At 62.2% G+C, this 224,580-nt stretch carries 204 protein-coding genes, 1 other RNA gene and 4 pseudogenes (2 of these 209 only partly in view); 103 read left to right on the top strand and 106 right to left on the bottom strand.

Annotated features, from left to right (window positions below):
- Positions 1-726: the 5' portion of an FAD-binding oxidoreductase gene (locus LOY34_RS26700; RefSeq protein WP_195885315.1), read on the bottom strand. It extends 579 nt beyond the left edge of the window; the window shows 726 of its 1,305 coding nt (coding positions 1-726); the start codon lies at positions 724-726; its stop codon lies off the left edge, out of view.
- Between the two features lie 114 nt (positions 727-840).
- Here LOY34_RS26700 and LOY34_RS26695 point away from each other — a divergent pair, with 114 nt between their 5' ends.
- Positions 841-1,194, top strand: coding sequence for a YkgJ family cysteine cluster protein (locus LOY34_RS26695; RefSeq protein WP_038998046.1), 354 nt, complete (start codon positions 841-843; stop codon positions 1,192-1,194).
- Positions 1,195-1,197: 3 nt separating this feature from the next.
- On the opposite strand, the gene dadR is transcribed toward LOY34_RS26695, so the two are convergent.
- A complete protein-coding gene (gene dadR / locus LOY34_RS26690) occupies positions 1,198-1,686 on the bottom strand; it encodes a transcriptional regulator DadR (protein WP_008366790.1) in 489 nt (162 codons plus the stop codon).
- A 156-nt stretch (positions 1,687-1,842) separates the two neighbouring features.
- On the opposite strand from dadR, the gene dadA reads away from it, so the two are divergent.
- The 6 genes from dadA (at position 1,843) to LOY34_RS26660 (ending at position 7,894) form a co-directional block, all read left to right on the top strand.
- A complete protein-coding gene (gene dadA, locus LOY34_RS26685) occupies positions 1,843-3,144 on the top strand; it encodes a D-amino acid dehydrogenase (protein ID WP_045199621.1) in 1,302 nt (433 codons plus the stop codon).
- Positions 3,116-3,469 (top strand): RidA family protein, encoded by a 354-nt coding sequence (locus LOY34_RS26680; protein WP_010225843.1) that lies wholly within the window; start codon positions 3,116-3,118, stop codon positions 3,467-3,469. The genes dadA and LOY34_RS26680 overlap by 29 nt, the downstream gene beginning before the upstream one ends.
- A gap of 96 nt (positions 3,470-3,565) precedes the next feature.
- Complete coding sequence (alr, locus tag LOY34_RS26675; RefSeq protein ID WP_195885314.1) at positions 3,566-4,639, top strand: alanine racemase; 1,074 nt, start codon at positions 3,566-3,568, stop codon at positions 4,637-4,639.
- Positions 4,640-4,747: 108 nt separating this feature from the next.
- Positions 4,748-5,296, top strand: coding sequence for a cupin domain-containing protein (locus tag LOY34_RS26670; RefSeq protein WP_010225839.1), 549 nt, complete (start codon positions 4,748-4,750; stop codon positions 5,294-5,296).
- A gap of 157 nt (positions 5,297-5,453) precedes the next feature.
- Complete coding sequence (locus tag LOY34_RS26665; RefSeq protein WP_045199625.1) at positions 5,454-5,858, top strand: cytochrome c5 family protein; 405 nt, start codon at positions 5,454-5,456, stop codon at positions 5,856-5,858.
- A 122-nt stretch (positions 5,859-5,980) separates the two neighbouring features.
- Positions 5,981-7,894: an acetyl-CoA hydrolase/transferase C-terminal domain-containing protein gene (locus LOY34_RS26660; RefSeq protein WP_258664117.1), complete on the top strand. Its 1,914-nt coding sequence runs from the start codon at positions 5,981-5,983 to the stop codon at positions 7,892-7,894.
- Positions 7,895-7,961: 67 nt separating this feature from the next.
- Here LOY34_RS26660 and LOY34_RS26655 read toward each other — a convergent pair whose 3' ends face one another.
- Together LOY34_RS26655 and rep are read right to left on the bottom strand one after the other, a co-directional pair.
- Positions 7,962-8,534 carry a xanthine phosphoribosyltransferase gene (locus LOY34_RS26655; RefSeq protein WP_045199628.1) on the bottom strand — a complete coding sequence of 191 codons (573 nt, stop codon included), beginning with the start codon at positions 8,532-8,534 and terminating at the stop codon, positions 7,962-7,964.
- Between the two features lie 63 nt (positions 8,535-8,597).
- Entirely contained in the window at positions 8,598-10,607 is a 2,010-nt protein-coding gene (gene rep, locus LOY34_RS26650; protein WP_038998055.1) for a DNA helicase Rep, read from the bottom strand.
- Positions 10,608-10,872: 265 nt separating this feature from the next.
- Between rep and LOY34_RS26645 the strand changes: the two genes are divergently transcribed.
- Positions 10,873-12,543 carry a bifunctional diguanylate cyclase/phosphodiesterase gene (locus LOY34_RS26645; RefSeq protein WP_195885312.1) on the top strand — a complete coding sequence of 557 codons (1,671 nt, stop codon included), beginning with the start codon at positions 10,873-10,875 and terminating at the stop codon, positions 12,541-12,543.
- Between the two features lie 28 nt (positions 12,544-12,571).
- Here the strand turns inward: LOY34_RS26645 and LOY34_RS26640 are convergent, their stop codons facing one another.
- Complete coding sequence (locus tag LOY34_RS26640; protein WP_093378066.1) at positions 12,572-13,963, bottom strand: NorM family multidrug efflux MATE transporter; 1,392 nt, start codon at positions 13,961-13,963, stop codon at positions 12,572-12,574.
- Positions 13,964-14,118: 155 nt separating this feature from the next.
- Between LOY34_RS26640 and LOY34_RS26635 the strand changes: the two genes are divergently transcribed.
- Positions 14,119-15,063: a LysR substrate-binding domain-containing protein gene (locus tag LOY34_RS26635; RefSeq protein ID WP_045199635.1), complete on the top strand. Its 945-nt coding sequence runs from the start codon at positions 14,119-14,121 to the stop codon at positions 15,061-15,063.
- A gap of 155 nt (positions 15,064-15,218) precedes the next feature.
- A complete protein-coding gene (locus tag LOY34_RS26630) occupies positions 15,219-17,198 on the top strand; it encodes a methyl-accepting chemotaxis protein (protein WP_093378075.1) in 1,980 nt (659 codons plus the stop codon).
- A gap of 96 nt (positions 17,199-17,294) precedes the next feature.
- On the opposite strand, the gene LOY34_RS26625 is transcribed toward LOY34_RS26630, so the two are convergent.
- Both LOY34_RS26625 and LOY34_RS26620 read right to left on the bottom strand, forming a co-directional pair.
- Entirely contained in the window at positions 17,295-18,692 is a 1,398-nt protein-coding gene (locus LOY34_RS26625) for a VOC family protein (RefSeq protein ID WP_195885311.1), read from the bottom strand.
- Between the two features lie 95 nt (positions 18,693-18,787).
- Complete coding sequence (locus LOY34_RS26620; protein WP_038998061.1) at positions 18,788-19,684, bottom strand: LysR family transcriptional regulator; 897 nt, start codon at positions 19,682-19,684, stop codon at positions 18,788-18,790.
- 135 nt (positions 19,685-19,819) lie between these two features.
- On the opposite strand from LOY34_RS26620, the gene LOY34_RS26615 reads away from it, so the two are divergent.
- Both LOY34_RS26615 and LOY34_RS26610 read left to right on the top strand, forming a co-directional pair.
- Entirely contained in the window at positions 19,820-21,310 is a 1,491-nt protein-coding gene (locus LOY34_RS26615) for an aldehyde dehydrogenase family protein (protein WP_195885310.1), read from the top strand.
- Between the two features lie 118 nt (positions 21,311-21,428).
- Positions 21,429-22,715 carry an FAD-binding oxidoreductase gene (locus LOY34_RS26610; protein ID WP_045200959.1) on the top strand — a complete coding sequence of 429 codons (1,287 nt, stop codon included), beginning with the start codon at positions 21,429-21,431 and terminating at the stop codon, positions 22,713-22,715.
- A gap of 3 nt (positions 22,716-22,718) precedes the next feature.
- On the opposite strand, the gene LOY34_RS26605 is transcribed toward LOY34_RS26610, so the two are convergent.
- On the bottom strand, positions 22,719-24,149 hold the full coding sequence (locus LOY34_RS26605; protein WP_195885309.1) for a mechanosensitive ion channel family protein: 1,431 nt from the start codon (positions 24,147-24,149) through the stop codon (positions 22,719-22,721).
- A 55-nt stretch (positions 24,150-24,204) separates the two neighbouring features.
- Positions 24,205-24,855, bottom strand: a pseudogene (locus tag LOY34_RS26600) (ATP-binding protein); the annotation flags it as partial.
- 255 nt (positions 24,856-25,110) lie between these two features.
- On the opposite strand from LOY34_RS26600, the gene LOY34_RS26595 reads away from it, so the two are divergent.
- From LOY34_RS26595 to LOY34_RS26580, 5 genes are all read left to right on the top strand, one after another.
- Complete coding sequence (locus LOY34_RS26595; RefSeq protein ID WP_309475832.1) at positions 25,111-25,665, top strand: TnsA endonuclease N-terminal domain-containing protein; 555 nt, start codon at positions 25,111-25,113, stop codon at positions 25,663-25,665.
- A complete protein-coding gene (locus LOY34_RS26590; RefSeq protein WP_258664110.1) occupies positions 25,652-27,580 on the top strand; it encodes a Mu transposase C-terminal domain-containing protein in 1,929 nt (642 codons plus the stop codon). Before LOY34_RS26595 ends, LOY34_RS26590 begins: the two co-directional genes overlap by 14 nt.
- Positions 27,577-28,467 carry a TniB family NTP-binding protein gene (locus LOY34_RS26585; RefSeq protein WP_258664109.1) on the top strand — a complete coding sequence of 297 codons (891 nt, stop codon included), beginning with the start codon at positions 27,577-27,579 and terminating at the stop codon, positions 28,465-28,467. Before LOY34_RS26590 ends, LOY34_RS26585 begins: the two co-directional genes overlap by 4 nt.
- Complete coding sequence (locus LOY34_RS27655; protein WP_408980897.1) at positions 28,425-29,546, top strand: TniQ family protein; 1,122 nt, start codon at positions 28,425-28,427, stop codon at positions 29,544-29,546. Before LOY34_RS26585 ends, LOY34_RS27655 begins: the two co-directional genes overlap by 43 nt.
- Before the next feature lie 640 nt (positions 29,547-30,186).
- Positions 30,187-30,978 (top strand): hypothetical protein, encoded by a 792-nt coding sequence (locus tag LOY34_RS26580; RefSeq protein ID WP_258664107.1) that lies wholly within the window; start codon positions 30,187-30,189, stop codon positions 30,976-30,978.
- 18 nt (positions 30,979-30,996) lie between these two features.
- On the opposite strand, the gene LOY34_RS26575 is transcribed toward LOY34_RS26580, so the two are convergent.
- Complete coding sequence (locus tag LOY34_RS26575; RefSeq protein ID WP_258664105.1) at positions 30,997-32,769, bottom strand: hypothetical protein; 1,773 nt, start codon at positions 32,767-32,769, stop codon at positions 30,997-30,999.
- Between the two features lie 168 nt (positions 32,770-32,937).
- On the bottom strand, positions 32,938-33,267 hold the full coding sequence (locus LOY34_RS27650) for a helix-turn-helix domain-containing protein (protein ID WP_408980896.1): 330 nt from the start codon (positions 33,265-33,267) through the stop codon (positions 32,938-32,940).
- Positions 33,268-33,336: 69 nt separating this feature from the next.
- Here LOY34_RS27650 and LOY34_RS26570 point away from each other — a divergent pair, with 69 nt between their 5' ends.
- From LOY34_RS26570 to LOY34_RS26560, 3 genes are read left to right on the top strand one after another with little or no spacing between them, the layout of a single operon-like run.
- The gene (locus LOY34_RS26570) at positions 33,337-33,606 is read left to right on the top strand and encodes a DUF4031 domain-containing protein (RefSeq protein ID WP_258664103.1); all 270 of its coding nucleotides are present in this window, start codon (positions 33,337-33,339) and stop codon (positions 33,604-33,606) included.
- Positions 33,564-34,862, top strand: a complete 1,299-nt coding sequence (locus tag LOY34_RS26565; protein ID WP_258664101.1) for a nucleoside triphosphate pyrophosphohydrolase family protein — start codon at positions 33,564-33,566, stop codon at positions 34,860-34,862. Before LOY34_RS26570 ends, LOY34_RS26565 begins: the two co-directional genes overlap by 43 nt.
- Positions 34,859-35,530, top strand: a complete 672-nt coding sequence (locus LOY34_RS26560; protein ID WP_258664100.1) for a uracil-DNA glycosylase — start codon at positions 34,859-34,861, stop codon at positions 35,528-35,530. The genes LOY34_RS26565 and LOY34_RS26560 overlap by 4 nt, the downstream gene beginning before the upstream one ends.
- A gap of 1 nt (position 35,531) precedes the next feature.
- Here LOY34_RS26560 and LOY34_RS26555 read toward each other — a convergent pair whose 3' ends face one another.
- From LOY34_RS26555 to LOY34_RS26525, 7 genes are all read right to left on the bottom strand, one after another.
- Positions 35,532-36,335, bottom strand: a complete 804-nt coding sequence (locus LOY34_RS26555) for a hypothetical protein (RefSeq protein WP_258664098.1) — start codon at positions 36,333-36,335, stop codon at positions 35,532-35,534.
- The gene (locus tag LOY34_RS26550) at positions 36,319-36,963 is read right to left on the bottom strand and encodes a C1 family peptidase (protein WP_258664096.1); all 645 of its coding nucleotides are present in this window, start codon (positions 36,961-36,963) and stop codon (positions 36,319-36,321) included. Before LOY34_RS26550 ends, LOY34_RS26555 begins: the two co-directional genes overlap by 17 nt.
- Positions 36,960-37,979: an ImmA/IrrE family metallo-endopeptidase gene (locus LOY34_RS26545; RefSeq protein WP_258664095.1), complete on the bottom strand. Its 1,020-nt coding sequence runs from the start codon at positions 37,977-37,979 to the stop codon at positions 36,960-36,962. The genes LOY34_RS26550 and LOY34_RS26545 overlap by 4 nt, the downstream gene beginning before the upstream one ends.
- A gap of 3 nt (positions 37,980-37,982) precedes the next feature.
- On the bottom strand, positions 37,983-38,306 hold the full coding sequence (locus LOY34_RS26540) for a helix-turn-helix domain-containing protein (protein WP_258665163.1): 324 nt from the start codon (positions 38,304-38,306) through the stop codon (positions 37,983-37,985).
- A gap of 29 nt (positions 38,307-38,335) precedes the next feature.
- Positions 38,336-38,602 (bottom strand): hypothetical protein, encoded by a 267-nt coding sequence (locus tag LOY34_RS26535; RefSeq protein ID WP_258664093.1) that lies wholly within the window; start codon positions 38,600-38,602, stop codon positions 38,336-38,338.
- A gap of 816 nt (positions 38,603-39,418) precedes the next feature.
- Entirely contained in the window at positions 39,419-41,110 is a 1,692-nt protein-coding gene (locus LOY34_RS26530) for a hypothetical protein (RefSeq protein ID WP_258664092.1), read from the bottom strand.
- Positions 41,111-41,262: 152 nt separating this feature from the next.
- A complete protein-coding gene (locus tag LOY34_RS26525; protein ID WP_258664090.1) occupies positions 41,263-42,045 on the bottom strand; it encodes a DUF4238 domain-containing protein in 783 nt (260 codons plus the stop codon).
- Positions 42,046-42,252: 207 nt separating this feature from the next.
- On the opposite strand from LOY34_RS26525, the gene LOY34_RS26520 reads away from it, so the two are divergent.
- Positions 42,253-42,942, top strand: coding sequence for an Abi family protein (locus tag LOY34_RS26520; RefSeq protein WP_258664089.1), 690 nt, complete (start codon positions 42,253-42,255; stop codon positions 42,940-42,942).
- 417 nt (positions 42,943-43,359) lie between these two features.
- On the opposite strand, the pseudogene LOY34_RS26515 reads toward LOY34_RS26520, so the two are convergent.
- From LOY34_RS26515 to LOY34_RS26505, 3 genes and pseudogenes are all read right to left on the bottom strand, one after another.
- A pseudogene (locus LOY34_RS26515) lies at positions 43,360-44,211 on the bottom strand (YifB family Mg chelatase-like AAA ATPase); the annotation flags it as partial.
- 260 nt (positions 44,212-44,471) lie between these two features.
- Positions 44,472-44,825 carry a gamma-glutamylcyclotransferase family protein gene (locus LOY34_RS26510; RefSeq protein ID WP_093378104.1) on the bottom strand — a complete coding sequence of 118 codons (354 nt, stop codon included), beginning with the start codon at positions 44,823-44,825 and terminating at the stop codon, positions 44,472-44,474.
- A gap of 7 nt (positions 44,826-44,832) precedes the next feature.
- Positions 44,833-45,096, bottom strand: a complete 264-nt coding sequence (locus LOY34_RS26505) for an accessory factor UbiK family protein (protein WP_195885308.1) — start codon at positions 45,094-45,096, stop codon at positions 44,833-44,835.
- A gap of 329 nt (positions 45,097-45,425) precedes the next feature.
- Between LOY34_RS26505 and glnK the strand changes: the two genes are divergently transcribed.
- The 3 genes from glnK to sutA all read left to right on the top strand — a co-directional run bounded on the left by glnK (position 45,426) and on the right by sutA (position 47,931).
- A complete protein-coding gene (gene glnK, locus LOY34_RS26500) occupies positions 45,426-45,764 on the top strand; it encodes a P-II family nitrogen regulator (RefSeq protein ID WP_002555808.1) in 339 nt (112 codons plus the stop codon).
- Between the two features lie 41 nt (positions 45,765-45,805).
- On the top strand, positions 45,806-47,140 hold the full coding sequence (locus LOY34_RS26495; RefSeq protein ID WP_045200968.1) for an ammonium transporter: 1,335 nt from the start codon (positions 45,806-45,808) through the stop codon (positions 47,138-47,140).
- 464 nt (positions 47,141-47,604) lie between these two features.
- Positions 47,605-47,931, top strand: coding sequence for a transcriptional regulator SutA (gene sutA, locus LOY34_RS26490; RefSeq protein WP_045200970.1), 327 nt, complete (start codon positions 47,605-47,607; stop codon positions 47,929-47,931).
- A 56-nt stretch (positions 47,932-47,987) separates the two neighbouring features.
- On the opposite strand, the gene LOY34_RS26485 is transcribed toward sutA, so the two are convergent.
- Genes LOY34_RS26485 through lptM form a run of 6 tightly spaced genes read right to left on the bottom strand, consistent with a single transcriptional unit; the run spans position 47,988 to position 52,559 of the window.
- Positions 47,988-48,683 carry an HAD family hydrolase gene (locus tag LOY34_RS26485; protein ID WP_045200972.1) on the bottom strand — a complete coding sequence of 232 codons (696 nt, stop codon included), beginning with the start codon at positions 48,681-48,683 and terminating at the stop codon, positions 47,988-47,990.
- On the bottom strand, positions 48,680-49,579 hold the full coding sequence (gene xerC / locus LOY34_RS26480) for a tyrosine recombinase XerC (protein WP_045200974.1): 900 nt from the start codon (positions 49,577-49,579) through the stop codon (positions 48,680-48,682). Before xerC ends, LOY34_RS26485 begins: the two co-directional genes overlap by 4 nt.
- Positions 49,579-50,316: a DUF484 family protein gene (locus LOY34_RS26475; RefSeq protein ID WP_195885306.1), complete on the bottom strand. Its 738-nt coding sequence runs from the start codon at positions 50,314-50,316 to the stop codon at positions 49,579-49,581. Before LOY34_RS26475 ends, xerC begins: the two co-directional genes overlap by 1 nt.
- A 13-nt stretch (positions 50,317-50,329) precedes the next feature.
- Positions 50,330-51,160: a diaminopimelate epimerase gene (gene dapF / locus LOY34_RS26470; protein ID WP_045200978.1), complete on the bottom strand. Its 831-nt coding sequence runs from the start codon at positions 51,158-51,160 to the stop codon at positions 50,330-50,332.
- A 4-nt stretch (positions 51,161-51,164) separates the two neighbouring features.
- Positions 51,165-52,412, bottom strand: a complete 1,248-nt coding sequence (gene lysA / locus LOY34_RS26465; protein ID WP_093378127.1) for a diaminopimelate decarboxylase — start codon at positions 52,410-52,412, stop codon at positions 51,165-51,167.
- Positions 52,413-52,421: 9 nt separating this feature from the next.
- Entirely contained in the window at positions 52,422-52,559 is a 138-nt protein-coding gene (gene lptM, locus LOY34_RS26460; RefSeq protein WP_045200983.1) for an LPS translocon maturation chaperone LptM, read from the bottom strand.
- Between the two features lie 195 nt (positions 52,560-52,754).
- On the opposite strand from lptM, the gene cyaY reads away from it, so the two are divergent.
- The 3 genes from cyaY to rnk all read left to right on the top strand — a co-directional run bounded on the left by cyaY (position 52,755) and on the right by rnk (position 53,861).
- Positions 52,755-53,087 (top strand): iron donor protein CyaY, encoded by a 333-nt coding sequence (cyaY, locus tag LOY34_RS26455; RefSeq protein ID WP_045200985.1) that lies wholly within the window; start codon positions 52,755-52,757, stop codon positions 53,085-53,087.
- Positions 53,087-53,308, top strand: a complete 222-nt coding sequence (locus tag LOY34_RS26450; protein ID WP_045200987.1) for a DUF1289 domain-containing protein — start codon at positions 53,087-53,089, stop codon at positions 53,306-53,308. The genes cyaY and LOY34_RS26450 overlap by 1 nt, the downstream gene beginning before the upstream one ends.
- 133 nt (positions 53,309-53,441) lie before the next feature.
- Complete coding sequence (rnk, locus tag LOY34_RS26445; RefSeq protein ID WP_093378130.1) at positions 53,442-53,861, top strand: nucleoside diphosphate kinase regulator; 420 nt, start codon at positions 53,442-53,444, stop codon at positions 53,859-53,861.
- A gap of 3 nt (positions 53,862-53,864) precedes the next feature.
- Here rnk and LOY34_RS26440 read toward each other — a convergent pair whose 3' ends face one another.
- The 3 genes from LOY34_RS26440 to LOY34_RS26430 all read right to left on the bottom strand — a co-directional run bounded on the left by LOY34_RS26440 (position 53,865) and on the right by LOY34_RS26430 (position 57,484).
- Complete coding sequence (locus tag LOY34_RS26440) at positions 53,865-56,711, bottom strand: class I adenylate cyclase (RefSeq protein ID WP_195885305.1); 2,847 nt, start codon at positions 56,709-56,711, stop codon at positions 53,865-53,867.
- Positions 56,712-56,869: 158 nt separating this feature from the next.
- Positions 56,870-57,115, bottom strand: a complete 246-nt coding sequence (locus tag LOY34_RS26435; protein WP_045200993.1) for a TIGR02647 family protein — start codon at positions 57,113-57,115, stop codon at positions 56,870-56,872.
- 84 nt (positions 57,116-57,199) lie between these two features.
- Positions 57,200-57,484, bottom strand: a complete 285-nt coding sequence (locus LOY34_RS26430) for a hypothetical protein (RefSeq protein ID WP_195885304.1) — start codon at positions 57,482-57,484, stop codon at positions 57,200-57,202.
- A 146-nt stretch (positions 57,485-57,630) separates the two neighbouring features.
- On the opposite strand from LOY34_RS26430, the gene LOY34_RS26425 reads away from it, so the two are divergent.
- Complete coding sequence (locus LOY34_RS26425) at positions 57,631-58,293, top strand: glutathione S-transferase (protein WP_195885303.1); 663 nt, start codon at positions 57,631-57,633, stop codon at positions 58,291-58,293.
- A 119-nt stretch (positions 58,294-58,412) separates the two neighbouring features.
- Positions 58,413-59,093, top strand: a complete 681-nt coding sequence (locus LOY34_RS26420) for a glutathione S-transferase family protein (RefSeq protein WP_195885302.1) — start codon at positions 58,413-58,415, stop codon at positions 59,091-59,093.
- Between the two features lie 17 nt (positions 59,094-59,110).
- On the opposite strand, the gene argH is transcribed toward LOY34_RS26420, so the two are convergent.
- Complete coding sequence (gene argH / locus LOY34_RS26415; protein WP_093378152.1) at positions 59,111-60,505, bottom strand: argininosuccinate lyase; 1,395 nt, start codon at positions 60,503-60,505, stop codon at positions 59,111-59,113.
- A 219-nt stretch (positions 60,506-60,724) separates the two neighbouring features.
- On the opposite strand from argH, the pseudogene LOY34_RS26410 reads away from it, so the two are divergent.
- The 8 genes and pseudogenes from LOY34_RS26410 to rsd form a co-directional block, all read left to right on the top strand.
- Positions 60,725-60,832, top strand: a pseudogene (locus LOY34_RS26410) (sensor histidine kinase); the annotation flags it as partial.
- A complete protein-coding gene (locus LOY34_RS26405; RefSeq protein ID WP_045201002.1) occupies positions 60,829-61,575 on the top strand; it encodes a LytTR family DNA-binding domain-containing protein in 747 nt (248 codons plus the stop codon). The pseudogene LOY34_RS26410 and the gene LOY34_RS26405, both read left to right, overlap by 4 nt.
- A 121-nt stretch (positions 61,576-61,696) precedes the next feature.
- Positions 61,697-62,638, top strand: coding sequence for a hydroxymethylbilane synthase (hemC, locus tag LOY34_RS26400; protein ID WP_195885301.1), 942 nt, complete (start codon positions 61,697-61,699; stop codon positions 62,636-62,638).
- Positions 62,635-63,402: a uroporphyrinogen-III synthase gene (locus tag LOY34_RS26395; RefSeq protein ID WP_195885300.1), complete on the top strand. Its 768-nt coding sequence runs from the start codon at positions 62,635-62,637 to the stop codon at positions 63,400-63,402. Before hemC ends, LOY34_RS26395 begins: the two co-directional genes overlap by 4 nt.
- A 46-nt stretch (positions 63,403-63,448) precedes the next feature.
- Positions 63,449-64,540 (top strand): uroporphyrinogen-III C-methyltransferase, encoded by a 1,092-nt coding sequence (locus LOY34_RS26390; RefSeq protein ID WP_195885299.1) that lies wholly within the window; start codon positions 63,449-63,451, stop codon positions 64,538-64,540.
- The gene (locus LOY34_RS26385) at positions 64,537-65,775 is read left to right on the top strand and encodes a heme biosynthesis protein HemY (protein ID WP_045201010.1); all 1,239 of its coding nucleotides are present in this window, start codon (positions 64,537-64,539) and stop codon (positions 65,773-65,775) included. The genes LOY34_RS26390 and LOY34_RS26385 overlap by 4 nt, the downstream gene beginning before the upstream one ends.
- Before the next feature lie 216 nt (positions 65,776-65,991).
- Positions 65,992-66,513 (top strand): disulfide bond formation protein B, encoded by a 522-nt coding sequence (locus tag LOY34_RS26380; protein WP_045201012.1) that lies wholly within the window; start codon positions 65,992-65,994, stop codon positions 66,511-66,513.
- A gap of 227 nt (positions 66,514-66,740) precedes the next feature.
- Positions 66,741-67,211, top strand: a complete 471-nt coding sequence (gene rsd, locus LOY34_RS26375; protein ID WP_195885298.1) for a sigma D regulator — start codon at positions 66,741-66,743, stop codon at positions 67,209-67,211.
- A gap of 15 nt (positions 67,212-67,226) precedes the next feature.
- On the opposite strand, the gene LOY34_RS26370 is transcribed toward rsd, so the two are convergent.
- A complete protein-coding gene (locus LOY34_RS26370; RefSeq protein WP_045201016.1) occupies positions 67,227-67,892 on the bottom strand; it encodes an FKBP-type peptidyl-prolyl cis-trans isomerase in 666 nt (221 codons plus the stop codon).
- Positions 67,893-68,118: 226 nt separating this feature from the next.
- On the opposite strand from LOY34_RS26370, the gene LOY34_RS26365 reads away from it, so the two are divergent.
- A complete protein-coding gene (locus LOY34_RS26365) occupies positions 68,119-69,195 on the top strand; it encodes an AlgP family protein (protein ID WP_195885296.1) in 1,077 nt (358 codons plus the stop codon).
- Here the strand turns inward: LOY34_RS26365 and LOY34_RS26360 are convergent.
- On the bottom strand, positions 69,171-69,653 hold the full coding sequence (locus tag LOY34_RS26360; protein WP_195885295.1) for a TIGR02444 family protein: 483 nt from the start codon (positions 69,651-69,653) through the stop codon (positions 69,171-69,173). The two genes, LOY34_RS26365 and LOY34_RS26360, sit on opposite strands and share 25 nt — an antisense overlap.
- A gap of 50 nt (positions 69,654-69,703) precedes the next feature.
- Between LOY34_RS26360 and LOY34_RS26355 the strand changes: the two genes are divergently transcribed.
- The 3 genes from LOY34_RS26355 to LOY34_RS26345 all read left to right on the top strand — a co-directional run bounded on the left by LOY34_RS26355 (position 69,704) and on the right by LOY34_RS26345 (position 72,917).
- Positions 69,704-71,614, top strand: a complete 1,911-nt coding sequence (locus LOY34_RS26355; RefSeq protein WP_195885294.1) for an ATP-binding cassette domain-containing protein — start codon at positions 69,704-69,706, stop codon at positions 71,612-71,614.
- A complete protein-coding gene (locus LOY34_RS26350; RefSeq protein ID WP_045201021.1) occupies positions 71,614-72,201 on the top strand; it encodes a mechanosensitive ion channel family protein in 588 nt (195 codons plus the stop codon). The genes LOY34_RS26355 and LOY34_RS26350 overlap by 1 nt, the downstream gene beginning before the upstream one ends.
- An 83-nt stretch (positions 72,202-72,284) precedes the next feature.
- Positions 72,285-72,917, top strand: a complete 633-nt coding sequence (locus tag LOY34_RS26345; protein ID WP_045201023.1) for a LysE family transporter — start codon at positions 72,285-72,287, stop codon at positions 72,915-72,917.
- A gap of 51 nt (positions 72,918-72,968) precedes the next feature.
- On the opposite strand, the gene LOY34_RS26340 is transcribed toward LOY34_RS26345, so the two are convergent.
- Genes LOY34_RS26340 through LOY34_RS26325 form a run of 4 tightly spaced genes read right to left on the bottom strand, consistent with a single transcriptional unit; the run spans position 72,969 to position 76,103 of the window.
- Entirely contained in the window at positions 72,969-73,709 is a 741-nt protein-coding gene (locus tag LOY34_RS26340; protein ID WP_045201024.1) for a hypothetical protein, read from the bottom strand.
- A 3-nt stretch (positions 73,710-73,712) separates the two neighbouring features.
- On the bottom strand, positions 73,713-74,300 hold the full coding sequence (gene lpoB / locus LOY34_RS26335) for a penicillin-binding protein activator LpoB (RefSeq protein ID WP_045201026.1): 588 nt from the start codon (positions 74,298-74,300) through the stop codon (positions 73,713-73,715).
- Positions 74,301-74,324: 24 nt separating this feature from the next.
- Complete coding sequence (locus tag LOY34_RS26330; RefSeq protein ID WP_045201027.1) at positions 74,325-74,696, bottom strand: YcfL family protein; 372 nt, start codon at positions 74,694-74,696, stop codon at positions 74,325-74,327.
- A 9-nt stretch (positions 74,697-74,705) separates the two neighbouring features.
- Positions 74,706-76,103 carry a COG3014 family protein gene (locus LOY34_RS26325; RefSeq protein WP_045201029.1) on the bottom strand — a complete coding sequence of 466 codons (1,398 nt, stop codon included), beginning with the start codon at positions 76,101-76,103 and terminating at the stop codon, positions 74,706-74,708.
- A gap of 344 nt (positions 76,104-76,447) precedes the next feature.
- Here LOY34_RS26325 and LOY34_RS26320 point away from each other — a divergent pair, with 344 nt between their 5' ends.
- Positions 76,448-78,346, top strand: a complete 1,899-nt coding sequence (locus LOY34_RS26320) for a cytochrome c/FTR1 family iron permease (protein WP_195885293.1) — start codon at positions 76,448-76,450, stop codon at positions 78,344-78,346.
- Positions 78,347-78,406: 60 nt separating this feature from the next.
- Entirely contained in the window at positions 78,407-78,874 is a 468-nt protein-coding gene (locus LOY34_RS26315) for a YaiI/YqxD family protein (RefSeq protein ID WP_093378193.1), read from the top strand.
- 87 nt (positions 78,875-78,961) lie between these two features.
- Here LOY34_RS26315 and elbB read toward each other — a convergent pair whose 3' ends face one another.
- The gene (gene elbB, locus LOY34_RS26310) at positions 78,962-79,630 is read right to left on the bottom strand and encodes an isoprenoid biosynthesis glyoxalase ElbB (protein ID WP_045201032.1); all 669 of its coding nucleotides are present in this window, start codon (positions 79,628-79,630) and stop codon (positions 78,962-78,964) included.
- Between the two features lie 102 nt (positions 79,631-79,732).
- Between elbB and LOY34_RS26305 the strand changes: the two are divergent.
- Positions 79,733-80,371: pseudogene (locus tag LOY34_RS26305) on the top strand (sterol desaturase family protein); the annotation flags it as partial.
- Between the two features lie 501 nt (positions 80,372-80,872).
- Here LOY34_RS26305 and LOY34_RS26300 read toward each other — a convergent pair.
- Positions 80,873-81,517, bottom strand: a complete 645-nt coding sequence (locus LOY34_RS26300) for a DedA family protein (protein WP_082075496.1) — start codon at positions 81,515-81,517, stop codon at positions 80,873-80,875.
- 207 nt (positions 81,518-81,724) lie between these two features.
- On the opposite strand from LOY34_RS26300, the gene hemB reads away from it, so the two are divergent.
- Entirely contained in the window at positions 81,725-82,735 is a 1,011-nt protein-coding gene (gene hemB / locus LOY34_RS26295) for a porphobilinogen synthase (RefSeq protein ID WP_045201037.1), read from the top strand.
- A gap of 19 nt (positions 82,736-82,754) precedes the next feature.
- Positions 82,755-84,986 (top strand): polyphosphate kinase 1, encoded by a 2,232-nt coding sequence (gene ppk1, locus LOY34_RS26290; protein ID WP_045201039.1) that lies wholly within the window; start codon positions 82,755-82,757, stop codon positions 84,984-84,986.
- Here the strand turns inward: ppk1 and ppx are convergent.
- On the bottom strand, positions 84,973-86,475 hold the full coding sequence (ppx, locus tag LOY34_RS26285) for an exopolyphosphatase (RefSeq protein WP_195885935.1): 1,503 nt from the start codon (positions 86,473-86,475) through the stop codon (positions 84,973-84,975). The two genes, ppk1 and ppx, sit on opposite strands and share 14 nt — an antisense overlap.
- Positions 86,476-86,716: 241 nt before the next feature.
- Between ppx and trxA the strand changes: the two genes are divergently transcribed.
- From trxA to LOY34_RS26260, 5 genes are all read left to right on the top strand, one after another.
- Positions 86,717-87,046, top strand: coding sequence for a thioredoxin TrxA (gene trxA / locus LOY34_RS26280; protein ID WP_195885292.1), 330 nt, complete (start codon positions 86,717-86,719; stop codon positions 87,044-87,046).
- A 229-nt stretch (positions 87,047-87,275) separates the two neighbouring features.
- Complete coding sequence (rho, locus tag LOY34_RS26275) at positions 87,276-88,535, top strand: transcription termination factor Rho (RefSeq protein WP_028942380.1); 1,260 nt, start codon at positions 87,276-87,278, stop codon at positions 88,533-88,535.
- 129 nt (positions 88,536-88,664) lie between these two features.
- Entirely contained in the window at positions 88,665-90,131 is a 1,467-nt protein-coding gene (ubiD, locus tag LOY34_RS26270; protein ID WP_195885291.1) for a 4-hydroxy-3-polyprenylbenzoate decarboxylase, read from the top strand.
- Positions 90,132-91,100, top strand: a complete 969-nt coding sequence (locus tag LOY34_RS26265) for a CDP-6-deoxy-delta-3,4-glucoseen reductase (protein WP_123566898.1) — start codon at positions 90,132-90,134, stop codon at positions 91,098-91,100.
- Positions 91,101-91,376: 276 nt separating this feature from the next.
- On the top strand, positions 91,377-92,018 hold the full coding sequence (locus tag LOY34_RS26260; protein ID WP_045201052.1) for a gamma-glutamylcyclotransferase: 642 nt from the start codon (positions 91,377-91,379) through the stop codon (positions 92,016-92,018).
- A 16-nt stretch (positions 92,019-92,034) separates the two neighbouring features.
- Here the strand turns inward: LOY34_RS26260 and LOY34_RS26255 are convergent, their stop codons facing one another.
- Positions 92,035-93,012 (bottom strand): NADPH:quinone oxidoreductase family protein, encoded by a 978-nt coding sequence (locus tag LOY34_RS26255; RefSeq protein ID WP_045201054.1) that lies wholly within the window; start codon positions 93,010-93,012, stop codon positions 92,035-92,037.
- 156 nt (positions 93,013-93,168) lie between these two features.
- Between LOY34_RS26255 and LOY34_RS26250 the strand changes: the two genes are divergently transcribed.
- Entirely contained in the window at positions 93,169-93,573 is a 405-nt protein-coding gene (locus LOY34_RS26250) for a flagellar basal body-associated protein FliL (RefSeq protein WP_045201057.1), read from the top strand.
- Here LOY34_RS26250 and LOY34_RS26245 read toward each other — a convergent pair whose 3' ends face one another.
- The 4 genes from LOY34_RS26245 to LOY34_RS26230 all read right to left on the bottom strand — a co-directional run bounded on the left by LOY34_RS26245 (position 93,574) and on the right by LOY34_RS26230 (position 98,922).
- Positions 93,574-94,692, bottom strand: a complete 1,119-nt coding sequence (locus LOY34_RS26245; protein WP_045201059.1) for an ABC transporter permease — start codon at positions 94,690-94,692, stop codon at positions 93,574-93,576.
- Positions 94,692-97,415: a ribosome-associated ATPase/putative transporter RbbA gene (rbbA, locus tag LOY34_RS26240; RefSeq protein WP_093378219.1), complete on the bottom strand. Its 2,724-nt coding sequence runs from the start codon at positions 97,413-97,415 to the stop codon at positions 94,692-94,694. Before rbbA ends, LOY34_RS26245 begins: the two co-directional genes overlap by 1 nt.
- Positions 97,412-98,371 carry an HlyD family secretion protein gene (locus LOY34_RS26235; RefSeq protein WP_195885934.1) on the bottom strand — a complete coding sequence of 320 codons (960 nt, stop codon included), beginning with the start codon at positions 98,369-98,371 and terminating at the stop codon, positions 97,412-97,414. Before LOY34_RS26235 ends, rbbA begins: the two co-directional genes overlap by 4 nt.
- A gap of 101 nt (positions 98,372-98,472) precedes the next feature.
- Entirely contained in the window at positions 98,473-98,922 is a 450-nt protein-coding gene (locus LOY34_RS26230; protein ID WP_195885289.1) for an EVE domain-containing protein, read from the bottom strand.
- A 178-nt stretch (positions 98,923-99,100) separates the two neighbouring features.
- Here LOY34_RS26230 and LOY34_RS26225 point away from each other — a divergent pair, with 178 nt between their 5' ends.
- Entirely contained in the window at positions 99,101-99,241 is a 141-nt protein-coding gene (locus tag LOY34_RS26225) for a hypothetical protein (protein ID WP_165392175.1), read from the top strand.
- On the opposite strand, the gene LOY34_RS26220 is transcribed toward LOY34_RS26225, so the two are convergent.
- From LOY34_RS26220 to LOY34_RS26205, 4 genes are all read right to left on the bottom strand, one after another.
- Positions 99,222-99,842 carry a 5-formyltetrahydrofolate cyclo-ligase gene (locus LOY34_RS26220; RefSeq protein WP_195885288.1) on the bottom strand — a complete coding sequence of 207 codons (621 nt, stop codon included), beginning with the start codon at positions 99,840-99,842 and terminating at the stop codon, positions 99,222-99,224. The two genes, LOY34_RS26225 and LOY34_RS26220, sit on opposite strands and share 20 nt — an antisense overlap.
- Before the next feature lie 80 nt (positions 99,843-99,922).
- A non-coding RNA gene (gene ssrS / locus LOY34_RS26215) (6S RNA) lies at positions 99,923-100,100 on the bottom strand.
- Positions 100,101-100,118: 18 nt separating this feature from the next.
- Entirely contained in the window at positions 100,119-100,436 is a 318-nt protein-coding gene (locus LOY34_RS26210; protein ID WP_195885287.1) for a cell division protein ZapA, read from the bottom strand.
- Positions 100,433-100,642: a TIGR02449 family protein gene (locus tag LOY34_RS26205; protein WP_010221172.1), complete on the bottom strand. Its 210-nt coding sequence runs from the start codon at positions 100,640-100,642 to the stop codon at positions 100,433-100,435. Before LOY34_RS26205 ends, LOY34_RS26210 begins: the two co-directional genes overlap by 4 nt.
- A gap of 152 nt (positions 100,643-100,794) precedes the next feature.
- Here LOY34_RS26205 and LOY34_RS26200 point away from each other — a divergent pair, with 152 nt between their 5' ends.
- From LOY34_RS26200 to gcvP, 10 genes are all read left to right on the top strand, one after another.
- Complete coding sequence (locus tag LOY34_RS26200) at positions 100,795-101,349, top strand: YecA family protein (protein WP_093378230.1); 555 nt, start codon at positions 100,795-100,797, stop codon at positions 101,347-101,349.
- Between the two features lie 23 nt (positions 101,350-101,372).
- Positions 101,373-102,707 (top strand): Xaa-Pro aminopeptidase, encoded by a 1,335-nt coding sequence (pepP, locus tag LOY34_RS26195; RefSeq protein ID WP_195885286.1) that lies wholly within the window; start codon positions 101,373-101,375, stop codon positions 102,705-102,707.
- Positions 102,704-103,897, top strand: coding sequence for a 2-octaprenyl-6-methoxyphenyl hydroxylase (gene ubiH / locus LOY34_RS26190; RefSeq protein ID WP_045201074.1), 1,194 nt, complete (start codon positions 102,704-102,706; stop codon positions 103,895-103,897). The genes pepP and ubiH overlap by 4 nt, the downstream gene beginning before the upstream one ends.
- A 2-nt stretch (positions 103,898-103,899) precedes the next feature.
- Positions 103,900-104,382: a DUF4442 domain-containing protein gene (locus tag LOY34_RS26185; RefSeq protein ID WP_045201076.1), complete on the top strand. Its 483-nt coding sequence runs from the start codon at positions 103,900-103,902 to the stop codon at positions 104,380-104,382.
- Positions 104,383-104,391: 9 nt separating this feature from the next.
- Positions 104,392-105,609: a 2-octaprenyl-3-methyl-6-methoxy-1,4-benzoquinol hydroxylase gene (locus tag LOY34_RS26180; protein ID WP_176794311.1), complete on the top strand. Its 1,218-nt coding sequence runs from the start codon at positions 104,392-104,394 to the stop codon at positions 105,607-105,609.
- Positions 105,610-105,711: 102 nt separating this feature from the next.
- Complete coding sequence (locus LOY34_RS26175; RefSeq protein WP_045201202.1) at positions 105,712-106,713, top strand: extracellular solute-binding protein; 1,002 nt, start codon at positions 105,712-105,714, stop codon at positions 106,711-106,713.
- Between the two features lie 144 nt (positions 106,714-106,857).
- On the top strand, positions 106,858-108,480 hold the full coding sequence (locus LOY34_RS26170; protein ID WP_045201080.1) for an iron ABC transporter permease: 1,623 nt from the start codon (positions 106,858-106,860) through the stop codon (positions 108,478-108,480).
- 121 nt (positions 108,481-108,601) lie between these two features.
- Positions 108,602-109,684 carry a glycine cleavage system aminomethyltransferase GcvT gene (gene gcvT, locus LOY34_RS26165; RefSeq protein ID WP_045201083.1) on the top strand — a complete coding sequence of 361 codons (1,083 nt, stop codon included), beginning with the start codon at positions 108,602-108,604 and terminating at the stop codon, positions 109,682-109,684.
- Positions 109,685-109,731: 47 nt separating this feature from the next.
- Positions 109,732-110,115 carry a glycine cleavage system protein GcvH gene (gcvH, locus tag LOY34_RS26160; protein WP_195885285.1) on the top strand — a complete coding sequence of 128 codons (384 nt, stop codon included), beginning with the start codon at positions 109,732-109,734 and terminating at the stop codon, positions 110,113-110,115.
- A 79-nt stretch (positions 110,116-110,194) separates the two neighbouring features.
- Entirely contained in the window at positions 110,195-113,068 is a 2,874-nt protein-coding gene (gene gcvP, locus LOY34_RS26155) for an aminomethyl-transferring glycine dehydrogenase (protein WP_195885284.1), read from the top strand.
- 51 nt (positions 113,069-113,119) lie between these two features.
- Here the strand turns inward: gcvP and LOY34_RS26150 are convergent, their stop codons facing one another.
- The 3 genes from LOY34_RS26150 to LOY34_RS26140 form a co-directional block, all read right to left on the bottom strand.
- Entirely contained in the window at positions 113,120-113,437 is a 318-nt protein-coding gene (locus tag LOY34_RS26150; protein WP_045201089.1) for a DUF2388 domain-containing protein, read from the bottom strand.
- 91 nt (positions 113,438-113,528) lie between these two features.
- Positions 113,529-115,199 carry a GspE/PulE family protein gene (locus tag LOY34_RS26145; protein ID WP_195885283.1) on the bottom strand — a complete coding sequence of 557 codons (1,671 nt, stop codon included), beginning with the start codon at positions 115,197-115,199 and terminating at the stop codon, positions 113,529-113,531.
- A gap of 85 nt (positions 115,200-115,284) precedes the next feature.
- Positions 115,285-115,605: a hypothetical protein gene (locus LOY34_RS26140; protein ID WP_195885282.1), complete on the bottom strand. Its 321-nt coding sequence runs from the start codon at positions 115,603-115,605 to the stop codon at positions 115,285-115,287.
- A gap of 125 nt (positions 115,606-115,730) precedes the next feature.
- On the opposite strand from LOY34_RS26140, the gene LOY34_RS26135 reads away from it, so the two are divergent.
- A complete protein-coding gene (locus tag LOY34_RS26135) occupies positions 115,731-116,201 on the top strand; it encodes an Lrp/AsnC family transcriptional regulator (RefSeq protein ID WP_123565204.1) in 471 nt (156 codons plus the stop codon).
- 3 nt (positions 116,202-116,204) lie between these two features.
- Here LOY34_RS26135 and LOY34_RS26130 read toward each other — a convergent pair whose 3' ends face one another.
- Complete coding sequence (locus LOY34_RS26130) at positions 116,205-117,572, bottom strand: inorganic triphosphatase (protein WP_195885281.1); 1,368 nt, start codon at positions 117,570-117,572, stop codon at positions 116,205-116,207.
- A gap of 126 nt (positions 117,573-117,698) precedes the next feature.
- Here LOY34_RS26130 and argE point away from each other — a divergent pair, with 126 nt between their 5' ends.
- Positions 117,699-118,856, top strand: coding sequence for an acetylornithine deacetylase (gene argE, locus LOY34_RS26125; protein WP_195885280.1), 1,158 nt, complete (start codon positions 117,699-117,701; stop codon positions 118,854-118,856).
- A gap of 115 nt (positions 118,857-118,971) precedes the next feature.
- Positions 118,972-120,270, top strand: coding sequence for an amino-acid N-acetyltransferase (argA, locus tag LOY34_RS26120; RefSeq protein WP_195885279.1), 1,299 nt, complete (start codon positions 118,972-118,974; stop codon positions 120,268-120,270).
- Positions 120,271-120,361: 91 nt separating this feature from the next.
- Here the strand turns inward: argA and LOY34_RS26115 are convergent, their stop codons facing one another.
- Entirely contained in the window at positions 120,362-121,738 is a 1,377-nt protein-coding gene (locus LOY34_RS26115; protein ID WP_045201104.1) for a glutamine synthetase family protein, read from the bottom strand.
- 605 nt (positions 121,739-122,343) lie between these two features.
- Here LOY34_RS26115 and LOY34_RS26110 point away from each other — a divergent pair.
- From LOY34_RS26110 to LOY34_RS26080, 7 genes are all read left to right on the top strand, one after another.
- On the top strand, positions 122,344-123,702 hold the full coding sequence (locus tag LOY34_RS26110; protein WP_045201108.1) for a glutamine synthetase family protein: 1,359 nt from the start codon (positions 122,344-122,346) through the stop codon (positions 123,700-123,702).
- A 47-nt stretch (positions 123,703-123,749) separates the two neighbouring features.
- Positions 123,750-125,108: an aspartate aminotransferase family protein gene (locus LOY34_RS26105; protein ID WP_195885278.1), complete on the top strand. Its 1,359-nt coding sequence runs from the start codon at positions 123,750-123,752 to the stop codon at positions 125,106-125,108.
- A gap of 169 nt (positions 125,109-125,277) precedes the next feature.
- A complete protein-coding gene (locus LOY34_RS26100) occupies positions 125,278-126,375 on the top strand; it encodes a polyamine ABC transporter substrate-binding protein (protein ID WP_195885277.1) in 1,098 nt (365 codons plus the stop codon).
- 163 nt (positions 126,376-126,538) lie between these two features.
- Positions 126,539-127,633: a polyamine ABC transporter substrate-binding protein gene (locus LOY34_RS26095; protein ID WP_093378296.1), complete on the top strand. Its 1,095-nt coding sequence runs from the start codon at positions 126,539-126,541 to the stop codon at positions 127,631-127,633.
- Positions 127,634-127,692: 59 nt separating this feature from the next.
- Positions 127,693-128,835, top strand: coding sequence for a polyamine ABC transporter ATP-binding protein (potA, locus tag LOY34_RS26090; protein ID WP_045201117.1), 1,143 nt, complete (start codon positions 127,693-127,695; stop codon positions 128,833-128,835).
- Positions 128,832-129,752: an ABC transporter permease subunit gene (locus tag LOY34_RS26085; RefSeq protein ID WP_093378301.1), complete on the top strand. Its 921-nt coding sequence runs from the start codon at positions 128,832-128,834 to the stop codon at positions 129,750-129,752. Before potA ends, LOY34_RS26085 begins: the two co-directional genes overlap by 4 nt.
- Entirely contained in the window at positions 129,749-130,639 is an 891-nt protein-coding gene (locus LOY34_RS26080) for an ABC transporter permease subunit (protein WP_130261928.1), read from the top strand. The genes LOY34_RS26085 and LOY34_RS26080 overlap by 4 nt, the downstream gene beginning before the upstream one ends.
- 70 nt (positions 130,640-130,709) lie before the next feature.
- On the opposite strand, the gene LOY34_RS26075 is transcribed toward LOY34_RS26080, so the two are convergent.
- Positions 130,710-131,870, bottom strand: a complete 1,161-nt coding sequence (locus tag LOY34_RS26075) for an AAA family ATPase (protein ID WP_195885276.1) — start codon at positions 131,868-131,870, stop codon at positions 130,710-130,712.
- A gap of 143 nt (positions 131,871-132,013) precedes the next feature.
- Here LOY34_RS26075 and LOY34_RS26070 point away from each other — a divergent pair, with 143 nt between their 5' ends.
- The 3 genes from LOY34_RS26070 to LOY34_RS26060 are packed head-to-tail and all read left to right on the top strand — an operon-like array spanning position 132,014 to position 137,216.
- Entirely contained in the window at positions 132,014-133,105 is a 1,092-nt protein-coding gene (locus LOY34_RS26070) for an efflux RND transporter periplasmic adaptor subunit (protein WP_123565210.1), read from the top strand.
- The gene (locus tag LOY34_RS26065; protein ID WP_045201126.1) at positions 133,102-134,172 is read left to right on the top strand and encodes an efflux RND transporter periplasmic adaptor subunit; all 1,071 of its coding nucleotides are present in this window, start codon (positions 133,102-133,104) and stop codon (positions 134,170-134,172) included. The genes LOY34_RS26070 and LOY34_RS26065 overlap by 4 nt, the downstream gene beginning before the upstream one ends.
- Positions 134,169-137,216 (top strand): efflux RND transporter permease subunit, encoded by a 3,048-nt coding sequence (locus tag LOY34_RS26060; RefSeq protein WP_195885275.1) that lies wholly within the window; start codon positions 134,169-134,171, stop codon positions 137,214-137,216. Before LOY34_RS26065 ends, LOY34_RS26060 begins: the two co-directional genes overlap by 4 nt.
- A 78-nt stretch (positions 137,217-137,294) precedes the next feature.
- On the opposite strand, the gene LOY34_RS26055 is transcribed toward LOY34_RS26060, so the two are convergent.
- The 11 genes from LOY34_RS26055 to LOY34_RS26005 all read right to left on the bottom strand — a co-directional run bounded on the left by LOY34_RS26055 (position 137,295) and on the right by LOY34_RS26005 (position 147,913).
- Positions 137,295-137,750 (bottom strand): REP-associated tyrosine transposase, encoded by a 456-nt coding sequence (locus LOY34_RS26055; protein ID WP_093378320.1) that lies wholly within the window; start codon positions 137,748-137,750, stop codon positions 137,295-137,297.
- Between the two features lie 128 nt (positions 137,751-137,878).
- A complete protein-coding gene (locus LOY34_RS26050) occupies positions 137,879-138,523 on the bottom strand; it encodes a methionine ABC transporter permease (RefSeq protein ID WP_258664086.1) in 645 nt (214 codons plus the stop codon).
- Complete coding sequence (locus tag LOY34_RS26045) at positions 138,513-139,643, bottom strand: methionine ABC transporter ATP-binding protein (protein WP_195885273.1); 1,131 nt, start codon at positions 139,641-139,643, stop codon at positions 138,513-138,515. The genes LOY34_RS26050 and LOY34_RS26045 overlap by 11 nt, the downstream gene beginning before the upstream one ends.
- Position 139,644: 1 nt before the next feature.
- Positions 139,645-140,448: a MetQ/NlpA family ABC transporter substrate-binding protein gene (locus tag LOY34_RS26040; RefSeq protein ID WP_195885272.1), complete on the bottom strand. Its 804-nt coding sequence runs from the start codon at positions 140,446-140,448 to the stop codon at positions 139,645-139,647.
- Positions 140,441-141,832, bottom strand: coding sequence for an LLM class flavin-dependent oxidoreductase (locus LOY34_RS26035; protein WP_195885271.1), 1,392 nt, complete (start codon positions 141,830-141,832; stop codon positions 140,441-140,443). Before LOY34_RS26035 ends, LOY34_RS26040 begins: the two co-directional genes overlap by 8 nt.
- Positions 141,832-143,037, bottom strand: coding sequence for an SfnB family sulfur acquisition oxidoreductase (locus tag LOY34_RS26030; RefSeq protein WP_195885270.1), 1,206 nt, complete (start codon positions 143,035-143,037; stop codon positions 141,832-141,834). Before LOY34_RS26030 ends, LOY34_RS26035 begins: the two co-directional genes overlap by 1 nt.
- 22 nt (positions 143,038-143,059) lie before the next feature.
- On the bottom strand, positions 143,060-144,301 hold the full coding sequence (locus LOY34_RS26025; protein WP_195885269.1) for an SfnB family sulfur acquisition oxidoreductase: 1,242 nt from the start codon (positions 144,299-144,301) through the stop codon (positions 143,060-143,062).
- A gap of 276 nt (positions 144,302-144,577) precedes the next feature.
- On the bottom strand, positions 144,578-145,339 hold the full coding sequence (gene tcyN, locus LOY34_RS26020) for an L-cystine ABC transporter ATP-binding protein TcyN (RefSeq protein ID WP_195885268.1): 762 nt from the start codon (positions 145,337-145,339) through the stop codon (positions 144,578-144,580).
- 3 nt (positions 145,340-145,342) lie between these two features.
- A complete protein-coding gene (tcyL, locus tag LOY34_RS26015) occupies positions 145,343-146,008 on the bottom strand; it encodes a cystine ABC transporter permease (protein ID WP_123565219.1) in 666 nt (221 codons plus the stop codon).
- Entirely contained in the window at positions 146,008-146,808 is an 801-nt protein-coding gene (gene tcyJ / locus LOY34_RS26010; RefSeq protein WP_123565220.1) for a cystine ABC transporter substrate-binding protein, read from the bottom strand. Before tcyJ ends, tcyL begins: the two co-directional genes overlap by 1 nt.
- 106 nt (positions 146,809-146,914) lie before the next feature.
- Complete coding sequence (locus LOY34_RS26005) at positions 146,915-147,913, bottom strand: D-cysteine desulfhydrase (protein ID WP_045201145.1); 999 nt, start codon at positions 147,911-147,913, stop codon at positions 146,915-146,917.
- Positions 147,914-148,105: 192 nt separating this feature from the next.
- On the opposite strand from LOY34_RS26005, the gene epsC reads away from it, so the two are divergent.
- Positions 148,106-149,038, top strand: a complete 933-nt coding sequence (gene epsC, locus LOY34_RS26000) for a serine O-acetyltransferase EpsC (protein WP_045201146.1) — start codon at positions 148,106-148,108, stop codon at positions 149,036-149,038.
- Positions 149,039-149,211: 173 nt separating this feature from the next.
- Positions 149,212-151,212, top strand: a complete 2,001-nt coding sequence (gene betT, locus LOY34_RS25995) for a choline transporter BetT (protein ID WP_045201147.1) — start codon at positions 149,212-149,214, stop codon at positions 151,210-151,212.
- 66 nt (positions 151,213-151,278) lie between these two features.
- On the opposite strand, the gene tauD is transcribed toward betT, so the two are convergent.
- Genes tauD through tauA form a run of 4 tightly spaced genes read right to left on the bottom strand, consistent with a single transcriptional unit; the run spans position 151,279 to position 154,755 of the window.
- Positions 151,279-152,112, bottom strand: a complete 834-nt coding sequence (gene tauD / locus LOY34_RS25990; protein ID WP_195885267.1) for a taurine dioxygenase — start codon at positions 152,110-152,112, stop codon at positions 151,279-151,281.
- A gap of 19 nt (positions 152,113-152,131) precedes the next feature.
- Positions 152,132-152,971: a taurine ABC transporter permease TauC gene (tauC, locus tag LOY34_RS25985; protein WP_093378363.1), complete on the bottom strand. Its 840-nt coding sequence runs from the start codon at positions 152,969-152,971 to the stop codon at positions 152,132-152,134.
- The gene (tauB, locus tag LOY34_RS25980; protein ID WP_195885266.1) at positions 152,968-153,762 is read right to left on the bottom strand and encodes a taurine ABC transporter ATP-binding subunit; all 795 of its coding nucleotides are present in this window, start codon (positions 153,760-153,762) and stop codon (positions 152,968-152,970) included. Before tauB ends, tauC begins: the two co-directional genes overlap by 4 nt.
- Positions 153,763-153,777: 15 nt before the next feature.
- A complete protein-coding gene (gene tauA / locus LOY34_RS25975; protein ID WP_045201151.1) occupies positions 153,778-154,755 on the bottom strand; it encodes a taurine ABC transporter substrate-binding protein in 978 nt (325 codons plus the stop codon).
- Positions 154,756-155,342: 587 nt separating this feature from the next.
- Here tauA and LOY34_RS25970 point away from each other — a divergent pair.
- From LOY34_RS25970 to LOY34_RS25935, 8 genes are all read left to right on the top strand, one after another.
- Positions 155,343-156,668 carry an OprD family porin gene (locus tag LOY34_RS25970; RefSeq protein ID WP_045201152.1) on the top strand — a complete coding sequence of 442 codons (1,326 nt, stop codon included), beginning with the start codon at positions 155,343-155,345 and terminating at the stop codon, positions 156,666-156,668.
- 162 nt (positions 156,669-156,830) lie between these two features.
- On the top strand, positions 156,831-157,469 hold the full coding sequence (locus LOY34_RS25965; protein ID WP_045201153.1) for a peroxiredoxin: 639 nt from the start codon (positions 156,831-156,833) through the stop codon (positions 157,467-157,469).
- Positions 157,470-157,692: 223 nt separating this feature from the next.
- Positions 157,693-158,286 carry an NADPH-dependent FMN reductase gene (ssuE, locus tag LOY34_RS25960; RefSeq protein WP_045201154.1) on the top strand — a complete coding sequence of 198 codons (594 nt, stop codon included), beginning with the start codon at positions 157,693-157,695 and terminating at the stop codon, positions 158,284-158,286.
- A 92-nt stretch (positions 158,287-158,378) separates the two neighbouring features.
- A complete protein-coding gene (locus tag LOY34_RS25955; protein WP_045201155.1) occupies positions 158,379-159,344 on the top strand; it encodes a sulfonate ABC transporter substrate-binding protein in 966 nt (321 codons plus the stop codon).
- Positions 159,345-159,402: 58 nt separating this feature from the next.
- On the top strand, positions 159,403-160,551 hold the full coding sequence (gene ssuD / locus LOY34_RS25950) for an FMNH2-dependent alkanesulfonate monooxygenase (RefSeq protein ID WP_045201156.1): 1,149 nt from the start codon (positions 159,403-159,405) through the stop codon (positions 160,549-160,551).
- 10 nt (positions 160,552-160,561) lie between these two features.
- Complete coding sequence (ssuC, locus tag LOY34_RS25945; protein ID WP_258664085.1) at positions 160,562-161,356, top strand: aliphatic sulfonate ABC transporter permease SsuC; 795 nt, start codon at positions 160,562-160,564, stop codon at positions 161,354-161,356.
- Positions 161,353-162,165: an aliphatic sulfonates ABC transporter ATP-binding protein gene (ssuB, locus tag LOY34_RS25940; protein ID WP_093378378.1), complete on the top strand. Its 813-nt coding sequence runs from the start codon at positions 161,353-161,355 to the stop codon at positions 162,163-162,165. The genes ssuC and ssuB overlap by 4 nt, the downstream gene beginning before the upstream one ends.
- Before the next feature lie 19 nt (positions 162,166-162,184).
- Positions 162,185-162,400, top strand: coding sequence for a molybdopterin-binding protein (locus LOY34_RS25935; protein WP_010221227.1), 216 nt, complete (start codon positions 162,185-162,187; stop codon positions 162,398-162,400).
- Positions 162,401-162,456: 56 nt separating this feature from the next.
- Here LOY34_RS25935 and LOY34_RS25930 read toward each other — a convergent pair whose 3' ends face one another.
- From LOY34_RS25930 to LOY34_RS25915, 4 genes are all read right to left on the bottom strand, one after another.
- On the bottom strand, positions 162,457-163,083 hold the full coding sequence (locus tag LOY34_RS25930; protein ID WP_045201159.1) for a TetR/AcrR family transcriptional regulator: 627 nt from the start codon (positions 163,081-163,083) through the stop codon (positions 162,457-162,459).
- A gap of 1 nt (position 163,084) precedes the next feature.
- Positions 163,085-164,671 carry a glutamate--cysteine ligase gene (gshA, locus tag LOY34_RS25925; RefSeq protein ID WP_045201160.1) on the bottom strand — a complete coding sequence of 529 codons (1,587 nt, stop codon included), beginning with the start codon at positions 164,669-164,671 and terminating at the stop codon, positions 163,085-163,087.
- A 153-nt stretch (positions 164,672-164,824) separates the two neighbouring features.
- On the bottom strand, positions 164,825-165,208 hold the full coding sequence (locus tag LOY34_RS25920; protein WP_045201161.1) for a PaaI family thioesterase: 384 nt from the start codon (positions 165,206-165,208) through the stop codon (positions 164,825-164,827).
- Positions 165,208-167,526, bottom strand: a complete 2,319-nt coding sequence (locus tag LOY34_RS25915) for a Tex family protein (protein ID WP_258664084.1) — start codon at positions 167,524-167,526, stop codon at positions 165,208-165,210. Before LOY34_RS25915 ends, LOY34_RS25920 begins: the two co-directional genes overlap by 1 nt.
- A gap of 241 nt (positions 167,527-167,767) precedes the next feature.
- Here LOY34_RS25915 and ompR point away from each other — a divergent pair, with 241 nt between their 5' ends.
- Entirely contained in the window at positions 167,768-168,508 is a 741-nt protein-coding gene (gene ompR, locus LOY34_RS25910) for a two-component system response regulator OmpR (protein WP_195885264.1), read from the top strand.
- A 128-nt stretch (positions 168,509-168,636) separates the two neighbouring features.
- Positions 168,637-169,950, top strand: coding sequence for an ATP-binding protein (locus LOY34_RS25905; protein ID WP_038998193.1), 1,314 nt, complete (start codon positions 168,637-168,639; stop codon positions 169,948-169,950).
- Here LOY34_RS25905 and rimK read toward each other — a convergent pair.
- On the bottom strand, positions 169,947-170,852 hold the full coding sequence (rimK, locus tag LOY34_RS25900) for a 30S ribosomal protein S6--L-glutamate ligase (protein WP_010221234.1): 906 nt from the start codon (positions 170,850-170,852) through the stop codon (positions 169,947-169,949). The two genes, LOY34_RS25905 and rimK, sit on opposite strands and share 4 nt — an antisense overlap.
- Positions 170,849-171,265, bottom strand: a complete 417-nt coding sequence (locus LOY34_RS25895; protein WP_371128664.1) for an ATP-dependent zinc protease — start codon at positions 171,263-171,265, stop codon at positions 170,849-170,851. Before LOY34_RS25895 ends, rimK begins: the two co-directional genes overlap by 4 nt.
- A 209-nt stretch (positions 171,266-171,474) precedes the next feature.
- Between LOY34_RS25895 and LOY34_RS25890 the strand changes: the two genes are divergently transcribed.
- Complete coding sequence (locus LOY34_RS25890; RefSeq protein WP_038998195.1) at positions 171,475-171,876, top strand: RNA-binding S4 domain-containing protein; 402 nt, start codon at positions 171,475-171,477, stop codon at positions 171,874-171,876.
- On the opposite strand, the gene LOY34_RS25885 is transcribed toward LOY34_RS25890, so the two are convergent.
- Positions 171,873-172,676: a phosphatase PAP2 family protein gene (locus LOY34_RS25885; protein WP_195885263.1), complete on the bottom strand. Its 804-nt coding sequence runs from the start codon at positions 172,674-172,676 to the stop codon at positions 171,873-171,875. The two genes, LOY34_RS25890 and LOY34_RS25885, sit on opposite strands and share 4 nt — an antisense overlap.
- A gap of 105 nt (positions 172,677-172,781) precedes the next feature.
- Here LOY34_RS25885 and hslO point away from each other — a divergent pair, with 105 nt between their 5' ends.
- Positions 172,782-173,684, top strand: a complete 903-nt coding sequence (hslO, locus tag LOY34_RS25880) for an Hsp33 family molecular chaperone HslO (protein ID WP_045201165.1) — start codon at positions 172,782-172,784, stop codon at positions 173,682-173,684.
- Positions 173,685-173,863: 179 nt separating this feature from the next.
- Positions 173,864-175,405 carry a phosphoenolpyruvate carboxykinase gene (locus LOY34_RS25875; protein ID WP_093378388.1) on the top strand — a complete coding sequence of 514 codons (1,542 nt, stop codon included), beginning with the start codon at positions 173,864-173,866 and terminating at the stop codon, positions 175,403-175,405.
- 144 nt (positions 175,406-175,549) lie between these two features.
- On the opposite strand, the gene LOY34_RS25870 is transcribed toward LOY34_RS25875, so the two are convergent.
- Positions 175,550-175,978: a hypothetical protein gene (locus tag LOY34_RS25870; RefSeq protein WP_258595315.1), complete on the bottom strand. Its 429-nt coding sequence runs from the start codon at positions 175,976-175,978 to the stop codon at positions 175,550-175,552.
- A 139-nt stretch (positions 175,979-176,117) separates the two neighbouring features.
- On the opposite strand from LOY34_RS25870, the gene LOY34_RS25865 reads away from it, so the two are divergent.
- On the top strand, positions 176,118-176,546 hold the full coding sequence (locus LOY34_RS25865; RefSeq protein WP_258664083.1) for a thioesterase family protein: 429 nt from the start codon (positions 176,118-176,120) through the stop codon (positions 176,544-176,546).
- A 6-nt stretch (positions 176,547-176,552) separates the two neighbouring features.
- On the opposite strand, the gene LOY34_RS25860 is transcribed toward LOY34_RS25865, so the two are convergent.
- The 6 genes from LOY34_RS25860 to LOY34_RS25835 form a co-directional block, all read right to left on the bottom strand.
- Complete coding sequence (locus LOY34_RS25860) at positions 176,553-177,209, bottom strand: response regulator transcription factor (RefSeq protein WP_026001197.1); 657 nt, start codon at positions 177,207-177,209, stop codon at positions 176,553-176,555.
- Positions 177,210-177,330: 121 nt separating this feature from the next.
- Complete coding sequence (locus LOY34_RS25855; RefSeq protein ID WP_195885261.1) at positions 177,331-178,143, bottom strand: protein-glutamate O-methyltransferase CheR; 813 nt, start codon at positions 178,141-178,143, stop codon at positions 177,331-177,333.
- A 287-nt stretch (positions 178,144-178,430) separates the two neighbouring features.
- Positions 178,431-178,910 (bottom strand): glycine zipper domain-containing protein, encoded by a 480-nt coding sequence (locus LOY34_RS25850; protein ID WP_176794206.1) that lies wholly within the window; start codon positions 178,908-178,910, stop codon positions 178,431-178,433.
- Positions 178,911-179,120: 210 nt separating this feature from the next.
- Positions 179,121-181,457 carry an FdhF/YdeP family oxidoreductase gene (locus LOY34_RS25845; protein ID WP_195885260.1) on the bottom strand — a complete coding sequence of 779 codons (2,337 nt, stop codon included), beginning with the start codon at positions 181,455-181,457 and terminating at the stop codon, positions 179,121-179,123.
- Positions 181,454-182,293 (bottom strand): formate dehydrogenase accessory sulfurtransferase FdhD, encoded by an 840-nt coding sequence (gene fdhD / locus LOY34_RS25840; protein ID WP_195885259.1) that lies wholly within the window; start codon positions 182,291-182,293, stop codon positions 181,454-181,456. Before fdhD ends, LOY34_RS25845 begins: the two co-directional genes overlap by 4 nt.
- 95 nt (positions 182,294-182,388) lie before the next feature.
- Positions 182,389-183,276 carry a LysR family transcriptional regulator gene (locus LOY34_RS25835; protein WP_045201172.1) on the bottom strand — a complete coding sequence of 296 codons (888 nt, stop codon included), beginning with the start codon at positions 183,274-183,276 and terminating at the stop codon, positions 182,389-182,391.
- A gap of 84 nt (positions 183,277-183,360) precedes the next feature.
- Between LOY34_RS25835 and lysM the strand changes: the two genes are divergently transcribed.
- Positions 183,361-183,801, top strand: a complete 441-nt coding sequence (lysM, locus tag LOY34_RS25830) for a peptidoglycan-binding protein LysM (RefSeq protein WP_093378408.1) — start codon at positions 183,361-183,363, stop codon at positions 183,799-183,801.
- On the opposite strand, the gene yrfG is transcribed toward lysM, so the two are convergent.
- Complete coding sequence (gene yrfG, locus LOY34_RS25825; RefSeq protein ID WP_195885258.1) at positions 183,802-184,464, bottom strand: GMP/IMP nucleotidase; 663 nt, start codon at positions 184,462-184,464, stop codon at positions 183,802-183,804. It abuts the gene before it with no gap.
- A gap of 79 nt (positions 184,465-184,543) precedes the next feature.
- Here yrfG and nudE point away from each other — a divergent pair, with 79 nt between their 5' ends.
- Entirely contained in the window at positions 184,544-185,110 is a 567-nt protein-coding gene (gene nudE / locus LOY34_RS25820; RefSeq protein ID WP_038998207.1) for an ADP compounds hydrolase NudE, read from the top strand.
- Complete coding sequence (gene cysQ, locus LOY34_RS25815) at positions 185,107-185,934, top strand: 3'(2'),5'-bisphosphate nucleotidase CysQ (RefSeq protein WP_093378418.1); 828 nt, start codon at positions 185,107-185,109, stop codon at positions 185,932-185,934. Before nudE ends, cysQ begins: the two co-directional genes overlap by 4 nt.
- Here cysQ and LOY34_RS25810 read toward each other — a convergent pair.
- Genes LOY34_RS25810 through rfbB form a run of 7 tightly spaced genes read right to left on the bottom strand, consistent with a single transcriptional unit; the run spans position 185,923 to position 192,999 of the window.
- The gene (locus LOY34_RS25810) at positions 185,923-186,378 is read right to left on the bottom strand and encodes a YiiD C-terminal domain-containing protein (RefSeq protein ID WP_195885257.1); all 456 of its coding nucleotides are present in this window, start codon (positions 186,376-186,378) and stop codon (positions 185,923-185,925) included. The two genes, cysQ and LOY34_RS25810, sit on opposite strands and share 12 nt — an antisense overlap.
- Positions 186,375-187,784: a sigma-54 dependent transcriptional regulator gene (locus tag LOY34_RS25805; protein WP_195885256.1), complete on the bottom strand. Its 1,410-nt coding sequence runs from the start codon at positions 187,782-187,784 to the stop codon at positions 186,375-186,377. The genes LOY34_RS25810 and LOY34_RS25805 overlap by 4 nt, the downstream gene beginning before the upstream one ends.
- Positions 187,781-189,595: an ATP-binding protein gene (locus tag LOY34_RS25800; RefSeq protein WP_045201178.1), complete on the bottom strand. Its 1,815-nt coding sequence runs from the start codon at positions 189,593-189,595 to the stop codon at positions 187,781-187,783. Before LOY34_RS25800 ends, LOY34_RS25805 begins: the two co-directional genes overlap by 4 nt.
- A 35-nt stretch (positions 189,596-189,630) precedes the next feature.
- Positions 189,631-190,506, bottom strand: coding sequence for a dTDP-4-dehydrorhamnose reductase (rfbD, locus tag LOY34_RS25795; RefSeq protein WP_195885255.1), 876 nt, complete (start codon positions 190,504-190,506; stop codon positions 189,631-189,633).
- On the bottom strand, positions 190,503-191,048 hold the full coding sequence (gene rfbC, locus LOY34_RS25790) for a dTDP-4-dehydrorhamnose 3,5-epimerase (protein ID WP_045201180.1): 546 nt from the start codon (positions 191,046-191,048) through the stop codon (positions 190,503-190,505). Before rfbC ends, rfbD begins: the two co-directional genes overlap by 4 nt.
- Positions 191,048-191,920, bottom strand: coding sequence for a glucose-1-phosphate thymidylyltransferase RfbA (gene rfbA / locus LOY34_RS25785; RefSeq protein WP_045201181.1), 873 nt, complete (start codon positions 191,918-191,920; stop codon positions 191,048-191,050). The genes rfbC and rfbA overlap by 1 nt, the downstream gene beginning before the upstream one ends.
- Positions 191,917-192,999 carry a dTDP-glucose 4,6-dehydratase gene (rfbB, locus tag LOY34_RS25780; protein ID WP_195885254.1) on the bottom strand — a complete coding sequence of 361 codons (1,083 nt, stop codon included), beginning with the start codon at positions 192,997-192,999 and terminating at the stop codon, positions 191,917-191,919. Before rfbB ends, rfbA begins: the two co-directional genes overlap by 4 nt.
- 214 nt (positions 193,000-193,213) lie before the next feature.
- On the opposite strand from rfbB, the gene LOY34_RS25775 reads away from it, so the two are divergent.
- From LOY34_RS25775 to LOY34_RS25760, 4 genes are all read left to right on the top strand, one after another.
- On the top strand, positions 193,214-196,123 hold the full coding sequence (locus tag LOY34_RS25775) for an aminotransferase (RefSeq protein ID WP_195885253.1): 2,910 nt from the start codon (positions 193,214-193,216) through the stop codon (positions 196,121-196,123).
- Positions 196,124-196,293: 170 nt separating this feature from the next.
- Positions 196,294-197,172 carry an N-carbamoylputrescine amidase gene (aguB, locus tag LOY34_RS25770; protein WP_093378447.1) on the top strand — a complete coding sequence of 293 codons (879 nt, stop codon included), beginning with the start codon at positions 196,294-196,296 and terminating at the stop codon, positions 197,170-197,172.
- A gap of 20 nt (positions 197,173-197,192) precedes the next feature.
- Entirely contained in the window at positions 197,193-198,299 is a 1,107-nt protein-coding gene (gene aguA, locus LOY34_RS25765; RefSeq protein WP_195885252.1) for an agmatine deiminase, read from the top strand.
- A 184-nt stretch (positions 198,300-198,483) separates the two neighbouring features.
- On the top strand, positions 198,484-198,684 hold the full coding sequence (locus tag LOY34_RS25760; protein WP_230090911.1) for a hypothetical protein: 201 nt from the start codon (positions 198,484-198,486) through the stop codon (positions 198,682-198,684).
- Between the two features lie 71 nt (positions 198,685-198,755).
- On the opposite strand, the gene LOY34_RS25755 is transcribed toward LOY34_RS25760, so the two are convergent.
- Entirely contained in the window at positions 198,756-200,858 is a 2,103-nt protein-coding gene (locus LOY34_RS25755; protein WP_045201187.1) for a TonB-dependent siderophore receptor, read from the bottom strand.
- A gap of 246 nt (positions 200,859-201,104) precedes the next feature.
- Here LOY34_RS25755 and LOY34_RS25750 point away from each other — a divergent pair, with 246 nt between their 5' ends.
- Positions 201,105-201,794, top strand: coding sequence for a DsbA family protein (locus tag LOY34_RS25750; RefSeq protein ID WP_195885251.1), 690 nt, complete (start codon positions 201,105-201,107; stop codon positions 201,792-201,794).
- 227 nt (positions 201,795-202,021) lie between these two features.
- Positions 202,022-203,323 carry an OprD family porin gene (locus tag LOY34_RS25745; RefSeq protein WP_045201189.1) on the top strand — a complete coding sequence of 434 codons (1,302 nt, stop codon included), beginning with the start codon at positions 202,022-202,024 and terminating at the stop codon, positions 203,321-203,323.
- 30 nt (positions 203,324-203,353) lie between these two features.
- On the opposite strand, the gene LOY34_RS25740 is transcribed toward LOY34_RS25745, so the two are convergent.
- Both LOY34_RS25740 and LOY34_RS25735 read right to left on the bottom strand, forming a co-directional pair.
- A complete protein-coding gene (locus tag LOY34_RS25740; RefSeq protein WP_093378458.1) occupies positions 203,354-205,018 on the bottom strand; it encodes an FMN-binding glutamate synthase family protein in 1,665 nt (554 codons plus the stop codon).
- A 114-nt stretch (positions 205,019-205,132) separates the two neighbouring features.
- Entirely contained in the window at positions 205,133-206,035 is a 903-nt protein-coding gene (locus tag LOY34_RS25735) for a LysR family transcriptional regulator (RefSeq protein WP_093378461.1), read from the bottom strand.
- A gap of 97 nt (positions 206,036-206,132) precedes the next feature.
- Between LOY34_RS25735 and LOY34_RS25730 the strand changes: the two genes are divergently transcribed.
- Complete coding sequence (locus LOY34_RS25730; protein ID WP_045201192.1) at positions 206,133-207,335, top strand: MFS transporter; 1,203 nt, start codon at positions 206,133-206,135, stop codon at positions 207,333-207,335.
- A gap of 8 nt (positions 207,336-207,343) precedes the next feature.
- Complete coding sequence (locus tag LOY34_RS25725) at positions 207,344-208,168, top strand: hypothetical protein (protein WP_045201193.1); 825 nt, start codon at positions 207,344-207,346, stop codon at positions 208,166-208,168.
- A gap of 81 nt (positions 208,169-208,249) precedes the next feature.
- Here the strand turns inward: LOY34_RS25725 and LOY34_RS25720 are convergent, their stop codons facing one another.
- The 11 genes from LOY34_RS25720 to tssC form a co-directional block, all read right to left on the bottom strand.
- Complete coding sequence (locus tag LOY34_RS25720; protein WP_045201195.1) at positions 208,250-209,404, bottom strand: lysozyme inhibitor LprI family protein; 1,155 nt, start codon at positions 209,402-209,404, stop codon at positions 208,250-208,252.
- 86 nt (positions 209,405-209,490) lie between these two features.
- Positions 209,491-209,826 carry a hypothetical protein gene (locus LOY34_RS25715; RefSeq protein ID WP_093378468.1) on the bottom strand — a complete coding sequence of 112 codons (336 nt, stop codon included), beginning with the start codon at positions 209,824-209,826 and terminating at the stop codon, positions 209,491-209,493.
- 2 nt (positions 209,827-209,828) lie between these two features.
- Entirely contained in the window at positions 209,829-214,124 is a 4,296-nt protein-coding gene (locus tag LOY34_RS25710) for an RHS repeat-associated core domain-containing protein (RefSeq protein WP_230090910.1), read from the bottom strand.
- 12 nt (positions 214,125-214,136) lie between these two features.
- Complete coding sequence (locus tag LOY34_RS25705; RefSeq protein WP_195885250.1) at positions 214,137-214,571, bottom strand: DcrB-related protein; 435 nt, start codon at positions 214,569-214,571, stop codon at positions 214,137-214,139.
- Between the two features lie 15 nt (positions 214,572-214,586).
- Positions 214,587-216,530: a type VI secretion system tip protein VgrG gene (locus LOY34_RS25700; protein ID WP_195885249.1), complete on the bottom strand. Its 1,944-nt coding sequence runs from the start codon at positions 216,528-216,530 to the stop codon at positions 214,587-214,589.
- A 23-nt stretch (positions 216,531-216,553) separates the two neighbouring features.
- On the bottom strand, positions 216,554-219,232 hold the full coding sequence (gene tssH, locus LOY34_RS25695; RefSeq protein ID WP_195885248.1) for a type VI secretion system ATPase TssH: 2,679 nt from the start codon (positions 219,230-219,232) through the stop codon (positions 216,554-216,556).
- Entirely contained in the window at positions 219,225-220,274 is a 1,050-nt protein-coding gene (tssG, locus tag LOY34_RS25690; protein ID WP_195885247.1) for a type VI secretion system baseplate subunit TssG, read from the bottom strand. Before tssG ends, tssH begins: the two co-directional genes overlap by 8 nt.
- Entirely contained in the window at positions 220,238-222,097 is a 1,860-nt protein-coding gene (gene tssF, locus LOY34_RS25685; protein ID WP_195885246.1) for a type VI secretion system baseplate subunit TssF, read from the bottom strand. Before tssF ends, tssG begins: the two co-directional genes overlap by 37 nt.
- The gene (gene tssE, locus LOY34_RS25680; RefSeq protein ID WP_093378493.1) at positions 222,094-222,609 is read right to left on the bottom strand and encodes a type VI secretion system baseplate subunit TssE; all 516 of its coding nucleotides are present in this window, start codon (positions 222,607-222,609) and stop codon (positions 222,094-222,096) included. The genes tssF and tssE overlap by 4 nt, the downstream gene beginning before the upstream one ends.
- Before the next feature lie 106 nt (positions 222,610-222,715).
- On the bottom strand, positions 222,716-223,204 hold the full coding sequence (locus LOY34_RS25675; protein ID WP_038998241.1) for a type VI secretion system tube protein Hcp: 489 nt from the start codon (positions 223,202-223,204) through the stop codon (positions 222,716-222,718).
- Positions 223,205-223,285: 81 nt separating this feature from the next.
- Positions 223,286-224,580: the 3' portion of a type VI secretion system contractile sheath large subunit gene (gene tssC / locus LOY34_RS25670; protein ID WP_010221276.1), read on the bottom strand. The gene runs 199 nt beyond the window's last position; 1,295 of the gene's 1,494 nt are visible here — the last part of the coding sequence; its start codon lies beyond the right edge, outside the window — the gene reads right to left on this strand; the stop codon is at positions 223,286-223,288.

The following is a 224,580-nucleotide window of genomic DNA, read 5'->3' as shown; positions in this document are numbered from 1 at the left end:
GCAACCGAGCACCAGGGTGCTGGCCAATACCGAACCTTGCGCGGTGTGCACGCGCACCTGCTGGCCATAGTCGATGCGCGTCACCGCAGACTGCTCGAACAGGCGCACGCCCAGCTTGCCAGCCACCACGGCCTCGCCCAGGGCCAGGTTGAGCGGGTGCAAATGCCCGGAGCCCATGTCGATCAAGCCGCCAACGTAGCGGTCCGAGCCGACCACGCTGTGCATCTGCTCCGGCGCTACCAGACGTAGCTCGTGGCGATAGCCAAGGTTGCGCAGTTCTTCGGCATCCTCGGCGAAACCTTGCAGGTCGCGCGGTTTGTTGGCCAGGTCGCAGTAACCCCAGGTCAGGTCGCACTCTATGCTGTGCCGCTCGATACGCTCGCGGACGATGTCTACCGCTTCCAGGCCCATTAGCTTGAGCTCGCGCACGCCGTCGCAACCAAGGATCGACGTGAACTGCTCAAGGCCGTGGCCGACGCCACGAATAAGCTGCCCGCCGTTACGCCCACTGGCGCCCCAGCCGATTTTGCGCGCTTCCAGCAGGATCACATTGAGGCCGCGCTCGGCCAGTTCGATCGCCGTGTTCAGCCCGGAAAAACCACCGCCGACAATACAGACGTCGCAACTCAGTTCGCCCTGCAGCTGTGGATAATCCGCTTGTGGGACGCTGCTGGCAGCGTAGTAGGAAGCGGTGTGCGAGGCGGGCTGCTGAACGCCGGCGTTCATGGCGATGTCCTGGTTCTGAGTGTTTGGAAAATTTTACGCAGGATAAGCTGCGCTTTCAGGGGTGGGCAACCGTAGGGCAAAATAGAGCGCCAGACTTCTTTGCCGCAGGCCGCCATGAGTTGCAACAGCCACAAGATCCGCTTCCTGCGCGAGCAGATCCCGTCGTTTGAATGTGTGCCGGGCTGTCACGACTGTTGCGGGCCGGTCACCACTTCGTCAGAAGAAATGGCCCGCCTGCCGCGCAAGAGCGCCGCCGAGCAGGAAGCCGCGCTGGCGGAACTGAACTGCGTGCACCTGGGCCCCAACGGTTGCACCGTGTACGAAGAGCGGCCGCTGATCTGCCGCCTGTTCGGTACCACGCCGAAGCTGCCATGCCCCAATGGCCGCGGCCCGGCCGAGATGATCGATCCGCAGGCCGAGAAGCTGGTCCACCAGTACATCGCCAGCACCCGCCAGGTGCTGGTCTGAACCTCAGTCCGGAATCGGCAGGTTGAGGCTTTCCTTCACCTCTTCCATGACGATGTAGCTCTTCGACTCGCGCACATGCGGCAGCTTGAGCAGGATGTCGCCAAGCAGCTTGCGGTACGAGGCCATCTCGGAAATCCGCGCCTTGACCAGGTAATCGAAGTCGCCCGAGACCAGGTGACACTCGAGCACGTGCGGCAACTTCAGCACGGCACGTCGGAACTCTTCGAAAGTGTCGCCCGACTTGTAGTCGAGGCTGATCTCGACGAACACCAGCAGGCTGCCCTTCAAATGCTGCGGATTGAGCCGGGCGTTGTAGCCCATGATGATCCCTTCGCGCTCCAGGCGCCGGACCCGCTCGGTGCAGGGGGTGGTCGACAGGCCGACCTTTTCGCCCAGTTCAGTAAACGAGATGCGTCCATCGGCCTGCAGGATGCGCAGGATATTGCGGTCGATCTTGTCCAGTTCACGCTTGCTTTGGTGCTGGGTTCTCATAGTGGATGCCCCTCCGTAAAAGCCAACCTTGCCGAGAATTCTCGCCAAATATAGGCTTTTATATAGTGAAAAGCACTGGTCATACCTTCCTATACTGCGCGCATCTACGCCATTAACAACAAATGTCAGCGGTACGCTGCGTCGAGGGTAATAAACATGCGAGTTCTGGTACTTGGTAGCGGTGTGATCGGAACCGCCAGTGCCTACTATCTGGCACGGCAAGGGTTCGAAGTCGTCGTGGTCGACCGTCAACCGGCAGTCGCCATGGAAACCAGCTTTGCCAACGCCGGCCAGGTCTCGCCTGGTTACGCTTCGCCCTGGGCTGCCCCGGGCGTGCCGCTCAAGGCCATCAAGTGGCTGCTGGAGCGCCACGCGCCCCTGGCCATCAAGGCCACCGCCGACATCGACCAGTACCTGTGGATGGCGCAAATGCTGCGCAACTGCACCGCCAACCGTTACGCGGTGAACAAGGAGCGCATGGTGCGCCTGTCCGAGTACAGCCGTGACTGCCTCGACGAGCTGCGCGCCGAAACCGGCATTGCCTACGAAGGCCGTACCCTGGGTACTACCCAGCTGTTCCGCACCCAGGCGCAACTGGACAACGCCGCCAAGGACATCGCCGTCCTCGAGCAGTCCGGCGTGCCGTACGAAGTCCTCGACCGCGAAGGCATTGCCCGCGTCGAGCCGGCCCTGGCCAACGTGACCGATATCCTTGCCGGCGCCCTGCGCCTGCCCAACGACCAGACTGGCGATTGCCAGCTGTTCACTACCCGCCTGGCGGAAATGGCGATCAAGCTGGGTGTCGAGTTCCGCTTTGGCCAGGACATTCAACGCCTGGACTACGCCGGTGATCGCATCAACGGTGTATGGATCGACGGCAAGCTGGAAACCGCCGACCGCTACGTGCTGGCCCTGGGCAGCTACTCGCCGCAGTTGCTCAAGCCGTTGGGCATCAAGGCCCCGGTCTACCCGCTCAAAGGCTACTCGCTGACCGTGCCGATCACCGATCCGGCCATGGCCCCGACCTCGACCATTCTCGACGAAACCTACAAGGTCGCGATCACCCGTTTCGACAACCGCATCCGCGTCGGCGGCATGGCTGAAATCGCCGGTTTCGACCTGTCGCTGAACCCGCGTCGGCGCGAAACCCTGGAGATGATCGTCAACGACCTTTATCCTCGTGGCGGCGACCTGAGCCAGGCCAGTTTCTGGACCGGCCTGCGCCCGACCACCCCGGACGGTACGCCGATCGTCGGTGCTACCCCGTTCCGTAACCTGTTCCTCAACACCGGTCACGGTACCCTGGGTTGGACCATGGCCTGCGGTTCCGGTCGCCTGCTGGCCGACCTGATTGCGCGCAAGAAGCCGCAAATCAGCGCTGAAGGCCTCGATATCTCTCGCTACGGAAAACACCAGGAGCCTGCCAAGCATGTCAGTCCAGCGCCAGCTCACCAATGAGCGCATGAGCCAGATCGTTACCCACAACGGCACCGTGTACCTCGCGGGCCAGGTCGGTGACGACATGAACGCCGGGATCGAGCAGCAAACCCGCGAGACCCTGGCCAACATCGAGCGCCTGCTGGACCTGGCCGGCACCGACAAGAGCCGCCTGCTTTCGGTGACCATCTATCTCAAGGACATCGACGCGCATTTTCAGGGCATGAACGCGGTGTGGGACAAGTGGCTGCCAAAAGGCGTCGCCCCGGCCCGTGCCACCGTTGAAGCCAAGCTATGCGAGCCGGAAATCCTTATCGAGCTGTCGGTGGTCGCCGCACTGCCGTAATACCCGATCCCTCACCCGGTGCCGCCGGCGGCCGACCAGCTGCCTTCGAGCACCGGGCTTTTTACTTCTAACCAGACTGCCCAGAAGGCTGCCGTCATGCGTCCCGCCCGTGCCCTGATCGATCTTCAAGCCCTGCGTCACAACTATCAACTTGCCCGCGAACTGACCGGAGCCAAAGCCCTGGCCGTGATCAAGGCCGATGCCTATGGTCACGGTGCCGTGCGTTGCGCCCTGGCCCTGGAGCAGCACGCCGATGGTTTTGCCGTGGCCTGCATCGAAGAGGCGCTGGAGCTGCGCGCAGCCGGGATCAAGCCGCCGGTGCTGTTGCTCGAAGGCTTCTTTGAAGCCAGCGAACTGCAACTGATCGCCGAGCATGACCTGTGGTGCGTGGTGCATTCGCTGTGGCAACTGGAGGCTATCGAACAGGCGCACCTGAGCAAGCCGATTACAGTCTGGCTCAAGCTCGACTCGGGCATGCACCGGGTTGGCCTGCATGCCAAGGACTACCAGGCCGCGTACCAGCGCCTGCTGGCCAGCGGCAAGGTTGCGCGTATCGTGCTGATGAGCCACTTCGCCCGTGCCGATGAGCTCGACAGCGAGGCCAGCAACGAACAACTGGCGGTATTCCAGGCCGCACGCCAGGGCTTGAGCGCCGAGGTCAGCCTGCGCAACTCGCCGGCCGTGCTCGGTTGGCCGAACATGCCCAGCGACTGGGTGCGCCCGGGCCTGATGCTGTACGGCGCCACGCCGTTCGAAGTGCCCCAGGCTCAAGCGGCGCGCCTGCAGCCGGTGATGACCGTGCAATCACGGGTGATCAGCGTGCGTGAGCTGCCAGCCGGCGAGCCGGTAGGCTACGGTGCCAAGTTTGTCAGCCCGCGGCCGACCCGGGTTGGTGTGGTGGCCATGGGTTACGCCGATGGCTACCCGCGCCAGGCGCCAAACGGTACGCCGGTGCTGGTGGCCGGCAAACGTACCCAGCTGATTGGCCGGGTATCGATGGACATGCTCTGCATTGACCTCACCGACGTGCCTGAAGCGGGCCTCGGCAGCCCGGTGGAGCTGTGGGGTAAAAACGTGCTGGCCAGCGAAGTGGCCATGCACGCTGGCAACATCCCTTACCAGATTTTCTGCAACCTCAAGCGCGTAACGCTGGACTACAGCGGCGATTAAGGCGCCAAAGCGGACAGGCTGCGGGTCGAAGTGTTGTAAATACTGAACGCTGTTGCGATGATAACGTTCAATTTCGACCCCACTCGTTCGTTTAGGAGGGCTCCAGCTTTGGACGTCGGTGAACGACTGCAAGCCATACGCAAGCTCAAGGGCCTGTCACAGCGTGAACTCGCCAAACGTGCGGGCGTCACCAACAGCACCATCTCGATGATCGAGAAGAACAGCGTCAGCCCTTCCATCAGCTCGTTGCGCAAGGTGTTGAGCGGTATTCCGATGTCCATGGTCGAGTTCTTTTCCGAAGAGCTGCAACCGGAAAACCCCACCCAGATCGTCTACAAAGCTCACGAGCTGATCGACATTTCGGACGGCGCGGTGACCATGAAGCTGGTCGGCAAGGCGCACCCGAGCCGGGCCATTGCCTTTCTCAACGAGGTTTACCCACCGGGTGCCGACACCGGCGAAGAAATGCTCACCCACGACGGCGAAGAGACCGGCATCCTTCTTGAAGGTCGTCTCGAACTGGTAGTAGGCCTGGAAACTTTCATCCTCGAAGCGGGCGACAGCTACTATTTTGAAAGTACCAAGCCGCACCGTTTCCGCAATCCTTACGATGAGCCGGCCCGGCTGATCAGCGCGGCGACTCCGGCCAACTTCTAGCGGGTATTGCGCGGCGGATTGTCGCGGCTAAGACCCTTTGGACACTAGGGTTGTTTCGGTGAGGCAGGGTTCCCGTTATACTTGCGCCGCCTGCGAAACCGTGGCCGCGGGCGTGACTAGCCACCATGAGGGTGTACGCGTGAATCTAATCAAGAAAATGCTGGCCGTACCAGCTGCCGTATTGGCCCTTTGGGCAGTCAGCGCTCAAGCTGCGACCAACGACGACATCGCCAAGCGACTGGAACCGGTCGGCCAGGTGTGTGTTCAGGGGCAGGAATGCAAGGGAATGGAAGTCGCAGCCTCCGCTGCTGGCGGCGGTGCCAAGACCCCGGATGAAATCATCGCCAAGCACTGCAATGCTTGCCATGGCAGCGGCCTGCTCGGCGCGCCGAAAATCGGCGATACCGCCGCCTGGAAAGAGCGCTCCGACCACCAGGGTGGTCTGGACGGCATCCTCGCCAAGGCCATTACCGGCATCAACGCCATGCCGCCGAAAGGCACCTGCGCCGACTGCTCGGATGACGACCTGATGGGCGCCATCAAGAAGATGTCCGGCCTGTAAGCCCAGCGCTTGCCCAACAAAGCCCGCCACGTGCGGGCTTTGTGCTTTTTAGCGCTGGCCAGCGCAGCAATCTGGCGGCATGCTCGGTCCAACCTGTTCAAGGAATGCCACAGGAGGCCGCGATGGCGTACAGCTGTTCGATCGACGATGCCGTAGACCAGGTGCTGGCGCGCCTGCCCGCGCATATCCACATGGGCCTGCCGCTGGGGCTGGGCAAGCCCAACCGCTTCGTCAACGCCCTGTATGCGCGAATCCGCCAATTGCCCGAGCGGCAGCTGACCATCTACACCGCTTTGAGCCTGGGCCGCCCGGACCTGGGCGACGGCTTGCAGCGGCGCTTTCTTGAGCCCTTCATCGAGCGGGTGTTCGCCGACTACCTTGAGCTGGACTACCTGCACGACCTGCGCCGCGACCAGTTGCCGGCCAACATCCGTGTCGAGCAGTTCTTCATGCAACCCGGCAGCCTGTTGCACAGCACCATGGCCCAGCAGGACTACGTCAGCAGCAACTACAGCCACGCCGCCCGCGATATCAACGCCAAGGGCTTGAACCTGGTGGCGCAGCTGGTAGCCGAAGATCCGGAACATCCCGGCCAGTTGAGCCTGAGCTGCAACCCGGACATCACCCTCGACCTGCTGCCAATGATTGCCCGCCGCCGGGCAGCCGGCGAAACCATCCTCATGCTCGGCCAGGTGCATGCCGAACTGCCGTACATGCCGGGCGCGTCCGAGCTGCCCCGCAATGACTTCGACCTGCTGATCGACCGCCCGGAAAACACCCGGTTGTTCTCCACGCCGAACATGCCGGTGACCACCCAGGACCATTTCATCGGCCTGCATGCCAGCACCCTGGTGCGCGATGGCGGCACCCTGCAGATCGGCATTGGTGCCATGGGCGATGCGCTGACCGCAGGGTTGCTGGCGCGACAGGCTGACAGCGAGGCGTACCAGGCATTGCTGGCAGATATCAACCTGACGCCCTGGCATAGCCTGATCGAACGCGAAGGCGGCCTCCAGCCCTTTTCCCGCGGCCTGTACGGCTGCAGCGAAATGTTCGTCAACGGCCTGCTGGCACTGGTCGAATCTGGAATCATCCGCCGCCCGGTGTACCCGGACGAGTCGCGCCAGCAGGCGGCCAACAACGGCGAGCTGGATGACCAGGGTGTGCTGGTGCATGGCGGCTTCTTTCTTGGCCCTCAGGCGTTTTACCAGCGCCTGCGGGAAATGCCGCCAAGCCAGCGCAAACGCTTCGCCATGAGCGCCATCAGCTACATCAACGAGCTGTATGGCCAGGAGTCGCTCAAGCGCCTGCAGCGCCGGGATGCGCGCTTTATCAATACAGTGTTCACCATGACCTTGATGGGCGCCGGGGTCGCCGACCAGCTGGAAGACGGCCGGGTGCTCAGCGGGGTCGGCGGGCAGTACAACTTCGTTGCCCAGGGCCATGCCCTGGAAGGCGCGCGTTCGATCCTGCTGCTGCGCAGCTGGCGTGAGTCAGGCGGGGAGGTCAGTTCCAACCTGGTCTGGGAATACGGTCATTGCACCATTCCCCGCCACCTGCGCGATATCGTCGTCACCGAATACGGAATCGCCGACCTGCGCGGGCAGACCGATGCTGAGGTGATTGCCCGTTTGCTGGCGATCACGGACTCGCGCTTTCAGCCCGAACTGATCGAGCGGGCGCAGAAAGCTGGCAAGTTGCCCAAGGACTTTTGCCTGGCCCCGCGCTTCAGCGACAACACCCCGCAGCGTTTGCAGGCGCTGCGTGACCGCCACGCACGGTTGTTCCCCGAGTATCCGCTGGGCAGTGATTTCACCGCCGAGGAGCGCGATTTGCTGCGGGCGCTGAACTGGCTCAAGAGCAAGTTCAAGTTGAGCGAGGTGCTGGAGCTGGGCAAGGCGGCGCTGGATGCACCGGCGCCCGAGGCGTTTCCTGCGCAGTTGGCGCGGATGAACCTGGCGCAGCCGCAGGGGCTGAAGGAAGATCTGTATCAGCGGCTGTTGCTGGCGGGGTTGCAGGCGACAGCTTTTAACTGATCGCGGGGCAAGCCCGCTCCTACAGGCTGGTAGGAGCGGGCTTGCCCCGCGAAAAAGTCGGCGTTGATTACTCGATGAAAGTAACCACGCCATCTTTCAGCGACTTGACCCGGGCCAGCGATTCAACGCGGTAGCCCTGGCTGTCCAGCTCGGCGCGACCGCCCTGGAACGATTTCTCGATGACGATACCCAGGCCGGCAACAGTGGCGCCGGCTTGCTTGATGATCGAGATCAGCGCCTGGGAGGCTTTGCCGTTGGCCAGGAAGTCGTCGATCACCAGCACGCGGTCGCTGCTGTTGAGGTGGCGCGGGGAGATCGCCACGGTGTTCTCAGTCTGCTTGGTGAAGGAATACACCGAAGCCACCAGCAGGTTTTCGGTCAGGGTCAGCGACTGGTGCTTGCGCGCGAAAATCACCGGGACGCCCAGTTTTAGGCCGGTCATCACCGCCGGGGCAATGCCCGAGGCTTCGATGGTGACGATCTTGGTGATGCCCGAATCGGCAAACCGGCGGGCGAACTCGTCGCCAATCAGTTGCATCAGCGCAGGGTCGATCTGATGGTTGAGAAACGCATCGACTTTGAGAACCTGATCGGAAAGCACGATGCCTTCTTCGCGAATCTTCTGGTGCAGTGCTTCCACTGTGGTATTTCCTCGATGTAGCAAGAGTGGCCACGGCAATACGCCGCAGCAAAGGTTGATTATCTAACGTTTGAGCATGGCACGGATATCGGCCAGTGCGTTGTTGCCGCGAGCGGCCTTCACTTCGGTTGGCGCGTCGTCCAGGCCCTCCCAGGCCAGGTCGTCGTCGGGCAACTCGTCCAGGAAGCGGCTCGGCGAGCAATCGATGATTTCGCCGTACTGCTTGCGCTTGGCAGCAAAGGTGAAGGCCAGGGTCTGACGTGCGCGGGTAATCCCGACGTAGGCCAGGCGCCGTTCTTCTTCGATAGTGTCGGCTTCGATGCTGGAACGGTGCGGGAGGATTTCCTCCTCCATGCCCATGATGAACACGTAGGGGAACTCCAGGCCCTTGGAGGCGTGCAGGGTCATCATCTGCACGCCTTCGGCGCCGTCTTCCTCTTCCTGCTGGCGCTCGAGCATGTCGCGCAAAACCAGCTTGCCGATGGCCTCTTCGATGGTCATGCCGCCGTCTTCGTCTTTCTCGAGGGTGTTCTTCAGCGCCTCGATCAGGAACCAGACGTTGCTCATGCGAAAATCCGCGGCCTTGTCGCTGGAGCTGTTGGTGCGAATCCAGTTTTCGTAGTCGATGTCCATGATCATGCTGCGCAGGGCTGCGATCGGGTCTTCCAGGGCAACCTGTTCGCGGACCTTGTCCATCCAGCGCTTGAAGCGCTGCAGGCGGTCGGTATAACGGCTGTCCAGGTGCTCGCCAAGGCCCAGCTCCTCGCTGGCGGCATACATCGAAACCTTGCGCTCGGTGGCGTAGTTGCCGAGTTTTTCCAGGGTGGTCGAGCCGATTTCCCGGCGCGGTACGTTGATCACCCGCAGGTAGGCGTTGTCATCGTCCGGATTTACCAGCAGGCGGAAGTAGGCCATCAGGTCTTTAACTTCCTGGCGTCCGAAGAAGCTGTTGCCGCCGGACAGGCGATACGGCACCTGGTGGTGCTGCAGCTTCAGCTCGATCAGCTTGGCCTGGTAGTTGCCCCGGTAAAGAATGGCGAAGTCACTGTAGGGCCGGTCGGTGCGCAGGTGCAGGCTGAGGATTTCCATGGCTACCCGTTCGGCCTCGGCTTCCTCGTTCTTGCAGCGGATCACGCGGATCTCGTCGCCGTGGCCCATCTCGCTCCACAGCTGCTTTTCGAAGGCATGCGGGTTGTTCGAGATGAGCACGTTGGCGCAGCGCAAAATGCGGCTGGTGGAGCGGTAGTTCTGCTCGAGCATCACCACTTTCAGCGACGGGTAGTCGTCCTTGAGCAGCATCAGGTTCTCGGGCCGCGCGCCGCGCCAGGCGTAGATCGACTGGTCGTCGTCGCCAACCACGGTGAACTGGTTGCGCGTGCCGATCAGCATCTTCACCAGCAGGTACTGGCTGGCGTTGGTGTCCTGGTATTCGTCGACCAGCAGGTAACGGACCTTGTTCTGCCACTTTTCGAGGACATCGGGGTTGTCCTGGAACAGCTTGACCGGCAGCAGGATCAGGTCGTCGAAGTCCACCGCGTTGAACGCCCGCAGGGTGCGCTGGTAGTGCGCATAGACCACCGCGGCGGTCTGCTCCTTGGGGTTGCGGGCGTTTTCCAGGGCTTCGGGTGGCAGGATCAGGTCGTTCTTCCAGGCGCCGATCATGTTCTTGATCTCGTCGACACCGTCGTCGCCCGAGTATTCCTTCTGCATGATGTCGGTCATCAGGGCTTTGACATCGGTCTCGTCGAAAATCGAGAAGCCCGGTTTGAAGCCCAGCCGTTCATGCTCCTTGCGGATGATGTTCAGGCCCAGGTTGTGGAAGGTCGACACGGTCAGGCCGCGGCCTTCGCCCTTGCGCAGCAGGGTGCCGACCCGCTCTTTCATCTCCCGCGCGGCCTTGTTGGTGAAGGTCATGGCCACGATGTACTGGGCACGGATGCCGCAGTTCTGGATCAAGTGCGCGATCTTGCGGGTGATCACGCTGGTTTTGCCGGAGCCTGCACCGGCGAGCACCAAAAGAGGGCCGCCGACGTAGTTCACGGCTTCTTGTTGCCGGGGGTTGAGTCGGGACATGACGAAAACCGGGGACGCTAGAAAAATAGCCGGGCATTTTAGCAGGGGTAGAAAGTTTCTGCCGCGACCGTCTGACAGTGTGACGTACCACGCGATCTAAATTTGCCGCATTTGATACTTTCCCGCAGGATGCGTGGCGAAACCTGCGGGATGTCGGCAATGGAATGGCATGACTTTAAGTGAAAATCATTTTCATTAATGGTTTAGGATACGCATTCTCGCTGCCCATCGTCATTTGACTGTGTCTACGTCCTAAGGAGCCAGCTTGTCTACGCCCGTCGAACCCTTGCGTTTGCTCCTGCTGGCCGATGAGCCGGAATGGGCCATTGTGTTGCGCGAGTGTCTGCTGCCGATGGCGGGCCAGGCGGTATTGCTGACCGCTCCGAACTGGGAGGCGGTCGACAGCCTGTTTGCCAATGACCGCAATGCGCTGGTGCTGGCGACCCCGCAACTGCAGCCGGCGCCCGGGCGCTGCGTGCTGCCGATGGTGCTGCTGCTCGAGCATGAACCGCAGGTGCCGCCGCCGGGTGTCAGCGACTGGCTGATTCGCGACCAGCTGACCAGCAATATCCTGCGCCGCAGCCTGCGCCATGTCCGCGAGCGCGGCGTCCTCGAAGCGACCCTGCAACGCCTGGCCGAACAGGACCCGCTGACCGGCATCGCCAACCGCCAGGGTTTCCAGACCCTGCTGGCTGCGCGCCTGGCCGACAACGAAGGGCGCGGCGTCGCCCTCGGGCACCTGGACCTGGACAACTTTCGCCATGCCAACGACGCCCTCGGCCACCAGGCCGGCGACCGGTTGATCCTGCAGGTGGTGGGCCGGCTGAAGAGCCAGCTTGAAGCCGGCGACCAGGTTGCACGTCTGGGCAGCGACGAATTCGCCCTGTTGATCGATACCCGCCGCGAGCCGCAGCGCGCCGAATGGATGGCCGAACGCATCACCGAAGCCCTGGCCGAACCTTACTGGATCGACGGCGAAAGCCTGTTGCTCGGCTGCAGCCTGGGGGTTGCCCACGCCCGCGCCCAGGGTGGCGCCGACCCGCTGATGTGGCATGCGCACATCGCCATGCAGCAGGCCAAGAGCACCCAGGGCTGTACCTTTCACGTCTTCAACGAACGCATCAACCGCAACGCCCGCAGCCTTGCCGACCTGGAAAGCGAGCTGCGCCGGGCGCTGCGCCGCGACGAGCTGGAGCTGCATTACCAGCCGCGACTGAACCTGGCCGACGGGCGCATTGTCGGCCTCGAAGCCCTGGTGCGCTGGCGCCATGCCGAACGTGGGCTGCTGCCGCCCAGCGAGTTCGTACCGCTGGCCGAGCAGAGTGGGCTGATCGTGCCTTTGGGCTACTGGGTCATCTCCCGGGCCCTGCGCGACATGCAGGCGCTGCGTGAGCAGGGTCTGGCGCCGTTGCACATGGCGGTGAACCTGTCGTTTCGCCAGTTCCAGGACAGCCAGCTGTTGGCGACCCTGAGCCGGCTGATCATCGAACACGGCGTCGATGCCCGCTGGCTGGAATTCGAACTGACCGAAACCGCCGTGATGCGCCGCAACGACCTGGTCAAACAGACCATGGACGCCCTTGGGCGCCTGGGCGTGCGCTTCTCGCTGGACGATTTCGGCACCGGCTTTTCGTCGTTCGTGCACCTCAACAGCCTGCCGATCACCTTGCTCAAGGTCGATCGCAGCTTTGTCGGCGGCATGGAGCAGCGTGAAGAAAACCGCAAGCTGGTGCACGCGATGATCAACCTGGCGCACAACCTCAACCTCGAGGTGGTGGCCGAGGGCGTGGAAACCCCGGAGCAAATGGACCTGCTGCGCAGTTTCGATTGCGATCAGGTGCAGGGGTTTCTGATCAGCCGGCCGTTGCCGATTGATGCGTTGATGGAGTATTTGCTGCGCGGGCCGGCGCAGCAAGCAGCATCGCGGGTCATGTAGGAGCGGGCTTGACCCGCGATGGGGCCCTTCAAACCACTGAAGCAGTCACCTTGTTCACCCCAGCGGCACTGCCCAGCAAGCGCTTCATCCGCCATTCGAATGCCAGGGTCAGGCTCACCGCCGCACACGCCAGGCCCAGCGCCAGCCCCCACCACACGCCTACCGCGCCCAGGCCGAGGTTGAAGGCCAGCAGCCAGGCCGCCGGCGCACCGATCACCCAGTAACAGAACAGCCCGACCAGGAAGGTGGTCTTGGCATCCTTGAGGCCTCGGATCGAGCCCATGGCAATGGTCTGCACGCCGTCGAACAGCTCGAACCAGGCGGCGACCATCAACAGGCTTACCGCCAGCTGGATGATGTCGGCAAAGGCCGGGTCACCGTGGTCGAGGAACAGCCCCACCAGCGGGTCTGGCAGCAGCCAGAAGAGGATGGCGAACATCAGCATCATCGCCGCGCCAAAACCGATACCCACGCGGCCGGCATGCCGTGCCCCCAACAGGTTGTCGGCGCCGTAATAGAGCCCTACACGCATGGTCACGGCGTACGACAGGCCGGCCGGAATCATGAATGCGGTAGAGACGATCTGCAGGGCGATCTGGTGCGCGGCAAGCTCGGTGCTGCCGAGCACGCCCATGCACAGCGCGGCGAAGGCGAACAGGCCGACCTCGACGGTGTAGGTGCCGCCAATCGGCAGGCCCAGGCGCCACAGCTCACGCAAGGCTGGCCACGACGGGCGGCTCAGGCCCTGGCGAATCGGGTAGGGTGCATAGGCCGGGTGCCAGCGGATATACAGCGCCATGGCCACGGCCATGCAGTTGGCAACGATTGCGGTCACCAGGCCGATGCCCACCAGGCCCAGCTTCGGCAGGCCGAACATGCCTTCGATCAGCGCATAGTTGAGCAGGAAGTTGGCCACCGTGCCGATCAGGCTGATGACCATCACCGGCGTCGAGCGGCCAATGGCGCTGGTAAAGCCGCGCAGGGCCATGAAACTCAGGTAGCCGGGCAGGGCGAAGGGCAGCAGCAGCAGGAACTGCGCGGCCGCCTCGACGTTGTTCGGGCTCTGGCCGAGCAATAGCAGTACCGGCTCCAGGTTCCACAGCGCCAAAGCCGCCACCAGGGCCATGACCCAGGCCAGCCACAACCCGGCCTGGGTCAGGCGGGTGGCGCCGGCGATGTCGCCAGCACCCTTGCGAATCGCCACCAGGGTGCCGACGGCGGCGATCACGCCCAGGCAAAAGATCGACACGAACGAATAGCTCGCCGCGCCCAGGCCGCCACCGGCCAGGGCCTGCGGGCTGATGCGGGCCATCATCAGTGTGTCGGTGAGCACCATCAGCATGTGCGCCAACTGCGAGGCAATCAGCGGCCCGGCCAGGCGCAGCAAAGCCTTGAGTTCTTGGGTAGGCGCAGCCTGCATGGAGTCGTCCTTTTCTTACGCGATAGATTCAAAGCGTGAAAGTCTGAGGCTTGGTGCGGTTATCCACAAAAGGATAATAGCGATGGTTGGCATGATTAAAACTCATGGGAGTATGATCCAGTCGATTGCCTGTGGATAACCCGGAGCCCGCCGCCATGTCTCGCCGTTTACCGCCTCTGTATGCACTGCGGGCCTTCGAAGCGGCGGCCCGGCATAGCTCGTTCACCCGCGCCGCAGATGAGTTATCGATAACCCAGAGTGCCGTCAGCCGGCACATCCGCACCCTTGAAGAGCACTTTGCCTGCCGTTTGTTCGTGCGTAATGGCCGCAGCTTGCAACTCAGCGAAGCGGCGCGTTTGCTGTTGCCAGGGGTGCGCGAAGGCTTTGCCGCGCTGGAGCGGGCCTGCAACACCCTGCGCAGTGAAGACGACATCCTGCGCATGAAAGCCCCTTCGACCCTGACCATGCGCTGGCTGCTGGCGCGCCTCAGTCGCTTTCGCCACCTGCAGCCGGGCAACGAAGTGCAACTGACCAGCGCCTGGATGGATGTCGATCATGTCGATTTCAACCATGAGCCTTTCGACTGCGCGGTATTGCTCAGCGACGGTCACTTTCCGCCGGACTGGGAGGTCAAGCGGCTGTTTTCCGAGCTGCTCATCCCGGTAGGCGCGCCCGAGCTGCTCAAGGAAGGGCCGTGGGACGAGCGGCGCCTGGCCGGTGTCGAGCTGCTGCATCCAACCCCCGACAAGCGCGACTGGCGCAGCTGGCTGGCGCGCATGGACCTCACCGACAAGGTGTCGCTCAAGGGCGGCCAGGTATTCGATACCCTGGAGCTGGGCATGATCGCCGCCGCTCGCGGTTATGGAGTGTCCATGGGCGACCTGCTGATGGTTGCCGAAGACGTCGCCCAGGGCCGCCTGAGCCTGCCGTGGCCGACAGCGGTTGCCAGCGGCCTGGATTACTACCTGGTCTGGCCGCGAACCCGCCCCGGTGGCGAGCGGCTGCGGCGTCTGAGCGACTTCCTGCAGGGCGAGGCGGATTCGATGGACCTGCCCAAGGTTCAAATTCTGGGGACATCAGCGGCAATCGGAGCGAGTTGACCGTTTGCGCAGGATAACCCTGTTGCACGCTCAAGTATTGCGTCAGGCCGCCGAAGCAGAGGCATCAGAGCCACGCCTAGATGGTTCGATTCCCGTATCGATGCGGACGGTCAGCGTGATCAGGACGATCCCGGCCCCTCTTGCCAGGAGCTTCCATGTCTCAACCCCGTGCCCGGATTGCCTCGCAACTCGGTATCGCCCTTGCCATCGTGCTGGCTGTGGTGATTACCGGTAGCACCCTGTTTGCCCTGCGTTCGCTGGACAACGCCAACCTGAATACCCGCCAGGAACACCTGGCCAGTGAAGCGCGCCTGCTCGCCGATCAGCTCGACACTTTCCACAGTACCCTGCGCGAAAGCACCCAGCGCCTCAGCGGGCTGTTCGAGAAGCGCTTTGCTGCCGGTTTGCAGTTGCATCCAGGGGAGTCGGTGACGGTTGCCGGGGTTTCCACGCCCGCGCTGTACCTGGGCGAGCAACTGCTCAACAACGACTTTCGCCAGGTGGATGATTTTCGCCAGATGACCGCAGGCGTTGCCACCTTGTTCGTGCGCAGCGGCGACGACTTCATTCGCATCAGCACCTCGCTGACCAAGCAGGACGGCAGCCGCGCCATTGGCACCCTGCTGGATCGCCAGCATCCGGCCTACGCGCGCTTGCTAGCCGGTCAAGCCTACGTTGGCCGGGCCAACCTGTTCGAGCGCGACTACATGACCCAGTACACCCCGGTGCGTGACGGCAGCGGGCGGGTGATTGCGGTGCTGTTTGTCGGTTTCGACTACACCGACGCGCAGAAGGCTCAGTTTGCCAACCTCGGACGTTTTCGTATCGGCCAGACCGGTTCACTGGCCTTGCTCGACGACAAGCAGCACTGGTTGGTGCCGCCAGCAGGTGTGCGTGCGGACAGTCAGGCGGCGCAGGCGCTTGCCGGGTTCACTGCGGGCGAAGGGCGTTTCTGGCATGACGGCGTCGAAGAGCTGTTCAGCGTGACCGTGGCGTTTGCCGGCGGGCCGTGGACGGTGGTGGCAAGCATGCCGAAGGCGGAAATCCGCGCAGTGACCTGGAGCGTCGGCACGCGCCTGGCCATCGGCAGTTTGCTGGCGATGTTGCTGGCGGTCGCCGCCACCCTGTGGCTGTTGCGCCGCCGTCTGCGCCCCTTGGCTGACCTCTTGCAGCAGGCGCAGGCCCTTGGCGCCGGTGACCTGCAGGCGCGCTTGCGGGTATCGAGCGATGACGAAATCGGCCAGTTGGCGCACAGTTTCAACCAGATGGGCGAAGCCCTGGCGAGCATGGTCGAGCACATTCGCGCAGCAGCGGAGCAAGTCAGCAGCCGCGCCCAGGCCTTGTCGGGCATGTCCTCCGGGGCCTGTGAGGGCATGGAGCAGCAGTCTGGCGAAATCACCAGCATGGCCGGCGCTGTCGAGCAGTTCAGCGCCACCTCGATGAACATCGCCGAGAACATGGGCAGCACCGAACGCATGGCCCAGGACAACGTCCAGCAAACCCGCATTGGCCGTGCCTCGATGGACCAGGCGTCATCGTCCCTGGAGCAGATCGCCAGCGCCCTGGCCGGCACCGCCACGGTGATCGACACCCTGGGCCTGCGCTCCGAAGAAATTGGCGGCATCGTCGGCGTGATCACCTCGATTGCCGAGCAGACCAACCTGCTGGCCTTGAACGCTGCCATCGAAGCGGCGCGGGCCGGTGAGCAGGGCCGGGGCTTTGCCGTGGTTGCCGACGAGGTACGCAACCTGGCCTCGCGCACCCGTCAGGCCACCGATGAAATCTCGGCGATGATCGGCAGCATCCAGCAGGAAACCGGCAATGCCATCAGCACCATGGAGCAGGGCAACCGCCTGATGCAGGAAGGCCTGGAGCGCAATGCCAAGGTTGCCGCAGCGCTGGCGCAGATCGATGAGCGCAGCCGCTCGGCGGGGGAGCAGTTTGCCGCCATTACCACCGCTACCCAGGAGCAGAGCAGCACGGCGAACGTGCTCAGCCGCAACCTGCAGAGCATTGCCCTGGCCAACAGCGAGCAGCATGAGGTGGCGACTAACCTGGCGGCTACCGCGCGTGAGCTTGAGGGGTTGGCGGGGCAGTTGCGGCAGGAAGTGGACAGGTTTCGGGTTGGGCGGTGACGCCATCGCGGGTCAAGTCGAGGCGTCGCACCGCCGCTCCTACAAAGTCTGTGGGAGCGGCGGTGCGACGCCTCGACTTGACCCGCGATGAGGCCCTCAAAGCCCAGGCATATCCAGCGCCTGCGCACAGGCCATCAGCGAGCGCCGCTCACTTTCGGCATACAACGCCAACTCATCCTGCACCGGCTTGCCCAGCGCCTGTTCGAAGGCGTCGCGGTTGGCGTTGCTGCCGTACTCGCTCTGCGCATCATCACCCAGATTCGACTGGAAGATTCCCGCCGCACTGACCGGCAGAAAGTCCTCGTACACCAGGGCCTCAAAGTGGATATGCCCGGCATCGATCAACGCCTGCAGTGACGTCGGCCGCTGAGCATCGCCACGGGTTGCCAGGCCACGCTCGGTGGCAAAGTAGCGGAAGTACGCCAGCCCCTGCTCGCGCATCTGCGCCAGGTCATCGGGGAAGGCCTTGAAACTGTCGCTGAGCAGGCTCATATAGTGCTCGGCATTGGCCTCGGCCGGCACACCACCTAGCGCCGCCCGGGCGCCATCGAGCAGTTGGTCGTAAAGCTCGCGGCCCTTCGGCGTCAGCGCCGCACCCCGTTGTTCGATCTCGCCAAAGCGCGCGGTATGGCTGCCGCTGCCTTCCCCGTGCTGGTCAGTGAACGCGACCTTTTCCTGCAGCGCCTTGAAGCTGGTCTGACGCAGCAGTATCGGGCAGCGGCGCGGTGGCGGCCCTTCGATCACGGCTTTGGGCGGAATGCCCTTGGCCGGCATGCCCAGCTGAATGGCATCGATGTCCAGGGTGCGTGGGGTCAGGTGATTGATGTGCGGGCCCTTGAAGGCCACCACATCGGCAATCAGGCGGTGCTGGTCGTGCAGTTGCTGGTACTGCTCGGCGGTCACCGTGGCGTCCCGGTGCCAGCGGAAGGTATGCAGGGCTTCGTCGACAAACGCCTGGGCATCGTCGGCATTCAGGCCGCCAGCACGCTCGAACTGTTCGATCAGTTGCAGCGCGCGCGGAGTGAAGATCTGCCGGCGGGCAAGAATCTCACGCGCCAGTTCACGCAGCGCCGGGTTGTCGATCAGTTCCAGGCGCAGCAAGGAGGTGAAGACCCGGAACGGGCTGATGTGCAGCGCTTGCTCGTGCACGGCGCGAAAGGCGGTGGAATGCACCGGCACGCCGGCTGAGCTCAAGTCGTAATAGCCTACCGGCAGCATGCCCATCACCGCGAACAGGCGGCCGATGGTCGCCAGCTCTTCGGCGCTGCCGACGCGAATGGCGCCGTGGCGTTCCTGGTCGAGGCGCTCGATTTCGCCGGTCCAGCGCAGGGCCTGGGCAACTTCGGGTTGCTCAGCCATCACCTGCTGATTGATTTCGCTCACCAGCGACAGCAGCGTGCCGTACAGCGGCACTTCTTGCTTGTACATGAGCGACATGGCGGCCGAGAACTGCGCGCGAATGCTGTCCGGGCTGACGAAATCTTGAGCGGGCATCGAAAGCTTCCTGGTAAGTGGGCACCCTTACATGAAAGCGAGGAATGCAGTACCTGCACAAGCGAAAAAAAGTCGATGCGTCATTCCAAAAATTATCAATCTTGCCCGGCCAGCTCAGCGCGAATCCAGTCGACCAAGGCGCGCACTTTCGGCACCTCGGCGGCATGCTCGGAAAACGCCAGGAAATGCGCGCCATTGCTGCGCATGCTGTGCTGCCAGGGCACGACCAGTTTGCCTTCGGCCAGCTCCTGGGCCACCAGGTAGCGCGGTACCAGGGCCACGCCGCAGCCGGACTGGGCAGCACTGAGGCTCATATAGAAGGTGTCGAAGCGCGGCCCGTGATAGCTATGGGCCGAGTGCAGGCCTTGCTCCAGGAACCACTCATGCCAGGCCTCCGGGCGCGAGGTGCTTTGCAGCAGCACCAGTTCGGCCAGTTCGCTGGCGTCCTTGAGCGTGCGCCCCTGCAACAGCTCTGGCGCACACACCGGCAGCACTTCTTCACCGAACAGCTCGATGCAGGTCGCGCCAGGCCAGGTGCCCTGGCCAAAGAAGAACACCACGTCGGCGGTCGCCTGCAACAGGGCGAAGGGTTCCATTTCGTTGCGGATGTCGAGGTGGATGTTCGGGTGCTGCTTGCCGAAGCCCTTGAGGTGCGGAATCAGCCAGCGCACGCCAAAGCTCGGTTGAGTGGCTACCTTGAGGACTTCGGTCTGTTCGCCGTAGGACATGATGTAACGGCTGGACATATCGACCTGGGTGAGAATCTTGTTGACCTCGGCCAGGTACAGCGCGCCTGCTGGTGTCAGCTGCAGGCGCCGACGGATGCGCAGAAACAAATGATGGCGGAGCATCTCTTCAAGCTGGGCCACCTGCTTGCTCACTGCGCTCTGGGTCAGGTGCAGCTCCTCGGCGGCGCGGGTGAAGCTCAGGTGCCGGGCGGCAGCCTCGAAACACTGCAGGGCGGCCATCGATGGCACCAGACGTTTGGACATAGCGGTCTCTAAGCCAGTAGATCATTACCTGGCGGAATGATATGCAGAATAAAGGTCGTTTGTTGCGCCAGAGTGATCGGATTAATACTGATCCCTATCACTATTTCAACCACTCATCGCATGCAGGAGAAGAAAATGGTTGATGGACTGCTTGACCGCCTCGGTGTCCCGGCCACTGCCTACACCCACGGTAACCATCCCGTTCACACCCCTATCGATGGCAGCGCGATTGCCGCGGTGCACCTGGAAAGCAAAGCCCAGGTAACCGCCAAGATCGATCAGGCCGAAAAAGCCTTCCAGGCCTGGCGCAACGTCCCGGCCCCACGCCGCGGTGAGTTGATCCGCCTGTTCGGCGAAGTATTGCGCAAGCACAAGGCCGAGCTCGGCGAGCTGGTGTCGATCGAAGCCGGCAAGATCACCCAGGAAGGCCTGGGCGAAGTGCAGGAAATGATCGACATCTGCGACTTCGCCGTCGGCCTGTCGCGTCAGCTCTATGGCCTGACTATCGCCTCCGAGCGCCCGGGCCACCATATGCGTGAAACCTGGCACCCGTTGGGCGTGGTTGGAGTGATCAGCGCCTTTAACTTCCCCGTCGCGGTCTGGGCCTGGAACACCACCCTGGCATTGGTGTGCGGCAACGCCGTGGTCTGGAAGCCGTCGGAGAAAACCCCGCTGACCGCGCTGGCCTGCCAGGCGCTGTTCGAAAAAGCCCTGAAAGCCTTTGGTGATGCGCCAGAAGGCCTGAGCCAGTTGATCATCGGTGATCGTGAGGCCGGCGAAGCGCTGGTCGACGATCCGCGCGTGCCGCTGGTCAGCGCCACCGGCAGCACCCGCATGGGCCGTGAAGTCGGCCCGCGGGTGGCTGCACGTTTCGGCCGCAGCATCCTCGAACTCGGTGGCAACAACGCGATGATTCTTGCACCGAGTGCCGACCTGGATCTGGCCGTGCGCGGCATCCTCTTCAGCGCCGTCGGTACTGCTGGCCAGCGCTGCACCACCTTGCGCCGGCTGATCGTCCATCGCTCGATCAAGGACGAAGTGGTTGCTCGGGTCAAAGCCGCCTACGCCAAGGTTCGTATCGGCGACCCGCGCAAGGACAACCTGGTCGGCCCGCTGATCGACAAGGCTTCGTTCGAAGGCATGCAGGACGCTTTGGCGCGCGCCCGCGATGAAGGCGGCCAGGTGTTTGGCGGCGAGCGGCAGATTCAGGACCAGTACCCGAATGCCTACTACGTGGCCCCGGCGATCGTCGAGATGCCTGGCCAGAGCGCCGTGGTTCGTCATGAAACCTTTGCACCGATTCTCTACGTGCTGGCGTACGACGAGTTCGAAGAAGCCCTGCGCCTGAACAACGAAGTGCCGCAAGGTTTGTCGTCGTGCATCTTCACCACCGACCTGCGCGAAGCCGAGCGCTTCCAGAGCGCCGCGGGCAGTGACTGCGGGATTGCCAACGTCAACATTGGCACCAGCGGTGCGGAGATTGGCGGGGCGTTTGGCGGTGAGAAGGAAACCGGCGGTGGCCGTGAGTCGGGCTCGGATTCGTGGAAGGCCTACATGCGCCGGCAGACCAATACCGTGAACTATTCCCGCGAGCTGCCGTTGGCGCAGGGGATTGTCTTCGACTGAATACCGAGTCGGCCCCATCGCTGGCAAGCCAGCTCCCACAAGGACCGCTGCTCCCTGTGGGAGCTGGCTTGCCAGCGATAGGGGCATCACCGCACAAGAATAAAACAGGAAGCCGGCCATGCCAGAACTGCGTCAACAATGCCTCTGGGAGCACGTCACCCAGCCCGCCGCGCCATCCCGTGTGCTGAGCGCCGAACTCAAGGCCGATGTGTGCATCATCGGCGGCGGCATCACTGGCCTGTCGGCAGCCATCCACCTGCTTGAGCAGGGCAAGTCAGTCATCCTGCTCGAAGCCTGGAAAATCGGCCACGGAGGTTCCGGGCGCAACGTTGGCCTGGTCAACGCCGGCACCTGGATTCGCCCGGACGACGTCGAAGCGACCCTGGGCCAGAAGCAAGGCAGCCGCCTGAACAAGGTGCTGGGCGAAGCGCCGGGCGAGGTGTTCGCCACCATCGAACGCCTGGGTATCGACTGCCAGGCGCACAACAGCGGCACCCTGCACATGGCCCACAACGCCACCGGCGTTGCCGACCTCGAAGCCCGTCACCAGCAATGGAGCAGTCGCGGTGCCGATGTCGAACTGCTGACCGGGGCAAAGTGCGAAGAATATTGCGGTACTGACAAGATTTCCGCCGCGCTGCTTGATCGCCGCGCCGGCACCATCAACCCCATGGGGTATACCCAGGGCCTGGCCGCAGCGGTCGAGCGCCTGGGCGGGCAGATCTTCCAGCAGTCCGCCGTGCAAGGCCTGGAGCGTGAAGGCAGCAATTGGCGAGTGAAAACCGCCCAGGGTTCGGTCAGTGCCGACAAGGTGGTGATCTCCACCGGCGCCTACACCGAGGGCGACTGGACCAACCTGCAACGCCAGTTCTTCCGCGGTTACTACTACCAGGTCGCTTCGGTACCGCTGCAAGGCGCCGCTGCCGACAACGTGCTCAAGCACGGCCAGGGTTCATGGGATACGCGCACGGTGCTCAGCAGCATCCGTCGCGATGATCAGGGGCGGCTGTTGCTCGGCAGCCTTGGACGGGTCGACAACAAGCCGGCCTGGTTCATCCGCAGCTGGGCCGATCGCATCCAGAACCATTACTTCCCGCAACTGGGCAAAGTCGAGTGGGAAATGCATTGGACCGGTTGCATCGACTTCACCCCGGACCACCTGATGCGCCTGTTCGAGCCAGCGCCGGGCATCGTCGCCGTTACCGGCTACAACGGCCGTGGCAACACCACCGGCACAGTGATCGGCAAAGCCTTCGCCCAGTACCTGTTGTGCGATAACCCGGATGCCTTGCCGATTCCGTTCTCGGCAATGAAACCGGTGTCGGCGCCGGCGCTGCGGACCGGCTTCTACGAAACCGGGTTCTCGCTGTATCACGCCGGGCAGTGCTTGCGCGTGGTGCTCTGACCGCTACTTGTGCAGCCAGCTGAGAAAGCCGCCTTTCTTGATGGCTGCAGGTTTTTGCTCGAGCAGTGACTGGCGGGTTTGCTGGCGGATGCGTTGCAACTTGATCAGTGCGGTCTTGACCTCGGTGCGTTGTTCCAGGCAGCTGCGTACTTCGTCCTTGTCGATACGGTAGAGGATGCAACTGGTCAGGGTGCGGAACTCGGCAGTGGAGTCTTCCGCTTCGAGCAGGCCTTCCACCCCCAGCACCTCACCCGGGCCCATGCGCCCGGCTTCGAGCTGCTTGTCACCATCACTAACACCCACCGACACTACCCCGGTGCCAATCACCAGCAGGTAATCCGAGCTGTCGCCGACGCCGAGGATCACCTGGTCGGCCAGGTATTCCACAGCGGTCATGCGCTGGCTGAGGTTGTCTTTTTCCTCGTTGCTGAGCGAACGGAAGATGCGCACGTCTTCGAGCAGGGCGCGCTGACGGTTCCACACCTGGCCTTGCTGGGAGTCGCTGTTCCACACTACGCCGGCGGCTTCCAGGTGCCGGTGGGCGAGGTCGAACATATGGTTGCGCACCTCGGTCTTCTGGCTCATGGCACTGACAAAGCCGCTGGCCTCGTACTCCACCGACTCCAGGCTTGAACTCTTGATCGTGGCTTTCGGTGCCGGGCTGGTCAGCAAGGTACGTGTGCCTTGCAGGGTTTTTTCCAGGGCATCGAGCACCCGTCGCGGGCGTACCTTGGCCGGCACCACGACGCTGATGGAGACGCCATGCACATCGCTGGGCTGGCTGAAATTAAGCAGCTTGGCCTTGGCCGCCACCGAGTTGGGAATCACCGCCATGCTGCCGTTGCCAGTCAGCAAGCGGGTGGCGCGCCAGTCGATCTCGATGACCTTGCCTTCGGTGCCGTCGATGCTGATCGAGTCGCCGATCTGATAGGGGCGGGTGGTGTTCAGCACAATGCCGGAGAACACGTCGCTGAGCGTGCTCTGCAGCGCCAGGCCGATGACGATCGCCATCACCCCCGAGGTTGCCAGCAGGCCTTTGACCGGCAACTGCAACACATAGGCCGCCGCAGCCACAATGGCCACCAGGAAAATCACCGCCCCCAGCACATCCTGCAGCAAGCGCCCGGTGTGGCCGCTACGGGCCACCAGCACCAAGCCAATCACCACCGTCGCGGTACGCGCCGCAAACAGCCACCAGGCAATCCCCAGCACCGTAGCGAGCAGATTGCGCGGCACATCCTCAACCCAGGGCGCAGGTTGTAGCGGGCTGATCCCGGCGCTGATCAGCACCCAGGTGAACAGCGAAAACACCAGCAAACGCGCAGCGATGCGCCAGGGCCGGCGATTGACGGGTATCAGTTGCCAGAGCGTGAGGTCGAGCACGATCAGGGTAATGCCGAGCAACAGCGGGTAACTCTGGGCGAATGCGAACATACCGGTCTCGGTGCGGTGGGCTGTTGCCAAGTTAAGAGCAGAATGCGGGCAATTACTACTGGTTGCTCGGGCGATAGTGCAGCGCTTCAGCCAGGTGCCCGCGTCCGATGTTTTCAGCCTGTTCCAGGTCGGCCAGGGTGCGCGCCACCTTGAGCAGGCGATGGGCGGCGCGCAAGGACAGGGTCAGGCGTTCGCAGGCGCTTTCCAGCCAGCTCTGGTCGGCTGTGGATAACCCGCAGTAATGGCGCAGGCCGGGCAGGTCGAGGAAGGCGTTGGCACAGCCCTGGCGCTGTTGCTGGATGTCGCGGGCGGCGGCGACTTGCGCGGCAATGGTGGCGCTGCTTTCGCCGTGGCTGCTGTTGGTGGACAGTGCCGTGGCTTCGCGGGCGACGGTCAGGTGCAGGTCGATACGGTCGAGCAGGGGCCCGGAGAGTTTGTTGCGGTAGCGCTGGATCTGTTCGCTGCTGCAGCGACAGCGGCCGGTGGGGTCGCCAAGATATCCACAGGGGCAGGGGTTCATGGCGGCGACCAGCTGGAAGCGCGCTGGAAAGCGGATTTTGTCCTTGGCCCGGGCGATGACGATTTCGCCGGATTCCAGCGGTTCGCGCAGCACTTCCAGTACCCGCCGCTCGAACTCCGGCAGCTCATCGAGGAACAGCACGCCGTGATGGGCCAGGGTTATCTCTCCTGGTTGCGGTCGGCTGCCACTGTAGGCTTCCGAAATAGATGAGAAGTGGCTACGCTAGAGGCCGCTACTGGCCATCAAACCCTTCTGAAATTACTGAGAAAAATATCGGTAATAAGTGAGACCAGATCGAAAATGAGCGGAAATAGATGCGACCAAATTAAATCGGTCCGGAAGATCAAGCCGACCCGCCGTAGCATTTCAGGGGTGATGGCTTTCAAGGGGCTCGGTGGCGTGGCTTTCGAGTCGTCGTTGGAAAGGGATTTTCTGAAGCGTATGCGCTTCTCTCACCAGGTTGAGTCCGTCATCTCCCAACCTGTGGAGGTCCCTTTTACCGATTCCCTAGGCCGGCCTCAGATCTACACACCCGATTACCTTGTCTTCTTCCACCAGCAGCCTTTGCCCTACTTTGGCATGCAGCGGCCAATGCTCGTGGAGGTAAAGCCAAAGGCGCAGTGGGTGGAGAACTGGCGGGAGTGGTCAGGCAAATGGAAGGAAGCACGCCGGTTGGCCCGTAGTCAGGGGTGGCAGTTCCGCATTTATGACGAGTCGCGCATTCGCGGCCTTCCACTCGAAAACATTGTGTTCCTGGAGCGCTTCGAGCGAATGATCTTTGAACAGTGTGATGTCGACGCTGTGTTGAAGACGCTGCGCGAGATGGAGGTTGCTCCTGTGCACTACCTTCTGGCCCGGCATTTCAACGGCATTTACCGCGATCGGGGTGTGTCGCTGCTATGGCACCTGATTGCCACGCGTCAGCTTGACTGCGACATCACCGAACCACTGAACCAAAACCTCGAGCTCTGGGTGCCCGATCATGAAATTGTATGAAGACGACACCAGCGAACACCTGGTTCCTTATGAGCCTGTTCGGTCTCGCGTTGCCATTGAGGTCGGCGCGATGGTACGCCGGGACAAGCAGGTCTACCGGATTGTCCAGATCCTGGATCTGCAAACGGTGATTGGTACTGAGGTCGAGACGGGGCGCAGTACGGCTCTTCAAATTCTGGACCTGAGGGCTGTGGAGCCGGAAAAATTGGACGGGCTGTATGTCAATCACGACATCAGCAGTATCAGCTCCGATGCCTGGGCCATTGCCCAAAAACGCTACTCCGCCATTCTGCCGTTGCTCGGCAACACGGTTCTGTCCAGGGAGACCGTTGCCGCACGAGCCAAGGCAACCGGCGCCAGTCCGGCAACCCTCTACCGTTGGCTGGATAGCTACAACCGATGGAATGAAGTTCTGGCGCTTGTGCCTCGCAAACGTGGTTGGCGCGAGGGCAGTACTCGTCTCTCCATTGAAGGAGAAAAGCTCGTACAGGAAGCGCTGGATGATTATTACCTGACAGAGCAACGATACACAGTCCAGTCCACCATTTCTGAGATTGAGCGTAGAGCGCGAGCGCTTGGTATCCAGCCTCCTGGCGCTTCCGCCATTCGTGCCCGAATCCGACAGATCCCGGAGGTGGTCAAGCTTCGTAGGCGAGGCTATGCCGATCAGGTGAACAATAAGCACACCCCCTCGGTCGGCCAGTTTCCAGATGAAGGTTATCCGCTGGCTATCGTGCAGATCGACCATACCCCGGTCAATCTCATCGTGGTAGACGAACGCCACCGCAAGCCGATTGGTCGGCCGTGGCTCACTCTCGCCATCGACACTTACTCCTGCATGATCGTTGGTTACTACCTGGCGTTCGAATCACCGTCCGAGATATCGGTGGCGATGTGTATCGCCCATTCCATTTTGCCCAAAGAGGCCTGGCTGGCTGCTCACGACATTCGCGGAGAGTGGCCCGTATGGGGTTTCCCTCGCACGATCCACACGGACAACGGCGCAGATTTCCGGGCGCAGAACATCGTTGACTCTTGCAAGAACTACGGTATCGACAGCGTCTTTCGCCCTGCCAAGGTCCCCAAATACGGTGGTCGAATCGAGCGAGTGCTGGGTACGTTCATGAGAATGGTGCACGAGCTGCCGGGTACCACCTTCAGTAGCCCTGAGGAGCGCGAGGGTTATGACTCGGAAGCCAAGGCGGTTCTAACCATGGCGGAATTCGAGGTATGGCTGGTCCGATCAATCCTGAAGTACCACCAGAGCTACCACAAAAAAATCCACATGAGCCCCGCTCGCAAGTGGCAGTTGGCATTCTTCGGAAATCGGGAAGTCGATCCATTGATCAGTGTGCCGGCGCGACCGACCGATCCTTTGGCAGTGCAGCTGGATTTCCTCCCCTCCGTTCGCAGGACAGTGCAAACGTACGGTGTACAGTGGGATCTGTTCTATTACTCCGAGGCACTGCGCCATTGGATCAATCGCAAGGATCCCGCAACTGGAAAGGCACTCAAGCTGCTTTTCAGGCGTGACCCCAGGGATGTCAGTGTGATCTGGTTCTACGATCCCGTTCTGAAGCAATATTTCCGGGTGCCGGCCTCATACCAGGCATTCCCCGCGGTGACTCTCTGGGAATATCACGCGGCCAAGGACAAAGCGGTCAGCGAGGGGCGCGATAACATTGACGACGCTCTCATCGCTGAGTACGCCCTGGAAAACCGAAAGCTTGTCGAAGAGGCAGCCGCGACCAGCAAGAAAGCCCGCAAAGACGCTCAGAAGAGTCGTACCCACAGTAAAAAGGGGACGCCGGCCCAACCAACAAAGCCCGTTGCGAAGCTGGTACTTGATCTCGTCCAGGAGGACTCTGATCTGCTTATGCTTTCGGATGTTGAATCGACAGGTGAAGTCGAATGAGCACATACGAACACATCCATGCTGATTTCCGGCCAGTGTTGCAACTGAGCGATCGGGAACGGATTCTCTTCATGGGAGAGGAGCGCTGGATCGGATATGCATCCGCTCGCACAATCCTGGACACGCTAAGTAACCTGATCGTCATGCCCAAGCGTGCCCGCATGCCGAATCTATTGATCGTGGGCGATTCAAACAATGGCAAGACCACCATCATCAGGCGTTTTAAAAAAACGCATGGCGAAGGGTATGTCGACGAAAATGATGATCCGGTCCGCCCCTTAATTCTGGCGGAAGCACCTTCGGCTGCTGACGAGAAGGCACTCTACGTGGCTTTGTTGGAACAGCTGTGGATGCCTTACAGAATCACCGACACCAAGTTGGCGTTGCGCTACCAGGTGATTCATTCCTTCCGCGAGCTCAAGGTCAGGATGCTGATAATTGACGAGTTCCATTCGTTGCTGACCGGCTCTGCCATCAAGCAGCGGGAAGTGATGAATGCCTTGAAGTCCCTTTGCAATGAGTTGGTGATTCCGATCATTGGCGTGGGGACGACCGATGCCGTGCGCATCCTCCATCATGACCCGCAGCACGCCAGCCGCTTCGATGTCATCAAGCTTGATCAGTGGAAACTCGATCCTGAGTTCCAGCGCATGCTCAAAGGTTTTGAGTCGATTTTGCCCCTGAAAAAGCCGTCCGGGTTGGCACATCCAGACAAGGCCCGACGAATCCACGCGATCTCCGGCGGTAACCTGGGCAACGTGCACCGGCTTCTGATGGAGTGTTCGAAGCAGGCGATAGTTTCCGGCAAGGAATGCATCGACATTGAACTCATCGAGGGCATGTCATGGTTGCGTCCTACTCGTGGCATCCGGGAGCAGGCCCTGTAGAGCCTGTTTGGCCTCTCAGCAAACCGCTACTTGCCGATGAGCTTTTGACCTCCTGGATTGCCAGGGTGGCACTTGCTCACGGCTGCTGTCCCACTGCGTTAATTGCTTCGGCTTGGAGAGGTTTTAGGGGCAGGACCGGCGACTTGGATCGTGGTGTTTCAGCAAGTAGGTTGGCTGTCCTGAGCAAGCAATCGGGTGTGCCCTATGCGAGCCTGCAGTCCGCTACCCTTGCACATGTAATGCCGTCGATCATGCGCTTGCCGGACAGATTGCCGCGTGGGAACTGGCCCTGGATAACGGTGCTGGGCTGCAGAGGGAATCACCATAGTGGGGGACTGCAATGCTGTCCGGATTGTATTGCACAATACAACTCGCGATACCTCATTCAATGGCGTCTGGCCTGGCATACCTGCTGCCCGGTCCATGGGGTACTGCTTGTTGAGCAGTGCGGGCGCTGCCTGGCGCCTCTGCAACCGGAGCTGCTCAAAGTTGGTGCCTCATTCAACGACTGCCACAGGTGTGGGGCTCCTCTAAGTGACAACACGCGGAGCGCATTTGTAGAAGCAGCACTGGCTTTCCAGCGTTTTGTGGATGAAGGCATCGGGCGGCACCCCATGTACGGTACATTGCCTCTGGACTTTCGCGATTGGCTAACCGTTGCACGAACCATGGTGAGCTTTGCTCAGGCAGCATTGCGTCACCATAGCGTTGCTGCCGTACGCTTCTTTGAATCACTGGGGATAGCGCTTGAGACCCTACATCCGGTTTCGTTGGGGTTACCCCTCGAGTACCTCGCTCCCGCGGAACGCGCTGTGCTGCTCAGCATCGTATGGGTAATAATGTCTGCCGGCCCGGATAGGTTTATCGAAGTAGCGCGACGTGAGTCACTCCCTGCTTCGACTCTTCATATTCCCCTCAATGGTGCGCCTCCGGTTCTATTGGAACTGGCCGCCGCGTTGCAGGCCCCCAGGCACCATTTGGCTGGTGGAGTTGGTTGTGGACATCCCAGTAGCCCAGCGCGAACCTTGCGTATGTGGTTGCGACTGAAGCGAAAGGTCAGACGACGTGGCATCCGTTGAACATTTGGGTGGTTGTGAATGCGACGGCTGTGGCCGTCCCATCGAACAGCCGAAAAGGGTTTACCAAGGGAAGCGCTATTGCGGGAACTGCTATCCGCGGCTGTTCAAGCGGCGGCTCTGTCCTGGCTGCGGTAATTTCTCCCGGCTCCCAATGTTTGATAAGGCGGCGCGTTGCAGCGCCTGCTTGCGGAGTGGTCCCTGTGCGCGGTGCAACAAGGTTGATTTTAAGGTAGGCCGAATCACCCGCTACGGCCCTGTTTGCAAACCCTGTGCAGTGCATTTTCGTGAGCCGGCGATGTGTGAGTCTTGCGGAGCGCTTTCACAGCGAACAGCGAGGAACTCTCGCACAGGTAAATTGCTTTGTCCGAAATGCACTGGGCCTGTTGCCGAGACCTGCCCAGATTGCCGGCGACATCGCGTATTGATTGATGAGCCGGATGGCCGGCGGCGCTGCAAGGCTTGCATTGAGGGTGGTGTGCATGCGTGCATGACGTGTGGTGCCAGTACACCCGCTGGGCGGGGTGAAGAATGTGAGCAGTGCTATTGGGCGCGAACCTTCCACAAGCGGCTGGCAATTAACATTGCCGGCATGAGTTTGCCATCTATGGCACAGCGGTTTGAGCAATTCGGGAGTTGGGTATTGGTTGAGCTTGGTGCCAAGGCCGCGGCCTTGAAGATCAATACCTATTACGAGTTCTTCAAAGAGATTGAAAACGCTTGGCGAGATGTGCCGGCATACCCTCAGCTGTTGCGACATTTTTCGGCCGAAGGATTGCGTCGCGCCCAAGTTCCGGTGCGCTGGCTGAGCGAATGCGATGATCTGTTGGTGTGCGCGCAGACCCGTGAAGAAGATTCTGAACAGCGACGTGTGCAGGAAATCATGGAGCAATCCCGTGAGCCCTGGCCTCAGCAGTTGATTGCTGGTTATCACCACAGGATGCAAAGCAGGTTGGCTGCCGGCGACATTAGCCTTCGGTCTGTCAGGCTAGCCTTGCGATCGGCCTCCAGCTTGCTGGACCATTCGCGGCTGAAAGCCGCCGCTATGATTGATCAGAAAACGCTCGACGGCTATTGGCGCAAGTCACCGGGGCAAGTGGCAAGCGTCACAGGATTTGTCGGTTACTTGAACCAGGTATACAGCGCCGGTCTGAACCCTCGTCCGAGCATGAGCTGGGTGAGGCAGCAGAAGCGAGCGAAGCTCGAACGGGAACTGGTTGAGTTGCTGCCGCAGCGGGATGATAGCCACGATTTTGAATCCCGCTGGATCGTTAAGGCCTTGGCCTATTTTCACGGTATCAGCAGAGCGAAACGCACATCGCTGGTTTATGTTCCGGCCAGCTACGAAGGCACCGCAGGCTTCAATATTGAATGCGCACAGGGCGTGCTGTGGGTGCCTTCGGCGGGCACCTACGAGCGAGCCAAAGTTGATTGAGCTGGTTTGGATCTAGGCTTAGCTGAGCTCTATCCCAAGCTCGCTGAACTTATTGATCAGGATGTTCCGGTAAAGAATTTTCTTGTCTCCCTTTCCATGTTTGAAGGTGACGTATTCTTCTGGATACAGTTTCTTAAGCTTGCCGAATACCCCTCTGTAGCCGAGAATTTTTCGACATAGCTCAGTGACGAATTTTTTGAACGCTTCTTCATCCCCGCTGAACTTCATCAGCAACCCCGCAGAGCCGGGAGGCATCTCACCGACTTTCTCATCCTTGCGCTGGACCTCGAAGCAGAAGTAATTACCCCTGATTGTCTTGATACGCACGATCAGAATTCCTCGCCGCAGTCCGGTGCTTCGGTCAAGATACAGCCAGGAGCGCACCTTTGAATCAAGGTCCTCTTCGTTTTCGACGGCGAGCTCAACGACATTTAGTGGTGGCTTGCTGCTGAATCGTGCCACGGGCGTGTACCAGTCAACGCGTAGGATTTTTTCCGGATTGTCAGCAGCAATCGACTTAAGCGCATTCCAGATGTCCATCAGAAAACCTTGAGTTTCCAACTCAACGTCTGGCGGCGTTTCTTGCTCAGCATCCGATATCGTTTCGAGCTTGCCAACGTGTTTGCCGCTTCCTGTGCCGGTACCTGCGGAAACGCCATCTGCCTCAGGCGGTGCTGGGCCGAGACGGCCTTTGTTGGCCTTCACAATGGATTTGGTTTTTTTCACTGGGCGCCTTTCGCCGAGTACTTTGAACGAAGCAGCTTTCGCCTCATAGATTTCGGCATGCCCATCCGGCTCGATTGTGGAGCGCTCCTGGAGGAACTCTTCGGCGGCAACGCTTTTGATTGGACGCGGAAGTACTGTCCTTCCCATGCCGTCCTCACCTTCGCTGCTGTCGTATTTCAGCTTCTGAAATTCAACTTCAGGGCCTTTGGGCAGATTCGTTCCCATCAGGTCCAAGCATAAAAAGGTTTCTCCGCCATTCAGCCACCTTCCCCGACCGAGGATTTCTCCAGGGCCTTCGAACCATGGCCGGCACTCGAGGAGCACGCTCTCGCCTGGTGCGCTTGACATGAATTGTGAATTGACCTTTCTGACCACACTGGTCGTGTGTGGGTCATAGAGAATATGGGCTAGGAATACCGCGTCGAAGAGGCGCATCCTCGGACCTGGCCGTATCAGCCAGACGGGCAGGTCACGCTCGGCTTCCGGGCTCTCAAACAGAATTGTGAGAACATCTGACCAACTCAGATTGGCTAGGACTCTGCAGACCTCCATGTTCCTCGCATAGGCCCGTACGAAGTACTCTGTGCATGGGATCAGAAGGTTCTTTTTGCCATCCCCCAGCGGGAAGTTGAGAAGTTTGCAGCGATCATTGTTTTGATAGAGCAGCGGGTACTCTGCATCTGAAAAAAGGCGCTCTTGGCGGTTGGCGATGAGGTCCCTGCGGGAGGTGACCTGACATTTTCCAGCAGAGAAGTTCACCGGTAGCCTTTCGGTGACAAGTTCCGTGTCTGAGATGCAGCGACCGCCCCGCCAAATGCTCCCGACCCTGTAGTGCGGCAGGCTGGTGAGCGGGAGGTGGGCCACCTTAAAGTCGCCAGGAACGTTGTCCAGGAGCCTGCGAAAAATCACGGTCACCAGAGGAATGGACATTGCCCTGTTGTTGCGCATCACGGGGCCATACCACCAGACGATGTAGTCTTCTTCCCAGTTTTGAGTTTTGCTGTCCGGATTCCTGAGGTCAGGCCTTCGGTATGCAAATGAGCACCGCTTCACCGCTTCAGTCACTAAACGCTATCTCCAAGCTCGCCTACGTGAAAGTACTCTATCTCAGGGCATGGCAGAAAGTAACATCAATTGGCCATTATCAGGGCTGGGGGAATGCACGGTTGTGCATCAGCGGACAGGTCGCGCGGTAGGTCGTAGCCAGCTGATCTAGTCGCTCCTGCTACCCATTCATTTGGCGCGTTGATCACGCACCAATGAAGTCTCTAGAGCTTCTAGTAAAGCGTTCAGTACCTGCTCGCACTCTGGCCACTCCTCAAGCAGTGCTTCTGCCCTGGCCACGAAGTTTTGGGGCTGGCCGTCAGCAACTCGAGTTAGCGGTTCAATCCCCAGGAATGTGCATATTTTCTGCAGATTTTTACCGAGCAGTCGAGCCTGGCCCCTTTCAATTCGAGAGAGCTGTGAATGGTGAACATTTACAGCTTCGCCCAATGATTTAAGGGTTAGTCCTCGATCTTTTCGGGCTTTTGCTATGCGGACGCCGATGTGTTTTGCGTTCATTAAAGGTTGAAAAATGTGTTAAAAAGATGCAAAATATTTGCACATTTATGGCAAATAGGCGAGCCCAAAATGGCTGTGTATGTGGACGCGGAAGGGATATCGTGGCGGGGGCGTGTTTGGTGTCATTTGGTCGCGGATTCTTTGGATGAGCTGCACACATTCGCCGCACAATTGGGCCTGAGGCGGAGCTGGTTTCAATCAAACACACGCTACCCTCACTATGATGTGACCGTCTCGGTACGCGCGCGGGCACTCTCGATGGGGGCGCGCAAAGCAGAACGAGAAATGATCGTTGATTGCGCGAAGAAAATGCGGTCGGAGATGGTGGCTGCCTGCTGAGGCGCGCTACAACAAACTGGCATCAGAGAAAGGGAATTTTTATGGTCAGTCCACAACCTCAACAGGTTTCACTGTCGGTACCTGAGTACTGCTTAAAGGCCACGGAAACCAATCGATTTGATGGGAGCCACGATGGTTTTCAAAGCCTGAGATTTGGCTATTTCGGTGAAATCGGTGGTTTGCTTTCTGAGGTCAAAAAATCCGTTCGCGATCAGTTGCCATTTTCCGTGAGCGAGGCGGCTGCGGAAGAGCTTGGTGATGCTCTTTGGTATCTGGTCAACGTAGCGGCATGCGTGCAGGTCAGCCAGAACGAAATTGGTGAGCGCTGTATAGCTGCATTGCGTGCACGCTTGAACGAGAACGAACAGCCGGCGTTGATTCCGGTTACGTTTCGACACATAGATAGCCTTATTGAAGTCCGCAGAGAACCTGACTCAATCGAACGCTCCGCGCAGCTCAGCGAGTTGGCAAGCGCTGCAGGCGTAATGGCGAAGGTAAGTCTTGTGCAGTTCATGGCGATGTCGCCACCATCCCGTGCGATTCACTTCGGCAATCATCTGATGGAGCTCGCATTAACCTGTGCAAGCTTCAATCTGAAAATTGAGGATGTCGCGCGAGCTAACCTGGAAAAAATCTCTAGTCGATGGCCTAAGGGCGAGATCTCTTACACCGCGCTCTTTGATGACTCCTATCCGGAGCACGAGCGTTTTCCGCGTAAGTTTTCCATTGAATTCATCGAGCGCGGCTCCCTAGGCAGCAGCCATGTGGTCCAGAGCCTCAATGGCGTGTTCATTGGCGACCGCCTCACCGACAATAGCAATGAACCCGACGACTACCGCTTTCACGACGTCTTCCATTTGGCGTATGTTGCGTTCCTTGGCTGGTCACCAGTCTTCCGAGCGCTTCTGAAACGCAAGCGAAAATCGAATCCCCGGACTGATGAAAATGAGGATGGGGCGCGCGCGATGATCATTGAAGAGGGCATCGCGACCTGGATCTTCAACCACGCCAAGGGCCAGCACTTTTATGTGGATGCCAAGCCCGGCAGCCTCGATTATGGCTTGCTCAAGCAGATCCAGGGCATGGTTGAAGGATATGAAGTGTCCGCTTGCAAGCTATGGCAGTGGGAAAAGGCCATTCTCACGGGGTTCCAGGTGTTCAGGCTGCTTCAGGCGCACCGCGGTGGCTCAGTCGAGATCGATTTGAATGCGCACACCATGAGCTTCAAACCATTTACACAGAATGAAAAGCTATGAACCCTATCGCCTTTGTTGAAGCCATGTCGGCGCTCAAATTAGAGAACGTCTTCAACCCCTACGCAGATCAATGCCCAGTCCATGACCGAGCCGACGCGGTCGTCTCGCGCCGAGAGAACCTGCTGCAGTATCTGAAAGCAGCGGCAGAAATCGGGATTGATACAATCTGGATGGGGCGCGATTTAGGCTACCGTGGCGGCAGGCGTACAGGCTTGGCACTGACAGATGAGTACCATCTGCCGGAAATGAATCAGCGCTATCCAGGTGCCAGCTTTACTCAGGCGACGCTAGGGCCGGCCGTCGCCGAGAGAACTGCGACAGAGATATGGTCGGTGTTGAGGGCAATTCAGCTTCCCCCGCTGCTGTGGAACGTTTTTCCATTCCATCCACACGAGCCAGGCAACCCGTTTACCAACCGTAAGTTCACCAGCGGTGAACTCAAGCGGGTGAACGAGCTCAACAACATGCTGATCAAAGGGCTCAAGGTGCGGCGTGTCGTAGCGATCGGACAAGACGCCTTTGCGTATGCGAGCAAGTTTGACGTCGATGTGGTTGCGATACGTCATCCGAGCTATGGCGGCATCAGGGATTTCCGCAATGGGATGAGCGCTCTGTATGACATCCCTGTTGAAGCGCTCACCCCAAAACGTCAGGTTTCACTCTTCTGAGTTAGGCAGGAAAGCCTTTCAGCATCTCTTTGGCGGCCTGCGCTCCACCTAGGGTGTCCCTGTCCAGGTAGGCGTGGGTGGCAATGCAGGTGAGCACCCCCGAGTCGAAGCCTGACTCGGTCGCAACAAATTTGTGCAGATTGCTGAGACCAATCAGATTCCCCAGTGCCCTCTGCCCATACCACTGGGAGCGGTAAATCGCTGTCAGGTCGACCTTATCATCGGTGATTTTGAAGCTCACATGGCTCAGACAAGGCATGTTAAGAGCCTTGTTGCGGTCACTTCCAGGCTCGTATAGTGGTAACTCACAGCCAAACTCATTGGTATTGTCTGCGATGTCGTATTGGGTATCGATAACGCCAAGTTCGTAGGCCGCTTGGTAGCTGCGACCCTGCTTGGATGCCTCCAGCTTCCGGACAATCGTCTCTAAGGGGTTGTACGTTGATTTCCCGTCTCTCGCGACTCTGCGCATCATACGCAGGGCATAGGTGCCCCATGTATGTGGTTTCTGTGCACGCTTCATGACGTCCAGGTACCTCTGATAAAACTCAGGACGCCCGTCGCGTTTGTACAACCCGGCAGGAAAAATCGTTCCAGCAACAGTATCCACAGACAGCCCAGGGGTGCTGTGACGGAGCGCCGTATCGACTGCCTTGATTACCGCACGGTCCTCGGCTGTCACAGTCCCGGGAGATTTGATTTCTAGAATGAGGTTGCGATCGATCTGGCTCGGACGCTTTTCCAGGTATCGGGCTGCCGCAAGCCATGCGGGTACCGCACGCTCAGCTTCAAACAGAACTGCCATGTTCTACTCCAAAAGCGCACGAGGCATGCGCGGTAACATAAGTTGACGAAAGCCAAGCGTACCCATTCGCTCCCCAGCCTGCACCCCAACTGTTGCGGATAAGGAACCAGGGCTCTTGATGCTCGTCGTATCCCATCCCCACGACAACAACAGCGTGAATCATCGTTCCCGGCAGGACGATGTTGCTGAATCCAATGATGTCCCCGGTTGGGGTAAAGAACTCGCGAGTAAGCCTGAGTGCGAGACCTACCGCCTCTCCAGCCTGTAGGCTCGACATTAAGCGGCTGATATTGGGCTTATAGAATTCCACAGCACGGCCGTAGAGCGTCAGTCCTGTTGGTAACGCTTCAAGTGGAGTAGTCGGCTCAGCGGGCTGGTAGGGGTAGTCGAGCTCTATCGGGTGGCCTAATGCAGATGCAGTCTTGGCGGCGGCTACATTCAGACCTTGGCCAGGACACCAACCTGGGATCAATGAAATCGCAGATCGATAGAAATACTCAGGCCCCAAATCCTGCGGAGCAAATTTCCGATTAAGGGTGGCGATTGCAAAGGCCAGACAGGTAGGCCTGTTTCCTTGATCATTTGCAGCACTGCGAGACTCTGAAAGCAAGCATTCAACTGTAATCACGATCCTGACACCTCCAGGAGAAGTGCCTGCTTAGCTTCGCGCGACAATCCATCAACAATCGGCTCAAAGTGCGCGTGTGAGGTGAAGGTGGAGTCGTGCTGCTGCTTCCCTTCCCATGGTCTGGACTCCGAGAGGTTGATCGGAATCGGGGAGTCAAACCCCAGCCGGCCGCCCTGGATCATGTAGTCCATCGTGGAATCTGCACCAAACGAAAGCTGATCTAACCCCACTTCTGACGCCGGCAACGGTGCTAGTGCAAAGCCTTCAGACTCCAGCTGATTTATGGAGTCAGGTTGCCAGAGGTAGCCGGCCGAGGCATGGCTAGGAAGTCTCACGACCATCACGTCGTCTGGACGAGGTTCCAGTACAGACGAGCGATCGTGCTCATCCAGAAGCCAAACTTCTTTGGTCGCATCCGCCATGGGGACGGACTGTAGCAGCGCTGCTTTGATCTGCGCCGGAGAGGTACTCAGCAGGTTCTGCACCACATCGTAAGAAAAGATTTTATGGCGATACAACGACCAAGCTGCAGCCCGATAGCTGATGCCGAGCCTTAGAGACATCTGATAAAGGACATGGGGATTCTGAAGGGAATTTTTGTCCCAGCCTTTTCGCCTGCAAATTATGGACAGTAGGCGTCGCGGAACCAGCAAATGATATCCAAACCAGTCCGCTTCTTGCTCTAGCTGTGCCGCCTGTGCTCCATAGTCAATCGTTTCATCGAAAGCGGTGGCATGGCCCATAAAAAAATGGCCAAGCTCGTGTGCACAGGTCATGTGGATCATGCCAGCCGAGCGCAGGGTGTTGATGAGGATTCCTGGTGAATCTTCGCGCATGAAAGCACCGAGCAGCCGGTCCATAGGCCTGAGCAGCACAGGAATTCCAGCAGAGGCTGCGACCTTGAAGGGGTCAATGCGTGTATAGCCGTCCTGCTCTATTCGCACCATGGCTTGAGCCACTTCTAGCACTTTCGCCGCTTCCGTCGCGGTGGCTATCGCTATATCACGATTCCCCATTACTCACTCCCTGTCCCTGCTCGCAGACTGCTTCAAAAACTCAGCAAACCTCGCCACTTCCTCGAGGTCTTTTCCTGACAAGCCGTTGACCGCCCTTGCCAGGAACACAAGCTGCTCTGGACCTGTGGGGGCAGGCTCTGACCCTGTCAGTAAATACTCCATGGGCCTGCGATAGAGCCTGGCAAGCTTACTTAGCTCCAATGCCTCGACCTTGCGCGAACCTAGCTCAATGTTGGTCACTGATGGGCGCGATAGTCCCAAGGCTAAGGCAACGTCATCTTGAGACAGGCCCATGTACTCTCTAGCCTGGCGTAGACGGTCGCCCATCTTTGTCCGCTCGTCGTCATTTGCGCCCGTCATTTCGAGTTGTCCTTGAGGTGCTGAAGCACACCCTTGGTCACCTCTGTCACGAACTGGGTTTTGGACTCGTATCCGCCATTCCGAATGATCAGCTCCACCGGCATCTTACGTCCTACGAGCTTGTCTATGCCGGCAAACGCTTCACAGGCTGCGATGGACTCCAACGGCGCCCCAAGTTCATCCGTAGATAGCGGATCATCGATGATCTCCAGCGCTCGCTTGTCCCAAAATGCTCCCAGATAGGCTTCGATTTGAGATTTCATTTCCACAGCGCGTCCCTCGTATGAAAACTTTACGGTGTTGGTAAGAAAAAGCTACATCCTAAATTTCAACCCCGCAAGTTTTTTGCGCTCTAACGCCAGGCTGGAGCTTGAGATCGAACATGAATCGCGGGATCACAGCTCACTTCCAGTGGTGCGATGCCTTTTTGCCATCAGAGTATGTCCTCCTCCCAACATTCTGCGCAACAATGCCCAGCTACAATGTGGCTGCTCCTAGGGCGCGCTAGGCGACTCACCAATCCGCAAGACCCGCTTATGTATACGGTCGTTCTGGCTGCGCATGCCCTCGATGCCAAGCATCTGTAGGACGAATGATTCAAGGTGCGAGGTCGAGGCGGCGCGATTCAGCACACAATGGTTACGTAACGTCTAGAAATCTAGGCATTGAGCTAGAAATCGTGCCTTAGCGTCTAGAATTCTAGGCGTTAGCTAGCGCTGAGGGGCTAGGTATCGTGGGCCCCTGTGAGCGTTATCTAGGCTGGATCGGCGATCAGATATTGGGTAGCGAGCTATACAACCTCAGGTCACTGAAAGTGACACCAAGCTTCTGAATTTCTGAGACAACGCCTCCAGCTGTCGTGAATCCGACTGAGCTGAGCACGCTAATTCCTCGATAATTGCGCATCTACCTGAATCTGTATGATGTGCGGGCTTATATCTTCGGCTACCTGGTGCTGTTCTTGTGCCGCCGTAGCGATCTGATTGCTCTGATCTCGAATCGCACCCACAGAGATGGAATATCGCCAAAACTGTCTTGCGCTTCTCGAAGCGACTATCAGTTCGATTGCACGAGGATAATTATTGCCCTTCGGGTCCACTATTGCTTTGGATTAGCGGTAGATATTGGCGGCGCGTAACAGATCTTCGAGTATTTGCTGGGAATTCCATTACTAAACGGTGGTTTTCCAAGTCCAGTGTAATCCCTTCGCAAAGACAAGCGTCGCTCATAAGTGGGTTACGCTTATAAAGTTGCAGATAGTTCCGGCGAGTCCAGGCTAAGACAGCGCGATGTAGAAGGCGTTGGTCGCGCTTGTAATGTTGGCCGTCATACTCATACTCCAAGCCCATTACGTTTAAGCAAAAACTCAGAAGTTGGCAGCCAGTCGAGGCAGGTGTTCTAATGTCTTTGATCCGACCGAAAATTAGTCTACATACTTTAGTATTTAGCATCCAAGAGCTCTTGTTGTGCGGATAACCCATGAGCTCATCCCAAATCAGCTCGCTCTGGAATTGACGAGATTGCTCAATTGGTGCTCGAACCTTTGCAGCCAAACGGATCGCTGCATCGATCAACTCAGCAATCGCATCGTGCAAGCCAGATATCGGGTCATCATAGTCCCTCTTCAAAGGGCTGGACGGGGGATTGTAGGCTGCGAGAAGACCTCGGCATTGGCCTACAAATTCGCATACAACTTTAAGTCTCGCATGGGTGTCATCTTGAAATTCAGCGCCTGGGTTTATTTTTTGAATATCAAATACTGCATTTTTAATGTGCCCGATTGCTCGATCTAAGACAGCCGTATTTTTCGTTTCGTTCGACTCAATGCAACCCTCTATAGCCGTTATCAGCAGGTTGCAGTAAGATTTCCATTGCGCACTGTCGAGTCTCCCTTTTTCCCAGACGTCCTCTGGGTCCAACAAAGAGTCTAAGCCTTTAATCATCTTATAATTCGAGAAAAGCAAAGTCGTGAAAGGCTTGTCGTAACCCATCAGGCCTGAAGCATAGCCACTGTCCTCGTGATACAAGAATGAGTTTTTGTTACGCAGAGCCTCATTTACAAAATTTCTAGAAAACGGCTGAAAAAAGAATAATTCGTATTTGCTCAGGCTTTCAATGGCTTGAAAGAAATAGAATGCAGTACCAGGAGCGTCGGCAACAAGAACTCGACAAAAAGTTGGGTTTCCGATCAAGGATAGCAAGGTATTGGCATTGATCTGGGTGCTGTCGAGATCTTTCTCTTCGCTGCTTTTTTTCTTGGGATTATATTCTGTCGCGTATCTGACAATTTCTCTCGCGGACCAGGCTAGCTCTTGAGCAACTATTGCTTGTTCAGAGGTCGGCGCATTCAAGAAAAAGTGGTGTACTGCTTCGGTGTAGCGTTTTGCATTCAAACGCCCAAACATACTTGGTTTGATATAGGCAAAAAAAGCCCAAATCATAAAAGTTATGAAAAAGCCTGCTCCCAAGAGCGCTTGCCAGGTTTCGGGGGTGATGCTGAACGGTATATAAGCAGGCGCAGTTGGCACTTTCCAACCGCGAGCACGCCAGAGATCTGTCAGTAGAGTTAGACTACCAATTAAACCAATAACTACGAATGTCAGCCGTTGTAGAGGCATGGCCGCCACCCGAATGCGAAATCGGTATCGGACATCGGTGGTTGTCCAAGCCAGTATCATTAGTGCCATACCCGCGAGGAAATCGGAAAATCCAAAGATTTTTGCCGCCGCAGGGTCAAGTGCGAAACAGCTGCCCCATAAACATTTTTCCAATTTATCCAGTCCTTTGTGGTCTTTTGATATGGGAACTTTTGAGCGCCATTCTATGTTTTCTAGTTATCATGCGGCGATTTAATAATTTTCGTCCCCACAGTGATCTGCGCTGCCCAGCTACGAGCCTATTAGTTTAATAGCCTAGGTGTAACTCACTGCGGGCACTCGTCCTGGTCACGGGCGAAGTAGTAGTCGATGCTTGACTCGATAGCGAGGCGGTTGATGATGGCCATGCCATCAGGGGGCAGCCTCGACTGGGTCACCTCGGGATGAGCGCAAAGGCAGGCGGTTGGCGACAGTGGCACGATCAGCCATTTGAAAAAGTTGTCCGGCACGACGAACTCCCCTTCTATTGCCCGTAGTATTTTCCAGCTTTCGCCATCCATCCTTCTGACCGCTTCGGAAAGGTTAAGGCGAATGGCCGGCGCCACCATTGAGCGACTGGATATCGTGAGGTCGGGGCGAATATAGCCGATACCCGCCGCCTCCAACTGCTCCTGCTCATCCTGGGTGTAATTGTGGCGGAGCCCGATGACCTTGAAGGCGCTGCTGACGCTAGTGATTGACGGGTCTGCCAGCCGCTCGTTTTTTTTCCACTGCGCGCGGATGTTCCACAAGCAGTAAAACTCGTTGATCAGGGCGAAGTGCTGCGGGCCAAGAGGGAAGGCTGGATCATCGAGTACAGCGCTCGCGAAGGCTTGGAAGTCATCCTCGATGTCCTTCATGAACCCGCCTTCCGCCTGCTGACTCCAGACGCGCTGGGCGCAGAAGATCTGGTCTGCCGGTTTTGCATGAAAGCGTTTACCCGTCGCTTTGCGCAGCACCTGCACTGCCCCTTTCTCATTCGCGAAGCGGGCGATGCTGGCGCGGGGGAAGGTGTGCTGGTTCACCGTCAGATTATGCGGATTGGTTTTCTGGGGGGCTTCAAAGGTCAAGGGCGGCTCCGTCGATTGCAGGGTTATTCCGTTACCTCTGATTTTTCGCACGTCACAAACGCAAAACCCACCTTTCGGTGGGCTTTGTGTGTACTGTCGTACATCCCTCGGCGAAATCAATCCTGCTATAGGTTCGACTCCTAACCAAGTGGTTAGTGGTCTGATTCTATGGCTAAATGACGCCTTCGTCAACTTCGGCTCATAACCATGTCTTTCATGTCGCCTGATCTTGCAAAGCAGGCTGCCTTGTCCATACCAAGGATGGGCACCTACCTGGCCGCTTGCCACAACCAGCCTTCCCCGCTGAGCGCCGCCATCAACCTGTACGCCTGGAATGCTGCGATTTCCGCCGCCTTCATCCACCCCCTGCATTTCTGTGAGGTGGTGGTTCGCAATGCTGTTTCGGAAGCCTTGACCGCGACCTATGGCGCGCAATGGCCCTGGAGCCAAGGTTTCTTCTTGAGTTTGCCTGAGCAAGCAGGCCCTGTCTTCAAGCCCCGTCAAGCGCTGCTAGCGGCCCGACAAAAAGCAGAACAAAGTGCGGGTGGCAATCCCCCGTCGACGGACAAAGCGATCGCCGAAATGAGCTTTGCCTTCTGGGAGTCGATGTTTACCGCGCGTTATGATCATGGGCTGTGGGACAACCACCTCAAACGTCTGTTCCCCCATGCCCCGGCCGGCCTGCACTATTACCAGCTGCGCTCACAAATTCGCTCAGCACTGGAAGCCATTCGGAAGTTCCGTAACCGTATTGCCCATCATGAGCCGATCTTCGCGCGCCAGCTCGCGCAGGACTACGCCAGGATCCAGAAAGTCGTTAGGTATCGTTGCGCTCAAACTTCTACCTGGATGTCCCAGTCTCAGACGGTCAATGTGATTCTGGCTGCCAAGCCCTGACTAACAGTGGTAACACCCTCGACGGCCGGTGGCGGAGGCGCGGCGGGCGTCTGAGGTGGGCGCTGCTACATTACCGGCGATCATTTCGGCCAGGCGGGAGTCCTCGACGCTGTTGTGGCCTTGCTCCAGCGGCAGCAAGAGCCGTCCAGCCGAGGTCGACTGCTACGCAGACAGATCTTCCGCCAAACGAATCCCTCGCGGCAAATCGAAGGCAAAGTAGATGTCGTAGAACGTATTGAGGTAGAGCTTGCACATCCCCGAGATGTAGACGTGCGCTTGTCCAATAGTCGGGGCGTGACCGTGTTCGGCCGACCCTCTTCCTGGATACCGTGCCGCAGGTAGTAAGCAGCGCTGACGCCACAGGCGTAGAATATTCCAGTCGCATTAATTTCGAAAAATTCGCATCTATTTCGAAAGCCGACAGCCACCGCCGACCAGCGCAGCACCGGAGGCCGAGTGATGCGGATGGCGAAACGGCCGCTGCGGCCAACTGTTCAGCGGCACATGGCTGGCCACCGACTGTATCGCCGCCACCTCCAGCGCTTCGCGTTCATCCAGCGGTGGCAACAGGCCGGGCAGGCGGCTGGCGAGCAGGGTCTTGCCGGTGCCCGGTGGGCCGCTGAACAGCAGGTTGTGCGCACCGGCGGCGGCAACCAGCAGTGCGCGCTTGGCGGCTTGCTGGCCCTGTACTTCGTTGAGGTCGGGGTAGGGGCGGATCTGCAGCAACAGGCCGTTGGCAGCGTAGGGATTGAGCGGGCTCTGGCCGTTGAAGTGGGCGACTAACTCCAGCAGGTGACTGACTGCAAACACTACCAGGCCCGATGCTAAACAGGCTTCTTCGGCATTCTCTTGCGGCACCACCAAGGCCCGGCCGGCTTCTCGTGCCGCCAAGGCAGCGGGCAGTACGCCTTGCACCGAGCGGATTGCCCCGGACAGCGCCAGTTCACCCAGGCATTCCACCTCGCCAAGCGCTGCAATCGGGAACTGGCCGTTGGCGGCAAGGATCCCCAGGGCGATGGCGAGGTCAAAGCGTCCGCCATCCTTGGGTAAATCCGCGGGAGCAAGGTTAAGGGTGATGCGCCGGGCGGGGAATTCCAGGCCGGAATTGAGGATCGCGCTGCGCACCCGATCCTTGCTTTCTTTCACGGTCGCTTCCGGCAGGCCAACCAGGGTCAGTGCCGGCAGACCATTGGCCAGATGCGCTTCAACACTGACCGCCGGGGCCGAAACACCGACCTGGGCACGGCTGTGGACAAGGGCGAGGGACATGAACGCTCCATGATCTAGACAAAGCCGCGTCCTGCGGCTCTGCAAGCGTAGTGGGGTGGAGCGGATCGGGGCGGGGAAGAGTGAGTCTGGTTTTTACAGGACCACTAGTGCGAGCGCTGCGCACTCGATCGCCGGCAAGCCAGCTCCGACAGGTTCAGCACTGTTCTCAGGCTTGTAGGAGCGGGCTTGACCCGCGATGAGGCCAGTACAGCCAGCCACGCCGAGCGTTATGTGCGACGCCTTGACCACTACCGCGTCGCTCAGGCGCGCACGTAAACCCAGGCCGTCAGACCAGAGGCCAGGGTCACCGCAACCCGCTTGTAGTCGGACACTTCATAGGCATCCGCCGCGGCAAGTTCGGCTTCGCTGATCTGCAAGACCATGCCGGGTACGCTGTCGTCGGCATTGCTGCTGGGGGTGACGATCGGGTGGTGGGTCTTGCCGCTGGTGGCCAGGACTTGCGGGTCGGTGATTTCCACCCAGGCCTGGCTGTAACCGAGCATCTGGTCCTCCTGGCCGACCAGTTCACGGCCGAAGTTGGCCAGCTGCACAGCTTTGTCCTGCAGGGTGCCATAGGAGAACAACAGCACCGGGTACTCAGTAGAAGGCGTCATCGCAAGCTCACTCGGCAGCAGGCGGGTTCAGGCGTGCTTCCATTTCCGCGACCTTGGCTTCGAGCGCCTCAAGACGGGCGCGGGTGCGGGCCAGGACGACCATCTGGCTGTCGAATTCTTCCCGGCTGACCAGCTCGAGTTTGCTGAAGCCGCTTTGCAGCAGGGCTTTGAACTGGCTTTCGATTTCGCTGCGAGGCTGCGAGGTGTCGCTGCTGAACAGGCGCGAGGCCTGGTCGCTCAGGGCATCAAGAAAGGCTTTGGGCGCGAGCATGTTCGGCTGTCCACAGTATGCAATGGGGCGCCAGTGTAACACGCAGCCTCAGCGCCCCAATGCTGCACGCTTTTCGCGCATGGCGGCGAAACGCCGCGCACCGTTGTTGTGCAGCAAACCCGTGCTGGCGACTGGCCAAGTCGGGTTGTGCAACCTAAGTCCCTGTAATTCTGGGCTTTAACCATTCTGGCAAGGTTTCTGCTATGTCCTTCATGACCCATGCACTGATGCAGTCACCATGACGACGCGTTACAAAGCCAGGCACTGCGCTTAGACTTGAGTCGGGTTTGTTTTCCTGGGGCAAGTCCACCAATTCGGGAGAGAGTTTCATGAAGCTAGTCACTGCCATCATCAAGCCGTTCAAGTTGGACGACGTGCGCGAGTCGCTGTCCGAAATCGGCGTGCAGGGCATTACTGTCACTGAAGTCAAAGGTTTCGGCCGGCAGAAAGGTCACACCGAGCTGTATCGCGGCGCTGAGTATGTGGTCGATTTTCTGCCCAAGGTGAAGATCGACGTCGCCATCGACGACAAGGATCTGGACCGGGTCATCGAGGCGATCACCAAGGCGGCCAACACCGGCAAGATCGGTGACGGCAAGATTTTCGTGGTCAATCTGGAGCAGGCGATTCGCATCCGTACCGGCGAAACCGATACCGACGCGATCTAAAAAAAGCCTCACCAAACCCCAACGCCCCAGGAGATAACAATATGACTCTGCGTCAGTTCGCAGGGCTAGGAGCCCTTTTGTCCCTCGTAATGCCTGGCCTGGCCCTGGCAGAGGAGGCGGCAGCCCCCGTGCTCAACTCCGGCGACACCGCCTGGATGTTGACCGCTACAGCCCTGGTGCTGTTCATGACCATCCCTGGTCTGGCCCTGTTCTACGGCGGCATGGTGCGTTCCAAGAACGTGCTGTCGGTGATGATGCAGTGCTTTGCGATCACCGGCCTGATCAGCGTCCTGTGGGTGGTTTACGGCTACAGCCTGGCCTTCGATACCACCGGTATGGAGCAAGGTGTCGTCAACTTCAATTCCTTCGTTGGCGGTCTGTCCAAGGCGTTCCTCGCCGGCGTGACCCCGGCGAGCCTGACCTCTTCGGCGGCGCTGTTCCCCGAAGCGGTGTTCATCACCTTCCAGATGACCTTCGCGATCATCACCCCGGCGCTGATCGTCGGTGCCTTTGCCGAGCGCATGAAGTTCTCGGCGATGCTGATCTTCATGGCCATCTGGTTCACCCTGGTCTATGCGCCCATCGCCCATATGGTCTGGAGCGGTAACGGCGGCCTGATGTGGGATTGGGGCGTACTCGATTTCGCGGGCGGCACCGTGGTGCACATCAACGCCGGTATTGCCGGCCTGGTGGCCTGCCTGGTACTGGGCAAGCGCAAGGGCTTCCCGACCACGCCAATGGCGCCGCACAACCTCGGCTATACGCTGATGGGCGCGGCCATGCTGTGGATTGGCTGGTTCGGCTTCAACGCAGGCTCCGCCGCTGCCGCCAACGGCACCGCCGGCATGGCCATGCTGGTGACCCAGATCGCTACCGCCGCAGCGGCCCTGGGCTGGATGTTCGCCGAGTGGCTGACCCACGGTAAGCCAAGCGCACTGGGCATCGCCTCGGGCGTGGTCGCCGGTCTTGTGGCCATCACCCCGGCTGCCGGCACTGTCGGGCCGATGGGCGCCCTGGTAATCGGCCTGGTGGCGGGCGTGATCTGCTACTTCTGCGCCACCAGCCTCAAGCGCAAACTGGGTTACGACGACTCCCTGGATGCCTTCGGCGTGCACGGCATCGGCGGTATCGTCGGCGCGATCCTCACCGGCGTGTTCGCAGCCCCGGCACTGGGCGGCTTCGGCACCGTCGAAGACATCGGCGCGCAAGTCTGGATTCAGGCCAAGGGCGTCGGCTTTACCGTGATCTACACCGCGATCGTCACCTACGTGATTCTCAAGGTGCTGGATCTGGTCATGGGCCTGCGGGTCAACGAAGAAGAAGAGTCGGTCGGTCTCGACCTGGCGCAACACAACGAGCGCGGCTACAACCTGTAACGTCCTCGAAAAAATCTTGCCCGGCTTGCCGGGCATTTTTTTGTCCGGATTTTGTCACTTCTCTCAGGCGCAAACGGTTTCTTGCCGCGCTTTGATGGCTGCGTGCGACGTGGGTAGAAAACTTACAGCGCTCAGTGAAATTTAGGCACTTTGCTTTTTCTCTGAGCACGCTAGAATGCGCGCCGAAGGGTGCTGACGAGCTGTCCGCAAACTTCCGTACCCTTTGCTAGGCTTGCCAATAAGCGAGTCGATCATGCCAGGGTATGTCGGCGCATTACCGCCGCCCGCTCTTTATTTGTACAGACCTCGCCCGTGACGTGGGGTTTGCCCGGTTCTCGCCATTCGTTGTGGCGCAACCACGGCCCGCAGCCTGCCTGCGGTCCTTGAATTTTTTCTGGCAGCTGTCGATTTTCGACGTTGCTGGTCTATAACTAATCTGCTTTTCGCAAGTCATGAGGTAGAACATGAGCGACGACGATCTGGAAACTGACGACCTCGAAGTAGGCGATGAAGACGAAGGCGATGAAGGCCTCGAAGCGGCAGCCGATGATGTGGCTGACGACAGCGGCGACGACAGCCCGGCTCCCGTAGCCAAAGGCAAGTCGAAGTCGGCGGCAGTCTCGGTAGAAGACATGCCGAGCATGGAAGCCAAGCAGAAGGAGCGTGATGCCCTGGCCAAGGCCATGGAAGAGTTTCTCTCCCGTGGTGGCAAGGTGCAGGAAGTGGAGGCCAACGTGGTCGCCGATCCGCCCAAGAAGCCGGACAACAAGTACGGTAGCCGCCCTATCTGAGTGGCCCCGTCAGCAAGAAAGCCCGCCGTCGCTGCGGGCTTTTTTGTGTCTGCGCTTCAGCGCCAGCTGTTGAGCAGTTCAGGCAGCTGCGACAGGCGCTGGATCTCCGCGTCAGGGCGGTTCTCGGCTTCCCAGGCCTTGCCCTGGGGGTTGAACCAGATCGCCCGCAGGCCGGCGCGCTGGGCCCCGGCAATGTCATCGCCGGGGTGATCGCCAATGTGCACCGCCGCAGTCGCCTCGACTTCGCCCTGGCGCAGGGCTTCGAGGAAGGGTTGCGGGTCGGGTTTGCCGATGCCTAGGTCTTCGGCGCACAGGGCAAATTTGAAGTAATCGGCCAGGCCCAGGCGGCGCACATCGGCGTTGCCATTGGTGACCACGCCCAGGGTGTAGTGGTGACGGAGGATCTCCAGCACCGGCTGCACCTCAGGGAAGATATCGATCTGGTGGCGGGCGTGGAGGAACACTTCAAAGCCTTCGTTGGCCAGCTCACGGGCCTTGTTCTCGCTGTAGCCGACCTCTTCCAGGGCATGGAACAGTACGCGCCGGCGCAGGGCGCTGATGCGGTGCTTGAGCCCGGGTTCTGCCTGCACCAGGCGCTCGCGAATGGCATACAGGTGCTCGACCGGAACCGCGCCCAGGGTTGGCGCATTGGCTGCCAGCCAGTCGCGCAGGGTGGTCTCGGCGCTGACGATCACTGGTGCGGTGTCCCACAGGGTGTCGTCGAGGTCGAAGGTGATCAGCTTGATGCTCATGAGTCACTGCCCTTACTGCGTTTGGCCCGGGGGTGGGCGCTGTCATACACGGCGGCCAGGTGCTGGAAGTCCAGGTGAGTGTAGATCTGCGTGGTGGCGATGTCGGCGTGGCCGAGCATCTCTTGCACGGCGCGCAGGTCCTGGGACGATTCCAGCAAGTGGCTGGCGAAGGAGTGTCGCAACATGTGCGGGTGCAGGTTCTGGCCCAGTTCGCGGGCGCCAGCGGCTTGCACCCGCAGTTGAATGGCCCGTGGGCCCAGGCGCCGGCCCTGCTGGCTGACGAACACCGCGCCGTCCTGCGGGCCGCTGCCGGCGCGCAGCACCAGCCATTGCTCCAGCGCCTCGCGGGCCTTGCGCCCGACCGGCAGCACGCGGGTCTTGCTGCCCTTGCCATGGACTTGCACCAGGCCGCCGGGCAGGTCGAGCTGCTCCAGGTTGAGGCTGGTCAACTCCGACAGGCGCAGGCCGGAGGAGTAGAACAGCTCGAGCATGGCCTGGTCGCGGCGGGCGAGAAATTCATCCTCGACCGCACCTTCCAGCAGTTGCAGGGCGCGATCGGTGTCGAGGGTCTTGGGCAGGCGCCGTTCGCCCTTGGGCGCTGACAGGCCGTTGGCCGGATCGTGGCTGCAGTGGCCTTCACGGTTGAGGTAACGGTAGAAACCGCGCACCGCTGAGAGCAGGCGGGCAAGGCTGCGCGAGGACTGGCCCTGGTGATGCTGGCGGGCGATCAGTTGGCGCAGGTGCTGGATCTGCAGGGCGTTCCAGCTGTCGATGCCGCCCTTGGCGCAGAACGCCAGGACGCTTTCGAGGTCGCGTCGGTAGGCCAGCTGGGTGTGTTCGGACACCTGGCGCTCGTTGCGCAAGTGCGCGCAGAAGGCCTCCAGCTGGCGTTCCACTAGCGCACCGGACGCAGGGTCTGGGTATGGCGCGGGACGACCCGGCCGAGCACTTCGGCGATGTAGCTGAGGAACAGGGTACCGACCGTGCTCTTGTAATGCTGCGGGTCGCGACTACCGATCGCCAGTACGCCGTGCAGGCCCTGGTGGTTGAGGGTGGCGACGGCGCTGGAGCCGACTTCCTTGCGCTGCTCTTCGCCGAACAGGAAGTCCAGCTCATGATCGCGCAAGTTGCCGCTGACCGTCTTGCCGGCGCACAACAGGCCACCAATGGCTTGCTGGGCGTCGCCGCTGTTGACCCAGCGGCCGACCGGCGCGGCGGTTTCACCGAACAGAATCAGGCTGACGAAGGGCACCTTGAACTCCTGGCGCAGGCTGTCTTCGACAGCCATCACCACGCTTTCGAGGCTGTCAGCATCGAGCAGGTCGAGGATCAGCCGGCGGGTCTTGTCGAACAGCCGGTCGTTGTCGCGGGCCACGTCCATCAGTTGCGACAGGCGGTGACGCATCTCGATATTGCGGTCGCGCAGCAGCTTGAGCTGGCGCTCGACCAGCGACACGCTATCGCCACGCTGATGGGGAATGTGCAGCTCGCTGAGCAGTTCGTCGTGCTCGGCGAAGAACGTCGGGTTGTCGCGCAGGTAGGCAACCACGGCCTCAGCCCCGAGGGTGGGCTTCGAGCCCTCGGCGCTAAGGTCGGTGGGCTGTTCGGCGGGAGCCTGGGGCTGATCGGTCATGGCTGGTACTCACTCATAGACGAACCTGTCCTTCAAACACGCGTACGGCGGGGCCGGTCATCAACACCGGTTTGCCCGGGCCTGCCCATTCGATGGACAGGCGCCCACCCGGCAGGTCGATCAACAGCGGTGAATCCATCCAGCCCTGGCTGATCGCCGCCACGGCAGCGGCGCAGGCACCGGTACCGCAGGCCTGGGTTTCGCCCGCGCCGCGTTCCCACACCCGCAGTTGCGCGCGGTGACGGTCGATGACCTGGATGAAACCGACATTGACCCGCTGCGGGAAGCGCGGGTGATGTTCGATCTGCGCGCCCAGCTCGTGCACTGGCGCGGCGTTGATGTCGTCGACGCGCAGCACGGCATGGGGGTTGCCCATCGACACGGCCGCCAGTTCGACAGTGCGCCCGGCAACCTCGAGCGGATAGCTCAGGGCCTGGGCCGGCGCGTCGAACGGGATCTCGGCCGGCACCAGCCGCGGCGGGCCCATGTCGACGCTGATCTGCCCGTCGTTGCGCACGTCCAGCTCGATGATGCCGCCTTTGGTTTCAACGCGGATGCGTTTTTTCGCAGTCAGGCGCTTGTCCAGCACGAAGCGCGCAAAGCAGCGCGCACCGTTGCCGCACTGTTCGACCTCGGAGCCGTCGGCGTTGAAGATCCGGTAGCGGAAATCCACTTCCGGATTGCTCGGCGCCTCGACGATCAGCAACTGGTCGAAACCGATGCCGGTGTGGCGGTCGCCCCATTGCTTGGCGTGCTTGGGTAAAATGTGCGCATGCTGGCTGACCAGGTCGAGGACCATGAAGTCGTTGCCCAGCCCATGCATCTTGGTAAAACGCAGCAGCATGGGTTTACTCCGGCAGCAGGCTTTCGCCGGCGAACAACTCGGCCACGGTTTCGCGACGACGCACTTCGAAGGCCTGGTCACCATCGACCAGCACTTCGGCACAACGACCACGGGTGTTGTAGTTCGAGCTCATGACAAAACCATAGGCGCCCGCCGAGTGCACCGCCAGCAGGTCGCCTTCGGCCAGGTTCAGCTCGCGCTCCTTGGCGAGGAAGTCGCCGGTTTCGCAGATCGGCCCGACGATGTCGTAAACACGGCCTTCGCCGGCACGCGGCTGCACCGCCGTGACGTTCATCCAGGCCTGGTACAGGGCTGGGCGGATCAGGTCGTTCATCGCCGCATCGACGATGGCGAAATCCTTGTGCTCGGTGTGCTTGAGGTACTCGACCTGGGTCAGCAGCACGCCAGCGTTGGCGACGATATAGCGGCCCGGCTCGAACACCAGGGCCAGGTCGCGGTCGCCGACGCGCTCGCGGATGGCCTTGATGTAGTCGCCGGCCAGCGGCGGCTCTTCGTCGCGATAACGCACACCGACGCCGCCACCCAGGTCCAGGTGACGCAGGAGGATGCCGCAGTCGCCGAGGCGGTCGATCAACGCCAGCAGGCGGTCGAGGGCATCGAGGAAGGGTTCCAGGGTGGTCAGCTGCGAGCCGATATGGCAGTCGACGCCGACCACTTCCAGGTTCGGCAGTTGCGCGGCGCGGATGTACACCTCTTCGGCATCGGCGATGGCGATACCGAACTTGTTTTCTTTCAGGCCCGTGGAGATGTACGGGTGGGTACCGGCATCGACGTCCGGGTTGACCCGCAGCGAAACCGGCGCGCGTACGCCCATTTCGGCGGCCACTACCTGCAGGCGCTCGAGCTCGTCGGTGGATTCGACGTTGAAGCAGTGCACGCCGACTTCCAGGGCGCGGCGCATGTCTTCGCGGGTTTTGCCGACGCCGGAGAACACCACGCGATCGGCACGCCCGCCCGCGGCCAGTACACGCTCCAGCTCACCGCCGGAAACGATGTCGAAACCTGCGCCCAGGCGGGCCAGCAGGTTCAGCACAGCGAGGTTGGAGTTGGCCTTGACGGCGAAGCACACCAGGTGCGAAACACCCTCCAGAGCATCGGCGTAGCTACGGTACTGGGCCTCGATGTGGGCGCGCGAGTAGACGTAGGTCGGCGTGCCGAAACGTTCAGCGATGGCCGACAGGGCCACGCCTTCCGCGAACAGCTGACCGTCGCGGTAGTTGAAAGCGTCCATGGGTTACCCTTACTGGTGCTTGTGCGATTGCGACTTTTTACCGTCTTTGCTGTCGTCTGGCAGGTACAGCGGGCCCTTCTGGCCGCAGGCGGAAACGAGGCAGGCAACCGCGACGAGCGCCGCGAGGGTGGAGATCAGGCGCTTCATGGCGTAATCCTTTGTAATAAGCAGTATTGCGCCCGAGTATACCGAGCGCCCGGCCCCTTGCCTATGCGGGCAACCCGCCGTCGGGCGGGGTGGTGGCTGCGCTGCCTGGCGCAGGTCGGTATCCTTTGCATTCGGCGCGCCGCGCTCGTATCTTGCCCGGCTTGCGTGTGTGCAGACATTTTTGAGGTTCTTGCAATGAGTTTGACCGAAGCGCGTTTTCACGACCTGGTCGACGCGACCCAACAGGCGCTGGAAGACCTGTTCGACGAGACTGACCTGGATCTGGACATGGAGAACTCGGCAGGGGTCCTGACCATCAAGTTCGACAACGGCAGCCAGCTGATCTTCAGCCGCCAGGAACCGCTGCGCCAGCTGTGGCTGGCCGACAAGTCCGGTGGTTTCCACTTCGACTACGACGAGCAGAACGGCAAGTGGACCTGTGAAAAGACCGAGGAATTGCTGGGCGAGATGCTGGAGCGCATCGTCTGGGAGCGGGCGGGTGAAAAGCTCGATTTCGACGACATCTGATGAGCAGCGCAGCCAAGCCGGCCAAGCCGCTCTACAGTAACGTCAGCCCGGCAGTACCGTCGCCGTGCATCAGCACCTGCCGGCTGGATGAACACAAGGTCTGCATCGGTTGCTATCGCCATGTCGAGGACATTCGCCAGTGGCGCGCGGCCGATGACGAGCAGCGCCGGCAGATCTGCCGCGAGGCGCTGGCGCGTCGACAGCTGGCCGGGTTGGCATAGACCCTGCGGGTATTGTGTATTTACTTGGCTGTGGTAGTGTCGAACCTGTTTCGGCTGTGCCGAATTCCTGCAAACCCCGCCCTTGGGCGGGGTTTTGCTTTATATCGCCCAGAAAAAGGAGTCTGACCGGATCATGAGCACCCACCCTTCCATTATCGTCACCCGCTTGGACGTGCAGCGTCTTGAGCGTCTGATCGACAGCCTCGATGAGAAGACGCAGGACTCGCCGGGTGTGCTCGCCTTGCAGGACGAGCTCGACCGCGCCGAACAGGTCGGTCACGAGGAAGTTCCGGCCGGTGTCGTGACCATGAACTCCCGGGTTCATTGCCGCGAAGAAGCCAGCGGCAAGGACTACCACCTGACCCTGGTCTACCCGAAAGACGCCAACGCCGACGAAGGCAAGATCTCCATCCTCGCGCCGATCGGCAGCGCGCTGCTGGGCTTGTCGGTAGGCGAGCAGATCGACTGGCCGGCCCCGGGCGGCAAGACCCTCAAGCTCAAACTGCTTGAAGTCGAATACCAGCCAGAAGCGGCTGGTGACTTCGACCTCTGAGCCTCAAGCCTGCGCCAGGGCCTCGTTGAGCGCCCGCTCCAGTTCGCCCTTGTAGCGCAGGTAGAGAATGCTCGATCCCAGGCCGTCGGCCAGCAGGCCCGACAAGTCCAGGTCGGTGATGTAGCAGCGGTAGCGCTCAGCCTCGCGGCGCTGCTCGATGATCTCGCGGGCGACCACCGCATACAGCTGGTCGCCATGCTCGAGCTGGGAAAACTCCCGCTGATTGCAGTACAGCGTGACTTGCACGTCATCGCTGGCGCCTGCCTGCAAAATCGCCTGCACTTCGTAGTAGGGCCGGTCGATGGCCTTGACCTCGACCTGGCGCGCTTCTACCTGGCGAACCTTGCCAGTGCCTGATGGCAACAATTGGTAATAAAGAATATCCAGTGAGCCCTGGGCCTGCAGGCTGTCCAGCGGCAGGCGTGCGTCGCGGCGAAACACGATCGATTGCAAGAAGCGCTGCAGCGGCAACAACAGGCTGTTTTCATCGTGAAACGGCAAGCGCTGCTGCCACAGGGCATTGTGCTCATCGAGTACGTAGACATCCGCCCAGGTGTCCTGCAGCCGATAGAACAGCTGGATGCACTGCGGCTGGCCCAGCGGCAGCAGTTGCGCCAGGTCGAGCTCCTGCAGGGCATTGGCGTCCAGGTGCAGGGGGCTGTAGTCGCTGCGTTCTTCACCGAGGTAGCGCAGCACCGCGTCCGGATCGTCGAGGGTCACCAGGTTTACCGCGCCGCGTTGCAGTTCCAGTACATGGGTGTGCTGCTCGACTTGCAACAGGTAGCGCTGGTTGAGGTTCTGCGCCAGCAGCGCCTGAGTGCTGGCGAACACTTCCTCGACCCGCAGGGCGATGGCCTGGGCGCGGTTGTGGCAGAAGCAGCGGACCCGCAGCCTGGGCGTGTGGCCGGCGCCCAGGCTGTTGAGGTAATCACGCAGGCAACGCAGCAGGGCATGTTCGCCGTCGTAGCGGTGCACCTGCACTTCGTTCCAGCTGTTGAGGGTGACCTGGTCGAGGGTCAGCACCAGGTTTTCCCGCACCCCGGCGTAGCTCAGCGAGTCAGTGCGCTCGGTGGTCATCAGGATGTTCAGGTCGCGGTGGTGCTGTAGCGGGTCGATGCCGACATTGACCAGCAGCAGGATCTCGTCCACCACGCTCGGTTGCAGCAGGCGCTGTTCGCTGACCACCGCCAGGGGCAGGGCGACGCTTTGTTGCAGGCTGCCGAGCAGGTTGAACAGCTCATACTCGCTCAGGTCGCTGCTGCCCGGGTGCAGGGCCAGGCGCGTGCTGCTGTCGATCACACCGTTGCGGTGCGCCCAGGTCAGCAGTTCGAGCAGTTCGCGGCAGCGCTTGATCGGCGCGAAGTGCTCCCACTCGTGCACGCCGAGGTTGCCGTTGTACAGGCCCCAGTGGGTCTGCCCGGGCTCTTTGCGGTTGGGTGACTGCACCAGGGTCAGGGTGTCTTCGGCGAGGTCCGGGGCGATGCCCGGGTTGATGAACTCAACCTTGCCGGCGCGCCGTTCAAAGGCGGCGTACAGGCGCCGGCCGAGCACGCTGAGATCGCGCTGGTCGATGCGGCTGGTGGCGTTCTGGCTGCGGGCAAACTGGCAGAGGAAGCGGTAGCTGTAGTTCAGCTCGGCTACCAGCTCCCGGCGCTCGACCGCCACCTGGCGGACTTTCCATTGGCTGCGGCTGTCGAGCAGCGCCAGCTGGCGTTGATCCCAGCTCCATTCCTGGCTCAGGCGCTGCAGCAGGTCCCGCTGCCAGCTGGCACTGCGCTGGCGGGCCAGGCCGCTGAGCTTCTTGTTGACCTTCAGGTACAGGCTGCGCCGCACCAGCTCCAGCCGCTCGCGTTCGCCGCGGCCTTGCAGGTACTGCTCGATACGCCGGTAGACCATCATGTAGGGGTCGAGCTCGTCGAGGTCGAGGCGATTGCTGAACACCGCCTGCTTGAACTGCAGGCTCAGGCACTGCACCTGCGGGTGTTCACTGGCGTAGACCTCGGTAAGCAGCAGCTTGAGCACCGACTTGTAGGGCGATTCAATGCCTTTGAACAGTTGCCAGAGCCCGGCGCCGACGAATTCGCCCGGAGGGATGTGCGCCAGGTGGCCGAGGTCGAGGTGGTCTTCGGCACGCACGAAACGCTTGGACAGCAGGGTCTGGATGTATTGCCGGTAGCGTGGCTCTTCATAGACCGGCACCAGCCACCACAAGGGTGTGCGCCCGGCCAGCCAGATGGCGGTGCGGTAGAACTCGTCGAGCAGCAGGTAATGCTGGGTGGTGCCGCAGTCATCGGAGCTGAGCTGGCCGTCGCGTTCGCCCTGGACGAAGCCTTGCGGCTCGATCAAGAACAGGTGGGCTTCGGCGCCCTGGCTGGCGGCCCAGATTTCCAGCAGCAGGCATTTCTTGCGCAACTCCGCCAGTTCGCTTTCGCTCAGGTCGGCGGCGTGACAGACCCAGACGTCCATGTCGCTCTGCTCGGCCTGGGCCAGGGTGCCCAGGCTGCCCATCAGGAACAGCCCGTGAATCGGCTGGGGCGGGTTGCCGCGCCGGGCCTTGTACGAAAATGAGCGGGTCAGGCGCTGGGCTTCGGCCAGCAGTTGCGCATCAGGCTCGAAGTTGGCGACCCCCGCGGGCGTCGTGCCGGAGACATAACCGGGCAACAGTGGGTGATTGACGTGAAAAAACAGCGGCAGCAGGGTCAAGACCTGCTGCTGGCGGCTCGACAGCCCGTCCATGGCCCGCCCCAGGCGCCCCTGGTTGAGCTTCAGGAAGCGTTGGCGCAGCTGGCTGAGCACCTTGCGGTCAATGCCCTGGTCGAGGTCGGGGCGAATTTCGTGGGGGTGGTTCATGGCGAGCTGAAACCGGCCGTCTAGGGAGCAATGGCGAGTTTAAGCTATTTTAATTTTGACGCCATTTTATTAGCGATGGAGTGGAGATTACCGCTAGCAAGGCCAGCCCCCGCTGTGGGAGCCGGCGTTGCCGGCGATGGACTGCAAGGCAGTCCCGATCAGGCAGGTTCGACGACATTCAGAATGTTCAGCAACACCTGCACGTTCTCGGCAGCATCGTGACCAAGGCTGGTCAGGTAACCGCCATCGGGCTGGTCAGTGAGCTTCTTCTCGTACAGGCGACGCGCTGCAGCGATCACCTCCTTGGAGGCGGTGTTATGAACCTTGATGCCTTCCTGGCTGCTATCCAGGTTGAACAAGGCAAGGACTTCCAGCTCGGCAATCAGTTCGGGGGTAAACGACATAAAGACTCCGACTTCCAGACAAGGAGGGCAGCACCGTCGCCGGTGCCTGGTTTTGCAGTGTAGTCAGGGAAATCCTGCTTTGCTTCAGTCCTTTTCCGGCGGCAGCTCGGGCAGGGCGCGCAAGGCGGTTTCGTACCATTCGGTGTTGAACGCGCGGTCGTCTTCAAGCATCGCATCAATCTCGTAGGCCAGCACGTGGGCCATGAGGTTGAGGATGTCTTCACGCTCGTAACCTACCAGGGTCAGCTTGTTGAACGTGGCCTTGGCCGCTGGCGGGTTATCGCTTTCGATCTGGTTCTCGATCGCTTCGATCAGGGTCGACTCGGCGAACTCTTCTTCGTCGTTGTCGATATCGGTTGGTTCGCTCATGGGCGCTTTCCTCTTTTGGGGAACCCAGTTTGCCACGGGCCCGGCAGCAATGCCTTGTTATCGACAATCTTCATGATGCTGGTCAGTACCCGGCACTTGGGTCTATAACAACCCGGCCAACCCCTTTTCGGCCTGGAGGCTGTTTCATGCTCAAGCTTCATGGATTCGCGGTCAGCAACTACTACAACATGGTCAAACTGGCGCTGCTGGAAAAGGGCGTACCCTTTGAAGAAGTGCTGTTTTTCGGCGGCCAGCGCCCCGAAGCGCTGAAAGTCAGCCCGCGCGGCAAGGTGCCGGTGCTGGAGACCGAGCACGGTTTTCTCAGCGAAACCAGCCTGATCCTCGACTACATCGAGCAGACTCAGGCGGGCACGGCGCTGCTGCCGGAGGGGGTGTTTGCCCAGGCCAAGGTCCACGAGCTGGCCAAGGAGATCGAGCTGTACATTGAACTGCCGGCCCGCGCCTGCTACCCGCAAGCGTTCTTCGGCATGCAGGTGGATGAAGCCATCAAGGCTAAGGCCAAGGACGAGTTGCTGGCCGGGATCGCCACCCTCAAGCGCAATGGCAAGTTCACTCCCTATGTGGCCGGCGACAGCCTGACCATCGCCGATATGCTGTTCTGCTTCAGCGTCGACCTGGCCTATGTCGTGGGCAAGAAAGTATTGGATGTCGATCTGCTGGAAGACTTCCCGCAGGCGCGTGAACTGCTGGAGCGCTTCAAGAGCAACCCGAACGTGCAGAAGATTGCCGCTGATAAAGAGGCGCAGATGCCCGCATTCCTCGAAATGGTGCGCTCGGGAAAGCGCTGATCGGTCAGGAGACGAAGTAAATCCAGAAAGGTCCTACGCCCTTACAGGAAGCATACGGCAGCTTTCTGGCTTGATTCGTTCCAAAAATGCAGAGACTTCACGCGGCTAGGAGGCCGGAAATGTTCCGACTGCACGGATTCTCTGCAAGCAACTACTACAACATGGTCAAGCTCGCCCTGCTGGAAAAACGCCTGCCGTTTGAGGAGGTGCCCCTGCATGGTTGCCAGAACCCGCAAGTGCTGGCGATCAGCCCGCGCGGCAAGGTGCCGGTGCTGGAGGTGGCACAGGGCTTTATCAGCGAAACCGACGCCATCCTCGATTACCTCGAAGAGACCTGCCCTGAGGTGGCGCTGTTGCCGGCCGATCCCTTCCAGCGCGCCCAGGTGCGCGCGCTGGCCAAGGAAATCGAGCTGTACATCGAGCTGCCCGCCCGCTACTGCTATGTCGAAGTGTTCTTTGCCGGCAGGGCGACCCCGGAGGCCTTGAAGGCCAAGGCCCGGCGTGATCTGGACAAGGGCTTTGCCGCCCTGGCCCAGCGCGGTCGATTCGCCCCGTATGTGGCAGGCGAGTGCCTTACCCTGGCGGACCTGTACTTTCTCTATAGCGTCGACCTGGCCTGCCAGGTTGGCCAGCGTCTGTTCGGCATTGATTACCTGCAGCCATTGCCGGGCGCCCGGGCACTGTTCGAGCGACTGGGGGAAAATCCGAATGTGCACAAGGTCGCAGCTGACAGGAAAGCCGAAACGCCGGCTTTCCTTCAGCGCTTGCGTGCGGCTACCCAGGCAGAACTGGCTGGGTAGCAAGACGCAGGAAGGGCTTAGCGCGCGGCGAGCAGCGCCTTGCCGCGGGCTACGGCGGCGCGTACTTGCGCAGGCGCAGTCCCGCCGATGTGGTCACGGGCGTTGACCGAGCCTTCGAGGGTCAGTACGGCGAACACGTCCTGCTCGATCTGGTCGCTGAACTGGCGCAGTTCCTCCAGGCTCATCTCGGCCAGGTCCTTGCCGGTATCGACGCCGTACTTCACCGCGTGGCCAACGATTTCGTGGCAATCACGGAACGGCAGGCCGCGGCGCACCAGGTAGTCGGCCAGGTCGGTGGCGGTGCTGAAGCCGCGCAGGGCCGCTTCGCGCATGATGGCGTGGCGAGGCTTGATCGCCGGGATCATGTCGGCAAAGGCGCGCAGCGAGTCGCGCAGGGTGTCGGCGGCGTCGAACAGCGGCTCTTTGTCTTCCTGGTTGTCCTTGTTGTAGGCCAGCGGTTGGCCTTTCATCAGGGTGAGCAGGCCGGTGAGGGCGCCGAACACACGGCCGGTCTTGCCGCGCACCAGCTCCGGGACATCCGGGTTCTTCTTTTGCGGCATGATCGAGCTGCCGGTGCAGAAGCGATCGGGCAGGTCGATGAACTGGAACTGCGCGCTGGTCCACAGCACCAGCTCTTCGGAGAAGCGCGACAGGTGCATCATCGCCACGCTGGCGGCGGCGCAGAACTCGATGGCAAAGTCGCGATCGGAAACGCCGTCCAGCGAGTTGCCGCCCACAGCTTCGAAGCCCAGCAGCTGGCAGGTCAGTTCGCGATCGATCGGGTAGGTGGTGCCGGCCAGCGCGGCGCTGCCCAGGGGCATGCGGTTGGTGCGCTTGCGACAATCAACCAGGCGCTCGTAGTCGCGGCTGAGCATTTCGAACCAGGCCAGCAGGTGGTGGCCGAAAGTCACCGGCTGCGCGGTTTGCAGGTGGGTAAAGCCGGGCATGATGGTCTCGGCTTCGCGCTCGGCCTGCTCCAGCAGGCCCTGCTGCAGGCGGGTGATCTCGGCCAGGATCAGGTCGATTTCGTCACGCAGCCACAGGCGGATGTCGGTGGCGACCTGGTCGTTGCGGCTACGGCCGGTGTGCAGCTTCTTGCCGGTGATGCCGATGCGGTCGGTCAGGCGCGCTTCGATGTTCATGTGCACGTCTTCAAGGTCGACGCGCCAGTCGAAGTTGCCGGCCTCGATTTCTCCCTGGATGGTTTTCAGGCCATCGATGATGGTGTCGCGCTCGGCGTCGGTGAGGACGCCGACCTTCGCCAGCATGGTGGCGTGGGCGATCGAACCCATGATGTCGTGGCGGTACAGGCGCTGGTCGAAATTGACGGAGGCGGTGAAACGGGCGACGAAGGCGTCGACGGGCTCACTGAAGCGGCCGCCCCAGGACTGATTGGTCTTGTCGGTGCTCATGGATTCACTCTTGAAGGCGTGAACGGAAAAAGTGGCGTCGATCATAGCAGGATTGGCGGGGCTGCCGGAGTGCGGCGGTCGGGGCAAATGCGGGTTTATGTCGCAGCACAGGCCCGCGACAGCGCGCTTGCAACAGGATATTTATCGATTGAACGGCAGTGTTGCGGCAACCGTCTACAGTTGGACAGAGGCGCGGCATGTTTCCTGCCGGGCCAGTGAATCTTTAGCCATCGTGCGAGTCTGAGCGTGGATCGCCGTGACGGTCGTCACCTCACCTGTCTACGCTATCCTTGTGCGAGACTCACGCAGGAATCCAGCGCTATATGAATGTCCTGATCGTTGATGACGAACCCCAAGCCCGGGAACGCCTGAGCCGACTGCTCGGCGAACTGGAGGGCTATACCGTGCTGGAGCCCAGCGCCACCAATGGCGAAGAGGCCCTGGCCCTGATCGACAGCCTCAAGCCTGAGGTGGTCCTGCTCGACATTCGCATGCCGGGCCTGGATGGCCTGCAGGTCGCTGCCCGGCTGTGCGAACGCGAAGCACCGCCTGCGGTGGTGTTTTGCACCGGTGACGATGAGTTCACCGTCGAGTCGTTCAAGGACAGCACCCTGGGCTTCGTGCTCAAGCCGGTGCAGCCCGACAGCCTGCGCGACGCCTTGAAAAAGGCCGAACGGCCCAACCGCGTGCAACTGGCGGCCCTGACCCGCCCGGCCGCCGAGAGCGGCAGCGGCCCGCGCAGCCATATCAGCGCGCGCACCCGCAAGGGTATCGAGCTGATTCCGCTCGACCAGGTGATCTACTTCATTGCCGACCACAAATACGTGACCTTGCGCCACGAGGCCGGCGAAGTGCTGCTGGACGAGCCGCTCAAGGCTCTGGAAGACGAGTTTGGTGAACGCTTTGTGCGCATTCACCGCAATGCGCTGGTCGCCCGCAACCGCATCGAACGTCTGCAACGCACGCCGCTTGGGCATTTTCAGCTATTCCTCAAGGGCCTGAACGGTGATGCCCTAATCGTCAGCCGCCGGCATGTGGCTGGTGTACGCAAAATGATGCAACAGCTTTAAGGGCGGGGACCAGGGAGCGGTCGACGGCCAGGGATGGTCGGCTCCTACCATGATTTAGATCTGCTAGCGGTCTGGACTGAGCTGTTATCATCGGGCGAATCTATCTCGTACGGATCGTTCCATGTCCACTCGCGAAATCCGCATTGCCACCCGCAAAAGTGCCTTGGCCCTGTGGCAGGCCGAATATGTCAAAGCCCGTCTGGAACAGGCCCACGCCGGCCTGGTCGTGACCCTGGTGCCGATGGTCAGCCGTGGCGACAAACTGCTCGACTCGCCGCTGTCGAAAATCGGCGGCAAGGGCCTGTTCGTCAAAGAGCTGGAAACCGCGCTGCTGGAAAACCAGGCCGACATCGCCGTGCACTCGATGAAAGACGTGCCGATGGACTTCCCCGAAGGCCTGGGCCTGTTCTGCATCTGCGAGCGCGAAGACCCGCGCGATGCCTTTGTTTCCAACACCTTCGACAGCCTTGAGGCGTTGCCGGCCGGCAGTATCGTCGGTACCTCAAGCCTGCGCCGCCAGGCGCAGTTGCTGACCCGCCGCCCGGACCTCGAGATCCGCTTCTTGCGCGGCAACGTCAACACTCGTCTGGCCAAGCTCGATGCCGGCGAGTATGACGCCATCATCCTCGCCGCCGCCGGCCTGATCCGCCTGGGCTTCGAAGACCGTATCACCTCCGGCATCAGCGTCGACGACAGCCTGCCCGCAGGCGGCCAGGGCGCAGTGGGCATCGAGTGCCGCAGTGCCGACCGCGAAATCCATGCGCTGCTGGCGCCGTTGCATCACGCCGACACCGCCGACCGGGTGACTGCCGAGCGCGCCCTTAACAAACACCTCAATGGTGGCTGCCAGGTGCCGATTGCCTGCTACGCGGTGCTCGAAGGCGAGCAGCTGTGGCTGCGCGGCCTGGTTGGCGAACCGGCTGGCGGCAAGCTGCTCACGGCTCAGGCCCGTGCGCCGCGCGAGGAGGCCGAAGCGCTCGGTATCAAGGTCGCTGAAGACCTGCTGGCTCAAGGTGCCGAAGACATCCTCAAGGCGGTCTACGGCGAGGCCGGGCACCCGTGAGCGCCTGGCGCCTGCTGCTGACCCGGCCGGCCGAAGAGTGCAGCGCGCTGGCCCGCACGCTTGCCGAGCAGGGCGTGTTCAGCAGCAGCCTGCCGTTGCTGGAAACCGAGCCGCTGGCGCTGACGCCGGCGCAGCTTGGCCAGGTGCAGGCGCTCGACCAGTACAGCGCGATCATCGTCGTCAGCAAGCCGGCAGCGCGCCTGGCGCTTGAACAACTGAACGCGCACTGGCCGCAGCCGCCCGTGCAAGCCTGGTTCACCGTTGGCGCTGCCACCGCACAGATCCTCGACGACCACGGTCTGAATGTCAGCTACCCGGCACAAGGTGATGACAGCGAAGCGCTGCTGCAACTGCCGGCGTTGACCGCCGCGATCAAGCGCCCGCAATCCCGGGTGCTGATCATCCGTGGCGAAGGCGGGCGCGAGCTGCTCGCCGAGCGTCTGGCGGCACTCGGCGCGCGGGTCGATTACCTTGAGTTGTATCGCCGCTACCTGCCGCATTACCCTGAGGCCACCCTGGTCCGGTGTATCGCCGGGGAACGCCTGAACGGCCTGGTGGTCAGCAGTGGGCAGGGTTTTCAACACTTGCGCCAACTGGCCGGTGAACACTGGCCGCAGTTGGCGCAATTGCCGTTGTTCGTGCCCAGCCCACGGGTGGCGGAACTTGCCCGCGCCAGTGGCGCACAGAATGTAGTGGATTGCCGTGGTGCCAGCGCCGCGGCTTTGCTGGCAACATTGCAGGAAACTCCTGCACCAGCCCCCTAAGGCGCTAAGCTGATTGGCGACGTGCCACAAAGCAAAGGATGGATACGTGAGCGAAACTGTCTTGCCCAACGATGAACTGAAGGCCCCAGAGGCTCCTGCGCAAACCCCCGTGGAACCTGCCAAACGCTCCGGCAACGGCCTGGCAGTCCTGGCCTTGCTGCTGGGCGCGGCAGGTGTCGCCGTTGGCGGATGGGGCGTATGGCAGGTTCGCCAGCTCCAGGGTAGCGAGCAGGGCCAGGTGCAGAGCCTGCAGGCCCTGAGCGAGCAAACCCTGGCCCTGCAACAACGTGAACAGCAGATGTCTGCGCAGCTGGCCGGCTTGCCGCCCGCATCCGAGCTTGAAGATCGCCGGCGCCTGGTGGCGCAGTTGCAAGGCGATCAGCAACGCTTGAGCCAGCGTCTGGAAACCATCCTCGGCGCCAGCCGCAAGGACTGGCGCCTGGCCGAGGCCGAGCACCTGCTGCGCCTGGCCAGCCTGCGCCTGTCTGCCTTGCAGGACATCGCCAGTGCGCGCGAGCTGGTCAAGGGCGCCGATGAAATCCTTCGTGAGCAGAGCGACCCCGGCTCGTTTGCCGCCCGTGAGCAACTGGCCAAGAGCCTGGCGACCCTCAACAGCGTCCAGCAGCCCGACCGCACCGGCCTCTTCCTCAAGCTGGCGGCCCAGCGCGAGCAGGTGTTGCAGCTCAGTGCGCAATCGCCGGAATTCACCAGCAATGCCGATGCGCTGGGTGCCTTGACCGCCGACGGCGATGGCGCCAGCCGCTGGTCGCAGTGGTGGGCAGAGCTGTCGAAGTACTTCCAGATCGATTTCGATGCTGACGACAATATTCGTCCGTTACTATCCGGGCAGTCACTCAACCAGCTGCGCCTGGCTCTGAGCCTGACCATCGAACAAGCCCAGTGGGCGGCGCTCAACGGCGAGGCCAAGGTTTATACCCAGGCCCTGGACGACGCCCGCAGCGTACTGCTGGCCAACTTCAACCCGGACAACCCGCAGAGCCAGGCGATGCTTGCCGCCCTCAACGAACTGGCCGAGCAGCCGGTCACCGTGCTGGTGCCGGACCTGGCCGACAGCATCAGTGCCGTGCAGGCCTACCTTGAGCGCCGGCATCAGCCAGTCGAGGGGGCCAAGCCATGAAGCGCGTTTACCTGCTGGCGGTGGTGGCCATTGCCGTGGCAGCCGCGCTCGGCATCGCGATCGCCAAGCACAGCGGTTATGTGCTGATTTCCTACGGCAGCTTTCGCTATCAATCGGGCCTGTGGGCAGCGCTCGCAGCCTTGGCCGGGATCATCCTGGCGCTGTTGCTGGTGCGCTACCTGGTGGGCCTGGTGCTGACCTCCGGCGGGGTGGTCAACCCCTGGTCGCGGCGTAACCGCAGCCGTCGTACCCAGCTGGCGATCGAGCAGGGCCAACTGGATCTCGCCGAGGGTCGCTGGGCCAGTGCCCAGCGCCACCTGCACCGCGCTGCCGAAGCCGAGCGTCAACCGCTGCTGTACTACCTCGGCGCTGCGCGTGCCGCCAACGAGCTGGGCCGCAGCGAAGACAGCGACAACCTCCTGGAGCGGGCGCTGGAGCGCCAGCCCGAAGCGGAACTGGCCATTGCCCTGAGTCATGCCCAGTTGCAGATGGACCGCGGCGACAGCGACGCTGCCCTGGTAACCCTGCAGGCCATGCAGGAGCGTCATCCGCATAACGTTCAGGTGCTGCGCCTGTTGCAACGCCTGTATCGCGAGCGTGGCGACTGGTCGGCACTGATCCGCCTGCTGCCCGACCTGCGCAAGGATAAAGTGCTGCCGGCAGCGGAGCTGGCCGAGCTTGAGCGTCGCGCCTGGGGCGAGAACCTCAACCTGGCGGCCAGCCGCGAAGGCGATGAGCAAACCGCCCGGCAATCCCTTGAGCGCGCCTGGCAGCAGCTCACTGCTGCGCAGCGCCAGGAGCCTCAGCTGGTGCTGGCCTATGCCGAGCAACTGCGCCAGCTGGGCGCCGAAAGCGAAGCCGAGCAAGCCCTGCGCGCCGCCCTCAAGCGCCAGTACGAAAGTCACCTGGCGCGCTTGTACGGGCTGGTGCGCGGCAGCGATCTGGCGCGCCAGCTGCAAACTGCCGAAGGCTGGCTCAAGGACCATCCCGACGACCCCAGCCTGCTGCTGACCCTGGGCCGTTTGAGCCTGCAGAACCGCCTGTGGGGCAAGGCACGGGATTACCTGGAAAGCAGCCTGCGCGTGCAGCGCAATCCTGAAGCCTGTGCAGAACTTGCGCGCTTGCTCGCTGGCCTGGGCGATACCGAGCGCAGCAACCAGCTGTTCCAGGAAGGCCTGGGCATGCTTGATCAGCGTCTACTGGCATTGCCGCTGCCAGAGGCCGTGCGAGCTTGAGCTACCCATGGGCGCGCGAAAAAACGCGTGCCCATGGGCTCGAACAAATCTCCTGCTTTAGCCGGTAATTTTTCCTTCAGATGCCCAGCTATCTTTCTTGCTTAGTTCGGGATACTTCCCTTGTCGTTCAGGGACTTGTCCCGGCTGTCTTGCCTTGATACAAGCCGCGCCTTTCCTCTACCGTTGTCGCCTGTCCATCGCGCTCCTGGATTCGCCATGTCGTTGGCCCGCTTGCGTTCACTGTTCTTCCCGGCGTTGCTGGCATCGGTACTGGTCCAGGCTGCCGCCTATTACCTGGAATTCGGCATGGGCCTGGTGCCTTGCCCGCTGTGCTACAGCCAACGTTTGTTTTTGGGCGCCTTTGCTCTGGTTTGCCTGTGCGCGGTAGTGCATTCCCCAGGGCGTCTGGGCACCCGCATCTATGCCGCGCTGGCGTTGTTCTTCGCCACCGGCGGGGCACTGTTGGCCGCCCGGCATGTCTGGCTGCAAGGCAATCCGGCGCTCTCGAGCATCGAATGCGAACCGGCTTTTGACTATGTCCTCGAAAGCATGCCAATGCTTCAGGTCGTCAAGGCAATGATCATCGGCAGCCCGGATTGCGTGCCAATCACCTGGAGTTTCCTCGACCTGACCATCCCTGAGTGGAGCCTTTTGTCGTTCGTCTTGCTGGCAACCCTGCCGACCTGTCGCCTGCTCGGGCGCACCCGTCCACTGTTCAGTCGCTCGGTAAAAAACTGAGGCGAAGTTTTTCACTGTGCAAGCGACCGGCGGCAAAGGATGGGCGGATTAAACACTTGTATGAACTTTGTCGCGTGCGTACCTTGAAGGCTAGGGCGCACGGGAATAATCTCCCTGCACGCATACCGAAAACACAGCTGCTCGATGCCGCTCTGCTGACTTCACCTTTGCTCTGCACATTTGCGGCGCGGGGGCAGGGGGCATTACCCAGAAGGGAAGAGATCGCCATGCTAGATAGTTGTCAGAATGCTCAGGAACGCTGGGGTGGGGTCCATAAACTCATTGACCGCTGGTTGGATGAGCGTGCAGAGCTGGTGACGGCTTTCCGCGAGCTGCGTGATGCCAAACCGGCCTTTGCCGACAAGGACAAGAGCCGGGACTTCTGTGCGGTACTGGTCGACTACGTGTCAGCCTGGCATTTCGAAGTGAGCGAGCAACTGGTCAGCGAAGCCAAGGCGTTTGGCGATACTCGCGGGCTCGAGCTAGCCAAGCAGATCAGCCCGCGCATTGATGCAATTACCGAAATCGCGTCGGCGTTCAACGATCATTGCGACAAGGGCAACTGCAATGACCCCGAACGCTTCGCGAAAAAACTCGGCGAACTCGGCAGCTCGTTGCATGAGCGTTTCGAGCTTGAAGACTGCTTGATCGAAGTGCTGCATAACGCGCACGAGGTCAAAGAGGAAGTCCAGGCCTGACGGGTCTGCCGACCCTCAGTCGGCAACCCCGAGCAACTCGATCTCGAACACCAGCGGCGTATAGGGCGCAATCAGGTCGCCCGCGCCTTCGGCACCGTAAGCCTGTGCCGAAGGAATCACCAGCCGCCATTTCGACCCGCTCGCCATCTGTGGCAATGCCACTTGCCAGCCCTCGATCACACTGTCCAGATTGAACCATTGCGGCTGCTGGTTTTGATCGAACACCGTGCCATCCGGCAACTTGCCAACATAGCGAACCTGGACTTTGCCGCCGGCTTTTGGCTTGCTGCCAGTACCGGCCTGCAACTCGCTCACGAGTATCCCTTCAGCCAGTTCACGCACTCCGGCCCGGGCCCGTTCAGTGGCCAGGAATCGTTTTTCCGCGCTCAGCAATTGTTCGCTTTGTGCTTGAACTGCAGCTTGGTTGGCCTGGGCATCATGTTCGCTGAGTATTGCCGCCATGCGTTCTTGGCTCAGGGCCAATGGCTTGTTCTGATAAGCCTGGCGCAAGCCATCGATCAAGGCATCGAGTTGCAGGCCGGGAACTTCCGTGCGCAGGCGCTCGCCCAGGCTGGCACCCAGGCTGTAAGCCAGGTCATGGTCGCTGGCGGGTTTAGTATCAGGCGCTGCAATTAACGCTGTTGGCAACAGCAACAGGGTAAGGACTAGATAACGCGGCACAGGCTCGCTCCTGCTTCAGAGGAAATAAAGTATGCCAGCCTTCGCTCGTCACTTCGTGTAAATATCAGCAACACTTTGTGCAGCATCTACACTTGTTTCCAGCTGCAGCGATAACAACTTTGCCCAGGCATGCAACGCGGCGCATTTAATACTGTCAACATGCCCTAGCGGCGGTAGCAGCAGAAGCATAGTATGAGCCGCAATCTCGTCAGCCAGGAGGTAAACCATGTCGGCCAATAAGAAGCCAGTAAGTACGCCGTTGCACCTGCTCCAGCAACTCTCGGGCAGCCTGCTCGATCATTTGGAAAATGCCTGCTCGCAAGCGCTGGCTGATGCTGAAAAACTACTCGCCAAGTTGGAAAAACAACGTGGCAAGGCCCAGGAAAAACTGCACAAGTCGCGGCTGAAACTGCAGGACGCTGCCAAGGCTGGCAAAGCCAAGGCGCAGAAAAAAGCCAAGGACGGGGTGAGTGAACTGGAAGGTTTGCTCGACTCGCTGAAAGACCGCCAAACGCAAACCCGCACCTACATCCTGCAGCTCAAGCGTGACGCTCAGGAAAGCCTGAAACTGGCCCAGGGCGTTGGCAAGGTCAAGGAAGCTGCCGCCAAGGCATTGAGCGTGCGTTCGGCCAAACCTGCTGTTGCAGCAGCCAAGCCCGCAGCAAAACCTGCCGCCAAAGCACCGGTCAAACCTGCGGCGAAAATCGCAGCAGCCAAACCCGCAGCCAAGCCAGCGGCTAAACCTGTGGCCAAAGCGCCAGCCAAGCCAGCGGCGAAAACCGCAGCGGCTAAACCTGCCGCCAAGCCAGCGGCCAAACCAGCAGCGGCGAAAGCACCTGCCAAGCCTGCAACAAAAACTGCAGCAGCCAAGCCTGCCGCCGCTAAAGCCCCGGCTAAACCTGCGGCAAAAACCGCAGCTGCCAAGCCAGCAGCCAAACCTGCGGCTAAAGCGCCAGCCAAGCCAGCGGCTAAAACCGCAGCGGCCAAGCCTGCCGCCAAGCCAGCGGCCAAACCAGCAGCGGCGAAAGCACCTGCCAAGCCTGCAGCCAAACCAGCAGCGGCAAAACCTGCAGCCAAGCCGGCCGCTAAACCTGCCGCAGCTAAAGCGCCGGCCAAACCCGTTGCCAAACCGGCAGCCGCTAAACCTGCAGCCAGGCCAGCCGCTGCCAAGCCAGCTCAGCCTGTAGCTGCCAAGCCTGCTACTCCAGCAGCGCCTGCAGCACCCGCTGCTTCTGCACCGGCAAGCACTGCGCCAGCAGCTTCGGTAGCATCGACCACTCAGACCCCGTCTTCGGCGTCCTGAGTCGTCAGCATCACGGCGCGCAGCCTTTGCAGCGCGTCGTGATGCGCACCGGCGCCTTCGGGTGCCAGCCAGCCTATCCAGTCCACTTCGGCTTCGGGCGTTGCTGCCCAGTCTTTGCAGGCCGTCTCCAGGCGCTCCAGCAGGATGCGTTCTGCCGCTAACTCCAGGCCTTTTACCTGCTCGCGCAATATCGCCAGTTGCGCATCCTTGGCTGCTTCGTCACGCCAGGACTGGCGCAGTGCGCGCAACGGTTTCACCACCTCGGTTTGCCACGCCTCGGCGAGTTCCTTGAGTTGTTTAACCCGCTGTTCGTTCGCTGCGATACCGCGTGCGCCGAGCCACACGCCGCACAGCAGCAGGCAGACGTCGCCACCCCGGGCCTGCCATTGCAGGCAGGCGGCTTCTACGCCCGGTCGAGCGTAGAGCTTCAGGGCAAAATTCCACAGGTCGGTGTGCATGGTCCCACTCGCGCCAGTTGCCGACGAAGCTGGTAGACTCCGCGGCCATTATGATCAGACTATCGAACCTCACTTTACAGCGTGGTCCACAGCGCCTGCTAGAAGGCGCCGAGATGACCCTGCACGCCGGCCAGAAAGCCGGCCTGATCGGTGCCAACGGCGCCGGTAAATCCAGCCTGTTCGCCTTGCTGCGCGGTGAGCTGACGCCCGACTCCGGCGACTGCCAGCTGCCTGGCGACTGGCGCATCGCGCACATGCGCCAGGAGGTCGACACCCTCGAGCGCCTGGCGGTCGACTATGTGCTCGACGGCGATGCCCGCCTGCGCAAGGTCCAGGCCGACCTGGCTGCGGCCGAAGCTGCCCACGACGGCACTGCGTTGGCACGCCTGCATATCGAGCTCGACAGCGCCGACGGTTATACCGCCGATGCGCGGGCGCGCAAGCTGCTGGCAGGCCTGGGGTTTACCAACGAGCAGATGGACCGCCGGGTCGGCGACTTCTCTGGTGGCTGGCGGATGCGCCTGAACCTGGCCCAGGCCCTGATGTGCCCGTCTGACCTGTTGCTGCTCGACGAACCGACCAACCACCTGGATCTGGACGCCATCCTCTGGCTCGAAGACTGGCTCAAGGGCTATCCGGGCACGCTGCTGCTGATCTCCCACGACCGTGACTTCCTCGATGCCGTGGTCGATCACGTCGCCCATGTCGAGCAGTGCAAGCTGACCCTCTACCGTGGTGGCTACACCGCGTTCGAGCGCACCCGTGCCGAACGCCTGGCGCAGCAGCAACAAGCCTACGAGAAACAGCAGGCGCAGCGCGCGCACATGGAAAAGTACATCGCCCGGTTCAAGGCCCAGGCCACCAAGGCCCGTCAGGCGCAGAGCCGGATCAAGGCCCTGGAGCGCATGGAGGAGCTGTCGGCGGCGCATGTCGATTCGCCGTTCGACTTCGTTTTCCGCGAGTCGGAGAAAATCTCCAGCCCGCTGCTCGACCTGTCCGAAGCCCGCCTGGGCTATGGCGACAAGACCATCCTCGAGAAGGTCAAGTTGCAGCTCACCCCGGGGGCGCGGATCGGCCTGCTCGGCCCCAACGGCGCGGGCAAGTCGACCCTGATCAAGAACCTCGCCGGCGAACTGGAGCCGCTCAGCGGGCGCCTGGTACGCGGCGAGAACCTCTCGGTTGGCTACTTCGCCCAGCACCAGCTCGACTCGCTGGACAACAAGGCCAGCCCGTTGCTGCACCTGCAGCGCCTGGCGCCGACCGAGCGCGAGCAGACCTTGCGAGACTTCCTGGGTGGATTCGATTTCCGCGGCGCGCGCATCGACGAGCCGGTGGTGAATTTCTCCGGCGGCGAAAAAGCCCGCCTGGCCCTGGCCCTGATCGCCTGGGAGCGGCCGAACCTGTTGCTGCTCGACGAACCGACCAACCACCTGGACCTGGAAATGCGCCTGGCGCTGACCATGGCCCTGCAGGAATTCAGTGGTGCGGTGTTGGTGGTCTCTCACGACCGTCACTTGCTCAAGAGCACCACCGATGACTTCCTGCTGGTCGCCGACGGCAAGGTCGAGACCTTCGACGGTGACCTGGACGACTACACCCGCTGGCTGGTCGAGTACCGTCAACGCAATGCCCCGGTCAGCACTGCGCCGGTCAATGCCGACAAAACCGACAAAAAGGCCCAGCGCCAGGCCGCTGCCGCCCTGCGTCAGCAACTGGCACCGCACAAGCGTGAAGCCGACAAGCTCGAACGCGAGCTGGGCACCGTGCATGAGCAACTGGCCAAGGTCGATGCCAGTCTGGCTGACAGCGCCCTGTATGAAGCCGCGCGCAAGGACGAGTTGCGTGAGCTGTTGGCCCAGCAGGCCAAGCTTAAGGTTCGTGAAGGGGAGCTCGAGGAAGCCTGGATGGCCGCCCTGGAGACCCTCGAGGGCATGCAGGCGGAGCTGGAGGCGTTGTCCTGATGGAATCCTTGCAGTTGCCATTGCCGGTGGAATGGATCGCTCCGTTCTGGCTGGGTTTGCAGATCCTGCTGATACTTTCGGCGGCGTTCATCCTGCAGCGCGTGGTTGCCCGTTGCCTCAAGCGCCTGGGCGAGCGCTACCCGTTGCCACCGGAGCTGCTGATGCCGCTGCGTGGTGGCCTGCGCTGGCTGATCATGGGCAGTGCGCTGATCTTCGTGCTCGAGCGCCTGGGGGTTTCCGCCACGGTGCTGTGGACCGCACTGTCCGGGTTCGTGGCGGTTGCCGCAGTGGCGTTCTTCGCCATGTGGAGCGTGCTGTCGAACCTGCTGTGCGCGGTGCTGATCTTTACCGTCGGGCCGTTTCGCATCGGCGATGTGGTGGAACTGGTGGAAACCATCGACAAGCCGGGCGTCAAAGGCCGGGTGGTGGCCATCAACCTGTTGTTCACCACCTTGATCGAACTGCCGGAAGCGGGCGGTGCGCTGGTGCAAGTGCCCAACAGCCAGTTCTTCCAGAAATCGGTGCGGCGCTGGCGCGGTGCCGAAGTGCTGCCGCTGGTGAGCGAGAGCAAAACCCCGGGCAATTGATCGATCGCAGAAAAAAATCGTGGTGATTTTTTCGCCAGGGCACTAGCTTAGAGGTTTGTAACAAGTTAGTGCCGAGGTGCGCGATGTCATTGGAAACGTGGTTGGCATTTTTTGCCGCTTGCTGGGTGATCAGTCTGTCGCCGGGTGCCGGGGCCATTGCCTCGATGTCCTGCGGCCTGCAATACGGCTTCTGGCGCGGCTACTGGAACGCGCTAGGCCTGCAGCTGGGCCTGGTGCTGCAGATTGCGATCATTGCCGCCGGCGTCGGTGCCATCCTCGCGGCATCGGCCACCGCATTCCAGGTGATCAAATGGTTCGGCGTGGCCTACCTGGTGTACCTGGCGGTCAAACAGTGGCGGGCGCTGCCGGCTGACATCAGCGACGAATCCGCCGTGCGCCCGATCGGCAAGCCGTTGAGCCTGGTGTTCCGTGGCTTTCTGGTCAACGTCAGCAACCCCAAGGCGCTGATCTTCATGCTCGCGGTGCTGCCGCAGTTCATCAATCCGCATGCGGCGCTGGTGCCGCAGTACCTGATCATTGCCGCGACCATGGTCACGGTCGATCTGATGGTCATGGCCGGTTACACCGGGCTTGCGGCCAAAGTGCTGCGCCTGTTGCGTACGCCCCGGCAGCAGCGGCGGATGAACCGCACCTTTGCCGGACTGTTCCTGGGGGCTGCGACCTTGCTGGCGACCATTCGCCGCGCGCCGGTGTAGGAAAACAATCAGCATAAAAAAAGGCGACCCGAAGGTCGCCTTTTTACTTTCTCAACGCAGGATCTGCGCTGGCTCGTCAGGCGGCAGGTTGTTGCGCGCCGGGGTGCGTTCACGCTCCGGCATCGCGCCTACCAGCTGTTCGGCCAGTTGCTTGGCAACGTCCATGCCCAGTTCCTTGGAAACCTCACGTACCACCCGTGGGCGGTTGAGGGTGACCCGAACATCCTGGCTGTTGACCAGCTTGGTGTCCTGGCCCTCACCCATGGCGGTGAACGCCGAGGTGATCTCGTAGGTCTTGGTGTTGATCAGGCTGAAGTCGGCCACCAGGCTCAGGCCGAGGATCGCCGAATAGCTGTTGGTGTTGTCCAGGGAGGTGATATCGCGCTGGAAGTCGATATCCGACAAGGTACCGAACAGCACGTAGTCAGCACCTTTGAAGTTGCCGTTCTTGATGCGGCGGATAACGTCGTAGACGTCAGCCTTGGCATCGGCCGTGTACGGCGTACCCTGGACCAGCTGGAACATCCCGGACTTGAGAATCTCGCCCTTGATGTCGCCGCTGAACTTGCGCAGCTCGGTCTGCTCGATGTAGCTCTCGCTGCTTTCGAACTCGCTGTAGCTCGACGAACCACTGGCGTGGTACATGCTCGCCTGGCTGCTGTTCTGCGCCGAGACCATGTGGATGTACTGCTCCACACGCTCCTGGTAGGCGAGGTCGGTTACTGCGACTTTTGGGGCCGCTTGCACGCTGAACGCGCAAGCCAGGCCCAGAATGCCCATCCATGCACGCATTGCTTAGCGCTCCGTGGTCTTGCGGATTTCTTTCTCGTCCATCCACTCGGCCAGGCCGCTCTCGACGTCGATCAGCTGCAGGCTGAACTTGTAGAACACGTCCTTGTAGTCGCTGCTGCGCTTGACGATCGAGCTGATCGAGCCTTCCAGGCGGTACTTGGCGGCGATCATGTTGCCGGTCTTGGCCACGGTGCCTTTCTTGTACAGACCGCTCTGGTTCTGCAGCTTGAGCTGGTCAACCTGGCTTTGCATCTGGGTGTTGTCGCTGGCGAAGCGGGCGGTGCCGGACTTCATCAGCTGGGTTTTGATCGACGTGGTGATCTCGCGGGTATCGATGTACTCGCTGGTCTTGTTCTTCACGTCATAGACCTGCACCACCGGGCGACCCTGGAGGATGCCGGACTGGGCCAGCGAGCGGGTCATGGACTCGGCGATCATCTGCAGGTCGGTCGAACCGAACTCGTTGGTGACCAGTTCCACGGCCTTGCTGTCACCGTAGCCGATGTTCTTGCCGCCCAGGACCGGCGACGGGGTGCTGCAGCCGCTGACCAGGGCAATGGCAATGGCGGCGAGGGAAATGCGTGCAATCATGAAAATGTGCTCCTGCAAAAATGATTACTGAGACTGAACTTCGATACGGAAGTCGGTGGCCTGGGATACCGGGGCAATCGCCGGCAACACGCTGGCCTGCTTGCCATACAGGGTGACGGTCTTCCAGCTCTCTTCATCGGCCACCGGGAAACCGTCGTTGCCCAGCCAGGCGAAGCGGTAGAACAGGGTCTTGTTGCTGCTGCTGGTGTTGTTCAGGGACACCTTGACGGTCAAGAAGCCGTTCTCGCGCGCAACGCGCATCGGGCCGGTCTCGATGTTCTTCAGGTTGCCCATTTTCACCACTTTGCTGGCAGCGCTGCCCGGCTCTGGTGGTGGCGGGGTCGCGCAACCGGCCAGCAGGGCTGTGACGAGAACGGCGAGCAATTTGATACGCATGGCGTTTCCTTAAGGTTGTTTGAGGCTGGCGACGGCCTGGCCAGTGGCTTTTGGTGCCACCTGCAGGGCAGGGCCACCGGCGAAGACCTGGTTGCCGACTACGCGCAGGGTGACCACCTGGAACGGCCGGTCAATCTTCACGCTGACCTGGCTGCCGCCCAGGCTCGAAGGCAGGCTCAACTGGTGTTCGCCCTGACGCAGGCGCACGCGGGCTACCTGGGTTTCATCCGGCAGGGTGCGCCAGGTACGGGTGTCGGCACCTTCGGTGATGGTCGAGGCGATACCCAGTGCCAGGCCAGCCAGCGGGTTGGCGTCGTTCAGTTGCTTTTGCGCCACACCACGAGAGATAGCCCGCACGCTGGTGCGCAGGATGATCCCCGGCATGTCGTCACGCAGGGCGCGGCGGGACATGGCAGTGGTGCTGTTGAGTGCGGTCAGCTTCAGCGAGTGGTCGTTGAGGTAGATTTCGCTGAAATGCGCGGTGGAAGTGTCTTCCTTGATCACCGGGAACGACAGCGGGGTGATCACCAGGTTGCCGCTGATCGGCAGCGGCAGCGGGACGCGCACCGAGTCGCGGGCCGGAGCGAGGCCGCTCTGGATCACGATCAGCACATCGCTTTCAGTGGCTTTCGCCGCTGGCTTGTCCAGGTCGAGCAGGGCTTTTTCCAGCAGCGGGGTGTTCGGGCGCAGTTCGGCAGCCTTGCGGTAGCCCGGTGCGGCCAGGCCTTTCTCACCCAGGGCTTCGTAGACATAGCCAGACAGGTAGTGGCTGAACGCACTCTGGTAGCTGTTCTTGAGGCCCACCACTTCTGGCGCGTCGAGGCTGGCGACCGGGTAACCCTGAAGGTCCTTGTACTCGGTCTTGACGCCTTCTTTCTCGGCCTCTTCTTCGCGCTTGAGGTATTCCTTGTCGCGCAGCTCGGCAATCACCGCTTCGCGCTCGTGGGTCTTCTTGATTTCGGTACGGGCGCCGTCGAAGTCGTTCTGGGCCAGCAGGTTGAGGGCCATCTGCGTGGTCAGCATGACTTTTTCGTAGTCATAGCCTTCGTAGCGGCGCACCTTGTCGTTGACCAGGTAGCTGCCGAACTGGCTCAGGTACTTGTCGGTGTCGAGCTTGACCGACTCTTCCCACTTGAACACCACGTCATCGGCACTGCGCCAGGCCAGCTGGCTGCCGGCCAGGTCGCCCTTGGAGCGCAGCAGCTCGCCTTTCTCGAAGTAGTAGAGAAGGTCTTTGTCCTCACCCTTGTTGTTTTTTTCCAGCAGCGCCAGGGCAGCGTCGACGTTACCGCTGGTCAGGTGCTGGTTGGTTTCCTGAAGTTCGCTGTCATAGCTGCGAAAGGCCGAGCAACCAGCCAGTTGAACGGCCGCGAGCAGTGTCGCGACGGTGAGGACACGGGATGCCATCTGAATTCTTCTTCCCTGAATTGATGAAAAGCCTGGGGGCGAGAAGGCTGTCATCCCTTTGGCAATATCGCCAAATCCTCTTAAAAGAAGAGCCAAAATTCTGATCCGCTATATAGCGGCGCGGCATTATAAACGCATTTGCTGGCTAAATAATGGCGTTGTGCTTTAGGAATTTGCCGTCGTGCCAGCATTCAGCTATCGGCCGACGAACGGTCGTTCTTTAATCGGGAGGTGTCGCAGGGTATTTGTCACAAAATTTTTCAAGGATTCATCTGGCAAGCCTTGAGCGAACGGCAGTGGAAGTGAACAATGCTTTACCTCGTATTTCCATTTGAGAGTCGCTCATGATTCCCCGTTCCCGCTTACTCGCCTGGCTGCTCTGGCCGGTGCTGGCGCTGAGCAGTGCCACGCTGCTGGCCGACAGCCCCGATGGCGCTGCCAAGGCCCTGCACCTGCTCGATTACATCGGTGCCGATTACCCGGCCACCGTCGAGGCGGGCAAGGTAATCGACGACGGCGAATACCGCGAACAGCTCGAATTCCTCGAGGTGTTGCAGGGATTGATCGGCGCCTTGCCGGCGCGCGCTGAGCGCCAGGCCCTGGAGCAGGGCGTGGTCAACTTGCGTACGGCGGTCAGCCAGCGCCAGGACGGCGCGGTGGTCGCCCGCCAGGCCCGTCAGCTTGGCGCGCAACTGGCGGTGGCCTATGAGGTCAGCCAGGCGCCGATCATTACCCCGGACCCGAGTCGCGGCGCGCCGCTGTATGCCCAGCATTGCTCGGTGTGTCATGGCGACACTGGCGCCGGCGACGGCCCCGCCGGCCTCGGCCTGACCCCGCCACCGGCCAACCTGCGCAGCCTCGAACGGCTGGACCGCCTGAGCCTGTTCGACCTGTACAACACCCTCGGCCTGGGCATCGAAGGCACCGATATGCCGTCGTTCGCCGATCAGCTCGACGAGCGCCAACGCTGGGACCTGGCGACCTATGTCGCCAGCTTCACTGCCGACCCGGCCCAGGCCAAGGGCGATAAAACCTACAACCTGGCCGATCTGGCTCGTCAGACCCCGGCCGAAATTGAAGCCAGCGAAGGGCCAGAGGCGCTCGCCCGGTTCCGCGCCCAGCGTGCGCAACCGCCGCAGGTCCAGCGCGGCCCGGCGCAACTGCTGGACTACACCGCCAGCACCCTGGACAAGAGCCTGGCGGCCTATCAGGCCGGTGATCACGAGCAAGCCTACGACCTGTCGGTAGCGGCCTACCTGGAAGGTTTCGAGCTGGTCGAAAGCTCGCTCGACAACGTCGATGCCAACGTACGCAAGGACACCGAAAAATCCCTGATGGCCTACCGTCAGTCGCTGCAGGACGGCCTGCCACTGGAGCAGGTGCAGCAACGCCTGGATGCCGCCAAGGCCAAGCTCAAGGACGCCGCCGGCCTGCTCGGTGGCGATGGCCTGAGCTGGTCGCTGAGCTACATCTCCGGCTTGCTGATCCTGCTGCGCGAAGGCCTGGAAGCGATTCTGGTGCTGGCGGCGATCCTCGCCTTCCTGCGCAATACCGGCCAGCAATCGGCCGTACGCAGCGTCAACGTCGGCTGGGGCCTGGCCTTGCTGGCCGGGCTGGGTACCTGGGCGCTGGCGGCCTATGTAATCGACGTCAGTGGCGCCCAGCGTGAACTGCTCGAAGGCTGCACGGCGCTGTTTGCCAGCGTCATGGTGCTGTGGCTGGGTGTGTGGATGCACGATCGCCGGCACGCGGCGGCCTGGCAGGATTACATCAAGAGCAGCCTGGTCAGTGGTGGCGGGCGCTTTGGTTTTGCCGTGCTGGCGTTTTTCTCGGTGTACCGTGAGCTGTTCGAGGTGATCCTGTTCTACGAAACCCTCTGGCTGCAGGCCGGCCCTGCCGGGCACAACGCGGTACTGGCCGGTGGTGCCACGGCACTGGTGCTGCTGGTGGGCCTGGCCTGGGTGATCCTGCGCGGCTCGGCCAAACTGCCGCTGGCGTTGTTCTTCAGCATCAACGCGGCGCTGCTGTGCGCCTTGTCGGTGGTGTTTGCCGGGCACGGGGTCAAGGCGCTGCAAGAGGCCGGGGTGTTCGGTACCCGGCCGGTGGCGTTCTTCGATTTCGACTGGCTGGGCATTCACGCCGACGCCTATTCACTGGCCGCGCAGCTGGTGGCCTTGTTGGCCATTGCCATCCTTTACGGGCGCAGCCGCCTGGCCGAGAAGCGCCGCCAGCCAGCGGGCTGATTTGAAGGCAAACGGGCGAGCAGGGATACTGTTCGCCCGTTTTTGTTGGAAATCTGTGCCATGCGTGTGTGGATCGATGCCGACGCCTGCCCCAAGGCGGCCAAGGATCAACTGGTCAAGTTCGCCCTCAAGCGTCAGCTGGAAGTGGTGTTGGTAGCCGGCCAGAGCCAGATCAAGCCGGCTTTTGCCTGCGTCAAGCTGATCGTCGTGCCCAGCGGGCCGGATGCCGCCGACGATTACCTGGTCGAGCACGCGGTGCCCGGCGAACTGGTGATCTGCAGCGACGTGCCGCTGGCCGATCGCCTGGTCAAGAAAGGCGTTGCCTGCCTCGACCCGCGCGGCAAGGAGTTCGACGAGCGCAACATGGGTGAGCGGCTGGCGGTGCGCAACCTGTTCACCGACCTGCGCGAGCAGGGGCAGGTCGGCGGCGGCCAAGCGCCGTATGGCGATCGCGAGAAGCAGGCGTTTGCCAACGCCCTGGACCGCATTCTTACGCGGCTGAGTAGGAGCGGGCTTGCCCCGCGATGAGGTCCGTGATCTCAGCGCATCATGTGGTGCCTGGACGACGACCGCTTCGCGCGCGATCGCGGGGCAAGCCCGCTCCTACAGGGGTGTTCAGTCATTCTCGTGGGTCAGTTCCAGCACCCGGTCGACCAGTTTGTAGATGCCGCCGGCGGCTTCGCTGATGCTTTTCGCCAGCATGTAGGCCGGGGTGCTGACCAGCTTGCGCTGGGTGTCTTCGACGATGTCATGGACATCGCATTCCTCATGGGTGCCGCCCATCTTGACGATGGCCGCGCTGGTGCCGGCATCGCTGCCAATGGTGCAGACCACGCCGGGGCCGTAGATTTTCGCCGCAAGGGCCGGCGAGATGCAGATCAGGCCGACCGGCTTGCCGGCTTCGGCAAAGGCTTCGGCCAGGGCCAGGACGTCCGGGTGCACGCTGCAGCCTGCGCCTTCAACGGCAAAGTTCGAAAGGTTTTTCGCCGCGCCAAAGCCGCCCGGCACGATCAGCGCGTCGAAGTCCTTGGCGTCGGCTTCGCGCAGGTCCTTGACCTCGCCGCGAGCGATGCGCGCCGATTCCACCAGCACGTTGCGGGTCTCGGGCATTTCTTCGCCGGTCAGGTGGTCGATCACGTGCATCTGCGCAATGTTCGGCGCAAAGCACTGCACCTGCGCACCGCGCTGGTCCAGACGCAGCAGGGTGATCACGCTTTCGTGAATTTCGGCGCCGTCATACACGCCACAGCCGGAAAGAATCACAGCAACTTTTTTCTGGGTCATGCTCACTACTCCCGATTCGAGGCGCTAAATGTCCTCTAGTTTGGCAGATGTCGCCATAGGGTTTATGCCATTCCCGGCCTAATCTTGCTGGATAGGCTGGAGATGAAAAGACCCATGGACCTGATCCTTTTGGCGGTACCGTTTTTCATTGTTCTGATCGTTGCCGAGCTGCTCGCCGATCGATTGCGCGGCATACGGACCTATCGCCTGGCAGATGCCATCAACAGCCTCAGCACCGGCGTGCTGTCGACCACCACCGGCCTGCTGACCAAGGGCGTCGGCCTGGTGACCTATGCGCTGGCCTGGGAACACCTGGCGCTGTTCAAACTGCCGGGCGAAGCCTTGTGGGTGTGGGTACTGGCGTTTGTCGTCTATGACTTTTGCTATTACTGGCTGCACCGTATGGGCCACGAGCGCAACATCCTCTGGGCCGCCCATTCGGTGCATCACCAGAGCGAGGACTACAACCTGTCCACGGCCCTGCGCCAGACCAGCAGCGGCTTCTTGCTGTCGTGGATCTTCTACCTGCCGCTGGCCGTGTTGGGGGTGCCGCCGCTGGTGTTCATCACCGTCGCGGCGCTGAACCTGCTGTACCAGTTCTGGGTGCACACCCGGCACATCCCCAAGCTGGGCTGGCTGGAATGGCTGTTCATTACCCCGTCCAATCATCGCGTCCACCATGCGCAGAACCCTCTGTACTTGGATCGCAACTACGGCGGAGTGTTCATTGTCTGGGATCGTCTGTTTGGCACCTTCCAGGAAGAGGACGACAACGAGCCGGTGATTTTTGGCGTGACCACGCCTTTGGCCAGCTGGAACCCGCTGTGGGCCAACCTGCAGTTCTATGCCCAGTTGTGGAGCGATGCGCGGCATGCCGAGCGTTGGTGGGACAAGCTGCGGATCTGGTTCATGCCCACCGGCTGGCGGCCGGATGACGTTGCCCGGCGTTATCCGCAAGCCAAGCAGGACTTGAGCCGCTTCCAGAAATTCGAGGTGCCGCTGGCCTGGCCGCAGCAGTTGTATGTGGCGCTGCAGTTCGCGGTGTACGTAGGCTTGGGCAGTTACTTGATGGAGCGCGCCGAGCAGTTGTCGGTGGCTGCCCTGGTGCTGGGCTGCGGCTTGATGGCATTTGGTTTGTTCGTGCTCGGCACGGCCCTGGAGAACCGCCCCTGGGCTTTGCGGCTGGAGCTACTGCGCCTGGCGCTGAATGTCCCGGCCATGGTCCTGGCCGGGATGACGGGCTCAGGGCCGGTCACTGCCCTGGCTTGGGTCCTGCTGCTTGGCTACAGCCTGCTCAGCCTTTTCGGCCTCTACGGCAGCCGCTTCCTTGCGCGCAATGCGCGCGGCCTTGAAGCGCCGGCGCAGCCACAGGCAGCCACCGAGCACCAGCAGGCCGCCGAGCACCCATAGCTCGTATTTCTTCACGTTGCCCAGCAGGCCTTCGAGGATGGCGCCGAAGTGATAGGCGGCGGCGCCCAGGGCCAGGGCCCAGATGGCCGCACCAATGCCGTTGAGCAGCAGGTAGCGGCGCGGCGGGTAGCCGGACAAACCGATGGCCACCGGCATCACCGTGCGCAAACCGTAGACGAAGCGAAAGCTCAGGACCCAGATGTCCGGATGGCGGCGAATGTGCTCCAGCGCACGGTCGCCCATCATCTGCCAGCGCGGTTTGCGTGCCAGCAACTTGCGCCCGTGACGGCGCCCCATGAAGTACCACAGCTGGTCGCCGGCATAGCTGCCGAAGAAGGCCACCACGACCACCAGGTTGATATCCATGTATCCGCGGAACGCAAGGAAGCCTGCGAGAACCAGGATGGTCTCACCTTCGAAAAACGTGCCGAGAAAAAGGGCAAAGTAGCCGAAATCCTGCAGGAATTGTTGGAGCATTTTCTGGGTGCTGGCGAAATGAACGCGCAGCCTAACCCTTCGTGGCCTTTGGGGAAAGTGTCCAAATGTGTCTCGACGTGAACATTTCCTACAAGGACAATGACTGCGTCCTCAAGTCGCAGGGTTGCCCTTGCCTGTCATACAGGCGTCATAATGGCCGCTTATAACTGTCGCGCTCGCCCGCCTGCGCGGGCTCAGGAGTCTGCCGTGAGCTTTACCCCCGCTAACCGTTTGTTTCCTGCCACCCGTCTGCGTCGCAACCGTCGTGACGACTTCAGCCGTCGTCTGGTTCGCGAAAATGTTCTGACTGTCGATGACCTGATCCTCCCGGTGTTTGTCCTCGATGGCGAAAACCGCCGCGAAGAAGTCGCTTCGATGCCGGGCGTCGAGCGTCTGTCCATCGACCTGTTGCTGGAAGCTGCGCAAGAGTGGGTAAACCTCGGGATTCCAGCCCTGGCGCTGTTCCCGGTCACCCCGGTAGAGAAAAAATCCCTCGACGGCGCTGAAGCCTGGAACCCCGACGGCATCGCCCAGCGCGCCACCCGCGCCCTGCGTGAGCGCTTCCCGGAACTTGGGGTGATCACCGACGTTGCCCTGGACCCGTTCACCACCCACGGCCAGGACGGTATCCTCGACGAAGAAGGCTACGTTCAGAACGACATCACCGTCGACGCCCTGGTGCGCCAGGCGCTGTCCCACGCCGATGCCGGTGCCCAGGTGGTCGCGCCATCGGACATGATGGACGGGCGCATCCAGGCCATCCGTGAAGCGCTGGAGCTGGCCGGTCACGTCAACGTCCGCATCATGGCCTACTCGGCCAAGTATGCCAGTGCCTACTACGGTCCGTTCCGCGATGCGGTCGGCTCGGCGCTGAACCTGGGCAAGGCCAACAAGGCCTCCTACCAGATGGACCCGGCCAACAGTAACGAGGCCCTGCACGAAGTGGCCGCCGACTTGTCGGAAGGCGCCGATATGGTCATGGTCAAACCGGGCATGCCGTACCTGGATATCCTTCACCGGGTCAAAGACGAATTCAAAGTGCCGACCTTCGTTTACCAGGTCAGCGGCGAGTACGCCATGCACATGGCAGCGATTCAGAACGGCTGGCTCAGTGAAGGGGTTATCCTTGAATCCCTCACCGCTTTCAAACGGGCGGGCGCCGATGGCATCCTCACCTATTTCGCTGTTCGCGCTGCTCAATTGATGAGAGGGCAGTAACGCCCTTCAGGAACGCTAGATGAATAACGAAGTACTTACCGACGTTGCAGTCAAAGACGCCCAGCCCGTGCCCGAGCAACTGGTCGAGACCCCGCCACAGCCGCCTGCGGTTGCCGAGCCGGTGGTCGAGGCCCCGGCGCCGGCGCCAGTGGCTGCGCCTGCCATCGTCATTCCCGGTCTGGACGACAGCAGCCTGTACATTCACCGCGAATTGTCCCAGCTGCAGTTCAACATCCGCGTGCTTGAGCAGGCGCTGGATGAGTCCTATCCGCTGCTGGAGCGGCTGAAGTTCTTGCTGATCTTCTCCAGCAACCTGGATGAGTTCTTCGAAATTCGTGTGGCGGGCCTGAAGAAGCAGATCACCTTTGCCCGTGAACAGGCCGGCGCCGATGGCTTGCAGCCGCACCAGGCGCTGGCGCGGATCAGCGAGCTGGTGCACGGCGAGGTCGATCGCCAGTACGCGATCCTCAACGACGTGCTGCTGCCGGAGCTGGAAAAGCACCAGATCCGCTTCATTCGCCGCCGCCACTGGAACACCAAGCTCAAGACCTGGGTGCGGCGCTTCTTCCGCGACGAAATCGCGCCGATCATTACCCCGATCGGCCTCGATCCGACTCACCCGTTCCCGTTGCTGGTGAACAAGAGCCTGAACTTCATCGTCGAGCTTGAAGGCATCGACGCCTTCGGCCGCGATTCGGGCCTGGCGATCATCCCGGCGCCGCGTTTGCTGCCGCGGGTGATCAAGGTGCCGGAAGAGGTCGGTGGGCCTGGCGACAACTATGTGTTCCTGTCGTCGATGATCCACGCTCACGCCGATGACCTGTTCCAGGGCATGAAGGTCAAGGGCTGCTACCAGTTCCGCCTGACCCGCAACGCCGACCTGGCGCTGGACTCCGAAGATGTCGAAGACCTGGCCCGGGCCCTGCGCGGCGAGCTGTTCTCGCGCCGTTATGGTGACGCGGTGCGTCTGGAAGTGGCCGACACCTGCCCCAAACACCTCTCCGACTACCTGCTCAAGCAGTTCAGCCTGAGCGAGAGCGAGCTGTACCAGGTCAACGGCCCGGTCAACCTGACCCGGCTGTTCAGCATCACCAGCCTGGACAGCCATCCGGAGCTGCAGTACACGCCGTTTACCCCGGCAATCCCCAAGCTGTTGCAGAACAGCGAGAACATTTTCAGCGTGGTCAGCAAGCAGGACATCCTGCTGATGCACCCCTTCGAGTCGTTCACCCCGGTAGTCGACCTGCTGCGTCAGGCCGCCAAGGACCCGCATGTACTGGCTGTGCGCCAGACCCTGTACCGCAGCGGTGCCAACTCGGAGATCGTCGACGCGCTGGTCGACGCCGCGCGTAACGGCAAGGAAGTCACTGCGGTGATCGAGCTGCGTGCGCGTTTCGACGAAGAGTCCAACCTGCAGATGGCCAGCCGTCTGCAGGCCGCCGGTGCGGTGGTGATCTACGGTGTGGTGGGCTTCAAGACCCACGCCAAGATGATGCTGATCCTGCGCCGCGAAGCCGGCGAGATCGTCCGCTATGCGCACCTGGGTACCGGTAACTACCACGCCGGCAACGCCCGCCTGTACACCGACTACAGCCTGCTGACCTCCGACGACGCCCTGTGCGAAGACGTCGGCAAGCTGTTCAGCCAGCTGATCGGCATGGGCAAGACCCTGCGCATGAAGAAGCTGTTGCACGCGCCGTTCACCCTGAAAAAGGGCATGCTCGACATGATCGCGCGCGAAACCCAGTTCGCCCTCGACGGCAAGCCTGCGCACATCATCGCCAAGTTCAACTCGCTGACCGATCCGAAGATCATCCGCGCGCTGTACAAGGCCAGCCAGTCAGGGGTGCGTATCGACCTGGTGGTGCGCGGCATGTGCTGCCTGCGTCCGGGCATTGCCGGGGTGTCGCACAACATTCAGGTGCGCTCGATCATCGGCCGCTTCCTCGAGCACACGCGGGTGTTCTACTTCCTCAATGGCGGCGAAGAGCAGATGTTCCTCTCCAGCGCCGACTGGATGGAGCGCAACCTCGACAAGCGCGTCGAGACCTGCTTCCCGGTCGAGGGCAAGAAACTGATCCTGCGGGTGAAAAAGGAACTCGAAGGGTATCTGACCGACAACACCCACGCCTGGATCCTGCAACCGGATGGCCGTTACGTACGCAGCACGCCAACCGGCAACCAGAACCCGCGCAGTGCCCAGGCCGCTCTGCTCGAGCGCCTGAGCAACCCGGTGCTTATCGTACGCTGAGGACGAAACCGACCCGGGCCAGCCATTCTGCCTCCAGGCCGAAGTCGGCCTGGGTCAGCTGGTTTTCTTCCAGCCAGCCGGCCGGGAACTCGACGTCCAGGCTGTCGCCCCTGGCGTGCAGGGTGACCGTGGGCATCTGCTGGGTGCCGCGGATGTGATGGAACAGGATCGCGAAGCGCAACAGTACGCACAGGCGAATCAGCTTGGCGGCGTCGTCGCCGAATTCGGCGAACTTGTCCTTGGGAATGTTGCGGCGATGGCCGCGCACCAACAGCGCCAGCATCAGCTGGTCTTCCCGGGAAAAGCCGGCCAGGTCGGAGTGCTCGATCAGGTAGGCGCCGTGCTTGTGGTAATGGTAGTGGGCGATGTCCAGACCCACTTCATGCACCTTGGCTGCCCAGCCCAGCAGTTCACGCCAGATGCCGTCTTCCAGGTCCCAGGCTTTGGCCACCTGGTCGAAGGCGTGCAGCGCCTTGCGCTCGACCCGTGCCGCCTGGCCCTGGTCAACGTGATAACGCTCCATCAGCGAGGTCAGGGTGCGCTCGCGCACGTCTTCGTGGTGGTGGCGGCCGAGCAGGTCGTACAGCACGCCTTCACGCAGGGCGCCGTCGCAGTGGTCCATGCGCTGTAGCTCAAGGGCGTCGAAAATCGCTTCGAGAATCGCCAGGCCCGCCGGGAAGATCGCCCGACGGTCGGGTTTGACCCCGTCAAAATCGATCTTGTCGGTTTCTCCCAGCTTGAACAGCTTGCGCTTGAGCCAGGCCAGGCCTTCGGCATTGACCTCGCCGCTGCCCATGCCGCCGGATTTGAGCGCCAGGCCGATGGCGCGGATGGTCCCCGAGGAGCCGATGGCTTCGTCCCAGGTCAGGCGATGCAGGGCGTTCTCGATGCTCATCAGCTCCAGGCGTGCGGCGGTGTAGGCCTGGGCATAACGCGCCGGGGTGATCTTGCCGTCGCGGAAATAACGCTGGGTATAGCTGACGCAGCCCATCTGCAGGCTTTCGCGCAGCAGCGGTTCAAAGCGCTGGCCAATGATGAATTCGGTACTGCCGCCGCCGATATCAGCGACCAGGCGCTTGCCTGGCGTGTCGGCCAGAGTGTGGGACACGCCGAGGTAGATCAGGCGCGCTTCTTCACGACCGGAGATGACTTCCACCGGGTGGCCGAGGATGGCTTCGGCGCGGCGGATGAATTCGCCGCGGTTGCGGGCTTCGCGCAGGGCGTTGGTGCCAACGATGCGCACGGCGCCATCGGGCATGCCGTTGATCAGTTGGGCAAACCGCTTGAGGCAGTCCAGGCCGCGTTGCATGGACTCTTCGCTGAGCTGGCGCTCTTCATTGATGCCGGCGGCCAGCTGAACTTTTTCGCCGAGCCGCTCAAGGATGCGGATCTCGCTATGGTGGGCCTTGGCGACCACCATGTGGAAACTGTTGGAGCCCAGGTCTATGGCAGCGATCAAGGACAGATTCTTGGCTGTGGTTTGCGGCATGGTCATGGGTTCTCGGTCGATAACCCGGCAATCCTGCCACGATCCGGCGCTGGCGCCAACGCGCAGCGTATCAAGGCTTGATATGGGGCAGGTTGTGCGGGAATTATGACTTTCCCGTGACAGCAGCGATATGCGCGGTCATGCACAACTATAGTTACACTCAATCGTTCCTGGCTTCCTGTAGGCAGCCGGTGCAGCTATGATGGGCCACGTTTTTTTGCTTACGACCTTGGAGACTTCCATGAGCAGCGATCTTATCAAACACGTCACCGACGCCACCTTCGAAGCCGAAGTCCTGAAGGCTGAAGGCCCGGTGCTGGTCGACTACTGGGCTGAATGGTGCGGCCCTTGCAAAATGATCGCTCCGGTTCTGGACGACATCGCCACTACCTACGCGGGCAAAGTGACCATCGCCAAGCTGAACATCGACGACAACCAGGAAACCCCGGCCAAGCATGGCGTGCGTGGCATCCCGACGCTGATGCTGTTCAAGAACGGCAATGTCGAGGCCACCAAGGTCGGCGCGCTGTCGAAATCTCAGTTGCAGGCGTTCCTGGACGCCAATATCTGAGTGAAATTAGCCCCGCATTCGTCGGGGCTTTTCTTTATCTGGTGACTAGACGCCAGAAAAAGCAGGTGTTACATTCGGCCTCGCACTGTTTCTTCGGTGCCCTCTGCACGCCGTCGCCGACGCATCCCTAATTCGAATCAGTACGCGATCCTGTCGCCTTCTTTGCGGCGCGGCTTCATTAAGCCAGAAGCTTAATTCCCCCTTCTTACATGATTACGTCACTCCCCTTATGAACCTGACTGAACTCAAGCAAAAGCCGATTACCGATCTGCTCGAAATGGCCGAACAGATGGGCATAGAAAATATGGCCCGTTCGCGCAAGCAAGATGTGATTTTCTCCCTGTTGAAAAAGCATGCGAAAAGCGGCGAGGAAATCTCCGGTGACGGCGTGCTGGAGATTCTCCAGGACGGCTTCGGCTTCCTGCGCTCGGCCGATGCCTCGTACCTGGCCGGCCCGGACGACATCTACGTGTCGCCAAGCCAGATCCGTCGCTTCAACTTGCGTACCGGCGACACCATCGTCGGCAAGATCCGCCCGCCAAAAGAAGGCGAGCGTTACTTCGCCCTGCTGAAAGTCGACACCATCAACTTCGACCGGCCGGAAAACGCGAAGAACAAGATCCTGTTCGAAAACCTGACGCCGCTGTTCCCTAACGAGCGCCTGAAGATGGAAGCCGGCAACGGCTCCACCGAAGACCTCACCGGCCGGGTTATCGACCTTTGCGCCCCGATCGGCAAAGGCCAGCGCGGCCTGATCGTCGCTCCGCCAAAAGCGGGCAAGACCATCATGCTGCAGAACATCGCGGCCAACATCACCCGTAACAACCCCGAGTGCCACCTGATCGTCCTGCTGATCGACGAGCGCCCGGAAGAAGTAACCGAAATGCAGCGCACCGTGCGCGGCGAAGTGGTTGCCTCGACCTTCGACGAGCCGCCAACCCGCCACGTGCAGGTTGCCGAAATGGTTATCGAGAAGGCCAAGCGCCTGGTTGAACACAAGAAAGACGTGGTCATCCTGCTCGACTCCATCACCCGTCTGGCCCGTGCCTACAACACCGTGATCCCGAGCTCCGGCAAGGTCCTCACCGGTGGTGTCGATGCCCACGCCCTGGAGAAGCCGAAGCGTTTCTTCGGCGCCGCGCGTAACATCGAAGAGGGCGGCTCGCTGACCATCATCGCCACCGCGCTGGTTGAAACCGGCTCGAAGATGGACGAAGTGATCTACGAAGAGTTCAAGGGTACCGGTAACATGGAGCTGCCCCTGGACCGCAAGATCGCCGAAAAGCGCGTCTTCCCGGCCATCAACATCAACCGTTCGGGTACCCGTCGCGAAGAGCTGCTGACTGCCGACGACGAGCTGCAGCGCATGTGGATCCTGCGCAAGCTGCTGCACCCGATGGATGAAGTGGCTGCTATCGAGTTCCTGATCGACAAACTCAAGCAGACCAAGACCAACGACGAGTTCTTCTTGTCGATGAAGCGCAAGTAAACTGTTGCGCTGGGCAAGAGCCGGGGCGACCCGGCTTTTTGCTATCTGTACTTTGGCTATTCTGAGCAGCCGAGTTCGGCGCTACACTCTGCAGCCCGACCGCTACGGCAGCCAATACGAGGCTTTTGCATGCAGTATCGCGATTTGCGCGACTTTATCCGTGGCCTGGAACAGCGCGGCGAACTCAAGCGCATCCAGGTGCCGATCTCTCCAGTCCTGGAAATGACCGAAGTCTGCGACCGCACCCTGCGCGCCAAAGGCCCGGCCCTGCTGTTCGAAAAACCTACCGGCTTCGACATCCCGGTGCTGGGCAACCTGTTTGGCACCCCGGAGCGGGTGGCCATGGGCATGGGCGCCGAGTCGGTCAGCGAGCTGCGTGAAATCGGCAAGCTGCTGGCCTTTCTCAAGGAGCCCGAGCCGCCGAAAGGTCTCAAGGACGCCTGGTCGAAGCTGCCGATCTTCAAGAAGGTCGTGTCCATGGCGCCGAAGGTGGTCAAGGACGCGGCATGCCACGAAGTGGTCATCGAAGGTGATGATGTCGACCTCGGCCTGCTGCCGGTGCAGCACTGCTGGCCGGGCGACGTTGCGCCGCTGATCACCTGGGGCCTGACCGTGACCCGCGGGCCGAACAAGGACCGCCAGAACCTCGGCATCTACCGTCAGCAGGTGATTGGCCGCAACAAGGTCATCATGCGCTGGTTGAGCCATCGCGGCGGCGCCCTGGACTATCGCGAATGGTGCGAGAAGCACCCGGGTCAGCCGTTCCCGGTGGCGGTAGCCCTGGGCGCCGACCCGGCGACCATCCTTGGCGCCGTGACCCCGGTGCCCGATACCCTCTCCGAGTACGCCTTCGCCGGCCTGTTGCGCGGCAACCGTACCGAGCTGGTCAAGTGCCGTGGCAACGACCTGCAGGTGCCAGCCACCGCCGAAATCATTCTCGAAGGCGTGATCCATCCGGGTGAAATGGCCCCGGAAGGCCCGTACGGCGACCACACCGGCTACTACAACGAAGTCGACAGCTTCCCGGTGTTCACTGTCGAGCGCATCACACACCGCAGCAAGCCGATCTATCACAGCACTTACACCGGCCGTCCGCCGGATGAGCCGGCGATTCTGGGCGTGGCGCTGAACGAAGTATTCGTGCCGATCCTGCAAAAGCAGTTCCCGGAAATCACCGACTTCTACCTGCCGCCGGAAGGCTGCTCGTACCGCATGGCGGTGGTGACCATGAAAAAGCAGTACCCAGGACACGCCAAGCGCGTGATGCTGGGTGTCTGGTCGTTTTTGCGACAGTTCATGTACACCAAGTTCGTTATCGTCACGGACGACGATATCAACGCGCGTGACTGGAACGACGTGATCTGGGCGATTACCACGCGCATGGACCCCAAGCGCGACACGGTAATGATCGAAAACACCCCGATTGACTACCTGGACTTCGCTTCGCCGGTGTCCGGGTTGGGGTCGAAGATGGGCCTGGATGCGACGCACAAGTGGCCGGGTGAAACCACCCGCGAGTGGGGACGGGTCATCGTCAAGGACGAAGCCGTCACCCGGCGGATCGATGAGCTGTGGAACCAGTTGGGAATAGACTAAATGCAGGTAACCTTGCAGCCGTCCGGGGCCGTGTTGGCGCTCAAGCCCGGAGAAAGGATTCTGGATGCGGCGCGACGCCTGGGCTACGACTGCCCGCAAAGCTGTCGCAATGGCAACTGCCATGTCTGCGCCGCGCTGCTGGTCGAGGGCCGGGTGCGTCAGGATGGCGTCGAGCGTGATCACGGCGAGCTGTTCACCTGCATCGCCGAGCCACTGGAGGATTGCGTCTTGTTGTGGGATGGCGTGCTGGCCCTGGGCGAGCTGCCGGTACGGACCCTGGCCTGTCAGCTCAGTGAATGTGTCGAAGTTGGCGGCGACGTCTGGCGCGTGCGCCTGCGTGCGCCTGCCGGCAAGCCACCACGCTACCACGCCGGCCAATACCTGATGATCGAGCGTGACAGCGGTGACAAGGCCGCTTTCTCGCTGGCTTCGGCGCCGCACAGTGGCCGCGACCTTGAGCTGCATGTCCTGGCCCGCGAGAACAGTGCCCTGGAGCTGATCGCGCAACTGCAGCGCAACGGCATGGCGCGGCTGCAGATGCCCTTTGGTGATACCCACCTGGCCGAGCTGCCTGATGGCCCGCTGGTGCTGATCGCGGCCGGCACCGGCATGGCGCAGATGCACAGCCTGATCGAACATTGCCGGGCCAGCGGCTTCAAGCACCCGGTGCACCTGTACTGGGGCGTGCGCCTACCGGACGACTTCTACCAGATCGAGCACTGGGCCGAGTGGGAGAGCCTGCCCAACCTGTTCCTGCACAAGGTGGTCAGCGACCTGTGCGGCTGGGAAGGGCGCTGCGGCCTGTTGCACGAGGCGGTATGCGAAGACATCAGTGACCTGGCCGGTGTGCATGTGTACGCCAGCGGTTCGCCAAACATGATTTACGCCACCCTCGACGCACTGGTCGACGCCGGCATGGATGCGCATCAAATGCGCGCCGATGTATTCGCTTATGCCCCGCGCAATTGATTGACGGAATAAGGCACGCTGCAACAGCGTGCCGGTTTAAATAACTGCCGGTGCCGCCAGCGGTTATAAGCCACTAATTATTGCCGGCAACGAAAATAACTTTCGCTACACTTGAAACAGTGCACCTGTTATCGCACCGGTGCGGCCTTTATCGCCGTCTCATGGCGTCTGGGGGCTTGTATTGCGGCGCTTATCTGCCGTACGGTAACTCTGTGCACCGTGCGTTGCTTTATAGTGCAATGCGTTGGTAATTCATGGGGAAGTGTGGCGGCAGCTATGTCGGCGATCGAAACGGTATCTTTGAATGTGGCCTATCCGCCGTTGCTTGATTTCGGCGAACAGTTAACTCGCGAGCAACTTGTGCATTCAGTTCAACACACCATGTCCCGGCACCAGGGTGGCCCGGTATGGTTGTTTGCCTACGGCTCATTGATCTGGCGTCCGGAGTGCAATGCCGCCGAACGGCGACGGGCACGGGTGCACGGCTATCATCGCGGGCTGTATTTGTGGTCCCACGAACACCGCGGCACGCCGGAATGCCCGGGCCTGGTCTTTGGTCTAGACCGCGGCGGTTCGTGCAGTGGCTTTGCCTACCGCCTGCCGGACGACTGCCTGGAAGATTCGTTGCTGGCCTTGTGGCAACGAGAAATGCCTTACCCTGCGTACCGCCCGCACTGGCTCAATTGCCGGCTTGAGGACGGCAGCAAGGTCCAGGCCCTGGGGTTTGTGTTGGAGCGGCATTTGCCATGCTATGCCGGCAACCTGCCGGACACCCTGCTCAGTCAGATATTTGCCAATGCCAAGGGCCGTTACGGCAGCACCCGCGATTATGTCGAGCAGACCCTCAATGCCTTGCGCAGCCATGCCATGCCCGATCGCAACCTGGAGGCGCGCTTTCGGCGCTGCCATTCCAGGTAGGAGCGGGCTCAGCTGTTCAGGCCATGGTCACCACCAGCTTGCCCACCGCCTTGCGCTGGCCCAGCATCTCGATGGCTGCACCTGCTTCAGCCAGCGGGAAGGTCTGCGATACCAGCGGCTTGAGCTTGCCTTCGGCAAACCAGGCAAACAGCTGCTGGAAGTTCGCCGCATTGTCGGCCGGCTGGCGCTGGGCAAAGGCGCCCCAGAACACCCCGAGCACCGCTGCACCTTTGAGTAGCGCCAGGTTCACTGGCAGCTCGGGGATGCGCCCGCTGGCAAAACCGACCACCAGCAGCCGGCCATTCCAGGCAATGCCGCGCACCGCCTGGTCAAACAGATCGCCGCCAACCGGGTCGTAGATCACATCGGCGCCGTTGCCGCCGGTCAGGCGCTTGATTTCGTCCTTGAGGCTGGTTTCGCTGTAGTTGATCAGCTCGTCGGCGCCTGCCGCCTTGGCTACGGCAAGTTTCTCGGCGCTGCTGGCGGCGGCAATCACCCGCGCGCCCATGGCCTTGCCGATTTCCACCGCCGCCAGGCCAACCCCGCCCGAGGCGCCCAGCACCAGCAGGGTTTCTCCGGCCTTGAGCTGGCCGCGCTGGCTGAGCGCATGCATCGAGGTGCCGTAGGTCATGCCGAAGGCCGCCGCCGTGGTGAAGTCCATCTGCGCCGGGATCGGCAATACGTTGTAGGCCGGCACCGCCACTTGTTCGGCAAAGCTGCCCCAGCCGGTCAGGGCCATGACCCGGTCGCCGATCTTCAGGTTGCCGGCTTTTTCACCCACGGCGCTGACCACGCCGGCGGCTTCGCCCCCAGGGGAGAACGGCAGCGGCGGCTGGAACTGGTACTTGCCTTCGATGATCAGGGTGTCGGGAAAGTTGACCCCGGCGGCCTGCACGTCGAGGAGGATCTCGTTCTTTTTCGGCACGGGGCTGGCGACTTCTTCCAGGACCAGGTTTTGCGCCGGGCCAAGGGCTTTGCACAACACTGCTTTCATCGGGACTATTCCTTTGCGCGTAGTGGCCGATAAGTGTAGGTGGGCGAGGTGCCGGGTCAACGAGCATGGCCCGCCCTGATAGGCCGGCATAAGCCCGGGCTTGGGTTTGACCGGTGCGCTGGGTATGCTGGCGCCAACTGTATGAGGAGCGAATTCGTGAAAGCGTGGATCTTGATGGTACTGGCGCTGATGCTGCCGATGGCGGCCATGGCCGAGGAAGCCAAGGAAGGGGAACCGAAGGTCTCCTACATTTCCCTGAGCCCGCCTTTTGTGGGCAATTACGCCCTTGATGGCGGGCCGAAGCTGCGCGTGTACAAGGCCGACGTGGCCCTGCGGGTCAACAGCGATGCCGCCGCCGCAGCGGTAAAGCATCATGAGCCGCTGATCCGCAACCAGCTGGTGGCGCTGTTCACCCAGCAGAACCTGGAGGCCATGAGTAACGTCGAGGCCAAGGAAAAACTGCGTCAGGAAGCTCTGAAGCAGGTCCAGCAGGTGCTCGAATCCGAAGAAGGCAAGCCGACCGTCGACGACCTGCTGTTCAACAACCTGATCGTTCAGTAATCACGAGGTCAGGCTGCGGCGAAAACGCGCCAGGGCAATGGCGAAGAAGGCCAGGCCAATGGCGGCGAGCGCCGCGATGTCTGGCCAGACCACTGCCAGCCCGGCGTCACGGAACAGGATTGCCGCGCTGAGGCTGACGAAGTGGGTCGAGGGCGAGCCCTGCATGACCCACTGCAGCCATTGCGGCATGCTGTCCAGCGGCGTGCTGCCGCCCGACAGCAACAGCATCGGGATGATCACCGGAATCGCCAGCAGGCCGAATTGCGGGGTCGAGCGCGCCAGGGTGGCGAGGAATATCCCCAATGCGGTGCTGGCGAACAGGTACAGCGCCGTCACCGCCAGGAACAGCCCCAGCGATCCCGCCAGCGGTACACCCAGCGCGCCCTTGACGATCACCTCAAGCGATACCCAGGTGCACAGCACCACCACCAGGGCGTTGCTGGCGATCTTCGCCAGCATGATTTCCAGCGCGGTCAGCGGCAGCACCAGCAGGTGGTCGAGGGTGCCGTGCTCGCGCTCGCGCAGCAGTGCCGTGCCGGTGAGGATGATGGCCAGGATGGTGATGTTGTTGACGATCTGGATCACCGCCAGAAACCAGCCGCCCTCAAGGTTGGGGTTGAACAACGCCCGGGCACTGAGCAGCGCCGGGCTGCCGGCGGTAGCCGAGCCCTGCTTGGCATAGTCGAGCAGCTCGCGCTCGACGATCCTGCCGATGTAACCGGCGCCCATGAACGCCTGGCTCATGGCCGTGGCGTCGACGTTGACTTGCAGCTCGGGCGAGCGCCCGGCCAGCAGGTCGGTCTGGAAGTTCACCGGTACGTTGATCACGAAGGTGTAGCGGCCGCTGTCCAGGGCCTGGTCGAGCTGGTCGTAGGGCAACGGCACGGCGTGCTGGAATTCCGGTGGTTGCAGGGCCTCGGCGAGCTTGCGCGAGACCAGGCTGTGGTCTTCGTCGATGATCGCCACGCTGGCGTTGTGCACGCCGATCACCGAGCCTGCGGCCGGCATGTAGATCGCCACGCTGAAGGCGTACAGCAGGAACAACAGCAGCACGCTGTCGTGGCGCAGGCTGGTCAGCTCCTTGAGCCCCAGGCGCAGGGTATGTGCCAGACGATGCATCAGACCTCCTGCTTCTTCAGCATGGCCAGACTCAGGCCAGTGAAACCGACAAAGAAGCCCAGCAGCGCCAGGCACTGGGGCCAGAGTTCGCGCAGGTCCAGGGCTTTGGTAAAGGTGCCGACGGCGATATCGAGAAAGTAACCGGCCGGGAACAACTGGCCCATCAAGGCCGCCGCGCCATCGAGCGAGGAACGCGGCACGATCAGCCCGGAGAACTGGATGGTCGGCAGGCTGGTGATGATCATGGTGCCGAGGATCGCGGCGATCTGCGTGCGGGTGAACGCCGAGATCAGCAGGCCCAGGCTGGTGGTCGCCAGCAGGTAGAGCACGCCGCCGCAGGCCAGGGCCAGGGCGCTGCCCTTGAACGGCACGCCGAACAGCCAGCGGTTCATTGCTACCAGCAGCGCCAGGTTGACCAGGCTTACCGCCAGGTAGGGCGCCTGTTTGCCGAGCAGGAACTCCAGGCGGGTCAGGGGCGTGGCATAGAAGTTGGTGATCGAGCCCAGCTCTTTTTCGCGCACGATGCCCAGTGCGGTGAGCATTGCCGGAATGAACGCCAGGATCAGCGCCATGACCCCGGGGCCGATGGCGTTGACGCTGACCACGTCCTGGTTGTAGCGAAAGCGGGTTTCCAGGCGCACTGGAGTTTGCCCGGCCCGGGCCTTGCTGCTCAGCGCCGCCAGTTGTTCGAGGTTGCCCTGGTGCACGGCTTCGACATAGTTACGGCTAGTCTCGGCGCGAAATGGCATGCCGCCGTCCAGCCAGGCTGCTACCACCGGCTGGCGACCGGCGTGCAGATCGCGACCAAAACCTGGTGGAATCTCCAGGGCCAGCTTGATTTCCGAGCGCTGCAGGCGTTTGTGTAACTGTGCGGCATCGCGAATCGGCGTCTGTTCGGCGAAGTAGCGCGAGCCGCGGAAGGCTTCAAGATAAGCGCGGCTTTGCGGGCTCTGGTCCTGGTCATAAACGGCGAAAGCGAGGTTTTCCACGTCCAGGGAGATGCCGTAGCCGAAGATCACCATCATGAACAGCGCGCCAAGCAGGGCGAACGCCAGGCGCACTTTGTCGCGCAGCAGTTCCTTGCCTTCGCGGGTGGCGACGGCGACCAGGCGCTTGAGGCTGAAGCCATGGCGCAGGGGTTGCGTTGCTGTATTGGCCGGGCTGTCGAACTGGGTTGGGGCCGTTGGCGCTTCGCTGGCGCCCTGGGCCTGTTCCAGGCAGGTGACGAAGGCATCTTCCAGGGTTTCACCGCCGAACTGCTGCTGCAGCGCCGCCGGGGTGTCGCAGGCCAGGACCTTGCCGGCATGCATCAGGGAGATCCGGTCGCAGCGCAGGGCCTCGTTCATGAAATGAGTAGAGAGAAAGATCGTCACCCCCTGATCGCGCGACAGCTCGATCAGCAGGCGCCAGAAGTCGTCGCGCGCTGCCGGGTCCACACCTGAGGTGGGCTCGTCGAGGATCAGCACTTCCGGACGGTGCAGTACCGCCACTGCCAGCGACAGGCGCTGGCGCAAACCCAGGGGCAGGGCGCCGGACTGCTGGTCGGCGATGGCGCCCAGATCGAAACGCTCGATCAGCTCGGCGATGCGCGGGCCGCTGTCGGCCTTGGGCAGGTCGAACAGCCGCGCATGCAGTTCAAGGTTCTGCCGCACGCTGAGTTCGCCATACAGCGAGAAGCTTTGGGACATGAAGCCAACGCGCTTGCGCGTGGCCAGGTCCTTGGCGTTCACCGGGCGACCGAGCAGGGTGGCGCTGCCCTCGCTGGCCGGCATCAGCCCGGTGAGCACCTTCATGGTGGTGGTCTTGCCGCAGCCGTTGGAGCCGAGAAAACCGAAGATCTCGCCACGGCCGATGGCGAAACTGACCTTGTTCACGGCGGTGAAGTCACCAAAGCGCAAGGTCAGTTCATGGGCTTCGATAGCGATCTCGGCATCGCCGCTATCGCGCGGCGGGATCACCAGGGGCTGCTGGCTGCGCTGGCTGTCGCCCTGAAAGTGGGTAAAGGCGTCATCGAGCTTGTGGCTGGCGGTGGCTGCGGCCAGCTCTTCGCTCAAGCCTGCGGCAATCAGCCGGCCACGATCGAGCATCAGACAGTGTTCGAACTGTTCGGCCTCTTCCATGTAGGCCGTGGCGACCAGCAGGGTCAGTTGCGGGCGTTCCTGGCGCACCTGCTCGACCAGCTCCCAGAAGCGCCGGCGCGACAGCGGGTCGACGCCAGTGGTGGGTTCGTCGAGGATCAGCAGGTCCGGTTCGTGGATCAGCGCACAGCACAGGCCGAGCTTCTGCTTCATGCCGCCCGACAACTTGCCCGCCGGGCGTTCGGCAAAGCGCAGCAGGTCGGTGGCCAGCAGCAGGTTGTGCATGCGCTGCTCGCACTCCGTGGCGCCAAGGCCGAACAGGGTGGCGAAGAAGCGGATGTTCTCGCTGATCGACAGCTCGGGGTAAAGGTTGCCGCCCAACCCCTGGGGCATGAAGGCGATACGCGGGTAGAGGCTGTTGCGATGGCGGCGCTGGCGGATCGAGCCGCCAAGCACCTGCAGTTCGCCGCTTTGCAGCTTCTTCACCCCGGCGATCAGCCCGAGCAGGCTCGACTTGCCGGCGCCGTCCGGGCCGATCAGGCCGCAGCGGGTGCCGGCCGGCAGGCTGAAGGCAATGTCCTGCAGGGCGTTCAGCCCGCCGTAGCGGTGGTTGATGCCCTCGGCGTGCAGCGCCAGCGCGCTCATTGCAGGTTGGCCGGCCAGTCCACATCAGCGGTGCGCACATAGCCTGCGCCCGGCATGCCGGGTTTGGCTTGGGGCACGGCGCTTGGTTCGGTCAGGCGCAGCTTGACCCGGAACACCAGCTTCTGGCGCTCGTCACGGGTTTCCACCTGTTTGGGGGTGAACTGCGCCTTGGCCGCGACGAAGGCGATCTTCGCCGGCAAGGCCCGGTCGGGCAGGGCGTCGAGAACGATGCGCGCCTGGTCGCCGACGGTCAGGCGGCCGGTCGTGGAGGCGGGCAGGTAAAGGTTCATGTACTGGTCGCTGGGGTCGATCAGCATCAGCACGCGGCCGCCGGCACCGAGCACTTCACCTGGCTCGGCCAGGCGCAGTTGTATCACGCCGTTGATTGGCGCGCGCAGGCTGCTGTCGTCGATTTCACTGGTCAGCTGTGCCACCTGGGCTTCAGCGGCGCCGATGGCGGCCTTGATCGCCGCCAGTTGCGCGCGGGCGGCGACCACGGCGGAGTTGCTGGTGTCGTAGCGGGCCTGCTGCTGGTCGAGCAACTGCTGGCTGGCGTATTTGCGCTGGAAGATCTCGCGCACGCGCTTGAGCTCCTGGCTGGCCAGCAGTTGTTCGCTCTGGCGCAATTGCACCGTGGCTTGGGCGGCGGAGTAGTTTTCCCGGGCCCGTAGCACTTCGGCTTCGGCCTGGTTGCGCTGGGCTTCGAGGGTGCGGGTGTCGATGCGGGCGAGCAACTGGCCCTGCTTGACGGTATCGCCTTCGTCGACCAGCACCTCGGCCAGGCGCCCGGGGATCTTGCTGGCGATCTGCACTTCGGTGGCTTCGAGCCTGCCGTTGCCCATGCTCAGGCCTTCGGGCAGGCGGTCATGCAGGGACTTCCAGTAGCCCAGGCCACCCGCGGCCAGGAGCAGGGCGATCAAGGCACCGGCGAAGAATTTCGGGGCGTGTTGGCTCATCGACATGGTTGGGCAATCCTTGCTGCATTAACGTCAAATTGTGACGCCGCACCGGTCCTGGTGCGTTGATGTTCGTCAAATGAGCGGCCATCCTACCTTGTTTAACGCAGTGCGAGTACCGCTGCCCATTGTTCGGCGGTCACCGGCATCACTGAAAGGCGGCTGCCTTTCTGTACCAGCGCCAGTTCGGCGAGGGCGGTTTGCTGCTTGAGGTAGCTCAGTTGCAGGACCTTGCCGAAGGTTTCGACATGGGCGACATCGACAGCGCTCCAGGGGTTCTTGGCGTCGTTGGCCTTGGCGTCGAAGTAGTGGCTTTGCGGGTCGAGTGCAGTGGGGTCGGGATAGGCTGCGGCACTGATGCGGGCAATGCCGGCAATGCCCGGCTCCGGGCAACTGGAGTGGTAGAAGAAGAACTGGTCACCGACTGCCATGGCACGCAAGAAATTGCGCGCCTGGTAGTTGCGCACGCCATCCCAGCGCGCTTCGCCCAGCCGCGCGAGGTCCTTGATCGAGAGTTCGTCGGGCTCGGATTTCATCAGCCAGTAGGCCATGGGTGGTGCTCCAGACAATGTTTGAAATAACCTGTTTCAGGAAACCGACGGTCGGTTGGCGTCAACGTTTGCGTGTCGCCTCAGGTTGTCGGAGAATGCGCGCATTTTAAGCTTGACGCTGCTGCAACAACAAAAACGTTGCTGACAACGTGATCAGTTTGCCTGAGGGGGGCAATCGATGAATCGCAAACCGGATTTGCTCTGGATTCTGGTGTTTCTGTTCGGTTTGGGTGTTGTCACTACCGGTTATGCGCAAAGCCTTTGGGAACGCAAACTCGACGCCCCTTACGAAATGCCGGTCAATCCGCAACAGCGTTGATAGCCAGGTACCAGCCACGGTCCGAGACCGTCCCCTGCAGCGGCACATCCCAGCTGGCTTGCGCCAGTCGTTCGACCTTCTGGCATTCATGCGCCAGGCCCAGCAGCAAGGGTTTTTTCCAGGCCTTGCGGTGGGCCTGATAGGCCAGGCTGCGGTCATAGAAACCGCCGCCCATGCCCAGCCGACCACCCACTTCATCAAAACCCACCAGCGGTAGCAGGATCAGGTCCAGCGCCCAGATTGGCCGTTGCCGGGCCAGGCTGATGTGCGGCTCGGGGATGCGAAAGCGGTTGCGCCGCAGCTTTTCGCCGGCTTCGATGCGCTGGAACACCATCTTGGTTTTTGGCCAGGCGTGCAGTACCGGCAGGTAGGTGCGTTTGCCACGGCGCTGGGCTTCACGCATCAGCAGGCGCGGGTCGATCTCGCAATCATTGGGCAGGTACAGGGCGATGTGCCGGGCCCGGCGAAACAACGGATGCTGCGCCAGCTGACGGTACAGGCCACGGGCTGCCTGGCGTTGTTCGGCCGGCGTCAGGGCACGGCGGGCATCGCGAAGCAGGCGGCGAAGTTGCGGGCGGGTCAGCGGCGCGGTGTCGGTCATGGCACGGGCAGTCCCAGAGAGGGCTGCCACCCGCCGGGTGACAGCTCGATTGCCCGCGCAGAAGGGCGGGCAAAGAATTCAGGCTCCCCGACGAACCGCTGTCGGTGTAGCCCTTGAACCCGAAAGTTCAAGGTGGAGATTGCAGGAGGCGTTAAGGCTTTCCGTCAAGCGGACATGCACACCGGCCCCACGTGCAACCCCCGTGGTTGTGCGTATCGGCTCAGGGACATGACCGACTGGCAAGCACTCCAGGGAGTGGCGCCAGTATACCGATACTCAACCCTTATTTGAATCTTGATCGTCGGCCAGTGCGCTATCGACCCGTTCAAGCAGGTCGCGCACCTGTTCACGGTTGACGCCAGTGCCGGTCGCTTGCGGGCGTTCCTGGTTGTGCAGCAGGTCGTGGGTAATGTTCAGCGCAGCCATCACGGCGATGCGGTCGGCACCGATGACTTTGCCGCTGCTGCGGATTTCGCGCATCTTGCCGTCCAGGTAGCGCGCGGCGCTGACCAGGTTGCTGCGTTCTTCCGGCGGACAGATGATCGAATATTCTTTGTCGAGAATCTGAACAGTGACGCTATTGCTTGAGCTCATGAGTCTTGCTCCAGGGCCTTGAGTCGCAAAATCATCGATTCGACCTTACGCCGGGCGATTTCATTTTTTTCGATGAGGTGGGCGCGCTCTTCGCGCCAGGATTTTTCCTGAGCTAATAAGAGTGCGTTTTGCCGTTTTAGTTGCTCGACCCGCTCAATCAGCAGTTCGAATCGGCCCATCAGCGCTTGCAGATCGTTCTCTTGCATTGGTTGCCACTCGATTCGGTCGTGCGGGTGGTTGCCCGGTTTATGCCCTGGCCGGCCCGGAGTTGGCCGCGTCGATGGTCTTGGCGCGCCTGCCGGTGCTAGGATACAAGGTCTTCATTCTAGTCATTGCGCCGTCTGGCGCCTAGTTGCCCATGCCCAATATCAATTCGCCGTACACCGCCTTCGCCACCTTGCTCAGCAGCAACGGGCATCCTGTTTCCCCTGCCGAACTGCACGGGCTGTTGCTCGGGCGCAGCTGCGCCGGTGCCGGCTTCGATGCCGAGGCATGGTTGGCAGACGCCGCCGGCCTGCTGGAAAGCGAACCGGCAGACAACGTTCGTAACGCCTTGATCGGCCTGCAAGAAATGGTCAAGGGCGAACTGACCAGCGACGATATCACCGTGGTGCTGTTGCTGCCGGGTGATGATGAGCCGCTGACCGAGCGTGCCACCGCCCTGGGTCAATGGTGCCAGGGCTTCATTGCCGGTTTCGGTTTGAATGCCGGTGGCAAGGACCTGAGCACCGAGGCCAAGGAAGTGCTGCAGGACCTGGTCGCGATCTCTCAGGTTCAGGACGCCCTGGAAGAGTCCGAAGACGGCGAAAACGACTATATGGAAGTCATGGAATACCTGCGCGTCGCCCCGCTGCTGCTCTACACCGAGCTGAAGCAGCCGGTCGAGCCTGCGGCCAAACCTTCGTTGCACTGATCAACCACGGACTGCCACTGCCCATGAGCCACATCCCCAAGTCGGAATACGCCCGTCGACGCAAGGCGCTGATGGCGCAGATGGAACCCAACAGCATCGCCATCCTGCCCGCCGCCGCGGTTGCCATCCGCAACCGCGACGTCGAGCACGTGTACCGCCAGGACAGCGACTTCCAGTACCTCAGCGGCTTCCCCGAGCCCGAGGCGGTGATCGCCCTGATCCCCGGCCGCGAGCACGGCGAGTACGTATTGTTCTGCCGCGAGCGCAATCCCGAGCGCGAGCTCTGGGACGGCCTGCGCGCTGGCCAGGAAGGGGCGATCCGCGATTTTGGCGCCGATGATGCTTTCCCCATCACCGATATCGACGACATCCTCCCCGGCCTGATCGAAGGCCGCGACCGGGTGTATTCGGCCATGGGCAGCAACGCCGAGTTCGACCGCCACTTGATGGAGTGGATCAACGTCATCCGCTCCAAAGCGCGCCTGGGTGCGCAGCCGCCGAACGAATTCGTTGCCCTGGATCATCTGCTGCACGACATGCGCCTGTATAAATCGGCGGCGGAAGTGAAAGTGATGCGCGAGGCCGCGGCGATTTCCGCCCGTGCCCACGTGCGGGCCATGCAGGCCTGCCGCGCCGGTCTGCGCGAATACAGCCTGGAAGCCGAGCTCGACTACGAGTTCCGCAAGGGCGGGGCGAAGATGCCGGCCTACGGCTCGATCGTCGCCGCCGGGCGCAACAGCTGCATCCTGCATTACCAGGAGAACGACGCGCTGCTCAAGGACGGCGACTTGGTGCTGATCGACGCCGGTTGCGAGATTGACTGCTACGCCAGCGACATCACCCGCACTTTCCCGGTCAGCGGGCGTTTTTCGCCGGAGCAGAAGGCCATCTACGAGCTGGTGCTCAAGGCCCAGGAAGCGGCCTTTGCGGTCATCGCCCCGGGCAAGCACTGGAATCACGCCCATGAGGCCACGGTGCAAGTGATTACCGAAGGCTTGGTGGAACTGGGCCTGCTCAAGGGCCAGGTGCACGAACTGATTGAAAGCGAAGCCTATCGGGCTTTCTACATGCACCGCGCCGGGCACTGGCTGGGCATGGATGTGCATGATGTCGGCGAGTACAAGGTCGGCGGCCAGTGGCGAGTGCTCGAGCCGGGCATGGCCCTGACTGTTGAACCTGGCATTTACATTGGTGCCGATAACCAGAGTGTCGCGAAAAAATGGCGTGGCATCGGTGTGCGAATCGAGGATGACGTAGTGGTAACCAAGCAGGGCTGTGAAATCCTGACCTCCGGCGTACCCAAGACGGTTGCCGAAATCGAAGCCTTGATGGCTGCTGCGCGCAGTGCCGCAGCATGAGCCGGGTCAACCTTGCGATCATTGGCGGCGGCCTGGTCGGCGCCAGCCTGGCCCTGGCCCTGCAAGCCGGCGCCAAGGCGCGTGGCTGGAAGATCCTGCTGATCGAACCGTTCGCCCCGGGTGACAGTTTCCAGCCGAGCTATGACGCCCGCTCTTCGGCGTTGTCTTTCGGTACCCGGCAAATCTACGAGCGTCTTGGCCTGTGGCAACAGATCAGCCGCCGCGCCGAGCCGATCCGTCAGATCCAGGTCTCCGACCGTGGCCGTTTTGGCGCCACCCGCCTGGACGCCCTGGAAGAAGGGGTACCGGCGCTCGGCTACGTGGTCGAGAACGCCTGGCTTGGCCAGTGCCTGTGGCAGGGCCTGGACGCTGAGGTGGTGAGCTGGCGCTGCCCGGCGGAGGTCACCGCCCTGCAGCCGCTGGAAGACGGTTACCGGCTGTCGCTCAACGACGACACCACGCTTGAATGCGACCTGGCGGTACTGGCCGATGGCGGCCGTTCCGGCCTGCGCGAGCAATTGGGTATTCATGTCAGCCAGCGGCCGTACAACCAGAGCGCCCTGATCGCCAATATCACCCCGAGCGAAGCCCACTGCGGCCAGGCTTTCGAGCGCTTTACCGACGAAGGGCCGATGGCCTTGCTGCCATTGCCGGAGAACCGCTGCGCGCTGGTCTGGACCCGTGCCGGTATGGACGCCAAGCGCCTGGCCGAGCTGGACGAACGCAGCTTCCTCAGCGAGCTGCAGGACGTGTTTGGCTACCGCCTCGGTGCGCTGCGCCAGGTCGGCGCCCGGCACTTGTATCCGCTGTCGCTGGTCGAGGCCCAGGAGCAGGTGCGCCCGCATCTGGTAGTCCTTGGCAACGCTGCGCACAGCCTGCACCCGATTGCCGGCCAGGGCTTCAACCTGTCACTGCGCGATGTGCAGTCGCTGGCCGACGGCTTGCTGGCCAGCCCTGGAGTGCCGGGTGATTTCGCCACCCTGCAGGCCTACCGTGAGCGTCAGCGCCTGGACCAGGACCTGACCGTGGGCTTCTCCGACCGCGTCACCCGATTGTTCGGCAGCGCCCAACCCTTGGTCGCTACCGGCCGCAACCTGGGCCTGCTCGGCCTCGACCTGTTGCCTCCGGCCAAGCGCTGGTTCGCCCGCCAGGCCATGGGCCTGGGAACTCGCCCGGATCCACGGAGCTGAGCATGAGCGACCCGCGCAAACTGGCCCGGCGCGCGCGCAGGCTGCGCTGGCTGCTGAATATCTACCCGCCGTACCTGGGCGCGGGCATTCGCGTGCTCAGCGTCAGCCCCGACCTGCGCCACATCCGCGTGCGCATGGGGCTGCGCTGGTTCAACCGCAACTATGTCGGCACCCAGTTCGGCGGCAGCCTGTACTCGATGGTCGACCCGTTCTACATGCTGATGCTGATGGAGCTGCTCGGGCGTGAGTACATCGTCTGGGACAAGGCCGCCAGCATCGATTTCGTGTCGCCGGGCAAGGGCCCGGTGTTCGCCGACCTGCGCATCGACGATGCCCTGCTCGACGACATCCGCCAGCACACCGCCGGCGGCAAAAAGTACCTGCCACGACTTCAGGTCGATATCCGCGACGCCGCAGGTGAGTTGGTGGCGCGGGTCGACAAAACCCTTTACGTGCGGCTCAAGCCGCAAGCGAGACAGGCTTAAGGCATGGAAATGCGCGCAGATCTGTTGATTGTCGGTGCCGGTATGGTCGGCAGCGCCCTGGCCCTGGCGTTGCAGCACAGCGGCCTGGAAATTCTCTTGCTCGACGGCAGCCCCTTGTCGATCAAACCCTTCGACCAGCAGTCGGCGTTTGAGCCGCGGGTCAGCGCCTTGTCGGCGGCCAGCCAGCGCATCCTCGAACGCTTGGGCGCCTGGCAGGGAGTCAGCGAGCGACGCCTGAGCCCCTACTCGGACATGCACGTGTGGGATGGCAGCGGCACCGGCCAGATCCACTTCTCGGCGGCCAGCGTGCACGCCGAAGTGCTTGGCCATATCGTCGAGAACCGGGTAGTGCAGGATGGCCTGCTGGAGCGTCTGCACGACAGCGAAATCGGCCTGCTGGCCAATGCCCGTCTGGAGCAGATGCGCCGCTCCGGCGACGACTGGCTGCTGACCCTGGCCGACGGCCGTACCCTGCGTGCGCCGCTGGTGATTGCCGCCGACGGCGCCAACTCGGCGGTACGCCGCCTGACTGGCTGTGAGACCCGCGAGTGGGATTATCTGCACCACGCCATCGTCACCAGCGTGCGTTGTGCCCGGCCACATCAGGCGACCGCCTGGCAGCGCTTTACCGACGAGGGGCCGCTGGCGTTCCTGCCGTTGTTGCGCGATGGCCAGCAGGACTGGTGCTCGATCGTCTGGTCGACCACGCCCGAGCAGGCTGAACACTTGATGGCCTTGAGCGACGAGGCGTTCTGCGCCGAGCTTGAGCGCGCCTTCGAAGGGCGCCTGGGCGGCGTCCTGCAGGCCGACCCACGGGTTTGCGTGCCGCTGCGCCAGCGTCACGCCAAGCGTTACGTGGCCGAAGGCCTGGCGCTGATCGGCGATGCCGCGCACACCATCCACCCGCTGGCCGGGCAGGGCGTCAACCTCGGTTTCCTTGATGCCGCGGTACTGGCCGAAGAGTTGCTGCATGCCTACGAGCGTGGCGAGCGCCTGGCTGATATTCGCGTGCTGAGCCGTTTCGAGCGCCGACGCATGCCGCACAACCTGGCCTTGATGGCGGCGATGGAAGGCTTCGAGCGCTTGTTCCAGGCCGATCCACTGCCGTTGCGCTGGTTGCGCAACAGCGGCCTGAAATGGATCGAGCAATTGCCGGAAGCCAAGGCCCTGTTCGTGCGCCAGGCCTTGGGCTTGAGCGGTGACCTGCCGGAACTGGCGCGGGCCTGAGGGCCCCGCAACATCTGGTAACTCCTCCCTTGTGAGTTCGGTTGAGAAGGCAAATGGGATTAACTACCATTTGCGCCTCTCATGAATTCCGAGGACTGCACCATGTTGCCACGCAAGCACGTAATGGCCGCCCTGGCTCTGACCCTGTTCGGCACGGCCGCCCAGGCGGCGGACGAGGTGGTGGTGTATTCCTCGCGCATCGACGAGCTGATCAAACCGGTATTCGATGCCTACACCAAAGAAACCGGGGTGAAGATCAAGTTCATCACCGACAAGGAAGCGCCGCTGATGCAGCGGATCAAGGCCGAGGGCGAGAACGCCACCGCCGACCTGCTGCTCACCGTCGACGCCGGCAACCTCTGGCAGGCCGAGCAGATGGGCATCCTGCAGCCGATCAAGTCGGACGTCATCGACAAGAACATCCCCGCCCAGTACCGCGCCTCGTCCCACGACTGGACCGGCCTGAGCCTGCGCGCACGGACCATCGCCTACTCCACCGAGCGGGTCAAACCCGAAGAGCTGAGCACCTACGAGGCACTGGCCGACAAAAACTGGGAAGGTCGCCTGTGCCTGCGTACGGCGAAGAAGGTCTACAACCAGTCGCTGACCGCTACCCTGATCGAAACCCATGGCGAGCAAAAAACCGAAGAGATCATCAAGGGCTGGGTCAACAACCTGTCCACCGATGTGTTCTCCGACGACACCGCCTTGCTCCAGGCGATCAACGCCGGCCAGTGCGACGTCGGCATCGTCAACACCTACTACTACGGCCGCCTGCACAAGGAAAACCCCAAGCTGGCAGTCAAGCTGTTCTGGCCCAACCAGGCTGACCGTGGCGTGCACGTCAACCTCTCGGGTATCGGCCTGACCAAATATGCGCCGCACCCTGAGGCGGCGAAGAAGCTGGTCGAATGGATGACCGGCGCCGAGGCGCAGAAAATCTTCGCCGGCGTGAACCAGGAGTTCCCGGCCAACCCGGCCGTGGCGCCATCTGAAGAAGTGGCTGCCTGGGGCACCTTCAAGGCCGACAGCATTGCTGTGGAAGTGGCCGGCAAACGCCAGGCCGAAGCCATCCGCCTGATGGATCGGGCTGGCTGGAACTAAGCGCCAGGCTTTATCCTTCCGGGGCCCTTATCGGCCCCCTGTGGGAGCGGGCTTGCCCCGCGATTGCAATGTGACTGACACAATGCAATCGCGGGGCAAGGCCGCTCCCACAGAGCCTGTGCTTCTACATAGAGATTTTTCCTTTTGGCCCACCCCGCCCAACGCCGCTGGTACCCCCTGGTCTTCATCATCGCCGCCCTGGTGCTGCTGCCGCTGAGCGTGCTGTTGTTGTCCTGGCAGTCGGTCGACCTGCAGATCTGGTCGCACCTGCTCGATACCCAGATGAGCCGCCTGCTGGGCAACACCCTGACGCTGATCCTCGGTGTCGGCATTGGTGTGACGGTGCTGGGCGTGAGCCTGGCCTGGCTCACCAGCCTGTGCGAGTTCCCCGGGCGGCGCTGGCTCGACTGGGCCTTGATGCTACCGTTCGCGATTCCGGCCTATGTGCTGGCGTTCGTGTTTGTCGGCCTGCTGGATTTCGCCGGGCCGGTGCAAAGCTTGTTGCGCGAATGGTTCGGGCCCTTGCGCCTGCCGCGGGTGCGTTCTACCGGCGGGGTCATCACCGTGCTGGTGTTGGTGTTCTACCCCTACGTCTACCTGCTGGCCCGTAACGCCTTCCTGGCCCAGGGCAAGGGCCTGATGGAAGCGGCGCGGGTTCTGGGGCTGTCTCCGCTGCAGGCATTCTGGCGGGTTGCCATGCCCATGGCGCGGCCGGCCATCGGTGCCGGGGTGGCCCTGGCATTGATGGAAACCCTGGCGGATTTTGGCGCGGTGTCAGTGTTCAACTTCGACACCTTCACTACCGCCATCTACAAGACCTGGTATGGCTTCTTCAGCCTCTCAAGCGCCGCGCAACTGGCCAGCCTGCTGTTGCTGGCGGTGATGCTGGTGCTGTACGGCGAGCGCCGGGCTCGTGGCGCGGTGCGCAGCAGCAACGAACGCCCGCGCGGCCAGGCCTTGTATCACTTGCGGGGCATCAAGGCCCTGGCCGCCAGCAGCTGGTGCCTGCTGGTGTTCGCCTGTGCCTTCGTGGTGCCGATGCTGCAGTTGCTGGTGTGGTTCTGGCAGCGCGGGCGTTTCGACCTCGACGAGCGCTATGCCGGGCTGATCCTGCATACCCTGTACCTGGGCGCCATGGCGGCACTGATTACTGTGTGTGTTGCCCTGATGCTGGCGTTTGCCCGGCGCCAGGCGCCGACCTCGACCATCCGCGCCGGCGTCGGCCTGGCCAACCTGGGCTATGCCTTGCCCGGCTCGGTGCTGGCAGTGTCGATCATGCTGGCCTTCAGTTACCTCGATAACCACTTGGTGGTGCCGCTGTCCGGCTGGCTCGGTGGTGCCGGCAAGCCGTTGCTGCTCGGCAGCCTGTCGGCCTTGTTGCTGGCGTATCTGGTGCGCTTTATCGCCGTGGCCTACGGCCCGCTGGAAAACAGCCTGGGACGGATTCGCCCGTCCTTGCCGGAAGCTTCGCGCAGCCTGGGGGTCAGTGGCCCGAGATTGTTTTTCAAGGTGTATCTACCTTTGCTGGTGCCCGGTGCCATGAGCGCGGCGCTGCTGGTATTCGTCGACGTGCTCAAGGAAATGCCGGCGACCTTGCTGATGCGCCCCTTTGGCTGGGATACCCTGGCGGTTCGGGTATTCGAGATGACCAGCGAAGGCGAATGGTCGCGGGCTTCGCTACCGGCGCTGACCCTGGTGCTGGTCGGCTTGCTGCCGGTCATCGGCCTGATTCGACGTTCGGCCCGCCACCCCGGTCAAACGCGCTGAGGGTGTAAGCCTGCTTGCTTGCAGCTACAATGCGCGGCATTCGCTGCGGCCGGTCCTACAGACCGGGTAGCTGCAACGCTGCCAGCCGCCGTAGCCTCGCCACGCCCGGAAGGAGAAACCCATGGGACAGCGTACGCCTCTTTATGACCTGCACTTGGCCCTCGGCGCCAAGATGGTCGATTTTGGCGGTTGGGATATGCCCCTGCATTACGGCTCGCAAGTCGAGGAACACCATCAGGTGCGCCAGGCCTGCGGGGTCTTCGATGTATCCCACATGACCGTGATCGATATCCGTGGCGCCCAGGCCGGTGCCTGGCTACAACAGGTGCTGGCCAATGATGTCGCGCGCCTGAACGCCACCGGCAAGGCCCTGTACAGCACCATGCTCAACGAGCAGGGCGGGGTGATCGACGACATGATCGTCTACCGCTGTGAAGACGGTTACCGCCTGGTGGTCAACGCCTCGACCCGCGACAAGGACCTGGCCTGGCTGCAGGCGCGGATGATCGGCTTCGAGGTCGAGCTGAGCGAGCGCCCGGAACTGGCCATCCTTGCCATCCAGGGCCCGCAGGCGCGAGAAAAGGTCGCGGAGCTGGTAACCGCTGCCCGCGCCGCTTTGATCCGTGAACTCAAGCCCTTCGAAGGCCTGGCCGATGGTGACTGGTTCATCGCCCGCACCGGTTATACCGGTGAGGATGGCCTGGAAATCATTTTCCCGGCGGTACAGGCCCCGGCGTTTTTCAACGACCTGGTCGGCGCCGGCATCGCCCCCAGCGGCCTTGGCGCCCGCGATACCCTGCGCCTGGAAGCGGGCATGAACCTGTATGGCCAGGACATCGACGAAGCCCACACGCCGCTGACCTCGAACCTGGGCTGGAGCATCGCCTGGGAGCCGGCAGCGCGTGACTTCATCGGTCGCAAGGGCCTGCTGGAAGAAATCGAGCATGGCGTCGAGCAGAAACTGGTCGGCCTGGTGCTCGAAGAGCGCGGGGTTTTACGCGCCCATCAGGTGGTCCGTGTCGCCGGGATTGGCGAAGGGGAGATCACCAGTGGTAGTTTCTCTCCTACGCTGAGCAAATCCATTGCCCTGGCGCGGGTGCCGATGGCCACCGCCGATCGTGCCGAGGTGGAGATTCGCGGCAAGTGGTACCCGGTGCGGGTGGTCAAGCCGACCTTCGTGCGCCATGGCAAGATCCTGATCTGAACCCAATTCTGGCGGGCCAACCGCTGACCCAATCGAGGACAACAATTATGAGCAATATCCCCGCCGACCTGCGTTTTGCCGAAAGCCACGAATGGGCCCGGCTGGAAGCCGATGGCTCTGTGACTGTCGGGATCAGCGACCATGCCCAGGAAGCCCTGGGTGACGTGGTGTTCGTCGAGCTGGCGGAAGTGGGCAAGGTCTTTGCCGCCGGCGATGCGGCGGGCGTGGTCGAGTCGGTCAAGGCAGCTTCCGACATCTACGCACCGGTCAGCGGTGAAGTGATCGCAGTCAACGAGGCGCTGGCCGACAGCCCTGAGGAACTGAACAACGATCCGTACGCCAGCTGGATCTTCAAGCTCAAGCCAAGCGACAAGGCCGAGCTGGACAAATTGCTCGACGCCGCCGGTTACAAAGCCGCCATCGGCGAATAGTTTCACGCAGGCGGCAATCTCTTCCTAGACTCAATATGCCTCGAGCGCTCGAGGCTTGGTCGAGGAAGAGAGAGCCGCTATGTCCCAGTCGCCGTCCCTGAGCCAACTGCACGACCGCAATCCTTTTCTGCGTCGCCACCTGGGCCCCGATGCCTCGGAGCAGCAGGCCATGCTCGCTACCCTCGGGGTTGGCAGCCGCCGCGAGCTGATCGAACAGACCGTGCCGCCGGGCATCCGTTTGAACCGGCCACTGGAGCTGCCTGAGGCCCTCGATGAACAGGCTGCCTTGGCCAAGCTCAAGGGCTATGCCGAGCAGAACCAGGTGTGGACCAGCCTGATCGGCATGGGTTATCACGGCACCATCACGCCAACCGTCATTTTGCGTAACGTTCTCGAAAACCCGGGCTGGTACACCGCCTATACCCCGTATCAACCGGAAATCGCCCAGGGCCGCCTGGAAGCCTTGCTCAATTTCCAGCAAATGATCATCGACCTCACCGGCCTGGACCTCGCCAACGCCTCGTTACTCGACGAAGCCACTGCCGCGGCAGAAGCCATGGCCCTGGCCAAGCGCGTGGCCAAGTCGAAAAGCAATGCCTTCTTCGCCGATGAACACTGCCACCCGCAAACCCTCTCGGTGCTGCAGACCCGCGCCGAGGGCTTTGGTTTCGAACTGATCGTCGACGCTGTGGATAACCTCGCCAAGTACAAGGTGTTCGGGGCCTTGCTGCAATACCCCGATACCCACGGCGAAGTGCGTGACTTGCGGCCGCTGATCACTCAGCTGCATGCCCAGCAGGCGCTGGCCTGCGTCGCTGCCGATCTGCTCAGCCTGGTGATGCTGATGCCGCCGGGTGAGCAGGGCGCCGACGTGGTACTGGGCTCCTCTCAGCGCTTCGGCGTGCCCATGGGCTTTGGTGGCCCGCATGCGGCGTACTTTGCCTGCCGGGACGAATTCAAGCGGGCCATGCCTGGGCGCATCATCGGCGTGTCCAAGGATGCCCGCGGCAACACCGCGTTGCGCATGGCCCTGCAAACCCGCGAACAGCATATCCGCCGCGAGAAGGCTAACTCCAACATCTGCACCGCCCAGGTGCTGCTGGCCAACATCGCCGCCTTCTATGCGGTGTACCACGGCCCGGAAGGCCTGCAGCGCATCGCCCAGCGCGTGCATGCGTTGACCTTCGTGCTGGCTGCAGGTCTGGAGAGCAAGGGCATCAAGCGCCTCAACGAGCACTTCTTCGACACCCTGACCCTGGAAGTCGGCGGCAGCCAGACGGCCATTATCGAAAGCGCCGAGGCGGCGCAGATCAACCTGCGGATTCTGGGTCGCGGGCAACTGGGCGTGAGCCTCGACGAGACCTGTGACGAAACCACGGTGATGCGCCTGTTCGATATCTTCCTGGGCGCCGACCACGGCCTGGATATCGCCGCGCTGGATGCTCTGGCGCAGCCCGAGGGCATTCCGTCGGCATTGGTGCGACGCTCGGCTTTTCTCAGCCACCCGGTGTTCAACCTGCACCACAGCGAAACCGAGATGCTGCGCTACCTTAAGCAGCTGGAGAACAAGGACCTGGCGCTGAACCAGTCGATGATCCCGCTGGGCTCGTGCACGATGAAACTCAATGCCAGCAGCGAGATGATCCCGATCACCTGGCCGGGTTTCGCCCTGCTGCACCCCTTTGCCCCGGCCGCGCAGGTGCAGGGCTACAAGGCGATGATCGACGAGCTGGAAAGCTGGCTGTGCGCGATCACCGGCTTCGATGCCATCTGCATGCAACCCAACTCCGGCGCTCAGGGCGAGTATGCCGGGCTGATGGCAATTGCCAAGTACCACCGCAGCCGTCATCAACCGCAACGTGATATCTGCCTGATCCCGGCCTCGGCCCATGGCACCAACCCGGCCTCGGCGCAGATGGCCGGGATGCAGGTGGTGATCGTCGAGTGCGACCAGGCCGGCAACGTCGACCTGGCCGACCTCAAAGCCAAGGCGCAGGCGGCTGGCGACAAGCTGTCGTGCCTGATGGCGACCTACCCATCGACCCATGGTGTGTACGAGGAAGGCATCAGCGAGATCTGCGAGGTTATCCACACGCACGGCGGCCAGGTGTACATGGACGGTGCCAACCTCAATGCCCAGGTCGGCCTGGCGCGGCCAGCGGATATCGGCGCCGACGTCTCGCACATGAACCTGCACAAGACCTTCTGCATCCCCCACGGCGGTGGCGGCCCGGGCATGGGCCCGATCGGTGTGCGCGCACACCTGGCGCCGTTTGTCGCCAGCCACCCGGTCATCCCGCTGCCTGGCCCCGACCCGCAGAACACCGCAGTCAGCGCCGCGCCCTGGGGCAGCGCGAGCATTTTGCCGATCAGCTGGATGTACATCGCCATGATGGGCCCGCAACTGGCCGATGCCAGCGAGGTGGCGATCCTCTCGGCCAACTACCTGGCCGAGCAATTGGGCGGCGCCTTCCCGGTGCTTTATCGCGGGCGCAACGAACGGGTGGCCCATGAATGCATCCTCGATCTGCGCCCGCTCAAGGCCTTGACCGGCATCACCGAGGAGGATGTGGCCAAGCGCTTGATGGATTACGGTTTCCACGCGCCGACCATGTCGTTCCCGGTGCCGGGCACCCTAATGGTCGAGCCGACCGAGAGCGAGTCGAAGGCCGAGCTGGATCGCTTTGTCGAGGCGATGCTGAGCATTCGCGCCGAGATCCGTGAAGTGCAGGAGGGTAACTGGCCGGCCGAAGACAACCCGCTCAAGCATGCGCCGCATACGCTGGAGGATGTGCTAGGGGTGTGGGAGCGGCCCTACAGCATTGCCCAGGGCGTGGCGCCCAGTGCCCATGCGCGGCAGCACAAGTACTGGCCGGCAGTGAATCGCGTCGACAATGTGTATGGCGACAGGAACCTGTTTTGCGCCTGTGTGCCGGTGGATGACTATCGTTGAAGCGCTATTGGTGTGGGAGGGGATTTATCCGCTCCCACAGCGGTCGCGAGCTTACTCGCTGGCTAGCGCATTCTTGGCCAGGATCGCATTGGCCAGTTCCATGTCGCTGACTTGCAGCCCCGGGTTGTCGGCGCGCACTTTGTGCATCGCCGCTTCCAGGTACGGGCCGCGAATCGCGCCTTCGCTGGCGACGTAGCTGCCGGCATCATCCTGGGCCGCCATGACCAGTTTGTGGTCCTTGAAGGTCAGGTAGGTGGAACCGGTGGTGGCGCCGGACGAGATGACGTTGCGCCAGAAGGTATCGGCCATGGCAGAACCAACCGGCAGGGACAGCAGGGCGAGGGTGGCGACTGCGAATTTGAGGCGCATCGGGGGTGACTCCAACGTGAGGTGAACTGGGGCCTTTGATCGGCTTTGCGCAGATCTAGTTCCCTGCCCGGGTAAAAGCTTTGGCGCAGCCTCAGGCCGTGACGCGAAGCACTTCAGCCTGGCTTGTCTGCCCGGCCGCGACTTTGTCCAGGCCACTTTGCCTGAGGCTGTGCATCCCTTCCTTCAACGCCAGTTGGCGCAGGCCAGGCAGGTCGGCTTCACGGTTGATGAGTGACTTGAGCGCTTCGCTGATGCCCAGCAACTCGAAGATCGCGCTACGGCCGTGATACCCGGTGTGCCGGCATTCCCGGCACCCCAGCGGCGCTCCCTTGCAGTGCCGGCACAGGGTACGCACCAGGCGCTGGGCCATGACCCCGATCATGCTGGCCTTGAGCAGGTAGGGCGCAATGCCCAGCTCCAGCAGGCGGGTGATGGCGCTGCAGGCATCGTTTGTATGCAGGGTCGAGAGCACCAGGTGGCCGGTGAGGGCGGCCTGGATCGCCACCTGAGCGGTTTCCAGGTCGCGTATTTCGCCGATCATGATGACATCCGGGTCCTGGCGCAGCAGGGCGCGGGTGCCGGCGGCAAAGTCGAGGTCGATGGCTGGTTGCACCTGCAACTGGTTGAAGGCCGGTTCTACCATCTCGATCGGGTCTTCGACGGTGCACAGGTTGATCTGCGGGGTAGCCAGGTGTTTGAGGCTGGCGTACAGGGTGCTGGTTTTGCCCGAGCCGGTAGGCCCGGTGACCAGGATAATGCCGTGGCGATGGTCGAGCATGGCCAGCCAGCGCTTGAGGTCGGCGCCGCCGAGGCCCAGTTGGGCAAAGTCCTGTTGCAGCAACTGTGGATCGAAAACACGCAGTACGAGCTTTTCACCGAATGTGGTCGGCAGGGTCGACAGCCGCAGCTCGACCTCTGCGCCGCCTGGCAGGCGGGTCTTGATCCGGCCGTCCTGGGGCCGGCGTTTTTCTGCGACATTCATGCGCCCCAGGCTTTTCAGGCGGCTGACCACCGCCAGAGTCACCGGCCCCGGAAACTGGTAGACCGGGTGCAGCACGCCGTCGATGCGAAAGCGCAGCTGGCCCTGGTCGCGCCGGGGCTCGAGGTGGATATCGCTGGCGCGCTGCTCGAAGGCGTACTGCAACAGCCAGTCGACGATGCTGACAATGTGCGCATCGTTGGCTTGTGCGTCAGCCCCGCGCGCGCCCAGCTCAAGCAACTGCTCAAGATTACCCGCAGCGATTGGCGTCGACTGCTGCTGACTGGCGCCGCTGACCGATTGCGCGACCTGGAAAAACGTCTGGCTGAGCTGGCGGATCTGCACCGGGCTGGCCAGCACGCGCTTGATTGGCCGTTGCAGCACCTGGGTCAGGTCCGCTTCCCAGGCGCGTACATAAGGTTGTGCGCTGGCCACGGTGACGCCGCTGGTATCGGCGGCCACCGCGAGGATGCCGTGGCGCCGGGCGAAGCCTGCAGACATCAGGCCGGTGAGGCGGGCGGGGTCGATCTCCAGGGGATCGATACGCAGGTACGGCTGCCCGGCCTGCCTGGCCAGCCATTGGCACAGGCTATCGAGGTCCAGGTGCTGGCCGGGATTAAGCAGGTCGGCAAGCTGCTGGCTGGCGACCCACTCCAGCGGGTGCTGGTCGTGCTGCACCGGCGGGCAATTGCCGTGATCAGCCGGGCTGATGCGTTGCTCGGCCAGCAGCTCGTCCAGCAGGGTGTTCAGGTCAAGCCAGCGATCTTCGCTAAGGTTGTGCATGGCTGCGGGCTTCCTTGCCGCGCCACCGACAGTGATGGCTTGAGCAAGGTTAGCGGCTGAGCCGGGGCTTCCCGCTGAACAAGGGTTACCAGGCTTTTCCGGCAGTGCTCAACTGCACTTCGCTCACGCAAATCAGGTTGCGCATTTTTTGCGCAATCAGCTCGGCGCGGTGCCAGCTAAGGCCGCTGATGCCAATCTCGACGTTGAGCAGGTCATCCTGCTGCTCGACATTCAAGCGATGTGGTACCAGAAATTGCAGGGCAAACAGGTTGAGCACCCGGCACAGGCTGTCGGGCTCGGCTTCGACCTGCAGTTGATAGCAGACATCGCTGTGGGCGTTGTTGGCGGCCCAGACATCGTGGCGCAAGGGCGTAAGGGGGCTGTCCAGCCGTTCGAGAGCGCTCATGGGTTTCTCCGCAGAAAGTGGAGAAATTTTTACATGCGGGCCGGGGCATTTCTTCTCTATGATCGTGCGATATTGTTCAATCTTGAATAGATCAATTCGCAGCTAATGACTTTGGAGAAATAATCATGCACAGCGAACTGGATGCTTATGACCGGCGCATCCTGGCCTTGCTGCAGGAAGATGCCTCGCTCTCCAGCGCGCAGATCGCCGAGCGCGTGGGCTTGTCGCAATCGCCTTGCTGGCGGCGCATACAACGCCTGAAAGAGGAGGGGGTGATTCGCGCCCAGGTGACCCTGCTCGACCGCAAGAAGATCGGCCTGAACACGCAGATTTTCGCCGAGGTCAAACTCAACGCCCACGGGCGCTCCAACTTCACCGAGTTTACCGAGGCGATCCGCGGTTTTCCGGAAGTGCTGGAGTGTTATGTGCTGATGGGCGCAGTGGATTTTCTGCTGCGCATTGTCACCCCGGACATCGAAGCCTACGAACGGTTCTTCTTCGAAAAGCTGTCGATGGTGCCGGGGATCCAGGAGGTCAACTCGACCGTGGCCTTGTCCGAAATCAAGTCCACGACGAGTTTGCCGGTATTGCCTTGAGCCTTACTTGCGCAGCAGGTGTTTCCAGCCGCGGCTCTGGAACACGGCCATGGCCTGGTGGACGCGAGCTTCGAGCACTTCGTCGCTGATCGGCAGGTTGGCCAGTTCCTGGAGCTTGTTCAGCTCGCCGAACAGGCGGTCCAGGTCCGGGCTTTCCAGCACCTGGCGGGCATGATGCAGCCAGGCCAGCAGGCGCTCGATGCGCGGCAGCTGCTCGGCCAGGTCTTCCGGTTGGCGATGGTACAGCGGCAGGTTGAGGGCCTTGGCTTCTTCGGCCAGCAGCACGTTCAGCCAGTTGGCCAGTTGTGCGGCGCCCTGGCGGTCGCCGCGCTTGTTGCGCTCGACGGTCCAGGCACGGGCCAGCAGCCAGCGCGAGGTCTCCAGGGAGAACTGGCCCCAGCGGGTTTCCAGCAGTTCCTCGGCGAACTGCTCGGGCGCTGCGCGGCGTACATCTTCGTCGTCGGCACCGGCCAGCACCAGCGGGCGCCAGTCTTCGAGCAGGGCGTCGAGGCTGTTGCGCAACTCGCGGGTGCTGGCGCGTGGGCCGGCCTGGCCGAGGCTGCTGGCCAGGGCACGCAGTTCCCAGAGGTTTTCGACCCAGTCTTGCAGCAGGCGCCAGTGACCGTTGAAACGGTACTGTTCGGCCAGGCGCTGGCTGCTGCCGAGCAGCTGCCAGGCCAACGCGGCGAAGGCGTCGTCGAGAGTCATTTCGGCGTTCAGTTCGGCGGCTGGCAGGCTCAGGGCGTAGCTGCCGGCGTTGAGCAGGCGGTAGCCGCGCTCGGCCTTGCTGATGTCGCAGGGCATCAGCGGCAGCTTGGCCGAGAGCTCCGCGGCCAGTTCCAGCAGGGCTTCGGGGGCGCCTTCGCGCAGCTCGAGCTCCAGCTCGCAGATCTCTTCTTTTTGCTTGCCGGCGACCACGGTGCCGAGGTCCAGGGCGGCTTCGATTACCACTTTGGCCTTGCCGCGGCCCCAGGCGATTTCGGCGTACTCACGGGTGAAATCGGTAGTGAACAGCGCCTTGATGGTCTTTTTGTCGACATCGGCCAGTTGCTCTGGCCAGCACTCGGCGTCGAGCTTTTTCAGGTCGAGCTTGGCCTTGGGCAACTGCCATTCGAACTCGTTGCGCTGGGACAGGCCGGCGACGCTCTGGCCGCGGGTCTTGAGGGTCTGGATGACCACCTCGCCGTCGCGGCGCAGGCGCAGGGCGACCTTGGCGGCGGCCAGGTCGCGCTCCGGAGTGTCGAAGTACTGGTTGAGCAGTTCGCGGCTTTGCCACCCGGACTTGTTGCGCTTGTTCAGCAATGGGTGTTCACGCAGGGCGGCGAGGGTCTCGCGGCTGACCCGCAGTTTGATTTCGGTTTCTTTATGCATTGCTGGGTAATCCAGGCTCGAATGACAGGGAGCGTCTTGGGGGTGCAGTGTACAGGAGTCGGCTCGCGGCGGTTTATTCCCGGTGCCGGATGGCCCTATGATGAGCTTCGCCCAAGGAGAAAGCGCATGCCGTTGCCATCGCTCAAAGAGCAGTTCGCCGCCCTGATCGCCGCGCCATCGGTCAGTTGTACCCAGCCGTCGCTGGATCAGTCCAACCGTGCGGTGATAGACCTGCTGGCCGGCTGGCTGGGGGACCTGGGTTTTGCCTGTGACATTCAGCAGGTGACCCCGGGCAAGTACAACCTGCTGGCGAGCTACGGCAGCGGCCCGGGCGGCCTGGTGCTGGCCGGGCACAGCGATACCGTGCCGTATGATCCCGAGCTGTGGCAGACCGACCCGCTCAAGCTGACCGAGGTCGACGGCCGCTGGGTGGGCCTGGGCAGTTGCGACATGAAGGGCTTCTTCGCCCTGATCATCGAGGCCGTGCAGCCGCTGCTGACGCATGACTTCAAGCAGCCATTGTTGATTCTCGCCACCTGTGACGAAGAGAGCTCGATGGCCGGCGCCCGCGCCCTGGCCGAGGCCGGGCGGCCCTTGGGCCGTGCGGCGGTGATCGGCGAGCCGACCGGGCTCAAGCCGATCCGCCTGCACAAGGGGGTGATGATGGAGCGCATCGACATTCTTGGGCGCAGTGGCCATTCGTCCGATCCGAGCCTGGGCCACAGCGCGCTGGAGGCCATGCACCAGGTGATGGGCGAGCTGATGAACCTGCGCCGGCAGTGGCAGCAGGAATACAACAACGCCCAGTTCAGCGTGCCGCAGCCGACGATGAACTTCGGCTGCATCCACGGCGGCGACAACCCCAACCGCATCTGCGGGCAGTGCGCCCTGGAGTTCGACCTGCGCCCGTTGCCGGGCATGGACCCTGAAGTACTGCGCAGCGCCATCCGGCACAAACTGGCGCCGCTGGCCGAGCAGCATCAGGTGCGCATCGACTACGCGCCGCTGTTCCCCGAGGTACCGCCGTTCGAGCAGGCCGCCGATGCGGAACTGGTACGGGTCGCCGAACGTCTTACCGGCCATCGCGCCGAAGCGGTAGCCTTTGGCACCGAAGCGCCTTATCTTCAGCGCCTGGGTTGCGAGACCCTGGTACTGGGCCCCGGCGACATCGCCTGCGCCCACCAGCCGGGCGAATACCTTGAAATGTCACGCTTGCAGCCTACCGTGCGTCTATTGCGTGAGTTGATCGAACATTATTGCCTCAGCCCGGTAATTGCCCGCTGAGCTGAACCGTTTTGCAGAGGAGATTGCGCGTGACGCCAAGCCTGTTCCGACGATAACCCTTCGAGCGCTGTGTGCTTTCCCGTTCTTGTCCCTATTTTCTACAGGCTCTCCGGTTATGCCCGAATACGTCAATTGGCTGCGTCATGCTTCGCCTTACATCAACGCCCACCGCGACTGCACCTTTGTGGTCATGCTGCCCGGTGACGGCGTCGAGCACCCCAACTTCGGCAATATCGTTCACGACCTGGTGCTGCTGCACAGCCTTGGCGTGCGCCTGGTGCTGGTCCACGGCTCGCGCCCGCAGATCGAAAGCCGCCTGGCGGCCCGCGGCCTGACCCCGCACTACCACCGCGGCATGCGCATCACCGATGCGGCGACGCTTGAATGCGTGATCGATGCCGTAGGCCACTTGCGCATCGCCATCGAGGCGCGCCTGTCGATGGACATGGCCGCCTCGCCGATGCAGGGCTCACGCCTGCGCGTGGCTGCCGGCAACCTGGTTACCGCGCGGCCGATCGGCGTGGTCGAAGGCGTTGATTACCACCACACCGGCGAAGTGCGCCGGGTCGACCGCAAAGGTATCAATCGCCTGCTCGACGAGCGCTCTATCGTCCTGCTTTCGCCTTTGGGCTATTCGCCCACCGGCGAGATCTTCAACCTCGCCTGTGAAGACGTCGCCACTCGCGCCGCGATTGAACTGAATGCTGACAAGCTGCTGCTGTTCGGCGCCGAGCGCGGCTTGCTCGATGAACAGGGCCGGCTGGTGCGCGAACTGCGCCCCCAGCAGGTGCCGGCGCACCTGCAGCGCCTGGGCAGCGACTACCAGGGCGAGCTGCTTGATGCCGCCGCCGAAGCCTGCCGGGGCGGTGTGGCGCGTAGTCATATCGTCAGCTATGGCGAAGATGGCGCGTTGCTCACCGAGCTGTTCACCCGCGATGGTGGCGGTACCCTGGTGGCCCAGGAGCAGTTCGAGAAGGTGCGTGAAGCCGCGATCGAGGATGTCGGCGGCTTGCTCGACCTGATCAGCCCGCTGGAGGAGCAGGGCATTCTCGTGCGCCGTTCGCGTGAAGTGCTGGAGCGTGAGATCGAGCAGTTCAGTGTGGTCGAGCGCGAGGGCATGATCATCGCCTGTGCGGCGCTGTACCCGATTGCCGATTCCGAAGCGGGCGAACTGGCGTGCCTGGCGGTGAACCCGGAGTATCGCCACGGCGGTCGTGGCGACGAGTTGCTGGAACGGATCGAGACGCGGGCGCGGGAAATGGGGCTCAACACGCTGTTCGTGCTGACGACGCGCACGGCGCACTGGTTCCGCGAACGCGGCTTTGTGCCTAGCGGCGTCGAGCGGCTGCCGGCGGCGCGGGCATCGCTGTACAACTATCAGCGCAATTCGAAGATCTTCGAAAAAGCGCTGTAAAGCATCGCGGGTCAAGCCCGCTCCCACAGAAGATATTTGTGGGAGCGGCGGTGCGGCGACCCGACTTGACCCGCGATAAGGCCCTCAAGCATCAAACGGTATGCAGATACCAGTTGTACTCAAGGTCGGAGATGGAGTGTTCGAACTCCTCCAGCTCGCTCTCTTTACAGGCCACGAAGATATCGATGTATTTCGGATCGATGTACCTGGCCAGGATCTCGCTGTCGTCCAGTTCGCGCAGGGCATCACGCAGGTTGTTCGGCAGGCTCTGCTCGTTCTGCTCGTAGGAGTTGCCTTCAACCGGCTCGCCCGGGTCGACCTTGTTGGTCAGGCCATGGTGAACACCGGCCAGTACAGCGGCCATCAGCAGGTACGGGTTGGCATCGGCACCGGCCACGCGGTGTTCGATGCGCACGGCGTCCGGGGTGCCGGTCGGCACGCGCAGGGCCACGGTACGGTTGTCCAGGCCCCAGCTAGGCGAGTTCGGCACGTAGAACTGGGCACCAAAACGGCGGTACGAGTTGACGTTCGGGCACAGGAACGCCATCGACGCCGGTAGGGTCTCGAGCACACCGCCGATCGCGTGACGCAGTGCGGCGTTCTGCTCGGGATCCTCGCTGGTGAAGATGTTCTTGCCATCTTTGTCCAGCACCGAGATATGGACATGCAGACCATTACCCGCCTGGCCCGGGTAGGGCTTGGCCATGAAGGTGGTGTCCATTTCATGGTCGTAGGCAATGTTCTTGATCAGGCGCTTGAGCAGTACCGCGTAGTCGCAGGCCTTCATCGGGTCGGCAACGTGGTGCAGGTTGACTTCGAACTGTGCCGGGGCGCTTTCCTTGACGATGGCGTCAGCCGGAATGCCTTGTTCCTTGGCACCCTCGAGGATGTCCTGGAGGCAGTCGACGTATTCGTCGAGGTCATCGATCAGGTAGACCTGGGTCGAGATCGGGCGTTTGCCGGAGATCGGCGAGCGCGGCGGTTGCGGGCGGCCGTTCACGTTCTCCTGGTCGATCAGGTAGAACTCAAGCTCGAATGCGGCGCAGATGGTCAGGCCCAGCTCGTCGAACTTGCTCACGACCTGGCGCAGGACTTCCCGCGGGTCAGCGAAGAACGGTTCGCCTTCGAGCTCGTGCATGGTCATCAGCAGTTGCGCGGTCGGGCGCTTTTGCCAGGGCTCGTTGGACAGGGTGTCCGGGATTGGATAGCAGATGCGGTCGGCATCGCCGATGTCCAGGCCAAGGCCGGTGCTTTCGACGGTCGAGCCGTTGATATCCAGGGCGAAGAGGGAGGCCGGCAGGTTGATGCCTTTCTCGTAAACCTTGTGGAGGCTGGTGCGCTCGATGCGCTTGCCGCGCACCACACCATTCATATCTGCAATCAGAAGGTCAACGTAGAGAACCTCAGGATGTTCCTTAAGGAACGCGTTCGCTTCGTTAAGCTGAACGGCACGCGGGGGTACCGACATGATGCAACACCTTTGTTGTTAAAAATATCAATCAATGGGGGCTTGCAGGTTCAGTCAATCGGAAAGCCTTGCTGAAGTCAAGCCAGCCCCATGATGCCCTAAAATGGCCCTCAAGCGGCATTTTTGCTGCAATTGGGGGCGCCGACAAGGGCTGCTTTCGTACGGTAACGGCGATCTTGAGCGGGCCGTGTTCTATTTTTTACGGGGGTGTTGTGTAAAAAAATGAACAAGGCTAAGCTCGGTGGCAACCCATAACACCAATAATACCGGGGGTTACATGTCACGCCTGCCGACAACCGGCATCATCGCCCGCCGTTCGCAGAACGGTTTGCACGCATTCCTCGCGGGTGGCTTGCGCCCTGCGCCAGCACCTTGCGCCCCGGCTGAAATAATTGACGGCCCAGGCGTCCTGCCTGCTGTCGACGCTACTTCGAATGACCTCTGCCATCACTATAGCGGGCTCGTCAGCCTTGCGGGAACTGCCCGTTGCGGCCTCCCTGCGCCTGACTTTTGCTTTAGCCCCGTGGGGCATCCAGAATGTCTGGGACGGCCCACTCCGGGTCACGTCCTGACGTCAGTCCAGACATTTACCTCCTGAGGTATTTATGAGTAGCAACCTCGACCAGCTCACCGATTGGTTGAAAGAACACAAGATCACCGAAGTCGAGTGCCTGATCAGCGACCTCACCGGTATCACCCGCGGCAAGATCTCGCCGACCAACAAGTTCATCGCCGAAAAAGGCATGCGCCTGCCCGAGAGCGTGTTGCTGCAGACCGTGACCGGCGACTATGTCGATGACGACATCTATTACGAACTGCTCGACCCGGCCGACATCGACATGATCTGCCGCCCCGACGAGAACGCGGTGTTTCTCGTGCCCTGGGCCATCGAGCCGACCGCCCAGGTGATCCACGACACCTACGACAAGCAGGGCAACCCGGTCGAGCTATCGCCGCGCAACGTGCTCAAGAAGGTTTTGAAGCTCTACGCCGACAAGGGCTGGCAGCCGATCGTGGCGCCAGAGATGGAGTTCTACCTGACCAAGCGCTGCGAAGACCCGGACTTCCCCCTGCAGCCGCCGATTGGCCGCTCCGGGCGCCCGGAAACCGGTCGCCAGTCCTTCTCTATTGAAGCGGCCAACGAATTCGACCCGCTGTTCGAGGACGTCTACGACTGGTGCGAGCTGCAGAACCTGGACCTCGACACGCTGATCCACGAAGACGGCACGGCGCAGATGGAAATCAACTTCCGTCACGGGAATGCCTTGTCGCTGGCCGACCAGATTCTGGTGTTCAAGCGCACCATGCGCGAGGCTGCGCTCAAGCACAACGTCGCCGCCACCTTCATGGCCAAGCCGATGACCGGCGAGCCGGGCAGCGCCATGCACCTGCACCAGAGCATCATCGACGTGCACACCGGCAAGAACATCTTCTCGGACGAAGACGGGCGCATGAGCGAGCTGTTCCTCAACCACGTCGGCGGCCTGCAGAAGTTCATCCCGGTGGTGCTGCCGCTGTTCGCCCCCAACGTCAACTCGTTCCGCCGCTTCCTGCCCGACACCTCGGCGCCGGTGAACGTCGAGTGGGGCGAAGAGAACCGTACCGTCGGCCTGCGTGTTCCGGATGCCGGCCCGCAGAACCGCCGGGTCGAGAACCGCCTGCCAGGCGCCGACGCCAACCCCTACCTGGCGATCGCCGCCAGCCTGCTGTGCGGTTTCATCGGCATGGTCGAAGGCATCAAGCCGAGCGCGCCGGTACAGGGTCGTGGTTACGAGCGGCGCAACCTGCGCCTGCCGCTGACCATCGAGGACGCCCTCGAGCGCATGGAAAACTGCAAGGCCCTGGAACCCTACCTGGGCAAGAAATTCATTACCGGCTACGTCGCCACCAAACGCGCCGAGCATGAAAACTTCAAACGCGTAATCAGCTCCTGGGAACGTGAGTTCCTGCTGTTTGCGGTCTGATCAACCCGGAGCCGCAGGACCGCGGCCGTCAACAAACGGAGAAGCACATGAGCGTCAACAACCCGCAAACCCGTGAGTGGCAAACCCTTAGCAGTGAGCATCACCTGGCACCTTTCAGTGACTACCAACAGCTGAAAGAGAAGGGGCCGCGGATCATCACCAAAGCCGAGGGCGTGCACCTGTGGGACAGCGAGGGCAACAAGATCCTCGATGGCATGGCGGGCCTGTGGTGCGTGGCGGTCGGTTATGGCCGTGAAGAGCTGGTTGAAGTGGCCGCCAAGCAGATGCGCGAGCTGCCGTACTACAACCTGTTCTTCCAGACTGCCCACCCACCGGCACTGGAGCTGGCCAAGGCGGTTACCGCCGTGGCGCCCAAGGGCATGACCCATGTGTTCTTCACCGGTTCCGGTTCTGAAGGCAACGACACCAACCTGCGCATGGTCCGCCATTACTGGGCGCTCAAGGGCAAGCCGCAGAAACAGGTGATCATTGGCCGTATTAATGGCTATCACGGCTCCACCGTGGCCGGCGCCGCCCTGGGCGGCATGAGCGGCATGCATGCCCAGGGTGGCACGCTGCCGGGCATCGAGCACATCCCGCAGCCATACTGGTTCGGTGAGGGCGGCGACATGACCCCGGACGAGTTCGGGGTCTGGGCTGCCGAGCAACTGGAAAAGAAAATCCTCGAAGTCGGCGAAGACAAGGTCGCCGCCTTTATTGCCGAGCCGATCCAGGGCGCCGGCGGGGTGATCATTCCGCCAGAAACCTACTGGCCGAAGATCAAGGAGATCCTCGCCAAGTACGACATCCTGTTCATTGCCGACGAAGTGATCTGTGGCTTCGGTCGCACTGGCGAGTGGTTCGGCTCCGATTACTACGACCTCAAGCCCGACCTGATGACCATCGCCAAGGGCCTGACCTCCGGTTACATCCCCATGGGCGGTGTGATCGTACGTGACGAAGTGGCCAAGGTGCTTAGCCAAGGCGGCGACTTCAACCACGGCTTCACTTACTCCGGCCACCCGGTGGCGGCGGCGGTAGGCCTGGAAAACCTGCGGATCCTGCGCGACGAGAAGATCATCGAGCGGGTTCAGGCCGAAACGGCACCGTATTTGCAGAAACGTCTGCGTGAGCTCAACAATCACCCGCTGGTGGGCGAAGTGCGTGGCCTGGGCATGCTCGGTGCCATCGAGCTGGTCAAGGACAAGGCCACCCGTGCCCGTTACGAAGGCCAGGGTGCGGGCATGATCTGCCGCCAGTTCTGCTTCGACAACGGCCTGATCATGCGCGCCGTGGGCGACACCATGATCATTGCGCCGCCGCTGGTGATCAGCCACGCCGAGATCGACGAGCTGGTGGAAAAGGCGCGCAAATGCCTGGACCTGACGCTCGAAGCGCTGAAATAGCCAAGTGCTAGGCTAGCGTAATGGCATCAATGGGTTTCAAGGCGCCTCTGTTGTTGAAAGAGCGCCTTGTAACTTGCCAGACTAGCGGCTGTTTCAGTCGCTCGGAGCTTGCGCCGAATAAGCCGGCCGCTGAACAGATGGCTAAATAAAAAATTCTGGAGCATTACGCATGAAGAAATTGGGCAAGACGTTGTTGGCCGTGTCCCTGATGGGCGCCATGGCCAGTGCTGTTCAGGCGGATGACAAAGTACTGCACGTCTATAACTGGTCCGACTACATCGCACCAGAGACCGTCGCCAAGTTCGAGAAACAGTCCGGTATCAAGGTCGTCTACGACGTCTTCGACAGCAACGAAACCCTCGAAGCCAAGTTGCTGGCAGGCAAGTCCGGTTACGACGTGGTGGTACCGTCGAACAACTTCCTGGCCAAGCAGATCAAGGCTGGCGTCTATCAGGAGCTGGACAAGTCCAAGCTGCCAAACTGGAAGAACCTCGACGAAGACCTGCTCAAGGCCGTTGGCGATGCCAGCGACCCGGGCAACAAGCATGCGTTCCCGTACATGTGGGGCTCCATCGGCATCGGCTACAACCCGGAGAAGGTCAAGGCGGCGCTGGGCGTCGACAAGATCGATTCCTGGGACGTGGTGTTCAAGCCGGAAAACATCGCCAAGCTCAAAAGCTGCGGCGTGAGCTTCCTCGATGCCCCGACCGAGATGATTCCGGCGGCGCTGCACTACCTGGGCAAGCCGACCAACAGCACGAAAAAAGAAGACCTCAAAGCCGCCGAAGACCTGTTCCTCAGCGTGCGTCCTTCGATCGGCTACTTCCACTCCTCCAAGTACATCTCGGACCTGGCCAACGGCAACATCTGCGTGGCCGTAGGTTATTCGGGTGACCTGGAGCAGTCCAAGGCACGTGCCCACGAAGCCGGCGACAAGGTCAAGCTCGACTACATCATTCCGAAAGAAGGCGCCGGTACCTTCTACGACATGGTTGCCATCCCTAAAGATGCCGTCAACGTCGACGCCGCCTACAAGTTCATGGATTTCCTGATGCAGCCGGAAATCATGGCCGAGATCACCAATGCCGTCCGTTTCCCGAACGGCAACAAGGCGGCCACCGCACTGGTGGACAAGGACATCTCGGGCGATCCGAGCATCTACCCACCGGCTGATGTGAAGAAGCAGCTGTACGCAATTGCTGACCCGGGTGCCAAGGCCCAGCGCGAAATCACGCGCAGCTGGACCAAGATCAAGTCGGGCAAGTAACAGCGGTGACCTCCCTGGGCGCGGTGTAAATCCCGCCCGGGGAGCATGAAAGCACAAATTTTTTTTGCGGCATGAGTGCATCGAAGGTAAGTTGCGCGCCGGTTTGCTTATCCGGCAGGTATTTCTGCCGTTTGCCACAGGCACATTTGTGAGGACCTCCCACTTGTCTATTTCTGTATTTCGCAAGGCCATGTTGGCTGGAGCGGGTCTGACGCTGGCGATCAGCGTCCAAGCGGCGCCCACGGTGCACATTTATAACTGGTCCGACTACATCGGTCAGACCACCCTCGCGGACTTCGAAAAAGCCACTGGCATCAAGCCGGTGCAAGATGTCTTCGACTCCAACGAAACCCTGGAAGGCAAACTGCTGGCCGGTCGCACCGGCTATGACGTGGTGGTGCCGTCCAACCATTTCCTCGGCAAGCAGATCAAGGCGGGCGCGTTTCAGAAGCTCGACAAGGCGCTGCTGCCAAACTATGCGAACCTCGACCCGGCGCTGATGAAGCGCCTGGAAAAGAACGACCCGGGCAACCAGTACGCCGTCCCCTACCTGTGGGGCACCAATGGCATCGGCTATAACGTCGACAAGGTCAAGGCGGCGCTGGGTACCGACAAGATCGATTCCTGGGCCGTGCTGCTCGAGCCGGAGAACATCAAGAAGCTCTCCAAGTGCGGAGTCGCGTTCCTCGACTCGGCCGACGAGATGCTCCCGGCGGTGCTCAACTACATGGGGCGTGACCCCAACAGCACCAACCCCAAGGACTACGCCGACGCCGAGAAGAAGCTGCTGGCCGTGCGTCCCTACGTGACCTACTTCCACTCCTCCAAGTACATCTCCGACCTTGCCAACGGCGACATCTGCGTGGCTGCCGGTTTCTCCGGCGATGTATTCCAGGCCAAGTCCCGCGCCGAAGAAGCCGGCAAGGGCGTCAAGGTGGCCTATGCGATTCCCAAGGAAGGCGGCAACCTCTGGTTCGACATGCTGGCGATCCCCAAGGACTCCAAGAATGTCAAAGAGGCCCATGCCTTCATCAACTATTTGCTGCAGCCTGAGGTCATTGCCCAGGTCAGTGATTACGTCGGTTACGCCAACCCGAACCCCAAGGCTGGCGATCTGATGGACCAGAGCGTGCGAACCGACGCAGCGGTTTACCCACCGCAAGAAGTGCTGGACAAGTTGTACGTCAACTCCGAGCTGCCTCCCAAGGTGCAACGGTTGATGACCCGTAGCTGGACCAAGGTCAAGTCGGGCAAGTAAAAATCCAGGGTCCGTCACGGCAGGGGCGGACGCAAAAAATCTTGTTGGGAGTTTCACAAATGGCAGTTGCCTCCGGTGCCTATAAGAAAGCCCTCGAGGGCGACCAGCAACCTAAACAGGTGCTGGTCAAAATCGACCGGGTCACGAAAAAGTTCGACGAAACGGTCGCCGTGGACGATGTGTCCCTGGAAATCAAGAAGGGCGAGATCTTCGCCCTGCTCGGTGGTTCCGGTTCGGGCAAATCCACCTTGCTGCGCATGCTCGCCGGCTTCGAACGGCCCACCGAAGGGCGCATTTTCCTCGATGGCGTAGACATCACCGATATGCCGCCCTACGAGCGGCCGATCAACATGATGTTCCAGTCGTACGCATTGTTCCCGCACATGACCGTGGCGCAGAACATCGCCTTCGGCCTGCAGCAGGACCGCATGCCCAGGTCCGAGATCGACGCCCGCGTGGCCGAGATGCTCAAGCTGGTGCACATGACCCAGTACGCCAAGCGCAAGCCGCACCAGCTCTCCGGTGGCCAGCGTCAGCGTGTGGCCCTGGCCCGTTCGCTGGCCAAGCGGCCGAAACTGCTGCTGCTCGATGAGCCGATGGGCGCGCTGGACAAGAAGCTGCGCTCGCAGATGCAACTGGAGCTGGTGGAGATCATCGAGCGGGTCGGCGTGACCTGCGTGATGGTAACCCACGATCAGGAAGAGGCCATGACCATGGCCCAGCGCATCGCCATCATGCACCTGGGCTGGATTGCCCAGATCGGCAGCCCGATCGACATCTATGAAACCCCGACCAGCCGCCTGGTTTGCGAATTCATCGGCAACGTCAACCTGTTCGAGGGCGAAGTGGTCGACGATGCCGAAGGCCACGCAGTGATCGCCAGCCCCGAGCTTGAGCGCAAGATCTACGTCGGCCACGGTGTCACCACTTCGGTGGAAGACAAGCGCATCACCTACGCCCTGCGCCCGGAAAAACTGCTGGTGACCACCGAGCAGCCGACCTGCGAGCACAACTGGTCGCGCGGCAAGGTCCACGACATCGCCTACCTGGGTGGCCATTCGGTGTTCTACGTCGAGCTGCCTGGCGGCAAGATCGTCCAGTCGTTCGTTGCCAACGCCGAGCGCCAGGGCACCCGGCCGACCTGGGACGACCAGGTCTACGTCTGGTGGGAGGATGACAGCGGCGTGGTACTGCGCTCATGAACGCCCGCAAGCTCAAGCGAGCCTTCAACCGAATAAAGCCCGAGGGGCGCCATGTGGTGATCGGCGTGCCGTTCATCTGGCTGTTCCTGTTCTTCATGCTGCCGTTCTTCATCGTTCTGAAGATCAGCTTCGCCGAAGCCGACGTGGCGATCCCGCCGTACACCGAGATCTACAGCTACGTCGAAGACAAGGTGCAACTGGTGCTCAACCTGGCCAACTATGGCCTGTTGACCGAAGACGAACTGTACATCTCGGCGTACCTGGGGTCGTTGAAGATGGCCTTCGTCAGCACGCTGCTGTGCCTGCTGATCGGCTATCCGATGGCCTACGCCATCGCCAACGCGCGCAAGGAAACCCAGACGGTACTGTTGCTGCTGATCATGATGCCGACCTGGACCGCAATCCTGATCCGTGTCTATGCCTGGATGGGCATCCTCAGCAACAACGGCCTGCTCAACGCCCTGCTGCTGTGGCTGGGCTGGATCGATCAGCCGTTGCAGATCCTCAACACCAACCTTGCGGTGTATATCGGCGTGGTATATTCGTACCTGCCGTTCATGATCCTGCCGCTCTACGCCAACCTGGTGAAGCATGACCAGAGCCTGCTTGAGGCGGCCTCGGACCTGGGTTCGAGCACCTTCAACAGCTTCTGGAAAATCACCGTGCCGCTGTCGAAGAACGGCATCATCGCCGGCTGCATGCTGGTGTTCATTCCGGTGGTGGGCGAGTTCGTCATTCCTGAGCTGCTTGGCGGCCCGGAAACCCTGATGATCGGTAAAGTGCTCTGGCAAGAGTTCTTCAACAACCGTGACTGGCCGGTGGCCTCTGCCCTGGCGGTAGTGATGCTGGCGATCCTGATCGTACCGATTCTGCTCTTCAACCGTAGTCAGGCCAAAGAGATGGAGGGCAGGGCATGAAGCGTTTCAGTTTCTCCAAATTGATGTTGGTCCTGGGCCTGCTGTTCATCTACCTGCCCATGCTGATCCTGGTGATCTACTCGTTCAACGCCTCCAAGCTGGTGACGGTGTGGGGCGGCTGGTCGGTGAAGTGGTACGTCGGCCTGCTCGACAACACCCAGTTGATGGGCTCGGTGATGCGCTCACTGGAGATCGCCTGCTACACCGCGATCGCCGCCGTGGCGCTGGGCACCCTGGCCGCCTTCGTGCTGACCCGGGTTACCCGCTTCAAGGGCCGCACGCTGTTCGGTGGCCTGGTTACCGCACCGTTGGTAATGCCCGAGGTGATCACCGGTCTGTCGCTGTTGCTGCTGTTCGTGGCCATGGCGCAGATGATCGGCTGGCCGCAGGAGCGTGGCATCGTCACCATCTGGATCGCCCACACCACCTTCTGCGCAGCCTATGTGGCGGTAGTGGTATCGGCGCGCCTGCGTGAGCTGGACCTGTCGATCGAAGAAGCGGCCATGGACCTTGGTGCACGGCCGTGGAAGGTGTTCTTCCTGATCACCATCCCGATGATCGCACCGTCGCTGGCAGCGGGCGGGATGATGTCCTTTGCTCTGTCGCTGGACGACCTGGTACTGGCCAGCTTCGTCTCGGGCCCGGGTTCGACCACCCTGCCGATGGAAGTCTTCTCTGCCGTGCGTCTGGGCGTGAAGCCGGAAATCAACGCCGTGGCCAGCCTGATCCTGCTCAGCGTGTCGCTGGTGACCTTCATGGTCTGGTACTTCAGCCGTCAGGCCGAAGAGCGTCGTCGTCGGGCGATCCAGCAGGCTATCGAAGAAAGCGCTGCCGACTCGTGGAAACAACCGGACGTGCGCCGCGCGCCGACGCCGGTTTCGGCGTGATCTGAAACCCTTCGCGGGGCAAGCCCGCTCCTACAAATGGGTAGGAGCGGGCTTGCCCCGCGATTGGTTTTTACTCCGGCCAGTGCCAGGCCGGCTCATCCAGCATCCCCTGACCGGCTACGCGGGTCTGCCCCAGCACCTTCTCCAGCACGATCGAATTGCAGCTCGCATCCTGTTCCAGCGCTGCCACCAGGCGGCGTGCATGTGACACCACCCACACCTGACACTGCTCCGAGGCGCGAACGATCAAGCGCGCCAACGCTGGCAACAAGTCCGGGTGCAAGCTGGTTTCCGGCTCGTTCAGCACCATCATGGTTGGCGGCCTTGGGGTCAGCAGCGCGGCGACCAGCAGCAGGTAGCGCAAGGTACCGTCTGACAGTTCGGCGGCGCTCAGCGGTCGCAACAAACCTTCCTGATAGAACAACACCCCGAACGCCCCACCCGGCACGGCATCGATCTCCAGGCGTGCGCCGGGGAAGGCATCGGCGATGGTTGCCTGCAAGGCCTGCGAGTCGCCGATCTCGATGATGGTCTGCAGCGCGGCGGCCAGGTCGCGGCCGTCGTGGTGCAGTACCGGCGTGCGCGTACCCAGTTGCCGGCGGCGGGCCGGGGCATCACGGTCGGTACGAAAGTGATCGTAGAAGCGCCAGCCACGGATGCGCTCGCGCAGCAGCAACACCTCCGGTGAGGAGCGCAGGTTGCCGACCTGGTCGAACAGGCTGTCGAAGCTCGGCGTGTGCTGCGCCTGCACCTCCCATTGGCGGCCTTCACGGGCCTTGACCATCGGCCCCTGGCGTTCCACCAGCAGGCTGGCCGGGCGGTACAACGGACCTGCCCAGATGCTTTCGCGCTTGATCTGCGGGTCGAGGGCGAAAGATGACCTGCTTGGCTCCGGCAGGCCGAGACCGATGGCGTAGCCGAATTTTTCGTCGCCAAAGCCCAGGCGCAAGCGCCGTGCATGCTGGCGCGGGCCGCCCTGGATGGCGACTTCGCCGTTGCTCATGCGCCGGCTGATCTGCTCGGGGCCGGCCCAGAACGTCGACTCCAGCCCGCCCTCCACCGCCAGGGCGTTGACCACACCGCCTTGCGCCGTTTCTGCGAGTAGGCGCAGGGCCTTGTACAGGTTGGACTTGCCGCTGCCGTTGGGCCCGGTAATGACGTTAAGGCGTGCCAGCGGCAGCACCAGGTGATTGATCGAGCGGTAGTTGGCGACAGCCAGGGTGGTCAGCATGGCAGCGTCCATTCAGGCAAAGATGCAGTATCGCCGATTCCACAGGGTGAACGAATTGTGTATGCCGACAAGCGATCAAGGGAACCCTGATCTACGCTAACACTCGCATTCCTAAATAGATCTGGCACATGCAAGGAGCCTGCATGAGGGTGTTGCGTCCTTTATCGCTCGTCTGCCTGGGGGTGTTGCTGGTGCTGACGGGATGCGGGGAGAAAAAAGCCCCTGAAGCCGAACTGCCCAGGGTTGGTGTTCAACGTGTTCAGCCCAGTGATTTCGCAGCGTCCGTAACCCTGACCGGCGATGTTCAGGCGCGGGTGCAGACCGATCTTTCGTTTCGCGTGGGCGGCAAGATCATTGCCCGCAGCGTCGATGTCGGCGATCACATCAAGGCCAACCAGGTACTGGCCAGGCTTGACCCCAAGGACCTGCAAACCAACGTCGACTCGGCCAAGGCCGAGGTCTTCGCCGAGCAGGCGCGCGTGACCCAGACTGCCGCGGCCTTTGTTCGCCAGCAAAAACTGTTGCCCAAGGGCTACACCAGCCAGAGCGAGTACGACTCGGCCGAAGCCGCCTTGCGCAGCAGCCAGAGCGCACTCAAGGCCGCCCAGGCGCAACTGGCCAACGCCCGAGAGCAGTTGAGCTACACCGCGCTGGTCGCCGAGGCGGACGGGGTGATCACCGAGCGCCAGGCCGAGGTCGGCCAGGTGGTTCAGGCCACAGTGCCGATCTTCAGCCTGGCCCGCGATGGTGAGCGCGATGCGGTGTTCAATGTCTACGAAGCCTTGCTGGTGGCCCCGGCCACCCGTGAGGCAATCAAGGTCAGCCTGGTGGATAACCCGAAAATCCAGGCTCAGGGTTACATCCGTGAGGTCACCCCGACGGTTTCGGCGCAAAGCGGCACGGTGCAGGTCAAGGTGGCATTGAATGATGTGCCGCCCGGCATGGACCTGGGCTCGCCAGTTACTGCCACCGGCAAAGTTCAGGGCAAGCCGAGCGTAGAGTTGCCCTGGTCAGCGCTGACCAAGGACCTGCATGAGCCGGCGGTGTGGCTGGTGGGCGAGGGTGACAAGGTGCGCTTGCAGAAGGTCAAGGTGATGCGCTACCTGACCGGCAAGGTGGTGGTGGGCGATGGCCTCAAAGGTGGGGAAACCGTTGTGGTAACTGGCGGGCAACTGCTAAATCCGGGCATGCAGGTGGAAATCGCGCCGCTCAAGGACAGCGGGGTGGCGCAATGAAAGCAATCACGTTTGTCTTGGGCGGCGCACTGCTGCTCGTAGGTTGCGGCAAGCAAGCCAGTGCGCCAGAACCTGTGCGACCAGTGCTGTCGGTCATTGCCCAGCCACAGGTACAGGCCAATCTTGGACGTTTCGCTGGCAGCATCCAGGCCCGTTTTGAAAGCACCCTGGGCTTTCGTGTGGGGGGCCGGATTGCCCGGCGCTGGGTCGATGTCGGCAGTCAAGTGCAACCAGGCGATGTGCTTGCCAGCCTTGATCCCACCGACCAGCGCAACCAGTTGCGCGCCGCTGAGGGCGACCTGGCGAAGATCCAGGCGCAGTGGATCAACGCCCAGGCCAACGCCCGACGTCAGCAGCAGTTGTTTGATCGCGGCGTGGGTGCGCAAGCCCAGCTGGACATCGCGCAGACCGACCTGAAGACCACTGGAGCCTCCCTGAAGCAGGCGCGGGCGGCGGTTGACCAGGCCCGTGATCAACTGGGTTACAGCGAGCTGAAGGCCGACCATGGCGCCGTAGTCACCAATTGGCAGGCCGAGGCCGGGCAAACGGTGAGTGCCGGCCAGGCCGTGGTGACCCTGGCGCGACCGGATATCAAGGAAGCGGTGATCGACCTGCCGACCAGCCTGGCCGAGCAATTGAACACGCAGCTTCAGTTCCTGGTGGCCTCGCAACTGGACCCGGATATCAACACCACGGCGACCCTGCGTGAGCTGGAGCCGCAGGCCGATGCCACCACGCGCACCCGTCGCGCCCGCCTGACCTTGGTCGATACGCCGAATGCGTTCCGTCTCGGCACGGCTATCAGCGTCACCCTGACCTCGGCGGTTTCGCCACGCACCGAACTGCCGGCGTCGGCCTTGCTCGAAAGCGACGGCAAGACCCGGGTATGGGTGGTCGATCCGCAGCAAAAAACCGTCGCCACACGTGATGTGAAGCTGCTTGAGCGTACCCCCGGCAGCGTAGTGCTGGCCTCGGGCGTACAGCCTGGCGAGCGAGTAGTAACCGCCGGTGTAAACAGTCTCAAACCGGGCCAGAAGGTCATCGTCGACGAGGAAGACCCGCAATGAATGGAAGCTTCAACCTGTCGGAGTGGGCGCTGAAGCACCAATCCTTTGTCTGGTACCTGATGTTCGTCGGCTTGCTGATGGGCGTGTTTTCCTACATGAACCTGGGGCGTGAGGAAGACCCTTCGTTCACCATCAAGACCATGGTCATTCAGACCCGCTGGCCGGGTGCGACCCAGGATGAAACCCTGTACCAGGTCACCGACCGCATCGAAAAGAAGCTCGAAGAGCTGGACTCCCTCGACTATGTGAAAAGCTACACCCGCCCGGGCGAGTCAACCGTGTACGTCAACCTGCGCGACACCACCAAGGCGGCGGACATCCCGCAGATCTGGTATCAGGTGCGCAAGAAGATCCAGGATATTCGCGGCGAGTTTCCCCAAGGCATTCAGGGCCCGGGTTTCAACGATGAGTTCGGTGACGTGTTCGGCTCGATCTACGCCTTTACCGCCGATGGCCTGAGCATGCGCCAGCTGCGCGACTACGTCGAACAGGTGCGCGCCGAGATCCGTGAAGTGCCCAACCTGGGCAAGGTGGAAATGATCGGCACCCAGGACGAGGTGCTCTACCTGAACTTCTCGACCCGCAAGCTGGCGTCGTTCGGCATCGACCAGCGCCAGGTATTGCAGGCCCTGCAGAGCCAGAACGCAGTCACCCCGGCCGGGGTGATCGAGGCCGGTCCCGAGCGCATTTCGGTACGCACCACCGGCCAGTTCGCCTCGGAGAAAGACCTCGAGGCGGTCAACCTGCGCATCAACGACCGTTTTTTCCGCCTGGCGGATATCGCCGAGATCCAGCGAGGCTTTGTCGACCCACCCGCGCCGATGTTTCGCTACAACGGCCAGACCGCCATTGGTCTTGCCATCGGCATGAAGGCCGGCGGCAACATCCAGGTGTTCGGTGCCGACCTGCACAAGATGATGGACCGCGTGGTCTCCGAGTTGCCGGTTGGTGTTGGCGTGCATACGGTGTCTGACCAGGCGGTGGTAGTAGAGGAGGCTGTGGGCGGCTTTACCAGCGCCCTGTTCGAGGCGGTGGTGATCGTCCTGGTGGTCAGCTTCATCAGCCTCGGGGTACGCGCCGGTCTGGTGGTGGCCTGTTCGATTCCGCTGGTGCTGGCCATGGTCTTCATCTTCATGGAATACAGCGGCATCACCATGCAGCGGATCTCCCTGGGCGCGCTGATCATTGCCCTGGGCCTGTTGGTGGACGATGCGATGATCACCGTCGAGGTCATGGTCACGCGCCTGGAAATGGGCGAGAGCAAGGAGCAGGCAGCCACCTTCGCCTACACCTCGACCGCCTTTCCGATGCTTACCGGTACCCTGGTGACGGTCGCGGGCTTCGTGCCGATCGGTCTCAATGCCAGCTCGGCAGGGGAGTACACCTACACCCTGTTCGCGGTGATCGCGGCCGCCTTGCTGGTGTCCTGGGTGGTGGCCGTAGTATTTGCCCCGGTACTCGGCGTGCATATCCTCAGCACCAAGGTCAAACCGCACAGCGAAGAGCCGGGGCGTATCGGCAAGGCCTTTGGCAACAGCCTGCTGTGGTGCATGCGTCATCGCTGGCTGACCATCATCGGCACTGTGTTGCTTTTCGTGCTGGCGGTGTTCTGCATGCGATTCGTGCAGAACCAGTTCTTCCCGTCCTCAGACCGCCCGGAAATTCTCGTCGACCTCAACCTGCCGCAAAACGCCTCGATCGAGGAAACCCGCAAGGCGGTGGATCGCCTGGAAGCGACGCTCAAGGGCGACCCGGATATCGTGCGCTGGAGCACTTACATCGGCCAGGGCGCGATCCGTTTCTACCTGCCGCTGGACCAGCAACTGCAGAACCCGTACTACGCCCAGCTGGTGATTGTCAGCAAAGGCCTGGAGTCGCGCGAGGCATTGATGGCGCGCCTGCAAAAGCGTCTGCGTGAAGACTTCGTCGGCATTGGCAGCAACGTCCAGTCACTGGAAATGGGCCCGCCGGTCGGGCGACCAATCCAGTACCGGGTCAGCGGCAAGGACATCGATGAAGTGCGCAAGCACGCCATTGCTCTGGCTTCGCTGCTTGACCAGAACGAGCACATCGGCGAGATGATTTACGACTGGAACGAGCCGGGCAAGGTGCTGCGGGTCGAGATCGCCCAAGACAAGGCGCGCCAGCTCGGGTTGTCGTCCGAAGACGTGGCCAATGTAATGAACAGCATTGTCAGCGGCGCGCCGGTGACCGAGGTCAACGACAACATCTACCTGATCGACGTCATCGCGCGCGCCGTAGACAGCGAGCGCGGCACGCCGCAGACCCTGCAAAACCTGCAGATCGTCACCCCCAACGGCACCTCGATCCCGCTGCTGGCCTTCGCCACCGTGCGCTATGAGCTGGAACAGCCGCTGGTATGGCGTCGCGACCGCAAACCGACCATCACCATCAAGGCCTCGGTGCGCGGCGAAATCCAGCCGACCGACCTGGTGGCCGAGCTCAAGCCGCAGATCGACAAATTCGCCAGCAAACTGCCGGTGGGTTACGCCGTGGCCACCGGCGGTACCGTGGAAGAAAGCGGCAAGGCCCAGGGCCCGATCGCCAAGGTGGTGCCGCTGATGCTGTTCATGATGGGCACCTTCCTGATGATCCAGCTGCACAGCGTGCAGAAGCTGTTCCTGGTCGCCAGCGTGGCGCCGCTGGGCTTGATCGGCGTGGTCCTGGCGCTGGTGCCGACCGGCACGCCGATGGGCTTTGTGGCGATCCTGGGGATTCTTGCGCTGATCGGCATCATCATCCGCAACTCGGTGATCCTGGTGACCCAGATCGACGAGTACGAAGCCCAGGGCTACTCGCCCTGGGACGCGGTGCTGGAAGCGACCAACCACAGGCGCCGGCCGATCCTGCTGACCGCAGCAGCGGCGAGCCTGGGCATGATCCCGATCGCCCGCGAAGTGTTCTGGGGGCCGATGGCCTACGCCATGATTGGCGGGATCATCGTCGCCACCTTGCTGACCCTGCTGTTTTTGCCGGCGCTGTACGTGGCCTGGTACAAGATCCGCGAGCCGCAGCGCCAGTGATTACGCCATCGCGGGTCCAGCCCGCTCCCACAGTTGCAACGGTGTATTCTGTGGGAGCGGGCTTGACCCGCGATGCTTTTAGATCCAGACCGCATCCCAATGAGGATAGTCACCAATTCGCTGCACCAGCCCTGCACGAATAGGGTTGGCAACAATGTAACGAGCTACTGCCTGGACATCTTCTTCATAGCGCAATGCACGATCATGAAACCCAGGCTGCCAGAGTCTGCTTTTGAGTTTGCACGCCTTGCAAATGGCGCAGCCACTGCGTGACTTGAGCCTGCGCATTAGTGTTTTCAATGTGCAGGACTGCAACTCGATGAGCCAATGAAAGTGATCAGGCATTACTACCCAGGCCAGTGATCGCGCAGCGCCTTCTTGCTCAGCTAGTTTGAATTGGGCAACGACGAGCCGGGCCAAGCCAAACTCTCTGAGTATGGGGGCCCGGTTTTCAGTGATGCTCGTCAGTAGATACAACCTGCCGGGTTCGGAAATTCGCCCCCGTCGCAGGAGCTTGGAGTGTGGACGGTCCATGTCGACTTCCTTGAGTTTGAAACTTCAAGGTAGCTGGACTCGCTGGGGGAGCATGGAGGTCTTGAAAACAGAATGTTTCCCTGTGCCATAGATGTGGGAGCGGCGACCCGACTTGACCCGCGATAAATTCAGCGCTTGTTCAAGCCCTTCGCCAACCGGTCCCCGCCCAGCTGAATCAACGCCACCAGCACCACCAGCATGACGATCACCGCCAGCATGATCTGGCTGTCGAAGCGCTGGTAGCCATAGCGGTAGGCAATGTCGCCCAGGCCTCCGGCACCGATGGCGCCGGCCATGGCCGAGGAGTTGATCATGGTCACCAGGGTGATGGTAAAGCCGCCAACGATGCCCGGCAGGGCTTCGGGCAGCAGTACATGCCAGACGATATGCCAGCGCCGGCAGCCCATGGCCTGGGCCGCTTCGATCAGGCCGTGGTCGACCTCGCGCAGGCTGACTTCGGCAATGCGCGCAAAGAACGGTGTGGCGGCAATGGTCAGCGGTACCACTGCCGCCCAGACGCCGTAGGTGGTGCCGACGATCAAGCGGGTGAAGGGAATCAAGGCCACCATCAGGATCAGGAACGGAATCGAGCGGAACAGGTTGACGAAGGCGCCGAGCACCCGGTTCAGGGCAGGCGCTTCAAAGATCCCGCCCTTGCCACTGGTGACTAGGATCACCGCCAGCGGCAGGCCGGCGAGCAGGGCGATCAGCGATGAGACGCCGACCATCAGCAGGGTGTCGAGCACGCCCTGGAGCAAGCGATCAAACCACATAACCCAATACCTCCACTTGTGCCGCCCATTGCCGGGCGCGCTCAATCACTTGCTCGTGGCGGTGCGGCGAGTTGGCCACCGACACAACAAGCTGCCCCAACGCGCGGCCCTGGATCGGTTCGATGCCGCCTTGCAGCAAGCTGATCCGACCGCCGAGCAAGGCGAATAATGAAGACAATTCCGGTGCCTGCTTGTCTTTGCCACTCACCCGCAAGCTCAACACCAGTGCTGCCTCAGGCCCCGCCGGTTGCGGCTGCAAGCGAGCCTGCAACGCAGCTGGCAGAGCAGGCTGCAAGGGCGCGAGCAGGGTCTTGCTGACCTCATGCTGCGGATCGCCGAACACCTGCCAGACTGCGCCTTGTTCAACGATGCGCCCACGCTCGAGCACCACCACCCGGTGGCAGATATCGCGGATCACCGCCATCTCGTGGGTGATCAACACGATGGTCAAACCCAGGCGCTGGTTGATATCGCGTAGCAGGCCGAGGATCGACTCGGTGGTTTCCGGGTCGAGTGCCGACGTAGCCTCGTCACACAGTAGGATCTCGGGGTCATGCACCAGCGCCCGGGCAATGCCGACGCGCTGCTTCTGCCCGCCGGACAACTGCGCCGGGTAGACGTGATGCTTCTCCTGCAGGCCGACCAGTTCCAGCAATTGGGCAACCTTGCGCTGGCGCTCGGCCTTGGGCACGCCGGCGACCTTGAGCGGTAGCTCGACGTTCTGCCAGACGGTCTTGGCCGACATCAGGTTGAAGTGCTGGAAGATCATGCCGATGCGCCGGCGCAGGCGCACCAGGCGGTCTTCGTCGTACTCGCCGATGTCTACCTGGTCGATCAGCACCCGGCCCTGGCTGGGTTGCTCCAGGCGGTTGATGGTGCGGATCAGCGACGACTTGCCGGCGCCGCTGCGGCCGATGATGCCGAAGATCTCGCCGTGCTGGATGTTCAGGTCGATGCCGTCCAGCGCCGGGGCCTGTTGGCCAGGGTACGTCTTGCCGAGGCCAATGAAGCGTACATGGGCGTTGCCCAGCTCCGGGTGCAAGGCCCGTTGCCGGGCCTGTTGCAGGGGCGCGAAAGTGGCCTGCTGCTCCTGCGCCACGCGGGCGCTGATGGCGCTCATTTCAGCTCTCCCAGCCGGCTTGGTAGAGCTTGCCGTGGGCCTGGTCGAGGGCAGCACGCACCACCGGCGAGTGCTGGTAGATGTCGATGAACCTGGCCAGGCGCGGGTCGTCCTTGCTCTGCGGGCGGATGACGAACTGGATCACGTATTCCTTGTGGTCGAGGCCGTCGAACAGCAGCGCCGAAGTGGCGTCGAAGGTCTTGGCCAGGCGGATGTAGGCCGGGTAGCCCTGGACCAGGTCGGCGTCGTCGTAGGCACGCACCAGTTGTACTGCTTCAACCTGAAGGATCTTCAGCTTCTTCGGATTGGCGACAATGTCTTCTTCGGTAGCCTTGTAGCCGACGCCGGGCTTGAGGGTGATCAGGCCGGCCTTGGCCAGCAACTGCAAACCGCGGCCGCTGTTGATCGGGTCGTTGGCGATGGCCACGCTGGCGCCCTCGGGCAGCTCGGCGAAGCTCTTGTACTTTTTCGAATACAGGCCGACGTTGTTGATGATCCCCGGGGCGAAGGGCACCAGGTCGAAACCGGCAGCAGCCTTGGCGTTTTCCAGGAACGGGATGTGCTGGAAGTAGTTCACGTCGATGTCGCCGGCCGCCAGGCTGACATTCGGCGCGATCCAGTCGCTGAACTCGATCAGTTCGACGTCCAGGCCCTGTTTCTTGGCCTCGCTGACGGCGGCTTCAAGCGGGATCGAGAAGGCTGCGGTGGTGCCGACTTTCAGGGCATCGGCGGCCTGGGCGGCGCCGAACAGGCCGAGGCTCAAGGCCAGGGCTGCGAGCGGGCGGGCAATAAAGGTCTTAAGCATGCTGTAGCGCTCCCGTCGGGGTCGTGGTGGTGTGGCGATAGCTGGCGCCAGGATGGTCTGCCGGCAGGTGAGGCTGGTCGCTGGCGAAGAGTTTTTCGCGCAGGCTGCCCTGTTCGTAGGCGGTCTTGTACGAGCCGCGGCGTTGCAACTCGGGGATGACCAGGTCGATGAAGTCGACATAGCTTTCCGGGGTGACCGTGCGCGCCAGGTTGAAACCGTCGAGGCCGGTTTCGGCGATCCAGCTTTCCAGTGCGTCGGCGACCTGGGTCGGCGAGCCGATCAGGGTGATGTAGCGCCCGCCCAGAGCGTGCTGTTCGAGCAGCTTGCGCCGGGTCCAGTCGTTGTTCTGCAGGTTCTTGGTGGCAGACTGGATGGCATTGCTTTTCACGTACTGGATCGGCTCGTCCAGTTCGTACTCGGAAAAATCGATAGCGGTGGAACTGGCAAAGTGCGCAACACCGGCCTCGGGGCTGGCATAGCGCAGGTACTCGGCGTGCTTGGCCTTGGCCTGTTCTTCGGTGCGGGCGACGATCACCGTCAGGCCCATGAACACCTTGATGGCCTGAGGGTCGCGCCCGGCTGCGACGGCGGCAGCGCGGACCTTGTCGACCTGGGCGCGGGTGGCGGCCTTGTTCTGGCCGCTGATGAACACGCATTCGGCATGGTTGCCGGCAAAGCCCAGGCCACGCTCGGAACTGCCAGCCTGGAACAGCACCGGCGTACGCTGCGGCGACGGCTCGCAGAGGTGATAGCCCTCGACCCGGTAGAACTCGCCTTGATGCTTGACCTTGTGCACCTTGTCCGGCTGGGCGTAGATCCGCTGCTGGCGGTCGTTGAGCACCGCGCCGTCTTCCCAACTGCCTTCCCAGAGCTTGTACAGCACCTGCAGGTACTCGTCGGCCTGGTCATAGCGGCGGTCGTGCTCGGGTTGCTGGTCCAGGCCCATGGCCTTGGCAGCGCTGTCGAGGTAGCCGGTGACGATGTTCCAGCCGACCCGGCCACGGCTCAGGTGGTCGAGGGTGGAAAGGCGCCGGGCAAACAGGTACGGCGGCTCGTAGGTGAGGTTGGCGGTCAGGCCGAAACCCAGGTTGCGGGTGACCGCGGCCATGGCCGAGACCAGCAGCAGCGGGTCGTTGACCGGTAGCTGGATCGACTCTTTGAGCGGTACATCGACCGACTGCTGGTAGACGTCGTAGACACCGACGATATCGGCGATGAACAGCCCGTCGAACAGCCCGCGCTCGAGCAACTGGGCAAGCTCGGTCCAGTATTCGAGGGTTTTGTACTGGCTCGAGTTGTCCCGCGGGTGGGTCCACAGGCCGTGGTTGATATGGCCAACGCAGTTCATGTTGAAGGCGTTGAGCAGGATCTTTTTCTTGGCCATCAGATGGTGCCCCGCAACGGTGGGTTTTCATCGTTGAGGTAGTAGTTGCCGATGGCGTGGTACTTCCAGCGCACCGGGTCGTGCAGGGTGTGCACCCGGGCGTTGCGCCAGTGCCGGTCGAGGCCATGCTCGGCCAGGGTGGCCTGGCTGCCCGACAGCTCGAACAGAGTGGTGCCGGCGGCGAGGGAAATCTCGGTGCTGATCGCCCGCGCTTCGGCCACGGCGATGGAGGCGGCGGCGACGGTTGCGGCATTGGGCTCGGCCTGGGCGCGGTCGAGGTATTCGCCGGCGCGTTCGAGCAGCGCTTCAGTGGCGTGCAAACGGATCGCCAGGTGGCCGAAGGATTTCAGCGTCAGTGGATCTTCGCTGGCCTTATCGACCCCGGAGTCGACCCATGGCCGGCTGCGGGTGCGCACGAAGTGCAGGGCATCTTCGTAGGCGGCGCGGGCGATGCCGGTGTCGATGGCGGCGTGGAGGATCTGTGCCAGCGGGCCGACCGTGGTCGGGCGCTCGAAGGCGCTCTGGAACGGCAGCACGTCTTCGGCGCCAACCTGGACGTTATCGAACAGCACCGACCCGCTGCCGGTGGTGCGCTGGCCGAAGCCGCTCCAGTCGTCGATGACCTTCAGCCCGGTACTGTCTGCCGGGACGAAGGCCAGGCGCTGGATGCCGTCCTCATCGACAACCGAGGTGGGAATGCGCTGGGCATAGAGCGCACCGGTGGCGTAGAACTTGCGCCCGTTGATGCGGTAAGCATCGCCGTCGCGGCTAAGGGCGGTGGTGCGGTCGTGGGCGGTCTTGGTGCCCAGCTCGGCCAGGGCATTGCCCAAGCGCTGGCCGGCCAGTACTTCGGCGTACAGGCGCTGCTGTTGCGCCGCGCTGCCGTTGACCCGCAGCACTTCGAGGGCATAGAAATGGTTCTGCGGAATCTGCCCCAGCGAGGCGTCCGCCTGGGCGATGCGGGCGATGACCTTGGCCAGGGTGACGTTCGATACGCCAGCGCCACCAAAGGCCTTGGGTACGCTGATGCCCCACAGGCCGGAGCGCGAGAACAGTTCAAGTTCAGGGTGCGGCAGGCGTCGTTCGCGGTCGCGCAGGGCGCTGTCGCGGCGCAGCTGGACGGCGATTTCCTCGGCGACTTGCAATGCCTGGGCGTCAGTGTGGATGACCGCGACGTTGGCGTGCGGTTGTGGCAAAAGGCTCATAAACAGGGCTCCAGTGGTCTGGTCAAATCCAGGAGTGCCGGGCAGGCAAGGTACCGTTGAGGTGATAGGCGCCGACGGCGTGGTATTTCCAGCGCACCGGATCGTGCAGGGTGTGCACGCGGGCATTGCGCCAGTGCCGGTCGAGGTTGAACTCGGCCAGGGTGGCGCGGCTGCCGGAGAGCTCGAAGAGCTTCTCGCTGGCCAGCAGCGAAATCTCGGTGGTCAGCACCTTGGCTTCGGCCACGGCAATCGAAGCGCGAGCGGCCGCAGCGGCATCGACCGGCGCGGCGCTGACTTCATCGAGCACCCGCGCAGCCTTGGAAAGCAGTGCCTGGGCGGCATGCAGCTCAAGCTGCAGGCGGCCGACATCGGCGATCACATAGAGATCGTCGCTGGCACGATCGACCTTGGCGTCGATCCATGGCCGGGCTTTGTCGCGAACGAAGGCGATGGTGTCGGCAATCGCCGCTTCGGCGATACCGGCATCGATGGCCGCCTGGATCAGCTGCGAAGCCGCGCCCTGGATGTTTGCTACTTCGCCCTGTTTCCAGGTGTCGATCACCAGCTCCGCATCGACCTGCACCTGGTCCAGCAGCACGGTGCCGCTGGCGGTGGTGCGCTGGCCGAAGCCGGACCAGTCATCGACGATGCGCAGGCCCGGGGTGCCGCGGCGGACAAAGGCCATGACCTGACGGCCGTCATCGTTCAGCGCCTTGACCGCGACCCAATGGGCAAACAGGGCGCCGGTGGAGTAGAACTTCTGGCCGCTGAGCACATAGTGATCGCCCTCGCGGGTGATCCGTGCCTTGAGGTCCAGGGTGTGTTTGGTGCCGCGTTCCGGCCCGGCATTGCCGATGCGCCAGCCATCGAGCACCGAGGTGAACAGCAGCTCTTTCTGCCGCTCTGTGGCGGTGCCTTTGAGCAGTTGCAGGATGCCGAACTGGTTTTGCGGGATCTGCCCCAGCGCCGGGTCGGCGGCGCTGATGATGCGAAAGACTTCGGCGATGGTGACAAACGACACCTGCGCGCCACCAAAGGCGCGCGGGATGCTGATGCTGCCCAGGCCGCTGCGGGTGAACTGTTCGATTTCTGCCCAGGGCAGCTTGCGCTGCTGGTCGCGTTTGGCCGCCTGGGTGCGTGCCGCTTCGGCCAGTTCGTGGGCCGCTTGCAGGGCTTGTTCGTCGTTGCTCAGCACCTTGGCCGGCAGCAACAGCGGGGCGCTGTCCAGATCGCTGTGGACTGTGGTTTCTGCCAGATTGGACATCAGTACCGCTCCTTGGCTGCACTCAATGCCCTGGCGTTACGCACTGGGGTGATTGTGTTCCTGACCATACCTACCTCACGAATTGAAAACGTCGACGCGGGCTGCGACGACAAAATTGCGTTGGTCCGGTGGTCCGGTGCATATACCCTAATAGCGTATAAAAATTAAATAAACTAACTTTTAGGAATAAATATAGAAGTACTTGGCGGTCGCTGGACGAACGCCTGCCGGGGCTGGGCAGGCGCTGTCAGAAGGGGGGAAAAGGCCGGGGAAAACTCAGTAGCCGGTGTTCTGCGTACCGAGGAATTTACTCAGGAACTGGCGCGTGCGTTCTTCCTTGGGGTGGGCGAACAGCGCCTTGGCTTCGCCCTGTTCAACGATCACGCCCTTGTCGAAGAAGATCACCCGGTTGGCCACGTCGCGGGCAAAGCTCATCTCATGGGTGACGATGATCATGGTGCGCTTTTCTTCAGCCAGGCCACGAATGGTCGCCAACACCTCGCCGACCAGCTCGGGGTCGAGCGCCGAGGTCGGCTCATCGAAGAGGATCACTTCCGGCTCCATCGCCAGGGCCCGGGCAATCGCCACCCGCTGTTGCTGGCCGCCGGAGAGCTTGCGCGGGTAGGCGGCTTCCTTGCCGGCCAGGCCGACCTTGGCCAGCAGCTTCATGCCCAGGGCCACGGCTTGTTCGTGCGGAGTTTTCTTGACCACCAGCGGGCCTTCGATGACGTTCTCCAGCGCCGTACGATGGGGGAACAGGTTGAAGTTCTGAAACACGAAGCCGACTTCCTGGCGCAACTGGCGGATCAGCCCGCTTTGCTGGCCCAGCGGGCGGTTGGCGTCGATTTCTACCTTGCCGACCTTGATGCGCCCGCTGCTGGGGGTTTCTAGCAGGTTCAGGCAACGCAGGAAGGTGGTCTTGCCCGAGCCGCTGGGGCCGATGATGGCGATCACCTCGCCGGCCTCAACCTTGAGGCTGATGTCATCGAGCACGGTCTGGCCGTTGAACTGCTTGCTCAGTCGTTGTACCTCGATCATGCCTCAGGACTCCTGGTCGTGCCGGTTGACCCGCGCTTCCAGGCGGTTCTGCAGGTGCGCGAGAACGCTGGCCAGCACCCAGTAGATCAGTGCGGCGGCAAGGTACATGGTGAAGATCTCGAAGGTGCGCGCAGTAATCAGCTGCGCCTGGCGGAACAGCTCCGGCACCTGGATGGTGGCGGCCAGGGCGGTGTCCTTGACCAGCGAAATAAAGCTGTTGCCCAGTGGCGGCAAGGCGGTGCGCGCCGCTTGCGGCAGGATTGCCCGGCGCATGGCCTGGCCACGGGTCATGCCGATGCTGGCGGCAGCCTCCCACTGGCCGCGGTCGATGGAACTGATCGCGGCGCGGAGAATTTCACAGGCATAGGCGGCCATGTTCAGCGAGAAGCCGATCAATGCTGCGGGCAGCGGGTCGAGCTCGATGCCCAGTTGCGGCAGGCCGTAGTAGATCATGAACAGCTGCACCAGCAGCGGCGTGCCGCGAAAGAACGACACGTAGACCCGCGCCGTCCAGCTCAGCAGTTTGATCGACGACAGGCGCATCAGCGCCAGGCCAAAGCCCAGCAGCAGGCCGAAGAACATCCCGCCGAGGCTGAGAATGACCGTGTAATACGCGCCCTTGAGCAAAAAGGGCGCGGACTCCAGCGCCAGTTGCAAAGCTGCTTCCATTATTGAGTGACGTCAGCGTTGAAGTACTTTTCCGAAAGCTTTTTCAGTGTGCCGTCGGCGCGCAGCTTGTCGAGAGCTTTGTTCACTGCTGCCAGCAGTTCCGGCTCGCCTTTGCGCAGGGCAATACCGGCTTCCTGGCGGGAGAAGGCGTCACCGGCGGCGGTGGTGTCCTTGGCTTTCTTGGCGTATTCCAGGGCGGCCAGACGGTCGATCAGGATGGCGTCGATACGGCCGACGCGCAGGTCCTGGAACTTGGTCGGATCGTCTTCGTAGGTGCGCACGTCCGCGGTCGGCACGTTGGCTTTGACCCACTGTTCGTAGTTGGTGCCCAGGCCCACGCCGACTTTCTTGCCGCCCAGGTCGGCAGCGGACTTGATGTTCAGCTCGGCGGCCTTTTTCGTCAGCACCAGCGCCTGAATCCCGGAAATGGTGTAGGGCGCGGAGAAATCGTACTTTTTCTTGCGCTCATCGGAGATGGTCACCTGGTTCACCACCGCGTCCAGGCGCTTGGACTCAAGTGCTGCGAGGATGCCATCCCACTTGGTCGGCTGCAGCTTGACCTTGACTCCCAACTCCTTGGCCAGGGCTTCGGAAAGCTCCACTTCGAAGCCGGCCAGCTTGCCGTCGGCGTCGACGAAGCTGAACGGTGGATAAGTGCCTTCAAGGCCGATGTTGATCACGCCCTTGTCTTTGATCTGCTGCAGTTGCTCACCAGCGACAGCATGGCCGAGCAGGCTGGCGCCGAGCAGCAGGCCGAGGCCTGCGGCGACTGCCTGTTTACCGAAAGCGGAAATCTTCATGGTTAGCCCCAATGTTGTTGTGAGTGTGGCGCTGACTATAGGGTGACGCTTTTAGTCTTAAAAATAATATAAATTCATTTTCTTATATTATTTCAAACTATATTAATTAGCCGTTCCAGACCTCAGGGTAGGCGAATAATGCCGGGGCCCCACCGGTATGCAGAAAAATCAGCGGGCCGTCATCGAATCGCTGGCGGGCAATGCCATCGAGCAGCCCGGCCATGGCCTTGCCGGTGTACACCGGGTCGAGCAGCAAGCCTTCCTGGCTGGCCAGCAGGCGGATGGCGGCGAGGGTGCCGGCATTCGGTTCGCCATAGCGCGGGGCGAAGTACTCATCCCACAATTCGATCTTGAACGTGGCCGGCAGGCGCAGGCCCAGCAGCTCGGCGGTGCGCTCGGCCAGACCCTGGACTTTCGGCCGCTGGTCTTCGTCGCTGCGCGACACGGTGACGCCGATCACCGGCAGCTTCGGCAGTTTTTCTGCCAGGGCGATGGCCAGGCCGCTGTGGGTACCGGCACTGCCGGAGGCCAGCAGCACCCCGGCGAACTGCTCGCCGCAATGTTCGATCTGTTCGGCCAGCTCCAGGCCCGCGCGGACATACCCCAGGGCACCGAGGGCATTGGAGCCGCCAATCGGCACGATGTAGGGCTTGCGGCCGCTGGCGTGCAGGCGCACGGCCAGGGCCTGCAGTTGTTCGTCGGCATTGTCGAGGTTATCGACCAGCTCGACCTTGGCGTCGAACAGCTCCAGCAACAGGCGGTTGCCGTTGTGCTGGTAGTTGAGCGAATCGGTACCGATCGGGTTTTCCAGCAAGGCTACGCAGGCCAGGCCCAGTTGCGCGGCCAGCGCCGCGGTCTGGCGCACATGGTTGGACTGGATGGCGCCTGCGGTCACCAGGGTGTCGGCGCCCTTGGCCAGGGCATCGGCGGCCAGGTATTCGAGCTTGCGCAGCTTGTTGCCGCCCAGCGCCAACGGCGTGCAATCGTCGCGTTTGACGTAGATGTCGCGGCCAGCCCAGGCCGACAGCCGATGCAGTTTTTCCAGCGCGGTGGGGGCGCCAAGCAGGTCCAGACGATTGAAGCGGGCAAGCTGTCGGTCGATCATGAGGTCACGTCGGCTAGGTAAAATTCGACTATAGGCAGCCTCGGGCAGGTGGGCAACTCCCGTGCTTATGCCGCCTTTATTGCGTTCTGGAATAAAGGGTTATTTTTTCTGTCGCAGGAAATTGCCGTAAAGTAATCGGCACTTCGGCGGCACCACCATCCACCGACCGCCGCTGCAGCAGGAGAGGTAATCGTGAGCGACAACGCGCAAACAGGGCATTGGCAGTTGCAAACCATCGTCGGCCAGCTGCGTGCCGCCCGCGACCAGTGGCGCAGCAGTAACGGGCGCAGCAGCGGCGAGCAGGGCGGCCGCGAGCTGCCGTCACGCGAGGCCATGCGCCATATTCTCGAGCAGTTGTGTGGTGCCCTGTTCCCCATGCGCCTGGGCCCGGTCGACCTGCGTGAAGAGAGCGAAGACTTCTATGTTGGCCATACCCTCGATGCCGCGCTGACCGCCTTGCTCGCCCAGGCGCGCCTGGAGCTGCGCTATGTGGCGCGCCACGGCAAGCAGGCCACGGCCGAGATCGACGCCACGGCGCTGCGCCTGATCCAGGACTTTGCCGCCGCCCTGCCAAGCCTGCGCAGCATCCTCGATACCGATGTGCTGGCCGCTTTTCATGGCGACCCGGCGGCGCGCAGCGTCGATGAAGTGCTGCTGTGCTACCCGGGCATCCTCGCGGTGATTCACCACCGCCTGGCCCACCATCTGTACCGCGCTGGCCTGCCATTGCTGGCGCGGATCAGCTCGGAGCTGGCGCATTCGGCCACCGGCATCGACATTCACCCGGGGGCGCAGATCGGCCCGAGCTTCTTCATCGACCACGGTACCGGCGTGGTGATCGGCGAAACGGCGATCATCGGCGAGCGGGTACGCATCTACCAGGCCGTGACCCTGGGCGCCAAGCGCTTCCCTGCGGACGAGGACGGGCAGTTGCAGAAGGGCCATCCGCGCCACCCGATTGTCGAGGACGACGTGGTGATTTATGCCGGCGCGACTATTCTGGGACGAATCACCATTGGCAAGGGTTCGACCATCGGCGGTAACGTCTGGCTGACCCGCAGCGTGGCGCCGGGCAGCAACCTGACCCAGGCCAATCTGCAGCATGATGACGGTACCCAGAAGTAGGCGATCCGAGGCTTGGCTTGCGGCAACGGGTCGCATCGCGACCCCCATCCATGTTTAACTTGAACGCTTGTTCAAGTTAAAACGGTGGTCCGCTGCCGGTGTTCAACAGGAGGAAACCCTTTGCTGAACCCGTTCAATCCAAGCTTCTCCCCCCTCGGCGAGGTGCACAACCAATGAGTGCACCCAGCTCCGAATCCAGCGGCAAGATCCGCATGAACCCGCCGGTTTTCTACTTCGCGGCGAGCTTTATCCTGATATTCGGCCTGGTGGTCATCAGCAACCCGCAAGCCGCTGGCGAGTGGCTGCTGGCGGCGCAGAACTGGGCAGCCAACACCGTTGGCTGGTACTACATGCTGGCGATGACCCTGTACCTGGTCTTCGTGGTGGTCACCGCCTTGTCTGGCTACGGCAAGATCAAGCTCGGTGCCGACCACGACGAGCCCGAGTTCAGCTACCTGTCCTGGGCCGGCATGCTGTTCGCCGCCGGCATCAGCATTACCCTGTTCTTCTTCTGCGTCTCCGAACCCCTGACCCACATGCTGCAGCCGCCGCAAGGCGAGGCCGGCACGGTCGAGGCCGGGCGCCAGGCCATGCAGTTGCTGTTCCTGCACTGGGGTCTGCACGGCTGGGGGGTGTTCGCCTTTGTCGGCATGGCCCTGGCCTATTTCGCCTACCGCCATAACCTGCCGCTGGCCCTGCGCTCGGCGCTGTATCCGTTGATCGGCAAGCGCATCAACGGCCCGATTGGTTACGCCGTCGACGGCTTCGGCATCATCGCCACGGTGTTCGGCCTGGGCGCCGACATGGGCTTTGGCGTGTTGCACCTGAACTCCGGCCTGGACTACCTGTTCGGCGTGCCGCACACCCAGTGGGTGCAGGTGATCCTCATCACCCTGATGATGGGCGCGGCGGTCGCGGTGGCGGTTGCCGGGGTCGAGAAGGGCGTGCGGGTGATGTCCGACATCAACATGTTCCTGGCCTGCGCGCTGCTGCTGTTCGTGCTGTTCGCCGGCCCTACCCAGCACCTGTTCAACACCCTGATCCAGAACCTCGGTGACTATCTTGGCGCCTTGCCGCGCAAGAGCTTTGACGTTTACGCCTACAACCAGGCCAATGAGTGGCTGGGCGGCTGGACGGTGTTCTACTGGGCCTGGTGGATTGCCTGGGCGCCGTTTGTCGGCCTGTTCATCGCGCGGATTTCCCGCGGCCGGACCATCCGCGAGTTCGTCTTCGGCGTGCTGCTGATTCCGCTGGGCTTCACTCTGGCGTGGATGTCGATCTTTGGTAACAGCGCGCTGTTCCAGGTGCTCGAGCACGGCATGACCGCGCTGGGCCAGTCGGCCCTCGACAACCCGTCGATGACCCTCTACCTGTTGCTGGAAACCTACCCGTGGAGCAAGGCGGTGATCGCCGTCACGGTGTTCATCAGCTTCGTGTTCTTCGTCACCTCGGCAGACTCCGGCACCGTGGTGCTCTCGACCCTCTCCGCCCGTGGCGGCAATGCCGATGAAGACGGGCCGAACTGGCTGCGGGTGTTCTGGGGCGCGATGACCGCACTGGTGACCAGCGGTTTGCTGTTCGCCGGCAGTATCGATTCGCTGAAATCGGCGGTAGTGCTCACCTCGCTGCCGTTCTCGGTGATCTTGTTGCTGATGATGTGGGGCCTGCACAAGGCGTTTTATCTGGAGTCGCAACGACAGATCGCCCAGTTGCATTCGCTGGCGCCGTTCGCCAATTCGCGGCGCGGCCGCGGTGGCTGGCGTCAGCGCCTGAGCCAGGCCGTGCACTTCCCGTCACGCGACGAGGTGTACCGCTTCATGGACGACGTGGTGCGCCCGGCGATTGCCGAAGTGACCGAGGTGTTTAGCGAGAAGGGCCTGCACGTCATCACCCAGGAAGACCCGAGCCACGACAACGTCAGTTTGAAGATCGGCCATGGCGAAGAGCAGCCGTTCATTTACCAGGTGCAGATGCGCGGTTACTTCACGCCGTCATTTGCCTTGGGCGGCCTGGGTACCCAGGAGCTGAAGAACCGTCGTTACTACCGCGCCGAGGTGCACCTGAGCGAGGGCAGCCAGGACTATGACCTGGTGGGCTACAGCAAGGAGCAGATCATCAACGACATTCTTGACCAGTACGAACGGCATATGCAGTTCTTGCATCTGGTGCGCTAAAAGCATCGCGGTCTTGCCCGCTCCCACAGTGTGGACTGCTGGGAGCGGGCAAGACCGCGATGGCTCTTAAAACGGCGCATCCCCGAGAATCGTCGCCCGGTGCATTACCCGCCGCGCCGGCCGGTAATCATCCACCGCGTAATGCTGGGTCACGCGGTTATCCCAGAACGCCACGTCGTTTTCCTGCCAGCGCCAGCGAATGGTGAACTCCGGGCGGGTCGCGTGGGCGAACAGCAGCTTGAGAATCGCCTCGCTTTCAGCCTCGCTCAGTTCGTTGATGCGGGTGGTGAAGCCCTCATTGACGAACAGTGCCTTGCGCTTGCTCACCGGGTGGGTACGGATTACCGGGTGCGACAGCGGCGGGTTGTTACGCCGTGCCGTTTCCCAGCGCGCCAGGTCCTCAGGGGTGGTGCCGAAACGCTCCAGCGGGAACGACTTGGTGAAATCATGGGTGGCGGTGAGGCCAGCCAACAGCTGCTGCAGCGGTGCCGACAGTGCCTCAAAGGCAGCAATGCCACTGGCCCACAAGGTATCGCCACCGTAGGCCGGCAGTTGCTTGGCACTGAGCACCGCACCCAGTGCCGGGGTTGGCAGGAAGGTCACGTCGGTGTGCCAGATGGCGTTGTCGCGCACGTCGGTGACGGCGGTGTCGAGCACCAGCACCTGCGGGGTTTCCGGCACATTGGGGTAGATCGGATGGATATGCAGGTCGCCAAAGCGCGCGGCGAAATCGGCCTGCTGCTGCGGGTTGATCGGCTGGTCGCGAAAGAACAGTACCTGGTGCTTGAGCAGCGCCTGTTCGATGGTGTCGCGTTGTTCTTTGTTGATTTCGCGGCTGAGGTCGATGCCGCTGATCTGGGCGCCGAGCGCCGGGCTCAGCGGGGTAATGGTCAGGCTCATGGTTGTTCTCTGTTCGTTTTCAATGGCTCTGGCCGTGCCAGGGCACCAGCTTGCGCTGCAGGGCGCGCAGGCCCATTTCCAGGGCGAAGGCAATCAAGGCGATCACCAGGATGCCCAGCACCACCACGTCGGTGACCAAAAACTGCGCCGCCGACTGCACCATGAAACCCAGGCCGCTGGTGGCGGCGATCAGCTCGGCGGCCACCAGGGTCGACCAGCCAACCCCCAGGCCAATGCGTACGCCGGTAAGAATGTCGGGCAGGGCGCTGGGCAAAATCACGTGGCGAATCAGCTGCCAACGGGTGGCGCCCAGCGACTGCGCCGCGCGCAGCCTGGTCGGGTCGACGGTGCGCACGCCAGTGGCGGTGGCAATGGCGATCGGAGCGAAGATCGCCAGGTAAATAAGCAGCACTTTCGACAGCTCGCCGATACCGCACCAGATCACGATCAGCGGCAGGTAGGCCAGGGGCGGAATCGGCCGGTAGAACTCGATCAGCGGGTCGAGAATGCCGCGGGCGATACGGTTATGGCCGATGGCGATGCCGATCGGGATTGCCGTGACAATCGCCGCGCCAAGGGCCAGGCCGATACGTTGCAGGCTGGCGCCCAGGTGCTGCCACAGGGTGGACTCCATGTAGCCCTGGGTCAGCAGCAACCAGGCCTTGCCCAGCACCGCTTCCGGCGAGGGCAAAAAAAGTGGCTCGATCCATTCGGCGGCGGTCACCGCCCACCACAGCAGCAACAGCGTGGCCAGGGTCAGGCCGCTGATCCAGCGGGTGCTCAGGCTGCGCCGGGGTTTGCTCGGCGCAGTGTGGCTGGCGGTGCGTTTGCTCGCTACCGGGACATCCAGGCTGCTCATGCGGACTCCTGCCGCGTTGCGGCACTGCGTTGGGAGAACACCCGGGCCAGCACGTGCTCGCGGGTTTCGATAAAGCGCGGGTCGGACTTGATCGAACGGGCCGACTCGCCGGCGCTGTAGCGCTGGCCAAAGTCCAGTTGCAGGCGTTCGACGATCTGCCCGGGGTTCGGCGCCAGCAACAGCAGTTCGGTGGCGAGGAACACCGCCTCTTCAATGTCGTGGGTAATCAGGAATACCGGCTTGGCGGTACGCTGCCAGACCTGCAACAGCAACTCCTGCATCTGTTCACGGGTAAAGGCATCCAGCGCGCCGAACGGCTCGTCCATCAGCAGTACCCGCGGATCGGCCGCCAGCGCCCGGGCCAGGCCCACGCGCTGCTTCTGGCCACCGGACAATTGCCAGATGCGCCGGTTGCCGAAGTCCGCCAGGTCGACCAGGGCGAGCATTTCGCGGGCCTTTTTCTCGCGGCTGGCGCGTGGCACGCCGGCCAGTTCCAGGCCGAAGGCGACGTTAGCCAGCACGTCTTGCCAGGGCAGTAGAGCATCGTCCTGGAACACCACGCCGCGCTCGGCGCCCGGACCTTGTACCGGCTCGCCGTCGAGGGTGATACGGCCACTGCTGGGCGCCACGAAACCGGCAATCAGGTTGAGCAACGAGGTCTTGCCGCTGCCCGAAGGGCCGAGGGCCACCAGCAATTGCTGCGGGCCCAGGCTCAGGTTGATATCGGCCAGCACCGGCTCGGCCGCGCCGGGGTACTGTGCGCTGATGCGCTCCAGTTGTAACAGGGCCATGGTCTGCTCCGAGTCTCAGTTGGCGATGAATTTGGCGCTGACGTAAGGCGCGTAGTCCGGCAGCACCGCTTCGACCTTGCCTTGCTCCTTGAGGAAGGTGGCGGTGTCGGTGATTGCCTGGGTGGTCGGTGCACCGAGTGCTGCGACCTGGTCGGCGGCCAGCGGGAACACGTTGCCTTGCAGCAGGCCAGGGATGTCAGCCGCCTTGGCGCCGGAGAGCTTGACCAGCTTGTCGACGTTACTCTGGTTTGCCAGCCACGCTTGCGGGTCCTTGCGGTAGTCGGCGTAGGCATCCAGGGTGACCTTGGCGAAGGCCTTGACGATCTCCGGGTGCTTGGCGGCGAAGTCCTTGCGCACGATCCAGGCATCGAAAGTCGGCGCGCCTTTTTCGGCCAACTCAGCGGAGGTGATCAGCACCTTTCCGTTTTCCTTGGCCACGCCCAGGGCCGGGTCCCAGACGTAGGTGGCGTCGATGTCGCCGCGCTTCCAGGCGGCGATGATTGCCGGTGGCGCGAGGTTGAGGATCTGTACCTTGGCCGGGTCGATGTTCCATTGCTTGAGTGCGGCCAGCAGGCTGTAGTGACCGGTGGAGACGAACGGCACGGCAATCTTCTTGCCGATCAGGTCCTGTGGCGAGTTGATGCCGGCGCCGTCGCGGGCGACCAGGGCTTCGGCTGCGCCGATCTGGGTGGCGATCAGGAAGGTTTCCACCGGCAGTTTGCGGGTCGCAGCGGCGGCCAGCGGGCTGGAGCCGAGGTAGCCGATCTGCACGTCGCCGGAGGCCACGGCGGTGATCACGTCGGCGCCGCTGTCGAATTTGCGCCAGTCGATATCGGCCTTGCTGGTTTTCTCGTAGGTGCCGTCGACCTGGGCGACTTTCGCCGGGTCGACGGTGGTCTGGTAGGCCACCGTCAGGTCGGCCGCCTGGGCAAACCAGCTGGTGCCGGCCAGGGTCAGGGCGGCGAACAGGCGCAGGGGAGCATGCAGGGTCATGGTTAACTCCTTGTCAGGCGGGCGATTGTGTTGGTGTGGGATAAGACTAGATGATCTAAGAAAGTTAAAATAAATAACTTATTAGCATTAGCTTAGGAGCCAATTGATTTAAGGCTTGCGAAAGGGGGGAGTCATCGCGGGGCAAGCCCGCTCCAGCCTATAGGCGCCATCGGCCTGGGCGACAAAAGTGACGCTGGTCAAGGTCAGGGCGCAGAGGAAACGCAATGATGGCCTGGCCATGAGGGCTACTTTGTCGAAGGGGAAGGATCGACGAAGCTAAGCGATCTAAAAAACCGCTTTGAAATATCCTTTAGGAATTAGCTTATGTGCCGATAACGGCAGCGAAGAAAAATCTTGGGTGATATTCCGTAATAATCTGAAAAATTACGAAATAAGTCTTTTTGGATTTATAGGATTGTCATTATCCTTCACCCCCACCGCTGGTGCATTAGACCAAAGTAGTGAAATGAATAGTTACGATTGACTTGACGGTCACCCTTTGGTGCTAATCGCCCATCGACGTCGAGCGGGACACAAAGATCCTGCCGTAAGCGACACACAAGAATTAGAACGTAGAGGAGCAAAACATGTACAAGTCCACCTTGGCACTTGCCGTGGCCGTTGGGGTTCTGGCCCAGCAGGCGGGTGCTGCCGGCTTCATCGAAGACAGCAAGGCAACACTGAAGCTGCGCAACTTCTATATCAACACCGACAACCGTAACCACGGTACCAACACCAGCACCAACTACCAGGAAGAATGGGGTCAGGGCTTCCAGGTCGATTACGCCTCGGGCTTCACCCAGGGCACCGTCGGCTTTGGTGTTGACGCTATTGCCCTGTTGGGCGTGCGTCTGGACTCGGGCAAGGGTCGTCATGGCAACCCGACCAGCGCCTCCTACGCCGGCTCGGTGTTCCCGACCGACAGCAGCGGTCGTGCAGTCGACGAATACTCCAGCCTGGGCCTGACCGCCAAGGCCAAGATTTCCCAGACCGAATTGCGCTACGGTACCCTGCTGCCGAAGCTGCCGGTCATTTCGTACAACGACGGTCGCCTGCTGCCGCAAACCTTCGAAGGTGGTCAGATCACCTCGAACGAGTTCAAGGACCTGACCCTGATCGGTGGTCAGATCGAGCACGTCAAAGGCCGTAACTCCAGCAACAACGAAGAAATGTCGATTGCTGGCGCCAACAACGCCCGTACCGGCAAGTTCAGCAACAAGTTCCTCTACGCCGGTGCCGACTACAAGGTCACCAAGGACCTGCTGCTGCAGTACTACTACGGCAACCTGGAAGACTTCTACAAACAGCACTTCCTCGGTGCGGTACACAACTGGGCAATTGGCCCGGGCGTGCTGAAGTCCGACTTCCGTTACTTCCACAGCACCGACGACGGCGCCAACAGCAACGATCCGGCCTACTTCACCAGCGGCTGGTACGGCAACGGCACCAAGGGCAAGGTTGATAACGATCTGTACAGCGCCCTGTTCCTCTACACCGTCCAGGGTCACACCTTCGGTGGCGGTTACCAGGTCTCCAGCGGTGACAGCGACTTCCCTTGGCTGAACCAGGGTGACGGCTCGTCCAACTACACCATCACCGACTCGCAGATCCAGAAGTTCGGCCGTGCCGGTGAGCGTACCTGGCAGGCTCGCTACTCCTACGATTTCGCCAAGGTCGGCCTGGCGGGCGCTACTGCCGGCGTCACCTACCTCAAAGGCGATAACATCGATTCGGCAATCGGTGACCGTACCGAGTGGGAACGTGATATCACCGTGGCCTACGTGGTACCGGAAGGCACCCTCAAGGGCCTGGGCATCATGTGGAAAAACGCCACCTGGCGCAGCGACATTGCCAACACCAAGGACCAGGACGAAAACCGTCTGATCCTCAGCTACTCCATCCCGCTGCTGTAAGGCGAGAAAAGCGCGCCCGCCCGGCCCTGTGCCGCGCGGGCGTTGTTTTGCCTGTTTTTTGATATTTCTGTTAGTTCTAAATAAATCGATATTTATTCTTTTTAATTTCAGCAGGAAGCAGGCACAGTGAAGCCATAACGAACCCAGCCAAGGAGCCGCACCATGAGCCTCAGACTCGGCGATATCGCCCCCGACTTCGAACAGGATTCCAGCGCCGGCAAGATCCGCTTCCACGAATGGCTGGGCGACAGCTGGGGCGTGCTGTTCTCCCATCCGGCCGACTTTACTCCGGTGTGCACCACCGAACTGGGTTTCACCGCCAAGCTCAAAGAGCAGTTCGCCGAGCGCGGAGTCAAGGCCATTGCCCTGTCGGTGGACCCGGTCGATTCGCACCACCGCTGGATCGAAGACATCAACGAAACCCAGAACACTGTCGTCAACTTCCCGATCCTGGCTGATGCCGATCGCAAGGTTTCCGACCTCTACGACCTGATTCATCCCAATGCCAGCGACACCCTGACGGTGCGTTCCCTGTTCGTCATCGACCCGAACAAGAAGATCCGCCTGACCATCACCTACCCGGCCAGCACCGGGCGCAACTTTCACGAGATCTTGCGGGTAATCGATTCGCTGCAACTGACCGACAACCACAAGGTTGCCACCCCGGCCAACTGGCAGGACGGTGACGAAGTGGTGATCGTGCCATCGCTCAAGGATGAAGACGAAATCAAGCGCCGCTTTCCCAAGGGTTACCGGGCGGTCAAGCCATACCTGCGCCTGACCCCGCAACCCAATCGTTGATCTTTAGCCATAGCAGGGAACTCGGGCCGTTTACGGCCCTTTTTTTATTCCCCTGGAGGCCGGTAGGAGCGGGCTTGCCCCGCGATGCCCCTATAGTTCCATAAAGAATAAACAAATGAAAAAATATGATTTATAGATATATGTATCGAGCTGTTAAGGTCACTCCACTCCAGCGAGAACTGCAACTCGCGGCCCTCTAGAACACGATCAAGGATGCGCTCCAATGCTGGTTGTTTCTCTCGGTGGTAGTCCCAGTCTGCGTTCGCGCTCCGGCGTCCTGCTTGAGCGCAGCCGCCAGTGGCTGCAGGGCCAGGGCGTGGAAGTGGTGACATTCCAGGTGCGCGACTTTCCCGCCGAAGACCTGCTGCATGCACGCTTCGACAGCCCCAGGGTGCAGCATTTTCTGCAGTTGGTAGAGCAGGCCGACGGCTTGGTGGTTGCCACTCCGGTGTACAAGGCTTCGTTTGCCGGTGCGCTGAAAACCCTGCTCGACCTGCTGCCCGAACGCGCCCTGAACCACAAGGTGGTGCTGCCGATCGCAACCGGCGGCAGCATCGCCCACATGCTCGCTGTGGACTACGCGCTCAAGCCGGTACTGTCTGCGCTCAAGGCCCAGGAAACCCTGCAAGGCATCTTCGCCGACGACAGCCAGATCGCCTACGGCGAAGGCAGTGCCGCCGCGCAACTGGCGCCGGCGCTGGAGCAGCGCCTGCTGGAATCGCTCGAACTGTTCCACAGCGCCCTGGCGCGTCGACCCAAACCGGTCGCCCCGGGCGTGTTGAATGAACGTCTGCTCAGTGCTCGCTGGAGCATCTGAGGCTTACCACCCGTTACCTGTAATTTCCACCTTACTCGCCCGCCAACGGGCAAGCAGGTGCAGCCTGAACCCCAACAGCAAAGGAGAGCGCTATGCGCACTGTCATTTTGCGTCGTGGTCTGGTCGCTCTGTTTGCTGCGGCTGTGTCCTTCGGCGCCATTACTCAAGCCCAGGCTGAAAGCCTGCGTATCGGTTACCAGAAGTACGGCACCCTGGTGTTGCTCAAAGCCAAGGGCACGCTGGAAAAACGCCTTGCCGCCCAGGGCGTGCAGGTGCAATGGACTGAATTTCCCGGTGGCCCGCAACTGCTCGAAGGCCTGAACGTCGGCTCGATCGACTTCGGCGTCACCGGCGAAACCCCGCCGGTGTTCGCCCAGGCCGCTGGCGCCGACCTGCTGTATGTCGCCTACGAGCCGCCGGCGCCGCACAGCGAAGCGATCCTGGTGCCCAAGGGCTCGCCGATCCAGTCGGTGAAGGAACTCAAGGGCAAGAAAGTCGCGCTGAACAAAGGCTCCAACGTTCACTACCTGCTGGTCCGCGCCCTGGAAGACGCCGGCCTCAAGTACAGCGACATCCAGCCGGTGTTCCTGCCGCCCGCCGATGCCCGCGCCGCCTTCGAGCGCGGCAGCGTCGATGCCTGGGTGATCTGGGACCCGTACCAGGCGGCTGCCGAGCAGCAGCTGCAGGCGCGCACCCTGCGCGATGGCCAGGGCATCGTCGACAACCACCAGTTCTACCTGGCGACCAAGCCTTATGCGCAAAAGCACCCTGAAGTGATCAGCGCGCTGGTCGATGAAGTGCGCGCGGTGGGCGAGTGGTCCAAGGCCAACCCGCAGGAAGTCACTGACCAGGTCGCGCCGCTGCTCGGCCTGCCGGCCGACATCACCCTGACTTCGGTCAAGCGCCAGGGCTACGGCGCTGCCTTCCTGACCCCGCAAGTGATCGCTGCCCAGCAGAAGATCGCCGACACCTTCAAGACGCTCAAGCTGATTCCCAAGCCCTTGAGCATCAAGGATGTGATCTGGACCCCGCCGGCCAAGGTCGCCAGCGCCCCTTGACGATTTGCCCGCGCCGGGGCGCCGCCCCGGTCTGCGCCACCCCTAGGAGACAACTCCAATGAGCCTCAACGTATTCTGGTTTCTTCCCACCCATGGCGACGGCCATTACCTTGGCACCGCCGAGGGCGCGCGCGCCGTCGATCACGGCTACCTGCAGCAGATTGCCCAGGCCGCCGACCGCCTCGGTTTTGGTGGCGTGTTGATTCCGACCGGGCGTTCCTGCGAGGACTCCTGGCTGGTTGCCGCGTCGCTGATCCCGGTAACCCAGCGCCTGAAGTTCCTGGTCGCGCTGCGCCCGGGGATCATCTCGCCGACCGTAGCGGCGCGTCAGGCGGCAACCCTGGATCGTCTTTCCGGTGGCCGTGCCTTGTTCAACCTGGTCACCGGCGGCGATCCGGAAGAGCTGTCCGGTGACGGCCTGTTCCTCAGCCATGAAGAGCGCTACCAGGCCTCGGTGGAATTTACCCGCATCTGGCGCCGGGTGCTGGAAGGCGAAACCGTCGACTACGACGGCCAGCACATCCAGGTCAAAGGCGCCAAGCTGCTCTATCCGCCGATCCAGCAGCCGCGTCCGCCGCTGTACTTTGGCGGCTCTTCAGAAGCGGCCCAGGACCTGGCAGCCGAGCAGGTCGAGCTGTACCTGACCTGGGGCGAGCCGCCTGCGGCGGTGGCCGAGAAGATCGAGCAAGTGCGCGCCAAGGCCGCCAAGCAAGGCCGCACGGTGCGCTTCGGCATCCGCCTGCACGTGATCGTGCGCGAAACCAACGCCGAAGCCTGGCAGGCCGCCGAGCGGCTGATCTCGCACCTGGACGACGACACCATCGCCCGCGCCCAGGCCTCGCTGGCACGCTTCGATTCGGTCGGCCAGCAACGCATGGCCGCGCTGCATGGCGGCAACCGCGACAACCTCGAAGTCAGCCCCAACCTCTGGGCCGGTGTCGGCCTGGTGCGCGGCGGTGCCGGCACGGCGCTGGTCGGCGACGGCCCAACCGTGGCCGAGCGGGTCAAGGAATACGCAGCATTGGGCATCGATACCTTCATCTTCTCCGGTTATCCACACCTGGAAGAGTCGTACCGGGTCGCCGAGCTGCTGTTCCCGCACCTGGACGTGGAGCGCCCGCAACTGCCGCAAAGCGGTGGCTACGTGAGCCCGTTCGGCGAGATGGTCGCCAACGACATCCTGCCTAAATCCTCGGCGCAGCGCTGAGGGCCGGGCCATGAGTCGTAAATCCACTCCCTGGCAGCAACGCCTGGCGCCCTGGGCGTTGCCGCTGCTGCTGTTGGCGGTCTGGCAACTGGCAGTCAGCGTCGGCTGGCTGTCGACGCGGATTTTGCCGGCGCCCAGCGCGGTATTAAGCGCTGGCGTCGAGCTGGTACGCAGCGGCGAGATCTGGACCCACCTGGCAATCAGTGGCTGGCGCGCCGGCGTCGGTTTTGTGATTGGCGGTGCCATCGGCCTGGCGCTGGGCTTTATCACCGGCCTGTCGAAATGGGGCGAACGCCTGCTCGACAGTTCGGTGCAGATGATCCGCAACGTACCTCACCTGGCGCTGATTCCGCTGGTGATCCTGTGGTTCGGCATCGACGAGTCGGCAAAGATTTTCCTGGTGGCCCTGGGCACTTTGTTCCCGATCTACCTGAACACCTACCACGGCATCCGCAACGTCGACCCGGCACTGGTGGAAATGGCCCGCAGCTATGGTTTGTCCGGCTTCGAGCTGTTTCGCCAGGTGATTCTGCCCGATGCCTTGCCGTCGATCCTGGTCGGCGTGCGCTTTGCCCTGGGCTTTATGTGGCTGACCCTGATCGTTGCCGAAACCATTTCGGCTAACGCCGGCATCGGCTACCTGGCAATGAACGCCCGCGAGTTCCTGCAGACCGATGTGGTGGTCCTGGCGATCGTTCTCTATGCCGTGCTCGGCAAGCTCGCAGACCTCGCCGCACGCGGCCTCGAGCGGGTCTGGCTGCGCTGGCATCCGGCCTATCAAGCGAGCAGGGGAGAGGGCGCATGACCATCCTCAAGGATCCACCACCACGGCTGCTGCGCGGTATTCCGCTGGCGGCGCAGAACCTGCAGAAGACCTTCGGCCAGCGCCAGGTACTGCGCGATATCGACCTGCACATTCCGGCCGGGCAGTTCGTCGCCATTGTCGGGCGCAGTGGCTGCGGCAAGAGCACCTTGCTGCGCTTGCTCGCCGGCCTCGACCAACCCAGTGGCGGCGAGTTGCTGGCAGGTTCCGCGCCGCTGCGCGAAGCCCAGGAAGACACCCGCCTGATGTTCCAGGAAGCGCGCCTGCTGCCGTGGAAGAAGGTTATCGACAACGTTGGCCTGGGCCTCTCGGGCAACTGGCGGCCACGGGCGCTGGAAGCGCTGGCAGCGGTCGGCCTGGCCGAGCGTGCCAATGAATGGCCGGCGGCCTTGTCGGGTGGCCAGAAGCAGCGCGTGGCCCTGGCCCGGGCACTGATTCACCAGCCACGCCTGTTGCTGCTCGATGAGCCGCTAGGGGCATTGGATGCCCTGACCCGGATCGAGATGCAGCAGTTGATCGAACGGCTGTGGCGCCAGCACGGCTTCACCGTGTTGCTGGTTACCCACGACGTCAGCGAGGCGGTGGCGGTAGCCGACCGGGTGATTCTCATCGAAGACGGCGAGGTGGGCCTGGACCTTATCGTCGACCTGCCACGCCCGCGGGTACGCGGCTCACACCGCCTGGCTGCACTGGAAACCGAAGTTCTCAACCGGGTTCTGTCGATTCCGGGCACACCGCCCGAGCCGGAACCTGTCGCACCTTTGCCGACGCAATTGCGTTGGGCTCTCTGACCTGTAAGGAACCAAGCAGATGACTATCAAAGCGATCAACGTACGCAACCAGTTCAAAGGCACCGTCAAAGAAATCCTCGAAGGCCCGGTATTGTCGGAAATCGATGTGCAGACCGCCTCGGGTATCGTCACCTCGGTGATCACCACCCGTTCGGTGCGTGAGCTGGAATTGACTATTGGCAGCGAGGTGATTGCCTTTGTGAAGTCGACCGAAGTGTCGATCGCCAAGCTCTGAAAATCGCGGGTCAAGCCCGCTCCCTGTAGGAGCGGGCTTGACCCGCGATGAGGCCGTCAGCGTTTAGGCAGAAAGGGCGGTAGGTACAAGCCCAGATACGCATCAAACACCCGCATCCCTTCCTCGGCCATGCGCGGCGTAATCTGCCCATGCAACTGCACCGAACGGGCATACACCCGGTCACCCAGTTCCATGGCCAGGGCAAACACATCGACATCTTCCGGTAACACCGGCAACTGGAAATGCGCGGCAAACAGCCTGTGCATCAGGTCGCCCAGCTCGATGTCGTGCTGGCGGTCAGCCTGGGTCACTTCGCTCAGGCCATGCTGGGCGAGAATCAATTGCCGGGCCGCGGCGTCTTCGTTGTAGATCACCAGCATGCGCTGCTCGACCAGGCGCGACAGGTCGTGCCAGGTGTTCAGCGCCGCTGAATCAATCGGTGCTTCAAGGCAGGCACGAAAGGCGCCGTGCACGTCGGCGGTGAGTGCTTCAAGCAACGCCGGGACACTGGCGAAGAAGTGATACACCGATGACGGCGGAATCTGCGCGCGCTCGGCCACGCTGTAAATCGACAGGCTGGCCACCCCTTCGCTGGCCAGCAGCGTGCGCGCCGCCTCGAGGATCGAATCGATCCTCGCCTGGCTGCGGGCCCGGGGTTTGCGCGGGGTAACGGTGCGGGTCATGTCAGTTGCTGATCGCCAGGATGCTCGCCTGGTAAGCGCTGACGAACAGGTCAAAATCAGCCTTGTCCTCTTCACGCTCAAGCTTGGCCTGGGCTTCCAGGGACTGGCGCGCTGCGCTTTCGAAACCTTGCTGCTGCTCGGCTGAAAGGGCCTGGGCGCGGAAGAACTCGGCATGCACCTGGCTTTGGCGCAAGGCGAAGCGGCTGAAGCTTTCCTTGTGCTCGGTCATGCTCGCCAGCACCTGCGCCGATGGCGTCAGGGCAGGGTCGCTGACCTTGGCTTTCTGCGCCTGCAGGGCCTTGGCGTGTTCGTCGCCGCCCTGGCTGCGGTCAAGCAGTTCGGCCAGTGGCGCGATGCGTTCGAGCAGCTCGTCGGCCCACTGCTTGAGCTCGACCGGCTGGCCGTCACGCTGCAGTTGCAGGCCCGGGCGGCGACCTTCCTTGACCACGCTGAGGAAGTTGCCGGTGCAGTTGCCGCATTCCTGGTTGCCCAGCAGCGGGCTGTCTTCCAGGGCGCAGAACAGCAGGAAGGCGTCGAGGAAACGCGCTTGCGGCAGGTCGATACCGGTGGGCAGGAACGGGTTGATGTCCAGGCAGCGCACTTCGACGTACTGGATGCCACGGGCCATCAGCGCCTGGATCGGCCGCTCACCGCTGTAGGTGACGCGTTTGGGGCGAATGTTGGAGTAGTACTCGTTTTCGATCTGCAGGATGTTGGTGTTCAGCTGAACCCACTCGCCATCCTTGTGCGTACCGATCTCGACATAGGGCGCGTACGGCGTGGCCACCGCCTTGCGCAGGCTGTCGGTGTAGCTGGCGAGGTTGTTGTAGCACGGCGTCAGGCCGGCCTGGGCGTTGCTCTGGTAACCCAGGTCGCTCATGCGCAGGCTGGTGGCGTAGGGCAGGTACAGGGTGTCGGCGTCGAACTGCTCAAGCTGGTGCGGGCGGCCACGCAAGAAGCCGGCATCCAGGGCCGGCGAGGCGCCGAACAGGTACATCAGCAGCCAGCTGTAGCGACGGAAGTTGCGGATCAGGGCGATGTAGGCCGACGACTGATAGTCGCGATCATCCACCGTGCTGTGTTCCGCTTCGCGCAGCAGCGGCCAGAGTTTTTCTGGCAGCGAGAAATTGTAGTGAATCCCGGCGATGCACTGCATGGTGCGGCCGTAGCGCAGGGCCAGGCCCTTGCGGTAGACGTACTTGAGCTGACCGATGTTGGAGGTGCCGTACCAGGCGATCGGAATGTCTTCCTCGGCCGGCAGCGGGCAGGGCATCGACGGGCTCCAGAGGAACTCGTTGCCAAGCTTGGTATAAGCGAAGCGGTGGATGTTCTCCAGGCTTTCGAGGGTCTGCGCCGGGTCGGCCAGGGCTGGGGTGATGAACTCCAGCAGCGACTCCGAGTAGTCCGTGGTGATCTGCTCGTGGGTCAACGCCGCGCCCAGGGCTTCGGGGTGCGGAGTCTGGGCCAGACGACCTTCCTCGGTCACACGCAGGCATTCACGCTCGATGCCGTGCAGGCACTGCTTGAGCAGGGAGAGGTTGTCGCCTTGGCCGAGCAGGCTCAGGCGGCGGTTGAGAAGTTCGCTCAAGATGGATTCCTTCACGCGTCAGTCGCCCCAATATGGGGGTAGAGATGACGGTCTACAAGGGTGGACAGAGGAACTGGCGTTGTCGCCTGGTTTTGGCCGGCTTTCGGCAGCGCCTGCGCTCTGCCGAAAGTACCGCAGTTTGGCCATTTGCGGCTAGAGGACGACGAAAGTCCCCTGTGCTTTTGCCACCAGTTTGTCGCCCTGGAGTACATCGGCGTCGACCACCAGCGTGCGCCGCCCGGCATGCAGCACCCGGGCGATGCACAGCACGTCACCTTCGCTGACCGCACGCAGGTAGTTGATCTTGCATTCGAGGGTCACGCTCTGCTGGTCGAAACCATGGGAACTGGAGCAGGCCAGGCCCATGGTGGTGTCGACCAGGCTGAAGATTGCCCCGCCATGCAGCTTGCCGCCGCGGTTGCGCAGGTGCGGCTCCAGGGCCATGGCCACCTCGGCAACGCCGTTTTCCAGGCGTTGCAGACGGCAGCCGAGCAACTGGCTGAAGGCGCTGAAGACGACGTCGTCGGGAACCGTCATCACTTCTTCTTCAGCTGCTTGGCGTTGGCGAACAGCGAGGCCATGGCGTTGTTGGCCGGTGCCGGGGTTTCCTTGGCGCGGGCCGGGGCACTCTGTTGGCGCGGGGCCGAGCCCGGGCGGCTGCCACGGGCGCCGTCGATCTTCTCGCCCGGGGTGTCGCTCATGCGCATCGACAGGCCGACGCGTTTGCGCGGGATGTCGACTTCCATGACCTTGACCTTGACCACGTCGCCGGCCTTGACCGCTTCACGCGGGTCCTTGATGAACTTCTCCGACAGCGCCGAGATGTGCACCAGGCCATCCTGGTGTACGCCGATGTCGACGAAGGCACCGAAGTTGGTGACGTTGGTCACCACGCCTTCGAGGATCATCCCCAGTTGCAGGTCCTTGAGGTCTTCGACGCCTTCCTGGAACTCGGCGGTCTTGAACTCCGGGCGTGGGTCGCGGCCGGGTTTGTCCAGTTCCTGGAGGATGTCGGTGACCGTCGGCAGGCCGAAGGTTTCGTCGGTGAACTTCTTCGGGTCCAGGCGCTTGAGGAAGCCGCTGTCGCCGATCAGCGAACGGATGTCACGGTCGGTCTCGGCGGCAATGCGTTGCACCAGCGGGTAGGCTTCCGGGTGCACCGCCGAGGCGTCCAGCAGGTTGTCGCCGTTCATGACGCGCAGAAAGCCTGCGGCCTGTTCGAAGGTTTTTTCGCCCAGGCGGCTGACTTTCTTCAGCGCGGCGCGGGTCTTGAAGGCGCCGTTGGCGTCGCGGTGGGCGACGATGTTCTGTGCCAGGGTGCTGTTGAGGCCGGAGATGCGCGCCAGTAGTGCCACCGACGCGGTGTTGACGTCGACGCCGACGGCGTTCACGCAGTCCTCGACCACCGCATCCAGGCCACGGGCCAGTTTCAACTGCGAGACATCGTGCTGGTACTGGCCGACACCGATGGATTTCGGCTCGATCTTCACCAGTTCCGCCAGCGGGTCTTGCAGGCGGCGGGCGATCGACACAGCGCCACGGATCGACACGTCGAGGTCCGGGAACTCCTTGGCCGCCAGCTCCGAGGCCGAGTACACCGAAGCACCGGCTTCGGAGACCATGACCTTGGTCATTTTCAGGGCTGGATATTTTTTGATCAGTTCGGCGGCGAGCTTGTCGGTTTCGCGGCTGGCGGTGCCGTTACCGATGGCGATCAGCTCGACCGAGTGCTTGGCGCACAGCGCGGCGAGCACGGCGATGGTCTGGTCCCACTGGTTTTTTGGTACGTGCGGGTAGACGGTGGCGGTGTCCAGCAGCTTGCCGGTGGCATCGACCACGGCGACCTTGCAACCGGTGCGCAGGCCCGGGTCCAGGCCCAGGGTGGCGCGCGGGCCGGCCGGGGCGGCCAGCAGCAGGTCGTGCAGGTTATGGGCGAAGACGTTGATCGCCTCGCCTTCGGCGTTGTCGCGCAGCTCGCCGAACAGGTCGGTTTCAAGGTGGCTGTAGAGCTTGACCTTCCAGGTCCAGCGCACCACTTCGGCCAGCCATTTGTCGGCAGGACGGTTCTGATTTTGCAGGCCGAAACGCTCGGCGATCATCATTTCGCACGGGTGCAGGGTGCCCGGCAGTTCTTCGCCGACTTTCAGCGAAGCGGACAGCACGCCTTCGTTGCGGCCACGGAAAATCGCCAGGGCACGGTGCGACGGCACGCTCTTGAGCACTTCGTCGTGCTCGAAGTAGTCACGGAACTTCGCCCCTTCCTCTTCCTTGCCGGCCACCAGGCGGGCGCTGAGCACCGCTTCTTGCTTGAGAAAGCTGCGCAGCTTGTCGAGCAGGCTGGCGTCTTCGGCAAAGCGCTCCATAAGGATGTACTTGGCACCTTCGAGGGCGGCTTTGACATCGGCCACGCCTTTTTCGGCGTCGACGAAACGCGCGGCTTCGGTTTCAGGGCTCAGTTGCGGGTCGCTCAGCAGGCCGTCGGCCAGCTCGCCGAGGCCGGCTTCCAGGGCGATCTGGCCCTTGGTGCGGCGCTTTTGCTTGTACGGCAGGTACAGGTCTTCGAGGCGGGTCTTGGTGTCGGCCAATTTGATTTCACGGGCCAGTTCCGGGGTCAGCTTGCCTTGCTCTTCGATGCTGGCAAGGATGCTGACACGCCGTTCGTCCAGCTCGCGCAGGTAGCGCAGGCGCTCTTCCAGGTGACGCAGTTGGGTGTCATCCAGGCTACCGGTGACTTCTTTCCGGTAACGGGCGATAAAAGGCACGGTCGAACCTTCATCAAGTAGAGCCACGGCCGCTTCGACCTGTTGTGGGCGGACACCGAGTTCCTCGGCGATGCGGCTGTTGATGCTGTCCATAAAACCACCTGACAAATTGTGAATACAAAGGCCGCGGGCGGGCGCTGTAGAGCGCTTGTGGTCAATGCGGCGCTGGCTGAAAGCGGCGCATTATACCCAGCGCGTCCGGCTTGCGGTGATAGCAGCAGGCCAGTTGTCGGCCCGGCAATACTGGCACCCGGGGAAAAATCTGCTAACAATGCACACGGCACGGCCATTGATGGCTAAGCCATAATGCGTGCCGAGATTAGAGGAGCTACCCATGAGCAGCACTGCACAAACCGCCGAAGGCGACAAAATTCTCATCGTCGACGATGACCCGGGCCTGAGCAGCCTGCTGGAACGGTTCTTCACCAGCAAGGGGTATCGCGCCCGTGCAGTACCCAATACCGAACAGATGGACCGCCTGCTGGCCCGCGAGGTTTTCAACCTGGTGGTGCTCGACCTGATGCTGCCCGGCGAAGACGGCCTGACCGCCTGCCGCCGCCTGCGCGCCGCCAACAACCAGATCCCGATCATCATGCTCACCGCCAAGGGCGACGAGCTGAGCCGCATCAAGGGCCTGGAGCTGGGTGCCGACGACTACCTGGCCAAGCCGTTCAACCCCGACGAACTGATGGCCCGGGTCAAGGCCGTGCTGCGCCGCCAGGCCCCGGCAGTACCGGGTGCACCGGGCAGCGAGGACGAAACCGTCACCTTCGGCGACTACGCGCTGTCGCTGGCCACCCGCGAACTCAAGCGCGGCGAAGAAGTGCACATGCTCACCACCGGTGAGTTCGCCGTGCTCAAGGCGCTGGTGATGCACGCCCGCGAGCCGTTGACCCGCGACAAGCTGATGAACCTGGCCCGTGGCCGCGAGTGGGACGCCCTCGAGCGCTCCATCGACGTGCAGATCTCGCGCCTGCGCCGGATGATCGAACCCGACCCGTCCAAGCCGCGTTACATCCAGACCGTCTGGGGCGTTGGTTATGTGTTTGTGCCGGATGGTAATGCCAGCAAGTGATGTTTCGTTTGCAGGAGTAGCTCACCGCCAGCAGGGCAGGCCTTCGGGATTGCCCTGTTTTTGCCTGTGCAGCGCTTTGCAAAGCCTGCGAGCCCCGCTCGTTCCCGCATAGTGTGTAGCCGTTGTCGATGAAAACGCCCCTGTGGTTCCCGCAAAGCTTCTTCGCCCGCACCCTCTGGCTGGTGCTGATCGTCGTGCTGTTCTCCAAGGCCCTGACCCTGGTGTACCTGCTGATGAACGAGGACGTGCTGGTCGACCGCCAATACAGCCATGGCGTGGCCCTGACCCTGCGCGCCTACTGGGCTGCCGATGAGTCCGATCGCGACAAGATCGCCGAGGCGGCGGGGCTGATCCGGGTGGTTGGCTCCGGGGTGCCCGAGGGTGAGCAGCACTGGCCGTACAGCGAAATCTACCAGCGCCAGATGCAGGCCGAACTTGGCGCCGACACCGAGGTGCGCCTGCGTGTACATGCGCCGCCGGCCTTGTGGGTACGGGCGCCGAGCCTGGGCGATGGCTGGCTGAAGGTGCCGCTGTATCCGCATCCGCTGCGTGGGCAGAAGATCTGGAGCGTGCTTGGCTGGTTCCTGGCCATCGGCCTGTTGTCGACCGCCTCGGCGTGGATTTTCGTGCGCCAGCTCAACCAGCCGCTCAAGCGCCTGGTGTTCGCCGCCCGGCAATTGGGCCAGGGGCGCAGCGTGCGTTTGCCGATCAGCGATACGCCGAGCGAAATGACCGAGGTGTACCGTGCCTTCAACCAGATGGCCGAGGATGTCGAGCAGGCCGGGCGCGAACGTGAACTGATGCTCGCCGGGGTCTCCCATGACCTGCGCACACCGCTGACGCGCCTGCGCCTGTCGTTGTCGTTGCTGGCCAACGAAAGCGACCTGACCGACGACATGGTCCGCGATATCGAAGACATGGACGCTATTCTCGACCAGTTTTTGGCGTTCATCCGCGATGGTCGCGATGAGCCGGTCGAAGAGGTCGATTTCAGTGAACTGGTGCGCGAAGTAGTGGCGCCGTTCAACCAGCCGGAGGAACAGGTGCGCCTGTGCCTGGAGCCTATCCCGCCGTTCCCGCTGCGCCGGGTGTCGCTCAAGCGCTTGCTCAACAACCTGATCGGCAACGCCCTGTACCACGCCGGCAAGGGCGTTGAAGTGGCGGCCTATGTGTCTGGCGAGAATGGCGCGCCCTACGTGGTATTGAGCGTGCTCGACCGCGGCGCCGGGATCGACCCGGGCGAGCTGGAGGGCATCTTCAACCCGTTCATCCGCGGCGACCGTGCCCGCAGCGGCAAGGGCACCGGGCTGGGCCTGGCGATCGTCAAGCGGATCGCCGCCCAGCACGGTGGCAACGTGCAGTTGCGCAACCGTTCAGGCGGCGGCCTGGAGGCGCGGGTGCGGCTGCCGCTGGGGCTGATGCTGCCGCGCGACGCTGTTTAGCCTTTGCCCTTGGTGCGGGTCAGGTTCGGCCCGCCATTCTTCTCCAGGTGTTCGATGATCATCCCGGCAACGTTCTTGCCGGTGGTGACTTCGATGCCTTCCAGGCCAGGCGAGGAGTTGACCTCCATCACCAGCGGGCCGTGATTGGAGCGCAGGATATCCACACCGGCCACGCTCAGGCCCATGACCTTGGCGGCGCGGATGGCGGTCATGCGCTCTTCCGGGGTGATCTTGATCAGGCTGGCGCTGCCGCCGCGGTGCAGGTTGGAGCGAAACTCACCGGGCTTGGCCTGGCGCTTCATCGAGGCGATGACCTTGTCGCCGACCACGAAACAGCGGATATCGGCGCCTCCGGCTTCCTTGATGTATTCCTGGACCATGATGTTCTGCTTCAGGCCCATGAAGGCTTCGATCACCGACTCGGCTGCCTTGGTGGTTTCGCACAACACCACGCCGATGCCCTGGGTGCCTTCGAGCACCTTGATCACCAGCGGCGCGCCATTGACCATCTGGATCAGGTCGGGGATGTCGTCCGGCGAGTGGGCAAAACCGGTGACCGGCAGGCCGATACCCCGGCGCGACAACAGCTGCAGCGAGCGCAGCTTGTCCCGCGAACGGGCGATGGCCACCGATTCGTTGAGCGGGAACACCCCCATCATTTCGAACTGGCGCAGCACCGCGCAGCCGTAGAAGGTCACCGAAGCGCCGATTCGTGGGATCACCGCGTCGAAATTTTCCAGCGGCTTGCCGCGGTAGTGGATCTGCGGCTTATGGCTGGCAATGTTCATATAGGCGCGCAGGGTGTCGATCACAACCACCTCATGGCCTCGTTCGGTACCGGCTTCGACCAGGCGACGAGTGGAATACAGACGCGGGTTTCGCGACAGCACGGCGATCTTCATGCAACACCTGTGGAGGGAGTGATAGTGGCCGGGAATGCCGGCTTGTCCTGAACGTACTTGAGCCCCGGGTTGACCACCAACTGGCCATGGATCAGGGCTTTGGAACCGAGCAACAGGCGATAGCGCATGGCCTTGCGGCAGGCCAGGGTGAATTCCACCTCCCACACCCGGTCACCCAGCGCCAGGGGCGTGCGGATCACGTAGCGGGTCTGGGCCTGGCCGTTGGAGCTCTTGATGGTTTTCATCGTCACCAGCGGCGCCTCGCAGCGCCGGTGACGCAGTTGTACCACCGAACCCAAATGGGCGTTGAAACGCACCCACTGCTCGCCATCGCGCTCGAAGGGTTCGACTTCGGTGGCGTGCAGGCTCGAGGTGCTGGCGCCGGTGTCGATCTTGGCCCGCAGGCCGGCCAGGCCGAGGTCCGGCAGGGCCACCCACTCGCGCAGGCCGATCACGGTCAAATGGTCAAATGTCTTCAAAATGCTCAACCAGCGTAGTAAGTCGTCAGGCACCAGGGCGGGCATGAACGACAGGTCGGTGAACTGTAAGCACGCCGCGTGTTTTTTGCATCCGCCAGATACGGTAGTACAGTTCCCTTTACGAAAATAAGTGGGGAAATGTCATGGCACAAAAGCCGGAAGAGGATGACAAGGTCCGTCTGGATAAATGGCTATGGGCGGCGCGCTTCTACAAGACCCGGGCGCTGGCCAAGGCGGCCATCGAAAGCGGCAAGGTGCATTGCCGGGGCGAGCGCTGCAAGCCGGGCAAGGAGCCGCGGTTGGGCGATGAGTTCGTCCTGCGTACCGGCTTTGACGAGCGTACGGTGGTGGTCAAGGCGCTGTCGGTAGTGCGTCGCGGCGCGCCTGAAGCTCAGGCGCTATACGAGGAAACCGCGCAGAGCATCGCCCGCCGGGAACAGGCTGCGGCGATGCGCAAGGCCGGTGCCCTGGGGGTCAGTACTGATGGCCGGCCCACCAAGAAACAGCGGCGCCAGCTGCATCAGTTGCATGACAGCGCCGGTTAAGCGCGCGGGTTGACCACATTCAGGCGCCCGAGCAGTGGCAGCCGCGCCATGAGCTCGAACAGCGGTGCGCTCAGGCGCAGCAGGGCAGCGCTGGCCTTGGCGGCAAACGGGGTATAGCAGCTCCAGCCCAAGGCCAGTACCGCCATCAGCACGCCGCCGATGTAGTCGTCCTGGCCCCAGTGTGCGCCGGCCACCAGGCGCGGCAACATGAACAGCAGCGCCAGGGCCCAGACCAGCAGTTGCTGTAGCAGCTTGCGGCTGAACAGGCTCATGAACATCGCCCAGATCAGCAGCACCGAGGCGTGATCGCCAGGGAAGCTCTGGCTGGAGCGGTCCTTGAGTTCCCAGCGTGCTTCAAGATGCGGGTAGAAATCGCTGAGGTGAATGGCATCGCTGAACACCATCGACGGGCTGTTGTGCTGCCAGCCCATGGCGTTCATCCATTTCGAGAACAGCGCGCGGATCACCAGCAGCAGGATCAGGGTAGCGAAGAAGCCGAAGAAGGCCTGGCGCACCTGGCTGGCCTTGAATACCCAGTCGCCACGGATCAGCAGGCTGAGGAGGATCAGGCCGACGACAATATCGAACGGGCGCAGGCTGCCGACGGTCCAGATGTAACGCCAGACGCTATTGTCGGCCAGTGGCCGGTTGAGCAGGTGAAACAGCCATTCGTCGAAAGTCAGGCAGATGATCTGGCCAACAGGCCACAACCAGAAACACAGTAGAGCAACGGGCAAAACCGTGCAGAGAATCAAGGGACCCCAAGCCCACCTTGCTTGGAACAGTGAAGAATTGTCCATAAACTACCTCTTTGCTGCGAACCACGAGTGCACCATTCTGGTGCTCTAGACTGGGCTTTATAGGCCCTTGAAATTATTTTGTCATCATTCAGAAAGCCAAAGCCCATGTCCGATTTGCCAGATACCGACTACACACAACGCTTCCTTTTCGACGACCGCGACGTTCGCGGTGAAATGGTCGGGCTGGAGCGCAGCTACGCCGAAGTGCTGGCCAAGCACCCTTATCCGCAGCCTGTGGCACAGCTGCTCGGCGAGCTGATGGCGGCAGCCGCGCTGCTGGTCGGTACGCTGAAGTTCGATGGCCTGCTGATCCTCCAGGCGCAGTCGAGCGGGCCGGTGCCCCTGCTGGCTATCGAGTGCACCAGCGAGCACGAAATTCGTGGCCTGGCCCGTTATGCGGCCGAGCAGATCAAGGATGATGCAACCCTCGCCGATCTGATGCCTGGCGGCCACCTGGTGCTGACCATCATTCCGGTCAACGGCCAGCGCTACCAGGGTACGGTGGAACTGGACGGCAAGGATCTGTCGGAATGCTTCACCAACTATTTCGTCATGTCCCAGCAGGTCAACACCTGCATCACCCTGGCCGCCGACGGCATTCGTGCCCGCGGTCTGCTGGTGCAGCAGCTGCCGGCCGACCGCCAGAAGGACATCGAGGAACGCGAGGAAAGCTGGAACCACGTCAAGGCGCTGGCCAATACCCTGAAGGCCGAGGAACTGCTGGGCCTGGACAACGAGACTGTGCTGCATCGGCTGTATCACGAGGATGCCGTGCGCCTGTTCGATATCCAGCCGCTGCATTTTCGCTGCAGCTGCTCCCGTGAGCGCTCCGGCAATGCCCTGGTGAGCCTGGGCAAGCATGACGCGCTGGAGCTGATCAACGAGCATGGCGGCCAGATCGAAGTCGATTGCCAGTTCTGCAATCAGCGCTACCAATTCGATGCCGCCGATATCGAGCAATTGTTCGCCGGTGGCGGTGTAGACACACCGTCAGATACTCGTCACTAAAACGTTTCACCACAGGTAAATCTCCTGTCTAACGCCGGAAACACGCCGTTCTGACAGGAGGGCCCTACTTTTTTTGGGCGTTTCTGGCATAATCCGGCCACTTTTTTCGCTGTAGTAGTTTTCAAAGCTCTACTACAAAACGTTTGGAGCACTCGGCCGCAGGCCGGATGGGGAATCTCATGACGCAAGCCAACAACACCGTCTACACCGACCTGAGCGTCGATGAGCTGGTAAAAGAAGCGCTGAACCGCGGTGAAGGCGAGCTGGCCGATACTGGCGCGCTGGTCGTGAAAACCGGTCACCGTACCGGTCGTTCGCCGGTGGATCGTTTCATCGTCGAAGAGCCGTCCACTCAGGACGCCATCGCCTGGGGCCCGATCAACCGCAAGTTCCCGGCCGACAAGTTCGATGCCCTGTGGGACCGCGTCGAGGCGTTCAACAACGCCCAGGATCACTTCGTTTCCTACGTTCACGTAGGCGCGGCTGCCGATCACTACCTGCCAGTGAAGATGACCACCCAGACTGCCTGGCAGAACCTGTTCGGTCGTTGCCTGTTCATCAATCCTGAACAGTACAACCCTGCTGGCCGTGATCAGTGGCAAGTGCTCAACGTTGCCAACTTCGAGTGCGTGCCTGAGCGTGACGGCACCAACTCCGATGGTTGCGTGATCCTCAACTTCGCCCAGAAGAAAGTCCTGATCGCCGGCATGCGTTACGCCGGTGAAATGAAAAAGGCCATGTTCTCGGTACAGAACTTCCTGCTGCCGGCTGCCGACGTGCTGCCGATGCACTGCGCCGCCAACATCGGCGAAGAGGGCGACGTGACCCTGTTCTTCGGTCTGTCGGGTACCGGCAAGACCACCCTGTCGGCTGACGAAAGCCGCTACCTGATCGGCGACGACGAGCACGGTTGGGGCGAAGGCGTTGTCTTCAACATCGAAGGTGGCTGCTACGCCAAGTGCATCGACTTGTCCGAGAAGAACGAGCCGGTCATCTGGAAAGCCATCAAGCACGGCGCAGTACTGGAAAACGTCGTCATCGACGATGCCAAGCACGCCGACTACACCGATGTCAGCCTGACCCAGAACAGCCGCGCCGCCTACCCGCTGGAGCACGTTGCCAAGCGTTCCGAGAAGAACCTCGGTGGCGAGCCTAACGCGGTCATCTTCCTGACCTGCGACCTGACCGGCGTGCTGCCGCCAGTGTCGATCCTCAACGAAGAACAAGCGGCCTACCACTTCCTGTCCGGCTACACCGCTCTGGTGGGCTCGACCGAAATGGGTTCGGGCAGCGGCATCAAGTCGACCTTCTCCACCTGCTTCGGCGCGCCGTTCTTCCCGCGTCCGGCTGGCGAATACGCAGAGCTGCTGATCAAGCGTATCCGCGGTTTCGGCTCCAAGGTCTACCTGGTCAACACCGGCTGGACCGGCGGTGGCTACGGTGTGGGCAAGCGCTTCAACATCCCGACCACCCGCGCGGTGATCGCAGCGATCCAGAGCGGCGCCCTGATCGGCAGCGAAACCGAGCACCTGGACACCATCAACCTCGACGTGCCACTGGCCGTACCGGGCGTTGAAACCAACCTGCTCAACCCACGCAACACCTGGGCTGACCAGGCTGCTTACGATGAAGCTGCAAAAGCCCTGGCTGGCTTGTTCATCGAAAACTTCAAGAAGTTCGAAGTGTCCGACGCCATCAAGGCTGCTGGCCCACAGCTGTAAGCTGAAGCCTGCGTAAACAAAAAGCCGCCCTTAGGGGCGGCTTTTTGTTTTCCGGTGCGATTGCCGCTTCCGGGTTGTCGGCTGCAATGTGGTCCATGATCAGTTCGCGGTCGCTCAGTGCCATGGCTCGCCACACCAGTCTCATCAATGCGAACGAGCTTTCAGCGCTGCGCGGCGCTCGGCGAACAAGCGGCGAGCTTCATCATCCTCGATTGACGGAGTAGTGTCCTGCAGGCTGGCTTCGACTTGTGCGCTGAACCAGGTTTCGTAGGCCGCCGCTTCATGTGCTGTTTTAAGGGCCTGGGCACGATCAGGTCTTTGATAGGTCTGGAGTGTCTCGGGGTCGTAGCTGGAAGTGTCGACCTTGAAGTAGTCAATGCCTAGCGCCTGGAGATAGCTCACCAGCGTCTCGAGTTTTTTGAACAACCGGACATTGCCACTGCGTTGTGCAGTGAGTATGTGCTCCTGGTCCCTGGCGGAGACTTGAACAGCCCAGCCCCCCGCTTGCGCGACTACATGCGTGGTGTTGATGCAGCCAATCTCGACCATCTTGCTGAGTTCGGCATGGTCCATGTTATGAGTTGGCATGGGTGAATGTCTCTGCTTCATAAGGTCGATCCATGCTATGCAATCTATAGTTGATTGCAACTATAGGGCTTCTGAAGTGTTTGTGGGAAGCTTCGCACTCTTCCACAAGTGTCTCAGGTCCCTCATGTCCGAACTCCCTCAGCGCCAAGCCTATCCCCACCTGCACCCGATCCTCAGCCGCTGGCAGGACAGCGACCTCAATGGCCATATAGCCGGTGCCACGGTTTACGCCTACTTCGACACTGCGATCCAGGCCTACCTGCTGCAACAGGCCGGGCTGGATTTGCAGGAAGGCGAGGTGGCCGGGTTCGTGGTCAGTTCGGCGGCGGATTTTTTCGCCTTGCCGGCCTTCCCCGACACCCTTGAAGTCGGCCTGCGGGTGGCACGCCTGGCGGGCAGTTCGGTGGAGTACCAGTTGGCGTTGTTCCGGGTCGAGGACGGGCAGCCTTGCGCGGCCGGCAAGGTGGTGCAGGTGTTCGTCGAGCGCGAGTCAGGGCGGCCGGCGCAGTTGCCGGCCACGCTGCAGGCGGCATTGGAGCGCTTGCAAGGCTGAGACCGCTCAATCGTTGAGGCGGATGATGCCTTCGCGTACGGCAAACAGCACCAGGCCGGGTACATCGTGAATCTGCAGGCGATGCATGATCTGCGAGCGGTGCGCCTCGATAGTCTTCACGCTCAGGCCGAGGCCGTCGGCAATCGAGCGGGTCGACTCGCCGCGGGCAATCAAGCGCAGGATTTCCAGCTGGCGCGCAGTCAACTGCATCGTGGTGCTGCCGCTGGGACGCTTGCGGCTGTGCTTCACCGCCTGGCCAATGACCATCGGCAGCACCGCTGACGACAGGTACTGGCCGCCGTTTTTCAGCGCCTGCAGGGCTTGCTCCAGCTCCAGTACGGTGGCGCTCTTGAGCAGAAACCCGTGAGCACCCAGCTGCAGGCAACGCATGACGAAGTCCAGCTCCGAGCGCGACGAGAGCATCAATACATGGCTTGAGGGCACGCGCAAAAACAGCTCACGCAGGATCTGCTCGCTGTCGAGGGTGTCGGCGGTCATGTCCAGCAGGATAATGTCGGGCTTGAGCTTCTCGGCCAGGGCGACAGCGGTCATGCCGTCGCCTGCGTCACCGACTACGGCGTATTGTTTTTTTTGTTCGAGCAGCGCTCGCAGGCCCGCTCGAAAGAGCGGCGAGTCATCGGCAAGTAGTATTCGGCAAAGCATGGGTTCGAGCCTGTTTCGCAAAAGAAGAGGGGCGGCAGGTTTGCTCGGTCCGGATGAGCGCTGCCGCGCGGTGGCGCGATCAGTATCGGGGGCCTGCCGCAGGTCCCGGCAGCGCCGGCCATCATAGGCGTTCGAACACCGAGGGCAGGATCGGCCGCAAGGGCAGGTCGAGGCCGTGGATGCTCTCGCTATGCCCGATCAGCAGCAGGCCACCCGGGCGCAGGCAGGCCAGCAGGCGATGAACCACGCGCTGCTTCTCATCCTGACTGAAATAGGTCAGCAGATTGCGCAGAAAAATCACATCGAACAGGCCCAGGTCGGTGGGCAGCGACTGGATCAAGTTGATCGGGCGAAACTGCAGGCGCTCGCGCAGGGACGCCACCATGCGCATGCGCCCGGCCATTTCGCCGACGCCGCACAAGCAGTAGCGTTGCAGCCAGCCTTCGGGAAAGTAACGGGCCTGGGTGACGTCATAGATGCCTTCGCCTGCCTGCTCGAGCAGGTTGCGGCTGACGTCGCTGGCCAGCACGCTCCAGTCGTCGTTCACGGCGTGTTCGCTGGCGACCATGGCCAGGCTGTAGGCTTCTTCGCCAGAGGCGCAGGCAGCGCTCCAGAGCCTTAACGGGCGGGGCATGTCGCGCAGCCACTGGGCGAGGAATTCGAAATGGCGATGTTCGCGGAAGAAGTAGCTGTCGCGGGCAACCAGCAGGTCGAGCACCCGCTGTTGTTCCTGCTGCTGGTCAGGCTGTTCGACCAGATGCAGGTACTGTTCGAAGGAGGCCAGTTGCAGGTGCCGCAGGCGCTTTCCCAGGCGCGCTGCCACGGCGGCGCGGCGGTCGGCGGCGAGGAACACGCCGGTGCGCTGGCTGACCAGGGTGCGAAAGCGCAGGAACTGGGCTTCGCTCAGTAACGGAGGGCGGCTGCCGGCAGGCATCTCACACCCCTCGTGCACAGGGCAATCGGGCCGTCTTTGTGTGATAGCTGCGCATTCCCTGCGTCCATTGGCTGATTGGGAACGGCCGATGATAGCTACTGGCTATAACCGCCAGAATCGGGGTTGCCCCTAGGTCACAGGTGGCTGGCAAGCAGAAGGGAATTCAGGGCCTGCCGGGACTGGCCGGAAGATCGGCCTGCAGGGCTTGATCGGTAACGCGCGGGGTGATGCAGCGATCCCTGCCCATGGGGGCAGGGACTAGGAGTTTGGCTTAAGCCCGACAGGCTTCAGCGGTGACGCCAGTGCTTTTTGTGCTTGCGGTGGCCGTAGTGGTGGCCACGGTCGTAGTAACGACGGTCGTCGTAGCCGCGACGGTAGCGACGGTCATCGCGCTCGTCTTCATCGGCCTTGTTGCCCATGTAGTTACCCAGCGCGCCGCCGGCACCACCGCCTGCGGCCGCACCGATATAGCTACCGGTGGTGCCGCCCATGCTGCGGCCGACCACGTTGCCGCCGGCTGCGCCCAGGGCACCACCGATTGCGGCTTCACCGCGCTGGCGCTTGTCGGCACCGACCGCACTGCCGGCTGCGCCGCCCAGGCCCGCACCGATTGCACCGCCGGTGCTGCCGCCGATCGACTGACCGACCACCGAGCCCAGTACCCCACCCAATGCGCCGCCAATACCGGCTTCGGTGGTGCCACCTGCCGAGGCAACGCCGCTGAGCAGGCCAAGAGACAACAACAGAATCGAGGAGTACTTCATCAAGAAAGCCTCATAGGGATGACGAGGCGATCCTGAGGCTGGGGAGGGGGGCTGGCAAACGAAATCCGACGAGTAACACGAGTTGTACACAATTTTCTAAGTTACTGTTTTCACTGTGAAACTTTATCGTTTTTCGCGTGTCTGAGCTTACTTGGAACGCGGCCCTGACAGTGATGTCAGGGCCTTTTTTGTGCCTGTTTGCCGCCGATTCTGTCAGAGGATCCGGGCGTTGTCGCTGGCAGGTTGCAACTGGATCGCGACGAACTTGGAGGTCGGCGTGTGGCTGCCATCGCCCACGCTCTCCAGCGGCACCAGCGGGTTGACCTCCGGATAGTAGGCCGCCGCCTGGCCGGCCGGAATATCGAAGGCCAGCAGGGTGAAGCCCTTGACCCGCCGCTCGCGACCATCGCTCCACAACGAGACGATATCGGCCTTGTCCCCGGGGTGGAAGCCCAGGCGGACGATGTCGGCTTCATTGGCGAACAGCACGTTGCGCTGGCCCTTGACCCCACGGTAGCGGTCATCCAGGCCATAGATGGTGGTGTTGTACTGATCGTGCGAGCGCATCGACTGCATGATCAGGTCCGGCACCTGGCCGCTGGCGCGCACACGCTCGTGCAGCAGGTCGTCCGGCAGGGCGTTGGCCTTGAAGTTGGCCCGGCCGCTGGCGGTCTTCCATTGCCGCTGGCCGGCGCTGTTACCCAGGTAGAAGCCGCCCGGGTTTTGCAGGCGCTGGTTGAAGTTGTCAAAGCCGGGGATGGTCTGGTCGATCAGGTCGCGGATGCGCCCGTAATCGGCGATCAGCCAGTTCCAGTCCACAGGCTTGGCACCGAGGGTGGCGTTGGCAATCCCGGCGATCACTGCAGGCTCTGAGCGCATTTGCCGCGACAGTGGCTGCAACTGGCCATTGGAGGCGTGGACCATGCTGAACGAGTCTTCCACCGTTACTGCCTGCGGGCCTTGGTCCTGCAGGTCGATATCGGTCCGGCCCAGGCACGGCAGAATCAGCGCCTGCTTACCATGCAGCAGGTGGCTGCGGTTGAGCTTGGTGCTGATCTGCACGGTCAGCGCGCAGTTGCGCAGGGCCTGGGCGGTGCGTTCGGTGTCCGGGGTGGCTTGGGCGAAGTTGCCGCCCAGGGCAATAAACACCTTGGCCTGGCCGTCGGCCATGGCGCGGATCGCCTCGACGGTGTTGTGGCCATTGTGGCGCGGTACCTTGAAGCCGAAGCGGCGCTCCAGGGAATCGAGCAGGGCCACCGGCGGCCGTTCGTTGATGCCCATGGTGCGGTCGCCCTGCACGTTGCTGTGGCCACGCACCGGGCACAGGCCGGCACCGGGAACGCCGAGGTTACCGCGCAGCAGCATCAGGTTGGCGATTTCCTGGATGGTCGCCACCGAATGGCGATGCTGGGTGATGCCCATGGCCCAGCACATGATGACCTTCTTGGCCCTGCAGTACATGCGCGCGGCTTGCTCGATCTCGGCCAGGGTCAGGCCCGATTGCGCGGTGATCTGCTCCCAGGAGGTGGCGTCGACCGCGGCCAGGTAGCCCAGTACGTCCTGGGTATGCTGGTTGAGAAAGTCGTGATCGAAGATCGCCGGGGCATTGTTGGCCTGGGCTTCACGCTCCCACTGCAATAGGAACTTGGCCATGCCGCGCAGCACCGCCATGTCGCCGCCCAGGGCTGGGCGGAAGTAGGCGGTGTTGGTCGGGCGGTCGCCGTTGGTGAGCATTTCCAGCGGGTGCTGCGGATGCTGGAAGCGTTCCAGGCCGCGTTCTTTCAGCGGGTTGACGCAGACCACCTGGGCGCCGCGCTTGACCGCTTCGCGCAGCGGTTCGAGCATGCGCGGGTGGTTGGTGCCGGGGTTCTGGCCCCAGACGAAGATCGCGTCGGCATGTTCGAAGTCGTCGAAAGTCACCGTGCCTTTACCGACCCCGACACTCTGCCCCAGGGCCACGCCGCTGGCCTCGTGGCACATGTTCGAGCAGTCGGGGAAGTTGTTGGTGCCGTAGGCGCGCACAAACAGTTGGTACAGGTAGGCCGCCTCGTTGCTGGCCCGGCCAGAGGTATAGAACTCGGCCTGGTCCGGGCTTTCGAGCTGTTGCAGGTGTTCGGCGATCAGGGCGAAGGCGCCATCCCAGTCGATTGGTTGGTAGCGGTCGGTGCTGGCGTCGTAGACCATCGGTTCGGTCAGCCGGCCCTGGTATTCGAGCCAGTAGTCGCTCTGGGCCAGCAGCGAAGTGACGCTGTGGCGGGCGAAGAACGCGGCATCGACGCGGCGCTTGGTCGCTTCCCAGTTCACCGCCTTGGCGCCGTTTTCGCAGAACTTGACCATGCCGCTTTCCGGCGAGTCGCCCCAGGCGCAGCCAGGGCAGTCGAAGCCGCCGTTCTGGTTGGTCTTGAGCAGCGCGCGGATGTTCTTTAGGGCATTGTCGCTGCCGATCCAGGCCTGGGCCACGCTGCGCAGCGCGCCCCAGCCGCCAGCGGCGCCGTGGTAGGGTTTGTAGCGGGGCACAGGCTTGTGGTCGGCTTGGTGATGCAGGCTCACGTTCGGTTCTCCCGCACGGGGCTGAACACCCGTGGTGCGCTGTGTTTGGGCAGGTGAATAAGGTTGAGGTTGTGCCGCCGTGCCCAATGCAGGGCCAGGCCGGTAGGCGAGGACAGGCTGACCAGGGTCTGGATGCCGGCGCGCAGCACCTTCTGGATCAACTCCAGGCTGCAGCGGCTGGTGACGATCGCCAGGCCGCCGTCGAGGCTGATGTGCTGGCGCACCAGGGCACCGATCAACTTGTCGAGGGCGTTGTGCCGGCCGATGTCTTCGCGGCCCAGAAGGATCTCGCCCTGGTTGTTCATGAACAGTGCCGCATGCACCGCGCCGCAGTGCTGGCCCAGGGGCTGGAAGGCATCCATGCGCTGGCGCAGGCCGGCCAGCCAATGCGCGGGTGGCAGCGGAGCGCCGGGCAGCACGGCAAGGTCGGGCAGCGCCTGCTCCACCGCCTCTACACCGCACAGGCCACAGCCACTGGTGCCGGCCAGTTGCCGGCGCTGGGTCTTGAGGTTCCAGAAGGCGCGGTTGGCAATCTCGACTTCGGCATGCACGGCAGAACCGTTGCCGGTGAACTTGACGTCGTAGATCTCGTTGGCCGAAGCGATGATGCCGCTGCCGATGCTGAAGCCGACGATAAAGTCTTCAAGGTCCGTGGGGCTGACCAGCATCACGGCCTGGCTGATGCCGTTATAGGCGATCGCCAATGCGACTTCCTCGGCCAGTGCGGTATGGGCCTGGCTGTCGTCGTCAAGGTGGCAGTAGTCGTAGGTGTTGCTGGCCGCGGGCGCAGTCACAAGCGGGGTGGACGCCTCACAGGCCGGGGGTTTAGTGCTCATCAGCAGAGGTACCGGCGGCTGTTCAGCTTTAAGCCTAGGCTTGCGCTCGGGTATCGTCTAATCGCTAATGCTGATGCTTTGATAGACGGCGTCGATCAAGCCTCGCCGCGCAGCGCTTGATATTCGCCCAGGCACACCTCGGCCAGGGCCGAGCGCGGCGCCGTGCGGCGCATGATCAGGCCCAATGGTGCCAGGGTGCAGGCCTGTTCGATCGGTTGCAGGCGCAGCCGTTCGGTGAGCACTTCCAGTCCTGCCGCCAACGGCATGATCGCGCAGCACAGGCCGCCGCTGACGGCCTGGGCCAACTGATGGACGGCATCGGTCTGCAGCAACAGCTGCGGGGTCAGGCCGCGGCTGTGGAAGTTATGGTCGATCGACTGGCGAAAATGCATGCCGGCGGTGAGCAAGCCCAGCGGCAGTTCGGTCAGCTGTTGCCAGCTTAGGGGCTGCTCGTCGAAGCGGAAATGATCTGGATCATATAAAAGCCCCATGCGCGTCTCGCCCAGCGGCAGCGCCTGGAAGCGTTCGTGGTCGAGCCGGTCAAGGTATGACACGCCCAGGTCCAGCTGGTTGCTGGTCAGCTGTTCGAGGATCTGCTCGGAGCTCAGGGCGCTGAGTTCGAAGCGCAGTTCCGGGTGCTGCTGGTGCATGCGCCGTAACAATGGCAAGGGGTCGAAGCTCGACAACGGCACCACGCCCAGGCGCAGGGTACCGACCAGGTGGCCACGGCAGGCGGCCGCTTCGGCGTTCAGGCCATCGTAGGCGGCGATCACCGAGCGCGCCCAGGCCAGCACCCGCTCGCCCTGGGCGGTGAAGCCCTCGAAGCGCTGGCCACGGTTGACCAGGGCCAGGTCCAGCTCTTGCTCCAGGTTGCGCAAGCGCATCGACAGGGTTGGCTGGGTCACGTGGCAGCGGGCGGCGGCCTGGCCGAAGTGGCGGGTTTCATCCAGGGCGATGAGGAATTTGAGTTGTTTGATGTCCATCGTCGCTCCACGGCGCAAAGCAGGCGAAGCATTCTAACCTGTCCTAGACTCCAGGCTCCGAGATTCATCACCAAGGAGAGCGGTATGAGCATTTTCAGTTTCGTCAAAGAAGCAGGCGAGAAACTTATCGACCTGTTGACCCCGGGTAATGCCAATGCCAGCGAGCAGTTGAAGGAGCATGTCTCCAAGGTAGGCTTGGGCAATCCGAACATTCAGACAACTGTCGAGGGCAGCAAGGTGACCGTCACCGGCGAGGTGGCGACTCAGGAAGAGAAGGAAAAAATCCTCCTGGCGCTGGGCAACATTGCAGGTGTGGAGTCGGTGGATGACCAGATCACCGTTACCGGCCCGGTTGTTGCGGCGGCCCGCTTCGTCGTGGTCAAGAAAGGCGACACCCTGAGCGCCATTTCCCTGGCCGTGTACGGCAATGCCAACCAGTACAACAAGATTTTTGAAGCCAACAAGCCGCTGCTCAGCCACCCGGACAAGATCTACCCGGGCCAGACCCTGCGCATCCCCGAGTAATCACAACCCTTCGAGCAACGCCCGGTAGTCTTCCACCGCGGCGAACTCTTCGGTATCCCGCGGCCCTTTGCGGCTATCGGGCTGGCGCACCGCAAGCAGGTGCGCCACGCCGAAGTCGCGGGCGCTGCGCAGGATCGACAAGGTGTCGTCGATAAACAGGCTGCGTTGCGGGCTGAAGCCGATATCGGCCTGCAGGGCGCTCCAGAACTGCGGGTTCTCCTTGGGGTAGCCGTAGTCATGGGAGCTGATCAGGCGCTCGAAGTAAGGCGCCAGCTCCACCCGCTCCAGTTTCAGCGACAGCGAATCGCGATGGGCGTTGGTGATCAGGATCACCCGCTTGCCGGCCTGTTTGATCGCCTGCAAAAAGGTGTCGGCATCCGGGCGCAGGGCGATCAGGTGGGCGGTCTCAAGCTTCAGCTCGCGCACCGGGAGGTTCAGCTCGCGGCTCCAGAAGTCCAGGCAGTACCAGTTCAGCGAGCCGGCGTGCTGCTCGAACAGCGGCTGCAGCTCGAGCTCGGCCATGGCCCGGCTGATGCCGTGCAGTTCGGCGTAGCGCTGGGGTAGCTGTTCGAGCCAGAAATGGTTGTCGAAGTGCAGGTCGAGCAGGGTGCCGTCCATGTCCAGCAGGACGGTATCGATGGTGGACCAGGCTAAAACGGGCATATGAAATTCTCGAACAGTCATTAGGCAGCGGCCGGGCAAGCCACGGTATAGTAACCCGTTCACGCCAAGGAGCCGCCCCATGCGCCAGAAACCCACCGTCCTCTCTCGCGAGATTGTCGCCAGCAGTCGCCTGTTTCGCGTCGAAGCCGTGCAATTGCGCTTTGCCAACGGCGCCGAGCGCACCTACGAGCGCCTGGTCGGGCGCGGCAACGGCTATGGCGCGGTGATGATCGTGGCGATGCTCGACGCCGAGCACGCGGTGCTGGTGGAGGAGTACTGCGGCGGTACCGACGAGTACGAGCTGTCGTTGCCCAAGGGCCTGATCGAACCGGGCGAAGACGTGCTGGCGGCGGCCGACCGAGAGCTCAAGGAAGAAGCAGGTTTCGGTGCCCGGCAACTGGAGCACCTGACCGAGCTTTCGCTGTCACCGGGTTACATGAGCCAGAAGATCCAGGTGGTGCTGGCCACCGACCTCTACGAGGAACGCCTGGAAGGCGATGAGCCCGAGCCGATGCGTGTCGACAAGATCAACCTGCGCGAGCTCTCGGCCCTGGCCCAGCATCCGCAGTTTTCCGAAGGCCGGGCCCTGGCGGCGCTGTACCTGGTGCGCGACTTGCTGAGCCAGCGTGGGGTGTTCCCGCTATGAACGACATTGAACTGATGCAGCACGTGGTGGAGCTGGCTCGCCAGGCGGGCAAGGCCATTTTGCCGTTCTGGCGTGCCGATGTGGCGGTGACGGCCAAGGCCGACGAATCGCCGGTCACCGCCGCCGACCTGGCTGCCCATGACGTCATTGCCGAGGGTTTGCGCGCCCTGGCGCCGCAGATCCCGGTGTTGTCGGAAGAGGACTGCGATATTCCCCTGGGCGAACGGCAAGGCTGGCAGCGCTGGTGGCTGGTCGATCCGCTGGATGGCACCAAGGAATTCATTGCCGGCACTGAAGAATTCACCGTCAACATCGCTCTCATCGAGCAAGGCCAGGTGGTGTTTGGCGTGGTGGCGATTCCCACCAACGGGCGTTGCTATTACGGCGGCAAGGGCTTCGGGGCCTGGCTGGCGGAAGCGGGCGGCGTGCCTAAGGCCATCAGCGTGCGCAACGCGCCGACTGCGGGCGAGCGATTTACCGTGGTCGCCAGCCGTCGGCACTCCAGCCCGCAACAGGAAGCCTTGCTGGCCGGCCTGAGCCAGTCGGTAGGGGAGCTGGAGCTGGCCAATATCGGCAGTTCGCTGAAGTTCTGCTTATTAGCTGAGGGCGTTGCCGATTGCTACCCGCGCCTGGCGCCGACCTCGCAGTGGGATACCGCAGCAGCCCAGGGCGTGCTCGAAGGCGCCGGCGGCGAAGTGCTTGGCCTCGATGGCCAGGCCTTCGTCTACCCTGCGCGCGAGTCTTTGCTCAACCCGTTCTTCCTGGCCTTGCCGGCGGCCGCGCCGTGGCGCGACAAGCTGCTGCAACAAGCCCTAGCGGTGTAGCACGTACTGGCCGCTGAATAGCACGGCAGCCTCGCTGCTGCCGGCATTGCTGACCTGGGTGTGCAGGTTCAGCCGCGCCCGGCCCCGGCGCTGATAGGTGGCGATGAAACGCTCCCAGACCTTCTCCTCCGGCGCCGCGCAGGTGGCGATGGCTGTGCCGATGACCGGCAGCGGATAACTGATCTGGCCTTCCTGAATGACGATATGCCCGTCATCGACCCCCGCTTCGCGCAGCCTCAGGTGCAGCCAGCCCCAACCGACCAGCACCGCCGCGCAGTACAGGCTGCCGCCGAACATGGTGCTCTTGTGGTTGACGTTGGCCTCCAGCGGTAGCTGCAGGCGCAGGCAATGCTGCTGCCAGTCGAGCACCTGCAGGCCCATTTGCCGGGTCAGCGGGATGTCGCTGTGCAGTACCGATTCGAGGTAGTGGCTGTCCGTGCTCATGGACGGTTGTCCTCCAGGTCATCGCTGTGATGGTTGTCGCCAAAGCTCAGGCCGTGTTTACGCAGCTTGTCGTGCAGGGTCTTGCGCGGGATGCCGAGGGCCTCGGCCAGGCTGCGTAGTGAACTGTGCGAGCGCGCCAGCTCCGCGGCGATCAGCGAGCGTTCGAACTGCTCGACCTGTTCGCTGAGGTTGCCGCTGCCGATGCTGGCCACGGAGCCGTCGGCCGCAGGCGGCAGGTCACCGTCCAGGGCCAGTTCCAGGCCCAGGGCGAAGCGCTCGGCAGCGTTTTGCAGCTCACGGACGTTGCCCGGCCATTCATGGCGCAGCAGCAACGCCCGTTGCGCCGGTTGCAATGCCGGCACTGGCAGGCCGTGGCGCTCGCCGGCGGCGTGGGCAAAGTGTTGGAACAGCACCAGGATGTCTTCGCCGCGCTCGCGCAGCGGCGGAATGCGCAGTGGCGCGACGTTCAGGCGGTAATACAGGTCGGCGCGAAAGCGCCCCTGGTCAGCGGCCTGGCGCAGGTCTTCCTTGGTTGCGGCAATGATGCGGATATCCAGCGGGATCAACTGGTTGCCGCCCAGGCGCTCGACTACACGCTCCTGCAGCAGGCGCAGCAGCTTGACCTGGACATCCAGGCTCATGCTTTCGATTTCATCGAGAAACAACGTGCCGCCGTTGGCGAATTCGAATTTGCCGATGCGACGCTTCTGCGCGCCGGTGAAAGCCCCTGGCTCGTGGCCGAACAGCTCGCTCTCGACCACCGATTCGGCCAGGGCGCCGGCGTTGATGGCCACGAACGGGCCGTCGCGGCGGCTCGACAGGTCGTGCAGGGCGCGGGCTACCACCTCTTTGCCGGCGCCGGTTTCGCCAAGGATCAGCACATCGGCGCGGGTGCCGGCCAATGCGCCAATTTGCTCGCGCAGGCGCAGCATCGGCGCCGAGTGGCCGACCAGGCGCGTGCTCAACTCCTGGCGATCGCTCAGGGCCAGGCGCAGGCTGCGGTTGTCCAGCACCAGGCGGCGCAGGGCCAGGGCGCGGCGCACACTGTCGAGCAGGGCATCGCTGGCGAAGGGTTTCTCCAGAAAGTCGTAGGCGCCGGCACGCATGGCCTGCACCGCCAGCGGCACGTCGCCGTGGCCGGTGATCAGCAATACCGGCAGTTCCGGGTCCTGGGCGTGCAGTTGCTGCAGCAACTCAAGGCCGTCGATGCCAGGCATGCGGATATCGCTGACCACCACGCCCGGCCAGTCGCGCTCGATGCGCCCGGCCAGGCCCTGGGCGTCGCTCAGGGGCAGGATCTTCAGCCCGGCGAGGTCGAGGGTCTGGCTCAGCGCCTGGCGCAGGTGCGGGTCGTCGTCGACCAGGATCACCTGCGTGCGGCTGTCGATGAGCGGCTCGGTCGTCATGCCGATGGGTCCTCCGAAGTGGGTAGGGTGGCGCCGGGCTTGGCGATGCGCAGTTGCAGGGTAAGCAGGGCGCCGCCTTCCGGGTGGTTGCCGAGCAGCAGCTCGCCGCCCAGCGCCCGCATCAAGGTATCGCAGATTGCCAAGCCCAGGCCAAGGCCCTGGGTGCGCGTCTTGGTGGTGAAAAACGGCTCGCGGGCGCGGGCCAGGGCCTGGCTGCTGAAGCCCGGACCGTTGTCGCGTATGTACAGGTAGACGTTGCCATCGCGCTGTTCGGCACTGAGCCAGAGTTTGCGCGGGTTGGCTTTTTCGGTCAGCGCGTCGAGGGCGTTGGCCAGCAGGTTGCCGAGCACCTGGCGCAAGCGGGTTTCGCCGGCCTGGACCCACAGGGTTGCCTCTGGCAGGTCGCGCACCAGTTCCACGGCCATTGCCCGCCGACGCTTGGCCAGCAGCGCCAGTGCGTCGTCCAGCGCCGGTTGCAGGGCCACGCTTTCCGGGGCGTGGCGGTCGCGGCGGGCGAAGGCGCGCAGATGGGCGATGATCGAGGCCATGCGCCCGGTCAGTTCGCTGATCAGCTTAAGGTTGCTGCGGGCATCGTCGGTACGCTGGTGATCGAGGAGGATCTCGGCGTTCTCGGCATAGCTGCGGATCGCCGCCAGCGGCTGGTTGAGTTCGTGGCTGATGCTGGCCGACATGGTGCCCAGTACCGACAACTTGCCGGCCTGCACCAGCTCGTCCTGGGCGCGCACCAGTTCTTGCTGGGCCTGTTCGCGCTCCAGCACTTCTTCCTTGAGGCGGCTGTTGAGGCCTTCGAGGTCGGCAGTGCGCTCGATCACGCGCTTTTCCAGCTCCTGGCGGCCGTGGGCTTCAAAGTCGATGCGGTCCATGTAGTGGCGGCGCCTCTGCATGATCAGGCCAAGCAGCAGCATCAGCACCAGCAAGGTGGCGCCGCCGATGGCCACCACCGTGCGTACCGAGCGGTCGATCAGCGTGCGCGGGGCGAGGATGCTGACCTGCCAGCCGGTCTCGTCGATGGCCTGGGTCTGGGTCAGCCAGGCCTTGGGGTCGAGGGTCAGCGGCTTGGGTGACTGGGTCGGGTAGGGCTGGATGGCAACGATGGCTTCGCGTTCGGCGTCGCTCAATGGCCGGGTGGCACGGAAGCGCCAGTCGGGGCGCGAGGTCAGGATCACCACGCCATTGTGGTCGGTCAGCAGCAGCTGCTCCGGGGTCTTGCCCCAGAGGGTTTCGGTATGGTCCAGATCGACCTTGACCACCAGCGCGCCGATCACCTGATCGCGGTCGCGCACCGCGGCGGCGAAGAAGTAACCACGCTTGGCCGAGGTAGTGCCCTGGCCGAAGAAGCGCCCCAGGCGCCCGGCAATGGCTTCGCTGAAATAAGGGCGGAAGGCAAAGTTGCGGCCGATGAAACTGTCGTGCTTGTCCCAGTTGGAGGCCGCCAGGGTGTTGCCGTTGGCGTCCATCAGGTACATGACTTCGGCGCCGGTCTGGGTGGCGATGTCCTTGAGCAGGCGGTTGGCGTTGGTCAGGGTTTCCAGGCGCAGCGGGTCGGCCAGCACTGCGCGCAGGGCCGGCAGGTCGCCGAGGATCTGCGGCAGGGTTTCGTAACGGTGCAGGGTGCCGAGCAGGTTGGCCACGTAGAGGTCGAGGGTCTGGCGGTTCTGTCCGGCCAGTTCGTCCTGGTAGTAGCGCTCGGCGAGGTGCTGCAACGGCCACAGCAAGGGTGCCAGGCACACGGCAAGGATGGCCAGGCTGCGCCAGCGAGGGCGGCGGGGTACGGGTGGAGTTATGTTCATCGCAACTGCGCCAGAATGATCTGGCGCATTATGCGCTACTTCAGGCAGTCGATCAGCGCCTGCTGCCAGTGCGGCTGGCTGACGTGCCACTCGCGTTGTAGGCGGCTGCAATCGAGGCGCGAGTTCAGCGGGCGGCGAGCCGGGGTCGGATAATCGCTGGAGGCGATTGGCAACAGCTTGGCGCAGGACAGGCCCTGGGCCTTGAGTTGCTCGCCAATGGCCTGGGCAAAACCGAACCACGAGGTCTCCCCTTGCGCGGTCAGGTGATAGACACCCCAGGCACCGGCCTGGCCAGCCTGCCAGCGTTCGATCAGGGCACGGGTGCTGTGGGCGATGGTGCCCGCCCAGGTCGGCGCGCCGATCTGGTCGGCGACGATGCGCAGCTCGGGCTTTTCCTGCAGCAGGCGCTGCATGGTCAGCAGGAAGTTGCGTCCGTGGCGTGAGTACACCCAGCTGGTACGCAGGATCAGATGCTGGCCACCTACCGCGGTAATCGCCTGTTCGCCGGCCAGCTTGCTGCGTCCGTAGACGCCGAGCGGGTTGGGCTCGTCGTCCTCCGTGTAAGGGGTGGCCTTGCTGCCATCGAACACGTAGTCGGTGGAGTAGTGGATCAGCGGAATGCCAAGCTTCGCGGCTTCTTCGGCAAAAATGCCGGGAGCCTGGGCGTTGATCGCAAAGGCCAGCTCCGGCTCGCTTTCGGCCTGATCCACCGCAGTGTGGGCCGCGGCGTTGATGATCAGGTCGGGCTTGAGCTGCTGCACCTGGCCACGGATGGCTTCGGGGTGCGCGAGGTCGAGCTGGTCACTGCCCAGCACCTGCAACTGCGCCAGGTCGCCCAGTTGCTGTTGCAGCGCCTGGGAAACCTGGCCGTTGCGGCCGGCGATGAGGATGCGCGGTTGGCTGTGCTTCACGGGAACAGGTCTGCCTCATGCAGGAACTTGCCGACCTGGTCCTTGGCTGAAAGCACCGGTGCGCTTTCAAGTTCCCAGTCGATCGCCAGGTCCGGGTCATCCCAGCGGATGCAGCGCTCGGCAGACGGCACATAGTAGTCAGTGGTCTTGTAGAGAAACTCGGCGAAGTCGCTCAGCACCAGAAAACCATGGGCAAAGCCCTTGGGAATCCACAACTGGCGATTGTTCTGGGCCGAAAGCCTGACACTGACCCAACGGCCAAAGGTCGGTGAGTGGCGGCGGATATCGACGGCCACATCCAGCACTTCGCCTGCAGTTACCCGCACAAGCTTGTCCTGGGTATGTTCAACCTGGTAATGCAAACCGCGCAGCACATTTTTTTGTGAGCCGGAATGATTGTCCTGAACAAAGTGGGCATCGATGCCTGTTGCTTCCTGGAACGAGCGCTCATTGAAGCTCTCGAAGAAAAAGCCTCGTTCATCCCCGAAGACCTTCGGCTCGATCACAAGAACATCAGGCAGCGCGCTGGCTGTTACTTTCATTAACGTTTCCCTACGAGACCGAACAGGTACTGACCGTAGCCGGTCTTGCCGAACATCTTGCCTCGCTCCAGCAGATGCGCTTCATCGATCCAGCCCTGCTGGTACGCGATTTCTTCAAGGCAGGCGACCTTGAGGCCCTGACGGTGTTCGATGGTCTGCACGTATTGCGATGCTTCCAGGAGACTGTCGTGGGTGCCGGTGTCCAGCCAGGCGAAACCGCGCCCGAGCAACTGGACATTGAGGTCGCCGCGCTTGAGATAGGCGTTGTTGATGTCGGTGATTTCCAGCTCGCCGCGTGGCGAAGGTTTGACCGCCTTGGCGATCTCGACCACGTCGTTATCGTAGAAATATAGGCCTGTCACTGCGTAACTGGACTTGGGTTGTGCCGGTTTCTCTTCGATGGAAAGGGCGCGGCCTTCATCGTCGAATTCGACGACGCCGAAACGCTCCGGGTCCTTGACCCAGTAGCCGAACACGGTGGCACCGGCACCCTGCTGGGCTGCCTTGCGCAGCTGCGGAGTGAAGCCCTGACCGTGGAAAATGTTGTCGCCGAGGATCAGGCAGACCGAATCGTTGCCGATGAACTCTTCGCCGATCAGGAAGGCCTGCGCCAGGCCGTCCGGAGAGGGCTGCTCGGCATAGCTCATTTCGATACCGAACTGGCTGCCATCACCCAGCAGTTGCTTGTAGTGCGGAAGATCCTGCGGGGTGGAGATCAGCAGGATTTCGCGAATACCGGCCAGCATCAGTACCGAGATCGGGTAGTAGATCATCGGTTTGTCGTAGATCGGCAGCAGTTGCTTGGAAACACCCAGGGTGATGGGGTGCAGGCGGGTGCCGGAGCCGCCCGCCAGGACGATACCTTTGGTCATGCAATCAGATCCTTGAATTCGCTGGCGCCCAGGCGCTGGCCTTGATAACTGCCGTCTTGTACCCGCTGGCACCATTGCAGGTTGTCCAGGTACCACTGTACGGTCTTGCGCAGGCCGGTTTCGAAGGTTTCTTCGGGAACCCAGCCCAGTTCACGCTCGATCTTGCTGGCATCGATCGCGTAGCGCTGGTCATGGCCCGGGCGATCCTGAACGTAGGTGATCAGGTCGGCGTAGTTGGCAATGCCAGCCGGACGTTGTGGCGCCAGCTCTTCGAGCAGGGCACAGATGCCGCGTACGACGTCGATGTTCTTCTGCTCGTTGTGGCCGCCAATGTTGTAGGTCTCGCCAACTTCGCCTTCGGTTACCACCTTGAGCAGGGCGCGGGCATGGTCTTCGACGAACAGCCAGTCACGCACCTGCAGGCCGTTGCCATACACAGGCAACGGCTTGCCTGCCAGGGCATTGAGGATCACCAGCGGAATGAGTTTTTCCGGGAAGTGGAATGGGCCGTAGTTGTTCGAGCAGTTGGTGATCAGTACCGGCAGGCCATAGGTGCGCTGCCAGGCGCGGACCAGGTGGTCGGACGCAGCCTTGCTGGCGGAGTAGGGCGAGCTTGGTGCGTAAGGCGTGGTTTCGCTGAACAGGTCATCGACGCCATGCAGGTCGCCATACACTTCGTCGGTGGAAATGTGATGGAAACGGAACGCCGTGCGCTCATCGGCCGGCAGGCTCAGCCAGTAGGCGCGAGTTGCCTCGAGCAGGCTGTAGGTGCCGACGATATTGGTCTGGATGAAGTCCGAAGGGCCGTCAATCGAGCGGTCGACATGCGACTCTGCCGCCAGGTGCATGATCGCATGTGGCTTGAAGCGCTCAAGCACAGCGCTAACGGTGGCCTGATCGACGATATCCGCCTGGACGAACTCATAGCGGGTGTCGGTCGCGATACTGGTCAGCGATTCCAGATTGCCTGCATAGGTCAGTTTGTCGAGGTTGAGCACTTCGTGCTCGGTATTGGTGATCAGGTGACGCACCAGCGCCGAGCCGATAAAGCCGGCCCCGCCGGTGATAAGAATTCGCATGTCGGACTGCCTTTCTTCCGTAACTGACATTGAACTTAGGGTGCACAGCTTGTGGCCGGGTGCAGGCAGGCGCAAGCAAAAAGCGCCGAACAGTCCTTCTTACCCGGGCTGCTCGATGAAACTGAGCAAATGTTGCGCAATTTTAGCCGTTATTCTTGCCAACCGGCACAAGCAGTGGCGATATAGGCAACAAAAAAAATGAGGTCCCCTGCCCATGTCGCTCAGTACCCTGATCCATCGCTCCAGCCAGCCATGCCCTGAAGTCAGTGAACAGCAGGCCGCAACCCTGTTGCAGGAACACTTTGGCCTGAGCGGCTCATTGCAGGCATTGGGCAGCCAGCAAGACCTGAATTTTCTTATCGATTCGGACCATGGGCGCTACGTGCTGAAGGTTTGCCATGGCGCCTATGCCGAGCAGGAACTGCAAGCCCAGCATGCCGCCCTCGGCTTCCTGCGCGATCAGCGGCTGCCAGTGCCTGCGGTGCAGGCTGCTCGATCCGGTGAGCAACTGTTGACGGTGACTGTCGACGGCCAACCGCTACGCGTGCGCCTGCTCGACTATATAGAAGGCCAGTCACTGACCCGCATCAAGCACATGGAGCCGCGCCTGGTAGCTGAGCTCGGCCGCCTGTGCGCGCGGGTCGACCAGGCTCTGGCCAGTTTCACCCACCCGGGCCTTGAGCGCACATTGCAGTGGGATCCGCGCCATGCCCAGGCGTTGATCAATCACCTGTTGCCGATACTGGATAACAACCCGCAGCAAGCCAGGGTAAAAGCCGCCGCAGATCAGGCCCGGGAACAGCTGCAACCCTTGATAAACGATCTGCCATCGCAAGCCGTGCACCTGGACATCACCGATGACAACGCCGTGTGGGCGCGCGATGAGCAGCGCCAGTGGCAACTGCAGGGGGTCATCGATTTCGGCGACCTGATGCACACCTGGCGCATTGCCGACCTCTCGGTCACCTGCGCGGCGTTGCTGCACCACGCCGAAGGCGATCCCCTGCGCATCTTGCCGGCGATCGAGGCTTATCATGCGCTCAACCCGCTGAGCGCCGCTGAACTCAAGGCCTTGTGGCCATTGGTGGTGGCCCGCGCTGCGGTGCTGGTGCTAAGCAGCGAGCAACAACTGAGCATCGACCCCGGCAACAGCTATAGCCGGGACAATCTGGCCCATGAGTGGGAAATTTTCGACGTCGCTACCAGTGTGCCGTTCGAACTGATGCAGGCGGCGATTCTGCAGGCGAGCGGGCATGAGCTGCCTGCGCTGGCGCTGGAAGGCTCGGCGCCCCTCCTGCCGAACCCGGTGGCTGCCCAGGTGATTGGTGTGGACCTGGGCGTGCTAAGCGAGCATTACCAGGCCGGCAACTGGGAGCAAGCCGGCATTGACCAGCGCGTGCTGGCGCAGCAGGCCAGTGCTTCAGGCGCTGCCAGCAGCCTGTATGGGCAGTATCGTCTGTCGCAGACCCACATCGACAATCCCGCGGAACCTGCGACGTTCGCCCTACATGTCGAACTGCATCTGCCTTGCGCCACGGTGCTCCAGGCTCCTTGGGCCGGGACCTGGCACCAATATGGCGAAGACAGCGGCTGCCTTGAGGGCAGTGAATGCAGCCTGTGGTTGCACGGGCTGGATCAGACGCCGGCCGACGGGCAGGCATTGGCCATCGGACAGTCTCTGGGCGCCACTGGCGCAGTGTTGACGGTCCAGTTATGCCGGGTGGCCGGCTTGTATCCACCAGCTTTTGTCGTGCCTTCGCGGGCCCAGGCCTGGCAGGCATTGTGCCCCTCGCCGCAAGCCATCCTCGGCTTTGCCTGCGACGCCGAACCGCTGGTCGATGCCCAGGCTTTGCTGGCTCGGCGCGATGCCAGTTTCGCCCGCTCGCAAAAACACTATTACCAGCAGCCGCCGCATATCGAGCGCGGCTGGCGCAACTACTTGTTCGACATGCAGGGGCGGGCCTACCTGGACATGCTCAACAACGTTGCGGTGCTCGGCCACGGGCACCCGCGCATGGTCGCCGAGTCGGCGCGGCAATGGTCGTTGCTCAATACCAACTCGCGTTTTCATTATGCCGCCATCGCCGAATTCTCCGAGCGCTTGCTGGCCCTGGCACCGAGCGGCATGGACCGGGTATTTCTGGTCAACAGTGGCACCGAGGCCAATGACCTGGCGATCCGCCTGGCCTGGGCCTACAGCGGTGGGCGTGACCTGCTGAGCGTACTTGAGGCCTATCACGGCTGGTCGGTGGCCACCGATGCGATTTCCACCTCCATCGCCGACAACCCCCAGGCCTTGAGCACCCGGCCGGACTGGGTTCACCCGGTGATCGCGCCCAACACCTATCGCGGCGCCTACCGTGGCGCCGAGAGCGCCGCCGACTATCTGCGCGACGTCGATGCCAAGCTCGATGCGCTGGCTGCCGAGCAGCGGCAACTGGCCGGGTTCATCTGCGAGCCGGTGTACGGCAATGCCGGCGGCATCTCGTTGCCTGCGGGTTACCTGCAGCAAGCCTATGCCAAGGTGCGGGCGGCGGGCGGGGTATGCATCGCCGACGAAGTGCAGGTCGGCTATGGCCGGCTGGGCACCTGGTTTTGGGGTTTTGAAGAGCAGGGCGTGGTGCCGGACATCATCACCATGGCCAAGGGCATGGGCAACGGCCAGCCACTGGGCGCGGTCATCACCCGCCGCGAGATTGCCGAGGCGCTGGAAGCCGAGGGCTATTTCTTCTCCTCCGCCGGCGGCAGCCCGGTCAGTTGCCGAATCGGCATGGCCGTGCTTGATGTCATGGAAGTAGAAGGGCTATGGGACAACGCCCGGGAAGTCGGCGGCTACTTCAAGTCACGGCTGCAACAATTGGTCGATAAATATCCGCTGGCGGGTGCCGTGCACGGCTCCGGCTTCTACCTGGGGCTGGAACTGGTGCGTGACCGCCAGAGCCTGGAGCCGGCCAGTGCCGAGACTACCCTGCTGTGCAACCGCCTGCGTGACCTGGGTATCTTCATGCAGCCCACTGGCGATTACCTCAACATCCTCAAGATCAAGCCGCCGATGTGCACCACCCGCGCGAGCGTGGACTTCTTCGTCGACAGCATCGACCGGGTACTGTCGGAAGACCTGTAACCCTTGAGCTAAAGCCGGTTAATCCGATTGTTATCGAATTAACCGGCTTTTTTACGCCTGATATTTTCCATTTGCCACTTTTAAAGCCGATATTTATCGGATATAAATGCGTCCATCATCAACTTGGTGGCCTGGCCTTGTCGGTTCAACCACCTGCCGAGGAGGAATGCATGAGCCGCACTGTCACTGTTGCCGCCACCCAGATGGCCTGCTCCTGGGACCGCCAGGGCAACCTGGAAACCGCCGAACGGCTGGTCCGCGAAGCGGCTGCCAAGGGCGCGCAGATCATCCTGATCCAGGAACTGTTCGAAACCCCGTACTTCTGCCAGAAGCCCAATCCGGACTACCTGCAACTGGCCACAGCGGTTGAAACCAACGCCGCCATCGGTCATTTCCAGAAGCTCGCCAAAGAGCTGCAGGTGGTGCTGCCGATCAGCTTCTACGAGCTGGCCGGGCGTGCGCGTTTCAACAGCATCGCGATCATCGATGCCGACGGCAGCAACCTCGGTGTGTACCGCAAGACCCACATTCCGGATGGCCCCGGCTACCACGAAAAGTACTACTTCAACCCGGGCGACACCGGCTTCAAGGTCTGGCAGACCCGCTACGCGAAAATCGGCGTCGGCATCTGCTGGGACCAGTGGTTCCCCGAGTGCGCACGCAGCATGGCCCTGCTCGGCGCCGAGGTGCTGTTCTACCCGACCGCCATCGGTAGCGAGCCGCACGACCAGAGCATCTGCTCGCGCGACCACTGGCAGCGTGTGCAGCAAGGTCATGCCGGTGCCAACCTGATGCCGCTGGTGGCCAGTAACCGTATCGGCCGCGAACAACAGGACGGCTACGACATCACCTTCTACGGCTCCTCCTTCATCGCCGACCAGTACGGCGAGAAGGTCCAGGCGCTGAACGAGACCGAGGAGGGTGTGCTGGTGCATACTTTCGACCTCGATAAACTTGAGCACACCCGCAGTGCCTGGGGTACTTTCCGCGACCGTCGTCCGAATCTGTACGGCCCGCTGAAGACCCTCGACGGCGCGCTGCAATCCTGAAAGTTCAGCAAGGATCCTCTATGAAAACGCTTACCAGTACCCCGCGCGCCGACGGCTTCCACATGCCTGCCGAATGGGCGCCACAAACCCAGGTCTGGATGGTCTGGCCCGAGCGCCCGGACAACTGGCGCCTGGGTGGCAAGCCGGTACAGGCTGCCCACGTGACCCTGGCCAAGGCCATCGCCCGTTTCGAGCCGGTGACCGTTGCCGTCTCGGCCGCGCAGTACGACAACGCCCGGGCCCGCCTGGACCTGCCGAACATCCGCGTGGTGGAAATCAGCAACGACGACGCCTGGGTGCGTGATACCGGCCCGACCTTCGTCATCAACGACAGCGGTGAAGTACGCGGCGTCGACTGGGGTTTCAATGCCTGGGGCGGCTTCGAGGGTGGCCTGTACGCGCCGTGGAACCGCGACGAGCAACTGGCCAGCAAGGTGCTGGAGATGGAGCGCTGCCAGCGCTACCACACCGAAGGCTTCGTGCTCGAAGGCGGCTCGATCCATGTCGACGGTGAAGGCACCCTGATCACCACTGAAGAATGCCTGCTCAACCACAACCGCAACCCGCACCTGAACCGCGAGCAGATCGAAGCCATCCTGCGTGACCACCTGGCCGTGGACAGCATCATCTGGCTGCCCGATGGTCTGTACAACGACGAAACCGACGGCCACGTCGACAACTTCTGTTGTTACGTCCGCCCAGGAGAAGTGTTACTGGCCTGGACCGATGATCCGCAAGACCCCAACTATGCACGCTGCCATAGCGCACTTGAGGTGCTGGAAAACAGCCGTGACGCCAAAGGTCGCGCCTTCACCGTGCACAAGATGCCGATTCCGGGGCCGCTGTTCGCCACTGAAGAAGAGTGCGCCGGGGTCGATCCGGTGGCCGGCAGCCAGGAGCGCAACCCGTCGGTGCGCCTGGCTGGCTCCTACGTCAACTTCCTGATCGTCAACGGCGGCATCATCGCCCCGAGCTTCGACGACCCGGCAGATGCCGAGGCTAGAGCGATTCTGGCGCGGGTGTTCCCTGACCATGAAGTGGTCATGATCCCCGGGCGCGAGATGCTCCTGGGCGGCGGCAACATCCATTGCCTGACCCAGCAACAACCGGCGCCAGCCAAAGGCTGAAGTGCAGTAAGAAAACAGCCCGTCGATTGACGGGCTTTTTTATGCGTGGACGACGACCGGCATAGTCTTCTGGCACACCTCTTGTATTTGTTTTGCATTGTATTTCAAACAGATAGACCAGCATGGTTCTGTCACAAAGTTTGAGTAGGTTAGCCGCTCACGGCCCCAGGGAGTACGTGTCGAAATGAATGCAGCAAGTGAGCCGGCTTCGCCCCCATCAGCGGTGAATCACGAGTCCCTCCAGCGCGTGGCGCAGTGGTTGAAACACCATGGAGCAAACCGGGTCAGGAAGGCCGATCAGCATCGCTCGTTACTGGCGCGTTATCCGGCAGGCCTGCTGAGCGAGGCAGAGCTGGAAGCGCTGCTGGGTGATGGCAGCCGCTAGAGGGTTCGGCAACAACAATGAAAAGGGCGGCATTGCCTGAACAATGCCGCCCTTTTTTTATTGCCTGGTGTTTAGAAGCTGTAGGTGCCGGTCACGATCAGGCTGCGCGGGTCGCCAAACTGGATCTGCGCGGCGCTGGTGGCCGAGCTGTAGTAGGTTTTGTCGGTAATGTTGTTGAGCGCCGCGCGCAGGTCCCAGTCCTTGGTACGAAAGCCTGCCAGCGCGTCCCAACGGCCATAGCCGGGCAGCACGGCGGTGTTCTGGTTGTCGGCATAGCGCTCGCCGACCAGGGTCAGGCCGGTTTCGCCGTACCAGCCCATTTCCGGTTTCCAGGTAACGAACAGGCTGGCGTTGCGCTTGGCAACGTTGCTCACGCGGTTGCCTTCCTGGCCGTTGTTGTCCTCGACGATGGTTGCATCCTGGATACCGATACCGCCGCGTACGTACCAGTTGCCAACGATGTTGCCGGTGGCGGTCAGCTCGACGCCGCGTGAGCGCTGCAGGCCGCTGAGCAAGGTGATGCCCGGGTTGTTCGGGTCGCTGGTGCGGCGGTTGTAGAGCTCCAGCTCATAAACCGCCAGGGTGGTGCTCAGGCGTTCGTCGAACCAGTCGCTCTTGACCCCGACTTCTTTCTGCCGGGTCTGTTCCGGGCTGGTTTCGTTGGTATTGCCGGCCGCACCCGGGGTAATGCCGATCAGGCCGCCGCCGACTGGCGAGAAGGTCTTGCTCCAGGAGGCATAGAAGGAGTGTTCCTTCCACGGCGAATAGACCACGCCCAGACGCGGGCTGGTGCTGTTGCTGTCCTGCTTCTCGGAGATACCGCGGACCTTGTTGGTGGTTTGCACTTCGAACTGGTCGAAACGCACCCCGGCCAGCACTTGCCACTGATCATTCAGGCGCAGTTGGTCCTGAAGGTACAGGCCGCGGCTGTCGACCACGGTGTGGTTGTTGCTGGAGACCACCATGGTGCCGTTGTGCTGCAGGTTACGGTTGGGGTTGTTCAGGTCCAGGCCCGGCACCGGGCGAGCGCCTGCGCCGGAAGTCGCTGCAGTGTAGAGGATCGGATCGCGGCGCTGGTTACCGAACTCAAGGCCGGTGAGCAGGGTGTGCTGCAGGCCGAAGGTGTCGAAATTGCCTTCCAGTTCCAGGTTGTTGAACAGGTTGCGGGTGTTCAGGTCCTGCTGCCAGCGCTGGCGGGTAACCTGGTTGGTGGTGGCGTTGTAGCCGGTCAGGTAAGTGTTGTCGAAATCGCTGTTGAGCTTGAACAGGCCCAGGGTGTGGCGCACTTGCCAGGTGTCGTTGAGCTGGTAGTTCAGGCGCGAGCGCAGCGATTGCGCCTTGTCGTCGATGAAGTCGCGCTGGGTATCGCCGTAGGTGGTGTCGCGACCAACGTCGGCCGGGCGGCCGTTGACGCTGGGGATGCCGCGATCGGGGGTACGGTTGTAGCGGCTGTACTCGTATTGCACCAGCCAGTTCAGCTGCGGGGTCAGCTGCCAGCTCATCGAGGGTGCGAACAGCTGGCGGCTGCCGTCGATGCCGTCGCGGAAACTGTTGTTGTCCTGGTTGCCCATGTTCAGGCGCAGGCTGATGTTGTCGCTCGGGTCGGCGCTGAGGTCGGCATACAGGCTGCGCAGGTCCTCGCTGCCGCCCTGGGCCTCGATGCTGGAACGGCGGCCGGCTTCCGGCATCTTGCTCACCCGGTTGACGATCCCGCCCTGGCTGCCACGGCCATAGAGCACCGCGGCAGGGCCCTTGAGCACCTCGACCCGCTCGATATTGTGCAGGTCGCGCACGTATTGGCTGTCGTCGCGGATACCGTCGAGGTAGAAGTCGTTGCTGGCATCGAAGCCACGGATGCGCACGCTGTCAAAGCGCGTATCGGCGCCGCTGCTGACGTTGGGGATGCCGCTCAGGGCTTTGCCAAGGTCGTTGCTGCCGTAATCCAGCACGTTGCTGGTCTTCACCGAATCGATAGCCTGCGGCACGTAGCGGGCGGGCGTGGCGGTACGGGTTGCGGTGCTGACTTCACGTACCCGCGGGTCATCGCGTTCACGGTCAGACTCGGCGGTAACCGAGACTTCGGGCAACGTGGTGGTGGCAGCAGTGACCAACCCTGAGCTGAAAAACAGCGACAGGCCCAGGGTCAGGGGAGAGAGGCGGCAAGGGGCAAGCATGACGGACATCCGGGCATTTATTAGAGTGAAGAAATTTTGCGCGAATGATAATGCTTGACATTTACTAACGTTAATTGTTTCTGGCTCTATCGACGAGCTGTTTGTTTCAAAATATTTCTGTCTATCAGCCTTTAGTTTTAGCGGTGAATTTGTACTGTTTTTCGCAACAAAGCTGTAACCCGTGCAGCGTTTTTCGCAACCTTCATCCGGCCTAACCTGACGTCATCATTTTTTCAGGAGGCGCCCATGCCGGTACAAACCACCCTTCACTATGTGTTCGATCCGCTGTGCGGCTGGTGCTACGGCGCCGAGCCGTTGATCAATGCGGCCAGCGGGCTGATGCCGGTTGTGCTGCACGGTGGCGGGATGATGGCCGGAGCCAATCGCCAGAAGGTCTCGGCGCAGTTGCGCGACTTCGTCATGCCCCATGACCGGCGTATTGCCGAGTACACCGGGCAGCCCTTTGGCCAGGACTACTTCGAGGGCCTGTTGCGTGACAACGACGCCGTCTTCGATTCACAGCCACCCATAGCCGCGATCCTGGCAGCAGAGCAGCTCGCCGGGCGTGGCCTGGAGTTGCTGGCGCGCTTGCAGCGTGCGCACTACGTGGAAGGCCGGCGGATTGCCGATGATGGCGTGCTCAAGGCCATCGCCGCCGAGATGGGCCTGCCTGCACCCGACTTTGCCAGTGCATTGCGCGATGTGGATACCCAGAGCCATATGCGCACCAGTCGTACGTTCATGGCCAGCGTCGGTGGCCAGGGCTATCCAACCCTGGTGCTGGAACGCGAAGGGCGGCTGCAGGTCATCGACATCGGTCCTTTCCTCGGCAAGCCTGAGGCCTTCGTGCATTGGCTGGACAGGGAGTTCTATCTGAGCGCGGAGAAAGATGCCGCAAACGCGGCGTTCTGTGCCGCGGATGGCTGCGATCTGTAAGCAGAAACACTTACTTTTCACGAATTTTTGACATGCTGATCCGCACACGGATAGGATTCGGTCAACGCCTGTAGGCCCATCGGCCAAGAGTCCAGAAAAAAGGCCCGCTGCGAACACTCGCAGGCGGGCTTTTTATTTTCAGACCCGTGAGCGTCAACCCACGCAGGGGGCGTGGTTTTTGGCGTTTGGTCGCAGAGCGTCTTTGACTAAGTAATAAGGAAAATAAAATGTTGAAAACCAGGATCAGTCTGGTCGCGCTGGGGCTTATGGCCGCGACTCAGGCTATGGCCAATGACCAGGCCGAGGCCAAGGGCTTCGTAGAAGACAGCAAAGCCAGCGTTCTGCTGCGCAATGCCTTCATCAATCGTGACAAGAAGCACCATACCAACGACCAGAGCGAGTGGGGCCAGGCCTTCATCGGCAAGTTCTCCTCCGGCTACACCCAGGGCACCGTTGGTGTCGGTGTCGACGCCTTCGGCCTGTACGCAGTGCGTCTGGACGGTGGTAAAGGCCGCAACGGCGGTGGCGGTATCGACTTCTTCAAGCCGGCGGACGGCGACTCGCCGACCAACCAGCAGAACTCCCCGCACAACCTGGCCCGTGGTGGCGCAGCAATCAAGTTCCGCATCTCCAACACTGTACTGAAGTACGGTGACCAGATGCCTGAGCTGCCAGTGCTGCAGTACGACGATGGTCGCCTGCTGCCAGAAAGCTACACCGGTACCCTGATCACCTCCAAGGAGATCAAGGGCCTGGAACTGAACGCCGGTCGTTTCACCCAGGAAGCCCGTAAAAGTGCTGAAGGCCGTGACAGCGGTGGCCTGAAGTCGATCAACGTATTCGGCGGCAGCTACAAGTTCAGCGAAAACCTCTCGGCTTCGCTGTACACCTCCGACGTCGAAGACGTGCTGAAGAAGCACTACCTGGGCGTGAACTACGTTCACCCGATCGCCGACGACCAGTCGCTGACCCTGGACTTCAACGGCTACAAGTCGGACATCGACAAGAAGTACGTCGCTGCCGCCGACCTGACCGGTGACTCCAACACCATCTGGAGCCTGGCGGCTACCTACGCCTTCGGCCCGCACTCGATTACCATCGCCCACCAGCGCAGCACTGGCGACACCGGTTATCAGTACGGCTTCTACCAGAACGCCGGTGGCGTGGGTGACGGTGGTTCGACCATCTACCTGGCCAACTCCTACTGGTCCGACTTCAACGCTGAAGACGAGCGTTCCTGGCAGCTGGGCTACGGCCTGGACTTCGGCGCCTTCGGCGTACCGGGCCTGACCTACAAAGTGGCCTACGTGCGTGGTGACAACATCAACACCCACGGCTTCGGCGAAGGTAAAGAGCGCGAAATCTTCAACCAGTTCAAGTACGTGGTTCAGGAAGGCCCGGCCAAGGACCTGTCCGTCAAACTGCGTAGCTCGTTCCTGCGTACCTCCGAAAGCGTTCGTCAGAACGGCTACAACGACGACGGCAACGAAGTTCGCGTGTTCGTCGAGTACCCGATCAGCATCCTCTGATAGCTGTCTGGTGTCTCCAGCAACCCCGGCCTAGGCCGGGGTTGTTTGTTTTCGCCGCACAGCAGGTTTGATCGCCTGCACCTCGCCGCTCTCCGGCTCGAAGCTGTCGCTGCGGGCCATGCGCCACATCCGTGCATAGAATTCACTGTCGATCGAGCCGCTGAGCAACTCACCGGGCTTGAGGAACACATGCAACTGCGAAAACAGGCGGATCTCGCTGGCGCTGATGCGCCGAACCAGGTGCTTGGGCTTGAGCTCGGCCGGATGGTCCAGGCCGGCAGCAGCCAGCATTTCGGCCAGGGCATGCAGGGTGTTGCGATGGAAGCTGTAAACCCTGTCGGCCTTTTCCGGCACCACCAGGGCGCGTTGGCGTAACGGATCCTGGGTCGCCACGCCGGTCGGGCATTTGTTGGTGTGGCAGCTTTGCGACTGGATGCAGCCGATGGCAAACATGAAGCCGCGGGCCGAGTTGACCCAGTCGGCGCCAATGGCCAGCACGCTGGCAATGTCGAAGGCGCTGACGATCTTGCCGCCGGCACCAATGCGAATCTTGTCGCGCAGGTTCAGGCCCACCAGGGTGTTGTGCACGAACATCAGCCCTTCGCGCATCGGCACGCCGATGTTGTCGCTGAACTCCCGTGGCGCGGCGCCGGTGCCGCCTTCCTTGCCGTCGACGACAATGAAGTCCGGGACGATGCCGGTAGCCAGCATGGCCTTGGCGATACCCATGAATTCCCACGGGTGGCCAAGGCAGAACTTGAAGCCCACCGGTTTACCGCCAGACAGCTCGCGCAACTGGCCAATGAACTGCAGCAGTTGCACGGGGCTACGGAAGGCGCTGTGCGCCGCCGGTGAGATGCAGTCCTGGCCCATCAGCACGCCACGGGTGGCGGCGATTTCGGCGCTGACCTTGTGCCCAGGCAGGATCCCGCCGTGGCCGGGTTTGGCGCCCTGGCTGAGCTTGACCTCGATCATTTTCACCTGTGGGTCGCCGGCCTGTTCGGCGAAACGCTGCGGATCGAAACGACCCTCCGGGGTGCGGCAGCCAAAATAGCCGCTGCCGATTTCCCAGATCAGGTCGCCACCGTGCTCGCGGTGATGGGGGCTGATGCTGCCTTCGCCGGTGTCATGGGCGAAGCGGCCACGTTTTGCGCCCTTGTTCAGCGCGGCAATGGCATTTGCACTGAGTGCCCCAAAGCTCATCGCCGAGATATTGAAGATCGACGCCGAGTAAGGCTGGCGGCACTGCGGGCCGCCGATGTTGATGCGAAATGAGGCAGGGTCGGGGGTTTCGACTGGCAGCATGGAATGGCTGATGAACTCGAAGCCTGGCCGGTAGACATCGTTGAGCGTACCAAAGGCCTTCTCGGCGCTCTCGTTCTTGGCCCGTGCATACACCAGCGAGCGCTGAGCCCGGGAGAACGGCAGCTTGTCATCGTCGCCTTCCAGCAAGTACTGGCGGATCTCCGGGCGGATGGTTTCGATCAGGTAGCGAATGTTGCCCAGGATCGGGTAGTTGCGCCGCACCGCGTGGTGGCTCTGGCGCAGGTCATTGAGGCCGACCAGGCTGAGCAGGGCGCTGATCAGGGTGAACGGCCACAACCAGGAATGGGCAGAAACAAACGGCAGGCTGGCAAAACTGAAAACGAGACAGCCGACAAGGCAGGCGTAGCGGCTGGGAAGCGAGGCTTTCATGGATCTTCCGCTGATATGAGAGATCCTTCCTAGGATAGGCAAAGCGTCCGGCCAGAAAACCAGTGGTTTCGGTAAAACACTTTTATCCCGGGCGTGCTTGCCAGAGGGCCGTGCTCATGCGCAGGGTGTGGTTGCCCGGGCAAGTATTTGCAGAAACGCCTCGGCTGCCCGCGAGCGCCGCTGGCGGTGGCTGATGGCGAGCAGGTCGATGCTGGCGGCTGCTTCGTTCAGGGGCCGGTAGCACACGCCGCGCTGGTTCAGGGCACGGGTGCAGGCAGGCACCAGGGCAATGCCCTGGCCGGCGGCTACCAGGGCAATGATCGAAGTGATCTGCCGTCCGCGCGGGCCCCGCAGCAAGGGCAATTGGCAATGCTGGAACAAGCGCTCGATGGCATCGTTGAGCCCGGTGCCTTGCTCGTCGGTGTACAGCACCACAGGATGCGCTTGCAGCTGGGTGAGGCTGATGGTGTCTAGTGCCGCCAGCGGATCGTTCGTGGCCAGTGCCACCAGCAGCGGCTCCTGGTCGAGTGGCTGGACGTGCAGCTCCGTGAACTCCTGGGGTGGCAACAGCCGACTGAGGCCGATTTCCAGGGTGCCTTCGACGATGTTGCGCCATTGCGCGCTGGAGGCTTCTTCAACCAGGGTCAGGCGAACCTGCGGGTAGGCGTGGGAAAACTGCTGGATTGCCTGGGTGAAGTGGTCACTCAAGGCCACCGAGCTGGCATAGCCGATGCTCAACTGCCCGGCTGTGCCGGCGGCCAGCTTGGCGGCGAAGCTTTCGCTGCGTGTCAGTTGCTCCAGTACCCCGCGGGCGTAAGGCAGGAACTGCTGGCCTTCGCCGGTCAGACTGACTGCACGGCTGCTGCGCTCGAACAGGCGAAAACCCAGCTGGCTTTCCAGGGCCGAGATCTGCCGGGTCAGTGCCGGTTGCGCCAGGTGCAGGCGCTGCGCGGCGCGGCCGAAATGCAGGTCGTCGGCGACGGCAATGAAATAGCGCAGCTTTCGCACATCGAGCATGTTGCACCTTGAGGTATCAATCGGTCGGAAATCGGTATTGGCCAGTGCCAATGACCGCACCTTATAAACAATACTCGTCACTGTAACGAGTTTTCCCATGCAATCGCGCCTGTCTGCCGCACGAATCGCGATGTTCCTCTGCGGATGCGCCGCGTTTCTGCCGCTCTACGCTACCCAGGGCATCCTCGCCGAGCTGGCGCAGAGCTTCGCCGTGGATGCGCGGCACGTCAGCTGGAGCATCACCGCCACGACCCTGGCCGTGGCCCTGGTCGCGCCCTTCGTCGGCGTGCTGACCCGGCGCTGGAGCCAGAAGACCGTGCTGGTGGCGGCAACCCTGTTGCTCAGCGTGCCGGGCTTGATGCTGGCAGGGGCCAGTGACCTGAACAGCCTGCTGTTCTGGCGCTTTGTCCAGGGCATGCTGATCCCGGTGATCTTCGCCACCAGCGTGGCTTACGTCGGCGAGCGCTGGCAGGGGGCGAAAGTCACCGAAGTTACCAGCCTGTACGTCGCCGGGACCATTCTCGGCGGTTTCGCCGGGCGTTTTCTGACCGGGGTCATGACCCAATACCTGGGCTGGCGCGAAGCGTTCATCCTGCTGGCGTTGCTGACCGTGCTGATCGGACTGAGCATTCACCGGCTGCTGCCCAGCGGCGCGCGCCTGATCGAAATCACCATCGCCAACAGTCGTATCAGCATGCTGCGCAACCGACCGTTGCTGGCGGCCTATCTGGTTGGTTTCTGTGTGCTGTTTTCGCAGATCGCCACCTTCACCTATGTCGGCCTGCACCTGCTGGCCGCGCCGTTCAACCTTGGCGTTGCCGCGCTGGGTTCGGTTTATGCGGTGTTTTTGCTGGCGCTGGTGGTCACGCCGATTGCCGGCAAGCTGGCCAGCGCCAGGCCGCCGGCGCACTTGGTGGTATTCGCCGGGGTACTGGGGCTGCTGGGCTCGATGCTGACCTTGCTCAGCAGCCTGTGGTGGATCGTGCTGGGGCTGGCGCTCAGTTCCACCGGCGTGTTCCTGGCCCAGGCGGCGGCCAATGCCTTTGTTACGTCCACTGCCAGGCACAACAAGGCCGGCGCGGTGGGCTGCTATCTGACGTTCTATTACCTGGGCGGCAGCGTCGGTGCGCTGTTGCCGGCGCTGCTGTGGCAGCGCTGGGGCTGGTCAGGCTGTGTGCCGCTGATCATGGCCGCGCAGTTGCTGGTGATGCTGATCGCCTGGTTCGGCTGGCAGCCCACCGATTCCACCGACAAGAACGCGTTCAAAGAAACCGCTGACCCCTCCATTACAAGGACGTAAATACGCCAATGAACACCGTGATAGCCCTGCACAGCAAGCTGCTTTCGATCGTCGAGCCGGTCCTCAATGACATGCCGGCCAGCACCCTCAAGCACGCGTTGTTCGAAGCCTTCTGGGCGGTAGAAGAAGAGCTGATGGAGATTGAAAAGGCCTTTGCCCTGTTGACTGAGCGCAAGCATTCACCGGCAGTGCTGCGCAAGTTCTTCGCCAGCTGGTCGAAAACCAACAACTCCGCGGCCAGTGTCTCGGGCCTTGCCAACCGCCTGACCCTGCTGGCCCGCTCCGACGCCGGCTCCATGGCTGCCGACCAGCTGTATCGGGCCTGCGGCAGCCTGCAGCGGATCACCGATGAAGACCTCGGGGCCCTGGGCAATACCCTGCACGCCGATTTGTTCTACAACATGGCGACGCCCCTCTGCGGTGATGATCAGTGGATGCTCAAGGCCAACTGCCTGCCTTCGGCCCAGTCCTTCAAGGACTGGACCGATCGCCAGCGCCTGCGCGAGCGCGACCTGCTGCAAGGCCTGCTGACCACCCTGGTGCATGAGGTTTATACCCACGGCGAGGTCGAGTTCATCCATCCGTTGTTCAAGCAGTGGTTCGTCCGTGACATGGGCATACCGGCAGAGCGCGCGCGGGCAACGGTGGCCTGGGTCACCGTGCACACTGGCGGCACCGAGAGCAATCACTTTGCCCACGCGGTGGCGGCGGTCGAGCAGTTTGTCGAAGCCATGCAGATCAATATCGACCAGGCGGCGGCGCGAGAGATTTTCGAGCACTACCTGCGGTTGAAGGCTGGCGTGATGAAGGAATGCGCCGAGTTGTTGCACTGACCGCTGGATAGGCTGCGCGCAGGCACAGTTCGCTGCCGCAACCTTGTCCATCTGCTTGCTGGCCGCAGCGCTGCGCAGGCTTTACTGGTCCGGGGCGATGGCAAACATTAACTGGTCGGCTTCCAGGTAAACGATTGCCTCGCGGCCGATGACATCCACCGGGCGAGCGGCAACTGCCTCATGCTCGGGGACGATCTTCTCCAGGCGCTTGGTCACCAGGTCAACCCTCCAGATGCAGGCGAAGCCGCCGTTGTTGTCGAAGTACAGGACTGGCCGGGTCGGGCTCCAGGTCGGGTTGACCAGGCTCCAGCCGCCGGCATCCTTGTCCATCACCCGGTCGTAGGGGTTGCTGTCGCCGGTAAGGTGCGGGTAATAGATCAGCAGGCCGGAGTTATCGTGGTTGAGGTCGCCGCTGATCTGCGCCTTGGCGAAACGCTTGCTGTTGGACTCGGCCGCGTACAGTTGCGTTGAAGGCTGCGGCGTGGCCTTGGAACCCAGTGTGTAGGCCATGCTTTGCTGCGCCTCGCCGCTCATTTTCTGCCGGTAGTAGAACACCCCGTCAATGATCCCGGCATAGCGCCGGCCCTGATCGTTGGCGGTGATACTGTTCCAGCCATCAAAGCGCACATTGCGCGCGAACGGGTGCAGGCCAGGGCGTGCGTCGGAGTATTCGTAGAGGGTGCCGATCGGGCGGCTGTCATAGATATTGCCGGGGTTGCTGCCTTCGTCATCCTGCTTTTCGGCAACGAACAGCACCACGTTCAGCACGCCATCGAGGGTGGCAACGTCCACCAGATAGGCAAAACTGTCTTCGCTCATGTCGGCAACGGTGGCCAGGGGAAAGCGCTGCCACGGCTCATCCTCGACCTGGGTATAACGCTGGTCGCGGGGCAGGGGCTGCAGGCTTTTGGGATCAACCTGGGAGAGTGCCGGTACTGGCGTCAGCAGTTTGATCTGCTGGTCGTAGGCGACTTCCAGGCAGGCGGCAGTCTCGCAGCGGTTACGCACCTCGCGCAGCCAGAAGTTTTCCAGCTCGCGGAAGATCTTGCGGTCCTTGAGCGGCTTGTAGCGCTCGTTTAGCGTGTCGTCCTTGGCCGACAGCGACGGTGTGGTGCAGATCGCGGTTTCCAGCAGGGTGCTGGCCTTGCTGCAGTCAAAGCCTGCGGCAAGGGTCGCGGGGCTGTGCAGGCAGGCAGCGAACAGGGCAGCAGGAAGCAAGCGCGCGGCGGCTTTCATCGGACATCCATGTGAGGTTGAGCAGGGTGCGGATGATACGTCAGCAAGGGCCATTGCGGAATCTGCCGCAGTAATGTGCCTGGGGTTCATTGGCCGTTGAGTTGTGCGCTCAGGTAGCAATGCAGCTGCTCTGCAATGATCTCTGCGTGTGCAGATTTGACGATCAGGTTAAAAAAATAATATTGCTCGAACAGAGGCTCGATATCGATCTGAGGCACAAGGTAGAACGCAACATAACTTGTGTAGATCGCTTTCACTGCTTCGGAAATTTCTTCGAGGTCCCCTGACAGATTGGTAATGTCGTAGAAAACATTCTTGTACGTTTCATTGATGTCGCTGATCTCTATGTAGGGCGCCTGCTGCCGCTCGCACTGTTCCCAGTGGCTCTTCTGATTTTTGCTGTTTCGATGGGTGTAGTTCATCTTCAGTCCTTTATCTTGAAGTCAGTGACGTGGGTCATTTTCCCTTTAGGATCGAGCTTGGCCATGTAGTGGACGTTGACCCCGTTTACTTTACGCTCCATTTTTGACCAGCCCTTGCCTTTGAAGTGAGGGTCTCCGATCTGGTCGGGCTTGATGATCTCTATCCCGTTTTCCGGATGTTTCTTGACATGATCCAGAGCGAACTCTTCGTTGCGGTTCCGGGGTCTGGTGCGCCCCGTTGATTTGCTTTTTACCCGTCGGGGTTTTCGGAAGCTGCATTTCTTCTTCCAACCCAGCGGGTCGATCCAACCGAGCGGATTCGGTGCGTATTGATAAAGGTTGATGCCCCCCAGCAGGCCGATGGGATCGGGCGTGGTGAAGCGTCCGATATCAGGATCATAGAAGCGAAACGTGTTGTAGTGCAGTCCGCTTTCACGATCCAGGTACTGCCCTTGGAACCTGAGATTCTGCTCTTCGAGGTAATATCCTTCGCGGGTTTCCTGCAGGGTGTTGCCCCATACCAGATAGCTCGCCTGCCAGAGAACGTCACCCTTGAATTCGGTCAATTGCTCTGGCAAGCCGTTAAGGTCGTTGTGGTAGTAGCGCACGTGTTGTTGTGCGCCAGCGCCGTCGACCCGCGCCAGAGGCTCATGGCTGTCCTGATCATAGAGATAGAGACTGGTTCGGCCATGCTGCTGCTCCAGCAAAAGGCGCAGTCCATCCCAGGTAAAACGGGTCTTTTCCAGCAGATTGCCAGCATCGTCGTGCTGGCTTTTTTCGACGCGTCGACCCAATGGGTCATAGCGCATGTTCAGCACCCGTTCTCGGCCGCCGATATGGCTGCGGACCTGGATCAAGCGGTGTTCTGCGTCGTAGCTGAACCGTTGCACGCCGTGGCGGCTGCTACGTTTTTCGATCATCCGACCAAAGGCGTCGTAGCGATACCGCTTGTCTTGGTAAGAAAGCAAACGATTATGGCGGACAAGGCCCTTTCCGAGCTCTGAACCGTCGAGCAGATTAGCCGCGGCATCATAGGCAAAGACTTCGCTCTGGCCCTGACCTGTGTTCTGGCTGGCCATGATGCGAGCGCTGGCATCGTAATGCAGCAGTTGCTGGTGCTGGCCTGCAAGATCCTGATTGAAACGACCGATCAAATTGTCGGCAGGATCGAAGTCAAAGCGTTGTTGAACGGGCGCTGGTAGCTGTGGCGGCTGCTGGAGTGAACGACGCAGCCGGGAGCGCAGGCGGCCGCTACGGTCGTACTCGCTGCGGGTGCAGAGCTGTCCCTGGGAGCGAAACACTTCTCGATGCAGGCGGTCGCGCTCGAAGTCACAGATCACCTGGCCATCGAGATTGAGCTGGTGCAGATGGCCACTGCCATAGTAAAGACGATTTAGCCAGCGGCCGTCGCCCAGTCGGGTCTGGGTCAAGTTGCCAAGTTCATCGTAGTAGTGCTGCAGTAAGCCGGCCTGACTGCAGTCCTCAACAAGCTGTCCGAGTTCGTCATAGCCGAATTCCAATTGTTCGCTGTTGCCGCTGGTATCGGTGAAACAGATGGCGATCAGGTGATCAAGTGCGTCGTAGCTGTACTCGGTTAATCCATCGTCAGTGCGTTTTTGGATTACCCGGCCGGCTGCATCCAATTGGTAGTGGTGACAGATCGGTTTGAGTGTCGGCTCGTTGTCATCGGGCGCCGGGACATACGTCTGAGCCGTAACGTTGTTCAGCGCATCATAGTGATAACAGCGGGTGCTTGAATCCAGATACTGTTGCTGGGTCAAGCGATCTCCTTGATCCCAGGCGAAGCGATAACGCTCACCATTTTCGTTGGTCAGCGTGAGCAAACGGCCGTAGGCGTCATAGCCGTACTGAACTTTGCGCCCGTGCGGATCGATGCGCAGGTGCAGCTGACCGCGACGGGTATAGAGGAACTGGGTGGTGTGCCCGGCCGGGTCGGTATGGGTACTGAGCTGACCGTTGCAGTGATACTGGTAAAGGTCGCTGCGCCCATCCGGTAACCGTCGCAGTTGCAAGCGGCCTCGTGCGTCGTATTCATATTCGGTACGTTCGCCGAGGGCGTCGGTGACAGATTGTAGATGGCCACGACGGTCATAGTTCATACGGGTGGGATAGCCCGAACAGTCAACCTGCTCACTGAGCAGGCCGTAATCATTCCAGCGCAAGTGTTGGCGCTTGCCTGTAGCGTCGATCACCTCTACCACTTGGCCTCGTTCGTCGTAGCGATAGCGAGTTATGTTGCCTTGTGGGTCGGTTTCACTGCTGCAGTTGCCGCGCTGATCGTAGCGATAGCTTCGCCGATTGCCTGCGTAGTCGGTCTCTACTCGGGGTAGAGACCAATGCTCCAGCCATAGGGTTGACTCGCTGCGCCCGAGTGGGTCGATGCTTTCGCACAGGTTGCCGGACTCATCGTACAGGTATTGCCATTGCCCACCTTGCGGGTCGGTGGCAGCGAGCAACTGGCGCTCGTCGTTCCACTCGAAGCACCAGGTGTGGCCGAGGGCGTCGGTGTATTGGGTGATCTGGTACTGCGGGTTCCAGTGGCGGCTGCTGACCCGTTGCAGGCTGTCGGTGATCCGGGTGATGCCGGCCTCGATGTCGTAGTCGAAACGATACTCGTCGCCATCATCGGTCCAGTGCCGAGCGACGCGCCAGTCGTCGGCAGCGCGAGTCCATTCGTAGAAGCAGCGCAGGCCGCTGGGCAACTGGTGCTCGACCATGCGTCGGCCCTGGTCGTAGCTGAAGCTGCGTTGCAACTGGCCATTGGCGTCGCGCACCTGGGCCAGGTCGCCGTTGTCGTCATAACCATAACTGACCAGCAGTTCGGATGCGCCGTCGCTATACAGGCGCTCGAGAGAACTGATCCGCCCTGGCCATTGAGTGCTGTAATGCAGTTGTACCTGGATCAAGTCGAAGGTATCGCGCAGCCCGGTCAAACGACCACTGGCGTCGTAATCAAGATAGATGCGGTTATCGTTGCGGTCACCCAATTGCGCCAGGCGCAGGTGCAGTGGGTCGTTCGGAGTCGGCTGGAACAGGCGATACAATCCGTCGGTACGCTCGATCAGCAGTTCACCGTTGTGCTCGCGGCGTACACTCAGGCCTTCACCTGCGCTGAAGACGGCATCGCCCCGGGGTATGTGGCCCATGTCGATAATACGCGCCTGATCGTCGGTAAACAGCACTCGCTCGCCGCCTTGCGGGTGTAGTTCGATCCTGACAAATACCTCGTAATCGACGCTCCAGCCCGCACCGAAAAGGCCATCGTGGCGGGTGTCACGGCTGCTGTAGAAGCGCTGCCACTCCAGCGGGATCAAGCCGGGCAAGCTGAAGTCCAGATCATCGTCGTCAGCAAGAACCTTGGCCCCGGTGGGGCTATGAACCGGATGCGCAGAGCCGGCTACAGCGGATGTCAACGCACCTGCTACCTGCTCGGTCAGGTAGGTAGCAACGCCGCCAATTACCATACAGCCCAGTTCGCTGTAGAACTTGCCGCCACGCCCGCGCAGCAGCATCAAAGCGGTTATCGCCAGGCCGATGCCCGGGGTCTTGCCACTGCGAATCTCGCGGACCACGATCGAGCCGCCGCCAATGCGCACGTTACTGGAGATCAGCCCGGCGTCGACGATCACCGCCTCGCAGGTGCTGCGATCGCCGCTGCGGCAAGCCGGATGGCCGTTGATGGTGACCTTGCTCGAACCTTCGGCCAGGTACTGCGGCGGCATTGGCGGGTGCTTGCTGCAGAGGATCTTGTCGTCGTCGGCAGGCTCGGTGTTTGGTGCGGGGCTGGCGACCGTGGGCCGCCACATCTGCGAGAAAAAGCCCTTGGCCATGTCGAGGAAGCTTTCTTCTTCCTCTTCGGCAGGTGGCTGGGCGGCATCACTGCCAGCGGGCGCCGCCGCGGCGACGATGACGCCAGCAGCGCGGGCGGCCGGTTTGCCATTGGTGTGGGTGTTCTTCGAGCCAGTGAGGATGTTGGCCTGCACCGAAGGCGGGAACAGAAAATTGCCGATACCCTCGCATAAACTGCTTAAACCCTTGTCGGCCCCGGTCTTGCTCATGGCCACGCCGACCACGATACCGACCACCGCGCCGAGCACGAAGCAGCCGAGGCCGCCGGTGACCACGGTAAGCCCAAGCGCCGCAGTCACCGCCGCGGTGGCCAACATGCCAATGGCGACGTTGGCGGCCACTTCCAGCACACCGCCGACGATGTCGGCCATCATCGAGGTGTGCATCAGCGCATCGCCCTGGCGGGCGGCCCAAAGAGCGTCAGACATGCAAGGTGCTCATCAGGCCAGGGTGTCGAAGTTCAGTGATTGCTTGATCGCTGCCCAGTGCGCAGCCTCGGCATCACCCAGCGGTTGGGCTTTGACGTAACTCAGGGCGAACATCTTGCGCGTGCCGGGCAGTACCAGGGCCAGTTGGTACTGGAAGACCTTTTCGTTGCCCTTGCTGAACTGGCTGCGCAGCTCGATGCCTTCCACCGTCTGCTCGGCGCCCAGGCGCACGGCCTGGCCCGGCTGGAAGCGCAGGTCCTTGACCTGTTGTTGCAGGCGCTCGAGCTGGCCGTCGAAGTTGCTTTGCAGGGTTTCGCCGTCGGCCAGCAAGCTGCGGCTGATGATCAGCGAGGTGCCGAGCTTGGCAAAGCGCAGGATGTTGATGCTGGTGTCCTGCATTTCGGCATCGGGCAGGGCGAGCTGGAATTCGTTGAGGCGATAAGTCATGACGCACAAATCTCTTTATTGGCTGGCTTTGGGCTTGGGGAAGATCGCTTCCACGGCGCCATCGATGGTGCCTTTGACGCCTTGCCCGTCCGCAGTGGCGCCGGGGGCGCCGCCGATGTTCAGGTCCAGGGTGCCGCCGGTGTTGAACTGGGCATTGCCTTCGGCGTTGAAGTTGAACTGCACGCCGGTGAGGTTGATCTGGCCGCTGGCGTTGAGTTCGAGCACGCTCTTGCCGCACACCAGGCGCAGGTTTTCGCCAACCTCGATCAGGTAGCTGCGGCTGATGCTGTCGGTCTTGGTCGAGCCCACCAGCAAAATGTCATCGCGCTTGACCGCGCGAATGCGGTCTTCGCCGATGGTCGCCACTTCGCTGAAGTCCACCACCTTGTTGCGGTTGTGGCCCACCCAGTGGCTCTCGTCGTTCTCGACTTCGATGTCCTGGTTGCGCTCGGCGTGGATGTACAGCTGCTCGGCGCCCTTCTTGTCCTCCATGCGGATTTCGTTGAAGTTCGCCGGCGTGCCGCCTTTGCTCGAACGGCTTTTCATCCCGCTCTGGGTCGCATTGGCCGGCAGGTCGTAGGGCACCGTCTGCTCGGCGTTGTAGACCCGGCCGGTGATGATCGGCCGGTCGGGGTCGCCTTCAAGAAAGCTGACGATCACTTCCTGACCGATCCGCGGGATCTGCATCGAACCCCAGTTCTTGCCGGCCCAGGCCTGGGACACGCGAATCCAGCACGAGCTGTTCTCGTTGGACTGGTCATGGCGGTCCCAGTAGAAGTGCACCTTGACCCGGCCATACTGGTCGGTCCAGATCTCTTCCCCGGCCGGGCCAACCACGATGGCGGTCTGCGGGCCCTTGACCTGCGGGCGCAGGGTGCTGGCCAGGGGGCGGAAGCTCTGCTGCGCATCGATGCAGCTGAGGTTGCTTTCGAACTGTGCATTGCCGCCGCCGGCGCCGGTTTCCAGGCGCTCCTGGACGATGTAATAGCGGGCACCGACGATCAGGTATTCGCGATTCTGGTCCTGGCGGCTGAAGCCGCTCATGCTGAACAGGTTGCCTGCCGCCAGGCCGCGGGCATTGCCGCGCAGTTCGATGCGTTCATGCAGGCTTTGCAGCGCTTCGATACGGGTACGGGCGTAATGCTCGCCGTCCTCACTCTGCACATAGGTGCCGGGGTAGTCGTACAGCGGGTAGTCGCCGGCGCTGTGCGGGCGCGGCATTTGCGAGCGCACGTCGATGCGCGCGCTGGGGCGCTGGAAGTCGTAGTCGTTAAGCTCCAGCGAGCCGGACTGCACCTCCTGGGCCAGGTGCCAGTCGTTGAGGTGGTCACGCTCGCGGTGCTGACCATCAGGTGGAAAGTACGGCACCGACTCGTAGCCCGGCACCACCTGGTGGGCGCCATAGGCATCGGCCAGCACCAGCACGTGGCGGTCCTTTTCGTGGCGGAAGTAGTAGTAGATACCTTCCTGTTCCATCAAGCGGCTGACGAAGTCGAAGCTGGTCTCGCGGTACTGCACGCAGTACTCCCACTCGCGATAGGGGCGGCTCAAGCTGTCTTCGAAGTCGGAAAACCCCAGGTCGCGAAATACCTGCTTGATGATCTGCGGGATGCTCTGGTTCTGGAAAATGCGGCAATCGGAGGTCTTGCTCAGCAGCCACAGCCAAGGCCGCAGGGTTACGCGGTAACTGGCGAACTGGCCGCGGTCGATGCTCTGGCTGCAGCGCGAAACAATGCCGTGAAAATACCGCGAGCGGCCCAGCTCCAGTTGCAGGCTGAGGCTCATGGGCTTGCCGAGCAACTGGTTGAGGTCGATGGCTGAGTTGTCCGAGGTCAGTTGCAACTCGTAGTCGAACAGCCGCCCCAGCTCTTCGCCGCCGCCCATTTCCGCCAGGATCAGCGCATCCGGGCCCAGCGGGCTGTTGATCTGCGCCAGTCGGGTGAATTGCTTGAATAGCATCGCTTATCTCGTCAAACGCGCCATCACGGCGCGTCGCTGAAGTGGTAGTGCAGGTCGTTGTCGCGGCGGCTGATGCGCACCCCGGCCAGGGCCTTGCCTTCGAGCATGCGGGTGAGGAACTCGCGGCTCATGTCCGGCAGCAGGCTGTTGGTCAGGATCGCGTCGATCATCCGCCCGCCGCTCTCGGTCTCGCTGCAGCGCGAAACGATCAAGTCGACCACTTCGTCGTCGTAGTCGAAGGCCACTTTGTGGGTGCCTTGCACGCGCTTGCGGATGCGTTCGAGCTGCAGGCGGGTGATGGCCTTGAGCATCTCGTCGCTGAGCGGGTAGTAGGGGATGGTCACCAGGCGGCCGAGCAGCGCCGGCGGGAAGATTTCCAGCAGCGGTTGGCGCAGGGCGCTGGCGATGGCCTCGGGTTCAGGGATGTTCTGCGGGTCTTTGCACTCCCGGGAAATCAGCTCGGTACCGGCGTTGGTGGTGAGCAGGATCAAGGTGTTCTTGAAGTCGATCACCCGGCCTTCACCGTCTTCCATCACGCCCTTGTCGAACACCTGGAAGAAAATTTCGTGCACGTCCGGGTGGGCTTTTTCCACCTCGTCGAGCAGCACCACGCTGTAGGGCTTGCGCCGCACCGCTTCGGTCAGCACGCCGCCTTCGCCATAACCGACATAGCCGGGCGGGGCGCCCTTGAGGGTCGAGACGGTATGGGCTTCCTGGAACTCGCTCATGTTGATGGTGATGACGTTCTGCTCACCGCCGTACATGGCTTCGGCCAGGGCCAGGGCGGTTTCGGTCTTGCCTACCCCGGAGGTGCCGGCGAGCATGAACACGCCGATTGGTTTGTTGGGGTTGTCGAGGCCGGCGCGGGAGGTCTGAATACGCTTGGCGATCATCTGCAGCGCATGGTCCTGGCCAATGATGCGCTTGGCCAGGTGCTGGTCGAGCTTGAGCACGGTCTCGAGCTCGTTGCGGGCCATGCGTCCAACCGGGATGCCGGTCCAGTCGGCAACCACCGAGGCCACCGCCTGATAGTCGACGGTTGGCAGGATCAGCGGGGTTTCACCTTGCAGGGCGCTCAGGCGCTGCTGCAGCTCGATGAGTTTTTCGCGCAGCTCATGGCTCTTTTCGCTGCCGGTGTCGCGGTCGACCACCCCAACGTTTTCGCGCAGCTGCGCGCGGGTGGCCAGCAGCTCGTCGACCAGGGCCTTCTCTTCGGCCCAGCGGCTTTCCAGTTCGGCCAGGCGCTCGCGCTCGGTGGCCAGCAAGGTTTCAGACTGTTGCTGGCGATTGCCGATGGCGATACCGATGGCCTGCTCGCGGGCGATGATCTGCAGCTCGGTTTGCAGTGCCTCGATGCGTCGACGGCTGTCGTCGACCTCGGCCGGTACCGCATGCAGGCTGATGGCGACGCGGGCGCAGGCGGTGTCGAGCAGGCTGACGGACTTGTCGGGCAGTTGCCGCGCCGGGATGTAGCGGTGGGAGAGCTTGACCGAGGCTTCCAGGGCTTCATCGAGGATCTGCACCTGATGGTGCTGCTCCATGGTCGAGGCCACGCCGCGCATCATCAGCAGTGCCTTGTCTTCGCTCGGCTCGGCGACTTGCACCACCTGAAAACGCCGGGTCAGGGCCGGGTCTTTCTCGATGTGCTTCTTGTACTCGGCCCAGGTGGTGGCGGCCACGGTGCGCAAGCTGCCACGGGCCAGCGCGGGCTTGAGCAGGTTGGCAGCATCGCCGGTGCCGGCGGCACCACCGGCACCGACCAGGGTGTGGGCTTCGTCGATGAACAGAATGATCGGTTTCGGCGAGGCCTGAACGTCCTCGATGACCTGGCGCAGGCGCTGTTCGAACTCGCCTTTCATGCTCGCCCCGGCCTGTAGCAGGCCGACATCCAGGCTGCGCAATTCGACGTCCTTGAGTGATGGCGGAACATCGCCGGCAACGATGCGCAGGGCAAAGCCTTCAACCACCGCGGTTTTGCCCACCCCGGCTTCACCGGTGAGGATCGGGTTGTTCTGTCGGCGACGCATGAGGATATCCACCAGTTGGCGAATCTCTTCGTCGCGACCAACGATCGGGTCGAGCTTGCCGCTGCGCGCCTGCTCGGTGAGGTCGACGGTAAAGCGCTTGAGCGCTTCCTGCTTGCCCAGGGCGCTGGGGGCCATGGCGCCGCTGGCTTCGCCCGGCACGGCGCCGGCATTGAAACCGTCGCTGGCGCCCAGGGCGTTTTCCGGTGAGTCGCCGACGTACTCGTCAAAGCGCTCGCTGAGGGCTTCGACCTTGATCTTGGCAAACTCCGACGACAGGCCGAGCAGGGCATTGCGCAGGCTCGGAGTCTTGAGGATGCCGAGCACCAGGTAACCGGTGCGCACCTGGCTTTCGCCGAACATCAGGCTGCCATACACCCAGCCACGCTCCACCGCCTCTTCGACGTGGGACGACAGGTCGGTGATCGAGGTCGAGCCGCGCGGCAGGCGGTCCAGGGCCTCGGTCAGTTCGCGGGCCAGGCGTGCTGGCTCCAGGTTGAACTGGCGAATGATGCGGTGCAGGTCCGAGTCCTGCAGTTGCAGCAACTGATGAAACCAGTGGGCCAGTTCCACATAGGGGTTGCCCCGCAGTTTGCAGAACACCGTGGCGGCCTCGATGGCCTTGTAAGCGACGCTGTTGAGCTTGCCGAACAGCGCGGCGCGACTGATTTCACCCATGTTCCGGACTCCTTGTGGATTGCGATGCGCGCGTCTCGGCGTAGTACCGAGCCAGTGTCAGGTCGCTGGCATCGTGTTGCGGGCGGCCGAGCCAGGTATCGAAACCCAGGCGTCGGCCAGTGTTGAGTTGCAGGGCGGGTATTTCGTCCTGCTGCAGAATCAGTTGCAGGTCCCAGTCCAGCTCGTGCCCCTGGTGCTCGGCGACCCAGGCCACCAGCTCGGCGAAGGCACTGCCATCGGGCAATAGCGACAGGTATTGCTCCAGGCTCAGCGGCCCCAGGCAGATGCGGAACTTGTGCTGGCGGTCCCAGACATGGCTGCCCAGGCACACATCCATGCCCAGCTGATTGGCGCTCGCGCCCAGGCGGCTGCGTTCAGGCAGTTGCAGCCACTGGCCAACGTATTCCTCGATGCTTACCGGCACGCCGAAGTAGGCCCCGAGAATACCGCGCAGGCCATCCGGATAGCGGGTCTGGGCGGCGAGGTGGCCGCTGTAGTGCAACTTGGCGGTATCCGGCAACGGGCCCTGATCACGCAGCGCCGGGGTGCCGCGCCCGCTCAGGGCGGCCAGGCGGGCGGCCCAGTAGTCGTCATCGGGCCGGTCATGGCTGACCGTCGGCCGCGCTTCGGCCCAGGCCCGGTAGAACAGGCTCAACAGACGGTGATGAAAGACATCGAGAAAGCGCTTGCTGGTGCTGTCGGCATTGTTGCGCTGGCGCTCGCGCATGTACTCGGTCAGGTGCAGCGGCAAGGGGCCGTTGGGGCCGCCGAGGCCAAAGAAGAACTGCTCCAGGCGCGCCGGGCCCTGATCACTGGCAGGCGTCAGCGCCGCCAGGGTGGCCGGCGCAAACGCACAGTCGAGCTGCTGGCCAAGGCGCACCGGATCATCGGCCAGGTGCAGCGAATGGCCGAAGCGTGGCAGCTGCGGCGACTCGCATTGCAGCCGGCGCAGGGCCTGGAAGAAATCGTAGTTCCAGGGTTCGGCCTGCATTTCGCTGAGGATGTTCACAGGGTCGGACGGCGTCCGGGCTTGGCTTTCCATCGCATGATCTCGCCGCGTTCGGTGGTACGGAGCACCGTCTCGGTAAAGCTGTTGATCGACACGTAACGTGCCAGGAAGCGCTCGAACACCGCACCGAGCAGGAACACGCCAGTGCCGCGAAAGGCGTTTTCGTCGAATTCCAGGGTGATCTCCAGGCCACGGCCAAAGACGATCGGCCCCGGCATCGGCAGGCGTCGCGTGCAGGCTTTGCTGCTGACCTCGCGCAGGCCGTCGATCTGCAGCTGCAGGGCGGCGTCGTGGCTGTCGCCGTACAGGCGCAGCAACTCGCGCAGGGCGGCGGCGCCCTGGCCTTGCTCGGTCAGCGACAGGTAGTTCAGCGACAACTGGCTGATCAGACGCCAGGCCTTGTTGTCATGGGCATGGCTGGCCCGTGGCCGGCTTGGCCCGGCCAGGCAGCGAATGGCGGCCACCGGCGCGCTGTCGGCCAGGGTGAAATCACTGCGGCCATCGCCGACGTTCATGAACAGCGCCAGGTCGCGGTTGGTGCACAGGGCACTGACCCCCAGTTGTCGCAGGTCGTGGCGGTAAGGCGCCTGTTGGCCATCGACCAGGCTGATGAAGGTTTCGCTGCCCATGTAGGTCGAGCGGGTACCGTTGCGGCGCTGCTCGCTGGAAAGCATGCGCGGCTCGCGGCGGACGATGTAATAGGCCTGGTCACGGCCGTATCGCGACGGGTCGCGTACGGCATAGAAGGGCAGGAAAGCCTGGTCGGGGCCGGTGCCGTGGCCGGTAACGCTGCTCAACGAGTGGATCTCGAAATCCGTTGGCCGGGTGCGGTCGGCAATCACGTGATGTTCGTTGACCCGGTCATTGAGGTGGATACGGTCGACCCGGCGCGCAAACAGGTTGATCGCCGGGGTGCAGAAGGGCACGAACTGCTCGGCGCCGACGCTGCCTTCCAGGCTCTGGTCGTAGCGCTCGAACAGCACGATCAGCTCCAGCTCCTGACCATCGCAACGCTTTACTGCGCGACCCAGTTCGGCAAATTCTACGAACAGAAAACGCTGCGGCAGGGCGAAGTACTCCTGCAGCAGGCGGTAACCCTGGAATGCCTGCGGCACCACCGGTAGCGCCGCCTCGCGGTCATCGAAGCCGCAAGGGCGCAGGGCCGAGGTGGGAATGCGCTCGACCCAGTCGCTGCCCGGCTGGCGCGCGAAAACTGCGCAGGTGTTGCCCAGCAGTTGCTCGTAGAGCCTGAACGGCAACTCGTCGGCGCCGTTCAGGTACAGCGGCAAGCTGCTCAGGTCGAGGCTGTTGAACGGGAGCTCGGCGCCGGTGCGCAAGGTAATGCGCAAGCCGGCGCGGGCCTTCGGTTCGCTGGCGGCCAGGCGCCCGAGGCGGGCTGCCGGGTTGCCGAAGTATTCCGCCTGGGCGACTTGCAGCGGCCACAGGGTAACGGCATGAGCACTACGAAACTCGCAAGGCGTTTGCGAGTCGCGACCAAGGGTGGCGCGCAGCACGCTGCCACGCGGCAGGGTGAAGCCGGCACTTAGCGAACCTTCATCTGGATCGGCCTGCATCTGCACCACCGTCATCGACGGCGTCGGCGCCAGGTAGTGCGGGTAGGCGATCTCCAGCAGGTTGTGGGTGAAGGTCGGGTACTCGGCATCGAGCTTGAGTTGCACCCGTGCGGTCAGGTAGGCAAAACCTTCAAGCAGGCGCTCGACATAGGGGTCGGCGCAATCGATACCGGACAGGGTCAGGCGCCCGGCGATCTTTGGGTATTCCCTGGAAAATTCTGCCGCGCTTTCGCGGATGTGTTGCAGTTCCTGGTTGTACAGCTCGAGCAGGCGCGGGTTCATGGACGTCTCCGGCGCTCGGCGGGGGCCACCCGGACATGCCCGGATTCCAGGTCAAGGTCGGTACGCAGCAGCAACGGCAGTGCCGCCGGCTGGGCCCACAGGTCGCCTTCGATCTCGAAACTCAGGGCGTTGTTGTTCATCTCCCCCGGTGCGACCTGGGCGCGCACCCGCAGGCTGCTGCGCAGGATGCGTGGTTCGAAGGTGGCGATGGCCTGGTAAATGATGCTCTCCAGTGCGCTGATATCAATGTTCGAGGCGCTGTTACCGGCCAGTGCCGGCAGGCCGTAGTTGACCACCGAAGTGCCGGCCGGGGTGTTGAGGGTGGCGGCCGCATCGAGCAGTGAAGTGGTATTGAGCAGCCAGGTGAGGTCGCGCAGTACCGAGGCCTTGAGCTGGCTCAGCGAAAGCACGCGCTTGTCGTTGGCTTCTTGCAGGTTGCCGGGCTCGTCGTCGGTCAGACGATCGAGCAGCGAAGGCTGCAGACGGTCACGTGCAGCGATTTCGGCTACCAAGGGGCGGCTCCGGTGGTGATATGCGTGAGTGCGTTATCCCTATCGCGGGGCAAGCCCGCTCCTACAGGGTGGGAGCGGGTTTGCCCCGCGAAGAGGGCGAAACGCATCAGATCTTGACGTTCTGGCGCACGTTCCAGCCGTACTTGACCGGGCCGCCGTCTTTGGTGCCGTCAGCTTTCTGCGGCTGGTAATCGACCGTGACTTTGCCGAAGTTCAGGGTGACGTTTTCGGTCAGGCGGTCATCGCCGCCCGAGCCACCGGTGCTCAGCGAGCTGATCAGCACTTCTTCGAGGTTGATGATCAGGTACTCGACCTGGCTCTCGCCACCGGCCTTGCGCACGGTCAGCTTGACCTTGTCGATGTGCTTGCCGCTGGAGCAGTGCATCATCAGGTTGGGGCTGGATTTGTCGACGTACTTGGTCAGCGACAGGTCCTGGATGTTGACCTTGCCGGCGCCGCCGCCACCACCCATGTGCATGTTGCCGGACTGGGCCATGCCCCAGCTCCAGTTCAGCACATCGATTTCGTCCTTGTGGGCCTTGTCCATGGACTCGCCCTTGATGTCGCCAATCTTGATGAAAATATCAACTGCCATGTTGTCTCCAGAGTGTGGCATCTACCACATTATTTTTTCAGTGCACGCCCCGCAGCACGGGGCGTTCTAGCGAGCCTGGGCTCAGGCGCCCTTGGCCGACGGCAACTTCGATACCAGGCGCAGCGACACGGTCAGCCCTTCGAGCTGGTAGTGCGGGCGCAGGTAGAAACGCGAGTTGTAGTAACCCGGGTTGCCTTCGACTTCTTCGACCACCACTTCGGCAGCTGCCAGTGGGTGCTGGGCCTTGGTGGTTTCGGTGGAGTGGGCCGGATCGCCATCGACGTAGTTGAGGATCCAGTCCTGCAGCCAGCGCTGCATCTCGTCCTTCTCTTTGAACGAGCCGATCTTGTCGCGCACGATGCACTTCAGGTAGTGAGCGAAGCGGCAGGTGGCGAACAGGTACGGCAGGCGCGCGGCCAGGTTGGCGTTGGCGGTGGCGTCCGGGTCGTCGTACTCGGCAGGCTTTTGCAGCGACTGGGCGCCAATGAAAGCGGCGAAGTCGGTGTTCTTCTTGTGCAACAGCGGCATGAAACCGTTCTTCGCCAGTTCCGCTTCACGGCGGTCGGAGATGGCGATCTCAGTCGGGCACTTCATGTCCACGCCACCGTCATCGGTGGGGAAGGTGTGCGCTGGCAGGTTCTGCACCTCGCCACCGGACTCGACGCCGCGAATCCGCGAGCACCAGCCGTAGTACTTGAACGAACGGTTGATGTTCACTGCCATGGCATAGGCGGCGTTGGCCCAGGTGTACTTGGCGCTGTCGGCGCCGTCGGTGTCTTCTTCGAAGGCGAAGGCTTCCACCGGGTCGGTCTTGGCGCCATACGGCAGGCGCGCCAGGAAGCGCGGCATGGTCAGGCCGATGTAGCGCGAGTCTTCCGATTCACGCAGCGAGCGCCAGCCGGCGTACTCCGGGGTGGTGAAGATTTTGGTCAGGTCGCGCGGGTTCGACAGCTCCTGCCACGAGCCCATGCCCATCACGGTCGGCGAGGCCGCAGCGATGAACGGCGAGTGCATGGCGGCACACACCTTGGACAGCTCGCCGAGCAGCTCGACGTCCGGTGGCGACTGGTCGAAGTAGTAGTCGCCGACCAGGCAACCATACGGCTCGCCGCCGAACTGGCCGTACTCTTCTTCGTACATTTTCTTGAACAGCGGGCTCTGGTCCCAGGCCGTGCCCTTGAATTTCTTCAGGGTCTTGTGCAGGTCGGGCTTGGAGATGTTGAGCACGCGGATTTTCAGCTGCTCGTCGCTCTCGGTGTTGTTGACCAGGTAGTGCAGGCCACGCCAGGCGCTTTCCAGTTTCTGGAACTCGGGGTGGTGGATCACCTGGTTGACCTGGGCGGTGAGCTTGGCGTCGATGGCGGCAATGATCGATT

It is taken from the genome of Pseudomonas sp. B21-009 (genome assembly GCF_024749345.1).
Taxonomy (GTDB): Bacteria; Pseudomonadota; Gammaproteobacteria; order Pseudomonadales; family Pseudomonadaceae; genus Aquipseudomonas.
The sequence above is the reverse complement of the archived record's forward strand: the minus strand, read 5'-3'. Positions and strand labels throughout refer to the sequence as shown.

Excerpts from the sequence above, each read along its gene's own strand:
- LOY34_RS26695 (WP_038998046.1), top strand. The coding sequence starts at position 841 with ATGAGTTGCAACAGCCACAAGATCCGCTTCCTGCGCGAGCAGATCCCG.
- dadR (WP_008366790.1), bottom strand. The coding sequence starts at position 1,686 with ATGAGAACCCAGCACCAAAGCAAGCGTGAACTGGACAAGATCGACCGC.
- dadA (WP_045199621.1), top strand. The coding sequence starts at position 1,843 with ATGCGAGTTCTGGTACTTGGTAGCGGTGTGATCGGAACCGCCAGTGCC.
- LOY34_RS26680 (WP_010225843.1), top strand. The coding sequence starts at position 3,116 with ATGTCAGTCCAGCGCCAGCTCACCAATGAGCGCATGAGCCAGATCGTT.
- alr (WP_195885314.1), top strand. The coding sequence starts at position 3,566 with ATGCGTCCCGCCCGTGCCCTGATCGATCTTCAAGCCCTGCGTCACAAC.
- LOY34_RS26665 (WP_045199625.1), top strand. The coding sequence starts at position 5,454 with ATGCTGGCCGTACCAGCTGCCGTATTGGCCCTTTGGGCAGTCAGCGCT.
- LOY34_RS26660 (WP_258664117.1), top strand. The coding sequence starts at position 5,981 with ATGGCGTACAGCTGTTCGATCGACGATGCCGTAGACCAGGTGCTGGCG.
- rep (WP_038998055.1), bottom strand. The coding sequence starts at position 10,607 with ATGTCCCGACTCAACCCCCGGCAACAAGAAGCCGTGAACTACGTCGGC.
- LOY34_RS26640 (WP_093378066.1), bottom strand. The coding sequence starts at position 13,963 with ATGCAGGCTGCGCCTACCCAAGAACTCAAGGCTTTGCTGCGCCTGGCC.
- LOY34_RS26635 (WP_045199635.1), top strand. The coding sequence starts at position 14,119 with ATGTCTCGCCGTTTACCGCCTCTGTATGCACTGCGGGCCTTCGAAGCG.
- LOY34_RS26630 (WP_093378075.1), top strand. The coding sequence starts at position 15,219 with ATGTCTCAACCCCGTGCCCGGATTGCCTCGCAACTCGGTATCGCCCTT.
- LOY34_RS26625 (WP_195885311.1), bottom strand. The coding sequence starts at position 18,692 with ATGCCCGCTCAAGATTTCGTCAGCCCGGACAGCATTCGCGCGCAGTTC.
- LOY34_RS26620 (WP_038998061.1), bottom strand. The coding sequence starts at position 19,684 with ATGTCCAAACGTCTGGTGCCATCGATGGCCGCCCTGCAGTGTTTCGAG.
- LOY34_RS26615 (WP_195885310.1), top strand. The coding sequence starts at position 19,820 with ATGGTTGATGGACTGCTTGACCGCCTCGGTGTCCCGGCCACTGCCTAC.
- LOY34_RS26610 (WP_045200959.1), top strand. The coding sequence starts at position 21,429 with ATGCCAGAACTGCGTCAACAATGCCTCTGGGAGCACGTCACCCAGCCC.
- LOY34_RS26605 (WP_195885309.1), bottom strand. The coding sequence starts at position 24,149 with ATGTTCGCATTCGCCCAGAGTTACCCGCTGTTGCTCGGCATTACCCTG.
- LOY34_RS26595 (WP_309475832.1), top strand. The coding sequence starts at position 25,111 with ATGCGCTTCTCTCACCAGGTTGAGTCCGTCATCTCCCAACCTGTGGAG.
- LOY34_RS26590 (WP_258664110.1), top strand. The coding sequence starts at position 25,652 with ATGAAATTGTATGAAGACGACACCAGCGAACACCTGGTTCCTTATGAG.
- LOY34_RS26585 (WP_258664109.1), top strand. The coding sequence starts at position 27,577 with ATGAGCACATACGAACACATCCATGCTGATTTCCGGCCAGTGTTGCAA.
- LOY34_RS27655 (WP_408980897.1), top strand. The coding sequence starts at position 28,425 with ATGGTTGCGTCCTACTCGTGGCATCCGGGAGCAGGCCCTGTAGAGCCT.
- LOY34_RS27650 (WP_408980896.1), bottom strand. The coding sequence starts at position 33,267 with ATGAACGCAAAACACATCGGCGTCCGCATAGCAAAAGCCCGAAAAGAT.
- LOY34_RS26570 (WP_258664103.1), top strand. The coding sequence starts at position 33,337 with ATGGCTGTGTATGTGGACGCGGAAGGGATATCGTGGCGGGGGCGTGTT.
- LOY34_RS26560 (WP_258664100.1), top strand. The coding sequence starts at position 34,859 with ATGAACCCTATCGCCTTTGTTGAAGCCATGTCGGCGCTCAAATTAGAG.
- LOY34_RS26555 (WP_258664098.1), bottom strand. The coding sequence starts at position 36,335 with ATGGCAGTTCTGTTTGAAGCTGAGCGTGCGGTACCCGCATGGCTTGCG.
- LOY34_RS26545 (WP_258664095.1), bottom strand. The coding sequence starts at position 37,979 with ATGGGGAATCGTGATATAGCGATAGCCACCGCGACGGAAGCGGCGAAA.
- LOY34_RS26540 (WP_258665163.1), bottom strand. The coding sequence starts at position 38,306 with ATGGGCGACCGTCTACGCCAGGCTAGAGAGTACATGGGCCTGTCTCAA.
- LOY34_RS26535 (WP_258664093.1), bottom strand. The coding sequence starts at position 38,602 with ATGAAATCTCAAATCGAAGCCTATCTGGGAGCATTTTGGGACAAGCGA.
- LOY34_RS26520 (WP_258664089.1), top strand. The coding sequence starts at position 42,253 with ATGTCTTTCATGTCGCCTGATCTTGCAAAGCAGGCTGCCTTGTCCATA.
- LOY34_RS26510 (WP_093378104.1), bottom strand. The coding sequence starts at position 44,825 with ATGACGCCTTCTACTGAGTACCCGGTGCTGTTGTTCTCCTATGGCACC.
- LOY34_RS26505 (WP_195885308.1), bottom strand. The coding sequence starts at position 45,096 with ATGCTCGCGCCCAAAGCCTTTCTTGATGCCCTGAGCGACCAGGCCTCG.
- glnK (WP_002555808.1), top strand. The coding sequence starts at position 45,426 with ATGAAGCTAGTCACTGCCATCATCAAGCCGTTCAAGTTGGACGACGTG.
- LOY34_RS26495 (WP_045200968.1), top strand. The coding sequence starts at position 45,806 with ATGACTCTGCGTCAGTTCGCAGGGCTAGGAGCCCTTTTGTCCCTCGTA.
- sutA (WP_045200970.1), top strand. The coding sequence starts at position 47,605 with ATGAGCGACGACGATCTGGAAACTGACGACCTCGAAGTAGGCGATGAA.
- LOY34_RS26485 (WP_045200972.1), bottom strand. The coding sequence starts at position 48,683 with ATGAGCATCAAGCTGATCACCTTCGACCTCGACGACACCCTGTGGGAC.
- LOY34_RS26475 (WP_195885306.1), bottom strand. The coding sequence starts at position 50,316 with ATGACCGATCAGCCCCAGGCTCCCGCCGAACAGCCCACCGACCTTAGC.
- dapF (WP_045200978.1), bottom strand. The coding sequence starts at position 51,160 with ATGCTGCTGCGTTTTACCAAGATGCATGGGCTGGGCAACGACTTCATG.
- lysA (WP_093378127.1), bottom strand. The coding sequence starts at position 52,412 with ATGGACGCTTTCAACTACCGCGACGGTCAGCTGTTCGCGGAAGGCGTG.
- lptM (WP_045200983.1), bottom strand. The coding sequence starts at position 52,559 with ATGAAGCGCCTGATCTCCACCCTCGCGGCGCTCGTCGCGGTTGCCTGC.
- cyaY (WP_045200985.1), top strand. The coding sequence starts at position 52,755 with ATGAGTTTGACCGAAGCGCGTTTTCACGACCTGGTCGACGCGACCCAA.
- LOY34_RS26450 (WP_045200987.1), top strand. The coding sequence starts at position 53,087 with ATGAGCAGCGCAGCCAAGCCGGCCAAGCCGCTCTACAGTAACGTCAGC.
- rnk (WP_093378130.1), top strand. The coding sequence starts at position 53,442 with ATGAGCACCCACCCTTCCATTATCGTCACCCGCTTGGACGTGCAGCGT.
- LOY34_RS26440 (WP_195885305.1), bottom strand. The coding sequence starts at position 56,711 with ATGAACCACCCCCACGAAATTCGCCCCGACCTCGACCAGGGCATTGAC.
- LOY34_RS26435 (WP_045200993.1), bottom strand. The coding sequence starts at position 57,115 with ATGTCGTTTACCCCCGAACTGATTGCCGAGCTGGAAGTCCTTGCCTTG.
- LOY34_RS26430 (WP_195885304.1), bottom strand. The coding sequence starts at position 57,484 with ATGAGCGAACCAACCGATATCGACAACGACGAAGAAGAGTTCGCCGAG.
- LOY34_RS26425 (WP_195885303.1), top strand. The coding sequence starts at position 57,631 with ATGCTCAAGCTTCATGGATTCGCGGTCAGCAACTACTACAACATGGTC.
- LOY34_RS26420 (WP_195885302.1), top strand. The coding sequence starts at position 58,413 with ATGTTCCGACTGCACGGATTCTCTGCAAGCAACTACTACAACATGGTC.
- argH (WP_093378152.1), bottom strand. The coding sequence starts at position 60,505 with ATGAGCACCGACAAGACCAATCAGTCCTGGGGCGGCCGCTTCAGTGAG.
- LOY34_RS26405 (WP_045201002.1), top strand. The coding sequence starts at position 60,829 with ATGAATGTCCTGATCGTTGATGACGAACCCCAAGCCCGGGAACGCCTG.
- hemC (WP_195885301.1), top strand. The coding sequence starts at position 61,697 with ATGTCCACTCGCGAAATCCGCATTGCCACCCGCAAAAGTGCCTTGGCC.
- LOY34_RS26385 (WP_045201010.1), top strand. The coding sequence starts at position 64,537 with ATGAAGCGCGTTTACCTGCTGGCGGTGGTGGCCATTGCCGTGGCAGCC.
- LOY34_RS26380 (WP_045201012.1), top strand. The coding sequence starts at position 65,992 with ATGTCGTTGGCCCGCTTGCGTTCACTGTTCTTCCCGGCGTTGCTGGCA.
- rsd (WP_195885298.1), top strand. The coding sequence starts at position 66,741 with ATGCTAGATAGTTGTCAGAATGCTCAGGAACGCTGGGGTGGGGTCCAT.
- LOY34_RS26365 (WP_195885296.1), top strand. The coding sequence starts at position 68,119 with ATGTCGGCCAATAAGAAGCCAGTAAGTACGCCGTTGCACCTGCTCCAG.
- LOY34_RS26360 (WP_195885295.1), bottom strand. The coding sequence starts at position 69,653 with ATGCACACCGACCTGTGGAATTTTGCCCTGAAGCTCTACGCTCGACCG.
- LOY34_RS26355 (WP_195885294.1), top strand. The coding sequence starts at position 69,704 with ATGATCAGACTATCGAACCTCACTTTACAGCGTGGTCCACAGCGCCTG.
- LOY34_RS26350 (WP_045201021.1), top strand. The coding sequence starts at position 71,614 with ATGGAATCCTTGCAGTTGCCATTGCCGGTGGAATGGATCGCTCCGTTC.
- LOY34_RS26345 (WP_045201023.1), top strand. The coding sequence starts at position 72,285 with ATGTCATTGGAAACGTGGTTGGCATTTTTTGCCGCTTGCTGGGTGATC.
- LOY34_RS26340 (WP_045201024.1), bottom strand. The coding sequence starts at position 73,709 with ATGCGTGCATGGATGGGCATTCTGGGCCTGGCTTGCGCGTTCAGCGTG.
- lpoB (WP_045201026.1), bottom strand. The coding sequence starts at position 74,300 with ATGATTGCACGCATTTCCCTCGCCGCCATTGCCATTGCCCTGGTCAGC.
- LOY34_RS26330 (WP_045201027.1), bottom strand. The coding sequence starts at position 74,696 with ATGCGTATCAAATTGCTCGCCGTTCTCGTCACAGCCCTGCTGGCCGGT.
- LOY34_RS26325 (WP_045201029.1), bottom strand. The coding sequence starts at position 76,103 with ATGGCATCCCGTGTCCTCACCGTCGCGACACTGCTCGCGGCCGTTCAA.
- LOY34_RS26320 (WP_195885293.1), top strand. The coding sequence starts at position 76,448 with ATGATTCCCCGTTCCCGCTTACTCGCCTGGCTGCTCTGGCCGGTGCTG.
- LOY34_RS26315 (WP_093378193.1), top strand. The coding sequence starts at position 78,407 with ATGCGTGTGTGGATCGATGCCGACGCCTGCCCCAAGGCGGCCAAGGAT.
- elbB (WP_045201032.1), bottom strand. The coding sequence starts at position 79,630 with ATGACCCAGAAAAAAGTTGCTGTGATTCTTTCCGGCTGTGGCGTGTAT.
- LOY34_RS26300 (WP_082075496.1), bottom strand. The coding sequence starts at position 81,517 with ATGCTCCAACAATTCCTGCAGGATTTCGGCTACTTTGCCCTTTTTCTC.
- ppk1 (WP_045201039.1), top strand. The coding sequence starts at position 82,755 with ATGAATAACGAAGTACTTACCGACGTTGCAGTCAAAGACGCCCAGCCC.
- ppx (WP_195885935.1), bottom strand. The coding sequence starts at position 86,475 with ATGCCGCAAACCACAGCCAAGAATCTGTCCTTGATCGCTGCCATAGAC.
- trxA (WP_195885292.1), top strand. The coding sequence starts at position 86,717 with ATGAGCAGCGATCTTATCAAACACGTCACCGACGCCACCTTCGAAGCC.
- rho (WP_028942380.1), top strand. The coding sequence starts at position 87,276 with ATGAACCTGACTGAACTCAAGCAAAAGCCGATTACCGATCTGCTCGAA.
- ubiD (WP_195885291.1), top strand. The coding sequence starts at position 88,665 with ATGCAGTATCGCGATTTGCGCGACTTTATCCGTGGCCTGGAACAGCGC.
- LOY34_RS26265 (WP_123566898.1), top strand. The coding sequence starts at position 90,132 with ATGCAGGTAACCTTGCAGCCGTCCGGGGCCGTGTTGGCGCTCAAGCCC.
- LOY34_RS26260 (WP_045201052.1), top strand. The coding sequence starts at position 91,377 with ATGTCGGCGATCGAAACGGTATCTTTGAATGTGGCCTATCCGCCGTTG.
- LOY34_RS26255 (WP_045201054.1), bottom strand. The coding sequence starts at position 93,012 with ATGAAAGCAGTGTTGTGCAAAGCCCTTGGCCCGGCGCAAAACCTGGTC.
- LOY34_RS26245 (WP_045201059.1), bottom strand. The coding sequence starts at position 94,692 with ATGCATCGTCTGGCACATACCCTGCGCCTGGGGCTCAAGGAGCTGACC.
- rbbA (WP_093378219.1), bottom strand. The coding sequence starts at position 97,415 with ATGAGCGCGCTGGCGCTGCACGCCGAGGGCATCAACCACCGCTACGGC.
- LOY34_RS26235 (WP_195885934.1), bottom strand. The coding sequence starts at position 98,371 with ATGAGCCAACACGCCCCGAAATTCTTCGCCGGTGCCTTGATCGCCCTG.
- LOY34_RS26230 (WP_195885289.1), bottom strand. The coding sequence starts at position 98,922 with ATGGCCTACTGGCTGATGAAATCCGAGCCCGACGAACTCTCGATCAAG.
- LOY34_RS26225 (WP_165392175.1), top strand. The coding sequence starts at position 99,101 with ATGAATCGCAAACCGGATTTGCTCTGGATTCTGGTGTTTCTGTTCGGT.
- LOY34_RS26220 (WP_195885288.1), bottom strand. The coding sequence starts at position 99,842 with ATGACCGACACCGCGCCGCTGACCCGCCCGCAACTTCGCCGCCTGCTT.
- LOY34_RS26210 (WP_195885287.1), bottom strand. The coding sequence starts at position 100,436 with ATGAGCTCAAGCAATAGCGTCACTGTTCAGATTCTCGACAAAGAATAT.
- LOY34_RS26205 (WP_010221172.1), bottom strand. The coding sequence starts at position 100,642 with ATGCAAGAGAACGATCTGCAAGCGCTGATGGGCCGATTCGAACTGCTG.
- LOY34_RS26200 (WP_093378230.1), top strand. The coding sequence starts at position 100,795 with ATGCCCAATATCAATTCGCCGTACACCGCCTTCGCCACCTTGCTCAGC.
- pepP (WP_195885286.1), top strand. The coding sequence starts at position 101,373 with ATGAGCCACATCCCCAAGTCGGAATACGCCCGTCGACGCAAGGCGCTG.
- ubiH (WP_045201074.1), top strand. The coding sequence starts at position 102,704 with ATGAGCCGGGTCAACCTTGCGATCATTGGCGGCGGCCTGGTCGGCGCC.
- LOY34_RS26185 (WP_045201076.1), top strand. The coding sequence starts at position 103,900 with ATGAGCGACCCGCGCAAACTGGCCCGGCGCGCGCGCAGGCTGCGCTGG.
- LOY34_RS26180 (WP_176794311.1), top strand. The coding sequence starts at position 104,392 with ATGCGCGCAGATCTGTTGATTGTCGGTGCCGGTATGGTCGGCAGCGCC.
- LOY34_RS26175 (WP_045201202.1), top strand. The coding sequence starts at position 105,712 with ATGTTGCCACGCAAGCACGTAATGGCCGCCCTGGCTCTGACCCTGTTC.
- gcvT (WP_045201083.1), top strand. The coding sequence starts at position 108,602 with ATGGGACAGCGTACGCCTCTTTATGACCTGCACTTGGCCCTCGGCGCC.
- gcvH (WP_195885285.1), top strand. The coding sequence starts at position 109,732 with ATGAGCAATATCCCCGCCGACCTGCGTTTTGCCGAAAGCCACGAATGG.
- gcvP (WP_195885284.1), top strand. The coding sequence starts at position 110,195 with ATGTCCCAGTCGCCGTCCCTGAGCCAACTGCACGACCGCAATCCTTTT.
- LOY34_RS26150 (WP_045201089.1), bottom strand. The coding sequence starts at position 113,437 with ATGCGCCTCAAATTCGCAGTCGCCACCCTCGCCCTGCTGTCCCTGCCG.
- LOY34_RS26145 (WP_195885283.1), bottom strand. The coding sequence starts at position 115,199 with ATGCACAACCTTAGCGAAGATCGCTGGCTTGACCTGAACACCCTGCTG.
- LOY34_RS26140 (WP_195885282.1), bottom strand. The coding sequence starts at position 115,605 with ATGAGCGCTCTCGAACGGCTGGACAGCCCCCTTACGCCCTTGCGCCAC.
- LOY34_RS26135 (WP_123565204.1), top strand. The coding sequence starts at position 115,731 with ATGCACAGCGAACTGGATGCTTATGACCGGCGCATCCTGGCCTTGCTG.
- LOY34_RS26130 (WP_195885281.1), bottom strand. The coding sequence starts at position 117,572 with ATGCATAAAGAAACCGAAATCAAACTGCGGGTCAGCCGCGAGACCCTC.
- argE (WP_195885280.1), top strand. The coding sequence starts at position 117,699 with ATGCCGTTGCCATCGCTCAAAGAGCAGTTCGCCGCCCTGATCGCCGCG.
- argA (WP_195885279.1), top strand. The coding sequence starts at position 118,972 with ATGCCCGAATACGTCAATTGGCTGCGTCATGCTTCGCCTTACATCAAC.
- LOY34_RS26115 (WP_045201104.1), bottom strand. The coding sequence starts at position 121,738 with ATGTCGGTACCCCCGCGTGCCGTTCAGCTTAACGAAGCGAACGCGTTC.
- LOY34_RS26110 (WP_045201108.1), top strand. The coding sequence starts at position 122,344 with ATGAGTAGCAACCTCGACCAGCTCACCGATTGGTTGAAAGAACACAAG.
- LOY34_RS26105 (WP_195885278.1), top strand. The coding sequence starts at position 123,750 with ATGAGCGTCAACAACCCGCAAACCCGTGAGTGGCAAACCCTTAGCAGT.
- LOY34_RS26100 (WP_195885277.1), top strand. The coding sequence starts at position 125,278 with ATGAAGAAATTGGGCAAGACGTTGTTGGCCGTGTCCCTGATGGGCGCC.
- potA (WP_045201117.1), top strand. The coding sequence starts at position 127,693 with ATGGCAGTTGCCTCCGGTGCCTATAAGAAAGCCCTCGAGGGCGACCAG.
- LOY34_RS26085 (WP_093378301.1), top strand. The coding sequence starts at position 128,832 with ATGAACGCCCGCAAGCTCAAGCGAGCCTTCAACCGAATAAAGCCCGAG.
- LOY34_RS26080 (WP_130261928.1), top strand. The coding sequence starts at position 129,749 with ATGAAGCGTTTCAGTTTCTCCAAATTGATGTTGGTCCTGGGCCTGCTG.
- LOY34_RS26075 (WP_195885276.1), bottom strand. The coding sequence starts at position 131,870 with ATGCTGACCACCCTGGCTGTCGCCAACTACCGCTCGATCAATCACCTG.
- LOY34_RS26070 (WP_123565210.1), top strand. The coding sequence starts at position 132,014 with ATGAGGGTGTTGCGTCCTTTATCGCTCGTCTGCCTGGGGGTGTTGCTG.
- LOY34_RS26065 (WP_045201126.1), top strand. The coding sequence starts at position 133,102 with ATGAAAGCAATCACGTTTGTCTTGGGCGGCGCACTGCTGCTCGTAGGT.
- LOY34_RS26060 (WP_195885275.1), top strand. The coding sequence starts at position 134,169 with ATGAATGGAAGCTTCAACCTGTCGGAGTGGGCGCTGAAGCACCAATCC.
- LOY34_RS26055 (WP_093378320.1), bottom strand. The coding sequence starts at position 137,750 with ATGGACCGTCCACACTCCAAGCTCCTGCGACGGGGGCGAATTTCCGAA.
- LOY34_RS26050 (WP_258664086.1), bottom strand. The coding sequence starts at position 138,523 with ATGTGGTTTGATCGCTTGCTCCAGGGCGTGCTCGACACCCTGCTGATG.
- LOY34_RS26045 (WP_195885273.1), bottom strand. The coding sequence starts at position 139,643 with ATGAGCGCCATCAGCGCCCGCGTGGCGCAGGAGCAGCAGGCCACTTTC.
- LOY34_RS26040 (WP_195885272.1), bottom strand. The coding sequence starts at position 140,448 with ATGCTTAAGACCTTTATTGCCCGCCCGCTCGCAGCCCTGGCCTTGAGC.
- LOY34_RS26035 (WP_195885271.1), bottom strand. The coding sequence starts at position 141,832 with ATGGCCAAGAAAAAGATCCTGCTCAACGCCTTCAACATGAACTGCGTT.
- LOY34_RS26030 (WP_195885270.1), bottom strand. The coding sequence starts at position 143,037 with ATGAGCCTTTTGCCACAACCGCACGCCAACGTCGCGGTCATCCACACT.
- LOY34_RS26025 (WP_195885269.1), bottom strand. The coding sequence starts at position 144,301 with ATGTCCAATCTGGCAGAAACCACAGTCCACAGCGATCTGGACAGCGCC.
- tcyN (WP_195885268.1), bottom strand. The coding sequence starts at position 145,339 with ATGATCGAGGTACAACGACTGAGCAAGCAGTTCAACGGCCAGACCGTG.
- tcyL (WP_123565219.1), bottom strand. The coding sequence starts at position 146,008 with ATGGAAGCAGCTTTGCAACTGGCGCTGGAGTCCGCGCCCTTTTTGCTC.
- tcyJ (WP_123565220.1), bottom strand. The coding sequence starts at position 146,808 with ATGAAGATTTCCGCTTTCGGTAAACAGGCAGTCGCCGCAGGCCTCGGC.
- LOY34_RS26005 (WP_045201145.1), bottom strand. The coding sequence starts at position 147,913 with ATGATCGACCGACAGCTTGCCCGCTTCAATCGTCTGGACCTGCTTGGC.
- betT (WP_045201147.1), top strand. The coding sequence starts at position 149,212 with ATGAGTGCACCCAGCTCCGAATCCAGCGGCAAGATCCGCATGAACCCG.
- tauD (WP_195885267.1), bottom strand. The coding sequence starts at position 152,112 with ATGAGCCTGACCATTACCCCGCTGAGCCCGGCGCTCGGCGCCCAGATC.
- tauC (WP_093378363.1), bottom strand. The coding sequence starts at position 152,971 with ATGAGCAGCCTGGATGTCCCGGTAGCGAGCAAACGCACCGCCAGCCAC.
- tauB (WP_195885266.1), bottom strand. The coding sequence starts at position 153,762 with ATGGCCCTGTTACAACTGGAGCGCATCAGCGCACAGTACCCCGGCGCG.
- tauA (WP_045201151.1), bottom strand. The coding sequence starts at position 154,755 with ATGACCCTGCATGCTCCCCTGCGCCTGTTCGCCGCCCTGACCCTGGCC.
- LOY34_RS25970 (WP_045201152.1), top strand. The coding sequence starts at position 155,343 with ATGTACAAGTCCACCTTGGCACTTGCCGTGGCCGTTGGGGTTCTGGCC.
- LOY34_RS25965 (WP_045201153.1), top strand. The coding sequence starts at position 156,831 with ATGAGCCTCAGACTCGGCGATATCGCCCCCGACTTCGAACAGGATTCC.
- ssuE (WP_045201154.1), top strand. The coding sequence starts at position 157,693 with ATGCTGGTTGTTTCTCTCGGTGGTAGTCCCAGTCTGCGTTCGCGCTCC.
- LOY34_RS25955 (WP_045201155.1), top strand. The coding sequence starts at position 158,379 with ATGCGCACTGTCATTTTGCGTCGTGGTCTGGTCGCTCTGTTTGCTGCG.
- ssuD (WP_045201156.1), top strand. The coding sequence starts at position 159,403 with ATGAGCCTCAACGTATTCTGGTTTCTTCCCACCCATGGCGACGGCCAT.
- ssuC (WP_258664085.1), top strand. The coding sequence starts at position 160,562 with ATGAGTCGTAAATCCACTCCCTGGCAGCAACGCCTGGCGCCCTGGGCG.
- ssuB (WP_093378378.1), top strand. The coding sequence starts at position 161,353 with ATGACCATCCTCAAGGATCCACCACCACGGCTGCTGCGCGGTATTCCG.
- LOY34_RS25935 (WP_010221227.1), top strand. The coding sequence starts at position 162,185 with ATGACTATCAAAGCGATCAACGTACGCAACCAGTTCAAAGGCACCGTC.
- LOY34_RS25930 (WP_045201159.1), bottom strand. The coding sequence starts at position 163,083 with ATGACCCGCACCGTTACCCCGCGCAAACCCCGGGCCCGCAGCCAGGCG.
- LOY34_RS25920 (WP_045201161.1), bottom strand. The coding sequence starts at position 165,208 with ATGACGGTTCCCGACGACGTCGTCTTCAGCGCCTTCAGCCAGTTGCTC.
- LOY34_RS25915 (WP_258664084.1), bottom strand. The coding sequence starts at position 167,526 with ATGGACAGCATCAACAGCCGCATCGCCGAGGAACTCGGTGTCCGCCCA.
- ompR (WP_195885264.1), top strand. The coding sequence starts at position 167,768 with ATGAGCAGCACTGCACAAACCGCCGAAGGCGACAAAATTCTCATCGTC.
- LOY34_RS25905 (WP_038998193.1), top strand. The coding sequence starts at position 168,637 with ATGAAAACGCCCCTGTGGTTCCCGCAAAGCTTCTTCGCCCGCACCCTC.
- rimK (WP_010221234.1), bottom strand. The coding sequence starts at position 170,852 with ATGAAGATCGCCGTGCTGTCGCGAAACCCGCGTCTGTATTCCACTCGT.
- LOY34_RS25890 (WP_038998195.1), top strand. The coding sequence starts at position 171,475 with ATGGCACAAAAGCCGGAAGAGGATGACAAGGTCCGTCTGGATAAATGG.
- LOY34_RS25885 (WP_195885263.1), bottom strand. The coding sequence starts at position 172,676 with ATGGACAATTCTTCACTGTTCCAAGCAAGGTGGGCTTGGGGTCCCTTG.
- hslO (WP_045201165.1), top strand. The coding sequence starts at position 172,782 with ATGTCCGATTTGCCAGATACCGACTACACACAACGCTTCCTTTTCGAC.
- LOY34_RS25875 (WP_093378388.1), top strand. The coding sequence starts at position 173,864 with ATGACGCAAGCCAACAACACCGTCTACACCGACCTGAGCGTCGATGAG.
- LOY34_RS25870 (WP_258595315.1), bottom strand. The coding sequence starts at position 175,978 with ATGGACCATGCCGAACTCAGCAAGATGGTCGAGATTGGCTGCATCAAC.
- LOY34_RS25865 (WP_258664083.1), top strand. The coding sequence starts at position 176,118 with ATGTCCGAACTCCCTCAGCGCCAAGCCTATCCCCACCTGCACCCGATC.
- LOY34_RS25860 (WP_026001197.1), bottom strand. The coding sequence starts at position 177,209 with ATGCTTTGCCGAATACTACTTGCCGATGACTCGCCGCTCTTTCGAGCG.
- LOY34_RS25855 (WP_195885261.1), bottom strand. The coding sequence starts at position 178,143 with ATGCCTGCCGGCAGCCGCCCTCCGTTACTGAGCGAAGCCCAGTTCCTG.
- fdhD (WP_195885259.1), bottom strand. The coding sequence starts at position 182,293 with ATGAGCACTAAACCCCCGGCCTGTGAGGCGTCCACCCCGCTTGTGACT.
- LOY34_RS25835 (WP_045201172.1), bottom strand. The coding sequence starts at position 183,276 with ATGGACATCAAACAACTCAAATTCCTCATCGCCCTGGATGAAACCCGC.
- lysM (WP_093378408.1), top strand. The coding sequence starts at position 183,361 with ATGAGCATTTTCAGTTTCGTCAAAGAAGCAGGCGAGAAACTTATCGAC.
- yrfG (WP_195885258.1), bottom strand. The coding sequence starts at position 184,464 with ATGCCCGTTTTAGCCTGGTCCACCATCGATACCGTCCTGCTGGACATG.
- nudE (WP_038998207.1), top strand. The coding sequence starts at position 184,544 with ATGCGCCAGAAACCCACCGTCCTCTCTCGCGAGATTGTCGCCAGCAGT.
- cysQ (WP_093378418.1), top strand. The coding sequence starts at position 185,107 with ATGAACGACATTGAACTGATGCAGCACGTGGTGGAGCTGGCTCGCCAG.
- LOY34_RS25810 (WP_195885257.1), bottom strand. The coding sequence starts at position 186,378 with ATGAGCACGGACAGCCACTACCTCGAATCGGTACTGCACAGCGACATC.
- LOY34_RS25805 (WP_195885256.1), bottom strand. The coding sequence starts at position 187,784 with ATGACGACCGAGCCGCTCATCGACAGCCGCACGCAGGTGATCCTGGTC.
- LOY34_RS25800 (WP_045201178.1), bottom strand. The coding sequence starts at position 189,595 with ATGAACATAACTCCACCCGTACCCCGCCGCCCTCGCTGGCGCAGCCTG.
- rfbC (WP_045201180.1), bottom strand. The coding sequence starts at position 191,048 with ATGAAAGTAACAGCCAGCGCGCTGCCTGATGTTCTTGTGATCGAGCCG.
- rfbA (WP_045201181.1), bottom strand. The coding sequence starts at position 191,920 with ATGACCAAAGGTATCGTCCTGGCGGGCGGCTCCGGCACCCGCCTGCAC.
- rfbB (WP_195885254.1), bottom strand. The coding sequence starts at position 192,999 with ATGCGAATTCTTATCACCGGCGGGGCCGGCTTTATCGGCTCGGCGCTG.
- LOY34_RS25775 (WP_195885253.1), top strand. The coding sequence starts at position 193,214 with ATGTCGCTCAGTACCCTGATCCATCGCTCCAGCCAGCCATGCCCTGAA.
- aguB (WP_093378447.1), top strand. The coding sequence starts at position 196,294 with ATGAGCCGCACTGTCACTGTTGCCGCCACCCAGATGGCCTGCTCCTGG.
- aguA (WP_195885252.1), top strand. The coding sequence starts at position 197,193 with ATGAAAACGCTTACCAGTACCCCGCGCGCCGACGGCTTCCACATGCCT.
- LOY34_RS25760 (WP_230090911.1), top strand. The coding sequence starts at position 198,484 with ATGAATGCAGCAAGTGAGCCGGCTTCGCCCCCATCAGCGGTGAATCAC.
- LOY34_RS25755 (WP_045201187.1), bottom strand. The coding sequence starts at position 200,858 with ATGCTTGCCCCTTGCCGCCTCTCTCCCCTGACCCTGGGCCTGTCGCTG.
- LOY34_RS25750 (WP_195885251.1), top strand. The coding sequence starts at position 201,105 with ATGCCGGTACAAACCACCCTTCACTATGTGTTCGATCCGCTGTGCGGC.
- LOY34_RS25745 (WP_045201189.1), top strand. The coding sequence starts at position 202,022 with ATGTTGAAAACCAGGATCAGTCTGGTCGCGCTGGGGCTTATGGCCGCG.
- LOY34_RS25740 (WP_093378458.1), bottom strand. The coding sequence starts at position 205,018 with ATGAAAGCCTCGCTTCCCAGCCGCTACGCCTGCCTTGTCGGCTGTCTC.
- LOY34_RS25735 (WP_093378461.1), bottom strand. The coding sequence starts at position 206,035 with ATGCTCGATGTGCGAAAGCTGCGCTATTTCATTGCCGTCGCCGACGAC.
- LOY34_RS25730 (WP_045201192.1), top strand. The coding sequence starts at position 206,133 with ATGCAATCGCGCCTGTCTGCCGCACGAATCGCGATGTTCCTCTGCGGA.
- LOY34_RS25725 (WP_045201193.1), top strand. The coding sequence starts at position 207,344 with ATGAACACCGTGATAGCCCTGCACAGCAAGCTGCTTTCGATCGTCGAG.
- LOY34_RS25720 (WP_045201195.1), bottom strand. The coding sequence starts at position 209,404 with ATGAAAGCCGCCGCGCGCTTGCTTCCTGCTGCCCTGTTCGCTGCCTGC.
- LOY34_RS25715 (WP_093378468.1), bottom strand. The coding sequence starts at position 209,826 with ATGAACTACACCCATCGAAACAGCAAAAATCAGAAGAGCCACTGGGAA.
- LOY34_RS25710 (WP_230090910.1), bottom strand. The coding sequence starts at position 214,124 with ATGTCTGACGCTCTTTGGGCCGCCCGCCAGGGCGATGCGCTGATGCAC.
- LOY34_RS25705 (WP_195885250.1), bottom strand. The coding sequence starts at position 214,571 with ATGACTTATCGCCTCAACGAATTCCAGCTCGCCCTGCCCGATGCCGAA.
- LOY34_RS25700 (WP_195885249.1), bottom strand. The coding sequence starts at position 216,530 with ATGCTATTCAAGCAATTCACCCGACTGGCGCAGATCAACAGCCCGCTG.
- tssH (WP_195885248.1), bottom strand. The coding sequence starts at position 219,232 with ATGGGTGAAATCAGTCGCGCCGCGCTGTTCGGCAAGCTCAACAGCGTC.
- tssG (WP_195885247.1), bottom strand. The coding sequence starts at position 220,274 with ATGGAAAGCCAAGCCCGGACGCCGTCCGACCCTGTGAACATCCTCAGC.
- tssF (WP_195885246.1), bottom strand. The coding sequence starts at position 222,097 with ATGAACCCGCGCCTGCTCGAGCTGTACAACCAGGAACTGCAACACATC.
- LOY34_RS25675 (WP_038998241.1), bottom strand. The coding sequence starts at position 223,204 with ATGGCAGTTGATATTTTCATCAAGATTGGCGACATCAAGGGCGAGTCC.